214 protein-coding genes, 2 tRNA genes and 1 other RNA gene (2 of these 217 only partly in view) are annotated in these 230,686 nt (G+C 60.6%); 120 read left to right on the top strand and 97 right to left on the bottom strand.

What is annotated here, in order from left to right; genetic code table 11:
- From KJB29_RS03090 to KJB29_RS03040, 11 genes are all read right to left on the bottom strand, one after another.
- A protein-coding gene (locus KJB29_RS03090) for a DUF2231 domain-containing protein (RefSeq protein ID WP_246560142.1) crosses the window boundary here: on the bottom strand, positions 1-400 show its 5' portion. Its footprint begins 59 nt before the window's first position; 400 of the gene's 459 nt are visible here — the first part of the coding sequence; its start codon is at positions 398-400; the stop codon falls past the left edge of the window.
- A gap of 23 nt (positions 401-423) precedes the next feature.
- Positions 424-792: a hypothetical protein gene (locus tag KJB29_RS03085; protein WP_215733324.1), complete on the bottom strand. Its 369-nt coding sequence runs from the start codon at positions 790-792 to the stop codon at positions 424-426.
- Between the two features lie 241 nt (positions 793-1,033).
- Complete coding sequence (locus KJB29_RS03080) at positions 1,034-1,393, bottom strand: hypothetical protein (protein ID WP_215733323.1); 360 nt, start codon at positions 1,391-1,393, stop codon at positions 1,034-1,036.
- 111 nt (positions 1,394-1,504) lie between these two features.
- Positions 1,505-2,110, bottom strand: coding sequence for a hypothetical protein (locus KJB29_RS03075; RefSeq protein WP_215733322.1), 606 nt, complete (start codon positions 2,108-2,110; stop codon positions 1,505-1,507).
- A gap of 76 nt (positions 2,111-2,186) precedes the next feature.
- Positions 2,187-2,768 carry a M23 family metallopeptidase gene (locus tag KJB29_RS03070; RefSeq protein WP_246560139.1) on the bottom strand — a complete coding sequence of 194 codons (582 nt, stop codon included), beginning with the start codon at positions 2,766-2,768 and terminating at the stop codon, positions 2,187-2,189.
- Between the two features lie 42 nt (positions 2,769-2,810).
- Positions 2,811-3,740, bottom strand: coding sequence for a cysteine synthase A (gene cysK / locus KJB29_RS03065; protein WP_215733321.1), 930 nt, complete (start codon positions 3,738-3,740; stop codon positions 2,811-2,813).
- A 35-nt stretch (positions 3,741-3,775) separates the two neighbouring features.
- Complete coding sequence (locus tag KJB29_RS03060; protein WP_215733320.1) at positions 3,776-3,925, bottom strand: hypothetical protein; 150 nt, start codon at positions 3,923-3,925, stop codon at positions 3,776-3,778.
- 13 nt (positions 3,926-3,938) lie between these two features.
- Positions 3,939-4,514 carry a class I SAM-dependent methyltransferase gene (locus KJB29_RS03055; protein ID WP_215733319.1) on the bottom strand — a complete coding sequence of 192 codons (576 nt, stop codon included), beginning with the start codon at positions 4,512-4,514 and terminating at the stop codon, positions 3,939-3,941.
- Between the two features lie 32 nt (positions 4,515-4,546).
- Entirely contained in the window at positions 4,547-4,738 is a 192-nt protein-coding gene (locus tag KJB29_RS03050; protein ID WP_215733318.1) for a hypothetical protein, read from the bottom strand.
- Between the two features lie 21 nt (positions 4,739-4,759).
- On the bottom strand, positions 4,760-4,933 hold the full coding sequence (locus KJB29_RS03045; RefSeq protein WP_215733317.1) for a lipoprotein: 174 nt from the start codon (positions 4,931-4,933) through the stop codon (positions 4,760-4,762).
- Positions 4,934-5,078: 145 nt separating this feature from the next.
- A complete protein-coding gene (locus tag KJB29_RS03040; protein ID WP_215733316.1) occupies positions 5,079-5,603 on the bottom strand; it encodes a hypothetical protein in 525 nt (174 codons plus the stop codon).
- 433 nt (positions 5,604-6,036) lie between these two features.
- On the opposite strand from KJB29_RS03040, the gene KJB29_RS03035 reads away from it, so the two are divergent.
- From KJB29_RS03035 to KJB29_RS02915, 26 genes are all read left to right on the top strand, one after another.
- A complete protein-coding gene (locus KJB29_RS03035) occupies positions 6,037-6,468 on the top strand; it encodes a heavy-metal-associated domain-containing protein (protein WP_215733315.1) in 432 nt (143 codons plus the stop codon).
- A 26-nt stretch (positions 6,469-6,494) separates the two neighbouring features.
- Entirely contained in the window at positions 6,495-6,920 is a 426-nt protein-coding gene (locus KJB29_RS03030; protein ID WP_215733314.1) for a heavy-metal-associated domain-containing protein, read from the top strand.
- 3 nt (positions 6,921-6,923) lie between these two features.
- Positions 6,924-7,469 carry a DUF2318 domain-containing protein gene (locus tag KJB29_RS03025; RefSeq protein WP_215733313.1) on the top strand — a complete coding sequence of 182 codons (546 nt, stop codon included), beginning with the start codon at positions 6,924-6,926 and terminating at the stop codon, positions 7,467-7,469.
- A 24-nt stretch (positions 7,470-7,493) separates the two neighbouring features.
- Positions 7,494-8,654 carry an ABC transporter permease gene (locus tag KJB29_RS03020; protein ID WP_215733312.1) on the top strand — a complete coding sequence of 387 codons (1,161 nt, stop codon included), beginning with the start codon at positions 7,494-7,496 and terminating at the stop codon, positions 8,652-8,654.
- A gap of 14 nt (positions 8,655-8,668) precedes the next feature.
- Positions 8,669-9,337: an ABC transporter ATP-binding protein gene (locus tag KJB29_RS03015; protein WP_215733311.1), complete on the top strand. Its 669-nt coding sequence runs from the start codon at positions 8,669-8,671 to the stop codon at positions 9,335-9,337.
- Positions 9,334-9,753 carry a response regulator gene (locus tag KJB29_RS03010; RefSeq protein WP_215733310.1) on the top strand — a complete coding sequence of 140 codons (420 nt, stop codon included), beginning with the start codon at positions 9,334-9,336 and terminating at the stop codon, positions 9,751-9,753. The genes KJB29_RS03015 and KJB29_RS03010 overlap by 4 nt, the downstream gene beginning before the upstream one ends.
- Before the next feature lie 116 nt (positions 9,754-9,869).
- Positions 9,870-10,316, top strand: a complete 447-nt coding sequence (flgC, locus tag KJB29_RS03005) for a flagellar basal body rod protein FlgC (protein WP_215733309.1) — start codon at positions 9,870-9,872, stop codon at positions 10,314-10,316.
- A gap of 41 nt (positions 10,317-10,357) precedes the next feature.
- Positions 10,358-10,900 (top strand): OsmC family protein, encoded by a 543-nt coding sequence (locus KJB29_RS03000; protein ID WP_215733308.1) that lies wholly within the window; start codon positions 10,358-10,360, stop codon positions 10,898-10,900.
- Positions 10,901-10,921: 21 nt separating this feature from the next.
- Positions 10,922-12,319, top strand: a complete 1,398-nt coding sequence (locus KJB29_RS02995; protein ID WP_215733307.1) for a sigma-54-dependent transcriptional regulator — start codon at positions 10,922-10,924, stop codon at positions 12,317-12,319.
- Positions 12,320-12,513: 194 nt separating this feature from the next.
- The gene (locus KJB29_RS02990) at positions 12,514-13,791 is read left to right on the top strand and encodes a TolC family protein (protein ID WP_215733306.1); all 1,278 of its coding nucleotides are present in this window, start codon (positions 12,514-12,516) and stop codon (positions 13,789-13,791) included.
- Positions 13,792-13,867: 76 nt separating this feature from the next.
- On the top strand, positions 13,868-15,268 hold the full coding sequence (locus tag KJB29_RS02985) for an efflux RND transporter periplasmic adaptor subunit (protein ID WP_215733305.1): 1,401 nt from the start codon (positions 13,868-13,870) through the stop codon (positions 15,266-15,268).
- A gap of 101 nt (positions 15,269-15,369) precedes the next feature.
- Complete coding sequence (locus KJB29_RS02980) at positions 15,370-18,507, top strand: efflux RND transporter permease subunit (protein WP_215733304.1); 3,138 nt, start codon at positions 15,370-15,372, stop codon at positions 18,505-18,507.
- 77 nt (positions 18,508-18,584) lie between these two features.
- Positions 18,585-19,064: a hypothetical protein gene (locus KJB29_RS02975; protein ID WP_215733303.1), complete on the top strand. Its 480-nt coding sequence runs from the start codon at positions 18,585-18,587 to the stop codon at positions 19,062-19,064.
- A 74-nt stretch (positions 19,065-19,138) separates the two neighbouring features.
- Positions 19,139-20,056 (top strand): GerMN domain-containing protein, encoded by a 918-nt coding sequence (locus KJB29_RS02970; protein WP_215733302.1) that lies wholly within the window; start codon positions 19,139-19,141, stop codon positions 20,054-20,056.
- Positions 20,057-20,211: 155 nt separating this feature from the next.
- Positions 20,212-20,502, top strand: a complete 291-nt coding sequence (locus tag KJB29_RS02965) for a cytochrome c (RefSeq protein WP_246560137.1) — start codon at positions 20,212-20,214, stop codon at positions 20,500-20,502.
- A 36-nt stretch (positions 20,503-20,538) separates the two neighbouring features.
- On the top strand, positions 20,539-21,186 hold the full coding sequence (locus KJB29_RS02960) for a YHS domain-containing protein (protein WP_215733301.1): 648 nt from the start codon (positions 20,539-20,541) through the stop codon (positions 21,184-21,186).
- 225 nt (positions 21,187-21,411) lie between these two features.
- A complete protein-coding gene (locus tag KJB29_RS02955; RefSeq protein ID WP_246560135.1) occupies positions 21,412-27,696 on the top strand; it encodes a CxxxxCH/CxxCH domain c-type cytochrome in 6,285 nt (2,094 codons plus the stop codon).
- 174 nt (positions 27,697-27,870) lie between these two features.
- The gene (locus KJB29_RS02950) at positions 27,871-28,266 is read left to right on the top strand and encodes a hypothetical protein (RefSeq protein ID WP_215733300.1); all 396 of its coding nucleotides are present in this window, start codon (positions 27,871-27,873) and stop codon (positions 28,264-28,266) included.
- A 13-nt stretch (positions 28,267-28,279) separates the two neighbouring features.
- Positions 28,280-29,770, top strand: a complete 1,491-nt coding sequence (locus KJB29_RS02945) for a B12-binding domain-containing radical SAM protein (RefSeq protein WP_215733299.1) — start codon at positions 28,280-28,282, stop codon at positions 29,768-29,770.
- Positions 29,771-29,808: 38 nt separating this feature from the next.
- Positions 29,809-31,140, top strand: coding sequence for a cytochrome c biogenesis ResB family protein (locus KJB29_RS02940; protein ID WP_215733298.1), 1,332 nt, complete (start codon positions 29,809-29,811; stop codon positions 31,138-31,140).
- Entirely contained in the window at positions 31,137-31,964 is an 828-nt protein-coding gene (locus KJB29_RS02935) for a cytochrome c biogenesis protein (RefSeq protein WP_215733297.1), read from the top strand. Before KJB29_RS02940 ends, KJB29_RS02935 begins: the two co-directional genes overlap by 4 nt.
- Positions 31,961-32,554: a hypothetical protein gene (locus tag KJB29_RS02930; protein ID WP_215733296.1), complete on the top strand. Its 594-nt coding sequence runs from the start codon at positions 31,961-31,963 to the stop codon at positions 32,552-32,554. The genes KJB29_RS02935 and KJB29_RS02930 overlap by 4 nt, the downstream gene beginning before the upstream one ends.
- A 6-nt stretch (positions 32,555-32,560) precedes the next feature.
- Positions 32,561-33,301, top strand: a complete 741-nt coding sequence (locus tag KJB29_RS02925) for a hypothetical protein (RefSeq protein ID WP_215733295.1) — start codon at positions 32,561-32,563, stop codon at positions 33,299-33,301.
- Positions 33,298-34,584 carry a phospholipid carrier-dependent glycosyltransferase gene (locus KJB29_RS02920; RefSeq protein WP_215733294.1) on the top strand — a complete coding sequence of 429 codons (1,287 nt, stop codon included), beginning with the start codon at positions 33,298-33,300 and terminating at the stop codon, positions 34,582-34,584. The genes KJB29_RS02925 and KJB29_RS02920 overlap by 4 nt, the downstream gene beginning before the upstream one ends.
- Before the next feature lie 116 nt (positions 34,585-34,700).
- Positions 34,701-35,753 (top strand): radical SAM protein, encoded by a 1,053-nt coding sequence (locus KJB29_RS19205; RefSeq protein ID WP_246560133.1) that lies wholly within the window; start codon positions 34,701-34,703, stop codon positions 35,751-35,753.
- On the top strand, positions 35,753-37,318 hold the full coding sequence (locus KJB29_RS02915) for an NAD(P)/FAD-dependent oxidoreductase (RefSeq protein ID WP_281412895.1): 1,566 nt from the start codon (positions 35,753-35,755) through the stop codon (positions 37,316-37,318). Before KJB29_RS19205 ends, KJB29_RS02915 begins: the two co-directional genes overlap by 1 nt.
- Here KJB29_RS02915 and KJB29_RS02910 read toward each other — a convergent pair.
- The 4 genes from KJB29_RS02910 to KJB29_RS02895 form a co-directional block, all read right to left on the bottom strand.
- Positions 37,248-37,931 (bottom strand): Mu transposase domain-containing protein, encoded by a 684-nt coding sequence (locus KJB29_RS02910; protein ID WP_215733292.1) that lies wholly within the window; start codon positions 37,929-37,931, stop codon positions 37,248-37,250. The genes KJB29_RS02915 and KJB29_RS02910 overlap by 71 nt on opposite strands.
- Positions 37,932-38,301: 370 nt before the next feature.
- Positions 38,302-39,321, bottom strand: a complete 1,020-nt coding sequence (locus tag KJB29_RS02905; protein WP_215733291.1) for an IS110 family RNA-guided transposase — start codon at positions 39,319-39,321, stop codon at positions 38,302-38,304.
- A 124-nt stretch (positions 39,322-39,445) separates the two neighbouring features.
- Positions 39,446-40,093, bottom strand: a complete 648-nt coding sequence (locus KJB29_RS02900) for a phosphatase PAP2 family protein (protein ID WP_215733290.1) — start codon at positions 40,091-40,093, stop codon at positions 39,446-39,448.
- Between the two features lie 42 nt (positions 40,094-40,135).
- The gene (locus KJB29_RS02895; RefSeq protein WP_215733289.1) at positions 40,136-40,600 is read right to left on the bottom strand and encodes a hypothetical protein; all 465 of its coding nucleotides are present in this window, start codon (positions 40,598-40,600) and stop codon (positions 40,136-40,138) included.
- A 555-nt stretch (positions 40,601-41,155) separates the two neighbouring features.
- Here KJB29_RS02895 and KJB29_RS02890 point away from each other — a divergent pair.
- From KJB29_RS02890 to KJB29_RS02695, 40 genes are all read left to right on the top strand, one after another.
- Positions 41,156-44,293 (top strand): efflux RND transporter permease subunit, encoded by a 3,138-nt coding sequence (locus tag KJB29_RS02890; protein ID WP_215733288.1) that lies wholly within the window; start codon positions 41,156-41,158, stop codon positions 44,291-44,293.
- Between the two features lie 76 nt (positions 44,294-44,369).
- The gene (locus tag KJB29_RS02885) at positions 44,370-44,843 is read left to right on the top strand and encodes a hypothetical protein (protein WP_215733287.1); all 474 of its coding nucleotides are present in this window, start codon (positions 44,370-44,372) and stop codon (positions 44,841-44,843) included.
- Positions 44,844-44,867: 24 nt separating this feature from the next.
- The gene (locus tag KJB29_RS02880) at positions 44,868-45,164 is read left to right on the top strand and encodes a coiled-coil domain-containing protein (protein WP_215733286.1); all 297 of its coding nucleotides are present in this window, start codon (positions 44,868-44,870) and stop codon (positions 45,162-45,164) included.
- 60 nt (positions 45,165-45,224) lie between these two features.
- Entirely contained in the window at positions 45,225-46,142 is a 918-nt protein-coding gene (locus KJB29_RS02875) for a GerMN domain-containing protein (RefSeq protein WP_215733285.1), read from the top strand.
- Between the two features lie 25 nt (positions 46,143-46,167).
- A complete protein-coding gene (locus KJB29_RS02870; RefSeq protein ID WP_215733284.1) occupies positions 46,168-46,590 on the top strand; it encodes a cytochrome c in 423 nt (140 codons plus the stop codon).
- 37 nt (positions 46,591-46,627) lie between these two features.
- On the top strand, positions 46,628-47,275 hold the full coding sequence (locus tag KJB29_RS02865; protein ID WP_215733283.1) for a YHS domain-containing protein: 648 nt from the start codon (positions 46,628-46,630) through the stop codon (positions 47,273-47,275).
- 585 nt (positions 47,276-47,860) lie between these two features.
- A complete protein-coding gene (locus KJB29_RS02860) occupies positions 47,861-48,439 on the top strand; it encodes a recombinase family protein (RefSeq protein WP_215733282.1) in 579 nt (192 codons plus the stop codon).
- Between the two features lie 96 nt (positions 48,440-48,535).
- Positions 48,536-51,460, top strand: a complete 2,925-nt coding sequence (locus KJB29_RS02855) for a Tn3 family transposase (RefSeq protein ID WP_215733281.1) — start codon at positions 48,536-48,538, stop codon at positions 51,458-51,460.
- Positions 51,461-51,520: 60 nt separating this feature from the next.
- The gene (locus KJB29_RS19655) at positions 51,521-52,429 is read left to right on the top strand and encodes a sigma-54 interaction domain-containing protein (protein WP_425514103.1); all 909 of its coding nucleotides are present in this window, start codon (positions 51,521-51,523) and stop codon (positions 52,427-52,429) included.
- A gap of 380 nt (positions 52,430-52,809) precedes the next feature.
- Complete coding sequence (locus KJB29_RS02845) at positions 52,810-53,598, top strand: acyl-CoA dehydratase activase (RefSeq protein ID WP_215733280.1); 789 nt, start codon at positions 52,810-52,812, stop codon at positions 53,596-53,598.
- A 43-nt stretch (positions 53,599-53,641) separates the two neighbouring features.
- On the top strand, positions 53,642-54,889 hold the full coding sequence (locus KJB29_RS02840) for a 2-hydroxyacyl-CoA dehydratase subunit D (RefSeq protein WP_215733279.1): 1,248 nt from the start codon (positions 53,642-53,644) through the stop codon (positions 54,887-54,889).
- Between the two features lie 2 nt (positions 54,890-54,891).
- A complete protein-coding gene (locus KJB29_RS02835) occupies positions 54,892-56,979 on the top strand; it encodes an acetate--CoA ligase family protein (protein ID WP_215733278.1) in 2,088 nt (695 codons plus the stop codon).
- A gap of 44 nt (positions 56,980-57,023) precedes the next feature.
- Positions 57,024-58,214 carry a thiolase family protein gene (locus KJB29_RS02830; protein ID WP_215733277.1) on the top strand — a complete coding sequence of 397 codons (1,191 nt, stop codon included), beginning with the start codon at positions 57,024-57,026 and terminating at the stop codon, positions 58,212-58,214.
- A gap of 31 nt (positions 58,215-58,245) precedes the next feature.
- A complete protein-coding gene (locus KJB29_RS02825; RefSeq protein ID WP_215733276.1) occupies positions 58,246-59,028 on the top strand; it encodes an enoyl-CoA hydratase/isomerase family protein in 783 nt (260 codons plus the stop codon).
- Positions 59,029-59,061: 33 nt separating this feature from the next.
- Complete coding sequence (locus KJB29_RS02820; protein ID WP_215733275.1) at positions 59,062-59,928, top strand: 3-hydroxyacyl-CoA dehydrogenase family protein; 867 nt, start codon at positions 59,062-59,064, stop codon at positions 59,926-59,928.
- A gap of 35 nt (positions 59,929-59,963) precedes the next feature.
- The gene (locus tag KJB29_RS02815) at positions 59,964-61,307 is read left to right on the top strand and encodes an acetyl-CoA hydrolase/transferase family protein (protein WP_215733274.1); all 1,344 of its coding nucleotides are present in this window, start codon (positions 59,964-59,966) and stop codon (positions 61,305-61,307) included.
- Positions 61,308-61,397: 90 nt separating this feature from the next.
- Entirely contained in the window at positions 61,398-63,143 is a 1,746-nt protein-coding gene (iorA, locus tag KJB29_RS02810) for an indolepyruvate ferredoxin oxidoreductase subunit alpha (RefSeq protein WP_215733273.1), read from the top strand.
- A gap of 15 nt (positions 63,144-63,158) precedes the next feature.
- The gene (locus KJB29_RS02805) at positions 63,159-63,734 is read left to right on the top strand and encodes an indolepyruvate oxidoreductase subunit beta (RefSeq protein WP_215733272.1); all 576 of its coding nucleotides are present in this window, start codon (positions 63,159-63,161) and stop codon (positions 63,732-63,734) included.
- A 46-nt stretch (positions 63,735-63,780) separates the two neighbouring features.
- On the top strand, positions 63,781-64,233 hold the full coding sequence (locus KJB29_RS02800; protein ID WP_215733271.1) for an ACT domain-containing protein: 453 nt from the start codon (positions 63,781-63,783) through the stop codon (positions 64,231-64,233).
- Between the two features lie 36 nt (positions 64,234-64,269).
- A complete protein-coding gene (locus KJB29_RS02795; protein WP_215733270.1) occupies positions 64,270-65,211 on the top strand; it encodes a ketopantoate reductase family protein in 942 nt (313 codons plus the stop codon).
- Positions 65,212-65,317: 106 nt separating this feature from the next.
- A complete protein-coding gene (locus KJB29_RS02790) occupies positions 65,318-65,641 on the top strand; it encodes a DUF485 domain-containing protein (RefSeq protein WP_215733269.1) in 324 nt (107 codons plus the stop codon).
- Complete coding sequence (locus tag KJB29_RS02785; protein ID WP_215733268.1) at positions 65,638-67,611, top strand: solute symporter family protein; 1,974 nt, start codon at positions 65,638-65,640, stop codon at positions 67,609-67,611. Before KJB29_RS02790 ends, KJB29_RS02785 begins: the two co-directional genes overlap by 4 nt.
- Before the next feature lie 749 nt (positions 67,612-68,360).
- Positions 68,361-70,151, top strand: coding sequence for a sigma 54-interacting transcriptional regulator (locus KJB29_RS02780; RefSeq protein ID WP_425514101.1), 1,791 nt, complete (start codon positions 68,361-68,363; stop codon positions 70,149-70,151).
- Between the two features lie 446 nt (positions 70,152-70,597).
- A complete protein-coding gene (locus KJB29_RS02775) occupies positions 70,598-71,353 on the top strand; it encodes an IclR family transcriptional regulator (protein ID WP_215733267.1) in 756 nt (251 codons plus the stop codon).
- Between the two features lie 85 nt (positions 71,354-71,438).
- On the top strand, positions 71,439-71,747 hold the full coding sequence (locus tag KJB29_RS02770; RefSeq protein ID WP_215733266.1) for a DUF485 domain-containing protein: 309 nt from the start codon (positions 71,439-71,441) through the stop codon (positions 71,745-71,747).
- A 9-nt stretch (positions 71,748-71,756) separates the two neighbouring features.
- Complete coding sequence (locus KJB29_RS02765) at positions 71,757-73,724, top strand: solute symporter family protein (protein WP_215733265.1); 1,968 nt, start codon at positions 71,757-71,759, stop codon at positions 73,722-73,724.
- A 491-nt stretch (positions 73,725-74,215) separates the two neighbouring features.
- On the top strand, positions 74,216-75,388 hold the full coding sequence (locus KJB29_RS02760; protein WP_215733264.1) for an isovaleryl-CoA dehydrogenase: 1,173 nt from the start codon (positions 74,216-74,218) through the stop codon (positions 75,386-75,388).
- Positions 75,389-75,442: 54 nt separating this feature from the next.
- On the top strand, positions 75,443-77,050 hold the full coding sequence (locus KJB29_RS02755) for a carboxyl transferase domain-containing protein (RefSeq protein ID WP_215733263.1): 1,608 nt from the start codon (positions 75,443-75,445) through the stop codon (positions 77,048-77,050).
- Positions 77,051-77,195: 145 nt separating this feature from the next.
- Positions 77,196-77,987, top strand: coding sequence for an enoyl-CoA hydratase/isomerase family protein (locus KJB29_RS02750; RefSeq protein WP_215733262.1), 792 nt, complete (start codon positions 77,196-77,198; stop codon positions 77,985-77,987).
- Between the two features lie 5 nt (positions 77,988-77,992).
- Entirely contained in the window at positions 77,993-79,999 is a 2,007-nt protein-coding gene (locus KJB29_RS02745; RefSeq protein ID WP_215733261.1) for an acetyl/propionyl/methylcrotonyl-CoA carboxylase subunit alpha, read from the top strand.
- A 1-nt stretch (position 80,000) separates the two neighbouring features.
- A complete protein-coding gene (locus KJB29_RS02740) occupies positions 80,001-80,930 on the top strand; it encodes a hydroxymethylglutaryl-CoA lyase (RefSeq protein ID WP_215733260.1) in 930 nt (309 codons plus the stop codon).
- A 26-nt stretch (positions 80,931-80,956) separates the two neighbouring features.
- Positions 80,957-82,270, top strand: a complete 1,314-nt coding sequence (locus KJB29_RS02735) for a succinyl-CoA:cyclohexane-1-carboxylate CoA transferase (protein WP_215733259.1) — start codon at positions 80,957-80,959, stop codon at positions 82,268-82,270.
- A gap of 142 nt (positions 82,271-82,412) precedes the next feature.
- The gene (locus tag KJB29_RS02730) at positions 82,413-82,991 is read left to right on the top strand and encodes a DUF6125 family protein (protein WP_004512519.1); all 579 of its coding nucleotides are present in this window, start codon (positions 82,413-82,415) and stop codon (positions 82,989-82,991) included.
- 32 nt (positions 82,992-83,023) lie between these two features.
- Positions 83,024-83,713, top strand: a complete 690-nt coding sequence (locus KJB29_RS02725) for a CoA transferase subunit A (RefSeq protein ID WP_004512520.1) — start codon at positions 83,024-83,026, stop codon at positions 83,711-83,713.
- Positions 83,714-83,730: 17 nt separating this feature from the next.
- Complete coding sequence (locus KJB29_RS02720) at positions 83,731-84,387, top strand: CoA transferase subunit B (protein WP_215733258.1); 657 nt, start codon at positions 83,731-83,733, stop codon at positions 84,385-84,387.
- Positions 84,388-84,420: 33 nt separating this feature from the next.
- Entirely contained in the window at positions 84,421-84,951 is a 531-nt protein-coding gene (locus KJB29_RS02715) for a hypothetical protein (RefSeq protein WP_004512522.1), read from the top strand.
- 135 nt (positions 84,952-85,086) lie between these two features.
- Complete coding sequence (locus KJB29_RS02710; protein ID WP_215733257.1) at positions 85,087-86,433, top strand: hypothetical protein; 1,347 nt, start codon at positions 85,087-85,089, stop codon at positions 86,431-86,433.
- Between the two features lie 81 nt (positions 86,434-86,514).
- Positions 86,515-87,291 carry an electron transfer flavoprotein subunit beta/FixA family protein gene (locus KJB29_RS02705; RefSeq protein ID WP_215733256.1) on the top strand — a complete coding sequence of 259 codons (777 nt, stop codon included), beginning with the start codon at positions 86,515-86,517 and terminating at the stop codon, positions 87,289-87,291.
- A 56-nt stretch (positions 87,292-87,347) separates the two neighbouring features.
- On the top strand, positions 87,348-88,268 hold the full coding sequence (locus tag KJB29_RS02700; protein WP_215733255.1) for an electron transfer flavoprotein subunit alpha/FixB family protein: 921 nt from the start codon (positions 87,348-87,350) through the stop codon (positions 88,266-88,268).
- 49 nt (positions 88,269-88,317) lie between these two features.
- On the top strand, positions 88,318-89,493 hold the full coding sequence (locus KJB29_RS02695) for a thiolase family protein (RefSeq protein ID WP_215733254.1): 1,176 nt from the start codon (positions 88,318-88,320) through the stop codon (positions 89,491-89,493).
- Between the two features lie 271 nt (positions 89,494-89,764).
- On the opposite strand, the gene KJB29_RS02690 is transcribed toward KJB29_RS02695, so the two are convergent.
- The 5 genes from KJB29_RS02690 to KJB29_RS02670 form a co-directional block, all read right to left on the bottom strand.
- Positions 89,765-91,111, bottom strand: coding sequence for a hypothetical protein (locus KJB29_RS02690; protein ID WP_215733253.1), 1,347 nt, complete (start codon positions 91,109-91,111; stop codon positions 89,765-89,767).
- Between the two features lie 47 nt (positions 91,112-91,158).
- On the bottom strand, positions 91,159-92,472 hold the full coding sequence (locus KJB29_RS02685) for a succinyl-CoA:cyclohexane-1-carboxylate CoA transferase (RefSeq protein WP_215733252.1): 1,314 nt from the start codon (positions 92,470-92,472) through the stop codon (positions 91,159-91,161).
- 97 nt (positions 92,473-92,569) lie between these two features.
- Positions 92,570-93,694 carry a 6-oxocyclohex-1-ene-1-carbonyl-CoA hydratase gene (oah, locus tag KJB29_RS02680; protein ID WP_215733251.1) on the bottom strand — a complete coding sequence of 375 codons (1,125 nt, stop codon included), beginning with the start codon at positions 93,692-93,694 and terminating at the stop codon, positions 92,570-92,572.
- A gap of 61 nt (positions 93,695-93,755) precedes the next feature.
- Positions 93,756-94,898 carry a cyclohex-1-ene-1-carbonyl-CoA dehydrogenase gene (locus KJB29_RS02675; RefSeq protein ID WP_215733250.1) on the bottom strand — a complete coding sequence of 381 codons (1,143 nt, stop codon included), beginning with the start codon at positions 94,896-94,898 and terminating at the stop codon, positions 93,756-93,758.
- Between the two features lie 46 nt (positions 94,899-94,944).
- Entirely contained in the window at positions 94,945-96,087 is a 1,143-nt protein-coding gene (locus tag KJB29_RS02670) for a cyclohexane-1-carbonyl-CoA dehydrogenase (protein ID WP_215733249.1), read from the bottom strand.
- Between the two features lie 253 nt (positions 96,088-96,340).
- Between KJB29_RS02670 and KJB29_RS02665 the strand changes: the two genes are divergently transcribed.
- A complete protein-coding gene (locus KJB29_RS02665; protein ID WP_215733248.1) occupies positions 96,341-97,987 on the top strand; it encodes a sigma-54 interaction domain-containing protein in 1,647 nt (548 codons plus the stop codon).
- A 3-nt stretch (positions 97,988-97,990) separates the two neighbouring features.
- Here the strand turns inward: KJB29_RS02665 and KJB29_RS02660 are convergent, their stop codons facing one another.
- Positions 97,991-98,452, bottom strand: coding sequence for an NUDIX hydrolase (locus tag KJB29_RS02660; protein WP_215733247.1), 462 nt, complete (start codon positions 98,450-98,452; stop codon positions 97,991-97,993).
- A gap of 298 nt (positions 98,453-98,750) precedes the next feature.
- Between KJB29_RS02660 and tssJ the strand changes: the two genes are divergently transcribed.
- The 15 genes from tssJ to KJB29_RS02585 all read left to right on the top strand — a co-directional run bounded on the left by tssJ (position 98,751) and on the right by KJB29_RS02585 (position 113,380).
- The gene (gene tssJ / locus KJB29_RS02655; RefSeq protein ID WP_215733246.1) at positions 98,751-99,305 is read left to right on the top strand and encodes a type VI secretion system lipoprotein TssJ; all 555 of its coding nucleotides are present in this window, start codon (positions 98,751-98,753) and stop codon (positions 99,303-99,305) included.
- Positions 99,302-100,693, top strand: coding sequence for a type VI secretion system baseplate subunit TssK (gene tssK / locus KJB29_RS02650; protein ID WP_215733245.1), 1,392 nt, complete (start codon positions 99,302-99,304; stop codon positions 100,691-100,693). Before tssJ ends, tssK begins: the two co-directional genes overlap by 4 nt.
- A 3-nt stretch (positions 100,694-100,696) precedes the next feature.
- The gene (gene tssE / locus KJB29_RS02645) at positions 100,697-101,107 is read left to right on the top strand and encodes a type VI secretion system baseplate subunit TssE (protein ID WP_004512536.1); all 411 of its coding nucleotides are present in this window, start codon (positions 100,697-100,699) and stop codon (positions 101,105-101,107) included.
- Positions 101,108-101,116: 9 nt separating this feature from the next.
- Complete coding sequence (gene tssF / locus KJB29_RS02640; RefSeq protein ID WP_215733244.1) at positions 101,117-102,847, top strand: type VI secretion system baseplate subunit TssF; 1,731 nt, start codon at positions 101,117-101,119, stop codon at positions 102,845-102,847.
- Positions 102,811-103,800, top strand: coding sequence for a type VI secretion system baseplate subunit TssG (tssG, locus tag KJB29_RS02635; protein WP_215733243.1), 990 nt, complete (start codon positions 102,811-102,813; stop codon positions 103,798-103,800). The genes tssF and tssG overlap by 37 nt, the downstream gene beginning before the upstream one ends.
- A 30-nt stretch (positions 103,801-103,830) precedes the next feature.
- Positions 103,831-106,470: a type VI secretion system ATPase TssH gene (gene tssH, locus KJB29_RS02630; RefSeq protein WP_215733242.1), complete on the top strand. Its 2,640-nt coding sequence runs from the start codon at positions 103,831-103,833 to the stop codon at positions 106,468-106,470.
- Complete coding sequence (locus tag KJB29_RS02625) at positions 106,467-106,913, top strand: SH3 domain-containing protein (protein WP_215733241.1); 447 nt, start codon at positions 106,467-106,469, stop codon at positions 106,911-106,913. The genes tssH and KJB29_RS02625 overlap by 4 nt, the downstream gene beginning before the upstream one ends.
- 302 nt (positions 106,914-107,215) lie before the next feature.
- Positions 107,216-107,716, top strand: a complete 501-nt coding sequence (locus tag KJB29_RS02620; protein WP_215733240.1) for a chemotaxis protein CheW — start codon at positions 107,216-107,218, stop codon at positions 107,714-107,716.
- 2 nt (positions 107,717-107,718) lie between these two features.
- Positions 107,719-108,231: a hypothetical protein gene (locus KJB29_RS02615; RefSeq protein ID WP_215733239.1), complete on the top strand. Its 513-nt coding sequence runs from the start codon at positions 107,719-107,721 to the stop codon at positions 108,229-108,231.
- Positions 108,228-109,178, top strand: a complete 951-nt coding sequence (locus tag KJB29_RS02610) for an NADH-quinone oxidoreductase subunit B family protein (protein ID WP_215733238.1) — start codon at positions 108,228-108,230, stop codon at positions 109,176-109,178. The genes KJB29_RS02615 and KJB29_RS02610 overlap by 4 nt, the downstream gene beginning before the upstream one ends.
- Positions 109,156-110,577 (top strand): Ni/Fe hydrogenase subunit alpha, encoded by a 1,422-nt coding sequence (locus tag KJB29_RS02605; RefSeq protein WP_215733237.1) that lies wholly within the window; start codon positions 109,156-109,158, stop codon positions 110,575-110,577. The genes KJB29_RS02610 and KJB29_RS02605 overlap by 23 nt, the downstream gene beginning before the upstream one ends.
- Positions 110,577-110,828 carry a 4Fe-4S dicluster domain-containing protein gene (locus KJB29_RS02600; protein ID WP_215733236.1) on the top strand — a complete coding sequence of 84 codons (252 nt, stop codon included), beginning with the start codon at positions 110,577-110,579 and terminating at the stop codon, positions 110,826-110,828. The genes KJB29_RS02605 and KJB29_RS02600 overlap by 1 nt, the downstream gene beginning before the upstream one ends.
- Complete coding sequence (locus KJB29_RS02595) at positions 110,825-111,283, top strand: helix-turn-helix domain-containing protein (protein WP_215733235.1); 459 nt, start codon at positions 110,825-110,827, stop codon at positions 111,281-111,283. The genes KJB29_RS02600 and KJB29_RS02595 overlap by 4 nt, the downstream gene beginning before the upstream one ends.
- The gene (locus tag KJB29_RS02590; protein ID WP_215733234.1) at positions 111,244-111,765 is read left to right on the top strand and encodes a hydrogenase maturation protease; all 522 of its coding nucleotides are present in this window, start codon (positions 111,244-111,246) and stop codon (positions 111,763-111,765) included. The genes KJB29_RS02595 and KJB29_RS02590 overlap by 40 nt, the downstream gene beginning before the upstream one ends.
- Before the next feature lies 1 nt (position 111,766).
- A complete protein-coding gene (locus tag KJB29_RS02585) occupies positions 111,767-113,380 on the top strand; it encodes a methyl-accepting chemotaxis protein (protein WP_215733233.1) in 1,614 nt (537 codons plus the stop codon).
- 153 nt (positions 113,381-113,533) lie between these two features.
- On the opposite strand, the gene KJB29_RS02580 is transcribed toward KJB29_RS02585, so the two are convergent.
- The 14 genes from KJB29_RS02580 to ttcA form a co-directional block, all read right to left on the bottom strand.
- On the bottom strand, positions 113,534-113,908 hold the full coding sequence (locus tag KJB29_RS02580) for a helix-turn-helix domain-containing protein (protein WP_215733232.1): 375 nt from the start codon (positions 113,906-113,908) through the stop codon (positions 113,534-113,536).
- Complete coding sequence (locus tag KJB29_RS02575; protein ID WP_215733231.1) at positions 113,905-114,162, bottom strand: type II toxin-antitoxin system RelE family toxin; 258 nt, start codon at positions 114,160-114,162, stop codon at positions 113,905-113,907. The genes KJB29_RS02580 and KJB29_RS02575 overlap by 4 nt, the downstream gene beginning before the upstream one ends.
- A 110-nt stretch (positions 114,163-114,272) precedes the next feature.
- Positions 114,273-115,577: a pyridoxal phosphate-dependent aminotransferase gene (locus KJB29_RS02570; protein WP_215733230.1), complete on the bottom strand. Its 1,305-nt coding sequence runs from the start codon at positions 115,575-115,577 to the stop codon at positions 114,273-114,275.
- Positions 115,578-115,828: 251 nt separating this feature from the next.
- Positions 115,829-116,419: a hypothetical protein gene (locus tag KJB29_RS02565; protein ID WP_215733229.1), complete on the bottom strand. Its 591-nt coding sequence runs from the start codon at positions 116,417-116,419 to the stop codon at positions 115,829-115,831.
- A gap of 2 nt (positions 116,420-116,421) precedes the next feature.
- Positions 116,422-116,886, bottom strand: coding sequence for a WbuC family cupin fold metalloprotein (locus tag KJB29_RS02560; RefSeq protein ID WP_215733228.1), 465 nt, complete (start codon positions 116,884-116,886; stop codon positions 116,422-116,424).
- A 7-nt stretch (positions 116,887-116,893) separates the two neighbouring features.
- Entirely contained in the window at positions 116,894-117,244 is a 351-nt protein-coding gene (locus tag KJB29_RS02555) for a VOC family protein (RefSeq protein WP_215733227.1), read from the bottom strand.
- A 215-nt stretch (positions 117,245-117,459) separates the two neighbouring features.
- The gene (locus KJB29_RS02550) at positions 117,460-117,978 is read right to left on the bottom strand and encodes a HyaD/HybD family hydrogenase maturation endopeptidase (protein WP_215733226.1); all 519 of its coding nucleotides are present in this window, start codon (positions 117,976-117,978) and stop codon (positions 117,460-117,462) included.
- 1 nt (position 117,979) lies between these two features.
- Complete coding sequence (cybH, locus tag KJB29_RS02545; protein ID WP_215733225.1) at positions 117,980-118,648, bottom strand: Ni/Fe-hydrogenase, b-type cytochrome subunit; 669 nt, start codon at positions 118,646-118,648, stop codon at positions 117,980-117,982.
- Between the two features lie 9 nt (positions 118,649-118,657).
- Positions 118,658-120,358: a nickel-dependent hydrogenase large subunit gene (locus KJB29_RS02540; protein WP_215733224.1), complete on the bottom strand. Its 1,701-nt coding sequence runs from the start codon at positions 120,356-120,358 to the stop codon at positions 118,658-118,660.
- Positions 120,339-121,478, bottom strand: coding sequence for a hydrogenase small subunit (locus KJB29_RS02535; RefSeq protein WP_215733223.1), 1,140 nt, complete (start codon positions 121,476-121,478; stop codon positions 120,339-120,341). The genes KJB29_RS02540 and KJB29_RS02535 overlap by 20 nt, the downstream gene beginning before the upstream one ends.
- A gap of 231 nt (positions 121,479-121,709) precedes the next feature.
- Positions 121,710-122,438 carry a ComF family protein gene (locus KJB29_RS02530; protein WP_215733222.1) on the bottom strand — a complete coding sequence of 243 codons (729 nt, stop codon included), beginning with the start codon at positions 122,436-122,438 and terminating at the stop codon, positions 121,710-121,712.
- A complete protein-coding gene (locus KJB29_RS02525; protein WP_215733221.1) occupies positions 122,438-123,091 on the bottom strand; it encodes a lactate utilization protein in 654 nt (217 codons plus the stop codon). The genes KJB29_RS02530 and KJB29_RS02525 overlap by 1 nt, the downstream gene beginning before the upstream one ends.
- A gap of 190 nt (positions 123,092-123,281) precedes the next feature.
- A complete protein-coding gene (locus tag KJB29_RS02520) occupies positions 123,282-124,259 on the bottom strand; it encodes a 4Fe-4S binding protein (protein WP_215733220.1) in 978 nt (325 codons plus the stop codon).
- 203 nt (positions 124,260-124,462) lie between these two features.
- Positions 124,463-125,236, bottom strand: a complete 774-nt coding sequence (gene ttcA / locus KJB29_RS02515) for a tRNA 2-thiocytidine(32) synthetase TtcA (RefSeq protein ID WP_215733219.1) — start codon at positions 125,234-125,236, stop codon at positions 124,463-124,465.
- Positions 125,237-125,374: 138 nt separating this feature from the next.
- Here ttcA and priA point away from each other — a divergent pair, with 138 nt between their 5' ends.
- The 4 genes from priA (at position 125,375) to KJB29_RS02495 (ending at position 129,908) form a co-directional block, all read left to right on the top strand.
- The gene (priA, locus tag KJB29_RS02510) at positions 125,375-127,615 is read left to right on the top strand and encodes a replication restart helicase PriA (protein ID WP_215733218.1); all 2,241 of its coding nucleotides are present in this window, start codon (positions 125,375-125,377) and stop codon (positions 127,613-127,615) included.
- 87 nt (positions 127,616-127,702) lie between these two features.
- Positions 127,703-128,206: a peptide deformylase gene (gene def / locus KJB29_RS02505; RefSeq protein ID WP_215733217.1), complete on the top strand. Its 504-nt coding sequence runs from the start codon at positions 127,703-127,705 to the stop codon at positions 128,204-128,206.
- Between the two features lie 9 nt (positions 128,207-128,215).
- Entirely contained in the window at positions 128,216-129,151 is a 936-nt protein-coding gene (gene fmt, locus KJB29_RS02500) for a methionyl-tRNA formyltransferase (protein ID WP_215733216.1), read from the top strand.
- Position 129,152: 1 nt separating this feature from the next.
- Complete coding sequence (locus KJB29_RS02495; protein WP_215733215.1) at positions 129,153-129,908, top strand: DUF116 domain-containing protein; 756 nt, start codon at positions 129,153-129,155, stop codon at positions 129,906-129,908.
- A 531-nt stretch (positions 129,909-130,439) separates the two neighbouring features.
- On the opposite strand, the gene KJB29_RS02490 is transcribed toward KJB29_RS02495, so the two are convergent.
- The 14 genes from KJB29_RS02490 to KJB29_RS02425 all read right to left on the bottom strand — a co-directional run bounded on the left by KJB29_RS02490 (position 130,440) and on the right by KJB29_RS02425 (position 145,454).
- Complete coding sequence (locus tag KJB29_RS02490; RefSeq protein ID WP_215733214.1) at positions 130,440-131,894, bottom strand: NADH-quinone oxidoreductase subunit N; 1,455 nt, start codon at positions 131,892-131,894, stop codon at positions 130,440-130,442.
- 33 nt (positions 131,895-131,927) lie between these two features.
- The gene (locus KJB29_RS02485; RefSeq protein WP_215733213.1) at positions 131,928-133,487 is read right to left on the bottom strand and encodes an NADH-quinone oxidoreductase subunit M; all 1,560 of its coding nucleotides are present in this window, start codon (positions 133,485-133,487) and stop codon (positions 131,928-131,930) included.
- Positions 133,488-133,522: 35 nt separating this feature from the next.
- A complete protein-coding gene (nuoL, locus tag KJB29_RS02480) occupies positions 133,523-135,532 on the bottom strand; it encodes an NADH-quinone oxidoreductase subunit L (protein WP_215733212.1) in 2,010 nt (669 codons plus the stop codon).
- A gap of 57 nt (positions 135,533-135,589) precedes the next feature.
- Positions 135,590-135,892, bottom strand: coding sequence for an NADH-quinone oxidoreductase subunit NuoK (gene nuoK, locus KJB29_RS02475; protein WP_215733211.1), 303 nt, complete (start codon positions 135,890-135,892; stop codon positions 135,590-135,592).
- An 18-nt stretch (positions 135,893-135,910) separates the two neighbouring features.
- Positions 135,911-136,414, bottom strand: coding sequence for an NADH-quinone oxidoreductase subunit J (locus KJB29_RS02470; protein ID WP_215733210.1), 504 nt, complete (start codon positions 136,412-136,414; stop codon positions 135,911-135,913).
- 13 nt (positions 136,415-136,427) lie between these two features.
- Entirely contained in the window at positions 136,428-136,823 is a 396-nt protein-coding gene (gene nuoI / locus KJB29_RS02465; RefSeq protein ID WP_004512573.1) for an NADH-quinone oxidoreductase subunit NuoI, read from the bottom strand.
- 27 nt (positions 136,824-136,850) lie between these two features.
- Positions 136,851-137,891 (bottom strand): NADH-quinone oxidoreductase subunit NuoH, encoded by a 1,041-nt coding sequence (nuoH, locus tag KJB29_RS02460; RefSeq protein WP_215733209.1) that lies wholly within the window; start codon positions 137,889-137,891, stop codon positions 136,851-136,853.
- 58 nt (positions 137,892-137,949) lie between these two features.
- Positions 137,950-140,436 (bottom strand): molybdopterin-dependent oxidoreductase, encoded by a 2,487-nt coding sequence (locus KJB29_RS02455; protein WP_215733208.1) that lies wholly within the window; start codon positions 140,434-140,436, stop codon positions 137,950-137,952.
- A gap of 42 nt (positions 140,437-140,478) precedes the next feature.
- A complete protein-coding gene (gene nuoF, locus KJB29_RS02450) occupies positions 140,479-142,254 on the bottom strand; it encodes an NADH-quinone oxidoreductase subunit NuoF (RefSeq protein WP_215733207.1) in 1,776 nt (591 codons plus the stop codon).
- Positions 142,255-142,291: 37 nt separating this feature from the next.
- The gene (locus KJB29_RS02445) at positions 142,292-142,813 is read right to left on the bottom strand and encodes an NADH-quinone oxidoreductase subunit NuoE family protein (RefSeq protein WP_215733206.1); all 522 of its coding nucleotides are present in this window, start codon (positions 142,811-142,813) and stop codon (positions 142,292-142,294) included.
- Positions 142,814-142,840: 27 nt separating this feature from the next.
- Positions 142,841-144,013 carry an NADH dehydrogenase (quinone) subunit D gene (gene nuoD, locus KJB29_RS02440; RefSeq protein WP_215733205.1) on the bottom strand — a complete coding sequence of 391 codons (1,173 nt, stop codon included), beginning with the start codon at positions 144,011-144,013 and terminating at the stop codon, positions 142,841-142,843.
- Positions 144,014-144,074: 61 nt separating this feature from the next.
- Positions 144,075-144,563, bottom strand: a complete 489-nt coding sequence (locus KJB29_RS02435; RefSeq protein WP_215733204.1) for an NADH-quinone oxidoreductase subunit C — start codon at positions 144,561-144,563, stop codon at positions 144,075-144,077.
- A gap of 31 nt (positions 144,564-144,594) precedes the next feature.
- Positions 144,595-145,107, bottom strand: coding sequence for an NADH-quinone oxidoreductase subunit B (locus tag KJB29_RS02430; protein ID WP_215733203.1), 513 nt, complete (start codon positions 145,105-145,107; stop codon positions 144,595-144,597).
- Entirely contained in the window at positions 145,098-145,454 is a 357-nt protein-coding gene (locus KJB29_RS02425) for an NADH-quinone oxidoreductase subunit A (RefSeq protein ID WP_215733202.1), read from the bottom strand. The genes KJB29_RS02430 and KJB29_RS02425 overlap by 10 nt, the downstream gene beginning before the upstream one ends.
- A gap of 316 nt (positions 145,455-145,770) precedes the next feature.
- Here KJB29_RS02425 and hemL point away from each other — a divergent pair, with 316 nt between their 5' ends.
- The 5 genes from hemL (at position 145,771) to atpE (ending at position 148,760) form a co-directional block, all read left to right on the top strand.
- A complete protein-coding gene (gene hemL, locus KJB29_RS02420; protein WP_215733201.1) occupies positions 145,771-147,054 on the top strand; it encodes a glutamate-1-semialdehyde 2,1-aminomutase in 1,284 nt (427 codons plus the stop codon).
- Between the two features lie 82 nt (positions 147,055-147,136).
- Positions 147,137-147,379, top strand: coding sequence for an AtpZ/AtpI family protein (locus KJB29_RS02415; RefSeq protein WP_011366182.1), 243 nt, complete (start codon positions 147,137-147,139; stop codon positions 147,377-147,379).
- Positions 147,354-147,737, top strand: coding sequence for an ATP synthase subunit I (locus KJB29_RS02410; protein WP_215733200.1), 384 nt, complete (start codon positions 147,354-147,356; stop codon positions 147,735-147,737). The genes KJB29_RS02415 and KJB29_RS02410 overlap by 26 nt, the downstream gene beginning before the upstream one ends.
- 3 nt (positions 147,738-147,740) lie before the next feature.
- A complete protein-coding gene (locus KJB29_RS02405) occupies positions 147,741-148,430 on the top strand; it encodes a F0F1 ATP synthase subunit A (protein ID WP_004512585.1) in 690 nt (229 codons plus the stop codon).
- A 54-nt stretch (positions 148,431-148,484) separates the two neighbouring features.
- Positions 148,485-148,760, top strand: a complete 276-nt coding sequence (atpE, locus tag KJB29_RS02400; RefSeq protein WP_004512586.1) for an ATP synthase F0 subunit C — start codon at positions 148,485-148,487, stop codon at positions 148,758-148,760.
- An 87-nt stretch (positions 148,761-148,847) separates the two neighbouring features.
- Here the strand turns inward: atpE and KJB29_RS02395 are convergent, their stop codons facing one another.
- The gene (locus KJB29_RS02395; protein WP_215733199.1) at positions 148,848-150,338 is read right to left on the bottom strand and encodes a leucyl aminopeptidase; all 1,491 of its coding nucleotides are present in this window, start codon (positions 150,336-150,338) and stop codon (positions 148,848-148,850) included.
- A gap of 59 nt (positions 150,339-150,397) precedes the next feature.
- Positions 150,398-151,792, bottom strand: coding sequence for a DegQ family serine endoprotease (locus KJB29_RS02390; RefSeq protein ID WP_215733198.1), 1,395 nt, complete (start codon positions 151,790-151,792; stop codon positions 150,398-150,400).
- Positions 151,793-151,956: 164 nt separating this feature from the next.
- Between KJB29_RS02390 and gspC the strand changes: the two genes are divergently transcribed.
- Genes gspC through gspN form a run of 12 tightly spaced genes read left to right on the top strand, consistent with a single transcriptional unit; the run spans position 151,957 to position 163,056 of the window.
- A complete protein-coding gene (gspC, locus tag KJB29_RS02385; RefSeq protein ID WP_215733197.1) occupies positions 151,957-152,829 on the top strand; it encodes a type II secretion system protein GspC in 873 nt (290 codons plus the stop codon).
- A gap of 50 nt (positions 152,830-152,879) precedes the next feature.
- A complete protein-coding gene (gspD, locus tag KJB29_RS02380; protein ID WP_215733196.1) occupies positions 152,880-154,790 on the top strand; it encodes a type II secretion system secretin GspD in 1,911 nt (636 codons plus the stop codon).
- Positions 154,787-156,349 carry a type II secretion system ATPase GspE gene (gene gspE / locus KJB29_RS02375; RefSeq protein WP_215733195.1) on the top strand — a complete coding sequence of 521 codons (1,563 nt, stop codon included), beginning with the start codon at positions 154,787-154,789 and terminating at the stop codon, positions 156,347-156,349. The genes gspD and gspE overlap by 4 nt, the downstream gene beginning before the upstream one ends.
- Entirely contained in the window at positions 156,330-157,541 is a 1,212-nt protein-coding gene (gene gspF, locus KJB29_RS02370) for a type II secretion system inner membrane protein GspF (protein WP_215733194.1), read from the top strand. Before gspE ends, gspF begins: the two co-directional genes overlap by 20 nt.
- A 22-nt stretch (positions 157,542-157,563) precedes the next feature.
- The gene (gene gspG / locus KJB29_RS02365; protein ID WP_004512593.1) at positions 157,564-158,007 is read left to right on the top strand and encodes a type II secretion system major pseudopilin GspG; all 444 of its coding nucleotides are present in this window, start codon (positions 157,564-157,566) and stop codon (positions 158,005-158,007) included.
- Positions 157,976-158,512, top strand: coding sequence for a pilus assembly FimT family protein (locus tag KJB29_RS02360; protein WP_215733193.1), 537 nt, complete (start codon positions 157,976-157,978; stop codon positions 158,510-158,512). Before gspG ends, KJB29_RS02360 begins: the two co-directional genes overlap by 32 nt.
- Positions 158,512-158,883 carry a type II secretion system minor pseudopilin GspI gene (gene gspI / locus KJB29_RS02355; protein WP_004512595.1) on the top strand — a complete coding sequence of 124 codons (372 nt, stop codon included), beginning with the start codon at positions 158,512-158,514 and terminating at the stop codon, positions 158,881-158,883. The genes KJB29_RS02360 and gspI overlap by 1 nt, the downstream gene beginning before the upstream one ends.
- 1 nt (position 158,884) lies before the next feature.
- Positions 158,885-159,496: a GspJ family type II secretion system protein gene (locus tag KJB29_RS02350; protein WP_215733192.1), complete on the top strand. Its 612-nt coding sequence runs from the start codon at positions 158,885-158,887 to the stop codon at positions 159,494-159,496.
- Positions 159,493-160,392, top strand: a complete 900-nt coding sequence (gene gspK, locus KJB29_RS02345; RefSeq protein ID WP_215733191.1) for a type II secretion system minor pseudopilin GspK — start codon at positions 159,493-159,495, stop codon at positions 160,390-160,392. Before KJB29_RS02350 ends, gspK begins: the two co-directional genes overlap by 4 nt.
- The gene (gspL, locus tag KJB29_RS02340) at positions 160,392-161,675 is read left to right on the top strand and encodes a type II secretion system protein GspL (RefSeq protein WP_215733190.1); all 1,284 of its coding nucleotides are present in this window, start codon (positions 160,392-160,394) and stop codon (positions 161,673-161,675) included. Before gspK ends, gspL begins: the two co-directional genes overlap by 1 nt.
- A complete protein-coding gene (locus KJB29_RS02335) occupies positions 161,672-162,217 on the top strand; it encodes a general secretion pathway protein GspM (RefSeq protein ID WP_215733189.1) in 546 nt (181 codons plus the stop codon). Before gspL ends, KJB29_RS02335 begins: the two co-directional genes overlap by 4 nt.
- Positions 162,214-163,056, top strand: a complete 843-nt coding sequence (gene gspN / locus KJB29_RS02330; RefSeq protein ID WP_215733188.1) for a type II secretion system protein GspN — start codon at positions 162,214-162,216, stop codon at positions 163,054-163,056. Before KJB29_RS02335 ends, gspN begins: the two co-directional genes overlap by 4 nt.
- Before the next feature lie 27 nt (positions 163,057-163,083).
- On the opposite strand, the gene KJB29_RS02325 is transcribed toward gspN, so the two are convergent.
- Both KJB29_RS02325 and KJB29_RS02320 read right to left on the bottom strand, forming a co-directional pair.
- Positions 163,084-163,497 (bottom strand): DUF309 domain-containing protein, encoded by a 414-nt coding sequence (locus tag KJB29_RS02325; protein WP_215733187.1) that lies wholly within the window; start codon positions 163,495-163,497, stop codon positions 163,084-163,086.
- Between the two features lie 96 nt (positions 163,498-163,593).
- Positions 163,594-164,253, bottom strand: coding sequence for a hypothetical protein (locus KJB29_RS02320; protein WP_215733186.1), 660 nt, complete (start codon positions 164,251-164,253; stop codon positions 163,594-163,596).
- Between the two features lie 241 nt (positions 164,254-164,494).
- Here KJB29_RS02320 and KJB29_RS02315 point away from each other — a divergent pair, with 241 nt between their 5' ends.
- On the top strand, positions 164,495-165,511 hold the full coding sequence (locus tag KJB29_RS02315; protein ID WP_215733185.1) for an ADP-ribosylglycohydrolase family protein: 1,017 nt from the start codon (positions 164,495-164,497) through the stop codon (positions 165,509-165,511).
- Positions 165,512-165,637: 126 nt separating this feature from the next.
- Positions 165,638-166,381, top strand: coding sequence for an outer membrane lipoprotein LolB (locus tag KJB29_RS02310; RefSeq protein ID WP_215733184.1), 744 nt, complete (start codon positions 165,638-165,640; stop codon positions 166,379-166,381).
- 79 nt (positions 166,382-166,460) lie between these two features.
- Here the strand turns inward: KJB29_RS02310 and KJB29_RS02305 are convergent, their stop codons facing one another.
- The 7 genes from KJB29_RS02305 to KJB29_RS02275 all read right to left on the bottom strand — a co-directional run bounded on the left by KJB29_RS02305 (position 166,461) and on the right by KJB29_RS02275 (position 172,795).
- A complete protein-coding gene (locus tag KJB29_RS02305; RefSeq protein WP_004512605.1) occupies positions 166,461-166,913 on the bottom strand; it encodes a septal ring lytic transglycosylase RlpA family protein in 453 nt (150 codons plus the stop codon).
- Positions 166,914-167,019: 106 nt separating this feature from the next.
- On the bottom strand, positions 167,020-167,865 hold the full coding sequence (locus tag KJB29_RS02300; protein ID WP_215733183.1) for a 1,4-dihydroxy-6-naphtoate synthase: 846 nt from the start codon (positions 167,863-167,865) through the stop codon (positions 167,020-167,022).
- Positions 167,855-168,586, bottom strand: coding sequence for a futalosine hydrolase (gene mqnB / locus KJB29_RS02295; protein WP_215733182.1), 732 nt, complete (start codon positions 168,584-168,586; stop codon positions 167,855-167,857). Before mqnB ends, KJB29_RS02300 begins: the two co-directional genes overlap by 11 nt.
- A 16-nt stretch (positions 168,587-168,602) precedes the next feature.
- Positions 168,603-170,015 (bottom strand): ATP-binding protein, encoded by a 1,413-nt coding sequence (locus KJB29_RS02290; RefSeq protein ID WP_004512608.1) that lies wholly within the window; start codon positions 170,013-170,015, stop codon positions 168,603-168,605.
- A 4-nt stretch (positions 170,016-170,019) separates the two neighbouring features.
- Positions 170,020-170,694 carry a response regulator gene (locus KJB29_RS02285; RefSeq protein WP_004512609.1) on the bottom strand — a complete coding sequence of 225 codons (675 nt, stop codon included), beginning with the start codon at positions 170,692-170,694 and terminating at the stop codon, positions 170,020-170,022.
- 49 nt (positions 170,695-170,743) lie between these two features.
- Complete coding sequence (locus tag KJB29_RS02280) at positions 170,744-171,553, bottom strand: pyruvate, water dikinase regulatory protein (RefSeq protein WP_215733181.1); 810 nt, start codon at positions 171,551-171,553, stop codon at positions 170,744-170,746.
- A gap of 78 nt (positions 171,554-171,631) precedes the next feature.
- Positions 171,632-172,795 carry a M20 family metallopeptidase gene (locus KJB29_RS02275; protein WP_215733180.1) on the bottom strand — a complete coding sequence of 388 codons (1,164 nt, stop codon included), beginning with the start codon at positions 172,793-172,795 and terminating at the stop codon, positions 171,632-171,634.
- A 142-nt stretch (positions 172,796-172,937) separates the two neighbouring features.
- Here KJB29_RS02275 and prmA point away from each other — a divergent pair, with 142 nt between their 5' ends.
- From prmA to KJB29_RS02260, 3 genes are read left to right on the top strand one after another with little or no spacing between them, the layout of a single operon-like run.
- On the top strand, positions 172,938-173,837 hold the full coding sequence (gene prmA / locus KJB29_RS02270; RefSeq protein ID WP_215733179.1) for a 50S ribosomal protein L11 methyltransferase: 900 nt from the start codon (positions 172,938-172,940) through the stop codon (positions 173,835-173,837).
- Complete coding sequence (locus tag KJB29_RS02265; protein WP_246560127.1) at positions 173,804-174,625, top strand: 16S rRNA (uracil(1498)-N(3))-methyltransferase; 822 nt, start codon at positions 173,804-173,806, stop codon at positions 174,623-174,625. The genes prmA and KJB29_RS02265 overlap by 34 nt, the downstream gene beginning before the upstream one ends.
- Positions 174,626-174,668: 43 nt before the next feature.
- Positions 174,669-175,445 (top strand): hypothetical protein, encoded by a 777-nt coding sequence (locus tag KJB29_RS02260; RefSeq protein ID WP_215733178.1) that lies wholly within the window; start codon positions 174,669-174,671, stop codon positions 175,443-175,445.
- A gap of 241 nt (positions 175,446-175,686) precedes the next feature.
- Here the strand turns inward: KJB29_RS02260 and KJB29_RS02255 are convergent, their stop codons facing one another.
- The 6 genes from KJB29_RS02255 to KJB29_RS02230 are packed head-to-tail and all read right to left on the bottom strand — an operon-like array spanning position 175,687 to position 181,101.
- Positions 175,687-176,835, bottom strand: a complete 1,149-nt coding sequence (locus KJB29_RS02255; RefSeq protein ID WP_215733177.1) for a ribonuclease D — start codon at positions 176,833-176,835, stop codon at positions 175,687-175,689.
- A 42-nt stretch (positions 176,836-176,877) separates the two neighbouring features.
- Positions 176,878-177,939, bottom strand: a complete 1,062-nt coding sequence (mqnC, locus tag KJB29_RS02250) for a cyclic dehypoxanthinyl futalosine synthase (protein WP_215733176.1) — start codon at positions 177,937-177,939, stop codon at positions 176,878-176,880.
- A gap of 2 nt (positions 177,940-177,941) precedes the next feature.
- Positions 177,942-179,024: an aminofutalosine synthase MqnE gene (gene mqnE, locus KJB29_RS02245; protein WP_215733175.1), complete on the bottom strand. Its 1,083-nt coding sequence runs from the start codon at positions 179,022-179,024 to the stop codon at positions 177,942-177,944.
- Between the two features lie 43 nt (positions 179,025-179,067).
- A complete protein-coding gene (locus KJB29_RS02240; RefSeq protein WP_215733174.1) occupies positions 179,068-179,688 on the bottom strand; it encodes a flavin prenyltransferase UbiX in 621 nt (206 codons plus the stop codon).
- The gene (locus tag KJB29_RS02235; RefSeq protein WP_215733173.1) at positions 179,685-180,581 is read right to left on the bottom strand and encodes a 4-hydroxybenzoate octaprenyltransferase; all 897 of its coding nucleotides are present in this window, start codon (positions 180,579-180,581) and stop codon (positions 179,685-179,687) included. Before KJB29_RS02235 ends, KJB29_RS02240 begins: the two co-directional genes overlap by 4 nt.
- Positions 180,571-181,101 carry a hypothetical protein gene (locus KJB29_RS02230; RefSeq protein WP_215733172.1) on the bottom strand — a complete coding sequence of 177 codons (531 nt, stop codon included), beginning with the start codon at positions 181,099-181,101 and terminating at the stop codon, positions 180,571-180,573. The genes KJB29_RS02235 and KJB29_RS02230 overlap by 11 nt, the downstream gene beginning before the upstream one ends.
- 239 nt (positions 181,102-181,340) lie before the next feature.
- Between KJB29_RS02230 and gabD the strand changes: the two genes are divergently transcribed.
- Positions 181,341-182,795 (top strand): NADP-dependent succinate-semialdehyde dehydrogenase, encoded by a 1,455-nt coding sequence (gene gabD, locus KJB29_RS02225; RefSeq protein WP_246560124.1) that lies wholly within the window; start codon positions 181,341-181,343, stop codon positions 182,793-182,795.
- Between the two features lie 87 nt (positions 182,796-182,882).
- Here gabD and KJB29_RS02220 read toward each other — a convergent pair.
- Positions 182,883-182,959: transfer RNA gene (locus KJB29_RS02220), tRNA-Pro, on the bottom strand.
- A gap of 167 nt (positions 182,960-183,126) precedes the next feature.
- Between KJB29_RS02220 and KJB29_RS19190 the strand changes: the two genes are divergently transcribed.
- Together KJB29_RS19190 and KJB29_RS02210 are read left to right on the top strand one after the other, a co-directional pair.
- Complete coding sequence (locus KJB29_RS19190; RefSeq protein ID WP_246560122.1) at positions 183,127-186,753, top strand: class I SAM-dependent DNA methyltransferase; 3,627 nt, start codon at positions 183,127-183,129, stop codon at positions 186,751-186,753.
- Between the two features lie 42 nt (positions 186,754-186,795).
- The gene (locus KJB29_RS02210) at positions 186,796-187,557 is read left to right on the top strand and encodes an alpha/beta fold hydrolase (protein WP_215733171.1); all 762 of its coding nucleotides are present in this window, start codon (positions 186,796-186,798) and stop codon (positions 187,555-187,557) included.
- Positions 187,558-187,602: 45 nt separating this feature from the next.
- Here KJB29_RS02210 and KJB29_RS02205 read toward each other — a convergent pair whose 3' ends face one another.
- Positions 187,603-188,673 carry a type IV pilus twitching motility protein PilT gene (locus KJB29_RS02205; RefSeq protein ID WP_215733170.1) on the bottom strand — a complete coding sequence of 357 codons (1,071 nt, stop codon included), beginning with the start codon at positions 188,671-188,673 and terminating at the stop codon, positions 187,603-187,605.
- 12 nt (positions 188,674-188,685) lie between these two features.
- Complete coding sequence (locus KJB29_RS02200) at positions 188,686-190,308, bottom strand: GspE/PulE family protein (RefSeq protein ID WP_215733169.1); 1,623 nt, start codon at positions 190,306-190,308, stop codon at positions 188,686-188,688.
- Between the two features lie 183 nt (positions 190,309-190,491).
- On the opposite strand from KJB29_RS02200, the gene KJB29_RS02195 reads away from it, so the two are divergent.
- A complete protein-coding gene (locus KJB29_RS02195; RefSeq protein WP_215733168.1) occupies positions 190,492-191,496 on the top strand; it encodes a hypothetical protein in 1,005 nt (334 codons plus the stop codon).
- A 211-nt stretch (positions 191,497-191,707) separates the two neighbouring features.
- Here KJB29_RS02195 and KJB29_RS02190 read toward each other — a convergent pair whose 3' ends face one another.
- The 23 genes from KJB29_RS02190 to KJB29_RS02080 form a co-directional block, all read right to left on the bottom strand.
- Entirely contained in the window at positions 191,708-192,670 is a 963-nt protein-coding gene (locus KJB29_RS02190; RefSeq protein WP_215733376.1) for a transglycosylase domain-containing protein, read from the bottom strand.
- A gap of 2 nt (positions 192,671-192,672) precedes the next feature.
- Positions 192,673-193,692: a 4-hydroxythreonine-4-phosphate dehydrogenase PdxA gene (gene pdxA / locus KJB29_RS02185; protein WP_215733167.1), complete on the bottom strand. Its 1,020-nt coding sequence runs from the start codon at positions 193,690-193,692 to the stop codon at positions 192,673-192,675.
- A gap of 87 nt (positions 193,693-193,779) precedes the next feature.
- Positions 193,780-194,196, bottom strand: a complete 417-nt coding sequence (locus KJB29_RS02180) for a F0F1 ATP synthase subunit epsilon (protein WP_215733166.1) — start codon at positions 194,194-194,196, stop codon at positions 193,780-193,782.
- Positions 194,197-194,258: 62 nt separating this feature from the next.
- Complete coding sequence (gene atpD, locus KJB29_RS02175; protein WP_215733165.1) at positions 194,259-195,671, bottom strand: F0F1 ATP synthase subunit beta; 1,413 nt, start codon at positions 195,669-195,671, stop codon at positions 194,259-194,261.
- A gap of 58 nt (positions 195,672-195,729) precedes the next feature.
- Complete coding sequence (gene atpG / locus KJB29_RS02170; RefSeq protein ID WP_215733164.1) at positions 195,730-196,593, bottom strand: ATP synthase F1 subunit gamma; 864 nt, start codon at positions 196,591-196,593, stop codon at positions 195,730-195,732.
- 21 nt (positions 196,594-196,614) lie between these two features.
- Entirely contained in the window at positions 196,615-198,126 is a 1,512-nt protein-coding gene (gene atpA / locus KJB29_RS02165) for a F0F1 ATP synthase subunit alpha (protein WP_215733163.1), read from the bottom strand.
- 8 nt (positions 198,127-198,134) lie between these two features.
- Entirely contained in the window at positions 198,135-198,677 is a 543-nt protein-coding gene (atpH, locus tag KJB29_RS02160) for an ATP synthase F1 subunit delta (RefSeq protein ID WP_215733162.1), read from the bottom strand.
- Positions 198,674-199,294, bottom strand: coding sequence for a F0F1 ATP synthase subunit B (locus KJB29_RS02155; RefSeq protein WP_215733161.1), 621 nt, complete (start codon positions 199,292-199,294; stop codon positions 198,674-198,676). Before KJB29_RS02155 ends, atpH begins: the two co-directional genes overlap by 4 nt.
- Before the next feature lies 1 nt (position 199,295).
- Entirely contained in the window at positions 199,296-199,721 is a 426-nt protein-coding gene (locus tag KJB29_RS02150; protein ID WP_215733160.1) for a F0F1 ATP synthase subunit B, read from the bottom strand.
- Between the two features lie 182 nt (positions 199,722-199,903).
- On the bottom strand, positions 199,904-200,743 hold the full coding sequence (locus tag KJB29_RS02145) for a ParB/RepB/Spo0J family partition protein (RefSeq protein ID WP_215733159.1): 840 nt from the start codon (positions 200,741-200,743) through the stop codon (positions 199,904-199,906).
- Entirely contained in the window at positions 200,736-201,509 is a 774-nt protein-coding gene (locus KJB29_RS02140; protein WP_215733158.1) for a ParA family protein, read from the bottom strand. Before KJB29_RS02140 ends, KJB29_RS02145 begins: the two co-directional genes overlap by 8 nt.
- Positions 201,510-201,654: 145 nt before the next feature.
- A complete protein-coding gene (locus KJB29_RS02135; protein ID WP_215733157.1) occupies positions 201,655-202,074 on the bottom strand; it encodes a response regulator in 420 nt (139 codons plus the stop codon).
- A 93-nt stretch (positions 202,075-202,167) separates the two neighbouring features.
- A complete protein-coding gene (gene selB, locus KJB29_RS02130; RefSeq protein ID WP_215733156.1) occupies positions 202,168-204,078 on the bottom strand; it encodes a selenocysteine-specific translation elongation factor in 1,911 nt (636 codons plus the stop codon).
- A complete protein-coding gene (locus KJB29_RS02125) occupies positions 204,075-205,883 on the bottom strand; it encodes an ABC transporter ATP-binding protein (RefSeq protein WP_215733155.1) in 1,809 nt (602 codons plus the stop codon). The genes selB and KJB29_RS02125 overlap by 4 nt, the downstream gene beginning before the upstream one ends.
- Before the next feature lie 142 nt (positions 205,884-206,025).
- Positions 206,026-206,613: a GTP-binding protein gene (locus tag KJB29_RS02120; RefSeq protein WP_215733154.1), complete on the bottom strand. Its 588-nt coding sequence runs from the start codon at positions 206,611-206,613 to the stop codon at positions 206,026-206,028.
- Between the two features lie 19 nt (positions 206,614-206,632).
- Positions 206,633-207,124 (bottom strand): roadblock/LC7 domain-containing protein, encoded by a 492-nt coding sequence (locus KJB29_RS02115; protein WP_004514225.1) that lies wholly within the window; start codon positions 207,122-207,124, stop codon positions 206,633-206,635.
- 274 nt (positions 207,125-207,398) lie between these two features.
- Positions 207,399-210,986: a pyruvate:ferredoxin (flavodoxin) oxidoreductase gene (gene nifJ / locus KJB29_RS02110; RefSeq protein ID WP_215733153.1), complete on the bottom strand. Its 3,588-nt coding sequence runs from the start codon at positions 210,984-210,986 to the stop codon at positions 207,399-207,401.
- 205 nt (positions 210,987-211,191) lie between these two features.
- On the bottom strand, positions 211,192-211,785 hold the full coding sequence (gene recR, locus KJB29_RS02105; RefSeq protein WP_004514227.1) for a recombination mediator RecR: 594 nt from the start codon (positions 211,783-211,785) through the stop codon (positions 211,192-211,194).
- A 276-nt stretch (positions 211,786-212,061) separates the two neighbouring features.
- Positions 212,062-212,376, bottom strand: a complete 315-nt coding sequence (locus tag KJB29_RS02100; RefSeq protein WP_004514228.1) for a YbaB/EbfC family nucleoid-associated protein — start codon at positions 212,374-212,376, stop codon at positions 212,062-212,064.
- A gap of 70 nt (positions 212,377-212,446) precedes the next feature.
- Entirely contained in the window at positions 212,447-214,195 is a 1,749-nt protein-coding gene (gene dnaX / locus KJB29_RS02095) for a DNA polymerase III subunit gamma/tau (protein WP_004514229.1), read from the bottom strand.
- 83 nt (positions 214,196-214,278) lie between these two features.
- Positions 214,279-214,377: signal recognition particle sRNA small type (ffs, locus tag KJB29_RS02090), an RNA gene on the bottom strand.
- Between the two features lie 96 nt (positions 214,378-214,473).
- Positions 214,474-214,561: transfer RNA gene (locus KJB29_RS02085), tRNA-Ser, on the bottom strand.
- Between the two features lie 89 nt (positions 214,562-214,650).
- Positions 214,651-216,375 carry an ABC transporter ATP-binding protein gene (locus KJB29_RS02080; protein ID WP_215733375.1) on the bottom strand — a complete coding sequence of 575 codons (1,725 nt, stop codon included), beginning with the start codon at positions 216,373-216,375 and terminating at the stop codon, positions 214,651-214,653.
- Between the two features lie 461 nt (positions 216,376-216,836).
- Here KJB29_RS02080 and KJB29_RS02075 point away from each other — a divergent pair, with 461 nt between their 5' ends.
- The 8 genes from KJB29_RS02075 to KJB29_RS02040 all read left to right on the top strand — a co-directional run bounded on the left by KJB29_RS02075 (position 216,837) and on the right by KJB29_RS02040 (position 226,617).
- Complete coding sequence (locus KJB29_RS02075) at positions 216,837-217,421, top strand: 4Fe-4S dicluster domain-containing protein (protein WP_215733152.1); 585 nt, start codon at positions 216,837-216,839, stop codon at positions 217,419-217,421.
- Positions 217,418-218,308 carry a CoB--CoM heterodisulfide reductase iron-sulfur subunit B family protein gene (locus KJB29_RS02070; protein WP_215733151.1) on the top strand — a complete coding sequence of 297 codons (891 nt, stop codon included), beginning with the start codon at positions 217,418-217,420 and terminating at the stop codon, positions 218,306-218,308. Before KJB29_RS02075 ends, KJB29_RS02070 begins: the two co-directional genes overlap by 4 nt.
- Positions 218,309-218,494: 186 nt before the next feature.
- Positions 218,495-220,492: a CoB--CoM heterodisulfide reductase iron-sulfur subunit A family protein gene (locus KJB29_RS02065; protein WP_215733150.1), complete on the top strand. Its 1,998-nt coding sequence runs from the start codon at positions 218,495-218,497 to the stop codon at positions 220,490-220,492.
- A 71-nt stretch (positions 220,493-220,563) separates the two neighbouring features.
- Positions 220,564-221,070: a hydrogenase iron-sulfur subunit gene (locus tag KJB29_RS02060; protein ID WP_215733149.1), complete on the top strand. Its 507-nt coding sequence runs from the start codon at positions 220,564-220,566 to the stop codon at positions 221,068-221,070.
- 1 nt (position 221,071) lies between these two features.
- Positions 221,072-221,989 (top strand): 4Fe-4S dicluster domain-containing protein, encoded by a 918-nt coding sequence (locus tag KJB29_RS02055; RefSeq protein ID WP_215733148.1) that lies wholly within the window; start codon positions 221,072-221,074, stop codon positions 221,987-221,989.
- Positions 221,990-222,061: 72 nt separating this feature from the next.
- On the top strand, positions 222,062-223,072 hold the full coding sequence (locus tag KJB29_RS02050) for a 4Fe-4S dicluster domain-containing protein (protein WP_215733147.1): 1,011 nt from the start codon (positions 222,062-222,064) through the stop codon (positions 223,070-223,072).
- 102 nt (positions 223,073-223,174) lie between these two features.
- Complete coding sequence (locus KJB29_RS02045) at positions 223,175-224,020, top strand: FAD/NAD(P)-binding protein (protein ID WP_215733146.1); 846 nt, start codon at positions 223,175-223,177, stop codon at positions 224,018-224,020.
- A gap of 200 nt (positions 224,021-224,220) precedes the next feature.
- On the top strand, positions 224,221-226,617 hold the full coding sequence (locus KJB29_RS02040; RefSeq protein ID WP_215733145.1) for a sensor histidine kinase: 2,397 nt from the start codon (positions 224,221-224,223) through the stop codon (positions 226,615-226,617).
- 62 nt (positions 226,618-226,679) lie between these two features.
- On the opposite strand, the gene KJB29_RS02035 is transcribed toward KJB29_RS02040, so the two are convergent.
- The 5 genes from KJB29_RS02035 to KJB29_RS02015 form a co-directional block, all read right to left on the bottom strand.
- On the bottom strand, positions 226,680-227,855 hold the full coding sequence (locus tag KJB29_RS02035; RefSeq protein ID WP_215733144.1) for an aminotransferase: 1,176 nt from the start codon (positions 227,853-227,855) through the stop codon (positions 226,680-226,682).
- A gap of 4 nt (positions 227,856-227,859) precedes the next feature.
- Entirely contained in the window at positions 227,860-228,660 is an 801-nt protein-coding gene (pgeF, locus tag KJB29_RS02030; RefSeq protein WP_215733143.1) for a peptidoglycan editing factor PgeF, read from the bottom strand.
- Between the two features lie 6 nt (positions 228,661-228,666).
- Positions 228,667-229,626, bottom strand: coding sequence for an RluA family pseudouridine synthase (locus tag KJB29_RS02025; protein ID WP_215733142.1), 960 nt, complete (start codon positions 229,624-229,626; stop codon positions 228,667-228,669).
- 73 nt (positions 229,627-229,699) lie between these two features.
- Entirely contained in the window at positions 229,700-229,963 is a 264-nt protein-coding gene (locus tag KJB29_RS02020; RefSeq protein ID WP_215733141.1) for a hypothetical protein, read from the bottom strand.
- 59 nt (positions 229,964-230,022) lie between these two features.
- Positions 230,023-230,686, bottom strand: partial view of a DegQ family serine endoprotease gene (locus tag KJB29_RS02015; RefSeq protein ID WP_215733140.1) — the final stretch only. The gene runs 755 nt beyond the window's last position; the window shows 664 of its 1,419 coding nt (coding positions 756-1,419); its start codon lies beyond the right edge, outside the window; its stop codon occupies positions 230,023-230,025.

The following is a 230,686-nucleotide window of genomic DNA, read 5'->3' as shown; positions in this document are numbered from 1 at the left end:
GAGAGAGGAAAAGAGTCCCAAGGTAAACCCAGAGCCCTATCCCTTGCCGTTCCATGACCGACGGGTCCGCGAGTCGAGTCGCCGCGGCGCTTCCCTGGAGGATAAAGAGCAGCCCGGAAAGCTTGATTTTCCAATAAAAGACCGGGGCACGGCCGCCGCCGAAATTCCTTCGCCAGTCACGCAGGCCGGAAAGGAAGGAGACCGGAACCATGACAATGGCTACGATCAGGAGATGGAGTACAGTGTGCTCAAAATAAGGGTTACCGGTGAGGATGGAAATGAAAAGAAAGAAGAGCGCAACGGGAATGAGGCCGTTATTGAAGTGGGCCGCTACGGCATGGAGGACGAAAGTCTCCCCGAAATCATTGAAAAATCGGATAAAGAGGTTCTTCGTCTCCACGGCAATTTCTCCTGTCGGCGCCGTTACGGCTCGTTCTTCAGGCAAACTTGGCTTTTACGCATCACGTCACCCTCCTTGATGTCCCCTTCAACGATGGCAGCATCAAGATATGCGCCTTCCGGCAGCTTGATAATTCTTGCCTTGCCGACTTCGCGGTATTTCGCATAGCGGCCACCAGCATACCAGCGGTAGACAGGAACCGTCTCCCCGACGCAATAAAGCTTGCCGGGATCGCCGCTTCCCTTGTGCTGCAAATGAATTATTCCGTCCGTTTTCATGACAACGTCGGCCCGGATCGTTGGTTGAGTCCCAAAGGAGGCGCATCCTGCAAGCAGAAATCCCAACATCAGAAGTCCGGCACGGGATATATTCCGATTCATTTCTTGACGCATCTCCAGATGCTCCTATTCCTTGTGCTGTTCCTCGACCAATGTATGAAGTCACATCCCCTTTTCGAACTCATCGGCATCGAAGGGAACACTTGCCGCACTTCAAAGCCGCCATCTCCCGAAATGAGTTAGGCTGGGGTAAAATGGTCTTGGATGCGATGTGGAGGAAAGTATGAAAAACTGCTATTGGAAAAGAGCCGGGACGTCGTTGGCCCGGTCCTGTACATGCCGCTGGAATGAAGGGTCACTTTGCCGGCTGTACCAATAAGCCTGCGCTCTCCTTCTTGGCGATGTCACCCACCTTGATCTCGCCTTTAACGATCTCGGCTTCAAAATGGTGCTCATCGATGAAGGCAAGGACCTTGACCTGTCCGACTTCCTTGAGCTGAGCAGTCTTACCTGTTTGCCGATAAACAGGGATCACATCGTTCAAGGCGATTTCCTTTTTCACATCTGCCGTTCCGCTGTGGAAGAGGTGTACCTTGTTGCCGATCTTCATCACGACTTCACTTTTGACTTTCTTTCCGGCGGCCTGAGAGACCACAGGGGCGGCGATGAATGTGACCAGAGCGAGCAACGCAAAAATTCTGACGATTCCTTTCATTTCTTCCTCCTTTGTCATTAGATTGGTTCACTGCCTAAGACACACGTCTAACCCTCTCCTCCTTCACCTCCCTCCGGGTCCAGTAGTAAGGAAAACATCCCGATCCGTTTGCTACAAATCATCCTGCAATGGACGGCCGTTCAGATACGCTTTGAAGCCTTTCACCCCTTGGGTGAAGCTCGTTCCACCGTAAAAGGCCGGTCGCCGCCTCATCGCCGTTGTTCCGTAGACCGGTTCCATTAGAAGAATATTGCTGCTTCCTTCCGGCAAGGTGACTTCGTTCACAATGATAATGTCATCCTCGGGGATTGCAACGGCTATTCTGTGGGGACCCGCCCTGAGGCGCACATCCTTCCTGAAGTTGTACCGTATCCCTTCCCCGGCTTCGGGGTCCCGGAGAAACCGAGGTTCGCTCTCTTCTTCCTTCAGCTTCCCCCTGATACGGGTTGCCTGCCCGTCGATGTTGATGAGCAGCATATACTCCGCAGTCCCATGGGACTTCTTTTCGGTGGGATAGACGCCCGGCCTGTGGGTTTTCAGCGACGCGAAGATGTATAGGTCCGCATACCCCGGCGGAATGGCAACTTTCTCGGGCAACTCCTGGAACACGTCGTTGCGGGTGGTTACACTGGCGGACTTGATGAGTTCCACGTTTTGCGCGCAAGCACTCAGCATCGCCGCAATCAAAAGCAAAGCCAGGAATATTGCCTTTTGCATGACGCACCCTATCTTTCTTCTGCTTTTATGGCGAGCGCTTCATCGCCGACCCTCTCTCGTCCGTGACACAAAGGCGTTATCCTCCCTGCCCGGCACTCCCGGAAGGCGCTAAGGGGCTGTTGATCTTCCGCAGGATGGAGTTCATGGCATCCTCAATCCTTTGTTCGTGATGGTGTCTGAGATCCCTGTCAATGGGATGCTCCTGTTCCGCTGCCGATTTTTCCACCTGGGCAACGTCAGGCAGAGGCCGGCCGCCGGCCAATACCTCATAGTGAATGTGAGGCCCTGTGGATCGGCCGGAGTTTCCCGAAAGGGCGACGACCGTGCCGGCATCTACCAGCTCTCCCCGGCGGACGGAGAGGGAGGAGTTGTGTCCGTAAAGGGTCCGGCCGCCGTTGTCGTGCTCAATTATCACCGTGGCACCGTGGCCGCCGTGAACAGCGGCGAAAGCGATTCGTCCCCTGCGGGTTGCCCGCACCGGCGTGCCGACCGGCACAGCGATGTCGATTCCCCGGTGGTAGACGAGCCTGCCACTCCCGAAGGGGTCGACACGCCATCCCACGCCGGAAGTAATCGGGCCGTTCACCGGCAAGTCCAGATCAGCCCACGCCGACACCGGGATCAGGAGCACCATAACTGTAGCCAGAAAGCGTATCATGTGTTGTCTGCCTTCCCTCGCCTGGACTTCAGGGGGGGCTTCCTACTGATCCTGAAAAAGCGCGGTACTGAGATACCGCTCGCCGGTGTCGGGAAGAACGACAACAATTCTCTTCCCCTTGTTCTCGGGACGCTTTGCCACCGCCAGGGCGGCGAATGCCGCGGCACCAGCAGAGATTCCCACGAGCAGACCCTCTTCGCGAGCCAATTGGCGGGCGGCCTTCAGCGCTTCCTCGTTTTTGACCGTGAAGATCTCGTCGATGACTTCCCGATTCAAGACCTCCGGCACGAAGCCGGCGCCGATCCCCTGGATCTTGTGGGGGCCCGGTTGGCCACCGGAAATGACCGGAGAGTCGAAGGGCTCCACGGCGATGATCTTCACCGCCGGGTTTCGCTTTTTGAGCACTTCGCCGACACCGGTTATGGTTCCGCCGGTTCCGACTCCGGCCACGAAGATGTCGACCTTGCCGTCGGTGTCCTTCCATATTTCCTCGGCGGTGGTGAAACGGTGGATATGGGGGTTTGCCGGATTCCGGAACTGTTGCGGAATGAACGAGTTGGGGATCTCCTTGGCCAGTTCCTCGGCTTTATTGATCGCTCCTTTCATCCCTTCCGCCCCCCGGGTGAGGACCAGTTCGGCGCCATAGGCTTTCAGGAGGTTTCGTCGTTCGACGCTCATGGTCTCGGGCATGGTGAGGACCAGCCGGTATCCCTTTGCCGCGCAGACAAAGGCAAGGGCGATGCCGGTGTTGCCGCTGGTCGGTTCGATGATGACCGTCTCCTTGGTGATGAGCCCTCTCGCTTCGGCATCATTGATCATGGAGACACCGATGCGATCCTTGACGCTCCCTCCGGGATTGAATGATTCCAGCTTCGCCACCACGTCTGCCTCAAGCCCCGCGGTCACTTTGCGAAGTCTCAGCAACGGGGTATTGCCGATCAAATCGGTAAGATTTTCGTAAATTCGTGCCATCTGTCTCTGTTCCTTTCGTTGATTGTTTGTGGTTGTCAGTGGGAATGGCCGCCATCGCCGGTCTGCCGCTCCGTCGATTCGTCCCGTGCGCCATGGTGTCCCATGTGATCTCCCGGCATGAGCATCATGCACCCCGATGCCAGGAGAGAGCCGATGATGAGTGCAGACAAGAGTAATGCTTTCATGGATTTCCTCGTTTCATAGTGGCTTACGGAACAGAAGCCCATAGTGATAAGGCCTGAAGTCATACCGTTCGTGGGGGAAGAAGATAAAGCCCGCCTGCTCTCCCCACGTTATGCACTGCTCGGGTCGCGGGCGAATGTCCATGCCCGGCCCGCGGGGAGTAGTTTCGTCGTAGTTCCAGTGGATAACGGCGGCCCGCCCTCCCGGCTGGAGCACACGGAACGCCTCCGCCAAGAGAGCGACCGGCTCATGGTGGTGAAGGATGTTGAAGAGCAGGACGGCCTCAACAAAATCATTCGGAAGGCCGGTTCCCTCCGCAACGAAATCGCGCTGCTCCGCCACCACATTCCAGATTCCCTCCCGGCCGCTTTTTTCGCAGACGGTGGCGACCATGTCGGGCTCAACATCGAAGGTGAAGACAATCCCTTCGATAAGGCGCGCTGTCGGCAGGGTGAACGTGCCGTAGCCACATCCGAACTCGACCACGTCTTTCGTTTCCCCGTCCAGGCCAAAGCTCTCAAGGATCGATTCCGGGGAAAAAAAGCCCGACCATACCGCCTCTTCCGGCATCCCGCTGTCGCGAACCTTCATGGGACTCTCCTCTGTGGCGGTGCGCCACGTCGTCAGCAGGATCTCGTGCAGTCCGGACCGCCTTTCATCAGAAGAGAACACAACTTCTGCGCTCCCTTATGGGCGACCGTGGCCGCCGGATGGGCCAGCGTCAGCGAGACGACCACCGCCGACAGCACCGCGAACTTGATAAAGATCATTCTGTTCAGAAAACCGGATGACACCTCTTCAGTCTTTGCATTCATTGTGGTTTCCCCCTTTTCGATTCAGTGTGAGTGTCCGCCACTATGTCCGCCGCCAAAGCTACCCGAATCGTACTGGGGCCTGTTGTAGTCGGTTTCGTGGCTGAAGTGCTTGCCGTCGAGGAAGTCGATCACTGTGCAACCGGACAAAAGCGAAACGGTTCCAACCGTAACAAGCAACAGCAAAAATCTTTTCATCATTGACTCCTTGGTTTCGACGCTTCGGTTGCGGCTTGATGGCGTCAGGGTGTTTTTGTATTTTTGCCGGCAAACTTCCGGAACAGTTTAAAAAATGGCGCACCCCGAAGAAGGAGTAACAAGGAGTGCGCCCATAACAACAAATCTATAATCCCACCGCCATAAGCGGCACCATTATGAGAGCCATGAGTCCGACGCCCCACCATCCCCACTTGCCGCCGCCGAAGTGGTGGGAGAAAAATCCGTGCTCTCCGTGTCCGCCATGTTCAGCGCCTCCGCCTTCCGCAACCGTTGCCATGATTTCATAGCGCAGCGTCTGATCTGATTTCTGGGGATCGGCGATAGTGAGCACCACTCTGTATTCACCCGGCTTCTCGAATTTGAAGGTGTCGAGATACTCGTCTTCGAGACGCTCGACCTCCTTCTTGAGAAGCAGTGTGGCGGAATCCTTTTCGTAGACTTCGATGGCAACCGTACGGTCGGTTATGTGAGTTCCTTCCCGCTGCAAGCCGAGCTTCACGGTGATGTTCTCCCCGGCCCGTGGCTCAGGAGGAGAAAGTTTGACGACAGCTTTCAGGCCGCCCTGGGTGAAGCTCTGTTCCGTGGCGAAGCCCATGACAGGAAAGGAAAGCAGCATGATCGAGATGATTAACAACAGCGGTATGCGCATCGTGATCCTCCAGGCTTGAATATTTGCCTAATCTTTACAAATGCTGTGCCAGCTGGTAACGCGCTGAAATTACTAGGTTGCATCAAAGCTCTTGCGTTACGTAATCAATTTATTACGGAATAGTCCACAGCAGTTGTTGGATTTTCAACAAGGTCAATCCGGGAGATTGCCGAAATATTTTGTCAATAAATATGACCTCCAGATGTCGAAGATGCCTACCTTGGCTCAGTATAACCACACGCCAATATGCCCTGCTGAATATCAAACACGTGCTGCTGATTATTCCACACATTTACTTACCGCATCACTCGTCAAAATGTAGTGCAGTTGTGATTTCGGCATGTTAGCCAGTTGGTCCGCCTTTTGTATAATGACGACTCAGGCGGATGCTGGCAGTCGGCAAAGGTAACGGAAGCGCCAGAGGGGACTCATCATGCGAAAAAGAACAATAGGTACCGGTATCCTGGTGGCATGTGCTGTGGGGCTTATTGTGTACCTGGCCTTTCACGTCAGGATTGCGCCAGTTCCGAACGCCGTGGCGGCCCTCAAAACCTTCGGGATGACGTGCGGTAGCTGCGCCGGCAAGATCGAAAAGGCCCTCAAGCCGCTGAAGGGCGTGTCGGGAGTCGAGGTTGATGTAAATGGCGGATGGGTTCTGGTTGGTTACGATACACAAACGGCCAGTCCGGAGGAATTCGCCGGAGCCGTTCGTAAGGCCGGCTTTCAGAGTTGGCCGATGGAGCAGATGTCGCTCGCCGATTTCCGGCAGGTGGCGGGCCGGGATTTCGGCACGAAAGTCGCGCGGGCCAGCGGGTGCGGGGGTGGCGGATGCGGCACTGGCGGCGGGTGCGGCAGCTCGAAATAGGACGAATAGCGAAAGGAGAATAAAACATGAGACTTGGGCGAATAGCAAAAATCTTCCGGTTGCTGACAATGGCGACGCTGGGGCTTGTCCTTGGCGCGGGAGCGGCTCTTTCATCGACGTCACCTGATACGGTAACGGTGCTTAAATCAACGGGGCTCTCCTGCGGCGGCTGTGCGTCCAGGATCACTAACGCCCTGGAAACGGTGCCCGAGGTTGCTTCAGTGAAGGTCGATATCGAGTCCGGGCTGGTGACGGTCTGGCACGACGACACAGCTGCTCCCCAGAAACTGGCTGCAACAGTGAGCGAGGCGGGATACCAGAGCATTGTCCAGGAAACCGTGAGTGCCGACGACTACCGCACGAAGGCTGGCAAGAGCGGTCCCGGTGCTGCCCGCAGTGGCGGCTGCGGCGGCGGCTGCTGCGATCGGACGAAGATTCGCGAAAGGAGCTGAGTCATGGGAAAGAAAAGCAGGGCAAAGGGAAATAGTCAGGTCGAAGCAATCAATCAGCCTGCGGGCGAGGAGGCAAACGTGAAAGTACCGAAGAAGAGCTTAAAGTGGGGGATTCTGGTGGTCGGCGCACTGCTGGCCGGGGTGGCGACGGTGTTCGCTCTCAATTTCCCCGGCATGTCCGGCGTCGAGAAGGTGAAGACGATCAATGGGGTGGTGGCGATTCCGCTGGCAAAGGTTTCGGACGGCAGCGCCCATTTCTACCGCTATACCGAAGGCGGCAAGGACATCAGGTTTTTCGTGGTGAAGGGGAGCGACGGCCAGATTCACACCGCCTTCGATGCCTGCGACGTCTGCTTCCGAGATAAGAAGGGATATGTCCAGGACGGAGACTCCATGCTTTGCAAGAACTGCGGCAAGAAGTTCCAGACCAACCGGATCGGTCCCCATTCCATCGGCGGCTGCAACCCCTCGTACCTCCCCGCGGCCAGTGACGGCAGGAACGTCATTGTGAAGGCTGCTGATCTCCAGCAGGGAACGCGCTATTTCTAACCGGACCGGCGAGGCAACGACACCATGAAACTCCATTCCATATCACTCAACAACCTGCGGCGGCGCAAGGCCAAGATGGCGTTTCTCACCATCGGCCTCATGGTCGGCATCGCCACCATCGTCACGCTCGTGACCTTGACCGAATCCATGTCCAACGACATCGCCCACAAGATGGACGAGTTCGGCGCCAACATCCTCATCATGCCCCGGAGCGAAGACTTGTCCATGAGCTACGGCGGTATCAGCCTCGGCCGGGTCAGTTTCGACCAGCGGGAGATCCACGAGGGGGATCTGGCGAATATCCGCACTATCAAGAACAGCGGGAACATCCTCGCCGTCTCCCCCAAGGTGCTCGGCGCGGCGACCCTGAAGGAGAAGAACGTCCTCCTCGTGGGGGTGAACTTCGCGGAAGAGCTCAAGATGAAGCAGTGGTGGCGGATCTTCGGCGATGAGCCGAAGGGAGAGAACGAGATACTCCTCGGCAGCACCACCGCCGACACGCTCCACCTCTCGCCCGGCGACACGGTGTCCATCGGAGGCGAGTCCCTGAAGGTTGCGGGGGTACTGGAGCAGACCGGCTCCCAGGACGACTCACTGGTCTTCGCGCATCTGAAAAAGGCCCAGAAGATCCTCGGCAAGGAGGACAAGATCACGCTTGTGGAAGTGGCGGCGCTCTGCGCTGGCTGCCCCATCGGCGACATGGTGGTCCAGATTGCCGAGAAGCTCCCGGAGGCGAAGGTCACCGCCATCCAGCAGGTGGTGGAGTCACGCCTCAAGACCCTCGACCAGTTCAAGCGCTTCTCCTACGGCGTCGCCGGGGTGGTGATCTTCATCGGCTCCCTCATCGTCTTCGTGACCATGATGGGGAGCGTCAACGAGCGAACCACCGAGATCGGCGTCTTCCGCGCCATTGGCTTCAGAAAGACCCACATCATGCGGATCATCCTCCTGGAGGCGGCCCTGGTGAGTCTGATGGCAGGCGCCCTCGGTTATCTCTCGGGAATGGGGGCGGCCCGGCTCGCGCTGCCTTTCATGGCCGAGTCGAAGAGTGCCGCCCTTGTCTGGGACGCAGTAGTGGCATCGGGCTCCATCGGGCTCGCCGTGACGGTAGGTCTGTTGGCGAGTCTCTATCCGGCACTCCACGCCAGCAGGATGGATCCCACGGAAGCCCTGCGGGCACTGTAAAAGGACAAAAAACCATGGCACTCATCGAGATCAACAATCTGACCAAGCATTACTCCTGCGGCGACGAGACGGTGGAGGCGCTGCGGGGAATCGATATCGGCATCGAAACCGGCGAGTTCATCACCATCATGGGCCAGTCGGGGTCGGGAAAGAGCACCCTTCTCTCCATTCTCGGCGGCATGAACCATCCGACCGGCGGGCAGGTGACAGTCAACGGAACCGACCTCTATGCCCTCGGCGAGGAGCAACTGGCCGACTTCCGGGCCGAGAACTTCGGCTTCGTCTTCCAGTCGTTCCACCTGATTCCCTATCTCACGGCCCAGGAGAACGTCATGCTTCCCCTGACCATCGCACCCATGAAGGGAGAGGAGAAGCGGCAAACTGCCCTCCAGGCCCTGGAACGGGTCGGACTCGGCGGTAAATCCGACCGCCTGCCGAACCAGCTCTCCGGCGGGGAGCAGGAGCGGGTCGCCATCGCCCGGGCCATCGTCAACCGTCCGCACATCCTCTTCGCCGACGAGCCCACCGGCAATCTCGACACCGCCAACAGCGAGGCGGTCATGGCGCTTTTCCGGGAGCTGAACGACGAGGGGCAGACCGTGGTGATGGTGACCCACAACCCGGAAAACTGCCAGTACACCGACCGGACGATCCAGATCCGGGACGGCAGGGTGGTATTATGACAGCAGGTCTAGTAGTCAACGGAGGCGAAATAAGTCAAGAGACCTCGCAGGCAAGTTGCGACTTCCTTTTTGTGACCACTCGGGAACGGTGCGCCGGCATTGAAGCGCTGCTTGATCAAAACGGCTTTAAGGTCGACTTTGTGGAGAACGGTAGAGAGGCTCTAACTGAGCTTGCCGCCGGATCTTGCACAGTCATGGTTGCCGATGCCCAGCTTCCCGACATGGATGGCATCGAGTTGGCCCGTGCTGCACTCGCAACGCAGCCCGGCCTGTACGTTCTTCTCGGCGTCGACGACCCGTCCGAAACCCTCGGGAATATTGCAGCACTGGCTGGAGTGGCGGGGATCGTGCATAGACCATACGAACCGGACGAGTTATTTCCTCTCCTCTGGTCCATTATGGAGTCTCAACTATAAATATTAACCAGTTACACGTGGTCGATTTATTGACACCACGCAATTAAGTGCTATTTTTTATACGCATTTTATTAGCGTGCCGAGAAACCTTTTTTCACTGGGCAAAAGGAGAAACCATGGACCCACTCGACAACGCCATGATGATCAGCAGCTCGGCCCTTCTCGCCGAGAGGACGCGGATGAACCTGATTTCGAGCAACCTCGCCAATGCCAATTCGACGCGCACGGCGGAGGGTGGCCCGTACCGCCGCAAGGACGCGGTATTCGCCGCCGCTCCTCCGGATGCCGGCCGTTTTTCAGCGATGCTCGACGGCATGCGGGGAGGCAACGCCCGCGGCGTTCAGGTCGTTCAGATCGTCGAGGATGCCAACCCTCCTCAGTTGCGCTACGATCCCTCCCATCCGGACGCCAATCGCCAGGGATACGTGGCATATCCGAACGTGAACGTTGTTGAGGAGATGGCCGACATGATGACGGCCACTCGGGCCTACGAGGCCAATATTACCGCCATGAAGGCGGGGATGGATATGCAGATGAAGACCCTTCAGCTCGGCAGCAAATGATGACAAGGGCAGTACCACGCATGGAAGAGGAGCCTGACAGAATGTCCGACGCACTCAAGGATGCCATCGAGCATCTTATTGAAACGGTCCGCAAGACTCCCCAGTTCTCGACCTCCGTATTTCGTGCCTCCACCTATTCCGACAGCGCCGGTTTCACAACAAGGTCGGAAGTGCGTGGTTTCAGTGTCCCCATGGACGAGCCGCGGGAGTTGGGAGGAAATGACACCGCCCCGAACCCGGTGGAGATGCTCCTTGCAGCCCTCGGAAGCTGTCAGGAGATCGTCTTCCGGGCCTTTGCGGCGGTGCTCGGCATCGAGATCCTGCGGATTGAAGTCCATGCCAAAGGGTATCTGGATCTCCGGGGTTTTCTCAATCTGGCCGGCGTTCCGGCTGGATTCACCGGGGTCACCTACACCACCCGGATCGTCTCCACCGAGCCTACGGAACGGATCCGCCAACTGACCGAACTGGTGGAGCGCCACTGCCCAGTCTATGACACGCTTCGCCGTCCCGTGGAGGTCACAGGGAGGGTGGAACTGGTTCGTCCCGGTGGAGAAATCGAAGTGGTCACGAGCATGGACTGAGGTCCATAGTCAGGTCTGAGGATGAAGAGCACGCTACTTGTAATCGATGATGACCCCTCGCTCCGGAGGGTGATGGAATTCACCCTCCAGGAGGCGGGTTACGACGTCACCACCGCAAGCTCGGGCGAGGAGGGGCTGGATGCCTTCGGCAGGTTCACCCCTGCCTTGGTCGTGACCGATGTGCAGATGAAGGGAATGGACGGTTTTCAGGTGCTGAAGGAGATAAAGAAGCGCTCCTACACCACCCCCGTCGTCATCGTCACCGCCTTTGGCGCGGTTGGTGCGGCGGTGGAGGCCATGAAGCTCGGTGCTTACGATTATCTGACCAAGCCGTTCAAGAGGGACGAGTTGCGCCTCATCGTGGCCAAGGCACTCCAGATGACCGAGCGCGCCGCGGCGGACGTTCCTCCCTTCCACGACGATCTTGCCGACCGGATCGGTTTCCAGAATATCATCGGCACCTCCCGCGAGATGGCAATGGTCTTTGACACCATCCGTCGGGTCGCCGGCACCGAAGCCACGGTGCTGGTAACGGGAGAATCGGGAACCGGCAAGGAACTGGTGGCGCGAGCCATTCACGACCTGAGCGGCCGTCGCCAGGGACAGTTCGTTGCCATCAACTGTGCGGCAATACCCCGGGATCTTCTGGAAAGCGAGCTGTTCGGCCACGTCAAGGGAGCGTTTACCGGAGCGATCAAGGACAAGCCCGGAAAATTCCAGCAGGCCGATGGGGGGACCCTCTTTCTCGACGAGATCGGGGAACTGCCCCTGGAATTGCAGCCCAAGCTCCTGCGCGCCCTTCAGGAGCGGGTGGTGGAACCGGTGGGTGGAGATACTCCCCGGCGCCTTGATGTAAGGGTCGTGGCAGCCACAAACGTCGAACTCGAAAAGGTTATCGCTAAAGGAGGGTTTCGCGAAGACCTCTACTACCGGCTTTCCGTGATCCCGCTTCACCTTCCCCCCCTGCGCGAGCGCAAGAAAGACATCCTCCTCCTGGTCAGGCACTTTGCGCGGAAATTCGGGGGGACGAATGTGGAGTTCAGCCGAAACGCCATTGAAGCCCTGATGATGTATACCTGGCCCGGCAACGTACGGGAACTGGAAAACACCGTGGAGCGCCTTCTGATCATGCGCACCGGCGATACCATCACCGTTGAGGATCTGCCCGACAAGGTCCGCGGCGACCGACGGCCGAAACAGAAGGAAGTCGTGACCCTCCCTGACGAGGGGTATTCACTGGAACAACTTGAGCGCGATGCGGTCGTACAGGCCCTCGAACGGAACAACTGGAATCAGACGGCCGCGGCACGCTTTCTCAGGGTCCCTCGCCATACCCTCGTCTACCGAATGGAGAAATACGCAATCATTCCGCCGGCAAAAAATGAAAGATTGCTTCATGAAAAATCTAAAGTCCATTAAGAGCCTGCCGATAAGAACCAGAGTGCACCCAAGCGCGGCAGTAGAGAATATTCGGTTGCTGTTGCCGAATATTCTCCGGTCCGGCAGTCGGCCAAGCAGTACGGATTGAATATAAGCCATAAAATCAGGCACTTGGCTTTTGGCATGATGTATGTAATGTTCAATAACCATCACTTCACCTTCCAGGAGACCCCATGAAATCACGTCTCGCAATCGGGTTCATGCTCCTCGTGGTGCTGGCACTCCCTTACCGGGCGCCGGCCGAGGAAGCGAAACCATCCGAAAACCTGCTAAATCTCGTTGAGGCAGCCCTCGCAAACAACCCCGAGCTGAAAGCATCACAGGCCCGCTGGGAGATGTTCCGCAACCGCGTGGTGCAAGCGGGCGCCCTCGATGATCCAATGCTCATGCTCAAAATGCAGAACTTCCAGATCCGCGATCCCTTCAACTCGCAGCGGGACACCATGAGCCAGCGGGTGATCGGCATCTCGCAGCAGCTCCCCTTCTGGGGGAAGCGGGATCTGAAAGCCGAGGTGGCTTCCAAGGAGGCCGAATCCTTCAAGTGGCAGGTGGATGAGCGGAAGCTGGAACTGGCCCGGATGGTGAAGGAGACGTACTTTCAGATCTTTGTTACCGACAAGGAGTTGGAGATCGTCGAGAAGAACATCCGGATCATGGATGACTTCATTGCCCTCGCCGAGACGAAATACTCCGTCGGCCAAGGTCCCCAGCAGGATGTCTTCAAGGCCCAGGTGGAGCGGTCGAAGATGTTCGACATGAAGATCACTCTGGAGCAGCGGCGAAAGAGCCTCCAGGCTACCCTGAACACCCTGCTCTACCGTCCTGCCGAAACCTCGGTGGGGAAAGTAGCCGACTTTGAGCTGAAGCCCTTTACCTGGTCTCCCGAGCAGCTTCGGGCCATGGCCGAGGAAAACCGGCCGATGCTCAAGAGCCTGCGGGCCCTGATCGGGAAGGGGGAGGCGGGGCATCGCCTGGCGGAGAAGGAGTTTTTCCCCGACGCGAATCTCTCCCTGGAGTATATGCAGCGTGACCCGGCCATGGCGGATCCCGGATACGACATGTACGCCCTTGGACTCACCTTCAACCTCCCGATCCAGCGTGAGCGCCGCCATGCCATGGTGCGGGAATCCTCGGCCGAGATCGCCATGGCGACGGCGGAGCTGAACACTCTCTACAACAGCATCAATCTCGGAATTGCCGACAATCTGGCCCAGATGGAGCGGCGCGAAAAACTCACCAAGCTGTACCGCACCGGCATTATCCCCCAGGCCGAGCAGTCGCTGGAGTCGGCCACCATCGGCTACCGGGTGAACAAGGTCGACTTTCTTACGCTGCTCGATAACCGGCTGACCCTTTTCAACTATGAACGCGACTATTATGAATCCCTGGCCGAATACCAGATGCGTCTCGCCCAGCTTGAGGCACTGGTCGGCAAGGAATTACAGGATTAAGGGAGCCTTCCCGGCGTCACCCGCTATGTCAATCAGGATGCATTGAATATATTTCCATAAACCGCGAGGTACGATCATGAAATTGAGTGCGAAGGTTGCAGTTCCTGTGGCAGTGATTCTCCTGGCCTCGGCCGGCGGGGGATACTACCTGTGGCAGCAGAAAGGGGAAACCGCGAAGGGGGCAAAACAGGGTGAAAAGACAGCCCAGGGTCCGGTGCTCTACACCTGTGCCATGCACCCGTTCATCATCAAGGACAAACCCGGCACCTGCCCCATCTGCGGCATGCAGCTCATCAAGAAGGTGGAGGGAGCCCAGGCCAATGCCAAAGAGCTCGAGATGCTCGGCCACGTCTCCCTTTCACCCACCCAGCAGGTGATGGCCAACGTCGCCACCGTGGAGGCGAAGGCGATGCCCCTCACCAAGGAGGTGAATGCCGTTGGTATCGTACAGTACGACCAGTCCCGCCAGGCGAAGGTCACCGCGTGGGTGGCTGGTCGCATCGACCGTCTCCACGTCAACACCGTCGGCGCGTACGTGTCCAAGGGAAAACCGGTGGCCGAGGTTTACTCTCCAGATCTCGTCTCCGCCCAGCAGGAATACCTTCTGGCTCTCAAGAGCCGCGACCGGCTAAAGGATTCATCCATCGCCTCAATATCTCAAGGGGGTGAGGGACTCGTTGCCTCGGCCCGGCAGCGGCTTCTCCTCCTGGGTGTTAAGGAGCAGCAGATCGCCGGACTGGAAAAGGCGGGACAGCCGAACATTCGCCTCTCCATCTATACGCCCCTCTCCGGTGTCGTCATCGAAAAGATGGCGCTGGAAGGACAGTACGTGAATACGGGGGACCCCCTCTTCAACATCGCTGACCTCTCCACGGTCTGGGTTGAGGTGGAGGTCTACGAGAACGAGTTCTCCTTCATAAAACTTGGCCAACGGGTCGATATCGTTTCCCAGTCCTGGCCCGGTAAGACCTTCTCCGGCCGGGTGTCGTTCGTCTACCCCTTCCTCGACCCCAAGACACGGACGGTCAAGGTGCGGGTGGAGCTCCCCAACCCCGGCATGAAGCTCAAGCCGGACATGTTCGTGAACGCATCGGTCAAGGTGCCGCTCGGCAGCGCCGTTGCCGTGCCGGTGACCGCGGTGATGGACACCGGCACGCGGCAGGTGGCCTGGGTCGAGATGACGCCGGGAATGTTCGAGCCACGAGACGTGAAGGTGGGCGCCCGGGTGGGGGATATGCTCCAGGTGCTTTCCGGGCTGAAGGCGGGAGAAAAGGTGGCGTCAAGCGGCTCATACCTGATCGATTCCGAGTCGCAGCTCAAAGGAACCGGCGGCGGCCATGCCGGCCACGGCGGGCAGTCGGGAGCGAAGCCGGACGAAAAAGGGGACGCCTCCACCGCGCCGGGTGGCCACGAAGGGCATGGCGCACCCGCGGCCCCCAAGAAAGACGGCCTGAACATGGATGACATGAAAATGTAATTAATTCGGGGATCCGGGACCAGGGACCGGGGACCGGTAAATGCGCTTTTAAAGGCTTTTGCCGGTCCCCGGTCCCCGGTCCCCGGTCCCGGAGGTTCTCAATGATTGAAAGAATCATCGAATATTCCGCCCGCAACCGTGTGATCATCCTGATGATCTTCGCTCTGATCATTGCCTGGGGGGTCTGGGCGGTCTACAAAACCCCGGTGGACGCCATCCCGGACCTCTCCGACAACCAGGTGATCGTCTTCACCGAATACCCCGGCCGCTCGCCCCAGGTGGTGGAGGACCAAGTGACCTACCCCCTGGCGGTGAACCTCCAGGGGCTCCCGCAGGTGCGCGCCGTCCGGGCGTCGAGCGCCTTCGGCTTCTCCATGATCTACGTCATCTTCGAGGACAAGGCGGACATCTACTGGGCGAGAACGAGGGTGCTGGAGCGTCTCAATTACGCCGCCTCGCTCCTGCCGCCCAACGTCCGACCTACCCTGGGGCCCGACGGCACCGGCGTCGGCCACGTCTTCTGGTACACCCTGGAGGGGAAGGGGTATGACCTTGAGCAGCTCCGGACCCTCCAGGACTGGTTTGTCCGCTACCAGCTGAACACCGTCCCCGGCGTGGCCGAAGTGGCCTCCATCGGCGGGTACGTCCGCGAATACCAGATCGACCTGGACCCCAACCGGCTCTTTGCCTACAACATCAAGGTCGATCAGGTCATGGAGGCGGTCAAGCGCTCCAACAACGACGTGGGGGGGAGGCTCCTGGAGCAGGCCGACGCCGAATTCCTGATCCGCGGCAAGGGGTATATCAAGTCCACCAAGGACCTGGAGGATATCGTCGTCGGGGCCGACATGCGCGGCACACCGGTCTATGTGAAAAACCTCGGCACCGTTCAACTGGGTGGCGCCATCCGCCGCGGACTCCTGGACATGAACGGCGAGGGAGAGGCGGTCGGCGGCATCGTGGTCATGCGCTACGGCGAAAATGCCCACGACGTCATCCATCGGGTGAAGGAGAAGATCAAGTCCCTGGAGCAGGGGCTCCCGCCAGGCGTGAAGATCATGGTTTCCTATGACCGCTCCGATCTGATCATGCGGGCCGTGGACACCTTGAAACACTCGCTGCTGGAAGAATCCATCGTGGTTTCCCTCGTCATTCTCGCCTTCCTCCTCCACTTCCAGAGTTCCCTGGTGATCGTGCTGACGCTTCCCATCGCGGTGCTGATCTCGTTCATCACCATGAAGCTGATGGGGGTAACCTCCAACATCATGTCCCTGGGGGGGATCGCCATCGCCATCGGCGTGCTGGTGGACGCAGGGGTCATCATGGTGGAGAACTGCTACCGGCATCTCTCCGAACTGCCGCCGGAGGAGCGCAAGGAAAAACGGCTAGAGGTGATAATCTCTTCCGCCAAGCAGGTGGGGCGTGCCATCTTCTTCTCTCTGGCAATCATCGTCCTCTCCTTCGTGCCGGTCTTCCTCCTGGAGGGGCAGGAAGGTAAGCTCTTCCACCCGCTTGCCTTCACCAAGACCTTCTCCATGGTCGGCTCGGCCTTCATCGCCATAACGCTCGTTCCGGTCCTCATGTACTTCTTCATGCGGGGGAAGATGCCGCCGGAGAGCGCCAACCCGGTCTCGATGTTCTTCATCCGGCTCTATTCGCCGATCATCAAGTGGGTGCTGAAGTGGAAAAAGACCACTATAGCCCTCAATATTGCGGCCCTGGCCATCGCCGTACCCATGTTCATGTCCCTCGGCTCCGAGTTCATGCCCCCCCTTGACGAAGGGTCGCTCCTCTACATGCCGGTGACGCTCCCCAACATCTCCATCACCGAAGCGAAGCGGCTGATCCAGGTGCAGGACAGGATCATCAAGAGCGTTCCGGAGGTGGAGCACGTCCTCGGCAAGGTGGGACGGGCCGAAACCTCCACCGACCCGGCGCCGGTTTCCATGTTCGAGAGCATCATCATCCTCAAGCCGAAGGAGAAGTGGCGCGCCGGGGTCACCAAGGCCGACATCGTCTCCGAGCTGGACGCCAAGCTCCAGCAGATAGGGGTCAGAAACGGCTGGACCCAGCCGATCATCAACCGGATCAACATGCTCTCCACCGGGGTGCGGACCGACCTGGGGGTGAAGATCTTCGGCAACGACCTGAACGTCCTGAAGGATTTAGCGGTCCAGGCCGAAGGGATCCTGAAGACGGTTCCCGGCGCGGCCGACGTGGTGGCCGAGCGGGTCACCGGCGGCAACTACATCGACATCGACATCGACCGGGAGGCCGCCGCCCGCTACGGGGTAAACGTGGGCGACATCCAGGACGTAATAGAGACGGCGCTTGGCGGCGAAATGATGACCACCGCAGTCATGGGGCGAGACCGCTTCCCGATCCGGATCCGTTACATGCGCGACTATCGGGACAGCATCCCGGCCATCCAGCGGATCCTCATCGGCGGCATGAACGGCGCCCAGGTGCCGCTCTCCCTGGTGACGAAGCTCAAGGTCTCCACCGGCGCGCCCGAGATCAACAGCGAGGGGGGGCTTCTCCGCTCCATCGTCTTTCTCAATGTCCGGGGGCGCGACATGGGTGGTTTCGTGGGCGAAGCGAAGCAGGTGCTGGAGAAGAAGCTGAAGCTCCCGGCCGGCTACTATGTGGCGTGGTCCGGGCAGTGGGAGAACCAGGTCCGGGCCAAGCAGCGGCTCCAGATCCTCGTGCCGGCGGGGATGCTGATCATCTTCATCCTCCTCTACTTCACCTTCCACTCGGCCCTGGAGGCGAGCATGGTCATGCTCTCGGTCCCCTTCGCCCTGGTGGGGGGGGTCTACCTGGTTAAGGCCCTCGGCTACAACATGTCGGTGGCGGTCTGGGTTGGCTTCATCGCCCTTTACGGGGTGGCGGTGGAAACCGGGGTGGTGATGGTCATCTACCTCCACGAAGCCCTGGACAAGAAACTCATCAACGGGCCATGTACCGAGCAGGACATCTATGACGCCACCTTCGAGGGGGCAGTGCTGCGGCTGCGGCCAAAGCTCATGACCGTAGCGGTGGCCCTTTTGGGTCTCGTGCCTATCATGTGGTCCAGTGGCACCGGAGCCGACGTCATGAAGCCCATCGCGGCACCCATGATCGGCGGAATGATCTCCTCGGCCATCCATGTCCTCATCATGACCCCAGTCATCTTCGTGCTGATGAAAAAGCACGATCTCAAGAAGGGGAAACTGAAGTATTCAGGAATGAAACACTGAGGCGGCTTCGCTTTTCACGCCATCTCGAAGCCGCAGGAGAGCAGGCAACAAAACACAATGGAAAAGGAGAACGAACAATGAAGAAATTGGCAGCAGTAATCGCAGTGGCAACCCTGGCCCTGGCGGCCCCCCTTGTTTCCCACGCGGAGATGGACCATGGCTCCATGAAGATGGAGCACGGTTCACACATGGAGCACAAGGGGGACATCACCCATCAGGAGGTAGTGGACGGAGTGAAAGCCACCTTCAAGGTGATGAGCATGGCCGAGCACATGAAAGCCATGAAGATGGAAATGCCGAAGGGGATGAAGGAGACCCACCACATCGCCGTTGAGTTCAAGGATGCGAAGAGCGGCAAGGCGCTCACCGAAGGAGAGGTTAAGGTCAAAGTCCAGGGCCCCGACAAGTCCGAGCAGGTCAAGGACCTGATGGCGATGCAGGGACACTTCGGCGCCGATTTCGACCTTTCAAAAAAAGGGGAATATGGCGTCATGGCCAAGTTCAAGCTGGCCGACGGCAAAGTGAGAAGCTCGAAGTTCTGGTACGTAGTGAAGTAAGGAGGATCGACGAGTAAGTCAACACCAGGGGTGACCCGGTTATCCGGTCGCCCCTTTTTCATCGGGAGTGTTTTATGAGAACGTTTCGCTTGTTGGTAGTGGCAGTGCTTGTGCTCATTGCCATAACCTCTTGTACGAAGGAGCAAAAAGCTTCTCCGACAAAACAGGTCCGCGTTTCGGCCACGGCGGCCTATGAAAAGTATTTCGGCCCCGCTCCCACAACCGACAAGGGTACCTGTTACGCCTTCGTCATTTACTTCCCCTCAGCCACGGAACCTGGCAGAGTGGTTCCGTTTCCGTTCTTCACCTTCGACCAGAACTCCTTGAAGAAAGTGGCGACAGAGCGTCTGCTTGGCGGCATGGATGTGGGGAGCTACAAGGGCGAATTCCTCCAGCCATTTGCTCCCGGGACGCGCATCCTCGGTCTTGCTGAACGGGATGGCGTGATAACCGTGAACTTCAGCAGGGAAATCCTTGATACAAAGGCCGATGCCTCGGTTGAAAAGGCCCTTCTCAATGCGGTTGCCCTCACCCTTTCCCAGTTCAGCGGAGTTAGGGAGGTGCGGATGCAGATCGAAGGGAAAGAAAGCGGCGCCGCTGACGGCAAAGACGTTGCGAAGTTCCTCGGCCATGGAGGTCTGGAACGCCAGCCGCTGAAACCGGAGGAAAGCACCGTTCTCCCACCCTCTCCCCCTCGCCTTCTGAGCGTCACTGCCATGAAGGAGAAGGGGGCAAAGGAGGTTGAAGAGGTGAATATCTTCTTCGACCGGCCGTTGGAGATTAAGGAGTTGAGCATAACCGGTGCAGACAATAATCGGTTTGAGGGCGACGTTTATCATTCGGTCTTCGACATGGCGGCGGTTCTGAAGCCGAAGGATCCGTCCAAGTTCAAAGCTGGACTGCCGGTAAAGGTCCGCTGGAAGGTAACCGACAAGTTGGGCCGTTCTGCTGACGGAACCGGGGAATTTTCACTCGAAGTGCAGGAGCACTGATACGATTCAGAAGAGGACGAAAACGATGAAAGCAATAATGCTGGCGGGCTGCATTCTTGTGCTGCTTCAGGGAAGCGCCTTCGCCCATGAGGGTGAGAAGCACGGAGAGAAACACCACGATGCCCGGATGAGCAAACTCCACAAGATGATGCCCATTGTATGCACAGGTTCAGGCGAAGATCAACAGTGCGCTTGAGAGAGGGGATGCCACGACAGTCGAGGCGGAGGCGGGGAAAATTGCTGCAACCATTCCTGACCTGAAGAAAGCGAAGCCCCACAAGAACCTGAAAAAGATCGACACATTCAAAAAAATCGCCGATGCCTTCAGTTCGGAGGTAACAGCAACGGCGGCCTTGGCGAAAAAAGGTGATCTTGCTGGCGCCAATGCTGCCTTCAAGAAGGCCGAAGGGAAGTGCAGCGAGTGCCACGCCAAGTTTCGGGACTGAAACGGCCTTGCGGTTATCGGGCCAGGGAGGGACATCATGGCAGAGACCGAACAACTATCTGAGAAGATTCGCAAGCGCCTCGACAGGCACCGGGACGAACTTGCAGAGAGACAGCAGCAGATCGACAGCACGATGAAGGAGATGCTGGATCAACGTGAGCGGTTTGCCACTGCCGCCCATCGCCTCCTGGAATCCATAGTCCATCCCAAGATGGTGGAATTGTCCCGTCAATTCGACAACGCGGTCGTTTCCGACCGGCATTCCGGCACCGATTTCCACTGCTCCTGCGAGTTTTCCCACACACCGCGCTTCCCGGCTTCAGTCACCCTCGACATCGGCCTGTTTCCCGGGGAGACGGACGAAGGGGTGACGGTCCGTTCCACTCTGGACATACTTCCCACCCTGATGGAGTACAAACGGAACGATGAGACGACCCTTCCGCTTGAAGGTTCCGATGAAGCGGTTGGCCGGTGGGTGGAAGCAAAGATCCTCGAATTCGTCGATACCTACCTGCGGCTGGAAACCCATCCCCTCTATCAGAAAGACTATATCGTCGTGGACCTGGTCTGCGGCATGCCGATCTCGGCGACCGCCGCCCCGTGCAGGATCGAACTGCACGGCCGCGCGCTCTATTTCTGCTCAGAACACTGCAAGGATGCCTACCTGAAGGAAAAAGACGCCTAACCTTGGTGCTAGCATGTTTATTGCATTGATCAAAAAAGACCACTCATTTTTCTTACCAGTATGGTGTGCAACAATCGTTGTACGCTCAATTTCCATGCCATTTGTGTCGGTGGCCTGAAGTGGTTTCTATGGTTAAATGACGGCGTTTTTTTGAACTTGTTCACAAAAATGTCCTTTTCTGCCCATAACAATCATACAATTGGGCTATTTAGCGGAGAGCATGCGATGTTAGCGCTTATGGCGGGAAGACGTTCGAGGAAGATTTCGGTATTTCTCTTGGTCGCTTCGATTACGGTCCTTTTTCTTGCAGGACTGTCCGACGCTGCCATTCAGTGCTACGATTGCCACGGGACCCATGCGACCGGGGACTATCGCCCCGATGATGCTGCCTACCGCAACATCTCTACCGGTGCGTTCAAGGGGAACCACCGGACCCACATGGGGAGCGGAGCCACACCAGGAACGTGTGAGGTTTGCCACGGTGCAGGGGCTGCGTCCTATACAAACGCCCACCGCAACGGTCAGGTCTCTATTGCCACAAACATCAACAGTTCACCCGCCACCGGCACCTACAGCCGCGGCACCTCCTTCGCCCAGAGTGCCACGCCTACCCTCGGCACCTGCTCCACCGTCAACTGCCATTTTGAGGCCGCCACCCCCACCTGGGGAGCTGACCCCGCCCTGACCACGTGCAGCACGTGCCACGGCGCAGCGCCGGCCGACGGGAGCCATCCCGCCCCATCGGGAAGCGGCAAGAAACACGGCGACTACTATGGCCTTACCACCAGTTCCTGCGCCAAGTGCCATCCCGATCACACCACCGAGGCGAAGCCCTTCACCCATGCCACGAGCGCCGGCAACCGAGCCCTTGTCGTCGCCTTCACCTCCGCGCCCAACAGCGGCTTTGGCCGCTACACCGGCAATACAAACTACCCCAATTACCTTCCGAGCCAGAGCCCGCCCCGCAACGGCACCTGCAAGAACCTCTACTGCCACAGCCCGGGGAACAAGGCGAGCAGCTTCGACCTTCCCAACAACAGTGCCTCCTGGGGCGGTTCCCTCACCTGCAAGGGGTGCCACAAGGCGGACAAAGTGTCCGGCGACGTCATCATAAGCGGCAGCCACCGGGGGCACGTCGACGGCATGACTCTCGGCTACACCCAAATCAAATGCGTCAAGTGCCATGCCGCCACCACCAACAGCAGCATGACGATAGTCAGCACCGTCAACCATGTGGACAAGCAGGTGACGGTCGCCTTTAACAACACCTCCTCTGCCGCCGCCGGTTATTACAATACACAGCTCGCCAAACCCGCCTCACCGTCGACGAAAGCCCCCGGTTCCGCAGTCGGCCAGTGCACGACTGTCTATTGCCACTCCAGCGGCCAAGGAGACGGCGGGACATGGCCGCCCACTTACCAGAGTCCCACCTGGGGGACTGGGAGTACCGGCCAATGTGGCACTTGCCACGGCATCCAGACGAAGCATGACGCCTCCGGCTTCGGCCTTGGAACAGCCACCCCCCTGACCACCGGTAGTCACACCCGGCATCTCACGTTCGACCTGGGGACGGGCAATGTCAGCGCGGAGCGCAAGTGCGCCGCGTGCCATTCCTACACACTCACCGGCTACGCGCCGAACGCCTGCAGCTCAACAGTATGCCATAACCTGATGCCATCCAAGCACGCCAACTACGAGATCAACGTCGGTATTCCCGACTACTACGGCGCCACCGCCACCTACAACGCCGCAAGCCTCACCCCTGGCACCGGTTACAGCACATGCTCAAACGTCTATTGCCACTCGGACGGGAAGGCGACCCCAACGACCTACGCCACCCCCACCTGGGGGAACGCCACCAGCGGTGCCTGCGGCACCTGTCACGGCGTCACTGCCGCCGCCCCGCCAGCCTCCACCCCGCACGCGAAGCACGTGGGGAGCGCTAGTCCGTACCGCTTCGCCTGCGCCGAATGCCACAGTGGCAAGGTTCAAGTGACAGCCAATTCCACGATCGCTCCGACCTTCACCAACCTGACGAGCCACGTGAACAAGGTGCGGGACGTGAAGTTCGCCCCGACCAACCCGTTTGGCACCTACTCCTCGGCCATAACCACCTGCCGCAACCTTTACTGCCACTCCACCGGCAACACGAGCGTTGCCGCCGGGAATCTCCCCGGTGTCTACGGCGGGAGCGTCTATGTCCGCCAGGGGTGGACGGGAAGCCTTTCGTGCAACTCGTGCCATGGCCGCTCCACCAGCAACGGCATGCCCGATTACACCAATGCCGGAGCGGTCGGCTCCGCCACCTCCAACAGCCACCCGAAACACGTCACGAGCAGCGCCATCGCCTGCAACGAGTGCCACGAGAAGACCACCAAGAACAACACGAGTATCCGGCCGACCACCCCTAGCTATCACACCAACGGGGGGCGCAATGTCTTCTTCAATCTGAGCGGCAACAGTGCAGCAGGCACCTACGATGGCGCCCTGAAGAAATGCTCATCTACCTACTGCCACGGCGCCGGCGCATCGCTGGCCTGGGGGGGAACCGCCTACTGCAACTCCTGTCACAGCGCCAATGACGGCACCAGTGGCGGCGGAGGGGTAAACAACTGGGGCACCGGAGTAAGCGCCCACACACTGCATGTGGAAGACACAACCACACTCCCTTCAAAATACACCAACTATTCCACTGGCAACCTGAGCGGCAGCACGACCACGTACCGCTTCGGCTGCGCCTCCTGCCACAATCCGGCATCGGCAACCCACGTCAGCGGCTACGCCAGCAATCCCTACCGCGCCCAGGTCTTCTTCGGATACACCTCACCGGGGAAAAAGCCTGCCTACACCTACACCGGCACGGCCGGGACGGCTGACAACGGTTTTGCCTGGTCAAACGGCAATACGGTCTGTAACCAGACCTATTGCCATTCTAACGGTGCAGGCGGGACAGGTGCTGCTGTTTCATGGGCCACCGTGACCAATTCAGCCACCAATACCCGTTGCAAGACATGCCACGGCTATACGACAGCCAGCGGCAGCGCAATCGCCACCGGCACCCATGGCACGCATATCAGCGGCTCCACCTACAACCTGAGCTGCCGCAAGTGTCATGCCGCGACCACCACCGATGGCGCTACCATCACCGACAAGACGAAGCACGTCAACAAGGCCGTCAATATAGCCTTCAACAACAGTACCACTGCCGTGAATGGCACTTATAACGGTATTGCGTCTCCCATGTCCAAGAATCCTGGCAGTGCCTATGCCTCATGCGCCAATACCTATTGCCACAGCCAAGGGACTTCGACGACTCCGGTCGCGTCGAACATCGTCGCCACCTGGGGAGGATCGCTTGATACCACCTGCACCGGCTGCCACAACGGCGACAACGGCGCCATCAACAAGATGGCGACTTATTCCCACACCATGCACGTGCAAAGCTACGGTTTCGACTGCGCATTGTGCCACAGCGCCACCGCCTCCAACAGCCGGACCATCGCCAACCGCGCAAACCACGTCAACCGGTTGGTGGACGTCCAGTTCAGCGCCTGGGTCAATAATGCCGCCACCTATGCCGGATCCACCCCGAAATCCAAGATCCCCGGCTCGCCGGTCGGCACTTGCGCCAACACCTACTGCCACTCTGACGGCACCGCGGTGGCGAGCGGCACGATCACGGCCAACACCACCGTCAACTGGGGCACCGCCGGCCCGCTGGCCTGCAACGCCTGCCACGGCAACGGCACCTACGGATCCGACTTCCGCAAGGCCGCGCCGCTCTACGCCACGGGTTCGCCCAAGGGGAACGCCCACGACAAGCACACGAAGGTCGGCTCCCTCACCGGTACCTACATGCAGTGTAACAACTGCCATGCCGCCACGACGACGAGCACCACCATCACCGACGCGACCAAGCACGTGAACAAGGCGTACGATGTCTCTTCCGTCCGGTTCGGCGTCTTCAGCTCCTCCTTCCGCGACGGCGACAACACCATGAACTCCACGAAGGTTACGGTCGCGTATACTTATAACGCGGGCGGCAGCACCTGCTCCAACGTCTCCTGCCACCCGATTGGCCTCGACTCCGCCACCGGTCTCCCGGAAACGAGGGCGGCCGCCTCTGTCGCATGGAACAGCGCTTACAAGTGCATCGACTGCCACAGCATGAACATGCAGGAAACCGACACGTTCCATCATGCCATGCGCAACTACTCGACGGGCTACCCGACCTCGGCGCCGAATGGCAACGCCACCACCGGCGGCACCAACATGATCAACCGCCGCTGCACCATGTGCCACGTGGACCACAACATCTTCAGTCCGGACATCAACGGTAGTTCATCGGGCAGGGCCTACAACCTGCGGACTGACATCGGCACCTCTCCAACAACGGCATCCGGCTACACAAACACCGACTTTCAGTCGACCGGCTCCGGCGGCATCTGCATCAGCTGCCACACCAATGCCAAGACCAAGGACACGACCATGCGTCGCAATGATACCGGCGTGACCGTGACACCGACGATTACACTGGCCAACTACTCAAGCTCCGGCCACGAGTACGGTGTGCCGGCCAAGTTCATGAGCGACGGCAGTGTCGTCAACGGCAACTGCTCCAAGTGCCATAATGCCCTCCAGGGCGAGATATCCGTCTTCATGAACGCTACTTCCGCCTACCAGTTCGGCAACCACAACAGCGGCATCCGGCGGCTTCAGGGCTCGTTGGGTGCCGCCGGCGGCGAGACGGCCGAGGAGCAGATCTGCTACCGCTGCCACAGCAAGATCACCGACCAGGATCCGGGCGGCGGACCACCGAAGAAAACCGCCGGCAAGGACTACTACGGTGTCGCCTCCATGAGCGCCGCCGCGGAGGATCTCTTCACTGCCAACAAGAACTACCGTCTGCCGAGCGCCACGAGCATCACCAGCAAGCTCTTCTTCAAGCCGTCGTCCGTGGAGACCCCGGCGGCTCCGACACCCGATACGCCGGCAAACGACGGCGACCTCGGGGACCCCTTCGCGGGTGGAACGTACATCATCCGCTCCATGTCCCCGTGGTCCACGACGACCTCGTACGAGACCAAGAGCCAGACCACGAACCAGTCGGGCACCAAGTACTGGGAGATGGTGAAGTTCGTCTCCCCTGCCGTCGCGACCACGGTCACGGTTCCCGCCGGGTCGTGGGTCATCAACATCTACAGTCGCGAGAGCAGCACGAGCCAGAACGCCCGGATCCGCTACATGGTCTACAAGTGGACCAGCGGCGATGCCCTGGGGGCGACGATCATCAACAAGGGAACCTACGCCACCGAGCTGTCGACCGCCAGCGCCCCCGGCGCCAACCGGCAGATCGCGGTCGATCTCGGGGCGATCACCTTGAACGCCGGGGAGAAGATCGTCGTCGACCTGGCGCTGGAGACCACCGCTTCTTATTCCTACTCCTCCTACACCGCCTCCTACTACTTCGGCGGAGGCGCGCCGAGCAACCTGACCCTCCCCGGCGCCGTGGAGTTCAGCTACGCCGACCCGGGCACCTCGGGCTACGGCCACAACGTCACCCAATATGTCGGTATTCACCGGCCGTCCCCAACCGATGAGACCCAGGCCTATATCAGCGCCAACAAGCATGTGGAGTGCGTCGACTGCCACAACCCCCACGCGGCGAAGGCCGGTACCCACACGCCGGGCAACGCCACCCTGGCGTCGGTGCTGCGCGGGGTCGCCGGAGCCATTCCCACGTATGGGACGACCAACTGGACGGCGCCAACGGGCTATTCTTTGGGAACGGCTACGGCGGAATACCAGATCTGCTTCAAGTGTCACTCCGGCGCCAACACCAATTACGCCAGCTGGGGTGGGTCTGGTGCGCTTGCCTGGACCGACCTCGGCCTGGAATTCAACCGCTACAATAAGTCGGGTCATCCGGTTGTGGCATCGCTCAATAACTATCCGAACAGCTCAGGGGCTCTTTCAAGCACGATTATGCAGACGGGATGGACTGCCGTAGGAACCCAGATAATGACCTGCTCTGACTGCCATGCCTCCGACTCCATAGTCTCCAAGGGCCCCCACGGCTCTACGGTCAAGTGGATGCTCAACGGTACCAACAAGGCGTGGCCTTTTACCTCGGCCTCCCAGAACGGCGGGAGCACTGGTACGACGTACAAGCTTAATAACATTGCCAGCGGAACCGATGATGGCCTCTTCTGTATGAACTGTCATAAGGTGTCCACCTCCAGCAATACCATGCACAGCAGAATAAACAGCCAGCACAGTGGTTATTCTAGCGGCATTATGATTGCGTGTGTTTCCTGCCACATCCGGGTACCCCACGGCGGCAAGGTCAAGCGGCTCATCCGGACCGACAACACCCCGGCCCGCTATCTGCCGAACGGCAACGGCGGCGATGTGTCCGGCCAGACGCGGCAGGTCATAAAAGCCTACAACGGGGGGACCACCTTTAGCGCCTCCGGCTGCTTTCATAGTGGCGGCAGCGATACCTGGTAGGGCTGCCCTCTCCGACTGAAAGCCGGCTGATGTCGGCTTTGGGCACGACGAGTGATTCGCCGTGCCCGATTTTTTGTGCGTACTCCGCTATGGCATGATGTTTGATGTGACAGCTTGGTACAAATCTGGTATTACGGCGAAGACGTTCTGATTCCGGATGGTTGTGGAGATATCATGGCTATTTCGCCGACCCTCGGCATCCTCATTATGATGAACAACTACTTCCACGACGTGGCCACGGCGTTGCTCGCCTCCAGTGCCTTCGTGCTCTACGCCGTTTATCGGGTGCAGGATGACTGTGTCGGTCCCGGCGCGGCGGAGTTCTTCCTGAAGACCTACCGGAAGATGGTCACCTTCGCCCGCTGTGCCCTGGCCTGGATCGTCATCGGCGGCATCCCCCGCACCATCTTTTACACCCGCTTCGAATGGGCCAACGCCGCCGGCAAGGGGCAGGTGCCGGCGCTTATCGTCAAGCACATCCTCATGGTTTTCCTCGTGATCGCGGGTGTTTGGGGATGGCGGAAGCTGAAGTCGAAGGCGGTAAGGCTGACGGTGAACAAGAGAACATAGCAGAAAGTGAAAAATGAACTCTCTCAAGATTGAACAGGATAAAACCATTCTCTTCGTCACCCCACCGTACCACTGTGGGGTGGTGGAGGTTGCCGGACGGTGGATACCCCTCAACTTCGTCTATCTGGCGGGAGCGGCCCGGCAGGCAGGATTTACGGCATCCATCTACGATGCCATGACCAAGTTCCACGGTTATCCCGAGATGGAGCGGCGCTTCCGGGCTGCCGGAGCCGACATCGTTGCTACCGCGGCCATCACCTCCACCATCAACGACGCCGTCAAGACCCTTGAACTGGCCAAGCGGGTCAACCCGCACACCGTCACCATTCTCGGTGGTGTCCATCCCACCTTCTGTTACGAGGAGGTCTTCCGGACCACCGGCGCCGTCGATTTCATCGTCCGTGGCGAGGGGGAGTCAACCCTGCGGGAACTCCTCACGGCCATCGACCGGGGCACCGATCCGGCCGCCGTCCCAGGTCTTGCCTTCCAGCGTGGAGGCAAAACCGTCGTCACCCCCTCCCGCTGCTTCCATAACAACCTCGACGACCTGCCGGCCGCCTGGGATCTCCTTGACTGGCCGGACTACAAATACTTCGTCATCCCCAACTCCCGACTCGGCGCCGTCAGCACCTCCCGGGGGTGCTCCCACGACTGCATCTTCTGCTCCCAGCAGAAATTCTGGCAGAAATCATGGCGGGCGCGGGATCCGCTTAAAGTTGCCGATGAGATCGAACACCTTTACACGACGTACGGTGTCAACGTCTTCCTCATCGCCGACGAATACCCGACCAGCGACCGGGAGCGATGGGAAAACTTCCTCGACGCCGTCATCGCCAAGGATCTCCCCATCTATCTCCTCATGGAGACCCGGGCCCCCGACATCGTCCGGGACCGGGACATCCTCCGGAAGTACCGCAAGGCCGGCGTGGTCCACATCTACCTCGGCATCGAGGCCACCGACCAGGAAACCCTTGACCTGATCAAAAAGGACATCGACGCCGACCAATCCAAGCTGGCCCTCGATCTCATCCACGAACACGGGATCATCACCGAGACCTCCTTCGTCCTCGGCTTTCCCCATGATACGAAGAAGAGCATCGAGCGGACCCTGAAGCTCGCCCAGTACTATAACCCCGACAACGCCCATTTCCTCGCCATCACCCCGTGGCCCTACGCCGACCTCTACGACGAAGTGAAGCCGTACATCAGGGTGCATGACTATGCCAGGTACAATCTGATCGACCCGGTCATCGAGCCGAAGCGGATGAGCCTTCTCCATGTGGACGTGGCCATTGTCGACTGCTACCGCAAGTTCTACATGCGGAAGCTGACAGAGGTGATCGGGCTCAAGGATGATTTCAAGCGCGACTATCTCATGCGGGCCATGCGGCTCATCATGTCCAGTTCCTTCATCGTCAAGAAACTGGGGGCCGGAACACTCGGCAGGATTCCGGCAAAGATTGAGGAGTTGATGATGAAGAACCGGGCGGTCAACGACGAATGATGCCAGCCCGACGCTATTTTGACAGGATGGCGGCATAGATGCCTGCTGACATGCTGAAAAGCATCAAAACCTTTTTCACCGCCCGCTTCACCGTGATGGCCCTGCTCCTGCTTTTCGCGGCCAGCCTGACGGTTGCCAATATCGTCCCCCAGTCCGGTGCCCTTCAGCCCGGCGGTGGCATGGGGCAGCCTGTGGCTGAGGCATCCCGTTCGTTCCTGGTGAACGTCCTGGGGCTGCACCACGTCTTTTCCACCTGGTGGTTTGTTGCGCTTTCGGCCCTGTTCGTAATCTCCCTGCTTTTCTCTACCGTCGAGCAGTTCAGGATTTCCCGTGCGAGGATGTTCCAGCTGCCTTTTGGGGGGGGAGTGGTGGGGGGCCCTTGTGTCCTGTCGGCGGAACAGGTCCAGAAACTGCTCGGAAGGGAAGGGTATCGACGTTTCGCTGACGGACCCGGGGGTACCCGTTATGTCAAGGCATCCGTTGGCCACTGGGGGAGTTTCCTCCTCCATTTCGGGATGACGCTCACCGTCCTCTGTGTCCTCATCTATGTTTTGACCGAGCACCGGGTCATCGTGCGGGCTGTTGCGGGTGAGCGGATTGTCCTGAAGGAGGGAGGGTACGCCGAGCGGCGCGGGCTCCTGGGGCGGTCGCTGCCTCTTCCCGCGGCTATTGCCCTGGTTCGGTTGGAGCCGGAGTTCTGGGAAGAGGACCAGCTCAAGGCGTTGACATCGAACCTGGTTTTTTTTGACAGGCACAATGCGCCGCGAGATATACAAGTGGCCCTCAGCCATAAAAAGCCCTATCGCGGTCTCATCGTCTACCAGCAGAGCGCCTTCGGCAACGCTTTTCTGCTCAAATTCAGGGGCGGGCCGTCCGGAGGCTTCGACAAGGTGCTCCATCTGCCGATGCCCCCGCGTCGGGACAGGGCAAGCTACGGCACCTTCCCGCTGGATGAGGGGCGGTACATACTCAAGGCAAAGTACTATGCCAATGCCGATAAAAGCCGGATCATGCCGGACACCCCGCAACTGATCCTGCGGTTGTACGACGGCGAACAGTTCGTGGCGGAAACCTCGCTGTCGAATGACCAAGCTGTCCCGTTGGGGCCCTATACGGTGAGACTGGCGGGCATCAACTGGTGGACCGATATTCTGTTCGAGGGGAGCAGGGGGACGGCGGGCATCTTTACAGGCTTTGCCCTGTTGTTGTGTGGTGGGGTGCTGGCATTTTTCATCGTGCCGCGCGAAGTAGTGTTACGGCGTACTGAAGCGGGGTACACTGTCAGTTGGCGGGCGACGAGATTTCCCGAATTTTACCGGGAGGAAGGGGACAGGATACTGGCCCTCTGCAAAGGCGAGGAGAAGAGATGAACAGTTCGTTTGCGCTGGTTACGGGACTCCACTGGGGTGGCGTCCTCTTTTACGTTGTCGCGACCATCATGGTGGTCTATGGCGCGTTCTTCCAGAATGAGAAAGCGCAGCGGTGCGGGGATGTAACCGTTTTCCCAGGCCTTCTGCTGCACGGCATCGGGCTGCTCGTCTGGTGGCGGATCGTCGGCCATGGGCCGTACATTGACCGCTTCGAGGTGCTTTCCGCATACGCCTGGCTCCTGGTCGCCACGTATCTCGTGTTCGCCTGGTTTTATCCGCGCGCCAAGTCGGCGAGTATCGTGGTCTATCCGGCATCGGTCATCATGATTGCCGCCGGCCTCTTCTTCCGTCCGGAAATCAAGCGGCTCCCTCCTACCTTCAGGGGCATCTGGCTGGTGTTCCACATCCTCTTCTACTACATCGCCTTCTCTGCCCTGGTTATTGCCTTTGCCTTTTCGCTTTTCTACCTGCTGAAGCGCAGGAACAGGCTTAAGCGTTTCACTTCCCTCCCGGAACTGCCGGTCATCGACCTCTATGCCTACCGTTTCGCCGGCTTCGGCTTTACCTTCTGGGCCATCGGGATGCTGGCGGGCTCCATCTGGGCCTACCAGTCCTGGAACATCTTCTGGAACTGGGACCCGGTGCAGACCTGGTCGCTCATTACCTGGGTCCTGTTCGGCATTTACCTCCACCTGCGGCGTTTCTTCGGCTGGCAGGGGGAGCGGGCCGCCTGGCTGTTCGTGCTCTGCTTTGCGCTGGTACTTCTATCGCTCTTTTACACACCTCTTATCGAATCCTCGATCCACGCGGAGTATTTTAAATGAAAGGACGAATTCTCGCCATCCTGATGCTGTGCCTGATGCTCGGAGCCTGCAGCGAGGAAGCAAAGGAGCCTGTGAGTTCACGGCCGGCGGATATTCCTCCCCCAAATGTCGAGTTTACCGGCAAAACGCCGGAAGACGCGGTGAAGAACGTCATCGTTCGCTATAATCAACTCCTCGTGTACGGCTACGAGCGCATGAACATGAACCCTCTGCAGGAGGTTGCCTCGGTCAGGCTGGCGGAGAAGGCGTATTATCACATGGCGGCCATCGGCGAAGGTGGGGTCAGGATGACCTCCCGCCTGACAAAGATGAATTTTACTGATGTCTCATTCCCCAAGGCCGGCAGGGCCGTAGTGAAGACCCGTGAGCTGTGGGACTTTGCCTATAACGACATCTCGACGGGAGCAAAGAGAGAGGAAGCCAGGGATGTGGCTCACCTCATGGAGTACACCCTGGAGAATCAGAACGGCCGATGGCTGCTCATCGAGATAACAACCGGTTCCGAGGAAAAGCCGAGACAGGCAGTGGAGCCGCGCCGGTTTGATGGAGACAGGCACGCGGTGTCTTCTCCGCCGGTGGCGCACCGGTAGGGCATGATGAACGGACGCACCCCCTTTTATTATTCTGCCGTTATCGTGCTGCTGGCGGTAGTTGTCGTCGGTGGACTTGACCGCCACGGCCGAAGCGCCCGGATCTTCGGTACGGCGGGGGCGTTGGGCGATCCCCGGGTGGAAATTGCCCTGACGGCAACGCCTCAGGAAGCCTTTCGCCTCTGGAAACAACGGGGGTATAAAGGGAGGACCGTCGTCTTTATCGGGGAACAGTGGAAACGGATCGACCCGTCCCAATATTTTGAAGCTCCCCTGTACCGGCAGTACCCCCTGAAACTCTATAACCTTGCCGAGAAGCAAGAGCGGGAGTATCTGTCGGCGGATAATATTCTCTATTTCGCCGATCTGAGCGGCATTGCGCGGCAGATTACCGCGGTGCTTGGCAAAACCGGTTTTTCGCAGCTTGCGGTACAGGCGCCGCAGGCAAGGAACGTGAAATTCCGAGACGGGGAAATTTTCATGACCCACCACGGCTTTCCCCGCACCTTCACTACGGCGGAGCATTTCCGCGCCGGCCGGGAGCCAGTGCTGCTCTATGTGAATGCGGACTATTTTCGGGCAGATGAGCCGGAAATCCTCCTTCGGCAACTGATGCAGTCCGGCCTGACTACCGACTGCGTCATCCTGTGCAGCCAGACCGGGGACACATCAGTCTCGGCAACGGAACGGACGAAGCTGGAGCGGTTCGCCGGGCTGATGAGGATGCAAGGGCGAGTACTACCGTGAACGAAAAACGTTTCGTGCAGCTTACCCTGCTGATCACATTCCTGGGATTCATCCTGCGGATATTTCTGCTTCCATCGCAGCCGGTCGCTTTGGATGACTTTTGGGTGGCCATCACGGCGATCAACTACAAGGAATCAGGCCAACTGGGGCCAACCATGTGGAACCATCCCGAACTGCGCAACATCATTGTCTATTGGTCGATGAAACTGCTCGGCAGCGGGGTCTGGGGGATCAAGGGGTGGAGTTTCCTCTTCGGGACCCTCACCGTTCCGCTCATGGCCTTGGTTGGCCGGCGGATCTTCCGCAACGGCACGATCGCTCTGATCGCGGCGTTATTTTGGGCGCTGGACCCCCTTGCCATAGATTTTTCCCGACAGGCGATCAACGATATTTACCTGGCGTTTTTCCCCTTGGCTGCCATCTTGTGTGCCTACCGATTCACTGACAGCCGAAACCCCTTGTGGCTGATCGTAGCGGGAGTCCTGTTCGGTTTCGGCTTGGCGTCCAAGTGGAGCGCGCTCTTCCAGATCATTCCCACGGGCATGCTGCTCGTCCATGTGCTTAGAAGTGGCCGGGCGAACCGTGCATCCTTTGCCGGGAAGATGCTGTTCCTCTTCGCCTCCCTGGTCATCCTGCCCGTGACGATCTATCTGATCACCTTCTTCCCCTGGTTCGGCCGGGGTTATTCCGTGGCCGAGTGGCCTGCCCTTCAGAAGGCCATGTATCGGGAGACAAAACTGCACACCGGCTACCAGAAGACGATCGTGGGAGACCATAAGGCGTATGAGTGGTTTATCCTCCCCGTCACCTATCAGGATATCTTCTTCAACAAGCAAGAGGAGGGAGAAGCGCGGCATGTGCCGACATTTGAAGAAAATGCCGTTATCCTCCTGGTGGTAACCAATCCCCTGGTCTGGCTGCTGGTCCTTCCCGCCGTCGGTCGTGCGGCGTACCGCGGCATCCGGGAACGTGACGAAGGGCTCTGTTATCTGTCGGCACTCTTTCTCCTTTCCTATCTGCCGCTGGCGGCCGTTCATCGCCCCATTTGGGTGAACACCGCCCTCGCCGTGCTCCCCTATGCGCTCATGGCGGTCGCTTGGTTCGTATGGGACATTCTGCGGAACATTTCGGCGCGGCGCAGGATTGTCGCCGTTTACCTGGCGGTGGTTGTAGTGCTTGCGGTGCCGCAGTACGTCTTGGTGATCGGCAAGGGGTTTAGTATTCCGTATGTGCGTGAATATTTGATGGAGAAGTATTCCCATGACGAGAACCCGCAACGGTAACGAAGGGCATGGTGGAGAGACAAGGGCTTCTGTCTCATGCCGTAAAATTACCAGAGGAAGGTTTAGAATTGCTGGATAATGGAAAAATGGCAGTGTATTTACGCGTTCTTTGGCGGATGAAGCGTTGTAAGCCGACTTTTCTGAGCTTCAACGTCTCGAACCGCTGCAACGAGCGCTGCCCCATGTGCAACGTCTGGCGGAGTCCGGCCGACGAGCTGGATATCCCCGAGTTGGAGCGCATTTTCGCCGACCTGAAACGGTTCGGCATCCTGCTCGTCGAGATTTCGGGCGGCGAGCCGTTTCTCAGGGACGACCTTCCGGGGATATTCGCCCTCCTTGACCGGCTCGGCCTCCTCTACAGCGTCACCACCAACGGGACCGTGTGGCGGGATGACGTGGTCCGGGCCCTCGGCCGGGCAGAGGGAATCGTCCAGCTGGCGGTCAGCATCGATTCGCTGAACCCTGACATCTATGCCGTTCTGCGCGGGAGCCGTTCCCTCGACGCGGTTCTGGCCAACGTCCGACGGCTTTCGGATGCGCGCCTTCCCGTCCCCCTGAAGGTCAACTTCACCATGAGCGGGCAGAACTGGGGAGAGACATTCGCGATGCTCAACTTCGCCCGCGCGCGCGGCATGTACCTCTCGGTCTTCCCCGTCAACCTCGGCGCCGGGCGTCAGCATAGCGCCGACGCCCCCGCTCTCGCCCCCGGCGACGAGCAGCGCGCGCGGATGGCGGAGGTCTTCAGGGAGCTCGCGCATCTGCGGCGCCGGGGGGAACCTCTCTGGGAGTACAGCGGGTTCTACGAGCTGGCCGCCGATTACCTTCAGGGGAAGCCGGTCGGGCCGTGCGGCGCGGGCCGACTCTATCTCGACCTCCATGCGGACGGAAAGCTGGCGGTCTGCCTGGAGCATGCACCGGTGGCCGATCTGCGCCGCGAAGGTATCGCAGCAGCATGGGAACGGGTCGTCGCTCGGCAGGGCGCCGTCGCCGCGTGCGTCGTTTCGTCGCCCTGCTGTTATACCTGCACAACCAACGTCTCGCTCACTGCCCGGCACCGGGTTGCGTTCCTTCGCGAAACGCTCGCCGTCCACCTGAAGCGGGGGATGCGGAACCTGGCAGCGAAGAGCGGGTTTGCGGGGAATGGCCGGTCACGGCCGGAAGAGTCATGATGAACGAGCGTGAAAACCCACCATGCAAAGCACCCGTCGCCGTCATCGGCGCTGGACCGGCGGGGCTCGCCGCCGCTTACGAGTTGACCCGTCGCGGCGTGCCGGTCATCGTGTTCGAGCAGGACGGCCGGATCGGCGGCCTTGCCCAGACCATCGAGCACAAAGGATTCCGGTTCGATATCGGCGGCCATCGCTTCTTCACGAAACAGAAGTCCGTCCTCGACCTGTGGCGGTCGCTTCTCGGCGACGAGCTCCTGGAGCGGCTCCGTCTGTCGCACATCATCTACCGGGAACGCCTGTTCGACTATCCGCTGAAACCCCTGAACACCCTCCGGAACCTGGGCCTGACCTCGAGCCTGCTGATCCTCGCAAGCTATGCCCGGGGCAGGCTCTTCCCTATAAGCCCCGAACGGAGTCTCGCCGACTGGGTCACGAACCGCTTCGGCAGGCGCCTCTACCGGATGTTTTTCAAGACCTACACGGAAAAGGTCTGGGGTATCCCCTGCAGCGAGATCGGGGCCAGGTGGGCGGCCCAGAGGATCAAGGGACTGTCGCTCCGGACGGCGGTCTTTTCCATGCTCTTTCCGGTCTGGCGGGGGGAAATCAGGACGCTCACCGACCACTTCTACTATCCGCGCCTGGGACCCGGCATGATGTGGGACGCGCTGCGGGAGCGGATCGTGGCTGGCGGAGGGGAGGTCCGCCTGCTCACCCGCGTGACGGGAGTGGTCCATGAAGGGGGGCGCGTGCGCCGCATCGTGGTCCGTTCGGGGGAGAGGGAGGAGTCGTTCGATATTTCCCACGTCATCTCGTCGATGCCGCTGCGGCAGCTGTTCCACGCGCTCGACCCGGCCCCCTCCTCCGACATCGCAGTCGCCGCGGGCCGCCTGAGATACCGGGATTTCCTGACGGTGGCCCTCATCATAGACGCAACTGAGCTCTTCCCGGACAACTGGCTCTACATCCATGACGAAACGGTGCGGGTTGGGCGCATTCAGAACTTCGGCAACTGGAGCGCGGAGCTGGTTCCTGATCGGACCAGGTCCTGCCTGGGGATGGAGTACTTTTGCTTCGAGGGGGACGGGCTTTGGACTATGGCCGACCGCGACCTCGTCGGACTCGCCGCCGCGGAGCTTACGGCCCTCGGCATAGCCCCGCGGGAGAAGGTCGTGGAGGGGGTGGTGGTCCGCATGCCAAAGGCGTATCCGGTCTACGACGAAGGGTTCGAGGAGACGCTCACCACCCTCCGGGAATACCTGGAGCGTTTCGGAAACCTCCAGCAGGTTGGTCGCAACGGAATGCACCGCTACAACAACATGGACCACTCGATGCTGACCGGCCTCCTGGCGGCGGCCAACCTGACCGGCAAGGGGAGCCGCGACCTCTGGGCTGTCAATGACGATGACGAGTATTACGAAAAGGATACAATGCGAGGGGGCGATGACGCTTCTCATGCCGTAGAGGCTCAATGCCCCCATGGCCGTGATGATCCGCTCACGCAGCATGGGCACCTCCGGCAAGCAGTTGGTCGTAGCGGCGGCAGTCGGCCACAGGCGGCATCTTGAGTGGCGGCAGATGCGATGGAGCTGCGCACTGCTCAGACGTTGTTTCCTCTCCGGTACGGGAGAGGATGTTCAGGATCACATCCCGGCTGATGGTGTTGGCGGCAACCGCCTCGGCGCAGGCATCGACCACGGCCTCCAGCCCATGGGTGAGAGCGGCGGAGAGGATGCCGACAAACTGCTTGTCCCCGTCATGGCGGTTGAGCCGCGCCGCCCTGACCTCTTTAAGCGGCAGTGGCAGTTCCCAGTCCTTGAAGGGGGCGCCGTTTCTGAGGGCTCCCGGCTTGCGTTTCAGTACCTCCAGGTAGTGCCAGGGATCGAAGAGGGTCTTGTTCCTGCCGAACTGCCGCACATGGACCCCAACGGTCTGGCCGTCCGCCACAAGGATGAGCCGGTCGGCATAGGCCCTGACTGCGATGGTCTTTCCCACGGCCGAGGCATGAACGCTGTAGCGGTTGCGGTCGAAGTTGACCAAGGAGGTGAAGGAAACCCTGGCCGTGGTCTCCCGGTAGCTGTCGAACGGTACCTTGACCCGCACCAGGTGCTCTTGCTCATCGGCAAAGACCTCGGCCACGGTCCTGTCGGGAAACTCAGGATGCTTGTGGCCTGCCGCCAAGGTGCGGCACTGGTCGGCAAGCCACTGGTTCAGCTCCTCCAGGCCGGCAAATTTGCGGCGTTGGTTGAAGAATCGTTGCCGGACAAAGCCGACCTGTTTCTCGATCTGCCCCTTCTCCCACCCGGCTGCCCGTCAGACGTTGGTCACCGATCTCGTTACCTGTGCCGCTATTTCGTTCTTGTTGCGATGTCAGCCGTAGCTGCACCAGTCACCCATCAGGATCAAGGATCGTGGGCGAAACATCTACCCGCATCCCCTTCCGCTCTCCGCGGACCAGAAAACCTTCGGTTCCAGGTCGTGTCCATGGGGGTATTTCAAATTTTATGGTTGTTAGCCAACCCACATCCCGGGTCCCCGCCCCAGCCAGTTCTTATGTGAATATTTTCTCCGGGTGGAACGGAACCTGATCCCTCATGATGTAGTATGCCGCTCGCGCCAATTTGTGGGCCAGGGCTGAGTGGGCGATCATAAAGTTAGTCTTGTTCAGCTTGCGGTTGTAAAAAGCCCTGGCCTGGTCACCGAAGCGTCGGGCCAATTCGGCGGCCTCGGAAAATGCCCAAGACAGATATTTGTTGCCGTTCTTCTTGCTGCCTTTGCCCTTTGCCTTGCCGTTGCTGATCCATTTCGACGAGACCGCCCGGCAGTATGAGGCGTAATTGCCGACGTTTTCAAAGCGCTCGATGGGGCCGGTTTCCAGCATGATGGTCAACCCCAGAATTCGCCCGATACCGGGAATCGACAGCAGATGCCGGTACGCCTCCTTGAGTTTGAGCCGCTTTTCGATGAATGACTCGATGGTCCGGATCTGCCGAGTCAGGGCGTCGATGGCCTCTTTGCTTGCCTGCCCCGCCTTCGCCAGATCCTCATTGCCCTCCAGTAGTGGGGCAACCCGATTGTCACTTAGGCATTTGAGGTCATCAGGTTTCAGCTTGAATCCGCAGTTGCGGCTGATGATGTTCTGGAGACTGATCATCAGTGAGGTTCTCAACCTGACCAGGTGGCTCCGCTTCCTGAGCAGATCGCGAATCGGTCGCTCATCCTTGGGGTAGATGTACCCCGTCGGCAAAATGTTGAGCCGCAGCGTCTCGGCCAGCCAGAAGGCGTCATGCTTGTCGTCGGCATGTTTGAGCCCACTGTACTTCTGGATGGCGGCTGGGTTTGCCAGGTGTACGGCAAAGCCTGCCGCCATCAGGCCGTCGACCAGCCAGTACCAATTATAGGTAGATTCGACCACCGTACCTTCAAGCGTGCCGCTGTACAAGGATAGCCGTTCGGTGATGGTGGCGAGGTTGTCGGGCAGCTTCTCCTTGAAGACGCGTTTGCCATCAGCGTCGATGATGGCCAGATAGCTGTTGGTTGAATGCAGATCGATTCCGGCGTACAGTTTCATCGGGCACCTCCTGTTAGTAAAGATTGGGCTCTTTACAGCATATCAGGAAGCTTTACCTCCTCGTTATGCCAGGAGGTGCCTTTCAGATGATTATCAACCTTGGAGGAAGATGCGGATCATCGTGTTATTGCGTAACCCACGGCACGGGAATCCGCCGTTTCAGCAGGCACCGTATGATGCCGGTCACCAGGAAACCGAGATAGGTACCGGCGATCACGTCACTCAAAAAGTGGTAATCCGTAACGATTAACGCTGCCGCGAGCAGGACAAGTCCAGAGACCACAAATCGGCGATAAAATGGATACTCGTACCAGACAGCGGCTCCGAATGCGGCAAAAACGGCCATATGTCCGGAAGGGAAACAACCGATCCCTGAACCATGAAACCAATCGAATCGGAGCGGCATGCCGTTGAGCAGCCAGAGCCGAGTATTGGTCCGGCCGAAGGCGAACTGGAGAAACGCCTTGATCGGGTAGGAAAAAGGGAGTGCCGTGGCGGCGAGCCGCAGGAAGCTCAGAAGCCGGTCACTGCCTTGACGCCGAGCCAGGTAGAAGTAGGCCAGCCACATGGATGACGTGCCGATACAGACCAGGTACAGCAAGGTATCCGGCAAGTTGGCAGTGGCACTATGCAGGGCGCGGTGCGAGCTGAGAATACGCATGACCGCCACGGCAATCGGTTCGTCCAAAAACCTGATACTGCCTAGGGTTGCAAGCATGGTCCCAATGGAGAGTGTGAGCAGGGAGTGGCAATTGGTACGGTGGTTGGTCATTTCAAGAGACTCGCGAGTCAGCCTCGACCCCGACGAATGTTGCTAGAAGCAGCCAAGCTGGCACTGCCGAATCTTGTACCCCTTGACATTAGCCGCGTTCGCAACGGACATCGGCTTCACGTTCAGTTCGCTGGCGAGGGCGAAGACGTTGACGCAGGTGAGTTCCCCCTTTTCCTCTAGGGCCTCGACGCGGCTGGCGACCCCTTCGCTGACCGGTTCTGTCGCCGAGCCCAGGTGCGAAGTCTTGGACACCGCGAAGCAGGCGAGTTGGCAGTCTGTCACGCGGATGCTGAGCTTGTCGATCATCGCCCCCACATCAAGGCGGGAAACACCCACGTTGCCGGCCACCTTCCAGCCTGCCGGACAACTCACGTATCCGTCTTTCACGGCCGCTTTCACGGCGTTTTCCAGCTGTACCAGGACTTCTTCGGAGAGATTACTCGGGTTTTCCGGTAGCGTGATCCTGCCGCTCTTTTTCTTCCGGTCTGCATCACAAAAATCGCGCATGGCAGTTCTCCTTACAAATAGTGTGTTGACCGGCGTCGAATTTTGCCCCTCATCGGCGTCGAAATTGCCCCCCCCACTTTCTATAACTGCTGATATCTCGTTTTGGGGTGGGTCAAGCTAGCGCCGATGCCGGGTCAAAATTGCACGCCGATGTTCAGCTGTCCACCAATCAGGCTGAGGCGGCAAGAATATATAATAATTCCAGAATATTACGGCCAGTATACAACTTTATTTTCAAGCCTTTTTCGGGAGACCGAAAACCAGTATACAACTTTATTTTTTATAATCTTAAGAATCGGTCTCATAACCCACTGATATTACATAACCGCCAGTATACGACTTTATTTTATCGAGACAGCGAAGCCGGACGAAAAAGGCACCGCCCCTGCGCCGGGTGGTCACGAAGGACATGGGGCCCCCGCGGCTCCCAAGAAAGACGGCCTGAACATGGATGACATGAAAATGTAATTAATTCGGGGACCAGGGACCGGGGACCGGTAAATGCGCTTTTAAGGGCTTTTACCGGTCCCCGGTCCCCGGTCCCGGAGGTTCTCAATGATTGAAAGAATCATCGAATATTCCGCCCGCAACCGCGTGATCATCCTGATGATCTTCGCCCTGATCATCGCGTGGGGGGTCTGGGCGGTCTACAAGACGCCGGTGGACGCCATCCCCGACCTCTCCGACAACCAGGTCATCGTCTTCACCGAATACCCAGGACGCTCGCCCCAGGTGGTGGAGGATCAGGTGACCTACCCCCTGGCGGTGAACCTCCAGGGGCTCCCGCAGGTGCGCGCCGTCCGGGCATCGAGCGCCTTCGGCTTCTCCATGATCTACGTCATCTTCGAGGACAAGGCCGACATCTACTGGGCGAGAACGAGGGTATTGGAACGCCTCAACTACGCCGCCTCGCTCCTGCCGCCCAACGTCCGCCCGACGCTTGGCCCCGACGGCACCGGCGTCGGCCACGTCTTCTGGTACACCCTGGAAGGAAAAGGGTACGATCTGGAGCAGCTCCGAACCCTCCAGGACTGGTTCGTCCGCTACCAGCTGAACACCGTTCCCGGCGTGGCCGAGGTGGCCTCCATCGGCGGGTACGTCCGCGAGTACCAGATCGACTTGGACCCCCACCGGCTCTTTGCCTACAACATCAAGGTCGATCAGGTCATGGAGGCGGTGAAGCGTTCTAACAAGGACGTGGGGGGACGGCTTCTGGAGCAGGCCGACGCCGAGTACCTGATCCGGGGCAAGGGGTACATCAAGTCCCCCAAAGACCTGGAGGATGTGGTGGTCGGCGCCGACATGCGCGGCACGCCGATCTACGTCAGGAACCTCGGCACCGTGCAGCTGGGGGGCGCCATCCGCCGCGGGCTCCTCGACATGAACGGCGAGGGGGAAGCGGTGGGCGGCATCGTGGTCATGCGCTACGGCGAGAACGCCCACGACGTCATCCACCGGGTGAAGGAGAAGATCAAGGCACTGGAACAGGGTCTTCCCCCCGGCGTGAAGATCATGGTCTCCTACGACCGCTCCGATCTCATCATGCGGGCCGTTGACACCCTGAAGCACGCCCTGGTGGAAGAGTCCGTGGTGGTCTCCCTCGTGATCCTCGCCTTCCTCCTCCACTTCCAGAGCTCCCTGGTGATCGTGCTGACGCTCCCCATCGCGGTGCTGATCTCGTTCATCACCATGAAGCTGATGGGGGTTACCTCCAACATCATGTCCCTGGGGGGGATCGCCATCGCCATCGGCGTGCTGGTGGACGCCGGGGTCATCATGGTGGAGAACTGCTACCGGCACCTCTCCGAGCTGCCGCCGGAGGAGCGGAAGGAGAAGCGACTGGAGGTGATCATCGCCAGCGCCAAGCAGGTGGGGCGCGCCATCTTCTTCTCACTCGCCATCATCGTCCTCTCCTTCGTGCCGGTCTTCCTCCTGGAGGGGCAGGAAGGGAAACTCTTCCACCCCCTTGCCTTCACCAAGACCTTTTCCATGGTCGGCTCGGCCTTCATCGCCATAACCCTCGTGCCGGTCCTCATGTACTTTTTCATGCGGGGGAAGATGCCGCCGGAAAGCGCCAACCCGGTCTCCATGTTTTTCATCCGGCTCTACTCGCCGGTCATCAAGTGGGTGCTGAAGTGGAAAAAGACCACCATCGCCCTCAACATCGCGGCCCTGGCCATCGCCGTCCCCATGTTCATGTCCCTCGGCTCCGAGTTCATGCCCCCGCTGGATGAGGGTTCTCTCCTCTACATGCCGGTGACGCTCCCCAATATCTCCATCACCGAGGCGAAGCGGCTGATCCAGGTTCAGGACAGGATCATCAAGAGCGTTCCGGAGGTGGAACACGTCCTCGGCAAGGTGGGACGGGCCGAGACCTCCACCGACCCGGCGCCGGTCTCCATGTTCGAGTCGATCATCATCCTGAAGCCGAAGGAGAAGTGGCGGGCCGGGGTCACCAAGGCCGACATCGTCTCCGAGCTGGACGCCAAGCTCCAGCAGATCGGGGTTCGAAACGGCTGGACCCAGCCGATCATCAACCGGATCAACATGCTCTCCACCGGGGTGCGGACCGACCTGGGGGTGAAGATCTTCGGCAACGACCTGAACGTCCTGAAAGACCTGGCGGTCCAGGCGGAGGGAATCCTGAAGACCGTCCCCGGCGCGGCCGACGTGGTGGCCGAGCGGGTCACCGGCGGCAACTACATCGACATCGACATCGACCGGGAGGCCGCGGCCCGCTACGGGGTGAACGTGGGCGACATCCAGGACGTGATCGAGACCGCCCTGGGGGGCGAGATGCTCTCCACGTCGGTGGAGGGAAGAAACCGCTTCCCGATCCGCATCCGCTACATGCGCGACTACCGGGACAACATCCCCGCCATCCAGCGCATTCTCGTCGGCGGCATGGAGGGCGCCCAGGTGCCGCTCTCCCTGGTGACGAAGCTCAAGGTCTCCACCGGCGCGCCGGAGATCAACAGCGAGGGGGGGCTGCTCCGCTCCATCGTCTTTCTCAACGTGCGGGGCCGCGACATGGGGGGCTTTGTGGGGGAGGCGAAGACGGTCCTCGAAAAGAACCTGAAACTTCCGCCGGGCTACTACGTGGCGTGGTCCGGGCAGTGGGAGAACCAGATCCGGGCCAAGCAGCGGCTCCAGATTCTCGTGCCGGCCGGGATGGTGATTATCTTCATCCTCCTCTACTTCACCTTCCACTCGGCCCTGGAGGCGAGCATGGTCATGCTCTCGGTGCCGTTCGCCCTTGTGGGGGGGGTCTACCTGGTGGCGGCCCTGGGCTACAACCTGTCGGTGGCGGTCTGGGTCGGCTTCATCGCCCTCTATGGCGTGGCGGTGGAGACCGGGGTCGTCATGGTCATCTACCTCCACGAGGCACTGGACAAGAAACTCATAAACGGCCCGTGCACCGAGCAGGACATCTACGACGCCACCTACGAGGGGGCCGTGCTCCGCCTGCGGCCGAAACTGATGACCGTGGCGGTGGCCCTCTTCGGCCTCGTCCCCATCATGTGGTCGTCGGGCACCGGCGCCGACGTTATGAAACCGATCGCTGCCCCCATGATCGGCGGGATGATCTCCTCGGCCATCCACGTCCTCATCATGACGCCGGTCATCTTTGTGATGATGAAGAAGCGCGATCTGAAAAAGGGTAAACTGCATTATTCGGGAATGAAACATTAATACACAACGTAGGGGCGCGGTTCCCGCGCCCTGGGCGGGGAAACCCCGCCCCTACACCATCAAAAGGAGAAACATCATGAAAAAACTCGCAGTCATCATCGCCGTCGCAACGTTCGCCCTCTCGGCCCCCCTCACCGTCCTTGCCGCCGACCATGGCCACGGCTCCATGAAGATGGACCACGGCAAGCATGGGGGAGACGTCGCCCACGAGGAGGTGGTGGACGGGGTAAAAGCCACCTTTAAGGTCATGAGCATGAAAGAGCACATGAAGGCCATGAAGATGGAGATGCCCAAGGAGATGAAGGAATCCCACCATGTCGCCGTCGAGTTCAATGATGCGAAGTCAGGCAAGGCGCTGACGGAGGGAGAAGTGAAGGTGAAGGTGCAGGGTCCCGACAAATCAGAGCAGGTCAAGGACCTGATGGGAATGCAAGGGCACTTCGGCGCTGACTTCGATCTGGCAAAAAAGGGGAAATACGGGGTCATGGCCAAGTTCAAGCTGGCCGACGGCAAGGTGCGGAGCGCGAAGTTCTGGTACGTGGTGAAGTAACATAACGCACTGAAGGAGACGGACATGAAAAAGATGCTGGCAGCACTCATGGCAGTAACGCTACTCTCTGGAGTTCCGGTCTATGCAATGGAGCACGGTGCATCCCACGGTCAGACAGCCGAACAGTGCCTTAAGGAGTGCGAAATGCTCCTGAAGAACTGCGGCCAGGAGGTGGATAGCATTCAGCAGCGAATCGGCAAGCTCCAGACTGAAATCAGGGAAAAGGGAGCAGATAAATATACTCTTGAGGAGCTCAAGACCCTTGAAAAGAAACTGAAGGAAGCCAACGAGACGCTGAGAATCCTAAACAGGCCGCGTTAAGCCGGCACAGGGGGGCGGCCGGCTGTCGGTCGCCCCTTTGCTTATTATCTGGAGAGCAGTATGAAAACGGTTCGCTTGCTGTTGATGGCAATGGTTGGGCTCATCGCCTTGATTGCATGTACGAAGGAGCAGAAAACTGCGCCGGCAAAGCAGATCCGGATTTCTGCAACCTCGGCGTATGAGAAATATTTCGGCCCTGCTCCGACAACCGACAAGGGGACCTGCTACGCCTTCGTCATCTATTTTCCTTCGGCAAAGGAGCGGGGCAAGGTGGTTCCCTTTCCGTTCTTCACCTTCGACAAGGAAAGCATCAGGAAGGTTGCGTTGGAGCGACTTCTCGGCGGCATGGACGTAGGGAGCTACAAGGGTGAATTCCTCCAGCCATTTGCCCCCGGCACCCACATCCTCGGCATTGTCGAGCAGGCTGGCGTCGTAACCGTAAACTTCAGCAAGGAAATCCTTGACTCAAAAGCCGATGCTGCAGTTGAAAGAGCCATGCTTGATGCAATTGTCCTCACGCTTTCCCAGTTCGGCATGGTCAGGGACGTGCGGGTGCAGATCGAAGGAAAAGAGAGCGGCTCCGTGGATGGCAAGGATGCTGGGAAATTCCTGGGACATGGTGGCCTGGAACATCAACCGCTAAAGCCGGACGAAAGTGCTATTCTGCCCCTCTCCCCACCCAGGCTTCTGAGCGTCACCGCCATGAAGGACAAGGGGGCAACAGAGGTCGAAGAGGTGAACGTCTTCTTCGACCGGCCGGTGGAGATCAACCAATTGAGCCTTGCCGACGGAAGCGGAAAACCTTTCGAAGGCGAGGTCTACCACTCGGTCTTCGACATGGCTGCGGTCCTGAAGCCGAGGGAGCCTTCTCTGTTCAAGGCGGGAATGCCGGTAAAGGTTCACTGGAAGGTGATCGACAAGCTTGGCCGCGCCGCTGAAGGGACCGGGGAATTTGCGCTTGAAGTGAAGGAGCACTGAAACGGTTTGGGAAAGGAAATGAACGATGAAGAAGACAACATTACTTATGGTCTGTGCGCTTGCCATGATCCACGGCGGCGCTTTTGCCCACGGAGTGGAAAAGCACGGAAAAAATCACAGTGATGCCCAGATGGACAGGTTCCATAAGATGATGCCCATGTATGCCCAGGCCCAGGTAAAGATCAACGGTGCCCTACAAAAAGGGGATGCCGCTACGGTCGAGTCAGAGGCCGAAAAGATACTGGCTACCATACCTGACCTGAAGAAAGCGAAGCCCCACAAGAACCTGGAGAAAATCAGCACATTCAAAAAAATTGCTGCTGCCTTCGGTTCGGAGGTAACGGCTACGGCGGCCTTGGCGAAAAAAGGTGATCTTACTGGCGCCAGTGCCGCCTTCAAGAAGGCCGAAGGGAAGTGCAACGAGTGCCACGCCGAGTTTCGGGACTGACGCGACTTGACGGTCATCGGGCCAGGGAGGAACCATCATGGCAGAGACCAAACAGCTATCGGAGCAGATTCGCAAGCGCCTCGACAGACACCGGGACGAACTTGCGGAGAGACAGAAGCAGATCGACAGCACGATGAAGGAGATGCTGGATCAACGGGAGCGGTTTGCCACGGCCGCTCATCGCCTCCTGGAATCCGTGGTCCATCCCAGGATGGTGGAGTTGTCGCGCCAGTTCGACAACGCGGTCGTTTCCGACCGGCATTCCGGTACCGATTTCCACTGCTCCTGCGACTTTTCCCACACACCACGCTTCCCAGCCACTGTAACTCTCGACATCGGCCTGTTTCCAGGTGAGAAGGGTGAAGGGGTGACGGTCCGCACCACTCTGGACATACTTCCCACGCTGATGGAGTACAAACGGAACGACGAGACGACCCTTCCGCTTGAAGGTTCCGATGAAGCGGTTGGCCGGTGGGTGGAAGAAAAGATCCTCGAATTCGTCGATACCTACCTGCGGCTGGAAACCCATCCTCTCTATCAGAAAGACTATATCGTCGTGGACCTGGTCTGCGGAATGCCGATATCGGCAACCGCCGCCCCGTGCAGGATAGAACTGCACGGCCGTGCGCTCTATTTCTGCTCGGAACACTGCAAGGACGCCTATCTGAAGGAGAAAGACGCCTAGCCTTGGCACTGCTCCCCAAATGCATGTTTATTGCATGCAGAAACAGTAGGATGACCGCCTAATGTATTGGATGGTTATGGCGGAATACTCGTGGTGCACTCTTGCTGGCCTGGTTATCTTTTCAGCATAACGCTAAAAGGATAATTTTAGCAAGGCTGACACAATTGCGACTGGAAACACAACTGCGACTGGCTGAAGTTCCAAATCATGGTTCCCATTGCTTAACCTTTCAGAGTATAAACAGACTGAGTCCCGTGACTTTCCGTCCCCCGGTCGCCCGGGGTTTGGCTTTATAATTTGTTGAATTTTATCACGGGCGCAAATACGCAGATGCCCTTCGAACCTTGGACAATTATGTCCAGAGCCTTAGGAGAAGAATCAACTTCTTCCGCAGTAAGTTCCACGAGGAGGCCGTCAAGCTGATCCTCGCATCAAAATTTTGATGTGTGTCAGGTTAATGTATACCCTAACCTGATGTCAGACTACCCTTGCAAATTGCGTCAGAATAGAGTCCTGTTTTCTTTTTGTTGACATTTATTGCATCTCCTCCTAGACTTCATCCTGACAGTTTTCGGGAGAATGCCCATGAGCGGACAAAATATTGGCTACATCCGGGTAAGCACCTTTGAACAGAATACGGATCGTCAGCTTGAAGGGATGAAATTAGACAAGGTCTTCATAGACAAAGCTTCCGGCAAGGATACTCGCCGGCCGGAACTCGAGGCTTTAATGCAGTTTACCCGCGGCGGCGATACCGTCTTCGTGCACAGCATGGATCGGCTGGCCCGCAATCTCGACGACTTAAGGCGGATTGTACAAACCCTCACTGGCCGGGGCGTCCGTATTCAGTTCGTTAAGGAAAGCCTTTGCTTCACCGGCGACGATTCACCAATGGCCAATCTGTTGTTGTCGGTCATGGGGGCTTTTGCTGAATTTGAACGGGCCTTGATTCGTGAGAGGCAACTGGAGGGGATTGCCTTGGCTAAGCAGAAGGGCGTTTATAAAGGCAGAAAACGTACCCTGACAGTCGGGCAAGTCGCCTCGATCCGCGAGAGGGTGGCAGCCGGCGAGAAAAAAGCCCAGATTGCCCGCGAGTTCGGGATCAGCCGGGAAACCCTGTACCAATATTTAAAGTCGGTAGGAAACAATAATCCCACACTGTAGCCGGTTAACTCCTGTCGAACGTGTTTCAGCTTTCCCCGATCATTGAGGCGGGGGCATGCAGCATTAGTATATTCGTAATCCTATCGGGGTGTGTAAGTGAAACGCTGGGACGAAGAGGAATTAGAGCTGCATTGGGGGCTGCTGCCCCACGAACTGAAGCTCTTGAGGAATAAAACCGGAGCCACGCGGTTGGGCTTTGCCGTCCTGCTGAAGTTCTTTCAATTGGAAGGGCGGTTCCCAGAAGATCCCGGCGAAGTTCATTGGGCTGCCATTAAGTATATGGCCGACCAGCTCAAAATCACCAATGCGGTGTGGTGGGATTACAAATGGGAAGGGAGGACCATCAAGTACCACCGGGCCGAGATCCGCGAGTGGCTGGGGTTTCGCGAGTCGACTCGTGAGGATGTCGAGGCCCTGGAGGCATGGTTGATCCAAGAGGTTCTGGATCAGGAGCACCGTATGGACCGACTCCGGGAAGCTGTTCTGGAGCGCTGCCGGACGCTCCTCATCGAACCTCCGGCCGAAGAACAGATCCGCCGGCTGCTCCGTTCCTCCCTCCAAAAGCATGAAACCCACTTCTGCGAGAGCCTGTTCAAAAGACTGGACCCCGCGACGTTGGGCCGCCTCGACACCCTCCTTCATCTTCATTCTTCGGGCGAAGACGGAGCGGAGTTGACGGTTTGGCAGACACTCAAAGCCGAACCTGGCAAAGCCGGGCTGGAAAGCGTGAAGGAGGCTGCCTTGCGGCTGAACCTTGTACGCGAGGTCGGGCTTTCGGATGACCTGTTCAAGGGAGTGCCGCCAAGACTTCTGGAGCGCTACGTCAAACGGGCTGCCGTTGAGGAACCCTTCGAGCTACGCCGCCATGCTGGACCACTGCGGGCTACCCTCTTGACGGCCTTTCTCCAGCGCCGGAGCGAGGATCTCACCGATCACTTGGTGGACCTTCTGGTGGAAACTGTCCACAAAATGGGGAAGAAGGCAGAACGTCGAATCGACGATGGGCTGGGTGAAGTACTCCAGAAAGCACCCAGCAAGATGGTGAAGCTGTATCGGATGGCCAAAGCCTCCGTTGACGCTCCAAAGGGTGTCGTGGAGGAGGTAATCTTTCCCGCGGTACCCGAGAAATGGCTTCTCACCTTAATTCGGGAGGTCGAGGCGGGGGCTGGCTATAGAGGTAAGGTCCGGACTGCCTTGCAGCGATCCTATCGGGCGCACTACCGCCGGATGCTGCCTGACCTGCTGAACAATCTGGAATTCAGATGCACCAATACCCACCATCAGCCGGTGATGCAAGCTCTGGAGGTACTAAAGGCCAACTTTACGCGTAAGGGCCCCTCCTACCCAAAGGAGATCCAGGTTCCTTTGAAGGGTGTCGTTTCATCGGCTTGGATGCCGTTGGTTGTGGAAGAGGAGGGTGACCCTCCCAAAATCAACCGGATCGCCTACGAGATCTGTGTCCTGAAGGCACTCCGAGAGCAGCTCCGTTGCCGGGAAATCTGGGTTGTCGGGAGTCGCCGTTACCGGGACCCGGAGGAGGACTTGCCTCAAGACTTTGAGGAACGGAAAACGGCCTACTACGAGGACCTCGGCGTCCCGCTGGACGCGAAGGTCTTTACGGCTTCGCTCCGGGAGGAAATGACCCGGCACCTGAAGGCGTTGGACAATGAGATGCCCTCCAATCCCAAGGTGAAGATCATTTCCAAGAAAGACGGTTTTCGGATCTCGATCTCCCCCTCCGAGCCCCAGGCGGAACCGGAAAACCTGACGACGCTCAAACGAGAGGTTATCCAGCGGTGGTCTGGGACAAGTTTGCTGGATGTGCTCAAGGAGACGGACCTGCGGGTGAATTTCACGCAGTGCCTCCGGAGTGGGACCGAGCGTTTCCACATGGATAAGGCAACCCTTCAGCGAAGGCTTCTGCTCTGTCTGTTCGGGCTGGGTACCAACACCGGCATCAAAAGTATGGCAATCGAGCGAGAGGACGATTACAAGGATCTGTATTATGTCCGGCGGCGTTTCCTCTCCATCGAAGGTCTGCGCCAGGCTATCGCACGGGTGGTGAACGCCACGCTTGCAGTGCGATTGCCACAGGTCTGGGGCGAGGCCACGACCGCCTGCGCCTCGGACTCCAAGCAATTCGGGGCCTGGGACCAGAACCTCCTCACCGAATGGCACCTTCGTTACGGTGGGCGTGGCGTGATGGTCTACTGGCATGTTGAAAAAAATGCCGCATGCATCTACTCCCAGTTTAAGCGGGTTTCATCTTCAGAGGCCGCCGCCATGATCGAAGGTGTACTGCGACATTGCACGGAGATGGAGGTGGACCGGCAGTATGTTGACAGTCACGGCCAGAGCACGGTTGCCTTCGCCTTTTGCCGCCTGCTGGGCTTTGAACTCATGCCGCGCTTGAAAGGGATAAGCCGGCAGAAACTCCATAAAACAGAGACGGGCCAGACCTTTCCGAACCTGGATCCGGTGGCGGCTTCACGGACGATCAACTGGGAGCTGATTGAGCAACAACTCGACGTCATGGTGAAGCACGCGGCTGCGCTAAAACTTGGTATGGCCGATGCGGAGAGCCTCCTGCGCCGCTTCACACGAAATAACGCACAGCACCCGGCCTACAAGGCTTTTGCGGAACTAGGCAAAGTTATCAAGACTATTTTTCTCTGTCGGTACCTGGGGTCTGAGGAGTTGCGGCGGGAGATCCACGAAGGCCTCAACGTGGTGGAGAGCTGGAACAGCACCAACGGGTTTATCTTTTATGGTAATGGCGCTGAACTGGCCACTAATCGGCGGGAAAACCAGGAAATGGGTCTGCTCTGCCTGCACTTACTCCAGGCGAGCCTCGTGTACGTAAATACACTGATGATCCAACGAGTGCTCGAGAATCCGGAGTGGTCAGAACGTGTAACAGCCCGAGACTTGGCGGCACTGAGCCCGCTCTTGACCCAGCACATCAATCCATATGGGCGTTTCGAACTGGATATGGATGCTCGGCTAGCGCTTGACGGCTGACCTCCATTGCCACTTTGCCCCTGGTAGTGCAAATGTTGGGATTACCCCAAATCCGAAGCCATCGGCAATGTCCTCCTCCAGATCAAGCAGGTGGCTGCTACCGATGCGACGGTGCTTATCCTTGGTGAAACAGGTTCTGGCAAGGAGCTTATTGCCCGGGCCATCCACAATGCCAGTGCCCGCAAGGCGCGGGCCATGATCAAGGTGAATTGCGCCGCATTGCCCGCAGCACTTATTGAGGCAGAACTGTTCGGACATGAAAAAGGGGCCTATACCGGCGCAGTATCCACTCAGATCGGTCGATTCGAGGCTGCCAATGGTTCAACCATTTTCCTTGATGAAATCGGTGAACTCCCCTTGGAACTCCAATCCAAGCTGCTGCGGGTCATTCAGGAAGGTCAATTCGAGCGGCTGGGCAATCCGAAGCCGATCAAGGTAGACGTAAGGGTGGTTGCTGCAACCAACAAGAACCTTGCTCAGGCCGTCAAAGATGGCAGCTTCCGCGAAGATCTCTACTACCGGCTCAATGTGTTCCCCATTTCAGTGCCGCCATTGCGTGACCGGCGGGAGGACATTCCGCTGCTCGTGTGGGCTATGGTTGAAGAGTTCAGTAAAGTTTTCGGCAAAACCATCGAACGCATTCCCCGGAAGAACATGGAGGCCATGGAGCGATATCGGTGGCCCGGGAACATACGGGAATTAAGAAATCTGGTGGAAAGGGCCATGATCCTGAACAGTGGCGCCACGCTGGTGGTGGATATTCAGGATGGTTCCGCCGTGGCCGCCGACGAACCCCTGACCATGGAGGGGGTTGAGCGGATGCACATTTACTCTGTCCTGGAAAAAACCGGCTGGCGCATCCGGGGCGCAAACGGAGCGGCCGAGATTCTTGGCCTGAAACCGACCACCCTCAACTCAAGGATGAAAAAGTTGGGTATAAAGAGAAAATCTCCACCTGAACACACGTAATTGACAGAAAAAAGCAGGGCCCCGTTTTTTGCTTTTCCGCCTGTCGACGAAATATCGCCTCTCCGACGAAATATCGCCCCCCTTCGCTCCCTCCCTCGCCACACCCTTCGATGATGCTTTAATTAGGCAATTTCCGCCCCTTTTCCCTGGCTGCCCTGGCGCTTGAGTCAGAAAATTTACCGGCGTCTTGCCGACGATATATCGTCGGCTTTTTTGCGTGCCAAAACGATGTATTTTGTCTAATGTGACATATTATTTTTATATATCAGTGTATTACACATGTTTCAAGGATCGATGTTTGGCTGGGCACAGCATCTGCAAAACATTATTTTATATTGACGATGGCATTGCCTGCACTCTTCGGATGAGGAAATCACGGAATGACTGACCCTGTTTTTGTCGGCCTGGACATAGGAGCATCAAGGACCAAGGTCGCCATCATTGATAACAACGGCACGTTGCTGGGCCACGCCGTCAAGAAGTCCGGAACAGACTTTTCGAGGACAGCCGCTGACTGTCTCGACATATCCCTGGAGATGGCCGGGGCAACCCGCGCCCATGTGACACGAGCCGTTTCCACCGGCTACGGCAGAGCCAATGTCCCTTTTGTCACCGAAACGAGCAAGACCGAAATCGGCTGCCTGGCCAGGGGATGCAGCCATTACTTTCCCGGCGAGATTTCCATCATCGATATCGGTGGCCAGGACAACAAGATCATCAAGCTGGACAGTGCCGGCAGGCGCAGCAGCTTCAAGATGAACCGCAAGTGCGCCGCCGGCACCGGCGCCTTTCTCGAAGAGATGGCCGGCCGTCTCGACCTTCCCCTGGAAGGGATGGACGACTTGGCCCGCCAGTCCGAGGAGATGGTCAAACTTGGCAGTTACTGCACGGTTTTTTCCGGCACGGAAGTCCTCGAGAGTATCCGGCAGGGCAAAAAGGTGGCCGACATCGTCAAGGGGATCTTCTACTCGGTGATCAAAAGGGTGCTGGAGATGGATTCCCTCACAGACCGTGTAGTCATGACCGGCGGCGTGGCGGCCCATAACCCCTATATCGTCCGGATGGCGAAAGAGATGATCGGGCGACCGGTCATGCTTCCGGAGTTTCCCCAGTTGACCGGCGCCATCGGCGCAGCCCTCTACGCCTTAGCAGGAGAAGGCAAGGACTAAGGGTTTGGCCAGCAGATCCCCGGTACTTCCCAAGGAGAGATAGATGAAAACCGACGTCAAGCCAGTGCGCAAGAAAATCGAGGCAACCGACCTGATGAACAGGATCATGGCCGACTATTTTTTCGGCCTGAACGAGGCGGCCTCCACCGGCAGACAGAAGGTTGCCTGGTGTACCAGCGTGGGGCCGGCGGAACTTCTGAGGGCCATGGGGTTTGCCGTGCATTTCCCCGAGAACCATGCCGCGATGCTCGGTGCGACACGACTGTCCACCGATCTGATCCCGGAGTCTAACGCCATCGGCTACTCCCCCGATATCTGCTCCTACCTGACCTCCGATATCGGCGCCTATCTGAAAGGGGTCACCCCCCTGTCAAAGACCTATCCGGGTATAGAATCCGTCCCCAGACCCGATGTCCTCGTCTACAACACCAATCAGTGCCGAGACGTGCAGGACTGGTTCGCCTGGTACGCCAGGGAGCTGAACGTCCCCTGCATCGGCATAACCTCGCCAAAGAACATCGACGTGGTCAGTGATGCCCATATCGAGGATGTGACGCGGCAGATGGAAGCCCTGATCCCGACGCTGGAGGAGATCGCCGGGAGCCGGCTCGACATGGACCGGCTTCGGGAAGTGGTGGTCCTCTCCCGGGAGTGCACCGATCTGTGGAAGCAGGTTCTGGAGACGGCCATGGCTCTCCCGGCTCCCCTGACCTTCTTTGACGGCACCATCCACATGGGGCCGGCGGTGGTACTGCGCGGCACCCGGGAAGCCGTGGACTATTACCGGGTCCTCCTGGCCGAACTGCACCAGAGGGTGGCGGAAGGGGCGGGGGCCGTGGAGGGGGAAGGCTACCGCATCTATTGGGATGGGATGCCGGTCTGGGGGCGCCTGCGGCAGCATTCGGAGCTTTTTGCCGGACTCGGGGCAAACGTGGTCGCCTCCACCTACTGCAGCAGCTGGATATTTCCCTCCTTTGACGAGAGCACCCCCTTGAGGAGCATGGCCAAGGCCTACCTGGAGCTCTTCATCGTCCGCTCCGACGCCTACAAGGAGCGCTACATCCGGGAGATGCTTGAGAAGTTCCGGATCGACGGAATCATCTACCACGACGCCAAGACCTGTCCCTGCAACTCCAACAGCCGTTACGGCATGCCGCAACGGCTCGGGAAAACGACTGGGATCCCCCATCTGGTTATCTCCGGCGATCTTAACGACATGCGCTGTGTTTCCGACGAGCAGACCAAAACCAATGTTGAAGCCTTTATCGAACAACTTGAGGAGGGAAAATAGCCATGCTGGACTCACTTTTCAAACCCCGGGCCGTTGCCATTGTCGGCGCTTCCACCAAAGAACTCTCCATCGGCAACGTCATCATCCGCAACCTGCAGAAGTATGGCTACAAGGGGAAAATCTACCCTCTGAATCCCAGCGCTTCGGAAGTGTGCGGCCTCAGGGCCTATAAAACCCTGGACGAGATCCCCGACCAGGTGGATCTTGCCCACGTCATCATCCCGAGCAAGTTCGTGCCCCAGACCATAGAGGATTGCGGCAAAAAGGGGATCAAGGCGGTCATTATCAACTCGGCCGGCTTCAGCGAACTGGGTGAAGAGGGGGCGCGGCTCCAGGAAGATTTTCTCCGCCGGGGCAAAGAGTTCGGGGTGCGGGTCTTTGGTCCCAACTGCCAGGGGATCATCAACTCGGATCCCGAACTGAAGGCCTACTGCAACTTCACCTTCACCTACCCGGATCCCGGCTACGTGTCGGTTGTGGCCCTGAGCGGCGGCGTCGGCGCCCTGATCATGCAGGCGCTGGCGGATCTCGGCGTGGGCCAGCGGCTCTATGCCTCCAATGGCAATGCCTGCGACATCTCCATCCCCGAAATCGTCCGCTACTACGGCGAGGACGAGGGGACCAAGGCAGTAATCCTCTACACCGAAGGATTCTCCAACCCCGGTGAATTCCTCGAAGCCGCCCGGGAGGTCACGGCCAGGAAACCGATCCTGGCCATGAAGGCCGGTCGCACCGAGCAGGGTGCCAAGGCAGCTTCCTCCCATACCGGTTCCCTGGCAGGGGTGGACATTGCCACGGAACTCATCTTCGAAAAGACCGGCATCCTCTCCTTCACCGACGAGGGGGAAATGGCCCGGGCAGCCATGGCCTTCGCCACCCAGCCGATCCCCAGGGGAAACCACGTCGGCATCATTACGAACACCGGCGGGCCGGCCGTCATCGCCACCGACGTCCTGGTCTCCTGCGGGCTGGATGTGCCGAAGCTTTCGGAAAAGAGCATCGAGACGCTGAAGGAGAGCCAGCTTCCCGAGGCCGCCCTGGAAAATCCCATCGATGTCGTTGCCACGGCCGGCGGCTCCCAGTTCCGCGGCGCCCTGGATGTGCTCCTTGAGGAGGACGGGGTCGACAGCATCTTCATCAATTTCGTCACGGCCCCCTTCACCGACACCCACGAGGTCGCCCGCCAGATTGTGGAGGTCAACCGTCTGGCAAAAAAACCCATTGTCTGCAACTTCATGACTGACCTGAGCCAGGAGCGGTTCCAGATCACCAGGGACATCCTCAAGCAAGGCGGCGTACCCATCTACGCCAACCCCAGCGACGCGGCCAAAGCCCTGGGCGCCCTCGTCAAGTATGGCTCCCTGAAGCGGCGTGACATCGGCCAGCCCGACACTTTCGGCGATGTGGATGCGGCAAAGGCGCGATCGATCATCGAGCAGGCGCGGCAAGAAGGGCGCAGTGTCCTCTCTGCCACCGACGTCTACACGATCTTCGACGCCTACGGCATTCCCGTGGCGCGCTGGCGGGTGGTGCCCAACGCCGCTGAAGCGGTCGCCGCCGCGGAAACGATCGGTTACCCGGTGGTGGTCAAAGTTGACTGCGAGGAGATCGATCACAAGAGCGACATGGGGGGCGTTGCCATAAATCTCAAGGATGCCGCTGCCGTGCGCGCGGCGGTCGAGGACATGGAAAGCCGCCTGGGGAGTTTCGGCACGCTGCGTTTCTTCGTGCAGAAGTTCCTCCCCGGCGGCAGGGAGTTGATCATCGGCGCCACGGCCGAGCGGGAACTGGGACACCTGGTGATGTTCGGCCTGGGCGGGATCTACGTGGAGGTACTCAAGGACGTGGCGTTCAAGATCGCCCCGGTGACCAAGGTGGAGGCAGGCGAGATGCTCTCCTCCATCAAGACTGCGGCACTCCTGGACGGGGTCCGGGGTGAGAAGGGGGTCGACAAGGAAGGGATCGCCAACCTGATCCAGCGGGTCTCCCAGCTCCTGACCGACCTGCCGATGATCCAGGAAATGGACATGAACCCGATCATGGCCTTCAGTGACGGCGTCTACGCCGTGGACGGCAGAATCCGGATCTGAATCGCAAACAGCTGTCATTACCACTACCTACAGGAGGAACAAGCATGCTGAAAAAAGCGTTCATCCCCTACCGCGGCTACTACAGCACCCCTTTTGCCAAATGGCAGGGGAGCCTGGCCAACGAAAATTCAATTGTCCTTGGCGCTGCCACCTCGAAGCGCTTTTTCGAGAGCAAGGGGTGGGACCCGAAGGCCATCGAATATGTTCTCGTCGGCAGCACCGTCTACCAGAAGCAGTGGTTCTACAGCGGCCCCTGGGCCTCGGCCCTGATGGGGGCCGAGGGGGCGCCCGGCATCCTCGTCAGCCAGGCCTGCTCCACCTCCACCTTTTCCGTCTTCCAGGCGGCAATGGGAATTGAAACCGGCCTGTTCGAGAACAGCTGGTGCCTCCAGGCCGACCGGCTGTCCAACGGTCCCCACGCAGTCTGGCCCAATCCGAACGGCCCGGGGGGGCAGCCTGTTGCCGAAGACTGGGTCATGGACAACTTCGGCAAGGACCCGTGGGCCGGCGAGGCGATGATCAAGACCGCCGAGAACGTGGCGAAAGAGTATGGCGTCACCCGCGAGGAGTGCGACGCCATCACCCTGCGGCGTCAGGAGCAGTACCTGGAGGCCCTGGCCAATGACCGGGAGTTCCAGAAGCGGTACATGTTCCCGGTGGAGATACAGCTCTCCAAGAAAAAGACCATTACCCTTGAAGCCGACGAAGGGATCACCACCAGTACCAAAGAAGGGCTGGCGACCCTGAAGCCGGTCCTCCCCGACGGAGTGCATACCTTCGGCGCCCAGACCCATCCGGCCGACGGCAACGCTGGCATCTGCGTCACCACCCGCGACCGGGCCAGGGAGCTGAGCACCAATCCGAGCATTGAAATCCAGGTGGTTTCCTTCGGCTTCGCCCGCACCAAGAAGGCACACATGGCCGCCGCCGTGGCCCCCTCGGCCCAGCAGGCACTGGAGAAGGCCGGCATCACGGCCAAGGACCTGGGGGCGATCAAGACCCATAACCCCTTCGCCGCCAATGATCTGGTAATGGCCAAGGTCATGGGGCTGGATGTGAACGCCATGAACAACTACGGCTCATCTCTCATCTTTGGTCATCCCCAGGCGGCCACCGGCGCCCGGCTGATCGTCGAAGGGATAGAAGAACTGGTCCAGAAAGGAGGGGGTTACCTCCTCTTCTCCGGCTGCGCCGCCGGCGACACCGCCGCCTCCATAGTCCTGAAAGTCAGCTAACCCCGACACCACGAGAAACGGAGATAAACCAATGGCGTACCAATACATCACCCTCACCAAAGACGAACGGGTCTTGACCATTAGCCTCAATCGCCCCCCCACCAACCCGCTCAGCAGCGAGTTCGGCAAAGAGCTGTTCAACGCCTTCAGCGAGGCCGAGCGGATGGACGACGTGACGGTCGTGGTCATTACCAGCGCCCTGGAAAAGGCGTTCATCGCCGGGGCCGACATCAAGGAAATGGCAGCCATGGGCCAGGCGGAATCAGAGGCGTTCTCGAAGCTTTTGCAGGACGCCAACACCATCCTTGAGCGGATGAAGAAGGTGGTGATTGCCGCCATCAACGGCCATGCCCTCGGCGGAGGGTGCGAGCTGGCCATGGCCTGCGACTACCGCTTCATGGCCGCCGGCAAGGCATTGATCGGCCTCCCCGAGGCCGGCCTCGGCATCGTCCCCGGCGCCGGCGGGACCCAGCGGCTGCCGCGCCTCGTGGGCCTTGCCAAAGCCAAGGATATCCTCCTGTGGGGCAAGGTGATGGGGGGTGAAGAGGCCCTTGCCATCGGTCTCGTCGACAGGATCATCCCGGCTGAGTCATTCATGGCCGAGGTTATGGAATTCGCCCGCAGGCTCGCATCGGGCGCGGGCAAGGCGCTCGGCTACATCAAGGCGGCGGTGAACGAAGGGATCGAGCTCCCCATGGAAGAGGCTCTGGCCGTTGAGCGCAAGCACGGCCTGGAGAACCTTCTGACCCACGACGCCCGGGAAGGGCTCACCGCCTTTGGCGAGAAGCGGAAACCGAACTTTTTGAGCAGATAACACCGATTATCCACTACCAAAGGAGAACAGCCGATGAAACTCGACGATATCAAGAGCGTAGGAATGGCAGGAGCAGGCAGCATGGGGGCCGGCATCGCCCAGGTGGCAGCCATGGCAGGCCTGCAGGTGAAAGTGGTGGACGTGAGCGAGGCGGTCTGGGATCGGGCGAAAAAGACCATCATCAAGAGCCTGGAGCGGATCGTCAAGAAGGGGACCATGACTGAAGCCGAGATGGAGGCCGTCCTCGGCAGGATCAGCTTCTCCACGGACGTGGCGAGTCTGAAGGACGTCCCCTTCATCTTCGAGGCGGTTTTCGAGGACATCGACGTCAAGAAGGAGCTGTTCGCCAAGCTGGATGCGGTCTGCGGCGCGGACACCATCTACGCCACCAACACCTCCTCCCTCTCCATCACCGAGATGGCCGCCCTGGTGAAGAACCCGGCCAACTTCGTCGGCATGCACTTCTTCAACCCGGTGCCGATGATGAAGCTGGTGGAGGTGATTCCGGCCCTGCAGACCACCGAGGCCACCAAGAACCTGGCCCTGGAGATGGCGAAAAAAATCGGCAAGACCGCCATCACCTGCAAGGATACCCCCGGCTTCGTGGTGAACCGGCTCTTCGTCCCCTACATCATCGACGCGGTGCGGCTCCTGGAGGAAGGGGTGGCCTCGGCCGAGGATATCGACACCGCCATGAAGCTCGGCTGCAACATGCCCATGGGGCCCCTGGAGTTCCAGGACTTTGCCGGGGTCGATATCGGCTACCACGTCATCAACATCTTCCACGACTACATGAAGCAGGAGCGCTTCGCCGCCCCCGGCCTGCTGCGGAACATGATCAAGGCCGGCTACCTGGGACGCAAGGCCGGCAAAGGCTTCTACGACTACTCGGAACAATAATTCAGCGTTAATTCACGCGAAAAGGAGAACACGTCATGGCCGCAACCATCTGGAAAGAAATCAAGAATTGGCGCGAAATTTACAATTCACGGGTGACGACCGCTGATGAGGCGCTCAAGTCAGTTAATTCCGGTGATCGTCTCTATCTGACGGGGAACGCGTCTGTACCCCTGCAGTTGCTGGAAGCGCTGGTGCGCCGGGCGCCGGAACTCCATGACGTGGAAGTGTCCCAGGTGCTGACCATCTGTCCGCAGGACTACGTTGCCCCCGAGATGCAAGGGCACGTGCGGGTCAATACGATGTTCATCAGCCCCAACGTCCGCCAGGCAGTCAACGATGGACGTGCGGATTTCACACCCGTCCTCCTCTCGGAATTTCCGCTGTTGTTCAAAAACGGCCACCTTCCCCTTGACGTGGCACTCCTCAATGTGTCGCTCCCCGATGAAAACGGCTTCTGCTCCTTGGGGGGAGAAGCGGGTCTCACCATGACGGCCGCGGAATCCGCCAGAATCGTCATTGCCCAGGTAAACAAGAAAATGCCGCGGACGCTGGGGGATACCTTTTTCCACGTCTCCCGCATGACGCACATCGTTGAAGTGGATGCGCCCCTCACCGAACGGCACATGGCCGAAGAGGGTGACCCGGGAATCGTCGAGCAGATCGCCGGGCATATCTCCACCCTCATCCCCGACGGCGCCACCATGCAGCTGGGGATCGGCGCCATCCCCGATGCCGTCCTCAAGCACCTGTTCAGCAAAAAGGACCTGGGGATCCATTCCGAACTGATCTCCGACGGCATCATCGATCTGGTGGAAGCGGGGGTCGTCAACTGTTCCCGCAAGACGCTCCATCCCGGCAAGATCGTCTGCGGTTTCCTCCTGGGGACGAAGCGCCTCTATGACTGGGCCCACAACAACCCCATGATCGAACTGCACCGCACTGAATACGTCAACGACCCCTTCGTGGTCGCGAAAAACGACCGCATGGTCTCGGTGAACGCGGCGATCGAAGTGGATTTCACCGGACAGATCTGCGCCGACAGCATCGGCCCGAGAATGTATTCCGCGGTGGGGGGGCAGATGGACTTCGTCTATGGCGCGTCCCGCTCCAAGGATGGGGTGGCGGTCATCACCATGCCGAGCACCTCAACGCTGAAGGACGGAACCGTGGTCAGCAAGATCACGCCCCTCCTGAAACACGGCGCCGGCGTCGTTACCAGCCGCAACCATGTCCGTTATCTGGTTACGGAGTACGGGGTGGCGGATCTCTATGCCAAGAGCGTCCGTCAGCGCACCCAGTCGCTGATCAACGTGGCCCATCCCCGGTTCCGGGACGAACTGACCGAAAAGGCAAAGGAGCTGAAGTACCTGCCGGCATAATGATCGGGATGGATCTCCCTCCGGCTTGCCGGAGCTGCCCGCGACAACAACTTTGCGTAACTACAGCCAGAACGAGAAGGAATATCGCCTATGAAAAAAATTATCTCCGGCAACGAAGCAATAGCCCTGAGCTTTGAGGACTCGGGCGGTGTCTTTGCCTCCGGTTATCCCGGAACGCCCAGCACCGAGACCCTTGAAGAGGTGGCCCGCCTGGGCAATGTGTACTGCGAATGGGCACCCAATGAAAAGGTCGGCCTCGAATCGGCAATCGGCGCATCCCTTGCCGGGGGCAGATCGTTGGCCACCATGAAGCATGTGGGGGTGAACGTGGCCGCCGATGCGCTCATGACCCTGACCTACACCGGGGTGAACGCCGGCCTGATTCTCATGGCCGCCGATGACCCGGGAATGCATTCGTCCCAGAACGAGCAGGACAGCCGGAATTACGCGAAGTTCGCCAAGATCCCGATGTTGGACCCGGCCGATTCCCAGGAGGCGTACGACTTTGTCCGGGCCGGGTTCGAGATCTCCGAGCAGTTCGACACGCCGGTCATGCTCCGCACCACCACCAGGATCTCCCATGCCAAGGGGATCGTGGAACCGAAGGGGAAAATCGCGCCGAAGGTGGGGGCGTGGGAGAAAAACGTACCCAAGTACGTGATGCTCCCCAACTTCGGCAAGATCAAGCATGTGACGGTCGAAGAGCGCCTGCTCAAGCTGCAGGAATTCGCCGAGACCTCTCCCCTCAACCGGGTGGAGATGGGGGATGCCGACCTCGGCATCGTCACCTCCGGTATTTCCTATCAGCACGTGAAAGAGGCCTTCCCCGCCGCCTCGATCCTCAAGCTCGGCCTGGTTCACCCCCTGCCGGAGAAGAAAATCCGGGAGTTCGCCGCCAAGGTCAAGCGCCTGATGGTCGTCGAGGAGATGGACGCCATCTTCGAGGAGCAAATCCGCGCCATGGGGATACCGGTCCATGTGGGGAAGGACAGGATTTCCCTCTGCGGCGAGGTTAACGCCGACATCATCCGAGCCGCGGCAGGGGCGCCGTTAACGGCTGCGGCCACGGCTCCCGTGGAGAACCTTCCGCAACGCCCCCCCACGTTCTGCCCCGGCTGCGCTCACCGCGGATTGTATTCCATCCTGAGCAAGCTGAAGGTCTACGTTTCCGGCGATATCGGCTGCTATACCCTGGGCGCCCTCCCCCCGTTGAGCGCCATGCATACCTGCATCTGCATGGGGGCAAGCATCAGCGCCGCCCACGGCATGGCCAAAGTCAACGAGATCGCCGGGCGGGCGGAAAAGCCGGTGGCCGTCATCGGCGATTCGACCTTCTTCCATTCAGGGATCACCGGCCTGTTGAGCATGGCCTACAACAACGGCAATGCCCTGGTCATCATCATGGACAACCGCACCACCGGCATGACCGGCGGGCAGGAAAATCCCGGCTCCGGCCAGGTCCTGCAGGGGGAGCCGGCCAAACAGGTAAGCATGGTGGACCTGGTCAAGGTACTCGGGATCGACAATGTCGTCGAGATAAACTCCTATAACCTCGAGGAGACCGAGGTGGCCATCAGGAAAGGGCTGGAAACCCCCGGCCCCTACGTCCTCGTGGACAGGAATCCCTGCATCCTCCGCTACCGGGTGAAAAAGCCCCTGTACACAGTTGCTCAGGACAAATGTACCGGGTGCCGCGCCTGCCTCAAGGCCTCCTGTGTGGCGCTGGGGCTGACCACATCCGGCGAAAAGCCGAAGGTGGGGATCGACCCCAATATCTGCAACGGATGCGGTGTGTGCGCACAGCTCTGTAAATTCGACGCGATGTCAGAAGCCTGAGAACTGGAGGAAATGATGAACGTTTTCAATATCGTTATTGCCGGGGTCGGCGGCCAGGGGGTCCTGATGGCCTCCAAGGTTCTTGCAGAAAGCGCCCTCGCCAGCGGCATGGATGTCAAGCAGAACGAGGTGCACGGCATGGCCCAGCGGGGGGGGAGCGTGATTTCCTTCGTGCGTATCGGGGACAAGGTCTATTCGCCGGTGGTCATGCCGGGGAGCGCCGACATCCTGATTTCCTTCGAGCCACTGGAAGCGTTGCGCTACGTGCACTATCTCAAGCCCGGCGGCATGCTGGTCTACAACAAGGGCACCATAAATCCCAGTACCGTGGCCTCCGGGCTGGCGACCTATCCTTCCGATGTGGAGGAGCAGATCGCCAGAGCATGCGGCGAGGCCCACGGCATTGAGGCGCTGTCCATTGCGCAAAAAGCCGGCAATGCCAAGGCGGTCAACATGGTCATGGTCGGCTCCGTGTTGAAAAAACTCCCCATCAATGCGCAGGTCGTTGAAGGGGTCGTTACGGCGCTCTCCAAGGATAAAGGGGTCGAGGTCAACCTGAAGGCGCTCCGTGGCGGAGGTGCCGCTGCCTGATCATCGCGGGGCGGCCCGTGCCGCCCCGCGCACCGGGGAGGTTCCCATGAAGTTGAAACAGCTTTCCGTATTTCTCGATAACGCCCCGGGCCGTCTCCATGAGGCCACCCAAGCACTGGGCGACGCGGGGATCAACCTGAGGTCCCTCAGCATCTGCGATACCGCCGGGTTCGGCATCCTGCGCATCCTGGTCTCCGATGTGGCCAAGGCCCGTAAGGTGATGATGGAAAAGCAGATTCCCGCCCGTGTTGACGATGTGGTTGCCGTGGAGATCGACGATGTTCCCGGCAGCCTGTCCGGCACGGTCCTGAAGCTGTTTCTGGATAGCCAGATAAACGTGGACTACATGTACGCCTTTGCCGGCACGGGCCCGTCGGCGGGAAAGGCGGTGATGATCTTCCGCTTCAGCGACAATGACCGGGCAATCGGGATCATGCAGGGGAGCAACATCAAGATCCTCGATGCGGAGTCCTTCGGCATGCTTGAAAACCCCAGTTAGTCGTCCGTGGTTCAGACCGGTCGCAAGGAGTCACCTATGGAAACGAGCAACTACAAGCCAACAAAATTTGCCGTGATCGGCGCCGGACCGGTGGGGGCGACCGTGGCCGCCTTTCTCGCCAAGGGGGGGTATGACGTCACCCTCTGCGATGTGATCCCGAGTCTTCTCGAACCGGCCCTGGAACGAGGGATAATCCTGGAAGGGGTCGACAACCTGCAGACCAGGGTGACACGGGTTACCACCAGCGTGGACGATCTCGTCAACGATCCGCCCGATGTCATTGTCGTTACGGTCAAGGCCACGGCGCTGCCCCTGATCGCCTCCGCCCTGGAAGGATTTGTCGCCGAGGGGCGCTACGTCATCAGCTGGCAGAACGGCATCGACACCGAACTGGTGCTGGCGGAGCATCTCGGCCGCAAGAACGTCATGCGGGGGGTTGTCAATTACGGCTGCGTTCCGGTGGGTCCGTGCCATATCCGGATTGCCTTCCATCATCGCCCTCACTTCATCCAGGAACTCGACCCGCAATCCCGGGATGCGGCCGTCGGCATCTGCAACGTCTTCACCGCGTGCGGGCTCGATACGGGGCACACCGACAAGATCACCGACATGGTCTGGCGCAAGTCGGTGATGAACTCGTGCATGAACGCCATTTGCGCGGTCACCCGCAAAACCATGATCGAGATTACCATCGACCCCATGCTCTCCGATCTGGTCGATGCCCTGATCAAGGAGGGGGTTGCCGTGGCCCGGGCCAACGAATTTTCCCTTGGGTCCGACTTTTACCCTTACTGCATCAATTACCTGAAAAACGCCGGAAATCACAAGCCGTCCATGCTTCAGGATCTTGAGGCCGGCCGCAGGACGGAGATCGACTTCATAAACGGCAAAATTATCGAATATGGAGCCCAGGCCGGGATGCCGACGCCGTACAACAACATGATCCGCGGGCTGGTAAAAGCTCTCGAATCCAAATAGGGCTGAAGCCCGGGAATAATGACGAGGAGGTGCGGGTAGTTCCAAGCGGAGAAATGAACGACGTCAACCGTGGATCGTGAATGTTCAAAGAACAAGGGGGGGACCAATGGCAGAAATGGGAATCAATTGGGCAGCCATAGCCAGTCATCCGAAGTTTGTGGAACTGCACCGGGCAAAAATGCGCTTTCTGGTCGGATTGTGGGTTGTGGGGGCCACGTCGTATTTTCTCCTGCTTATCGGAGCAATTACCGCGCCGGGACTCTTTAATACGAAGGTGATCGGCAGGCTGAATTTCGGTTATCTGTTTTGTCTGTTTCAGTTTGTTTTGTCATGGGCCATCGCCGTTTACTACACCCGCAAATCGAATAAGGAATTTGATCCTCTCACGAAAGAACTGGTCGAACTGATCATTAAGGAGAAATCTCAATGAGAACATTACTTCTTTCTTTGGTGATTGGTTTCGTTTTCGGTTCATGGGCTCTGGCGGCAAATCCTCCGGCCAAGCCAACAGCCCAGGCTGGAGCGGTTGCTTCGACACAGACGCCCGCTGTTGCTGCTCCTTCGGCCCTCCCCGCCACTCCGAACAACCCTGGCACTACGGCTGCAAAAGCCCCGGCCGCCACGCCCAAAAAGATGCAGACCAACCGGGGGTTCACCATCTGCATGTTCCTGGTGATCATCGCCGCAACGGCGGGGATTGTCGTCTGGGCGTCGAAGAGCACCAGTACCGCTGCCGATTATTATGCTGCCGGCGGCGGTATCTCGGGGATGCAGAATGGCTGGGCCATTGCGGGGGATTTCCTCTCCGCCGCCACCTTCCTCGGGATTACGGGGCTGATGTCGCTCTTTGGCCCCGACGGCTTCATGTACTCGGTGGGGATCATTATCAGCTTCCTGACCATCCTGCTCATCATTGCCGAGCCCTGCCGCAATGCCGGCAAGTATACTCTCGGAGACATCCTCGCCTTTCGCTCGTCATCAAAGGCAGTCCGCGCGGTCGCTTCCCTCTCCGCCGTGGTCGTCTCGATATTCTACCTGCTCGGGCAGATGGTCGGGGCCGGCAAGCTGATGCAGCTGCTGTTGGGCATTCCCTACAAGGCCTCGATTATCGGCGTCGGCGCCCTGATCATCATCTATGTAGCCTTGGGAGGGATGAAGGCTACCACCTGGGTGCAGATCATCAAGGCCGGGCTCCTCATGTTCACCGGTCTTGTCCTGAGCATCGCGATTCTCTGGAAATCCGGCTTCAATCTGCTCGGTTTCTTCGACAGCGTGGCAGCGAGCCAGGCAATTCAGGACCACGTGCGCGGGGTCATGAAACATCCCACCGCCGAGCCGGGTTTCGATTACGGGCAGCGGTTCCTGGAGTTGGGGCTGTTCTTCAAGAATCCGCTGGACCAGATATCGCTTGGACTTGCCTGGATTCTTGGCGCCGCAGGTCTACCCCATGTGATGATGCGGTTTTTTACCGTCCCCAACGCCAAGGAAGCGAGAAAGAGCGTGGTTGTTTCCATGTTCCTGATCGGCGCCTTCCTGATCATGGTTTCGTTCCTGGGCTTTGGCGCTGCCCTCTATGTTACTCCCCAACAGATCTCCGCCCTCGACAAGGGGGGGAATATGGCAGGACTTATGATCGCCCAGTACGTGGGAGGCGGCGCCGGATCCATTGCCGGTGACCTGCTGCTGGCTTTCGTCTGTGCCGTCGCCTTTGCCACCATACTGGCGGTAGTATCGGGGCTGGTTCTTGCGTCATCAGCCGCCATCGCCCACGACCTCTATGTCAATGTTGTCAAGGGGGGCAAGGCAGATCAAGGCACGCAGATAAAGGTGGCGAGGGTTGCGTCCTTCTTTGTCGGCGCCGTTGCCATCGTGCTCGGCATTGCCTGCGAGAATCTCAATATTGCCCAACTGGTCGGCCTGGCGCTTGCCGTTGTCGCCTCGGCCAACTTCCCGGTCCTTATCTTTGCCCTGTTCTGGAAACGCTTCAATTCTGCCGGCATCATCTCCGGCCTTGTCGTCGGCACGGTGGTTACTATCGCCGTACTGATGGTTTCGCCCAACATGACCTATCCGAAAAAGATCGCCGCCGATGCCCAGAAGATCGTTCTCTCGCTGGAGAAAAAGCAGGCCGGGGGAGTAGTGCTGGCCGAAAAGGAGCTGAAAGCTCTGGAAAAAGCGCGGGTTGATTATGCCCAGAACAAAAATGGTACCTCGCTGGTTGGACTCGATGCTCCGCTTTTCCCACTCAAAAATCCGGGCATTGTGTCGGTGCCGATCGGTTTCCTCGTGACTATCGTTGCCACCCTTCTCTTCCGAAACCGGCGTGAGGAGGAGATGTTCGAAGAGCTCTTTGTCCGGCAGACCACCGGTTACGGCGTTGCAAAAGCAGCTAAACACTGAGATATCGACTGGTTGACAGAGAGAAGGGGAGGAATCCATTGGAATTCCTCCCCTTCTCTTACCAAGAGACTCTCCTTCTCACGCGCCAACGTATTTCGATCGTCTTTGTGCAACCCCTCACATAACCTTTCGAGTGGTACATTCCTCCCAAAACAAACTGCTAGAAGAAGTAGATCATCGAGAAACGGAACACGTTCGCCTTCCCAAAATCTGAAGTGCCTGCGGTAACGTTGCCATACCGGGTGCTCACATATTGATACTCGGTTGCGACCCTGACGGCAGCGTTAAGGTCATAGGCGATATTGGCAAAGACCTGGGAATTCGATTTCGGGGAATCCTTTATGCCGCTTTGGGTAACCTCTTGGGGTGCGGACAGGAACGAAACGGGTTGATACTGTCGGACAAAGAAAGGCCTTCAGCGCTCCTTGATTCACTGTTCATGCTTGGATCTTTTACATGGTCGCATGGTGTACAAACCGGCTTTTCATGCATTATTTACTTGCCAAGATTATGTATAAAGCCGTTTTAAACACGGTTGACATGCACGTAAAATGCATGTAAGTTTCGCCCAAAGTTGATCCATTTCCGCTGCCGTCAACACAGCGAGGCACACACCGCATGGCATAAACAGCCATGATATTCATTCGTACAAATTACCAACCAACACTTATCAGGGATGCAGCCGCATTGGGGTCGCGATAACCCGTCAATGCAGGCAGGTGCCCCCCCGTAACGGAAAGCAGGTTGTCATGGATCGAGAGGAAACCATGGAGAAAAACGGCGCTGCGGAAAATGTTCACACGGATACAGGCGGGGCAGGAATTATCCGGCTTGACGCCGAACTGGGGATCGTCTCCCTGGACGAAACCTCCGGAAGTCTGATCGGAAGCCCTCCCGAATCTCTTCTGGGACGGAGAATCGACGGGATAGTCGACTTGGCGAACCTGGGCAAACTGATGCACAACGGCATCAGCTTCAGCAATCAGGTCATCGTTGCCGGTGACCGGCGTCTCGCCTGCGATTACGTCCCCATCGTGGAGGATGACAGGATTGTCGGCGGAGTACTGACGGTACTCGGCGTACTCCCCAAGGAGACCGACGGCTCTTCGGACGACCTCAAGGAACTTCTTCGCTCCGCTGGCGCCTTCATGGATCTCGACTATCACGGCATCATCATCCTCGACCGCAACGGCACGGTCGTAATGGTGAACCAGTCCTTTGCCGAGGTGCTCGACACCACTCCCCAGACCATGATCGGCAAGCACGTCCATCAGGCCTATCATAATTCACAGCCCTCCCGGATGCCGGTCGTAATGGAAACCGGCAAACCGGAGATCAGCTCCCACTACATGAACGGCAAAGAGGTCTTTGCCAGCCGTTACCCTCTTATCAAGCAGGGAAAAGTGATCGGTTGCGTGGGAAAGATTCTTTTCAAGGATGTCCGCGAAATCTCACTCCTCGCGAATCGGCTGCAGAGTGCCCGAGAGAAAAAAACTCCCGCGAGAGTAATTGCGGAAAAAGGTTCCCTTTTCAAATACGACATTGACAGCATTGTGGGGCAGAGCGCCAAAATCGCCGAACTGAAGGAGACCCTTCTCAGGGTAGCCCCCAAGAACTCCAACGTTCTCTTGAGAGGAGAGAGCGGAACGGGGAAGGAACTCTGCGCCCATGCCATCCACGCTGCCAGCACACGACGCTACGCCCCCTTCGTCAAGGTGAACTGCGCCGCCATCCCTGACCACCTCCTGGAATCGGAACTCTTCGGTTACGCGGACGGGGCCTTTACCGGAGCCAAAAAAGGAGGGCAGGTCGGCAAGTTCGAACTGGCCGACACCGGCACCATCTTTCTTGACGAGATCGGTGACATGCCCCTTGCCATGCAGGCAAAACTTCTCCGAGTTCTTCAAGAGCGGGAACTGGTCCCCCTGGGAAGCACCGCCCCAAAGGTAGTTGACGTGCGAGTTGTAGCGGCAACCAACAGCAACCTCGAACAGTTGGTCAGCGAAGGGAAATTCAGGGAGGATCTCTATTATCGCCTTAATGTGGTCGCCCTTACCATTCCTGCGCTGAAGGACAGAATGGAAGACATCTATATAATCACGAAAAATTTCATAGATCATTTCAACGCTGAATTCGGCCTCTCCGTCCAGGGGATCGACGGCGAGGCGTGGGAGGTCCTCAAGCATCACAACTGGCCCGGCAATATCCGCGAGCTCCGCAACGTGCTCGAAAGCGCCTTCAATGCAGTAAGCGGCCCTCTCATTACCAAGGAAAACCTCCCAATCCGTCTCGCCCAACTCTGCCCACATTCCACGCCGCCCCATGAGTTTGTGTCTGGAGAGGATCTGGAAAGTTACATTCGACAGCACCTGGGAAAGAAAAACATTAGTGATATGATGGACGACCTTGAACGGGTAATTCTGGAAAAAGCCCTTGAAATCTGCAACGGTAACAAGCTCCACGCCGCTCAACTCCTCGGTATATCCCGCCCGGGTCTCTACAAAAAGCTCCAGAAGTACCCCTCACTGGAAAAAACATAAGACGTATAGAGTATACCGTCGCCGAATCGCCATAGAATGGACATAGAATAGCGTTCTATTCATTTCACGCATCCGGAGCCCTACATTTCAAGCCTTTTCAAACGACAGAAAAGCTTTCAGATTGACCAAGGCTTGAATCAACACTGTAAACTAAAGCATCATGTGTATCTAGCTGTAAACTACGCCTAACTATCTATACATACACGGCTTACGGCATACACCCCCCCTTTAGCAGCCTCCTCTGCTTACCTTTGTTTACACAGCCTCACCCCTCCGGTTACCGCCCCCCTGCCAAGAGTCAGCCTGATTTTTTCATTAATTTCAGGCGACTATCCACAAAACACACAACAAGCCAAACAAAAAACGATGTTTGGTATTTGAATTGCTTTGTTTTAACGTCAACGGAATGAACGTCATTCTCCCTACCATGATGCTGAGGTGAATACATGAAACAGGATCTCCCCCTTCATCAGACAGGATCGGTGGAACACGTCATCGCACTACTGGAAATACTGACCGAAGACACTCCGATCCACTCCGTGGCCACCATCTCGTCGCGGCTTGGCATTAGCCGCAACAAGGCGTTTCGCCTCCTCGCCACCCTTGAGTCCCGAGAACTCGTGGAAAAGGACCGGCATGGCGCATACCGCCTCGGCACCGCGGCCGCGGGCCTGGCTCGGCGTCTTCTGGATAACGTGAACGTAATCGGCCACGCACGGCCGGTGCTGAATGAACTGGCGAGAAGACATGGAGAGGCGGTCTACCTCTCGGTACTGAAGGATGACGACGTAATTTTTCTCGATGTTGCCGATTGCGCCGGGGTAGAAGGTTCCGGCTCCCTTGTCGGCAAGCGGTTCCCCTCCCTGGCCACCAGCGCCGGCAAGGCAATCCGGTCGCTCCAATCACGGGATCTGCTGGAAAAACTCCTGGGAGGGAAGCGCGGGCGTCAGCGCTCCGTGGATCTGGAGGCGATCATCGGTGAACTTGAAGTCATCAGAAAACACGGCGTTGCCATTGACGAGAGGGGGGGAACCAGCAGCGCGGCAACGGCAGTACGAGACTATACCGGAAAAATTGTTTGCGCCCTGACGGTGCTCGGCCCGTCGGTCAGAATGCTTAGGGACCGCATCGAGAAGGAAATTGCACCGTCGCTCATTGAGGGTGCTGAGGTACTTTCTCTTAAATTCGGCTATGCGAAGTAACGGGAAAGGAGGACGAAACGTTTGTGCGGAACGGATGGGGAATCGAGTCGGCAATACCAATACACTTGGAAAAGGAGCGGTGACCATGGCAGCAGATCAGCATAACTGGACCAACATAGCCAATCATCCCAGGTTCGTGGAACTCCACCGGAAAAAGATGGTTTTTCTCTACGGCTGGTGGGCATTTTCTGCCGGATTCTACTTCCTGCTCCTCCTTGGAGCGGGATACACTCCCGGATTCTTCGGCCTCGAAATCATCGGCAACATAAACGTCGGCTACCTCCTGGCCCTTGCCCAGTTCGTCGTAAGCTTCGGCATTGCCATTCACTACGGCAGGGTTGCCGACAGGGACTTCGACAGGCTCACCCAGGAGCTTGTCAAGCAACTCGGATAGGAGGGTATGATGAAACGATTGGCTCCATTTTGTATTGCAGCACTCCTCATGGGGAGCGCAGCCTTCGCAGCCGAACCGGCCAAGCAAGCGACAGCCCCCCCTGCCTCCACCGTCACCGCAACTGCCCCGGCGACAGCCCCCACGGCATCCGTACCAACCGCGACGGCCAAGAGCACTGCCGCCCCCGCAGCTGCCGCGCCTGCCAAGATCAAGACCAACAAGGCAATCACCCTCAGCATGTTTGCCCTCATCATCCTCGCCACTCTGGGAGTCGTGGTCTGGGCCGCCAAGAAGACCCAGACAGCCGCCGACTACTACACAGCCGGCGGTGGCATCACCGGCATACAGAACGGTTGGGCAATCACCGGCGACGTGGTTTCGGCGGCCTCGTTCCTGGGGATGTCGGGACTCATCTCCCTCTATGGGATCGATGGGTTTCTCTACTCCACCGGGCCAATCCTCGGCTTCGTGACCATTCTCCTCCTCATGGCTGAACCGCTCCGCAACGCCGGCAAGTACACCATGGGGGACATTCTCTGCTTCCGGGCTTCACCGAAGCCGGTCAGAGCAGCGGCGGCCATCTCCACTGTGGCGGTTTCCACCTTCTATCTCCTGGCCCAGATGGTGGGCGCCGGCAAACTAATGCAGCTCCTGCTGGACATCCCCTACAAGGTGTCAGTCATCGGCGTCGGCACACTCCTCATCATTTACGTGGTGTTTGGTGGCATGAAAGCCACCACCTGGGTACAGATTATCAAAGCGGCGCTCCTTCTGTCCGCTGCGGTGGTGCTATCGATATTGGTGGCGGTCAAGGCGGGGATGAATCCCCTGCGCCTGTTCGCCGATGTGGTCAACAGCGGCGCTGTTCAGGACCATGTCAGAATCGCCGTCCTCAAGCATCCGCTCCCCGAGGCGGGGCTTGATTACGGCAAGCGCTTCCTCCAGCCAGGCCTCTTCCTGAAGAATCCCCTCGACCAGATATCATTGGGCCTCGCCTGGGTCCTAGGAGCCGCAGGCCTCCCCCATATCATGATGCGCTTCTTTACGGTGCCCAACGCCAAGGAAGCCCGCAAGTCGATCCGGATCTCGGTTTTCCTCATGGGCGCCTTCTTCATCATGACCACGTTCCTCGGCTTCGGCGCCGCCATCCACATCACCCCCCAGAAGGTTGCGGCCATGGACAAGGGGGGGAACATGGCGACCCTCATGCTTGCCCAGTACCTGGGCGGGGGTGAAGGCTCCATAGGCGGCGACATGTTCCTGGCCTTCGTCTGCGCCGTGGCCTTCGCCACCATCCTGGCCGTCGTCTCGGGGCTGGTGCTCGCCGCATCCGCCGCCATCGCCCACGACATTTACGTCAACATCATCAAGAACGGCAAGGCCAACCAGAAGGAACAGGTCAGGACTGCCCGGCTTACCTCCCTGGTGGTGGGCGCCGCCGCCATCGTGATGGGGATCGCCGCCGAGAAGGAGAATATCGTCGCCCTGGTGGCCCTTGCCTTTGCCGTGGCCGCATCGGGTAACTTCCCGGTCATCATCCTCTCCCTCTTCTGGCGCAAGTTCAACACAGCGGGGATCGTCTCGGGCATTGTGGTAGGCACCATTGCCGCCATTGGCCTCGTGCTGGTCTCCCCCAACATGACCTACCCGAAAAAAATCGCGGCCGATGCCAAGAAAGTGATTGATACCCTGGAGAAAAAGCAGGCGGCCGGCGAGATCCTAGCGGAAAAGGATCTGAACGCCCTGAACAAGGCACGAACCGACTACACCAAGAACAAGGACGGCAAGTCGATCATGGGGCTGGACAATCCGCTCTTCCCGCTGAAGAACCCCGGCATCGTCTCTGTCCCCCTCGGCTTCCTGGCCGCCATCATCGGCTGCCTGGCCTTCAGGGATCGCCGTGCCGAAGAGATGTTCGACGAAATCTATGTGAGGCAAAATACCGGAATTGGCATTGCCGAGGCAATAGAACACTAATTATGTAGCAGAATATTTATAATATGTCATAGCCATAACATTAAATTCACACTGCACATGCGGGCACACTGATAATTATCTGTGTGCTCTTTTTTTGTCATATTAATTTTTCCAATATGCATCAGTGTTATCTATTTGTTCCATGCTATGTCTACTTTTGTAGACTCTGTAAATTTCGGTAAAACTGTTTGTTAACTGCATAATAATTGAAGGTTTTTTGCACAACTGGCAAAACCTGCAAAAACATTGTTTACCTTTATTTACACTGCAACCATTACCACCAACACCCACCCCCGCTAGCTCATTTTTTATTTATCAAATATTTACAGACTGTTACAAGTATAAGCGCTCAAACAATTGCCTGCAAACAGTGTTTGGCATTGCCATTGCTTTACCTTTGCGTAAATAGCACACACACGGAAATCAGGCATGCAACTCTCTTCTCTCATAAGAGGGTGCCATTTCCGAAAAAAACACAGGAGGAAGCAACGATGAAAGCATATCCAACGCTTAATTTCGATCTCGGCGAGACCAGCAGCATCCTCAGGGAAACGGTAAAGGAGTTTGCGGCGGCGGAGATCGCGCCACGGGCCACCGACATCGATCGGGACAACCACTTCCCCATGGACCTCTGGCCCAAGATGGGGAAACTGGGGCTCCTGGGGGTCACTGTTTCCGAGGAGTACGGCGGCGCCGCAATGGGGTACCTGGAGCACGTCATCGCCATGGAGGAACTCTCCCGGGCTTCGGCCTCGGTGGGTCTGGCCTACGGCGCCCACTCAAACCTCTGCGTCAATCAGATCTTCCGTAACGGCAACGAGTCCCAAAAGCGGAAGTACCTCCCCAAGCTCATCAGCGGCGAGCACGTGGGCGCCCTGGCAATGAGCGAGCCCGGCGCCGGCTCCGACGTGGTCAGCATGCGCCTGCGGGCCGACAAAAAGGGAGACCACTTCATTCTTAACGGCAACAAGATGTGGATCACCAACGGCCCCCACGCCGACACCCTGGTGGTCTACGCCAAGACCGACATGAACGCGGGCCCCCGCGGCATTACCGCCTTCCTCATCGAGAAGGGATTCAAGGGGTTCTCCACGGCCCAGAAGCTGGACAAGCTCGGGATGAGGGGCTCCGACACATGCGAGCTGGTCTTCGAAAACTGTGAGGTACCCGAAGAAAACATCCTCGGCGGCGTGGGCCGGGGGGTCAACGTACTCATGAGCGGCCTCGACTACGAGCGGACGGTCCTGGCCTCCGGTCCGCTGGGGATCATGCAGGCCTGCATGGACGTGGTCGTCCCCTACCTCCACGAGCGGAAGCAGTTCGACCAGCCCATCGGCCAGTTCCAACTCATGCAGGGGAAGATCGCCGACATGTACACCACCCTGAACGCCTCCCGGGCCTACGTCTACGCCGTCGCCAACGCCTGCACCCGCGGCGAAACAAGCCGCAAGGACTGCGCCGGCGCCATCCTCTACGCAGCGGAAAAGGCCACCTGGATGGCCCTGGAGGCGATCCAGTGCCTCGGCGGCAACGGTTACATCAATGAGTACCCCACCGGCCGCCTCCTGCGGGACGCCAAGCTCTACGAGATCGGCGCCGGCACCAGCGAAATCCGCAGAATGCTCATCGGCCGCGAACTGTTCGAGGAAACGGCCCACGCCTGAGGAAGCGGCGGCAGACGCCTGAACACGCAGAAACGACGAGGAGACCAACCCGCCATGAGCGTACTGAAAAGTTCCATCAACACAACTACCGAAGAGTTCCGCACCAATGCCGACGTGATGAGGGGGCTGGTGGCCGACCTGGAGGACAAGGTCGCCCAGATCAAGCTGGGTGGCGGCGAAAAGGCTCGCGCCAAGCACGTTGAGCGGGGAAAGCTCCTTCCGCGGGAGCGGATCCGTCAACTCCTGGACGTGGGTTCCCCCTTCCTGGAGCTGTCACAGCTGGCTGCCTGGGGAATGTACAGTGGTGACGTCGCCTCCGGCGGCGTCATCACCGGCATCGGCCGAGTCTCGGGCCGGGAGTGCATGATCGTTGCCAATGACGCCACGGTCAAGGGGGGGAGTTACTTTCCCAGCACGGTCAAAAAACACCTGCGGGCCCAGGAGATTGCCGAGGCGAACCACCTCCCCTGCATCTACCTGGTGGATTCCGGCGGAGCCAACCTCCCGCAGCAGGACGAGGTCTTCCCCGACCGGGATCACTTCGGCCGGATCTTTTACAACCAGGCGAACATGTCGGGAAAAGGAATTCCCCAGATTGCCGTGGTGATGGGCTCCTGCACCGCCGGCGGGGCCTATGTCCCGGCCATGTCCGACGAGAGCGTCATCGTCCGGTGCCAGGGGACCATCTTTCTGGGCGGCCCCCCCCTGGTAAAGGCGGCCACCGGCGAAGTAGTGAGCGCCGAGGACCTGGGAGGCGCCGACGTCCACTGCCGCACCTCCGGCGTCACCGACCACTATGCCGCTAACGACGGCCACGCCCTGGAGGTGGCCCGCCGGATCGTATCAAACCTGAACCGCGTCAAGCGCCCCGAGCTCGCCCTCCGGGAGCCGTCAGACCCTCTCTACAACCCGGCTGAGCTCTACGGCGTCATCCCCACCGACACCCGCAAGCCCTATGACGTGCGGGAGGTTATCGCCCGCATCGTGGACGGCTCGGAGTTCGACGAATTCAAGCAACTCTATGGCACCACGCTCGTCTGCGGCTTCGCCCACATCTTTGGCTACCCGGTGGGGATCGTGGCCAACAACGGAATTCTCTTCTCCGAGTCGGCCCTCAAAGGGGCCCATTTCGTCGAGCTCTGCAGCCAGCGAGGGATCCCCCTCATCTTCCTCCAGAACATCACCGGCTTCATGGTGGGAAGCAAGTACGAATCGGGAGGAATCGCCAAGGACGGGGCCAAAATGGTGACCGCCGTGGCCTGCGCCAAGGTCCCCAAGTTCACGATCATCATCGGCGGAAGCTATGGAGCCGGCAACTATGGCATGTGCGGCCGGGCCTACTCGCCGCGCTTCCTCTGGATGTGGCCCAACGCCCGGATCTCAGTCATGGGGGGAGAACAGGCGGCCAGCGTCCTGGCCCAGGTAAAGCGAGACGGAATAGAGGCCCAGGGGAAAACCTGGCCCGCCGGCGAGGAAGAGGAATTCAGGAGACCCATACGAGAGCAGTACGAGACCCAGGGGCACCCCTACTACGCCAGCGCCCGGCTCTGGGACGACGGGATCATCGACCCGGCCGACACCCGGATGGTGTTGGGGCTCGGCATCTCGGCGACCCTCAACGCACCGCCCATGAAGACCGATTTCGGCGTCTTCCGGATGTAAGTGAACGCGGCTTTTCCGCAATCTCTGCGTTTATCTTCGGAATTTGCTTGTGCGACGTAGCGCTGCTACGCCTCCGCGCAATTCCTAGATCGCCTTGACCTTGCGAAAAATCCACGTTCACCGGAAGACCAAAGGACACAGAACAATGACCACTGAAACCATCCTGACCCAGATCAACGACCGGGGCGTAGCGACCCTCACCATGAACCGGCCCGAGCTCCACAACGCCTTCGACGATCTCCTCATCACCGCCCTCACCGCCGAACTCCGGCGACTGGAAGCGGACGACAGCGTCCGGGTCGTGATCCTCGCCGCCTCGGGCCGAAGCTTCTCCGCCGGGGCGGACCTCTCCTGGATGCGCCGCATGGCCGACTACACCCGGGAGGAAAACCTTACCGACGCCCAGGTGCTGGCCGAGCTGATGCGGACCCTAGCCACCCTGAAGAAGCCGACTATCGCCCAGGTCCAGGGGGCCGCCTTTGGCGGGGGGGTGGGGCTTGTGGCCTGCTGCGACGTGGCCATCGCCAGCCGGCGGGCCACCTTCTGCCTCTCGGAGGTGAAACTGGGGCTCATCCCGGCGGTCATCTCCCCCTACGTGGTGGAGGCACTAGGTCCCCGGGCCGCGCGCCGCTACTTCCAGAGCGCCGAGATATTCGACGCCGCCGAGGCCCGCGGCCTCGGTCTCGTCCACGAGGTGACGACGGAGGAGGAGCTTCCCGCCGCCGTGGAACGCCTTGCTGCAACTCTTCTCCTCAACGGTCCCCGGGCCATGGCCGCCGCCAAGGAGCTCGTGGCCCGGGTCGCCTCCGGCCCCATCGACGAGGCGATGATACGCGACACCGCCGAACGGATCGCCGACACCCGCGCCTCCGCCGAGGGGAAAGAGGGGCTCTCCGCCTTCCTGGAAAAAAGAAAACCTCGCTGGGTGAAAGGATAGAGACCATGTTCGATACGATTCTCATTGCAAACCGGGGCGAAATTGCCTGCCGCGTCATCAGCACCGCCCGCCGCCTCGGCATCCGCACCGTGGCCGTCTACTCCGACACCGACGCCGACGCCCTTCACGTGACCATGGCCGACGAGGCGTACCACATTGGCCCGGCCCCTGCCCGGGAAAGCTACCTGAGAGGTGACATCATCCTGAAGGTGGCGGCCAGGAGCGGCGCCCAAGCCATCCACCCCGGCTATGGCTTCCTTTCCGAAAACGCCGAATTTGCAGAAGCCTGCGCCAAGACCGGTGTCGTATTCATCGGCCCCCCCACCGGGGCGATTCGCGCCATGGGCTCCAAGAGCGCCGCCAAGGAGATCATGGAGAAAGCCGGCGTCCCCCTGGTTCCCGGCTACCACGGCGAGAACCAGGATCCGGAGTTTCTGGGGCAGGAAGCGAAGCGGATCGGTTTCCCGGTCCTCATCAAGGCAAGTGCCGGCGGTGGCGGCAAAGGGATGCGGGCCGTGCGGGAGGCAGCGGAGTTTCCCGATGCCCTCGCCTCGGCCAAGCGGGAGGCCCAGGCCTCCTTCGGCGATGACCGGGTGCTCCTCGAAAAGTACCTCACCAAGCCCCGCCACGTGGAGATCCAGGTCTTTGCCGATACCCACGGCAACGCGGTGCACCTCTTCGAACGCGACTGCTCCATCCAGCGCCGCCACCAGAAGGTGCTGGAAGAGGCACCGGCCCCCGGCATGAAGCCTGCCCTCCGCAAGAAGATGGGAGAGGCGGCGGTAGCCGCGGCCAGCGCCATCGGCTACGTGGGGGCGGGAACCGTGGAGTTTCTTCTGGACGAAGACGGCTCCTTCTACTTCATGGAGATGAACACCCGCCTCCAGGTTGAGCACCCCGTGACCGAGATGATCACCGGCCAGGACCTGGTGGAGTGGCAGCTCCTGGTGGCGGCCGGCGCCCCCCTCCCCTGCAGGCAGAAGGATCTCGCCATCGGCGGCCACGCCATCGAGGCCCGCATCTACGCCGAAGACCCGGCCAGGGAGTTTCTCCCCTCCATCGGCCGGCTGGCCCATCTCCGCACCCCCGCCGAAAGCGCCAACGTCCGGATCGACACCGGCGTGGGCCAGGGGGGGGAGGTGAGCATCTACTATGACCCCATGATTGCCAAACTAATCGTCTGGGACACCGACCGGGCCGGGGCGCTGCGCCGACTTCAGAAGGCCTTGGCCGACTATCAGGTGGTGGGGGTTACCACCAACATCGGCTTCCTCGGGAGCGTAGCGGCACACCCCGCCTTTGCCGCCGCAGACCTGGACACCGGCTTCATCGAGCGGCACCGGACCGATCTCTTCCCCGACCCTCACCCGGCATCGGACCGGACCCTGGCCCTCGCCTCCCTCGACGTACTCCTGCGCCGGACCGTCGAGGCGAAGCGGACGGCCCTCGCCTCCGCCGATCCCTATTCCCCGTGGCATCAGACCAGCGGCTGGCGCCTCAACTTCGACAACCACCACGACCTCCACTTCCTGGACGGGGAAAAGGTCGTGACGATCACGGTCCACTACCGCGCAGAGGGGTATCTCCTTGCCCTGCCGGGGGGAGATCTCCTTGTCCGGGGCGAGCTGGATGCAGCCGGAGATATTCTGGCCGATCTGGGTGGGGCACGGGTTAAGGCCACCGTGGTCCGCCACGGCGCCACCCTCACCATCATGAAGGGAGGGCGGAGCCATCCTCTGGCCATCCACAACCCCTACGCCCTCTCCGGCGACGAGGAGGGTGCCGGCGGCAGACTCACCGCCCCAATGCCGGGAAAAGTTGTGGCGGTCATGGTGGAACCGGGGGAGCGGGTGGGAAAGGGGCGCCCCCTCATGATCCTGGAGGCAATGAAGATGGAGCACACCATCGCCGCCCCCCGGGACGGCCTCGTGGCCCGGCTCAACTTCACCGTCGGCTCCCTGGTGAGCGATGGGGCGGAACTTCTGGCCCTTGCCGACGAGGAAGGGGTCTGAGATGCCGATGCCGACGCGGGTGAAGATGGTGGAGGTGGGGCCCCGGGATGGTCTCCAGAACGAGAAGACGATCATCCCGGCCGAGGTAAAGATCTCCCTTATCGATAAGCTGTCGAAGGCGGGGCTTCCGGCGATCGAGGTCACGAGCTTCGTCTCTCCCACCTGGGTCCCCCAGATGGCCGACAACGCCCAGGTCATGACCGGAATCGCCCGGAGGGAGGGTGTCGCCTATCCGGTTCTCGTCCCTAACCGAAAGGGGTTGGACGCGGCCATTGCCGCTGGCGCGGCTGAAATCGCCATATTCGCCGCCGCCTCGGAGTCCTTCTCCCGAAAGAACATCAACTGCTCCATTGCCGAGAGTCTGGAACGCTTCGCCGAGGTCATCACTGTGGCCAGGGGCCAGGGGTTGCAGGTGCGGGGGTATGTCTCCTGCGTCCTCGGCTGCCCCTACGAGGGTGAGGTGAGTTTCGACGTGGTGGCAGGGGTGGCTGGGCAGCTTCTGCAGCTCGGCTGCTATGAGATATCTCTTGGCGACACCATCGGCGTGGGCACCCCCGGCCGGGCGCAGACCATGGTGGATGTGGTGTCGAGGCTGGTGCCGCGGGAGAGACTGGCCGTCCATTTCCACGACACCTACGGCCAGGCCCTGGCCAACATCCTGGCGGTCCTCGAACGGGGCATCGCCATTGTCGACAGCTCGGTGGCCGGCCTCGGCGGCTGTCCTTACGCCGCCGGCGCCTCGGGCAACGTTGCCAGCGAGGATCTTCTTTACATGCTGAACGGCCTCGGCATCGAGACCGGGGTCGACCTGGAACAACTCATGGCCGCCGGAAACTACATCTCCGGCCACTTGGGCCGCTCGTCGGGCTCCCGGGTGGCTCGGGCCATGGGGTGCTCTCCACACCAGATAACGGCGGCGGCAAACGCCTGAACTAAAACAATACAGGAGGATTGACCATGAATAATGCAGCATTGGCCGTATCCCGATACGAACAGGAATATCAGCAGAAGCTCTCCACCGCCGAAGAAGTGGCGGCCACCGTCAAATCGGGCGACCATCTCTGCTTCCCCATCTGCGCCGGGGAGCCGACTCTCTTCGTCAAGGCCCTTGCAGCCCGCAAACATGAGCTCGAAAGGGTGGTGGTGAACCAGCAGCACCACCTCTGCCCCGACTACCTCACCGAGGAGTCCGCTCCCCATATCCGGGTCAACTCCTGGTTCACGAGCCACGTCTCCCGCAAGGCGGTCCAGAACGGCTGGGCCGACTTCGTCCCCAACTACTTCCACGAGGTGCCCAAGCTCCTGCGGGAATACTGGCCCGTCGATATCGCGGGAACAGTGGTCTCCCCCATGGACGAGCACGGCTTCTTCACCTGCAGCCTCTCGGTGGCCTACACCATGGAGGCGGTCAAGAAGGCAAACCGGGTGGTGGTGCAGGTGAATCCCAATGCCCCCCGCACCCACGGCAACTGCCACATCCACATATCCGACGTGGACTTCATCATCGAAACCGACGACCCCATCGTCGAACTGGCCATTCCTCCCATCACCCCCATCGAGGAGGCGATCGGCGGCTACATCGCCGAACTCATCGAGGACGGCTCCACCCTGCAGCTCGGCATCGGCGGCATTCCAAACGCAGTCTGCAAGGCGCTCCTGAGAAAGCGGGATCTGGGAATTCACACCGAGATGATCACCGACGGCATGGTGGACCTCATGTTCAGCGGAGCGGTGAACAACTCTAAAAAGAACCTCCTGGCGGGGAAGACCCTCGGCACCTTCGCCCTGGGGACCAAGCGGCTCTACGAGTTCATGAACGAGAACCCCATGATTGAGATGCACCCCGTGGACTTCACCAACAACCCCTACAACATCGGCCAGAACGACAAGGTGGTGGCCATCAACGCCACTATTGAGGTGGACCTCCTGGGACAGTGCTGCTCCGAATCCCTGGGCCACGTCCAGTGGAGCGGCACCGGCGGCCAAGCCGACTTCGTCCGGGGGGCCAACATCTCTCGCGGAGGGAAAAGCTTCATCACCACCGCCGCCACCGCCAAGAACGGAACGGTATCGAGCATCGTACCGACCCTCAAGCCGGGAGCGGCGGTCACCACCAACAAGAACGACGTCGATTACGTGGTGACCGAGTTCGGGGTGGCGAAGCTTCGCGGCCAGACCGCCCGGCAGCGTGCCCTCAACCTTATCAATATCGCCCACCCCGACTTCCGTGAGGAACTGACGGCTGAAGCCCGGCGGATGAACCGAATTTAAAGAAATGGCCCGGGACCCGGCAGGGATTCGGAAGATACGCCGAGGAATATTCCGAGTCCCAAGGCCTGGGACCGCACCGCGCGCCGGGAGGGGCGCCTCCTTCGCCCGGCGCGCGGTGCCACCTTTACCAAAGGAGAGAGACATGTCCGACACCTGTTGCGCACCCGGCTTCATGCCCCCGAAAAGCATAATCCTCGACGAGGGGGTGCGCCTCCTCTACGACCTGAACAAGGACCAATTGGTCGACATCATCGTCGACAGCGCCAAAAACTGGCTGGCCCACGACGGCCTCTGGTTCCAGGCCATCGAAGCTACCCATGGCATGGACGCGGCCATGGACGCCGACCGCGAGGCGTGGCGGAAGTTCACCGTCATCGAGGCCCAGAGGATCATGGCGCGCCTCGGCATCGAACCGGGGGGAGGAATTCCCGCTTTGGTCGAGTGCCTGAAGCACCGTCTCTACGCCCGCCTGAACCTCCAGCAGATGGATGAAGCGACCGACACCCGTGCCGTCTTCATGATGGTGGACTGCCGGGTCCAGTCGGCCCGCAAGCGGAAGGGGCTTCCGGACTTCCCCTGCAAGTCGGTGGGAATCGTGGAATACGCCGAATTCGCCCGGACCGTGGACCCCAGGATCGAAACCCGCTGCATCGCCTGCCCCCCCGACCCGCACCCCGACTATTTCTGGTGTGCCTGGGAATTTACCCTGCGGGAGTCATAACGAAGTCCTCCGGGAGAAAGGGAGAACGTGCAATGAAAGTTCAATCGTCCATAGAAAAGGCCCTGGAGGGGATCCAGGACGGGGCAACCCTCATGGTCGGCGGGTTCGGCCTGGTGGGAATCCCCGAGAAGCTGATCCTCGGGCTCCGGGAAAAGGGGGTGAAGAATTTGACCGTCATCTCCAACAACTGCGGGGTGGATGACTTCGGCTTGGGAATTCTGCTCCAGAACCGGCAAATCAGGAAGATGGTCTCCTCCTACGTGGGGGAAAACAAGGAATTCGAGCGCCAGTTCCTCTCCGGCGAGCTGGAGGTGGAGCTTACCCCCCAGGGGACTCTAGCGGAACGGATCAGGGCCGGCGGCGCGGGAATCCCGGCTTTCTACACCCCGGCCGGCGTCGGCACCCCCCTGGCCGAGGGGCGCGAGGTGCGGAGCTTCAACGGCCGGGAGTACCTCCTGGAGACAGGCCTTGTGGCCGACTTCGCCCTGGTGAAGGCGTGGAAGGGGGACTGGATGGGGAACCTCATCTACAACAAGACCTCCCGCAACTTCAATCCCATGATGGCCACGGCGGCAAAGGTCACCATCGCCGAGGTTGAGGATCTTCTGGACCCCGGAGAGTTGGACCCGGCTTTCATTCACACACCCGGCGTCTATGTGCAGCGAATCGTGCTGTGTGGCAACTACGAGAAGCGGATCGAGCGGCGGACTGTCCGGGCTTGATTGAAAGGAGAGAAACAATGGCTTTGACACGGGAACAGCTGGCCCAGCGGGCAGCACAGGAGGTTGAAGACGGCTTTTACGTGAACCTGGGGATCGGCATCCCCACCATGGTTGCGAACTACATCCCCCCTGCCTGTCACGTGGTCCTGCAGTCGGAGAACGGCCTCTTGGGGATCGGCCCGTCCCCCCGCGAGGACGAGGTGGACCCGGAGCTGATCAACGCCGGCAAGGAGACCATCACCATGATTCCCGGCGCCTGCATCTTCAGCAGTTCCGACTCCTTCGCCATGATCCGGGGTGGGCACATCGACCTGGCCATCCTCGGGGGGATGGAGGTTTCGGACTCCGGCGACCTGGCGAACTGGATGATCCCCGGAAAGATGGTGAAGGGCATGGGGGGGGCCATGGACCTGGTCCACGGGGCGAAGAAGATCGTGGTGGTCATGGAGCACTGCAGCAGGGGGGGGCAGTCCAAAATCCTGAAGCAGTGCACCCTCCCCCTCACCGGCAAGGGAGTAGTGAACCGGATCATCACCGATCTGGCAGTGATGGATGTCACTGGCGACGGCCTCATCCTCCGGGAACTGGCACCGGGGGCGAGCGTCGACGATGTGGTCCGGGCAACGGAGGCGTCGTTTGCCGTGCCCGCCGACGTAGGAACGATGGCCCTGTAACCGCGCAATCCCCGACGGGAAAGGAGCAACTCAATGAAAGCATGTCCCCTGGCCGTAATCCTTGTCCTCCTTCTCCTCGCGGGGTGCGCGGGAAGCCGTCCCGTTCCCGCCCCAACCGAGGAGTACGTGGAGGTCGACAACCCGGCCGCCACCATGTCTCCCTCCGCCCCTGCCACCATCTGGGTCCCGAAGCGCTATGTGGATAACGGCATTCCCCGTGGAGGGGAACTGGTTAAGAAAGGGTATGAAGCGGCGACACGGGGTTCCGGTGAGATTTCTTCGCCGCCGGCGAGAGCGGAAGAAAGCCGATCCTATGCCAGATACAACCGGGTGGTCTCAGTGGAAAAGGAGAGAGTCTGCTTTAACACCGACCGGAACGCCGGCATCAAGCCGGGAGTGAAGCTGCGGCTGTATCGCGGCGGGAGTGTCGTTGAAGGGATCGGCTTTGTGCCGGGCAACGTGGTGGGGACGGTGACGATTACCGATCCGGTCGGCTCCGGCGCCTGCGGAACCCTCGATCAGGGAGGAGAGGCGCGGGTGAACGACTTGGTGAGGGTGGAATGAAACGCGGCTTTCGGCGGTGACAAGATCCGCTGACTCTCCGGAGGAGCGGGGAAGAGGAGGTGCGCTGCGGGCTACGGGTAACGGTGGCTGGAGGGTTGTTGTCAATTTTTTCTGGGAATTGTGAAGGAGGAATTAATGATCAAGAAAACATCTGTTTCGGTTGCAGCAGTAATGATGTTGGCCGCGCCGGCCCTAGCCCAGGAGGTGCCCCAGGCCACCACACCGGCCTATAACTGCGATTTCGAGCCCTCGTGCGAGGTGGCCCCGGGCATCTACGGCAAGATGGCGTCGCCGGTCACCAGCAAATTCAATCTCTCCATCGGCGGTTTTGTCAAGCTCGATTACGCCTACAACTCGGTGAACCTGGGGTCCAACGGCGCCCTGGGGACCCTCCAGAACGGCATCCCCAAAAGCAGCTCCGCCGCCGGCCGGCAGGATCAGTCCATCTTCACCGCCCGCCAGTCCCGCTTCTGGCTCAAGGTCGCCGGACCGAACTTCCTCGGCGCCAAAACCAACGCCATCATCGAGGCGGACTTCTACGGCGGAGGGGGCTCCTCCAACGAAAGTCCCAACATGCGGCTGCGGCTCGCCAACGCCACCCTCGACTGGGCCAACACCCAGGTGCTGGTGGGCCAGGCCTATGACATCTTCGGACCGGCCATCTCCTCCACGGTCGACTTCGGGTCCGGCAACAAGACCGGCGCCCCCAACAACCCCCGTGTCCCCCAGGTCAGGGTAACCCAGAAGGTGAACCTGAACTCCGACAACGCTCTGCGGCTGGTCCTCGGGGTGCAGAACCCGGTGCAGGATGCCAACGCCCAGACCGGCACCAACAGCGATTCGTGGGGAGGAAAGCTGAACGTGGCCGGCCAGGCGATGCTGATCAGCAAGGCCTTCGGGGTCGCCCCCGGCTACTACGGGCTCTCCATGAACTCCCTGACCGCCGGCGTCTTCGGCCTCTACGGCAACCAGAGCGTGGGGGATAACAGCAAGACCGTCGACACGTGGGGGTATGGCTTCTACACCTTCGTGCCGCTCTTGTCCTCCAAGGACGGCAGGAATCGGGCGATGACCGCCTCCTTCGAAGGACAGCTCTACATGGCGGCCAACCAGAGCGTGAACGGCGCCACTGCGGGGACCGTGATCGGCCCCGCCGGCAGCAAGACCGCCGCCAAGGGGTACGGCTTCTACGGCCAGCTCATCTTCTATCCCACCCAGGACCTCGGAATAACCGCCGGCTACGGGCGGAGAAACGCCTATAACTACGCCAGCTACAGCGGCATCAACAACTTCGAGAAATCCAACTCCAATATCTACGCCAACATCGCCTACGACCTGAACGCAGCAGTACGGGTCGCCGTGGAATACCAGAACCTCAACACCCAGTACGGTAACGTCACCAACGGCACCGGCAACCTGGCGGGATTGGCGACCAGCGGGACCGCCAACATTGCGCGGTTTGCGGCATTCTACTTCTTCTGATCAGCGGCGGCGTGCCCCTTCCGCCGGGGGGCACGCCGCAACCGCGGAACAGGCTTAACGCTCTTCACCTAGGAGGTCAGCATGAAGATACTGGTCTGCATCAAACAGGTACCCGACATGGAGTCCCGCTTCAGGGTAAGCAGCTCCGGAAACTGGCTCGAAGAATCCGATCTGGCCTTCCGGCTTAACGAGTACGACGAGTACGCCGTGGAGCAGGCGGTCCAGCTCAAGGAACAGCTGGGGGACATCCCCGAGATCACGGTCCTCTCCATTGGCCCGGACCGGGTCGGCGAGTCCATAAGGAAGGCACTGGCCATGGGATGCGACCGGGGAGTCCACATCCGGGACCCCGAATCGTCCCGCAAGGACCCGTGGCAGATCGCCTCCCTCATCGCCTCCTTCGCCGGGGACAAGGAATTTGACCTCATTCTCACCGGGATGCAATCCCAGGACCGGGGCTCCGCCCAGGTGGGAATCATGGTGTCCGAAATCCTCGGCTATCCCTGCGCCTCCACCCTGGTCGGTTTCTCCTACGACAACGGCATCATCAGCGCCAGGCGGGAACTGGAAGGAGGAACCAAGGCAGTCGTGCGACTCCGGACGCCGGCGGTCGTCACCTGCCAGCTGGGGCTCAACGTGCCGCGCTACCCTACCCTTCCCAATATCATGAAGGCCAAAAAAAAGGAAATTCTGTCGGTGCCGGTGGCGGATTTCTCTGTCGTGGACGGACATGCAACAACCCTGCGACTCTATCAGCCGACGAAGAAGGGAGGCGGGCTCGTCATCGAGGGAGAAGTGAACGATCTTGCCGACAGGCTCGTGGGGATACTGAAGCAGAAAACCATGGTTCTGAGGTAGTGACAACATGCCGGCCGTGATCAACAGTTCCGCGGCCCGCCTATGAAGGAGGTTCTATGAAGGTTCTTCTGGTAGGAGAATACCGCGAAGGCAAGCTCCGCGAGGAAAGTTACGATCTAGTAGCCTTTGCCGACTCCCTTGGTGCCCAGCGCTCCATGGTTCTCGTGGCGCCGGCGGGGACGGTGCCAACCGTGGACGGGACCCTCTACATTGCCGACGCGGCGCAGTGCGGCGAGTACAACCCGGAGCACCACAAGAGAATAATCCTCGCTGCCGTAGAGCGGGAAGACCCTGACTGCATCGCTTTTGTCCACTCGTCCTACGGCTGGGATCTGGCCCCGCGGTTGGCGGTTGCACTCGGGGCTGCACAGGTGTCGGAAGTGGTTGCGGTTGCCGGCGACGGCGCCTACGAGGTGAACTGCTGCAACGCCAAACTACGCCGCGCCGTGACGCCAAAAACACCCAGGACCATACTCACCATCCAGGCCGGGGCATTCAGCCTTGAGAGAGAACCTGCGGGAATGCCGGCAATAGTCCCCCTCGACGTCCCCCTTGAACCGGACCGGATTCAATTCGACGGCTACGAGGCTGCGGAGAAAAAGGGGGTTGATCTCGGCCGGGCAGAAATAGTCGTCAGTGCCGGCAGGGGTGTCGGAAAGAAGGAAAACGTGGGGGTCATTGCCGAGCTTGCCAAGGTGCTTGGCGGAGAGTTGGGGGCAAGTCGGCCGGTGGTCGATGCCAAATGGGTTGACCATAGCCACCAGGTGGGAACCACTGGCCAGGTGGTCAGCCCCAAGCTCTATGTGGCCTGTGGTATCTCCGGTGCCATCCAGCATGTTGCAGGAATGAAAAAGGCTGACTTTGTGGTGGCCATCAACAAGGACCGGGATGCCCCCATCGGAGAGGTTGCCGACGTCCTGGTGGTGGCCGATGTCATGCAGTTCGTGCCGGCCCTGACAGCACGGGTCATGCGGTGACAAACGGCATATCTTCTACAAAAGTGCCACAGACTATCGGGAGGCTTCGATGAATGAAATATTTGTGGTTGATGCCCTAAGAACACCGTTTGGTTCATTTTCCGGCATGCTGGCCGACGTGGATGCCCCAAAGCTGGCCGCCACCGTCATGAAAGAGCTTCTGGCAAAGGCCGGCCTCGCCCCCGACACGGTGAATGAAGTCATCGTGGGGCAGGTCCTCTCCGGCGGCTGCGGCCAGGCCCCGGCCCGCCAGGCCATGCGCGGGGCGGGAATCCCTGACTCGGCCCATGCCCTGACCATCAACAAGGTCTGCGGCAGCGGCCTGAAGGCAATCATGCTCGGCGCCGACAGCATTCGTCTCGGTGAGTCCCAAATTGTCATCGCCGGCGGCATGGAGAACATGTCCCTGGCGCCCTTTTTCCTCAAGAAGGCCCGCGCCGGCTACCGCATGGGGCACGGTGAACTGTTGGATCTGCTGATCTACGATGGTCTTCAGGATCCCTATACGGGCCGCCATATGGGAGAGATCGGTGAGGCGAGCGCGGAGCGCGGCGGCCTCACCCGCGAGGAGCAGGACGCGTTCGCCCGGCGCTCCAACGAACTGGCCCAGGCGGCGGTGACCGGCGGCATCTTTGCCGACGAGATCGTGCCGGTGGTAAAGAAGGGGAAAAAGGGTGACGAAACCCTCGCCACGGACGAAGAGCCCTTCAAGGGTGATCCGAGCAAGCTGCCATCTCTGCGGGCCGCCTTCAAAAAGGACGGCACCATCACCGCCGGCAACGCCTCTACTATCAACGACGGCGCGGCCCTGGCCCTACTGACCGATGCCGACGGCCTGAAGAAGTACAACCTCACCCCCAAGGCCCGGATCGTTGCCTCGGCCACGGAAAGCCGTCATCCCGACAACTTCCCCGAGGCGCCCATCGGCGCCATCGAGAAGGCCTGCGCCAAGGCCGGCCTGACTGTGTCCGACATCGACCTCTTCGAGATCAACGAGGCCTTTGCCTCGGTGGCCCTCCTGGCCATCAAGGGTCTCGGCCTCCCCTTGGACAAGGTGAACGTCAACGGCGGCGCCTGCGCCATCGGCCACCCCATCGGCGCCAGCGGCGGCCGGCTTGCAGCCACGGTCATCCGGGAACTCCATCGGCGGCAGCAACGCTACGGCCTCGCCACCCTCTGCATCGGCGGCGGCGAGGCGGTGGCGGTCATCTTCGAGCGGGTTTGATATTGAAAATCCACCACGGAGACAGGGTGGCACGGAAAAAGGCAAAGAAATGGGGTTCGTTCCCAGGTTATCTCAACGCCTCCGTCTCTCAGTGGTTGCAAAGACCCCCTCTGAGGAAACAATTTGGCCGTAAATCTTTCTGATCCGCCGCTGCCCGACGCCTCCGGCAACCGGGAGTGTCCGTCGTGAAGGTGGAGCCGACAGCCAGTCTGTTATCGGGGCGCCTCACGGGTAACTTCCGGCGCAACTCGATTGCGGGAACCTGAACATTCTAGAAGAAATAGATCATCGAGAAACGGAACACGTTCGCCTTCCCGAAATCAGAAGTGCCTGCGGTAACGTTGCCATACCGGGTGCTCACATATTGATACTCGGTTGCAACCCTGACGGCGGCGTTGAGGTCGTAGGCGATATTGGCAAAGGCCTGGGAATTTGATTTCTGGAAGTCCTTGATGCCGCTCCGGGTATAATCCGTGAAGTTTTCCGCCCCCCTCATGCCATACCCGGCGGTGATGCCCAGATTCTGGGCCGGATAGAATATCATCTGCCCGAACAGGCCGTACCCCTTGGCGCCGGTCTTGTCCCCCTGCGGACCAATTAACGGGCTGACGGTTGCGTAGTTGAACGACATGTTGGCGGCCCGGTACGCCTGCCCTTCGAAGGAGGCGGTCATGGCCCTGCTTTTGCCATCCGCGGACCTCAGAACCGGCACGAACGCGTACAAGCCATATCCCCACGAATCAACCGTTCCCCCGTTGCCCGCTATCTCCTGATTGCCGTAGAGGCCGAACAGCCCAAGCGTAAACTGGTTCATGGGGAGCCCCCAGAATCCGGGCGCAGCGCCAAGGGCCTTGCTGACAAGCATCGCCTGTCCCGCGATATTGGGCCTGGCTCCCCAGGATTCCCCCACCGTGCCGTTTGCGGTATTGCTGTTCTGTATCGGATTCTGCAGTGCCGCTATGAGTTTGAGAGAGTTCTGTTCGCTCAGCTTCACTTTCTGTGACACCCGTAACTGGGGAACGCGGGGGGTGGTCGGGTTGCCGGCGGTCTGCCCCTGGCCGAAGTCGACAGTGGATGCTGCCGCCGGCCCGAAGAGATCCCAGGACTGTCCGAAGAGGATTTGCGTGTTTGCCCAGTCGAGGGTGCCGTAAGCAAGCCTGATCCGCATGGTGGCGGTTTCATTGCTGCTGCCGCCGGAGCCGAAGAAATCGGTCTCGATTAGCGCGCCCGTCCTGGCGCCCAGAAATGTCGGCCCCTCGGCCTTGAACCAGATGCGGCTCTGTCGGGCGGAGAAGAGGGATTGATCCTGTTTCGCCGCAGGTGAACTGGTTTTGGGAATGCCGTTGGGCTGCAGCGTTGCCACGAGGCCGATACCGTTTGCAGAGCCCAGATTGACGGAGTTGTACACGTAATCGAGCTTTACAAAACCGCCGATCGACAGTTTGAATTTACTCGTGACGGGTGACGCCATATTTCCATAGATGCCGGGGCTCACCTCGCAGGCCGGCTCAAAATCGCAATTATACGCAGGCGGAGACTGCTGTGGAACATCCTGGGCCGATACCGGCACCGCAAGCATTACCAAAGCCGCTGCACAATACATCAATGTAAATCTCATCACGTACCCCTCCCAAACCGGTTGCGGGACAGTACTGCCGACAGGCTCTAAATGCGGTTCATCCTTCTGGCTGCCTCGGTGAGTTCGCCCCGGAAATCGGGGTGTGCGATGTTGATCAGGTTGATGGCCCGTTGCCGGGCAGTCTGCCCCCGGAGCTTGGCCACCCCGAATTCGGTGACCACATAATCCACATCGTTCTTTCCGGTGGTGACGGATGCCCCCGGCGCCAAGGTCGGAACGATGCGTGATATGGTTCCGTTTTTTGCGGTGGACGCCGTGGTGATGAAGCCTTTACCGCCGTTGGAGATATTCGAACCCCGGACGAAATCGGCCTGGCCGCCGGTTCCGCTGTACTGCAGATGCCCGAACGACTCGGAACAGCACTGGCCGAGCAGGTCCACCTCAAGCGTGGCGTTGATCGACACCACGTTGTCGTTTTTGCCGATGTTGTGGGGATAGTTGACGTAATCCACCGGGTGCATCTCTATCCGCGGATTTTCGTTCATGAACTCATAGAGCCGGCTGGTGCCGAGGGCGAACGTGGCGACGGTCTTGCCGGTATGGGTTTGCTTGCGGGAGTTGTTGACCGCCCCTGAAAGCATCAGGTCCACCATGCCGTCGGAAAGGAGCTCGGTGTGTATCCCCAGATCCTTCTTATGCAGCAGTGCCTTGCAGACCGAGTTCGGTATGCCGCCCCAGCCGAGCTGCAGGCATGAACCGTCTTCCACAAGTTCCGAAATATAGCCGCCGATAGCCTCTTCAACTGGCGTGATGGGAGGGATGGTCAAGGATGCCAGGGGCTCGTCACACTCGATGATGTGGTCCACCTCGGAGATGTGAATATGGCAGTTGCCGTGGGTCCGGGGGGCCTGGGGGTTCACCTGCACCACCACTTTCTTTGCCTTCTTGACCGCCTCCATGGTGTAGGCAACGGAGAGGCTGCAGGTGAAGTAGCCATGCTCATCCATGGGGGAAACCACGGCCCCGGCCACGTCAACGGGCCAGTATTCCCGCAGGAGCTTGGGAACCTCATGGAAATAGTTGGGAACGAAATCCGCCCACCCCTTCTGGACCGCCTCGCGGGAAACGTGGCTCGTGAACCATGCGTTGACTTTTATGTGCGGAGCCGAATCCTCCGTGAAGTAATCGGGGCAGAGATGATGCTGCTGGTTGATGACGACCCCTTCCAACTCGTGCTTGCGGGCCGCCAACGCCCTCACGAAGAGCGTCGGTTCCCCGACGCTGATGGGGAAGCAGAGATAATCCCCCGACTTGACGGCTGCCGCGGCTTCTTCCGGCGAGCAGACTTTCTGCCGGTACTCCTTTTCATAGCTGCGCTTGGCATTTATTACGCTTTCCATAAACGATACCCCCGTTGGATGGTTTCATTGGTTCGGCACACCTGCCGGCACGTTATGCCCCTGATGACATCTCGGATCATCGTGACGACCGGAAGCATCAAATTTCGATCAACTCCTCGGCCCAGGGCGTTCCCTTGGCCAGCTGACGGCGAAGCTTGACGAAGTCGATCTCGCGCCCCGTCTCCTTGGTTCCTCCATTGAACGCCCGGAAGCCGATGCGGGCCTCGTTCATCATGTTGAGCGCCAGCCACGCGCGGGAGTTTTCCTTGTTCAGGTTCCACGCCTGGAGCTTCGGCTTGCGCAGTTCCTCCAGGCTCTTGGTCATGCACTCGGGGAAGGTCTCCAGGAGCTTGGCGCAGAGCTCTTCCACCTTCTGGTCCAGGAGGCTGAGATCGACCTCCCCTTCCTTGATCCGGGCCTGTCCCGCCTTGAAGTCGGCTTCGGTCTTGAATTCGCCGTGGACGAGACGGCCGTACTCGTCGAGCATCCGGTCGGTGACAACGGTGGGGTTGGCGACGAATTTGCCGCCGATCTTGAGGGCCGGAACCACATCGGCGATGATGCCGAGCCGTGCCGCCTTGTGGGCCGAGAAGGGCTCGCAGAGGGTGCCGGACACCATGGCCTGCTCGCAGCCGATCATCAGCGGAAGGAAGTCGGTTGCCCCGCCGATGGCGGCTGAGCCGTGCTTGGGGCCTGCCTGGCCGAAGTTTGCCAGATCCTGGGCGATGGAGAAGTCGCAGGCCATGCCGATCTCCTGGCCGCCGCCGATCCGCATGCCGTTGACGCGGCAGATGACCGGCTTGTCGCAGCCGAGGATGGCGGAGACCATGTCGTTGAACAGCCGCATGTACTGCCGGTACTCCTGGGGATTGCCGGCGTAGTATTCCGCGTACTCCTTGGTGTTGCCGCCGGTGCAGAACGCCTTGTCCCCCACGCCGGTGAACACCACGGCATTCACCTCGCGATCAACGGAGGCCCGCCGGAACGCAAGGATGGTGGCCTTGACCATCTCGGTCGTGTAGGAGTTGTACTGCCTGGGGTTGTCGAAGATGATCCAGGCGTTGTAGAGCCCTTCCGCCACCGACCCGTCACGGCGCCTGGCCGGCCGTTTCTCGTACCGGACCATGCCGTTGCAGAGGCTCTCCACCTCACAGTCGATCAGGTTGTGGTCGACCAGATATTCCGGAAAGGTCTCGGCGATCATAACATTTGTCCTAGCCATTCTCTTTCTCCGCTCTTAAGGCTATCTGCCTGATGTCACGATACATTCCTGTTGTTACCCGTTACGGGAACAACAGGGCCCTCCCCGTCACCATGCGGGTTATCTGATTGGTGCCGGTGTAGATCTGGGTCAGCTTGGCGTCCCGCATCATCCGCTCCACGCCGTTTTCCTTCATGTAGCCGGAGCCGCCGAGCACCTGCACGGCATCGGTGGTCACCCGCATGGCAGTGTCGCTCGCCATGGTCTTGGCCATACTGCCGTAGAGCACCGCCTTCTTGTCCCCATCATCGAGCAGTTCCGCCGCCTTCCGGGTCAACAGCCGCGAGGCTTCCACGGCCGTCGCCATGTCGGCGATCATGAACTGAACCGGCGCGAGGTGGGCGATGGGCTTGCTGAACTGCACCCGGTCCTGGGTGTGCCTGACGGCTATGTCCAGCGCACCCTGGGCGATGCCGACGGCCTGGGCCGCGCAGAAGACTCGGTTGGTGGAGAGGGTCTGCATGAGGTTGGCAAAGCCGGTCCCTTCAGCGCCGATGATGTTTTCCGCCGGGATCTCCATGTTCTCGAAAAAGAGCTCGGAGTTGATGGAGCCCCGCATCCCCATCTTCGATTCGTTGCGGCCGTAGACGAGTCCCGGGGTCCCCTTCTCCACGACAAAGGCGCTGATACCCTTGGACCCCTTCTCCGGATCGGTGTAGGCATACACGACGATGACGTCGGCCACGGAGCCGTTGGTGATGAAGCACTTCTGGCCGTTGATGACATACTTGTCTCCCTGGCGCACTGCCCGGGTCTTCATGGCAAGGAGGTCTGAACCGGCGGCCGGCTCGGTGGCGGCCAGGGCCGTCAACAGGGTGGATTCACCCGCGAAGCGGCGCAGATAGCGTTCTTTGAGCTCAGGACTCCCCCCGTGGATGATCGGGAGCATGCCGTCGGTCTGGGCGATGAGGAGGAGGGCGGTTGATGCGCAGACGCGGCCCAGTTCCTCGAGAATCAGGGCCAGGGTCAGGACTCCCATCTCCGTGCCCCCGTATGCAGCGGGGAGGAGCGGGTTGAGGAGACCCAGCTTGGCAAAGAGGTCACGGGCGTACTCCGGAAAGAGCGATTTCTCGTCGAGTTCCAGCGCCCGGGGCGCGATCTCGCGGGTCGCCACGTCGCGCACCATGTCCAGCGTCAGTTTCTGTTCTTCGGTAAGATGTTTCATGGGGATATCTCCTTTTATCAGTGCGAAAATTCACGCTTTCCGGGGTTCAGACGGCCTCTTTCAGGATCTCCCGGGCGATGACCAGCCGCTGAATCTGGTTGGCCCCCTCGAATATCTGGGTCAGCTTGGCGTCCCGGAACATCCGCTCCACCGGGTAGTCCTGCATGTAGCCATAGCCGCCGAAGACCTGAATGGCGTCGGTGGTGATCTGCATGGCGGCGTCGGAGGCGAAGAGCTTCCCCATGGAGGCGAGCTTGGTGTTGCGCTTGCCCTGGTCGTAGAGGGCCGCGGCCCGGTAGATGAGGCCGCGCGCCGCTTCTATCTTGGTGGCGCTGTCGGCGATGATCTGCTGGATCATCTGGTGCTCGCAGAGCGGTTGCCCAAAGGTCTTCCGCTCCCGGGAATGCTTCAGCATCTGGTCAAAGGCCCCTTCGGCAATGCCGAGGGCCTGGGCGCCGATGGCGGGACGGGACATGTCGAAATCCTTCATGGCAAGGAGGAACCCCTTGTCCTCTTCACCAAGGAGGTTGCCGGCGGGAACGCGCACTTCATCGAGATACATCTCGGAGGTCTTGGAGCCGCGCTGGCCAAGCTTCTTCTCGATCTTCCCCACCTTGAGCCCCGGCGCATCGCCATCCACCAGGAAAAAGCTGAGGCCGTTACGCCCGTTCTCGGAGGTGCGCGCCAGGACGGTGTAGTAGGATGCCACCGGTCCGTTGGTGGAGAAGCATTTGGTGCCGGAGATGACGTACTCTTTGCCATCCCTGACCGCCGTGGTGCGGATAGAGCCGACATCGGACCCGGCACCCGGCTCGGAGACCAGATAGGCGGCCAACTCCCGCCTTTCCACAATCCGGGGGAGCACCCGCTCCAGGAGTTCCCGGCTGCCGCCGTGCAGCAGCGGAAAACTGCCTACAGCCTGGATGATCAGCATCAAGGAGGATGAGGCGCAGTGGCGCGCGATCTCTTCCACTGCCGTACAGAGCAGCGTCCCCTGGCTCTGTTCCGCGCCGCCGAACTCCGGCGGGAACACCAGAGTCATGAGCCCCAGATCCCACAGCAGCGACAACACCTCGCTGTCGAGCTCACCGGTCGCGTCGACGGATGCGGCCGCCGGTGCAATCCGTTCCCGTGCCGCCTGGCGTATGGTTTCAGTCACAATGCGTACTTCTTCGCTGGTATTAAACATTCGTCCCTCCTCATGCCGACACAGGCATATTTATTTTTTATAACGCCTTTATATCCAACACCCGTGCCAACAAAGACAACAACTGCGACAACATCGTAACACACTAATATGTAATGATATTTTTAATGTATACATCTAGAAAACGATTTGTTATATTTTAACGCGTGTAGACATATGGATACACACATCGCCCACCACCTCCGAAGAGATGGCGGTTTTGCAGCTATGAACCCAAAAGGAGACATGTCGACCAATGGATACATCCACCCCCGCTTCGCTGTTCCTTAAAGCAGACTATTGCAGATGCGGTATTGTCCTCCTCGACGAATCAGGCCGCGTTACCGCCCTGAACCGGCAGTTTTTCGACACGACAGGCCTGGAGTTCAGAGAGGGTGATCTCCCTCCCGACGAGTTGCGGGGGCTGAAGAAAGGAGAGTGGATTTTCTGGGGGAGGAAGTGGTTCGTGCAAGCGGAGGGGCGGCAGGGGGTGGAGCTGCTGGCAATCCGGCGCGTTCGGGCTGCGGACCATATACTGGGGCCGTACGGAGAGAACTGCCTGAATGAAGAGATGGTGAAAATGGTCCTCGACAACCCCTACGAGGGACTGACGGTCGTCGACGCTACGGGGAAGGTCACCCTGCTCAGCCCGTCCAACGAGCAGTGGCTGGGGCTGGACGTCGGAGGGGGACTGGGCCTCGACCTGTCGGCCATTGCGCCGGCCAGCCATTTGTCGGAGGTGGCCCGCACCGGCGTGGCCGAACACGCCCAGGTTGTCGACCTGCACGGCAAGACCAAGGTCACGGTGAACCTTCCCATCCGGCGGGACAACAAGGTGATGGGGGCTTTCGGGAGAATCCTCTTCAAGAGCACGGAACAAGTGGAGAAGCTGGTTACCAAGGTGCGGACCATGGAACTCCAGGTGGAGCGTTTCGAGACCCTGCTGGATGAAATGCGGGGGAAACGCTACTCCTTCCGCAGCATCCTCACCAAAAACAAAGAAATGCTGATGCTCATCGAACAGGCACGACGCGTGGCCGACTCCGGCGCGACCGTGCTCATCCTGGGAGAAAGCGGGACCGGCAAGGAGTTGTTCGCCCAGGCGCTCCACGAAGCTTCGAGGAGGAACAAGGGGCCTTTCATTGCCGTAAACTGCGGCGCAATCCCCCGCGACCTGATCGAATCGGAACTGTTCGGCTACGAAGAAGGGGCCTTCAGCGGCGCCAGGAAAAAGGGGAAGCCCGGCAAGTTCGAACTGGCGTGCGGCGGCACCCTTTTTCTCGATGAGATCGGTGAACTCCCCCTCGAAAGCCAGGCCAAGCTGCTGCGGGTGCTTGAGGAGCGTAAGATAGACCGCCTGGGAGGCACGGCGCCGCTCCCCGTCGACTTTCGCCTGGTGGCCGCCACAAACCGCGATCTCATGACGAACGTCAACAAAGGGAGATTCCGCGCCGATCTCTACTATCGCATCAACGAGTTCCCCCTCGAGATTCCCCCCCTCAGGTCCAGGCCGGAAGACATTCCGCTACTGGCGAAGCATTTCCTGGCGGAAGTGTCACGCCGCGAAGAGCTGCCGATGCTCAAGATTTCCGCCGGGGCCACCGAGGCGCTCATGACCCACGACTGGCCCGGCAATGTGCGGGAACTGCGCGGGGTCATGCGCCAGATGGCCTGGAAATCCCAGGCATTGACCATAGAGCCCCACCACCTGCCGCCGGCGCTCAACAAGGGACAGACCATCGGGGTCGCCGGCACCCTGGAGGAACAGACAGCCAGGGCGGAGCGGGCCGCCATCGAATCGGCCCTGCAGGCTGCGGATGGGAACCGGGCGCTGACCGCACGCATGCTTGGAATCCATCGCACCGCCTTATACAAAAAGATGCACCGACTGGGGATGGAATAGCGACTATAGCTCCCCCAAACTTCCCAAAAGCTTGTATGGATTGGTTGCGTACGAGAAACAGGCAACGGTTCCCGAATAGTCAAGAAGCGCCCTGAGCCGGTCCCGCGTCACGGGATGAGCAATCAGCTCCACCCCTTCGCACTCGTTAAACCACCCCAGTTCCGGCGTTTCATCGCTGGGAGCCAGTTCACCCTCCGCATAGTCCGCCAGAAAAGTGAGGATTAGCGACGCAGGGGGTGAAACCTTGGACCAGACGGCAGCAAGGGGTCCCGGTTTGATCTCGACCCCCGTCTCCTCTCTCACCTCCCGGCGAAGCGCGTCGACAATCCCCTCCCCCGCCTCGACACGCCCCTGCGGGATTTCCCAGCCACGTTTATGGTGCCGGATCAACAGGATCTCTCCGAGCCCGTTTCGAATCAAACACCCTACGACAACGATGTGAACAGGGGAATCATGGGTACTCATGGCCACCTCTCCGGCATCAAATAGATACGCCTGTCAACTTTAGCAAAGTCTCTACTTTTTTCACGCCGTCAGATCACAATTCTGCCCCTTGGCCTTCGCTGCGCCGCCAGCAATGACACGGCAGTGCTCCGTTGCTTCTTTCAGTGCCTTGCCACACGTTGACGCAAGCTGATTGACATACATACATGAAAAATGATAATAAGAATTTCTTTATTTTTGGCAAACTTAGGAATATTTCATTTCCCCCCACCCGTCTGTCCTATCTCTTGCCGACGACACCATCCATAGGGAGAAGCCCATGAAGCGTCGAGCCGCTTTGCTGCTCTATGTATCCGCCATAGCATCGCTATGTTCCTGCACCTCCACTCCGAAGGCAACGCCTCCGCTGGATTGGGGCTACGAAAAGGAAGCGATCTCCGTCACCCTGAAGGGGGACCCGCAGCTGAATCTCTTCCAGAAGAGTCCCCACGCTCTCGTGGCCTGCCTCTACCAGCTCCGGGACCCCAATGCCTTCAACCAGTTCCGCACCGAGCCCGACGGCCTGATCAAGCTTCTGGAGTGCGGCCGCTTCGATCCGGGAGTAGCGACGGCGAAACGCCTCGTGGTCCAGCCGGGACAGGAACTGAACGAGGCCCTGGACCGGGCCGAAGGTGCCCGCTACGTGGGGTTCGTTGCCGGCTACTACCGCCTTGACAAGGATCGCTCGGCCCGCCTCATATCCATCCCCGCCGTGGAGGAAACGAAGGGCTTCATTCGCCGGACCAAGCTCGTGAAACCGGGACGGCTTGACATGAAACTCCTCCTGGGGCCCCAGGAGATCCAGGACGTGACTGAGGAGACCGAAAAACCATGACCGCCCACCCCCCACTCCACTGGCACCAGGGGCTCTTTCTCCAGCCCCAGCACTTCCAGCTTCTTGACCTGTCAATCCAGGGGCGCTTCGCCCCCCTCTTCAGCTATCTCCACCCCCATTTCTGGGGGGCCGGGGAGTTGGATATCGAGGAGAGCGCCCTCGGCACCGGGATTTTCAGCATCCTCTCGGGGGAATTTCTCTTCCCCGACGGCACCTGGGCGGTCCTGGGCGAAAACGCCCTATGCGAGCCCCGCTCCTTCGACGGTGCCTGGCTTGAGGGGGATAAACCCCTCATGGTCTCCGTCGGTATCCGCAAGTGGCAGGAAGCGGGGGAAAACGTGACGACGGTGGAGCGTCTGGAGGGGCTTTCGGCCGTCTCCACCCGTTTCGCGGCCCCCATGGACCCCGAGGAGGCACGGGATCTCCACGCCGGTGGTCCCCCGGGTCAGGTGAAGCGGCTGCGGCATGTGCTCAAGATCTTCTGGGACAGCGAGCGGGAGCAGCTGGGGGACTGGCACCTGATTCCCGTGGCCAGGCTGGAGCGCTTCGGGGCCGAGGTGCGCCTCTCCCGGCGATTCATCCCCCCGTCCCTGGCCCTGGAAGCCAGCGAACCACTCTTCCGCATCATCCGGGAAATCCGGGACCAGGTGGCGGCCCGGGGGCGGCAACTGGAGGAGCACAAGAAGCAGCGGGGGATTCAGAACGCCGAGTTCGGCTCCCGGGACCTGGTCTACCTCCTGGCGCTCCGCTCCCTGAACCGCCACGTGCCGTACCTCTTCCACCTGACCGAGGCCAGGCGGGTCCACCCCTGGGACGCCTACGGTGCCCTGCGCCAGCTCATCGGCGAGCTGGCCTCCTTCTCGGAGCGGGTCTCAGCCCTGGGAGAGCTGGACGACGGAGTCCGCCTCCTTCCCCCTTACGACCACCGGGCCCTGGGAGAGTGCTTCGCCGAGGCCCGGGACCTGATCGCCCAACTCCTGGACGAGATCACCGCCGGCCCCGACTACGTAATCCGGCTTCTCCACGACGGCACCTTCTTCAGCGCCGAGCTGAAACCTGCGGTATTCGATGGCGGCAGCCGCTACTACCTGGCCCTGCGCACCAAGGAAGAGCCGTCCACCTTCCTCCCCTCCCTGGAAACCTCCGCCAAGCTCAGCGCCCGGGAGCACCTGCCGGTCTTGGCGTCACGGGCACTCCCCGGCATCGAATTGGCCCACCTGCCGGTTCCGCCCCAAGAGCTGCCGCGCCGTTCCGACACCCACTACTTCGCCGTGGACGCCGCCAGCGACCAGTGGCCCCTGGTGGAGCGGGAGCACACCCTGGCCCTCTACTGGACCAACGCCCCCGCCGACCTGGAGGTAGAGCTGATGGTGGTGGCGCGAGACTAACCCATGCGCGACGAACGTCTTCTGGAGCGGATCCGTTCCTTCGAGCGGGACCCGGCCCGGCGCGGCCGCCCCGACCACGGGCGGCTGGTGGAGTCGGTCCTGGCTCACCTGCGCCAGATTCTCAACACTCGCCAGGGGAGCGCCCCCATTGCCCCCGACTACGGGGTCCCCGATTTTCTCGACTTCCTCCAGACCTACCCCGACTCGGTGCGGGAGATCGAGCGGAGCATCCGCGTCGCCATCCAGACCTACGAGCCCCGCCTCGACGGGGTGAGAGTCGCCTTCATCCCCCAGGAAGACGACGTCCTGGCGCTCCGGTTCCAGATCACCGCCCGGATCACCGATGACGATGGGGGTACGGTCCGATTCGAAACCGTGGTGGACACCGACGGCAAAATTGCCGTCAAGCGATAGAGGTTTGCAATGATCACCCGTCACTATCAGGAAGAGCTGGCCCGCCTCAAGGAACTGGGGGGCGAATTCGCCCAGCGGCACCCGGCCTTGGCGCCGATGCTCGGGGGCACCTCGACCGACCCGGACGTGGAACGGCTCCTGGAGGGAGTAGCCTTCCAGACGGCGCTCCTGCGCCGGAAGCTGGATGACGATTTCCCCGAATTGGTCCACGACATGGTGCGGCTCGTGGCCCCCCACTACCTGCGTCCCATTCCCGCCACCACCATTGTTGCATTCGAGCCGAAGCCCTCCCTGGTCCAGCCCCAGACGGTGGCGGCCGGTATGCAGCTCGCCTCGGTGCCGGTGGAGGGGACCCGCTGCCACTTCCGAACCACGAGCCCCGTGGAGGTGCACCCCCTCACCCTCCAGGACGCCTCCTTCGACCAGCCTGCCGGCCGCCCCCCGGCCGTGACCCTCCGACTGGCCCTCACGGGGCTCACCCTCGACCAGTGGGCGCCCCAATCCCTGCGGCTCTTCCTGGCGGCCGGGGAGGCCGAGGCGGCCGAGCTCTACCTCCTCCTCGCCCGCTCCGTTTCCCGCATCGTCATCGCCCCCGCCGAGGGGGGAACGGGGACCGTCCTGCCGGCCAACTGCCTCAGGCCCGCGGGGCTCAACGGAGATGAGCCCCTCATCCCCTACCCCGCCCACGCCTTCCCCGGCTACCGGCTCCTCCAGGAGTACCTGACGGCCCCCCGCCGCTTCTTCTTCCTGGAGCTGACCGGCTGGGACCAGTGGTGGGGCCGGGGCAACGGCACCCGGTTCAGCGTCACCTTCGAACTGCTGAACGCGCCGGCCCAGGCGCCCCGAGTCAGCCGGGAGAGCATCGCCCTCTTCGCCACCCCGGCCGTCAACCTCTTCGCCCACGATGCCGACCCGATTCCCCTGGATCACCGGAAGGAGCGCCACCTCCTGCGGCCGGCCGAACTGCCCCCCGGTCACGCCGAGGTCTTTTCCGTGGACCGGGTCACCGCCTTCGAGCGGGGCACTTCCCGGGAGTACCCCCTAGCCCCCTTCGAGGCATTCCGGACTCCGGCCGACGGACGCCCCAGCTACCACACCTCCATCGCGCAATCCCCCTTCAAGGACGGCTGCGACGTCCGCCTCGCCCTCGCCTACCCGCCTGGCACGGTACCCCCGGAGGGGACGACCCTGTCGGTGGGGCTCACCTGCACCAACGGGCGGCTCCCCGAAAGCCTCCGGGTCGGCGACGTGGCGGAACCCACCCGGGATGCGCCGGCCTTTGCCACGTTCCGCAACATCACCCCCGTCACCCCGTCGGCCCCGCCCCCCCTGGGGCCGAACCTCCTCTGGCGGCTCCTCTCGGCCATTCCCCTGAGCCGCCTCTCCGTGGCCCATGCCGACAACCTGCGGGAGTGCCTCGGCCTCTACCTCTTTCCCGGTTTCGACCGGACCCTCCTTGCGGCCAACCGACGCCGTATCGAGGGGATCGATCGGGTCACGACCCGGCAGACGGACCGCATCGTGCGGGGCGCCCCCATGCGGGGGGTGGAGATCGCCATCGATATCCGGGGCGATCATTTCGCGGGGCCGGGGGATCTGTTCCTCTTCGGGTCGGTCCTGGACGAATTCCTGGCGGGGAGCGCCACCCTCAACACCTTCACGCGCCTGACCATCCGCGAAACCGTGCGGGGAGAGGAGTTCCAGTGGCCGCCGCGAGCCGGATACCAGCCGCTCCTTTAGAGCAGGAACTCCTCCTCCGGGGGCACGAATTCTCCTTCCTCCAGGTGCTCCGGATCCTGGAGCTTTTCGGAGAGCGCGACGGGGCCAAACGGCCCGTGGAGGTGATCCCCCGGCTATCCCTGGGTTTTCCGGCCGCGGACGTGGCCGGGGTGGAGCGGGCCGGCGACGGCTATCGTGTCATTGCCACGTTCCTGGGGCTCTACGGCCAGGCGACCCCGCTTCCCGCCTTCTACACCGAGGAGCTTCTCGACGAGGAAGCCACCGACAGCAGTGCCAGCCGGGATTTCCTCGACATCGTCAACCGGCACCTCTACGGCATCTTCGCAGACATTGCCAGGAAATACCGGCTCTTTCTCCAGGTGGACGAGCAGCGCAGCGACGCCGTCACGGAGCGGCTCCACGCCCTCGGGGGGCACGGCGAAGAAACGCTTCGGGCCCAACTCCCCGATCCCCGGTCGCTCCTGCGCTACACGGGGCTCTTCGCCCAGCACCCCCGGTCGGCCCTGGGGCTGCGAACGCTGCTGACTGATGCCCTCGACGAGCCAGTGGAGGTCATCTCCGCCGTCCCCCGCACCGTGACGGTGCCGCCGGATGAGCGCTCACGCCTCGGCACCATCGGCACCCTCGGCGAGGACGCCTTTGTGGGCTCCGAGATCCCCGACCGCTCCGGCATGTTCCGCATCGAGGTGGGCCCCCTACGCCGCGACCGGTTCGCCGAACTCCTCCCCGGCACCCCGGAGCGCAAGCGCCTCGACCTCCTCGTCGCCCTCTACATCACCGACCCCCTCGCCTACGAAATCGAACTGATCCTCGCCCCCGGCGAGGCCCCGCCGGCCATGCTCGGCGGCGGCATCCGGCTCGGATGGGATGTGTGGATGACGTCGGGGGCGGATGTGGGGCAGGTGTCGGTGAGCTTTCCCGGCGGAGGTGAGCCCCTCGCGGCACCTCGTTAACCGAACAAACCCAAGGAGAATCGACCATTCATGCTGACCGTTGACCTTAAAGCCCTCATATCCCGCCCCAATCCCCACTGTTCCGGCGCCCTGGAAGGGGCGGCGGGGCTCTGTGTGGCCCGGGGCCACTACGAGGTGACCGTGGAACACCTCCTGGCCCGGCTGCTGGAGGAACCGGTCGGAGATCTCCCTCTCATACTCCGGGCCTTCGAAGTAGACACCGCAGCGGTGAAGTCCGGCATCACCCGGGTTCTGGACGAGCTTCCGGCCGGCAACTCGGGGAAGCCGGTATTCTCGCCGGTGCTTCTGGAGTGGCTACAGGCGGCGTGGCTCATCACCTCCCTCGACCTGGGCGAAGAGCGGATCCGCTCCGGGGCGCTTCTTCTGGCGCTTCTGGGCCGGCCCCTCCAGCTCACGGCGGGGCGCTACGTGGACCTTCTAATGGCCGTGGGGAGGGAAACGCTCCTTGCCCGTTTCGGCACGGCCACAGCGGGTTCGGTGGAAAATGCACCGACCAACGCACGCCCCGCAACCAGCGACGAGGCCCCGAAGGGAACCACCTCCCTTGACCGCTTCTGCACCGATTTCACCCGCCAGGCGGCGGAAGGGAAGATTGACCCGGTCTTCGGCAGGGACCGGGAGATCGGCCAGATGGTCGATATCCTGGCCCGCCGGCGGAAGAACAACCCCATCATCGTGGGGGAGGCGGGGGTTGGGAAGACGGCCGTGGCCGAGGGGCTGGCGCTTCGCATCGTGGAGGGGGACGTGCCGGAGGCCCTCCGGGAGGTCCGTCTCCTGGGGCTCGATCTGGGGCTTCTCCAGGCGGGGGCCGGGGTAAAGGGGGAGTTCGAGAACCGCCTGAAAGGGGTCATCGAAGAGGTGAAGGGGTCGCCGCGCCCCATCATTCTCTTCATCGACGAGGCCCATACCATCATCGGCGCCGGGGGGCAGACCGGCGGGGGGGACGCCGCCAACCTCCTGAAACCGGCCCTGGCCCGGGGGGAACTGCGGACCATCGCGGCCACCACCTGGAGCGAGTACAAGAAATATTTCGAGAAGGACGCGGCCCTGGCCCGGCGCTTCCAGCCGGTGAAGCTGGACGAGCCGGACGTGGAAACGGCAGTGCTCATCCTCAGGGGGCTCAAGGAGAAGTACGAGTCTGCCCACGGGGTCACCATCCGGGATGACGGCATCCGTGCCGCGGCGGAGCTCTCCTCCCGCTACCTGTCGGGGCGTCAGCTCCCGGACAAGGCGGTGGATCTCCTGGACACGGCGGCGGCCCGGGTGAAGCTCCTCCTCACCGGGAAGCCAGGGGCCGTGGAGGAGAAAGAGCGCCGAATCCAGGCCCTGGAGCGGGAAGAGGCGGCCATGGCCCGGGACCGGCTCCACGGCCGCTCCGTTGACGACGAGCGTCTGGATCTCCTGACGGCGGAGCTGGTAACCCTGCGGGAGGAACTGGCCACCGTCACGGAGCGGTGGCACCGGGAACAGGAGCTGGCCGAGGCGGTGGTGGCCCTGCGGAAGGAGCTGGCCACGGAGGCGGCGGAAGACGCGGAACGCCGCGAAGAGCTGCAACATCAGGTGGCGGAGGCAACGGAGCGGCTGGCGGAATTCCAGGGAGACACGCCCCTTGTGCGGATCGAAGTGGACCCGGAGGTCGTTGCCCGGGTGGTGGCCGACTGGACCGGCATCCCCCTGGGAAGCCTCCAGAAGGACCGGGCCGCCGGAGTCCTCACCCTGGAGGAGGATCTCCGCCGGCGCATCAAGGGGCAGGAGCCGGCTCTCTCGGCGGTGGCCGAGGTGCTCCGCTCCTCGGCAGCGGGGCTCAAGGACCCGCGCCAGCCCCTGGGGGTCTTTCTCCTCGTTGGCCCCTCCGGAGTCGGTAAGACCGAGACAGCTTTGGCTGTGGCCGATCTCCTCTTTGGCGGCGAGCGGTTCCTCACGGTCATCAACATGAGCGAGTTCCAGGAACGCCACACCACGAGCCGCCTCATAGGCTCGCCGCCCGGGTACGTGGGGTACGGCGAGGGGGGGGTCCTCACCGAGGCGGTCCGGCGCCAGCCCTACTCGGTGGTCCTCTTGGACGAGGTGGAGAAGGCCCACCCCGACGTCATGAACCTCTTCTACCAGGTCTTCGACAAGGGGATGCTGGCCGACGGCGAGGGGCGGGTCATCGACTTCGCCAATACAGTCATCTTCCTCACGAGCAACCTGGCCTCGGAAGTGATCACCGATCTCTGTGGCGGGGATCAGGCACCAACGGCGGAAGAGTTGACAGCAGCCATCCGTCCCCACCTCTCCCGGCACTTCAAGCCGGCGCTCCTGGCCCGGATGTCAGTGGTCCCCTACCTGACCCTGTCCCCGGAGTACCTGGGGGAGATCGTTACCCTCAAGCTGGGACGGGTGGCGGAGCGGCTCCGGGAGAACGGCCGGAGGTCGCTCACGTGGACCCCGGCGGTCACGGCCCGCATCGCGGCCCGCTGCACCGAGGTGGAGAGCGGCGCCCGGACCATCGACCATATCCTACGGAGCACGCTGCTGCCGCTTCTCTCCCGGAAAATTCTCACCCGGCTCGGCACCGGCGAGACGCCGGAGGCTATCAGGCTCGACACGACGGCCGACGGCGACTTTGCCGTCACCTTTGATACCAGTGGAGGTATGGAACAATGAATCAGCATCAGACAGCAATGGGTATCGCCAGGATGGCGTTTCTCCTCTCCCTTTCGCTCACGGCAGCGTGTGCCACCGTGAATACCGCTCCCGTCGAGGAGAAGGCCGGCCCCCAGGCGCCGGAGGCAGGCATGGGAGCCGAGCCGCCCGCTCCCGTATCGGCGCCGGCCGCCCCCCCGGCAGTGGCGCCGGTGACCCCTCAGGCATCGGTCACCGTAACAACGATCCCTCTGGTCCCCGGGAAAATAACTCCCCGGCAGAAGTACGTGAACGTCCGCCCGGAGCCCTCCACCGGCAAGAAACCTGTCGCCGTGCTCTCGGGAGGAAAGTACGTGGAGGTGCTCGGCCGGGAGGGAACATGGGTGAAGATTCGCTGGACCCGGGGAAAGAAAGCCCATGAAGGATGGGTGGCCGGGAAATTCGTGGACACCGTTACTCCCTGAACCCTCGCAACGGGGGCCGACCGTCGGCCCCCTCCCTTTTTCCCTTACGGCTCGCCCTCTCCTCTCCTCAACCGCTGTTTCCTTCTCCCCGCTCCATATGTTCACATTTATTTATTATTTCTCAAAAAAACGCCTAAAGTTTCCCCATTCCCTACCGATAAGCCATACTACCTGCCCGGCAATTTCACCGCCATGACACACGAAGTCAAACTGCATTGCAGATGCGTTACCGTACCCGCCTTACGCCAAAAGACGTTTTACGAAGCCACACACAAAAAAACCGAGGAGTAAAAGGCCGACCCATGACATCGTTGTCAACTCTTGCCAAGGGGAGATCCGCTGTAGGGAAGCCCCTCCACCTGGTCGGCTTCCGGGTGGGGAATGAGGAATACTGCTTCGAGATCCTCACGGTACAGGAGATCATCCGGATAGTACCCATCACTGCCGTTCCCGACGCTCCCGAGCATGTGGAGGGGATCATCAACCTCCGCGGCAAGATCGTCCCCATCATCGACTTCCGCCGGCGGTTCCGCATAACCGGCGAACGCACCGTCGACGAGGCGGACAGGGTCATCGTCGTGACCGGCACGGGGAACGCGATCGTCGGCTTCATCGTCGATTGCGTGAGCCAGGTCATGAAGCTGCCGGCCGAGGATCTGTCGCCGGCGCCGGCGGGAGGCGCGGGGTGCGACGCCGAGGCCATCCGGGGGGTAGGCAACGTGGGCGACCGGCTCGTCATCGTTCTCGATCTGGACAAGATGTTTTCCGCCGATGAACTAACCACTTTGACAGGAGTGAGCTGACCATGTCCGACCTCATGACCACCCGCGCGGCTCTCCAGGAGACCATGACCTTCCTCGGCGCCATCGCCAGCGGCATCGAAGAGGCCATCGGCGAATCCGCCAACAGCATCACCTACCTGGCTGGCAAACGGCTCGGCATGCAGCTTTCCGCCAACATCCAGAAGACCGACGATGTGGAAGAGGCCCTGGAGGCAGTCCACAAGGTGCTCCTCGACAACAACTGCCTCTGGCACTTCGAGACCTTCAAGACCCACGACCGGCCGGCCCTGGTCCAGGCCACCGACAGCGGCGACGAGGATCTCCAGCTCGTTTTCCGGGACTGCATGATCCGCCAGTCCCTCTTCCGCTTCGGTCACCACCAGAAGGGGTCCCTCTGCACCATGATGTTCGGCTTTTTCTCCGGGGCGCTCCTGAACGTCATGGGGGTCGATTCCACCCTGGAGATCCTCCATGCGGGAGAAAACGCCTGCCTCAAGCGGCTGGTGATCCACAGGAAGAAGGGGGACGATCAGTGAGCTCCATACCCATAAACCTGGAATGGCTGAGCGACTGCTCCGGTTGCCATGTGGCCATCGTCGACCTGCACGAAAAGATCCTCGCGGTCCTGGAATCGGTCACCATCCAGCGCTGCCCGGTACTGACTGACGTGAAGGACTACCCGAAGGCGAAACTGGGGCTTGTCTCCGGCGCCATCCGGACCGAGCACGACCGCCACGCGGCCATTGAGATGCGCAAGAGCTGCGACCTGATCATCGCCTGGGGCTCCTGCGCCGTTTACGGCGGCATCGCCGGGGCCGGCAACGTCCATTCCTGCGCGGAGATCATCGACGCGGTCTACATCGGCAACAAGACCACCGCTACCCACGCTCCGCCAACGAAGGAGGTTTCGGCCCTGGAGCCGTCCGTCTCCCCTCTGGACAGCGTCATCGACGTGGACCTCTACCTCCCTGGCTGCGCACCGCACCCGGCCTTTGTTTTCGATGCCCTCCTGGCCCTGCTGGAAGGGCGTTCCCCCCGCACCGCCACCGGTGAATCGGTCTGCGCCCGGTGCCGGAGGAAGATGGAGAAGACGGAGGTTGACCGGATCCGGAAGAATTCGGAGGGGGTCCCCGACCCGGACCGCTGCTTCCTGAGCCAGGGATACCTCTGCATGGGATCGGTGACCCTGGACCGCTGCATGTCCCCCTGCCCCCTGAACGGGATACCGTGCAGCGGCTGCGCCGGCGCCACCATGCAGGTGCTGGCCGAGCCCAACCGCGACATCCGCACCGAGATCGCCGAGCGGATGTCGCGCCTGACCGAGATCCCCCGGGAAGCCATCGTCCGGGAAATCGAGAGGACGGCCAAGACCCACTACTCCTACACCATGGCGACCCCCATGATCGGCGAGAAGCCCACCTTCCTGATCCAGAAATGGACCGACGAGGAACGAGACGACTATGAACAAGACCATAACCATTGATCCCGTCACCCGCATCGAGGGGCACGCGCGGGTCTTCATCGACCTGGACGATGCGGGGGGGCTCAAGTCTGCCGGACTCGTGGTGAACGAGCTGCGGGGGTTCGAGAAGATTCTGACCGGCATGGATGCGGACCGGATGCCCCTCGTCACGGCCCGCATCTGCGGCGTCTGCCCCACGGCCCACCACCTGGCCGCCACCAACGCCTTGGACAATGCCGCGGGGGTGGAGCCTCCGCCGGCCGCGCGACTGTTGCGGGAGCTCATGTACATGGGGCACCTGATCCACTCCCACTGCCTCTCCCTCTTCGTGCTCCAGGGGCCCGACCTGGTCCTGGGGCTCGACGCCGACCCCGCCATCCGCAACGTGGTGGGGGTGGTGCAGGCGGTCCCCGACATCGCCAGAAAGGCCCTCCAGTGCCGCTCCATCGGCCAGAAGATCAACGAGCTGGTGGGGGGACGGGGAACCCACCCCGTCACCTCGGTGGCCGGGGGGATCGCCTTTGTGCTCGACGCCGACCGGGAGCGCCAGCTGAACGCCTGGATCACGGAGGCCCACGGGCTCGTGCTGGAACTGGCGCCAGTGGTGAAGCAGCTCCTCATGAAGATGCTCGACACCCACCCGGCCATGCTGGAGCAGTGGATCATCCCGGCCTGGAGCGTGGGCACCGTCAAGGCCGACGGCACCATCGCCCTGGTGAACGGCGAGATCCGGGCCGTGGACGAGAACGGGGCCCGGAAGGCCCAGTTCCCCACCGCCGACTACGACACCCACCTCTCCGAAGCGGCGGTGGAGTTCTCCTACATGAAGCAGGTTGCCTTTGTGGAGGATGACAGCCGCCACGACTACCGGGTCGGCCCCCTGGCGCGCCTCAACATCTCCGACCGGTACGGCACCCCCCTGGCAGACCAGGAGCGGGAAGAATTCATCCGGACCATGGGCCGCCCCTGCCACGCCAACGCCCTCCAGCCCTACGCCCGACTGATCGAGCTCCTCTACTGCACCGAGCGGGCAAAGGAGATCATGGCATCGTCGGAGATCCACGGCGAAACCCGGGTGCCGGTCAAATTTTCCGGCGGCCGGGGAGTGGGGCACGTGGAGGCTCCCCGGGGAACCCTGATCCACGATTACGAGATCGACGAGAACGGCATCGTCCGCGCGGCGAACCTCATCGTGGCGACCCAGCAGAACTACGCCCTCATCAACACCATGATCGCCCAGGCCGCCACCTCCCACGTCATCAACCGCCCCGACGACCAGGCCCTGCTCAACGCGGTGGAGTTCGGCATCCGCTGCTACGACCCCTGCCTTTCTTGCGCCACCCATGCCCTGGGGGCCATGCCCCTGGAAATCGTCGTGAACCGTGCCGCAAAACCCCATGTCATCAGGAGGAACTGCTGATGGTCGAGATCAAGCTCCATGAAGAGGCGTGTCGCGGCTGCAGGATGTGCGTGGACATCTGCCCCACCAAGGTCTTTGCCTTCGACGAGGAGAAGCGGCTTTGCGTAGTGGAGCACCGGGACGACTGCATCGCCTGCCTGAGCTGCGCCTGCCTCTGCCCCTCGGGGGCGCTGCGCCACGAGGATTATCACGTTGTGAAAAACTTCTACCGGGACCTGGCCTTCTGCGCCAAGATGGAGAAATTCATATGAGCACCGCGACCACGGAACAGGTCACCCTTGAGGACCACGTCAACGCCGCCACGGAGGTGGCCTTCCTCCTGGATATCTTCGCCGCCACCGTCGACACCATCATGGGGGGAGCCACGGCGTCGGTGGGGAGGATCGCAGGGCGGGAGATGGCGCGCAAGCTGCCGGTCCACCTGACGAACCCCACCCTGGAAGAGGTCGTGGAGATCCTCGCCTCACGAATGAAGGCGGGGTACCAGTTCCGGCTGGAGGGGGAAGGGACGGAGCGCACCCTCCTCTTCGACCACTGCGTCCTGCGGGAGGTCTGCGCCAAGCGGGGGCTCACCATGGGGACGGCCCTCTGCCGCCTCTTTCACGCCTACCTGGACGGGATTCTGAACGAGCTTATCTGCCGTCCGGTGAAATCGGAGGTCATCTCATGCGGGGATCAGTGTCGCTTGAGCCTCAGGACTCAGTAACGTCCGGCAGGGTCGTAGTGGTCTGTGTGGGCAACGACCTGGTGGCCGACGACGCTGTGGGGTTCGAGGTCTACCGGAGGCTGACGGAATCACCCCTGCCGCCGGGAGTAACGCTCCACTACGCGGCCGTGGCGGGGATTGATCTCTTGGACTACCTGACCGGCAAAGAGTCTGCCATGATCGTTGTGGACGCGGTCCAGTTCGGCGCGCCAACGGGAACCATCCACAACCTCCGGTGGGATGAGCTTCCCGATTTCGGCGCCGGGGCCATATCGGCCCATTTCATCGGCCTGAAGGAAACCATAGACATCGGGAGGTTCCTCTACCCGGAGCTGATCCCGACAACGGTTTTGCTGGTGGGGATCGAGGGGCGCCGCTTCAACCAGACCCGCGACGCTATGTCGTCGGAGGTGGCCGCCGCCATCGAACCCGCCACCGCCTCCATCCGGAACCATCTTCACACTCTCCGCCAAGGAAACTGACATGAAGAAACCAGTTGCCACCCCAAACGCCGAAGAGACAAAGCCGACGCTCCACAGCGAGATCCAGAGGCTCGCCGAAGCCATGATGAACGGAAGCCTCGACGAACGGGGCGACCCGGCCCAATTTGCCGGTGACGACGCTGCCCTGGTCCTCACGGTCAACCGAATGCTGGACACCCTCGTGACCCCGCTGCGCCTGGCCGCCGGCGCCATCGACGAGATCGCCCACGGCAGGATCCCACCCTTCGTCATCGACGACTATGCCGGGGAGTACAACACCCTCAAGCGCAACCTCAACACCCTCCTGGCAACGCTGTACGGCCTCGACAGCGAGACCCGGCACCTCATCGGCAACATCGGCGAGGGACGACTCCAAACCCGGGGCAACGATTGGGATTTCGAGGGGATCTGGCGGGACCTCATCAGGGGGGTGAACGGCACCCTCGACGCGGTAATCGACCCGGTGAACGAAGCCGGAACCGTCCTGCAGCGCCTGGCCCAATACGATCTGAGCGCCCGGATGCGGGGGAAGTACCACGGTGAGCATGCCACCATCAAGAAGGCCATGAACGCCACGGCGGAATCCCTCCACTCCGCCGTGACCCAGATGGCGGAGACGGTGGACCTGGTCTCCGCCGTCGGCGAGCAGATCGCCGCCAGCAGCCAGACCGTCACCGCGGGAACCCGGGAGCAGGAGACGCAACTCACCGAGGCGGCCAGCGTCCTCAATCACATCGCCGACACCTCCCAGAAGAGCGCCAAAAACACCGCCGACGCCCGGCAGGTGGCCCAGCAGGCCGCCGAGTCCATCGGCACCGCCAAGACCGTCATGGACCAGATGCTCCACGCCATGGGGGAGATCCGCGGCTCCGCCGACAACACCGTCGGCATCGTCCAGCAGATTGACGCCATCGCCAAGGAGACCGACAAGCTCTCCTCCAACGCCACCAGCAAGGCGGCCTTGATCCGCTCCTCGGCCAACGGCTTCAGCGTGGTCGCCTCCGAGGTGCGGAACCTGTCGAAGCGGTGCGAGGAGGCGGTCTCCCGGCTCCACGACTTCCGGCGCCGGGTCACCTTCACCCCGAACGCGGGCACCGACGGCACCACCGATCAGTTGGTGAGTGAGTATCTCGACCTCATCCACGACCTGAAGAGCGTCGCCTCCAACTCCGGGCTCCTGGGAGTGAACGCGGCCATCTCGGCGGCCCACGTGGAGGGGGCCGGCAACGACTTCCAGGTCCTGACCGAAGAGATCCGAGAACTGGCCAAGCGCTCCACCGACGCGGCCAAGCAGACCGACACCCTCATCAGGACATCGGTGGACCAGGCCCGCAAGGGAGAGGACCTTTCCCGGGCAATCGACGGCCACCTCACCACGGCGGTGACCGGGGCATCCACCATCAACTCCCTCACCGACGAAATCTCCCAGAGCAGCCAGGAGCAGGCCAGCGCCATCGAGGAGATCAGCTGCTCCGTCACCCACATCAACGAGGTCACCCGACAGAACGCCGCCTGCGCCCTCTCGTCGTCCGAAGTGGCCCAGGGGCTGGGGCAGCAGGTGACGAAGTTGTCGAAGATGGTGAGCAAGTTCCGGCTGGCGAGGGCGGGGGGTTAATAGACGTTCGACATATAAAGGGAAAAGGGGGAGCCGACTGTTAGCTCCCCCTTCTTTGTTACTCGCAGGCCCCGTAAATCGGGCGTCATGCAATAATGTGTTTTCTTAACTTCTTCCCGCCCCTCCTTTGGAGATATCTTTTAATATTGCCCATCAGTCAGTCAACACATCAAGGGGGACATCGAGGGAACGAGCTAGTGCCGAAAGCGTCTCAACCGTACCCTGGCGCTTGCCGGTTTCGATTTGCGACAGATACGGCTTGCTGATTCCCGCCCGATTCGCAAGCTCCTGCTGCGTCAAGCCGCGATGTTCACGCCACAGTTTTATCGGTGATTCTCCCGCCAATTCGCGACGCACAATATCGTCAGGCACCAGAAACTCACGGCCGGCGGCATAGGCTTCATGGAATTCGGCGACAGCATGGGCATCGGCTTCGTCTTCGAGCAGTTCCAGGAAATGCTGGTAATCCGCATAGGGAATCACCGCGAATTCAGGACGACCATTTTTTTCGATAATCTGTGCTTTCATTGGTATACATCTCCCCGGGGCGCGATTCTGACCACTGCTATCAAGAGGGCATTTTCGTGGACAAGGTACACGACCCGCCAATCCCCTACCCGCAACCGATACCCCGGATGGTTCGTGAGTTTTTTCACGTTATTGTTGGGCGCCATCGGGGCAATTGCCAATGCCTCGACCTTTTCCATGATGAGCCGGGCCGTATTGCGCGGCATGGCCTTCAGTGCTTTTCGGGCGGCCTTGGAATATTCGATCGAGAACATGGCATTATGTTAACATAATGCTAACAAGTCAGCAAACTTTTTTCAACGTAAAAGGGGGAGCTGGCTACCAACTCCCCCTTTTACGTTGCTACCGTTCATTGCGACGCCCTTCAGGACTTCAGATACTCCGCAATTTTCTTCGCCAGGGTCTGGTAGATCCGGAGACACTCGGCCTCGTCCTTCTCCAGGAGGGTCACCCGGAATCCTTGCAGCGGCGTATTGAAGGAGGAGAGGGGGACGATGCAGATGCCGGTGCTGGCCAGGATGTAGTAGACGAACCGCTTGTCCGGGGAGACGCCGGGGGCGTTCACAAGCCCTTCAACCAGCTCCCGCACCTCGGCGTTCGCGATGGGGAGGGATTGGCGGTTGGTGAGGAGGCCGTCCCGGAAGGCCACCGACATGTAGAAGGCGCCGTTGGTCCGGTTCACCATGAGTTCGGAAACTTCCCTGAGGCAGTCGAAGGTGATGGTGCTCATCTTCTCATAGCGCCTGATCCGCTCCTGGAGGTAGGTCTGGTACTCAGGGTGTTTCATGATGGCCGGGATGCACTTCTGCGGCAGAGTGGTGGAGCAGACCTCGTTCATCTTGGCGGAGAGGATGGAGTTGATGTACTTGCGGAACTGGTCATCCTTCGCGCCGTTGTAGACCTCGATCCAGCCGCAGCGGGAGCCGGGCCAGGGTATCTCCTTGGAGATCCCCTTCATGGCGATGGCCGGCACGTCGCCGATGACGTCGGAGATGGGGACGGTGGTCTGGCCGTTGTAGGTGATGTTGTTGTAGACCTCGTCGGCGATGATGAAGAGCTCGTATTTCCGGGCGATAGCGACGATCTTCTCCAGGGTCTCCCTGGAGAAGACCATGCCGGTGGGGTTGTCGGGGTTGATGAGGAGGATCCCGGAAATCTGCGGGTTGTACCGGACGTGATTCTCCATGTCCTCCAGATCGGGGAACCAGTTGTTGGCCGGGTCAAGCCGGTAGCAGACCGGCGAGGCCTGGGCGTGGGCCGCCTCGCCGATGGAGTGGGTGGTGTAGGTGGGCGACGGCATGAGGATGCGGCTTTCGTGGCGGAGGTTGCCGTAGACCGTGGAGATGGCGTCCCCCAGGCCGTTGAAGAAGATGATGTCGTCGGGGGTGATCCGGGCGCCGCCCCGGTTGTTGGTGAGGCCGCAGATGAACTCCCGGGTCTCCAGGACCCCCCGGGTATGGCAGTAGCCCCAGGTGTCGTTCTCCATCACCTCCTGGGCCACGATCTCCTTCATCCAGCGGGGAATCTCCTCCCCCTTGACGATCGGGTCGCCGATGTTCTCCCAGTTGATCTTCACCCCGTGCTTCTGGAGCTTCTCCGCCACGTTGACGATGTTGCGGATCTCGTAGGTCAGTTCGCCCGCTCCGGGCGTCACCAGTTCGTTTCTCACGTCATCTCCCTCTTTTCTCTCTGTTGGTGATGGTCCTGAAAATGGTAAAGGCCGTGGGAGGTACCCACGGCCTTTGATGATACACGAAGCGTTACGACGCCTCCTCACACGGCAGCGGGTTCCCCTGCGGCGACGGACGCCGCGGCGATGATAGCTCGTGCTGCGATGGCGATGGAAACGGTGTTTTTCTTCATAGGGGTCTCGAATAACACAGAAAGTCGCGGGGCGTCAACGATTTTTTGCCGCCCCCGTCACTCCAGAGCGATGAGGAGCCGGCCATCCTCGTCCCGCCACCGCAACCATCCCACGACAGCCAGATCCAGAAGCACCTGGATCCGATCCCCGTCCACGGAGATGATCCTGAAGCTCCGCTCGGGGGTGAGGGGTTCCAGATCCGGCACCGTATCCCCCCCGCTTCCCCAGAGAAGGTACAAGGGTTTCTTGAGTCCCCGCAAGAGCCGCGCCTCCCTTCCCTTGAGCAGCTCATCCCACGAAACGAAGGGCCACGCCCGACGGGGCTTCAGCCATGCCGCGCGCCCGGCGTCATCGTAAATGACCTTCAGCCACCCTCCCTTGCGGGCGGTGACCACAAGGGGAAACTCACCGGACGGAATCTTGTGGGGAATTGCCAGATGGGGCAACGACGCAGCGCTCTTTTCGGCGACCCGGCCGATCCCCGGCTCCCCGTAGAGGATGAGCTGAGGGGGAGATGGTTCACCGGGAATGGCACCAACCAGAAGAACGCCTATCCCCGTGTCGGGGCGGGGAGGAGGCGCCGCACCGGATACCACTACGAAGAGAGCAACACAGATGACCGGCAGGATCGTACGGATGAAGGCCATGGTCAGCAAAAGAGTGCCACAAGTGACGCGTGGTAGGTGCCGGCTCCCCCGTCCCCCTCGGCAGGAGCCCAGGAGGCCTTTTCCCCGTCGGCAAGGGGGAGGTACGGTCCGGCCTTGGCCTCGAAGAAGACCGTGCCGGCTTCAAGGCTCACGACGGTGTGAAACTCCCCGTGGGGGATGTCGACAGCCACCGCATCGCGGGGTTGGAGGAGACGGGTGCCGGTCACTGCCCCCGCCACGTCGAAGGAGACGACGCCGAGCCGCCCCCGCAGGATCACCATCGACTCGTCCTTGTTGGGGTCCAGGTGCCGGTGAGGCTGAATATAGGAGCCGGGCTCCATGGCGTTCAGAAGCCGGTGGCAGCAGAAATCGTCGCTGGGGTGGAGGTTGTGGTTCTTCCGGAGACGGGCGCTGCCACGGGCCTCGCCGGTAACCTGATCGAGAAGCTCCCGGGTGATGATCTTCACGGGAGGCCTACCGGTCCGCGAGGGCAAAGAGGTTGCCGTCGGGATCGGCCACCACCGCCATCTTCCCCCAGGGGCTCTGTTCCAGGGGCTGTTCAAACCGGACGCCCGTATCGGTCAGCTCGCGGCAGAAGTCGTCGATATCCTTCACCCGCAGGGTGATGCCGGTGTGGCGCCCTGCCAGGGCCGCGGCCTCGTCGGTGAGGGCCATGGCCACCCCGAGGGTCGCGCCGCCGGAGAAAAACTCCATCATCGTCACCCCCTCCTGGGCCAGGGGGAGCTTCAACTGCTCCTTGTAGAACCGTTTCGCCGCCTCGAAATCGCGGACAAAGACCACCACGTTCTTCATCGCTTCAACCATGGGAGACCTCTCTGAATGATGTTTCGCGTACCGTCCGAACATAGCAGAGAGGGGCGTTCGCGGCAAGGGGGAACCGCCGGGCCCCCAACGGGAAGGGGCGCCCGCACCTGCAACGGTCCGGACGCCCCTTCACCTCATGAAAACGTCAGCATGAATAACACAGAGCAACTGAGAATTTATCAAAAACAGTCTGAAAGGTTTTTCCCAGATTTTGCTCAGTTGCTCTGTTGCTCAGTGTTTCGAGTGCATTTTTCAGGATCAAGCGGCTCGGGAACCACTCCCCACAGGGCAAGCTCCGCGAGGACCTTATCCACAAGATGGTCCACCTGCGCCGCCACCGCCGGCGTGAGCTCCATCCCCAGTTCCACCGACTCCGGCTGCACCCCCCACAGGACCATCTCGACGGGACAGCTCCCCTGGAACTCGGCCACGGCCAAAAGATCCTGGAGCCCCATCTGGTGGGGCGAAAGCTTGGTCCGGAAGGCCACGGGAATCTCCTCCCCTGCCAGCCTTACCACCGTCCCCGGTGGCCCGCCGGTCTCCACGGCATCCACCAGGAGGAGCCGCTCCACGCCGTCCAGGTAAGGGAGCAGGTCGAGGCCGAGGGTGCCGCCGTCCATGACCGTCACTCCTTCGGGGAAGCGGCACCCGTCCATGAGCCGCTGCGCCACTCGCACGCCGGCGCCGTCGTCGGTCATGATCAGGTTCCCGATGCCGAGCACGAGAATCGACACCCTACTCCCCCCGCTTCACCGGCTTGTAGCCGCCGAAGATGCTCGACATGACCCCGCCCCGTTCCTTCACGTCCATGAGCCAGGCGCTGTAGATGTGATGGATGGAAAAGGCGATGAGAAGCCACATGCCCATGTGGTGGGTGAGCCGCATCCCCTGGTTGCTGAAGAGGGCGTAGAGCGGCGTGAGGAGAACTCTCATCATCCCGCCTGGCGCGTGCTCGGCATCGAGGGCGAATCCGGTGCCGGCCATCACCAGATAGAGGACAAAGACGAGAAGGTAGGTGGCTCCGGCCAGGGCGTTGTGGCCGGTGGGATGGGGAACCTTCCGGGAGAGAAAGACGTAGTAGAGGAACATCCGCCCCATGTCGCGCCGCCCTTCGGGATAGATGAACGGGACAAACTCCCGCCACCCGGCGTAGCGGTTCCCCGCGAAGGCCCACCAGATGCGGCTCGCGATACTCACGGCAAAGGCATACCCTGCCGTAAGATGCACCACCCGCACCCAACCCATGACAAAGTCGGCGGGAACGAGCCCCAGGGTCCTGGGGGAGCCGATGTAGAAGCCGGTGACCGAGAGGACGATGATGGCGATCACGTTGACCCAGTGGGTCAGCCGCACCGGGACCTCCCAGACGTACTTTTCGTAAAGACAGCTCCGGTTCCGTGCCATGGCGACCTCCTACAGGACCTTGACGCTCACCAGCTCGCCGCCGCGGGGATCGACCACGTGGACGGCGCAGGCGAGGCACGGATCGAAGGAGTGGATGGTGCGGAGGATCTCCAGGGGCTTGTTGGGATCGGCCATGGGGGTGCCGACCAGGGCCGCCTCGTAGGGGCCCCGCTGCCCCTTTTCATCCCGAGGTGACGCGTTCCAGGTGGAGGGGACCACCGCCTGGTAATTCTCGATTTTCTGGTCCCTGATCCTGATCCAGTGACCGAGGGCCCCCCGGGGGGCGTTGTGCCAGCCGTACCCCGCCGTCTCCCGGGGCCAGGTGGCGGGGTCCCACTTCTCGCCGTTGTGAATCGCCAGATCGCCGCCGGCCACGTTGGCCACGAGCATGTCGAGCCACTTGGGAAGTTCCTGCGCCACCAGCAGGGTCTCGATCCCCCGGGCCGCGGTCCGGCCGAGCGTCGAGAAGAGCGCCTCCGGGCCGACCCCCAGCTTGCCGAGGACCAGCTCCACCGCCCCTTTCGCCCCCTGGTGCCCCGCGGCGTAGGCCACGAGGATGGTGGCCAGGGGGCCGGTCTCCATCGGCTTGCCGTCGTAGCGGGGGGATTTCACCCATGAGTACTTCTTGTCCGTGTCGATCATGTCGTAGGGGGGCGTGGGGCCGGTGTACCGCGCCTCGGTCTGCCCGTCCCACGGATGGACCCCGGCGTCCCCCCCCTCGTACCAGGAGTGGGCCACGCTCTCGGTGATCTTTTGCTGGTCGATGGGATAGACCCGGGAGAGGTCCTTGCCCAGGATGATCCCCTGGGGAAACCAGAGCTTTTCCGGCTTGCCGCTGTTGTCCAGCGGGTATTCGCCGTAGGAGATGTAGTTCCCCACCCCCCCGCCGATTCCGGCCCACTCCTTGTAGAAGGAGGCCACCGCCAGGAGATCAGGTATGTAGACCTTCTCCACGAACGCCTTGGCCTTTTTGAGGAGCTGGGCAATCTCGGCGATCTTGTCGGCGTTGAGGGCGTTCTGGGAGTTGGGGTCCACGGGGATCGCCATGCCACCGACGAGGAATGTCTGGGGGTGGGGGTTTTTGGAACCGAGGATGGCGTGGATCTTGATGACCTCCCGCTGCCAGTCCAGGGCCTCCAGGTAGTGGGCCGTGGCCATGAGGTTCGCCTCCGGCGGCAGCTTGTAGGCCGGGTGCCCCCAGTAGGCGTTGCCGAAGGGGCCAAGGCGCCCCTTTTTCACGAAGGCGGCCACCTTGTCCTGCACCGACTTGTAGTAGGTGGGGGAGTTGAGGGGCCAGTCGGAGAGGGAGGCGGCCAGGGCCGCGGTCTTTGTGGGGTCGGCCTTGAGAGCTGAGACCACGTCCACCCAGTCGAGGGCGTGTAGGTGGTAGAAGTGGATCACGTGGTCCTGCACCACCTGGATGCCGATGATGAGGTTCCTGATCAGCTCCGCGTTCAGGGGGACGCGAATATTCAGGGCGTTCTCCACGGCCCGGATGGAGGCGATGGAGTGGACCGTGGTGCAGACGCCGCAGAGGCGCTGGGTGAAGTACCAGGCGTCCCGGGGATCGCGCCCTTTGAGGATCTTCTCGATCCCCCGGAACATGGTGCTGGAGCTCCAGGCATCGGTTATCTGCCCCCCGTTCACCTCGGCCTGGATGCGGAGGTGCCCCTCTATTCTCGTAATCGGGTCAACGACGATCCTGGCCATGGTCTACCCCTCCTTCCCCGTCGGATTCATCTCCCTTGCGCAGCGCGCTCACCACCCCGTGGATGCCGAAGGCCGCCGCCGTGGCCGCAGCGACGCCGAGGCCGATCTTGTCGGCCGTGGCCTCGATGCCGAAGCCGGGAACGTTGGGAAGCCGCCGGTAGAAGGGGGTCATGGTGTCCCAGAAGTGGGGCTCGGAACAGCCGGCACAGCCATGGCCGGATCCCACCGGCCAGCTCGTCTTCTCGTTGTAACGCTGGGTCGGGCAGTTGTGGAAGGTTTCGGGGCCCTTGCACCCCATCTTGTAGAGACAGTGGCCGGCACGGTGGGCCTGGTCGCCCCATTGCTCCACGTACTGGCCGGCGTCGAAGTGGGGGCGGCGTTCGCAGTTGTCGTGAATCCGCTTGCCGTAGGCGAAAAGGGGGCGTCCCTTGCTGTCGGTGGCCGGGAGCTTGCCGAAGGTGAGGATGTGGACCACGGTGGCCACCAGATTGTCGGTGTTGACGGGGCAGCCGGGAAGGTTGATGACCGTGGCGCCGGGGACCGCGTCCTTCACCCCCACGGCGCCGGTGGGGTTGGGGGATGCAGCCGGGATGCCGCCGTAGGAGGCGCAGGTGCCGACGGTGATGGTGGCCATGGCGCCGCCGCAGACCTCCCGGGCGATGTCCACGGCCGATCTCCCGCCGACGCAGCAGTAGACGCCGTTGTCCTTCATGGGGATCGCCCCCTCGACGACGGCGATGTACTTGCCGCTTCGCTCCTTGAGGGTCTTGAGACGCGCTTCCTCGGCCTGGTTGCCGGCGGCGGCCATGATGGTCTCGGCATAATCAATGGAGAGGACGTCGAGGACGATCTCGCCCACCGTGGGGTTGGCGGCCCGCAGGAGCGCCTCGGTGTCGCCGGTGCAGCTCTGGAACTCCAGCCAGATCACCGACGGCCGGCTGTCGCTCTCCAGCGCCTCGGCAATGCGCGGCGCCAGGGAGACCGGCAGGGCCAGGGCCGCCGACATGGCGGTGCAGAACTTCAGGAAGTCGCGCCGGGATACCCCCCGCTCCTCCCAGGGCCCCGACGTGCCGGAACAATACTGCTTCATCTCGTCATGCTCATCACCATTCTTCGCCATGGACATTCCTCCCCGGACAGAATACAGCGTGACATCACCACAACGAACGGCAGACCGCATACATCGACTTTATAACGATATTCTCTTATGTCAAATCACTCCAACCCCTATATTTGTCAAGTTAATTTTATATAATACTCCGCAATTCAAGTAGGCTTATGAGAAGACCATTCACGATACCATAACGATATTTCCTTGACTGCGGACATGCCTCTTCTTGAGGCCGTCGGTCTAGCGCCCCGGCGGAGCCAGTGCAACCGTGGTGACGAATACAGCCGAGGCGCCGGCATCCTTGAGCACCCGGGCGCATTCCGCCACCGTGCTGCCGGTAGTGACAACGTCATCCATGAGGAGGACACGCCTTCCCGCGATGCCGGCGGAACCGGAAACGGCGAAGGCCCCACGGACGTTGGCCCGACGCTCCCGGGCGGAAAGGGTCACCTGGGCAACGGTGGGACGGACACGGTGGAGGGTGTGCCGCAGGAGCGGCAGGCGCCACTCGCGGGACAGAACGGCACCCATGAGAACCGCCTGGTTGAACCCCCTCTCCCGCAGACGCGTACGGTGGAGGGGGACGGGAATGATTACATCGGGGGCAACGGATTGGACAAAGGGGGTGAGATGCCGAATGGCGAGGAGGGCCAGGGGGCGGCGCAGGTGGACCTTGTGGCCGTACTTGTGGCGGTGGATCAACTCCTGGAGAGGACCGTCGAAGAGGAGCGCTCCCCTGGCCCCATCGAAGGGGGGCGGGGTGAGCATACAGGAGCCGCAGAGGTGGTCGATCCCCCCCTCGGTCCGGTGAGGTACGCCGCAGACCGGGCAGAGGGGGGAGGTGATGGGGGTCATGGCCCCGAGGCAGGCATCGCAGAGATGGAGCGGGCCTGCCCCGGGCACCGGTGCCTTGCACAGGTGGCAGAGGGGCGGGAAGAGGACGTCGAGAAACGCCCGGAGGAGCTCCACTAGAACCCCATCTCCTCGTTCACCACCAGCACCCGCAGGTCGGTGAGGCGGGGCTTGCGGTCGATGACCGTGGTGATGCGGCAGATCCGGTCGGGGGAGTTGCAGTCGGAGCAGAAGCCGGTGGTGCCACAGGGGGTCTTGTAGTTGAGGCGCCGGGCGTTGGGAGGGGAGGCCCACTTCTTGATCCGGTCGATGGCCTCCTGGACGCCGCCGTCCACGATCTTGTTCCGGCCGGCCACGACGATCACCTTCCTGGGCCCGAAGAGCATGGAGCCGACCCGGTTGCCGGTGGCGTCGATGTTCACGAGCCACCCGGAGAGGGTAAGGGCGTTGGTGCCGGTAAGGAAGAGGTCGCAGGTGAGCTGGCGCCGCATGATGGCCACCCGCTCCTCCAGGGAGAGCCCCGGCGCCCCGTGGATGAGGAGTTCCTTCCCCATCTCCTGGATTCGTTCGATCACCTTCAGGTCGGCAACCGACATGGAGCCGCCAAAGCCGACGCTCTCCGCCTCGGCCGCCTCGGCCACGATGTAGTCGAGGGCCTCCTGACCGGTGCCGCAGTAGACGGCGGTAAAGCCGTTCTTCTCCAGGGATGCCACCGCCTTGCGGCATTTCTGCTCATGGGTCCAGCTGACAAGTTCTGTGGTGAGTGACATGGGTGAAACTCCTTTCAGTAATCCTGGAAAACGGCATTTAGAATAACACGGAGCAACGGAGCAACAGAGAAATCAACACCTTAACCCAACTCTTTTTGGACTGTGCATAAAAACGTATTGAAAAGTTTTTCCTCGAATTTTTCTCCGTTGCTCAGTTGCTCTGTGTTTCAAATGCTTTTTCCTGGCTGATTCATGGCCCCAGAAGCCGCATATACTCGGCATAGGGTATCTGCGACGTCCAGTTCCCCGAGGCACGCCCCACTACCGATCCACCTGCAACAATGAGCACCACCAGCACCGCGAAAAGGATGGCGTTCACCGCCACCTTGCGGCCGGTCAGCTTCATCTCCAGGGCTCCCATGGCCCGGCAGTGGCTCACGCAGCGCCAGCAGCCGATACACTCCTCGGACATGACCCGCTCCTTGCTCATCACCGGGATGTAGGAGGGGCAGACCTGGGTGCAGACCCCGCAGGAGACGCAGGTCTTTTTCTCCCGGGTCACCTTCACCGGCGAGAGGACCGACACGAGCCCCAGAAGCGCCCCGTAGGGGCAGAGGTAGCGGCAGAAGGGATTCCGCACCGGGAGCGACAGGACCAGGAGCACCACGATCACCGCGAGGGGAATCCCCGACAGGTGGAGGAAGAAGTCCAGGAGCCGCACATCGGCCACCTTGTTGTAGTCGGAATGGATGAAGGCCGTGGCCGCCTCCGGTGTCATGGCCCAGAGGATGGAGTAGAGGAAGAAGAGGAGGAGCAGATACTTGATCCCCCGCAGCGCCACGTCCAGCCACCGGGGGGGGCGGATATTACGCCTGAAGAGCACGAATCCCCGCTTCCAGAAAAGCTCCGACAGGGTCCCCACCGGGCAGATCCAGGAGCAGAAGGAGCGCTTGAGCAGCAGCGACACTGCCACCACGGTGACGAAGATCACCACCGACGCCGGATGGATCGGATTGATGACGCCGCTCTCGACCCAGTCCTTCACCCCCAGGAGACCGGCGATGGGGAGGAACCCCTCGACCCCGTCGGCCCGGGGAACGAAGGGGGCAGCCCCGCCGGTGCGAAAGTGGCTCACGAAGAGGAAAAGCCTGACGCCCAGATAGACCATGAAGAGGAGAAATCCCCACTGGATGGCAATCCTGAGGGGCTGCACGTAGCGCTTGCTCACGCCGTTGCTCCTTGAGACATATTGTGTCGCATAACTGCGGTATCCTGTCACCATCGAACCAAAGGAGGATACCATGGAACCCATCGTTGTCTTCGGCGTCGGCCTCGTGGCCTGGGGCGCCTATATCTGCATCGTGGACATGATCCGGGACCGGGCACCGGCCCGCAGCGCCAAGCGGGAGACGGCCCGGGCAAAGGCTGTCGTCAGGGGACCTCGCAGACCCGCTGCAGCTCCCGGTCGAGGAGGTGCCGCGGCTGCACGTTGGCCAGTGCCCGCAGAAGGCTCCGCTTGACGGCGGGATTCTCCCGCTCCAACTCCTTCAGAAGCTCCTTCATCCGCTTGCGCTGGATGTCGGCCTTGCCGCAGACCGGGCAGCAGCAGCAAACCACGGGAAAGCGGTTCTCCCGGGCAAAGGGGATGATCTCCCGCTCCTCCACGTAGACCAGGGGGCGGATCACCGTGGTCGCGCCGTTGTCGGCCAGCATTCGCGGCGCCATGGCCTTGAGGGTCCCCACGAAGAACTGGTTGAGGAGGAGGGTCTCCACGAAGTCGTCCAGATGGTGCCCCAGGGCCAGCTTGTTGCAGCCGTGCTGCTGAGCCAGGGTGTAGAGGACGCCCCGCTTGAGCCGGGCGCAGATGGAACAGTAGGAGGAGCCGGGGCGCCGCTTTTCCTTGATGATGTCGTAGTGGGTGGTGGCCTCCACGTGGTGGCTGAAGCCATGCTCCTTGAGATGGGCAGCGATGACGTCGCTGCGGAAGCCGGGGTACCCAGAGTCGATGGTAAACGCCACCAGATCATACTTCACCGGCGCCCGGCGCCGGAGCGCCTCCAGGATATGGAGGAGAGTGTAGGAATCCTTCCCCCCCGAGACCGCCACCGCAATCCGGTCCCCTTCCTCGATGAGGTTGAAGTCGGCGACGGCCCGGCCGACCCCGTTCTTTATTTTCCGATACCGCTTTTCGTCCACAAACTCCACGGATTCCTTCTCCTTCCACAATTCGGCTACGGTACCCCACCGGCCTTGCCCAAGTCAAGACAGTGTGCCCCTCCCTTTCCCTTGTTCCCCCGGGACCGTCCTGCTATTATTCCCGTAACGCCACCAGCATCGGATCCCATGAACCATTCCACGACGGACATCATTGAGGTTGCCATCCCGCTCCCCCTTGACACCACCTTCCACTACCGGGTGCCGGAAGGGCTTATGCCGCGCATTGTCGCGGGCAAACGAGTCCTGGTCCCCTTCGGCCGGCGGAAGGTGACCGGCTATGTCCTCGGCTTCGTGACCGGCGAGGAACGGGAACTGCGGGAGGTGGCAGACGTCCTGGATGACGCTCCCCTCTTCACGCCTCGGGAACTGGAGATCTACCGCTGGGCCGCGTCTTACTATCTCCATCCCCTGGGGGAAGTGATCAAGGCGGCTCTTCCTGCCGGAATCAATGTCCAGAGCCGGCGGGGCACCTCCACCGACGGCGATGCCATGACCGGAGGAAGGAGAGTGCTGACGGAGACCGTCTACCGCCCTATAACGCCTCCTCCCGATGTGGACGTGCCGCGGGGAAAGGCATCCTCCATCCTCTCCCATATCCAGCAGGAAGGGAAAGCCACGGCGGCGGAACTGCGCGGCATCTTCGCCGACTGCGCCCCCCAGCTACGCCGGCTCCGGGAGCTTGGCCTCGTGGTGACGGAGGAGCGAGAGGTCTACCGGGACCCGTTCCGGGAGGAGTCCGTCACCCCCGACGCCCCCCTTCCCCTGAACCCTGGTCAAACCGAGGCCCGAGACCGCATCGTCGCAGCCATCGATACGGGGCGCTTTGCCCCCTTCCTCCTCCACGGCGTCACCGGCAGCGGCAAGACGGAGGTCTATCTCCAGACCATCGCCCACCTCCTGGATGCCGGGAGGACCGCCCTGGTCCTCGTTCCGGAGATCGCCCTCACCCCCCAGCTCGTGAACCGCTTCCGGCGCCGGTTCCGGTGCGGCATCGCGGTGCTCCACAGCGGCCTCTCCGACGGAGAGCGCTACGACGAGTGGCGGCGGATCAGGCGAGGTGAAGTGGCCATCGTCATCGGTGCCCGTTCGGCCATCTTTGCCCCCCTGGAGCGGATCGGCATGATCGTGGTGGATGAGGAGCATGAGTCCTCTTACAAGCAGTCGGAGGGGTTCCGCTACAACGCCCGGGATCTGGCCCTCGTACGGGGAAAGATGGAGAAAGCCTGCGTGGTCCTTGGGTCCGCCACCCCCCAGGTTACCACGTGGCATGCCGCCGTGACCGGGAAACTCACCCTCCTCTCCCTTCCCGAACGGGTGAATGGTCTTCCGGTCCCCCATGCCGAGATTATCGATGCCCGGGGGAAAAAAGCCGATGCCATCCTCCCACTGCTGGCCGATGCCACGGCCGCCAACCTGGCCAACGGCGGACAGACTTTGGTCTTTCTGAACCGCCGCGGCTTTGCCACCTGGCTCACCTGCGAGGAGTGCGGCCACGTGCTCCGCTGCCCCAACTGCGCCGTCACCCTCACTTATCACCAGCGCAAGAACCGCCACGTCTGCCACTACTGCGACTACGCCATCCCGGCCCCTTCTGTCTGCCCCGACTGCGGAAGCACCCGGGTCACGCACCTCGGCCTTGGTACCGAACAGGTGGAAGAGCTGGTGCGGGAACGCTTTCCCGAAGCCCGTGTGGACCGGATGGACCGGGACACCACGCGGGGGAAAGGGGGTCACGCGCGGATTTTGCGCAAGGTGGCCGAGCGGAAGACCGACATCCTCATTGGCACCCAGATGGTTGCCAAGGGGCACGACTTCCCCGGCATCACCCTCGTGGGGATCGTGTCGGTGGAGTCAACTCTCAACATCCCCGACTACCGGAGCGCCGAACGGACCTATCAGCTGGTGACACAACTCATGGGGCGGGCCGGACGGGGCGAGGATGCGGGGAGAGTCATCATCCAGACCCTCAATCCCGACCACTACGCTCTCATCCACGCCGGAACCGCATCCATGGAGGAGTTTTACACGACTGAGCTTGCCTTTCGTCAGGAAACCGGCTATCCACCATTCGTTCACCTGGGGGCCATCTACCTGACCGGCACTGCTGCATCGGCCGTGGAACAGGAGAGCAGGCGCCTTGCCGGGCAAATCCGCACCCTGCGCCGTGAAGCGGGTGGACATGTCGAGATACTCGGCCCCTCCCCCGCCCCCCTGCTGAAACTGCGGGGGAGGTACCGGTGGCAGTTCCTCCTCAAGGCACCGGTACGTTCGGCGCTCCACCGCCTCCTGGCCCGTCTGCGGAGAACTTATACCCCTCCTTCCGGTATACGGATCCTGATCGATGTTGACCCGGTGGATCTCATGTGACTTCGCCGTCCCGTCAGGAAGGGTTTGATTTTTTCGCCCTATCTCTCTATATTCATACGAATAACTATCGTTGAAGGTGCATGAACCATGGTACGGACAATTCTTACTTATCCCAACCCGATCCTCAAAAAGAAGGCGGTGCCGGTTGCGGTCATCAACGACGCGACCCGTGAACTGGTCCGCGACATGGCGGAAACCATGTATGACGCCCAGGGGGTCGGCCTGGCCGCCCCGCAGATCGGCGTAAGCCAGCGGGTCATCGTCATCGATGTCTCTCAGCGCGAAGAAAGGCCGGAGCTGATTGTCTGCATCAACCCGGTGTTCGTCCATACCGAAGGGGAATCATACGAGGAAGAGGGTTGCCTCTCTGTCCCCAAGTACTCCGCCAATGTGCACCGGCACGCCAAGGTTGTCGTTAAGGCGCTCAATCTCGATGGAGAGGAAGTGACCTATAGGGCGGAAGGGCTTCTGGCCATCGCTTTCCAGCACGAGATAGACCACCTGGAAGGGATCCTCTTCGTGGATCACCTTTCTCCCCTGAAGCGGGAGATGTTCAAGAAAAAATACCGCCGCATGGTTGAGGAAGGGTAGGATTACTGCATGGCCGGACTCAGCATCATCTTCATGGGAACCCCTGATTTCGCCTGTCCCACGCTCACGAGACTCATCGAGCGAGGCGAGGATGTAATTGCCGTCGTGACCCAACCTGACCGCCCCAAGGGTCGTGGCCAGAAACTGGTGCCGCCTCCCGTGAAGGTCATTGCCGAGGAGCATGGCATTCCGGTCCTGCAACCCCAGAAAGTCCGTGCGCCCGAGGTTATCGCACAGATCAGGGAACTGAATCCTGACCTGATTGTGGTGGTCGCCTTCGGCCAGATTCTCCCCCAGAGCCTCCTCGACATCCCTCGGCATGGCTGCATCAACATTCACGCCTCACTCCTTCCACGCTATCGGGGGGCCGCTCCCATTAACTGGTGCCTCATCAACGGCGAGACCGAGACCGGCATAACCACCATGCAGATGGACGCGGGTCTCGACACGGGGGATATGCTTGTCAAACGGTCCATCTCAATTGGCCCGGACGAGGACGCCCAGTCGCTCCACGACCGCCTCTCTCTCCTTGGGGCTGAAACCATCGACGAGACCCTGGACAGACTCCAGGTAGGCACCCTTACCCGCGAAAAGCAGGATGACGCTCTTACCTGCTACGCTCCGATGCTGAAGAAGGAAGACGGCCTTATCGACTGGAAGCAGGAGCCGCAGCAAATTAAAAACCTCGTTCGCGGCTTCACTCCGTGGCCCGGAGCGTATACCACGCTGGACGGCAAGACACTGAAGCTGTACAAGGTGTCGGTGGCCACTGAATGCGGCAAGCCCGGAGATATCATGGCTGTCGGGAAAGACGGGATCATCGTCGGCTGCGGGTCATGTAGCCTCCGAATCGAGGAACTGCAACTGGAAGGAAGGAAACGGCTTTCGGCTTCAGATTTCCTAGCAGGTTGCCGTCTGGAGCCAGGGATTCGGCTCGGTCATTAAAATGCCTGACAATACTCCTAAAAAACGTCTTTTCATTGTACTCATGGGGGTCACTTGTCTCCTGATCGTCGGCGCAATCTACCTTCTCTGGTGGATTCCCACGACCGGCTTGGCGAACATCCACCCAAGCCTCCCTCGCATCGCCGGCATAGTTTTTGGTGGCCTGTCCCTACTAGCCCTCCTTGGCACCCTTGTGCTCGTGCTGACATCGGCGCTCGGCAAGGATATCCTTTTCACCCGTTTTCTACGCGGTGTTGTCATCAAGTTCCTCCTTCCGGCCATTGAACTGATCGGTCGCACGTTCGGCATCTCCATTGACACCATCCGCCAGTCGTTCATTGCCATGAATAACAGTCTGGTTCTCTCCCAGCGTCGCCGGGTAAAGCCCGACCGAGTCTTGATACTCCTGCCTCACTGTCTCCAGCTTTTCGAATGCGAGATCAAGGTGACCGGCAACATCAACAAATGCGTCCGGTGCGGCCGCTGCGATATCATGGGACTGGCAGAACTGGCCGAAAAATACTCAATAGATATCTCCGTGGCCACGGGGGGAACTCTGGCACGGAAGGTCATCATAGAGAAACGTCCCAAACTCGTTCTGGCAGTTGCCTGCGAGCGTGACCTGACTTCCGGTATCAAAGACTGCTACCCCCTTCCGGTCATCGGAGTTTTGAACGACCGCCCCTTCGGACCTTGCTTCAACACCAAGGTTGACATAGAGAAGATCGACGAAGCCCTACAGACAGTAATTGGCTAGAACCCTCGCGCGGCGTCCTTGTCCGAGTTTCCTCTCCCGTTCCATTTCTTTCCGCGAGAGCCTGAAACTACCCTCCGACGAGATGTTTCCCACCCGAGATGTCCATAACAGTAACAAGCAGCAAATCCATTCACAACTGCTGGCCACAAGACACCAGCCGCCAGGAGGCTGCGGTCGGCTGGAACCATGCTCAACCAGTGGTTGGCGCTCCTCCGCAAAAAACTTGATTTTGTGCCTCAATAAAACCGTCAAGGTTTGCTCTGTCGGTATTTCGGCAGCAAACTGACTAGCGTTGTCTGGAGGGGTTCATAAGTCTCATTTCGGCGCGTGAGGCCAAGACTTGCGGCTATCGCACCCCACGGACCCTTGATCGCAAGGCCTGTAGCATCGTGGGTAAGCGTAACTTCCAGGCGCGAAATCGTCACGTCGAACACCCAGTTATTCCGTGCCATGCCGAATCTTCTTACAAAATACAAAAGGGCTCCTTCATATAAAGGAGCCCTGAGGGAAAAGCCTATTACTTACTTCTAGTTAAAGGAGAACTGCCTGCTGTGCAAGGTTGAGGAGAAACGCTGGAACAACTCCTGGCAACAGGACACCAACAACAGCAATAATAATGCAGATGGCAACTGCCGGAGTAAGCTTCATCCAGTCAAACTCTTCAACAGGATCCTTCATATACATATAAACCATCACACGGAGATAGTAATATACTGACGCGGCACTATTCAGTACCCCGATGATGGCAAGCCATACATACCCAGCCTTAATGGCGCCAGAGAAGAGATAGAACTTACCGATAAAACCAGCAGTCGGCGGTATGCCAGCCAGAGAGAAGAGGAAGACTGCCATTGCCAGGGCCAGCACCGGGTGCTTAGTTCCGAACCCTGCGTAATCCATAACATTACTGTTTGCTTCGCCCTTCTTGCCAACAAGAACGATAATGGCAAAGGCCCCTATATTCATAAAAGCATAGGAAAGCATGTAGAAGAGAATACCTGCCGTCCCCTCTGCATTTCCGGCGGCAAAACCGACCAGGGCATACCCAGCGTGCGCAATCGATGAGTATGCGAGCATCCTCTTGATATTGTCCTGATTGAGAGCAATCAGGTTACCAATGGTCATGGTAAGAACGGCAAGAACCCAGAGGAGATCGGACCAGTCAGCCTTAAGGGAAGGGAAAGCAATAATAACAACGCGCATAAATGCTGCGAAACCGGCTGCCTTCGGCCCCGCTGACATGAAAGCGGTCATTGGTGTCGGAGCACCCTCGTAGACATCCGGAGTCCACATATGGAACGGAGCAGCGGCGATCTTGAAGGAAAAGCCTACCGCCATCAGCAGCATTCCGATCACAAACATAGGATTCTGCGCCACGACTCCGTTTTGCGACACATACTCAGCAATCTTCACTACGCGCGTAGTGCCGGTAGCGCCGTAGGTGAGGGCCATTCCGTACAGGAGGAATCCAGTTGAAAACGCGCCAAGAAGAAAGTACTTGAGGCCAGCTTCATTCGACTTAACATTGGCCCTGTTAAAGCCTGCCAAAATATACAGAGATACGGAGAGCACTTCGAGACCAAGAAAAATAGTCATCAAATCCGTACCGGACGCCATAAGCATCATACCAACCGTGGCAAAGAGAAGCAGTGGGTAAAGTTCCCCGAGATTGCATTCTTCACGCTTGAAATATTGATCCGAGATAAGAATGCTCATCGCAACCGTGAGGAGGAAAATGCCCTTGAAAAATATAGAGAAGTTATCCTGAACAACAGAATCATTGAACGCTGAGAGAGGTACTCCCCATCCACCAATGAGCGTGAATCCGGCGACAATGACGCCTACGAGACTCAAATATCCCAGATAGGCCTTGTGCTCACTCGGAACGAATACGTTTACAAGGAGCAGCACCATCGCAAAGATCGAAAGTATGACCTCTGGCATTATTGGTGCGAAGTTAATGGCAGGAATTGCAATTGTTTCCATCTAGGTTCCCTCCGGTGGCTTTTCTGAAACCGATTACTTGTGCTCAACAGGCAGCACGGCGGCAGGAAGAGCCTGCGGTGCCGGGATCTGAGGAATCTGTGCCTTGGCGGTCTGCTTCGACTTGACGTGAACGATCAATTTCTCAAGCGACGGGCTCATTTTGTCGATGAAGGGGGTAGGATACACGCCCATAACGAAGATCAACACGAGCAACGGCAGCATAATCACCACTTCGCGTGCATTCAAATCTGCAAGCGTCTGGTTCTTGGGGTTATTCAGCTCACCAAACATGACACGCTGGAACATCCAGAGCATATAAACTGCGGAAAGAATCACGCCGCTCGTCCCGATTACAGCATACCAACGCAGTTCACTTTCATACGCACCGATGAGAATAAGGAACTCTCCAACAAAGCCGTTGGTTCCCGGAAGACCGATGGAAGAAAGGGTGACAATCATGAAAATTGTAGCAAAAACCGGCATCTGCTTGGCCAATCCGCCGAAATCAGTTATGAGACGAGTGTGACGGCGCTCGTAGATGAAACCAACTATAAGGAACAGTGCGCCAGTGGAAACACCGTGATTGAGCATCTGAATCATTCCGCCCGAGAGTCCTTGCTGGTTGAGCGCAAACACGCCGAGCATAACATAGCCAAGGTGTGCAACTGAGGAGTAGGCAACAAGTTTTTTTACGTCCTCCTGAACCATAGCCACAAGGGCAGCATACACAATACCTATCACTGAAAGGACTGCAATGAGAGGAGTAAACTGAGCTGTAGCGTCCGGGAAAAGCGGCATGGCGAAGCGTACAAAACCATAGGTTCCCATCTTAAGGAGAACGGCAGCCAGAATTACGGAACCAGCGGTCGGGGCTTCGGTATGTGCATCCGGCAACCACGTATGCAGCGGGAACATCGGTACTTTAATGGCAAAGGCCAAAGCGAACGCAAGGAACAACCAGGTCTGGGTCGCAGGATCGAGAGCGAGATCATAGAAACGAAGCACACTGAAGTCGCCGGCTCCGCCCTTAAAGTAAAGGACGACAAGAGCGACCAGCATCAGGAGCGAACCGACCATTGTATAGATAAAGAACTTGAGCGCAGCGTATATCTTGTTTTTCCCACCCCATATACCGATGATGAAGTACATTGGAATGAGCATGACCTCCCAAAATATGTAGAAGAGGAACAGGTCAAGTGAAACGAAAGCGCCAAGCATCCCGACCTCAAGGAGGAGGAGACAGATCATGTATTCCTTCACCTTGTTCTCAACGGCTGTCCAGGTTGAAAGAATGGCGATTGGCACGATGAAGGTTGTCAGAATCACGAGCCAGAGACTGATTCCATCGATGGCAACGTGATAATTCATCTGGTACGGGCCGGCAGCAATCCAGGGTACCTTCTCCACAAACTGGAACTCAGCGTTGCTCTGGAAGCCGGTAACAAGCGGAAGTGATACGACAAACGTCGCAAGAGCCACCAGAAGTGCAAGCCCCCGCTGTGCAGAATGGCTCTGCTTGGGAACGAAGAAGAGCAGTACGACCCCTAGAAGTGGTAGAAAGGTCATCACGCTGATTAAGGGAAACTGACTCATGAATCTGCTCCTTTAGTCCTATTGGTAATTCAGAGTTAGCGGAAGAGATAGAAGGCAACGATAACTACAACACCGAGTGACATGCCAAGGGCATAGTTGTGCACATACCCTGTCTGAATGTTTCTGAGCGCGCCACCGAAACCCTTGACGATTGCCGCAACACCGTTGACAACACCATCTACCACCACGACGTCAAAACCTTTCCAGAGACCATTACCGAGCGCCTTGCAGGGGTTGACGAAGAGAAAATCGTAGAGTTCGTCAACATACCACTTGTTATAAACTGCCCGGTGGAGCGCCGGGAAGGCAGCTGTGAATTTTGCAGGAATGGACGGTGACACCACATAGAGGAAGAAGGCAATGGAGATACCGATCAGCGCGATCACAACAGACGTGCCCATGAGTCCCCACTCAAGTGCAGGGTTATGGTGAGCCGCACCATGAGCAAGCTGCTGAGCCATGAACTCTTCGGATCCCTTGAATACTGGCTCAAGATAGTGCTCAAGATAATTCGGAATGCCCCCAAAAAGCTCGCCAATCAGCTTCGGTATGCCAACGTAACCGCCTACGACAGCCAGCAAACCAAGCACCATCAGCGGAAAAGTAATGACAAGGGGAGATTCATGGAGGTGGCTCTTTGCCTTTTCCACGATGCGACACTCACCGAAGAAGGTCATAAACACAAGTCTGAACATATAGAACGCCGTGAAACCTGCGGCTATAGCGCCAGTTGCCCAGAGAATAATATTCAGGTCTCCATGGAGCGGGTTGGCAAAGGCCTGCCAGAGAATCTCATCTTTGGAGAAAAACCCGGAGAAACCTGGGATACCGGCGATAGCAATAGTTGACACAAGGAATGTCAGGAAGGTTATCGGCATCTGCTTCTTCAGACCACCCATGTTACGCATGTCCTGCGGGTCATCATGGGAATGGGCATGATGCAAGGCATGGTGCATTGAATGAATGACTGAACCAGACCCTAGGAAGAGGCAGGCCTTGAAGAACGCGTGAGTCATAAGGTGAAAAATACCCGCAGTAAAGGCGCCAACACCCATGGCGAGGAACATGAAACCAAGCTGCGATACTGTTGAATAGGCAAGGACGCGTTTGATATCGTTTTGAGCAGTACCAATAGTCGCGGCAAAAATGGCTGTAGCCGCACCAACTATGGCAACAATCATCATCGTCTCATGCGAACGAATATATACGAAATTCAAACGACCGATCATATATACGCCAGCTGTGACCATTGTTGCCGCATGGATGAGTGCGGATACTGGCGTCGGGCCTTCCATGGCATCAGGAAGCCATGTATAGAGTGGAAGCTGTGCTGACTTGCCGGTAGCACCCAGAAAGAAACAGAGGGCAATTACTGTAACTGCGCCACCAACAGGAAGAAGATGGGCATTTGCTGCCAATTGACGGAAATTGATGGTCCAGACATTATGGTTTTGTCCGAGATACCAGTAGAGCGTGAAGATACCCAGCAGAAAACCGAAGTCACCTACCCGGTTCATTACGAATGCCTTCTTGCCGGCGTCTCCCGCTGATTTCTTGTGGAAATAGTAACCAATAAGGAGATAAGAGCAGAGACCGACTCCTTCCCAACCAACAAACATAAGCAGGAGGTTGTTCCCGAGCACCAAAAGGAGCATAGAGAATGTGAAAAGGTTCAAGTAGGTAAAATACCGATAGAAGCCCTCTTCACCGTGCATATAACCGATGGAGTAAACATGAATCAGGAAACCAACACCCGTCACGACCATGATCATCAGCGCGGAAAGCGGATCGATAAGAAAACCGATCTCAGCGTTGAAGTTACCGGATTTAATCCACGTAAAGAGCACCTTCTCAAAGACGCGCTCTTCCGCAGATCTCGAGAGAAGCTCGATCAGGATGCCGCATGACACAAGAAACGAACCGAACACCATGAGTGATCCTATTCCACCGATCACGGTCTCGTTCTTGATCTTCTTCCCAAGAAGGCCGTTTATGACGACGCCGATCAGAGGGAACAGTGGTATCAGCCATACGTACTCGAACATTCCTGACTCCTTTATTATCGCGAGTAATTCAGAATTTCGTAAGTTCTGTCAGAACTGCTACAGTCTCATGAGCTTGACATCTTCAACGTCAATAGACTCACGATTCTTATAAAATGCAATCATAAGCGCCAGGCCCACGGCGGCTTCTGCTGCGGCAACCGTCATAACAAAGAAAACAAATATCTGTCCGTCAACATTTCCAAGATGCTTAGACAACGCGATGAAGGTAAGATTGACCGAATTTAGCATCATTTCGACGCACATAAAGATGACGATGGCATTTCTTCTGATGAGGACACCAATGGTCCCGATGGAAAATAGTATTGCGCTGAGTATCAAGTAACTGTGCAAAGAGACCATGAGCTTAACCCCTGTCAGTTAGATTTTCTTCTTCGTGAGAACGACCGCGCCGATGATGGCCACCAGGAGAAGAATGGAGGTCACCTCGAAGGGGAGAAGGAAGTCAGTGTACAACGCTTTGCCGATCAACTCGGTATGGCCAACCTTGTTTATAAGAGCTGAATCAATTGCTCCCTTCTGCCCTGTGAGCGAACTTCTATTAAACAGGTAGAACAGCTGGAACAAGGTAAATAGTCCGATCAGACTGCCAAACAGTACACTGTGCGAGCTTCTCCGACCCGACTCTGTCCGTACGTTGAGAAGCATGATTACGAACACAATCAAGACCATGATTGCGCCTGCATAGACAATCACCTGTATGGCGGCCATGAACGGAGCATCAAGCGTCACGTACAGAGTTGCCAAGCAGAAGAAAGTCAGAATGAGAGAGAGCGCACTGTTGATCGGGTTCTTGCAGGTAATGACCAGAATACTGGCCAGGACAGCTACTGCTGCCACGATCATGAAGAAGAACGTTTCCATTGCTGCTCCTTTATTACTTTTCTAATAGTCGCTCTTTGACGAATACAAAATCTTCGCGCTTATAATTTGCCAATTCGAATTCACCAGTCATCTTAAGGGCATCGACAGGGCAAGCCTCAACACAATAGCCGCAGAAAATGCACCGAAGCATATCAATCTCGTACCGTTCAGCATATTTATTGTGTTCCTGATCCTCACCAGCCTCAACGGTAATGCATTTTGCTGGACACACTGTAGGACAGAGATAACAGCAAACACACTTGGCTTTACTGTGAGAAACCTTTAGAGCATGCAATCCACGAAAATTGGGTGAAGGAGTCGGCCGCTCATCAGGATACTGCAGCGTAACCGGCTTCATGAACATATGCTTCAGGGTGATCTTGAGACCATTAATCAATGGCATTATCATGGCGTGTAACCTCGTAATAGGTTCAGACTAGAGTGATACGATAATTCCCGTAACTACGATATTGATCAGCGTCAGAGGCAAGAACACCTTCCAGCCCAGACGCATCAGCTGGTCATAACGGTAGCGGGGATAGGTTGCGCGAATCCACATGCAGGTGAAGATCAAAAAGTAGACCTTTGCAATGAACCAGAACCAGCCAGGCAAGAAGCTAGGCCCATGCCATCCACCAAGGAACAGAGTGGTAGTTACCGCACAGACTGTCACCATGTTTGCATACTCTGCCATAAAGAACATGGCGTACTTCATACTCGAATACTCAGTACAGAAACCAGAGACAAGTTCTGTTTCAGCCTCAGGAAGGTCAAAGGGAGTGCGGTTAATTTCCGCAATTGAGCAGATGAAGAAGAGGATGAACGCCAACGGCTGCTTGAATGCATACCACGCGCCATTCGCTTGATCTGCCACGATCTTCTGGAGCGAAAGGGATTCCGAAAGCATGAAGACCGAAACAATGGCGAGACCAGCGGCTAGTTCGTAGGATATCATCTGAGCAGAGGAGCGCAGTCCCCCCAGAAGTGAATATTTGCTGTTAGAAGACCACCCCGCCAAAACTATACCGTACACGCCTATCGAGGCCAATGCGAGTATGTAAAGCACGCCGACATTGAGATCAACGACTTGGCCAGACGCAGTGTCGTAATATGCGGCAATTTGCAGCGGTATTTTGTAGCCGCCCACTTCAATTGTTTCACCGAAAGGTATGACCGCGAATCCAATAAAAGCCGGTACGAGTGCGATAACCGGAGCTATCAGAAACGCAAACTTGTCCGCTTGAGAAGGAATAATCTCTTCTTTGAAAAAAAGCTTAACGCCATCTGCAATTGGTTGCAGCAGACCATGCCAACCGGTGCGCATCGGCCCAAGCCGGACCTGCATGTGGCCAATGATCTTACGCTCAGCATAGGTGGCGTACGCCACGGTAAGCAGTACGAAGACGAACACCACGAGAACTTTGAGTACCATGGCGATGTAGTATGCCATCGGCAATCCCAATATTTCGTATCCCATTTGCACTCTTCCCCTCTTGATGTGATGGTGTTGTGAGTGGACTTTACATCCAAGTATGCTACTTGCTTATTGTAACCCACGTAACAGGTGCACCGTTGGTGATACTGTTAATGGACATTTCGGAAAAATGATACGGTGCGAACACAACACCTTCAGGCATGCGCATACTTACTTTGGCCTTCAGCTTGACTTCTCCAACAGACGATTTCACTGTTAACGTCTGGTCATTTTCAACGCCAAGTTTTTTAGCATCGCCACTATTCAACTCTACATATCCTTCTGGGCAGACATACATGGGGCCTTCCCCATGCAGCGACAATGTACCGCAATGATTGAGAGCACTGCCCGTAATGAGAGCCATCGCACCAGCTGCCGACTCCTGGCCATCCGCAACCGATGAAACGAACCGCAGCTTGTTGGCAACTGAATAGACTGAACCGTTCTCGTCCAAACCATCGAAAGTAAGCCCACTGTACGAAGGAACCACAGACGCAATCTCGGCAAAAGCTTCCGACAATCCTTTAAAGGAGTCACACCCAAGGGTTGAATACAAAGAGTTAAATATATCAAAGTCACTGCGGGCCATGCCGATAGTATCTATTGCTTTGCGAACCCTTTGAATGGCCTTACCGGCGCTGGTAAAGGTACCATTCTTCTCAGCAAAGGAGCATGCCGGGAGAACGACATCTGCTTTACTAGCCGTCTCGGTCATAAACAGATCCTGAACCACAAGGAACTCGACAGCATCGAGAGCAGCTTCGACCTTTTTACGGTTCGGGTAAGAGATAACGGGATTCTCACCAACAACGTACAGTGTCTTGATGGCGCCTGATGCACAGCCGTCTAGAATTGCCATGGCATCACGACCACCTGCAACCGGATGAATCCTAAGATCAGCAGCCCCCTGGCTGTTGTTCTTCTCGCCCATTATGAGAACGCCACACCCTTCTTTGCCAATCTTTCCCGTAAGCAACGCAAGGTTGATGGTGGCTTGGGCAAGCGCCTTCCCATGCCCCGGATAGGCAAGACCGATGGGCAGCATGATGAGTGCCTTCTCGGCTTTTGCATAGTCGCGTGCAAGGGTTGTAATATCTTCAATTGGCATACCACTTTGGGCTGCGACAATAGCCGGAGCACATGCCCCGAGATTCTTAACGAAATCGTCATAACCAGGGAGAGATGAGGCTGAGCTGTCAGCAAGGCCCTCATCGACGATGACTTTTGCAAGGGCATTAAAGAGGAGGACTTCACTTGCGGGCTTATGAACATATGTAATAGCGTTCGGAAGTTTAGAAAGCTTACCTTTCTTGTCCGACACAATTCGGAGATTAACGCCTTTGCGCTTCACTCCGAGATTTACCTCAAAACCAAGGACAGGGTGCGTTTCGTAAGCATCCGTCTTCACAACCAACAACAGATTCGTTGTCTGAATATCCGAAATAGAGGCTGGCGAGGCGGGATACCCAAGACTCTCAGCCGCGCCTGCTGTCAATGCGTCGTGGGCGTAGCCTGCCGAGTGATCAATGTTATCGGACCCAATTCCTTTATTGAAAAGCTGCTTGAAGAGATAGAGCTCTTCATTGGTAAGACGGGGCGTTACCAGTCCGGCAACAGATGATGCACCAACGCTTTTTGCATCAGCAAGTCTCTGGTGTACCAGTCCGAGAGCTTCTTCCCAGCTGGCCTCCTCAAGCTTACCGTTCTTCTTGACCAGTGGTGTCTTGAGACGCTTATCACTGTTTACGAATTGATATCCAAATCTACCACGAGTACAAAGCTGACCATTATGGAAACCCTGATTCTCGTCATAGACCGTGGTAAGTACTTTGTTATCCTTTACCCCAAGAGTTAGCTGGCACCCCGTTCCGCAGTAAGAACAAACCGTCTTCACTTTATTCAATGACCACCAGCGGGCCTTGAATTTGAACGGCCTACTCACGAGAGCGCCAACGGGGCAAACTGATACACATGATCCACAAAACTCGCAATTAAGCGGTCCATCGAACTCTGTACCGATTTTTGCTTCAAGACCCCGATTGATAAAAGTATAGGCGCCGAATGAAACTATTTCATCACAGATTCGAGCACACTTGCCGCAGTGAACACAACGATTCATATCTCGTTCAATTAGCGGGTTTTGGTAGTCGATCTGATGCTGAAATTTTTCATCCTGGAACCGATTTGAATTCACCTGGTATTCGTAGGTGAGATTCTGGAGGTCGCAGTCGCCAGCGGCGTCGCAAACAGGACAGTCGATGGGATGCTTCAGCAACAGTAGTTCAAGAACGAGCTTACGGGCCTGAATAATCTCAGGAGTCATGGTGTTGACTATCATACCCTCAGTTACAGGGGTCGTACACGCCGGAATCTGGCGCCCTTTCATCTGTTCGACCTCGACGAGACACATACGGCAACCGCCGAAGGGATGGAGCTTCTTGTCGTGACAGAGAATGGGTATCCTGATGCCAGCTGATTTTGCAGCATCGTAAATGGTAGCGTCCTTGGGTACCGTTACCTGTTTTCCGTCAATCGTGAGATTTACCATCTTGACCTCTGTATAACCTCGGATAGTTAGCTCGTCGAGCTGTTACTCAATCGCCATGAACCGACAGGCGTCATAACACGACTTACATTTTGTACACTTTGCCTTGTCCAGATAGGCAACCTGTCCCTTTTCCCAGACAATTGCGTCTACCGGACACGCTTTGAAACACGCACCGCACTTAACACACTTTTCCTCTATCACCTGCCACAGGAGTAGTTCCTTGCAGCAGTTTGACGGGCAGCGTTTATCGATGATGTGGGCTTCGTACTCTTCCCGGAAATAGCGAATGGTAGAGAGAATAGGGTTCGGCGCTGTTTGGCCGAGGCCACATAAGGAAGCCTTCTTGATGGTACTGCCCATCTCCAGAAGAGTCTCAATATCGCCCGCCTGGCCGCGGCCTGAGGTAATTCTCTCCAGAATGTCAAGCATAACCTTGAGGCCAATCCGGCAGGGGACACATTTCCCGCAAGACTCCATTCTGGTGAACGAAAGGAAGAAGCGGGCAACGTCGACCATACAGGTTGTCTCGTCCATGACGACCAGACCACCCGAACCCATCATGGCTCCGGCCTTAATCAATGAATCGTAGTCAACGGGAGTATCAAGCACTTCAGGAGGGATACAGCCACCAGAGGGCCCACCCGCCTGTACCGCCTTGAATTTGCGATTATTCGCAATCCCACCGCAGACATTATAGATAACATCGCGAACTGTCATGCCTGCAGGGACCTCAACAAGGCCCGTGTGTTTTACCTTGCCAGTGACGGCAAAAATTTTGGTCCCCTTGGTCGTGTCAGTTCCGAGGGAGGCATACCACTCAGCCCCCTTGTTGATTATGTGACGGACGTTGGCAAACGTCTCAACGTTATTGATGTTGGTCGGCTTGGCCCACAAGCCCTTGACCGCAGGGAACGGTGGCCGGGGGCGCGGCATGCCTCGTTCACCTTCGATGGAAGCCATGAGCGCAGTCTCTTCACCGCAAACGAAGGCACCGGCACCCTTCTTGATAATCAGGTCAAAGTCAAAGCCCCAACCTTGTATGTTGTGCCCGAGATAGCCTTTTTCACGACAGACATCGAGGGCCTTTTGGAGGCGCTCAATCGCCAGCGGATACTCTGCGCGTACGTAAACGTACCCCTTAGAGCAACCAATCGCATACGCCGCAATCATCATCCCTTCGATGATGCAGTAGGGGTCACCCTCAAGGATCGAACGGTCCATAAAGGCCCCGGGATCCCCTTCGTCAGCATTACAGATCAGATATTTGAGCTTCCCGGGTGTAGCAGCACAAAAGGACCACTTCATGCCTGTGGGAAAGCCCCCTCCCCCACGGCCGCGCAGACCCGACTTCTTGACCTCGTCAATAACTGCAGCCGGAGTCATCTCTTTCACACATTTTTCAATGGCCTTGAATCCCTCTTCTTCCAGATAGGCGTCAAGACTTTCGGGATCAATCTGACCGCAGCCGGTCATAACAATCCGCATTTGTTGATCGACGAATGTATTGTAATAAGGTTTTGCCTTTCGCTTTTCCAAAGGCGTGCGCTTGATGATGTGTTCATCAACGAGCTGCGCTACTTCTTCTGGCTGCACAAAATCATAGGTGACCCGTCCAAGCTCAGGATCCACGATATCGACGAGAACATCGTTTGCACAGAGTCCGCGGCAGCCAGTCTTGATAATGTCGCAACGCTTGCCAACAACGGCGTTGACGCCTCTTTCGGAAATTATCCGGTTAAATTCGGCCTCGACCTTTTTTGCACCGGCCGATACACCGCCTGTCCCCTGACAAATCAGAATCTTTATCGCTTCGCCCATAACGCTCTATCCTCTGATGTGAATGGTTGGATCGATCCTACTTCATCGGCCGCTGATTATACTCAGCGATAATCTCTTCAACCTTTTGCACTGTCATTTTCCCAAAGGTGTCGTCGTTGACCATCGCCAAAGGAGCCATCCCGCAGGCACCGAGGCAAGCAACCTTCTCAAAGGTGTACCGAAGGTCGGGTGAGGTTTCGGCATGACCAATCCCAAGCTTGTCGAAAAAGGTTTCAACAATTCGGGGAGCCCCCTGAACGTGACACGCGGTTCCCACACAGACCCGGATAATGTAGCGTCCACGAGGTTTGAGATGGAACTGGGCATAAAATGTCAGCACTCCGAATATCTGGCTGGGATAGACATTGAGACGCTCTGCCACCAGATCGATGGTCGGCTTTGGCACATAGCCATACTCATCCTGAATCCCCTGTAGCACCGGCATAAGATTGCCCGGAAGGGTCAAGTATTTGTCAATGATATGGTTCGCCGGTCCGAGATCTATTTCCTCTACTGGCGTTTCCTCAACATTTGTCGCTTCGGCCGGAGCGTTGCTCATTACTCCCTCTCCTTTATCGCAGTGGCATTACCGGTCGATTTCACCAAGCACGATATCCAACGTACCGATAACGGCAACAAGGTCAGCAATCATGGAACCCTTTGCCATTTTCTCTATGGCCCCAAGGTTGACGAATGAGGGGGGGCGTATGCGCATGCGGTACGGCTTGTTGCCACCGTCGCTGACGATGTAGTAGCCAAGCTCTCCCTTGGGGTTCTCCACTCCCTGGTATACTTCACCTTCCGGAACAGGGAATCCTTCGCTGGCTATCTTGAAATGATGGATAAGTCCCTCAATCGTATTGTAAACATTTTCCTTGGGCGGATAAGTCGCTTGAGGCGCATCAGCTAAGACGGGACCAGGCTTAAGGGAGTCGAGAGCCTGACGGATGATATTGACCGCTTCGCGCATTTCGACGAGCCTGACTTTATAACGGTCGAAGGTGTCACACTTCTCCCCCACTGGAACCTTGAACTGGTACTTCTCGTACCCGCTGTAGGGGTTGTCGCGGCGAAGATCCCAATCAACACCCGAGCCACGCAGCGCAGGCCCGGTAATGCCGTAATCAATTGCATCTTCAGCAGATATCACGCCATTGCCGACCGTGCGGTTAAGCCAAATGGTGTTCTTGGTGAGAAGCCCCTCATACGTATCAAAATGACCGGGGAACGTGTCAATAATTTCCCTCACGTCTTTTTCGAATGCGTCATATACGTCCGACGAGAGACCTCCTACCCGGAAATAACTGCTTGTCATCCGGGCACCGGAAATCTTCTCATAAAGGCTCATCACCATCTCACGCTCGCGGAAAGCATAGATGAACACGGTCATGGCACCGATATCAAGGGCATGGCACGCAATCCAGACAAGGTGAGACTTGAGCCTGGTCAACTCAGCCAAGATCACACGTATGGTCTGAGCACGTTCAGGAACCTCAATTCCCAAGAGCTTCTCAACTGCCAACACATAGCCGAGGTTATTGTGCATCGGTGCAAGGTAATCAAGACGGTCGGTCAGAGGGATCGTCTGGTGGTACGTGCGGTGTTCCGAGAGCTTCTCAACGCCACGGTGCAGATACCCGATATGCGGCGTAATCTTTTGGATGATTTCGCCGTCCAGTTCGACGACCAACCGCAAAACGCCGTGGGTACTTGGATGCTGCGGCCCCATGTTGACTGTCATAATCTCAGTACTAGCCATTGCGCGCCTCTGTATTCTTCTCTCTAAAGTAGGTTAATTTCGCTATAAATAATCCGTATCGCTACGACAACCGCCCTTTGTAAGGCTCACGACCAGGCCCCTGCAGCGGATAATCCTTACGGAGCGGATGGCCAACCCAGTCATCAGTCATCAGTATCCGACGAAGATCTGGGTGGTTATTGAAGACCACACCCATCAAATCGTAAACTTCACGCTCCAACCAATTGGCCGCGCTCCAGACGCAGGAAACCGTATCAATGGAGCAGTCAGCCTCCGGAACCCCCGCCTTAACCCTGAGCCGGTCTTTATTCGGAATCGAATAAAGGTTGTAAACTACCATAAAGCGTGGCTCTTGCTTCCCCCAATAGTCCACCGCGGTTACGTCTGTACAGAGATTATAGGCAAGCGACGACTTGAGGAAATTACAAATTTCAACAATGTCCTCACGCTTCACCGTAACCGTCACCTCTCCGCGGAACTCTTTCACATCAAGCACGGAAGCGGAAAATTTTTCCCTGAGCTTTATTACTGCGCGATTAGTTTCAGCCATAACCGTTGGCTCCCTTACCTAGTTGATATGGTCACGCCGCCGACTCGAGTCGCTGGCCAAGACCGATAGTAGAACCAAAGGAGTTCTTGTCCTTCATGATTTTATCCTGAAGCTTGATAAGACCATAAAGCAATGCCTCCGGCCGGGGAGGGCAACCGGGGATATACACATCTACCGGAAGCGCCTCATCAATCCCCTGCACGACACTATACGTATCAAAAACCCCACCCGAACAGGCACAGGCCCCCATAGCGACCACCCACTTCGGCTCAGGCATTTGCTCGTAAACGGTCTGGATTATGGGCAGCATCTTTTTGGTGACCGTTCCAGCAATAATGATGCAGTCGGACTGCCTTGGCGAAGCACGGAAAATAATACCAAAACGGTCAAGGTCATTATGGGCCGCACCCGTTGCCATCATCTCGATGGCACAGCAGGCAAGACCGAAGGTCATCGGCCAAATGGAGGACTTCCTCGCCCAGTTGACGAGACCGTCCAAGGACGCTGTAATGAAGCTATCTCCCAACGGCTGATCTACTCCCATTCCAAGGCTCCTTTTTTCCATACATAGATGTAACCAACAAAGAGAATGACGATAAAGACGCCCATCTCCATCACGCCGAACATCCCCAACCTCTTAAAGAGAACCGACCACGGATAGAGAAAAACCGCTTCAATATCGAACAGGATAAAGAGCATGGCGATTATATAAAATTTTACCGAAAACCTCTCGCGAGCAGACCCCACTGGTTCACAGCCACACTCATAAGGGGCATTCTTAACAGCGCTTGGCTTCTTCTGCCCAATCAGAGACGAAAAACACAAAGCACCGAGACCAAATACGGCAGCTATTGCCACCAAGAAAATTATCGGAAGATAGGCGCCAAGCATATGTCTTACCTCCAAACCAAAGTTATTGCTTCAATTTTATTTTTACACTTATCCGGCGACCCTGATTGCGCCTAAAACTACGTTTGCTGCATGCGTATACTGTATACAATTTGGAGGAAACTTATGTCATTTGAAAAACTTTGTCAAGGAAAAAAAGCTCTAATCTTTCCCGCTTAATTTGCTGAATTCCTGCCAAATTTCAGCCTCTCCAGCACCCCCTAGCCGCAACCTTTTGCCCCTTGACACTTGACTTGCCACATGCTAATAACATATTAATTTTCCAGCTAAATTAGACATAATAAGGGGCCACACGACAATGAACACATCCCATTCCAAAGAACTTTTTGCCAAGGCACAGGAAATTATCCCCGGTGGTGTTAACAGCCCAGTACGAGCCTTCAAATCAGTAGGAGCAGAGCCGATTTTCATTAAAAAGGCATCAGGCTCTACCATTATAGATGCAGATGATAATACCTATATAGATTATGTTGGTTCCTGGGGGCCGATGATTCTCGGTCATTGTCACCCCCGGATCGTTGCTGCCGTTCAGCGCGCCACGGAGAACGGCAGCAGCTTTGGCGCGCCGACCGAACTCGAAATCACTTTGGCGGAGATGGTGGTTGCAGCAGTCCCGTCTATCGAAATGGTCCGCATGGTAAGCTCCGGCACAGAAGCAACCATGAGCGCCATCCGTCTGGCACGCGGCTATACAGGACGCGACAAGATCATCAAATTTTCAGGATGTTACCATGGCCACGCCGACTCCCTCCTCGTCAAGGCAGGTTCCGGCGCGGCGACTTTTGGCGTTCCCGACTCACCTGGCGTTCCAAAGGACTTTGCTCAACATACCCTCACTGCAACCTTCAATGACCTTGAATCGGTCAAAGAACTCATTTGCGCCCATTCCAGAGATGTCGCGTGCATTATTGTCGAGCCAATTGCCGGCAATATGGGTACCGTCCCTCCCCGCGCGGGATTTCTTGAAGGGCTCCGAGAGATCTGCACCAACGAGGGAATTATCCTCATCTTCGACGAAGTCATGACGGGTTTCCGCGTTGCATACGGCGGCGCCCAGGAACGCTATGGCATAACACCCGACATGACCACCTTGGGGAAAATTATCGGCGGGGGCCTTCCTGTCGGAGCATTTGGTGGCAAAAGAGAGATCATGCAACAACTTTCGCCCTCGGGCGGGGTTTATCAGGCAGGAACTCTTTCTGGCAATCCACTTGCCATGACCGCGGGCATAGAAACACTCAAGCTACTCCAGGAAGACGGCTTCTACGGTCGCCTTGAGGAAAAGAGTCGTGCGCTGGCCGAAGGGATTGCAGACGCAGCTCGTCGTGCAGGCTATCCAATCTACTCGACACGGGTCGGCAGCATGTTTTGCGCTTTCTTCACAAACGGCGAAGTGCACGACTGGACGTCGGCGGCCATGTGCGACACCAAGTCTTTCGCCACCTTCTTCCGATCGATGCTCGAAGAAGGTATCTACCTGGCACCATCGCAGTTTGAAACCGCTTTTGTCTCCATTGCCCACTCCAGTGAAGACATCGAAAAGACCATTGCAGCGGCATTCTCATGTTTCAAAAAACTCTAGCCGTTAATTGTCATTGACACCGTTATGGATGCTGTGGTAAGTAGCTGAGGTTTCCGTGCCACATTCCACTATACGTTGCCCCATGGACGAAGAAAAACGAAACCTCATAAAGACCGTCGGTCTCGTTTCGAGCATGGGCATTTCGATGGCGCTGGCTATCATAATTGGCGTTGTCATCGGAAGACAACTCGACAAGTGGTTCGGCACGCACCCTTGGTTCTTCTTCATATTTCTGTTTTTTGGCATCGCGGCCGGCTTCAGGAATATATATATAATTGCCGGCAGGGAAATACGAAAAGATGGGGAGGACAATAAGCGAGGATAGGCTCTTTGCCGTCGTCACAATTGGTGGCCTAGTTCTTCTTGCTGTTCTCTGCCTGACCGGCTATGTGTTCTGGTCTGGCAGATTTGCTGTTAGTATCCTTGCTGGCGGAATTCTTGCCCTCTTCAATTTTTACTGGATGCGAAACACCCTGAAACGTGTCCTGAATCTTCATCCTCGGCAGGCTGGCAGTTTCGCCCAGTTCCGCTATTTGCTCCGGCTTGCCTTTGTTGCCCTTATACTTTATGTGCTCATTGTCCACGCTGGAATCGACGTCATAGGCCTTATCCTCGGCTTGTCGATATTCGTGGTCGTAATCATAGGACTTTCGATTTATATGTTGCTTGATAAAGGAGAGTAACTCATGGTTCATCCGCTGCTGTTCCTGCAGTTCTTCAGAAAGCTCCTCGAACCGCTCCACATTTCGGAAGCGGGAGCTGACGCCATTGCATACACATGGCTCATTATCGTATTTTTGCTAATCGTTTCGCTTATTGCCACCAAAGCGCTCAAAGCCGTTCCCACAGGAATGCAAAACTTCATGGAAGTGGTGGTCGGCGGCATCGAGAATATGGTGGAAGAAACCATGGGAGAAAAGGGACGGCCCTACTTTCCGCTCATAGCCACTCTTGCCCTCTTCGTTCTCGTATCGAACCTCATTGGCCTCATTCCCGGGTTCTTCCCACCAACTGCAAACCTGAATACGACCGCGGCGTGCGCAATTATCGTGTTCCTTTCGACCCACGTGGTCGGGATCAAGAAACACGGATTCCATTACCTTCAGCACTTCATGGGCCCCATCTGGTGGCTGGCACCGCTCATGTTCTTCATCGAGATCATCGGCCACCTGAGCCGTCCCCTTTCTCTCTCACTGCGTCTTTTCGGCAACATGAACGGCCACGAACTCGTTCTCATGATCTTCTTCGCCTTGGCGCCGTTCCTCGTGCCGCTGCCGATGATGCTGATGGGGGTTCTCGTATCCTTTATCCAGGCGTTCGTATTCATGCTTCTCGCCATGATTTATATTCAGGGCTCTCTCGAAGAGGCTCACTAAATACTCAAATCCTATACTGTTTAGGAGACAACACCCAAAGGGAGGTAGTAAAAGATGGATTTTCTTACGATGTGCATGCTCGCAGCTGGTTTCGGTATGGCTATCGGTGCGTTCGGTACCGGTATCGGCCAAGGTCTCGCGGTAAAGAGCGCCGTTGAAGGCGTTTCCCGCAATCCGGGTGCTTCCGGCAAGATCCTGACCACCATGATGATCGGTCTGGCCATGATCGAGTCTCTGGCTATCTACGTTCTCGTCGTGTGCCTCATCATCCTGTTCGCCAACCCCTACAAGGACGTTGCGATTAAGCTTGCCGAGACCGTCGCGAAGTAATCGGTTTCAAATCTCTTAAAGAGCAAAAAGGGGTGTGTCCCAGTGGGCACACCCCTTTTTGTCTCTATCCAACCGTCAATCCGAATTTCAGCCAAAGGTTCTCTGCAGATATTCCACCAGGAGCCTCACGCCGACACCGGTCGCCCCCTTGGGGAGATAAGGCTTCCCCTTCTCCTCCCACGCGGTGCCCGCGATGTCGAGGTGGGCCCATTTCGCCTTCCCCACATAGCGTTGGAGAAACCATGCCGCGGAGATGGTGCCGGCATGGGGTCCCCCGGCATTTTTCATGTCGGCGATGTCGCTTTTCATGAGTTCTCCGTACTCGTCCCAGAGGGGAAGCTCCCAGAGCCGCTCCCCCGTGGCTTCGCCTGAAGCCGTAAGCGCGCGGATGAGCGTCAAATCGTTTCCCATGACCGCTGTTGCGACAGTGCCAAGGGCCACGAGACAGGCCCCCGTGAGGGTAGCCAGGTCGATGAGAGCGGCGGGACGATAGCGTTGCGCGTAATAAAGGGCGTCACAGAGGAGCATCCTACCCTCCGCATCTGTGTTGACAATCTCCACCGTTTGACCTGACATCGTACGCACCACATCGCCAGGCCTATAGGCGCCACCGCCGGGCATATTTTCCGCTACAGGGATGAGGCCGACAACGTTGACCGGCATCCGGAGCCCGGACACAGCACTGATGGTACCCATTACCGCCGCGGCTCCCGCCATGTCGTCCTTCATCCTCTCCATCCCCTCCCGCGGCTTGAGGGATATCCCCCCCGAGTCGAACGTCACTCCTTTCCCGACGAGAACAACGGGACGTTTCTTGGGGTCTCCCGCCAGATATTCGAGAATGATGAACCGGGGTGAGTGGTGGGATCCCTTGGCCACGGACAGGATTCCCTCCATGGAAAGCCGCTCCATATCCTCGCGCTCGAGCACGCGACAGGCGACGCCGAGTCGCCCTGCCATTTCGATGGCTCGGTCGGCGAGATATGCGGGGGTCGCCACGTTGCAGGGATAGGAAACCAGATCGCGGACAAAGCTTACCGCATCACAGACCGTCGTGCGCTCGCTCACCGCACGCTCGGTCGATGCTAGTTCGCCTTCCTCGTCCACAAGGACGGCCATCTCCTCAACGGCGCCTTGGTCATTTTTTGTAGTCTTGTAGATATCGAAACCGTAACCGCCAAGAAGATAACCTTCCAGTGAGGCTTCCAGTGATCCAGGCACGGAATCAGCCGAACGGTGCAAGATGGTAGCGAAGCGCACCACACCGGTGGCACGGACTGCCTTCACCGCACTCCCCGCCGCCTGGCGAACCCGCTCGGGAGTGACAGCATCCCGCTGGCCCAGCCCGACAAGGAGAAGCCGTTCCGCAGGGAGACGGCCAAGGGTGTGTATGAGCTTGGTCTTGTTGAGTTTACCGGTAAATTCTCCAGCCTCACGGATGGCAGACAGACCTCGCCCCAATGCATCGTCAACGGAACCCAGAAGAGTGTTCTCACTGAATCGGTCTTCGTAGCAGCCCAGAACAAGCAGCGGACAGGGGTAGAGCAGGGCATCATGCAAAACAACCCGAGCATTCATAACAGTTCCTCCTGAATAAAAACGGGGTGCGTTCAGTTCAGCCTGCACCCCGTGAAAATCTATTCTATTCGCAAAGCCAGATAGTAGTTGGAGTCTCCACGACGCAACAGGAAGCGGACAACATCACCCTTTCCGTATTCCTTGATCAACTTCTCGTAATCCAGAACAGTCGCAACCGCCTTGCCGCCAATCTCGAGTATTATGTCCCCTGACTGGAAGCCTCCGAGCTCGGCAATGCTCCCCTGCTTCACACCGGTAACGACCACTCCCCGGGACTCCTTCAGCCCCAACCGTGCAGCGAGATCCTTGGTCAGTTCCCGGACAGAGAGGCCGAACGCATCACCGGCGGTCTTCTGGTTGTTCTCGTCGCCCGACTCGGCAAGCCGGCCGACAGAAACGGTGAATTCCCGGGGTTTCCTCTCCCGGAGAACCTTGATTTTGACAGCCTTGCCAATGGGCTCGGCAGCCACCAGCCGCGGCAGCTCGCTCATCTCATTGATCTTTTTCCCATCGAACTCCAGAATTATGTCGCCGCTCCTGAGCCCCGCGTTGGCCGCCGGCCCGTCTTTGACAACATCCGTGACGAGGGCTCCTTTTTCACCTTCGAGGCCGAACGACTTGGCCAACTCCGGTGACATTGGCTGCATGGTAACGCCAAGCCATCCCCTCGTCACCTTCCCTTTCTCTTCGAGCTGGGGAAGGACATCTTTGGCCATATTGACCGGAATGGCAAAACCGATCCCCTGCCCGCCAGCCACAATGGCGGTGTTGATCCCTATGACCTTCCCTTCGGCGTTGAAGAGTGGCCCACCGGAATTTCCCGGATTGATGGAGGCATCAGTCTGGATGAAGTCGTCATAGGGGCCGCTGCCGATGACGCGCCCCGTCGCGCTGACAATCCCTGCGGTAACAGTCTGAGCCAGGCCGAAGGGGTTGCCGATGGCCATGACCCATTCCCCCACCCTAATCTGGGCACTGTCCCCCAGCTCGGCAACGGGGAGATTCTCTTTGGCATCGATCTTGATAAGAGCCAAATCGAGCTTCTCATCGGAGCCTTTGACCTCCGCCTTGAATTCCCGGCCGTCGGAGAGGCGGACCTTGATCTCGTCAGCCCCGGCAATGACGTGATTATTGGTAATGATGAACCCCTGCTTGCTGATGATGAAGCCCGATCCGAGACTCCGCTCACGCTGGGGGCGGCGGGGCATTTCCTCGAAAAAATGCTCGAAAAAGTCCTGAAACGGGTCGGGGAATGGAGATGGCTGGCGCCGCATTCGGAACTGGGGCGTTAACGTCTTCGTGGTACTGATGTTGACGACCGTAGGCTTGAGCTTCTCGGCGAGATCGACGAAATCGGGCGTCAATACCTTTGCAGGGGATTCTCCCACCGCAAGCACTGCGAGACAGGCAGCGAGGACAATCTCTTTAAAAAACCGCAGTGAAAACAGTTTCATGGCTACCTCCGACAATGGATTTAACCTGACAACTGTAATAAGGGGGTAGCGGTTTGTCAACATGGGGGCCTCCCGTTGATGGCGCTCTGGTGGTGTTTTCTCTTGCCAGCCCTGAACATCTTGATTAGTATGAACCTCACTTTCAGCAGCGCTAAGTAGGCATTATGAAAAAGATTTATTTCATAACCGCTCTTCTCCTCATTCTGAACTCACTGGCACTCGCTCGGATTGCGGCGGCCCTGGTGGGCTATCGCCTGTCCCATACCCTTCCGAGCACCGTCAATCGTACCCACAACACCATGAAACCGGCCCAATCAGAGGCGCTGTCAGCGTATGCGCCCATTGTCGAAAAGGGGCTCTTCGGGCGTGCTGCACAGGGGAAATTGACACTCCTCACAGCGACAGCACCAGTTGCCAAGGGAAGCAGCCCGCCATCCGCCCAGGGGAACCTTGTCCTCGTCGGCACAGTACGGGGCTCATTCCGGGAGACCTTTGCCCTGATCAGGCGTACCACGCCGCCCGAGGAGCGGGTTTTCAGGCTCGGCGAGCAGGTTTTCGACCGGGGCCCCCTCGTGAGCGTCCAAAAGGAGAGTGTCGAGATTCTGTCCGGCGGAAAGCGGGTCAAATTGCTGACGCCTCAGGCAACACCGTCTGAATCACCGGCATCTCCTTCCCCCCAGGGACCTGCCGTGACAGGCGGGGCAACCCAAACCGGATCGGGGACCTTCATCGTCGACCAACGGCTCCTGAATGCGGCCCTCGACAACATCGGCCAGGCCATGACCGACGCCCGGCTCCTCCCCAGCGTCAAGGACGGCAAAGTGGAGGGGTTCCGCGTTTCGGAGGTGAAACCGTCAGGGGTCTTTGCCATGGTAGGCATCAAAAACGGCGATGTGCTGCACAAAATAAACGATCTCCCCGTTGACTCCCCTGAACGGGCTATCCAGTCCCTCGCCTCCCTCAAGGGGCAGAACCGGATCAAGCTCGATCTGGTACGGGACGGGCAACCGTCAACGTTCAGTTACGACATACGCTAATCCAGGTCCGGGCCATCCCGAACCAGCAGACGCTTCACCCGGAGGCATTCGTGATCATACGCTTCTCAGCAGGGCTCGCCTCGGCGGCACTTCTCCTCTCTCTCCTGGCCCCCGTGCCGGCCATGGCCAAGGGGGTGATTCTCAACTTCAGCGATGTGGATATCGCCACCATGGTGAAGTTCATCAGCGACCTCACCGGTAAGAACTTCGTCATGGACGAGCGGGTAAAGGGGAAGATCTCGGTCTATTCCCCTTCGAAGCTCTCGTCCGACGAAGCATTCAACGTCTTCACATCAGTGCTGGAACTGAAGGGATTCACCATCGTCCCGGCAGGAAGGGTTTACAAGATCATCCCGACGTCCCAGGCGAAGCAGTCGGGGATGAAGCTCCTCACGGAGAAGGACCGGGGACCGGTCAGCGACGCCTACGTGGCCAGAATTATTCCCCTCGAAAGAATCTCGGCCCAGGAGGCGGTGACCTTTCTCCAGCCCATCGTTTCCAAGGATGGCTACATCGCCGCCTTCGGCGCCAACAACATGCTCATGGTGGTGGATTCGGCCCTGAACATCCAGAAGCTGACCGGCATCCTCGCCCAGGTTGATTCGCTCCAGAAGCGCGAGGGAACCGAAACCGTCTTCCTCAAGAACGCCTCGGCGGAAAGCGTGGCAACGGTAATCCGCGAATGGCTCGGCGGCAAGGGGAGCCGGCCGGCCGCCGCTGGTCAGGGCGGGCAACAGACCACCTCCGCCGCCGGCGTGCTCGTCATTCCCGACAACCGGCTCAACGCCCTCGTCATCTCCGGCAACGACCGCGACAAGGAAGACATCAAGAAGCTGGTCGCCCTGATAGACGTCGTTCCCCCCACTTCGAGCAGCAAGATCAACGTCTACTACCTGGAGAACGCCGATGCCACCGAGGTGGGCAAGGTCCTCGACGGCATCATCAAAGGTGTCCCTCTCCCGGGCCAGCAGGGGGGAGCGCCCGCAACGGCCCCTGCCCAGTCCCCCTTCGAGGGGGGCAAGATTTCCGTCACCCCCGACAAGGCCACCAACTCCCTGGTGATCATGGCCTCGCCGGTCGACTACCAGAACCTCCTCCAGGTGATCCAGAAACTGGACAAGCGACGCCGTCAGGTATTCGTACAGGCGGTCATTGCCGAAGTCTCCCTCGACAAGGCGAAGGAACTGGGCCTCCAGTTGGCCGTGAGCGGCGGCGGGGCAGCCGGCAACACGGCCGGAGCCGGGGTCTTCGATCCCTTCAACTTCGTGGGGGGTGCTTCTCCGCAACAGGCAGCAATCCTCAACGTACTCACCGGATTTGCCGGCTCAAGCAACCTGCAACTGGGAGGGGTCCTCAAGGCTCTCATCTCCAACGGCGCCGTGAACGTCCTCTCCACACCCAACATTCTGACCTCCGACAACAAGGAAGCCGAGATCTTCGTGGGCGAGAACGTGCCGTTTCTCACCCAGACAAACCTCACATCCACGGGCCTTTCCCAGCAGTCCATCGAGCGGAAGGACACCGGCATCACGCTCCGGATCACCCCCCAGATCAGCGAGGGGGAATTCGTGAAGCTCGACATCTACCAGGAGATCTCGGCCGTCAAGGATAGCGTCGGCCAGGCCAAGGACCTGGTCACCACCAAGCGTTCGGCCAAGACCGCCGTGGTGGTGAAGGACAAGGACACCGTGGTCATCGGCGGGCTCATCCAGGATCGCGACACCGAAACAATCAACAAGATCCCGATTCTCGGCGACATCCCGCTCCTGGGGTGGTTTTTCAAGACCAAATCGGCCCGGCGGGAAAAGACCAATCTGATGATCGTCCTCACCCCGCGGATTATCCGCGGTGCCCAGGAAATGGCTGAGGTGTCGAACCTTCAGAAGGGAACGTTCGACAACGCGGTAAGGATGGATATTCCCTTCACCCTCGACCGGGAAGAACTGAAGACGAAGCAATGACCGATACCCACGACGTGGAACGCATAGCCGAAAGGCTCGGGATTCCTTTCACGGCCGAAATCGAGGAAGGGGAAGCCGACCTGACGCTCCTGGCCCGGCTTCCCCTCGCTTTCGCCCGGGGGCGGCTCGTCCTGCCCTTGCGGGAGCGAGACGGGAGACTGATGGTGGTGGCCGGGAACCCGGCCGACCTGGCCGCCGTTGACGAGGTGCGCGGGGTCTACGGCCTGCCGGTGGAGCTGGCGGCGGCGCCGCAAAAGACGGTCCTCGACGCGGTGAACCGCCTCTATGGCCGCCTCGGGAGCACGGCCCAGGAGGTGGTGGAGGAACTGGTGGGGGAAGACCTTTCGGTCATCGCCACCGAACTCTCGGAACCCAAGGATCTCCTGGACCTGACCGACGAGGCCCCGGTCATCCGGCTTCTCAACTCAATCCTCTCCGAGGCGGTGAAGGAGCGGGCCAGCGACATCCACATCGAGCCCTACGAGCGGGAGTTGGAGGTCCGGTTCCGCATCGACGGCATCCTCTACAAAAAGCTCGCCCCCCCCAAGGTGGTACAGGAGGCCCTTGCCTCCCGGGTGAAGATCATGGCCGGCCTCAACATCGCCGAGAAACGCCTCCCCCAGGACGGCCGCATCCGGGTCATCGTGGCAGGGCGCGACGTGGACATCCGGGTCTCCATCATCCCCACCTTTTTCGGCGAGCGGACCGTGCTCCGGCTCCTGGACAAGCAGAAGGGGATCATCTCCCTGGCCGACATCGGCATGGAAGAGCGGGGGGTCGCAGCCATGGAGCGGCTCCTTGGGCGCACCAGCGGCATTATCCTCGTCACCGGCCCCACGGGGAGCGGTAAGTCCACCACCCTCTACGCGGCCCTCAACCGCCTCAACTCCCCCGAGAAGAACATTATCACCATTGAGGATCCCATCGAGTACCAGATCAAGGGGATCGGCCAGATCCAGGTGAACCCCAAGATCGATCTCACCTTTGCCCAGGGACTTCGGGCCATCCTCCGCCAGGACCCGGACATCGTCATGGTGGGGGAGATCCGGGACGCGGAGACGGCGGAGATCGCCATGCAGGCCTCCCTCACGGGGCACCTGGTCCTCTCCACCCTCCACACCAACGATTCGGCCACGGCCATTGCCCGGCTCGTGGACATGGGGATCGAGCCGTTCATGGTGGCGTCGTCCCTTTCAGCGGTCCTTGCCCAGCGCCTCGTGCGCCGCATCTGCCCCCACTGCCGGGAGCCCTATACGCCCGAGCGCCAGTACGCCGGCATCACCCTCCCCGCCACCCTCTACCGGGGACGGGGATGCGAGAAGTGCTACGGACTCGGCACCTGGGGACGGGTCGGCATTTATGAACTCCTCCCCGTGGACGGGGAGATCTGTTCCATGATCATCCGGCGGGAACCGGCGGGAACCATCAAGGAGTACGCCGTCTCCCGCGGCATGCGGACCCTGCGGGATGATGGCCTCGCCAAGGCGGCGGCCGGCATCACCACCATCGAGGAGGTCCTGCGGGTGACCCAGGAGGAGTATGCCGACCTTCCGGTATAGCGCCTATACGGCCGAAGGCCGCGACACCGCCGGCACCCTGGAGGCGGAAAACCTCAAGGAGGCCCGCCAGCGGCTCAAGCGGGACGGCCTCTTCCCCCGAGAGCTCTCACCAGCCGAAGATGAGGGAGCGGCACCGGGACGCCGCCTCTTCGGGGGGCGCACCGGCCTTGCGGAAATCGCCCTCATGACACGGCGGCTGGCAACCCTCGTGGGCTCCCAGGTGCCGATCTTCGAGGCGGTCACCACCCTCGGTGAGCAGGAGGAGCCGGGAGAGCTGAAAAAGGCCCTGGGGCGCATCCGGGAGCGGCTGGCCGAGGGTGCGAGCTTGGCCAAGGCTCTCTCCCTGGAGCCGGGGCTCTTCAGCGAGAGCTACGTGGCCATGGTGGCGGCGGGCGAGGCAAGCGGCTCCCTCGAAACGGTGCTGGAAAAACTCGCCCTCTTTCTGGAGGAGCAGCGGGCCATCCGGAGCAAGGTGACGGCCTCCCTGGCCTACCCGCTCCTCATGATCGTCGTGGGTGGGGGGGTGATGCTTTTCCTCCTGACCTTCGTCATCCCCAAGATCGTCACCATCTTCGAGGACAACAAGGCTGCACTCCCCCTTATCACCATTGCGCTCATCAAAACGAGTGCCTTCCTGCGCCACTTCTGGTGGGCACTTCTGGGGCTCGCCGCCGGCGGGGTATTCCTCTACCGCCGCCTCGCGGCCCAGGAAGGGTTCAGGCTCCGGCGGGACCGGTGGCTCCTGCGGCTCCCCGTGGTGGGGGGGCTCATCCGGCACCTGATCCTCTCCCGCTTCGCCAAGGTCCTGGGGCTTCTGCTGGCCAGCGGCGTGCCGGTCATCAAGGCCCTGGAGATCACCGCCCAGGTCCTGGTGAACCGGGTCTACCGTGGATCTCTCCACACTATCGCGGCGGAACTGGCCGAGGGGGGGAACCTCTCGGGGGCGCTACGCAAAGGAACGCTCTTTCCGCCACTCCTGATCCACATGGTGGCGGTGGGAGAAAAGGGGGGAGAGCTGGAAGAGATGCTGGCCAAGGCGGGGAATGCCTTCGAGCGGGAGTTCGACACCGCCGTTTCGGGGCTCATGGCGCTGCTGGAGCCGCTCCTGGTCCTCGCCATGGGGCTTGCCGTGGGGCTCGTGGTCCTGGCAGTGCTCCTCCCCATATTCGAATTGAACCAACTGGTCCGATAATCCTGACAGGAGGTCTTCCCCAATGAACCGGAAACCCATGAACAACCGCGGCTTCACCCTCATCGAAATCATGGTGGTCATCGCCATCCTGGCGCTCCTGGCGGCCCTCGTGGCGCCGAAGATCATCGGCCGCTCCGACGACGCCAAGATTGCCGACGCCAAGGTGCAGATCAAAAACATGGAAACGGCCCTCAAGCTCTACAAGCTGGACAACGGCGTCTTCCCCTCCACGGAGCAGGGACTGGCGGCCCTGGTGGCGAAGCCCGCGGTGGGGCAAATCCCCAAGAACTACAAGGCCGAAGGGTATCTGGAAAGCAAGAAGGTTCCCAAGGATCCCTGGGGGAACGATTTCGCCTATCTCTCCCCGGGGGAGCACGGCGACTACGACCTCTACTCCCTCGGCGCCGACGGCGTGAAGGGGGGCGAAGGAAAGAATGCCGACATCGAGAGCTGGAACCTCCAGTAACCGGCGACCCTCATGCCGGGGCTTCACCCTCATGGAACTCCTGGTGGTGATCGCCCTCCTCGGACTGGTGGCGGCGATCGCCCTCCCCCGGCTCACCGTCAGCCATGCCCTGGAGCTTAACCGCTCGGCCCGGCAGTTGGCGGCCACGATCCGCTATGTGCAGGACCGGGCCATTACGGGGAAGACCCCCCACCGGATCCGCCTTGAGCCCGGCACCGGCACGGTCCGGGTCACCCGCCTCCTCTCCGATGGCACGGAAGGTTCGACGGGGGAAAGCTTCCTCGATCGGCCGTTTCCGGCCGAAGGGGTCACCGTGGCCGACGTGACGACTCCCCGTGGGGGGAAGGTGACGACCGGCGAGGTAGTGCTCCGGTTCGACATGGCCGGTCTCGGCGACTTCACAGCAATCCACCTGAGGGGAGAGGACGATGCCGCCATGACGGTCATGGCCTACCCCTCCGGGAAGGTGACGGTTTCCGAGGGATACGTGGAGGAACCCCAGTAATGCGGCGACCCACCCTGTTGTGCGGCGATGCGGGGGGATTCACCCTCCTGGAGGTCATGGTCGCCCTTGCCATCATGGCCGGCGTCGTCTTCACCGTCATCGGTGCGGTGAACTACCACCTCTCCATCGTGGAGCGGGACCGCCGGGAAACCGTGGCCGTCCTCCTGGCGCGGCAAAAGCTGTCCGATCTGGAAGAGGAAAAGGATATCCCGGAAAAAAAGGAAGGGACTTTCGCCCCCACGCGCCCGGAATACAGCTGGGAGATGACTGCGACACCCACGGAGGTGGAAAGCCTGCGCCGGATGACCCTTGTCGTGTCGTGGGACAACAAGAAGCGGAGCGTTGCCCTTGTCCGGTACCTGGCCCCCTAGAATGACTCGAACCGAACGCGGAAACGGCGGTTTCACCCTCCTGGAAGTGCTGGTGGCGATGCTCCTCCTCGTCATCATAGCCGGCGCCCTCTACTCCAGCTACTTCACCGTGCTGCGGGCCAGGGAGCGGGCGGAGGAAGGGGGGGAGCAGCGCCGGGAACTGCGGGGAACCCTCGACCTCCTCCGGCGGGAGATCGATGGGGCCTTCTACCGGACCAGCGATAAACGCCTCCGCTTCGTGGTAAACGACCGGGACATCTTCGGCAAGCCTGCCTCCACCCTGGAGCTGGTGACTGTGGCTCCGCCATCGGCGGAGGAGCGCCCCGCCTCGGACCTCGTTCTGGTGAAATACGAGGTAAAGGAGAAGGAGAAGCGGCTCAGCCTCAACCGGGAGGCCACTGACCTCTTCGGGAGCATGAAGCCGATCCCCTATCCCCAGATGGACGAGATCGAGGGGTTCCTCGTGGAGTGCTACGACAGCGGCAAGTGGGTGCGGACCTGGAACACGGAGCTTTCCCCCAAGCTCCCGGAGCAGGTGCGGATCACCCTCACCGTCAGGGACGGGGAGAAGACCGCCGACTACTCCGTCACGGCCAAGCCGAGGCTGCGATGAGAGCACTTCGCCAAGAACAGGGATTCGCCCTCGTCCTGACCTTGGTGGTGACCGCCCTGCTGGTGGCGGTGGCCGTCGAATTCATCCACGGGGTCTACGTGGATACGTCCCTGCAGCGCAACTTCGTGAACCTCCAGCAGGCAAGCCTCATGGCCGATAGTGGAGTAAAGGGAGGAATCGCCCTCATTCGAAGCCTGCGGCAGAGTGGGGACAACACGGCCCTGCTCCAGGTCCTGGAAATACCACAGGAACTGGAAGACGAAAAGGGGAAGGTCTCCGTTACCATCGAGGAGGAGAACGGCAAGCTCAACCTGAACGCCGTCTCCGAATTCCACGACCAAGCCAGGCGGCGTCTGCTGCGGCTCCAGGGGCTTCCTGAAGGTATCAGCGACGCCGTGGCGGACTGGGTGGATGCGGATCAGGACCCGCGCCCCGACGGGGCCGAGACTCCCTACTACCAGGCGCTGTCCGCTCCGTATCTTCCCCGCAACGGTCCCATGCAAACCTTCGGGGAACTGGGGCTCGTCCGGGGCTTCACGCCGGCCATCGTTCAGAAATTGAGCCCCTATGCCACCGTCTACGGCGCCGACTGGGCCATCGACATCAACACCGCCCCGCTCCTGGTCCTCATGGCGCTCCACGACGACATGACCAAAGAGCTTGCCCGGGCCATCATCGAGCGGCGCCGCCAGACCCCCTTTGCCAGCACCGGAGAACTCACCGCGGTGCCGGGGATGGACCGGATCGCCAACTCACCCGGCATGCAGCTGGGTGTGAGGGGTTCCACCTTCCGGCTCGTCTCGCGGGCCACGGTGGGCGAGGCGGTCCGGATCGTCGAGGCGGTGGTGGGCCTCGAAGGAATGCAGCCGCAGTATCTCTACTGGAGAGAGTATTGATGACCTACCTGATTCTCGAATGGACCGGCGCCGAGCTGGTGGCAAGCCGGTTCCTGCAGCGCCGCGGCGAAATCCTCTTCCAGGGGGCCGACAGCCGTTCCGCGGCAACCGAAACCGAGCTGACCGATGCCCTGCGGGAGCTGCCCCCTGCCGGCAACGACTCCCGGATCGCCCTTTCCCTCCCCCTGGCCCGCCTCTTCATGCGGGAGATGGGTCTCCCCATCCGGGACCGGAAGAAACTGCGGGAGGTGCTCCCCTTGGAACTCAGGGGAGAAACGGCCCTGGAGACCGACGAGTTGGCCTTTGCCGGACTCCCCCTTGCCGGGGGAGCGGTCCTCGCCCTCTGGGGGAGGAAACAGGAGCTTGCCGCCTGCATCTCGGCCACGGCAGCGGCCGGTGTCGAACCGGAGGTTCTCTCCGCGGCCCCCCTCCACTGGGGAGAACTCCTCCCATCGGGAGACCATGGGACCGTGGCCCTCACCGACGGGTCGGCCCTGGCCCTCTTCCGGGACAGGGAACCCCTCTTTTTCCGGGCCTTGACCGAAGGGGAGGATTGCGCCCGCACCCTGGCGCTCCTGGAAATAAGCAAGGGGATCACCGTGGACCGGACCTGTCGCCTTGGCGCATCAGCCACGGCGGAGGGCACCCCCCTTCCGGTTGAGGGGAGCCTTGCCGCAGCCTTTGGCTGCGATGAAGGGGCGGCTCGCCGCCATGGTTCCGCCTGGGCTCTGGCCACGGCCATGGCCCGGGGGGATGCGGTCGATTTCCGCGCCGGGGATCTGGCCTGGACAAAGGGGAAAGAAAAAGCGCTGCGCCGCCTCCGCCTCCCCCTCGCCCTGGCGGCACTCCTCCTTCTCCTCCTGGGGGCCGACGCCGGCATCCGCTATCTCCTCGTGAAGCGCGACCTGGCATCCCTTGACGCCTCCATCGGCGCCATCTATCGCGAGGTCTTCCCCGGGCGGAAAAAGGGGGTGGACGAGGCGGCGGAGATGCGGACCGAAATCCGCAAGCTGGGCGCATCCGGCGGGAAAAGCCAGGTGCTGGAAACCCTGAACCGCCTCGCTACGGCCAAGGGCGATGACATCCTCGGCCTCTACGAGGTGGAGATCGACGGAGGCCAGGTGCGACTCAAGGGTGACGCCCGCTCGACCCAGGCGGTCAACGACTTCAAGAACCGCCTGGCCGCCATGCTCTCTCCCGCTGATGTGGGCCAGATAACCTCGAAGCCGGACGGCACCGTCACGTTCACCCTCCGGGGCACCATGAAGGAGGGAGGCCAATGACCGCATTAAACCGCATCCGCGACGCCTATGGGGCCATGGACAGCCAGACCCGCCTCCGCTGCGGGTACGCCCTCATTGCGCTGCTGGCCCTGGCCGTGGCTTTTTCAGCCATCTACGACCGGATCGCACTTTTGGAGAAGAAACGGATCCGTCGCGAGGCCGACCTGGTGGAGATGATGGGGCTCAAGAATAACATTCACGACGTAAGGGCGGTCTCCCAGCGGTTCACCAACCGCCTTGCGGCCACCCGCGGCGACGAGACCCCGGCGAAGATCGTGGAGGAGACCGGTATCAAGGGAAAATCGACCCGAGTCACTCCCATGAAGGGGGAGGAGCGGGGAGGCTTCCTGGAAGACGCCGCCGAGGTGAAGATCGAAGGGCTCACCGCCAACGAGGCAGTGAACCTCCTCCACCGGCTCGAAAAGGGCACTAGGCCGGTCATCGTGAAAAAGGCCCTCCTCCGGACCCGCTTCGACGACCCCTCCCGCCTCGACCTGACCCTCACCGTGGCGCTCCTGCGGCAGGCCCCGGGGGCCCGATGACCCTCAGCCGTCCCCTCCGCTGGGGTGCCGCCATCGTGGCAGGCATCCTCATGACCGTCGCCTTCACGGTGATCCTCATCCCCTCCCGGGAGCTGGAAGGGATCGTGTCTCGGCTTCTGGCGCGGGAGGGGTACACCTTCCACGCCGGCCGCTTCGGCAAGGCCTTCCCCCTGGGGATCTCGGCCAAAGGTGTCACCATTGCCACCGATGAGGGGCCGGTCTTGCGCTTCGATCGGGTCGCGGCGCGGCTCGCCCTCCTCCCCCTCCTGACCGGAAAAGCGGTCGTCACCATGGACGCCACCGTGGGGCCAGGCCGTGTGAGCGGTTCCTACCGTCCCTCCAATGGCGGAAAGGGAACCCTGGAAGCGCGGGATGTCCGGCTGGAGGATATCCCCTTCTTCAAGACTGTTGCCGGCGCCGAGATAAAGGGGCTCCTGACTGTGGCTGCATCCTTCACGGGGGCGGGGCACCGGATCGCCGGGCAACTCCGCCTGGAGGTCAAGGGGGCCGATATCCGCGGGGTGGCCATCGGCGGCACCCCTCTTCCCGATGCCGCCTACGACACGGTCCGGGGAATGGTCCGAGTGGCTTCGGGTCGGGCCACCCTCGACAGCTTCACCCTCCAGGGGGCGGACCTCTATATCCGCCTCAAGGGAGATAGTCCCCTCGCCACCCCTCTCGGCGCATCTCCCCTTAACCTGACCCTAGAGTTGATGCCTCAGCCGGCCTTTCTCGACCGCCAGAAGCTGGTCTTCGTTCTCCTCTCCAAGTACCTTGTAACCCCCGGCCACTACCAGCTGCCGGTGCGGGGGACACTGGCGAAACCACTCCTCCTGTAGCCACCCGATAAGACAGAGAGACGGGGGTTACTCTGTTACCTCCACCGTCTTCAGTCGCGGGATGAGCACCGGGTCCAGTTCCCCCATTTTCTCCTTGCCGAGCCGTTCCAGTGCAGAGATCACTCGGTCAGCTTGGGCGATGAGCCCTGCCACATCAACCCACAGGCAGACCTCCGGCACACGGAGCAAATAGCCTCTGCCGCCGGCCAAGAGGCTCAGTGACCCGCCAAGGTTGCCGTTTCGCCAGTGATGAAGCGCGATGGCAATCTGGATGATCCCCTGGTAAAAATTCCGCACGTCTCCCCTTTCCTTGAGCCAGAGGGCTTCTAGAGTCTCATGGCACTCAAACCACTCCTCCCTGTTGAACTGGCGGATGCCCAGCAGCAATTGTCCCGACGGCGAGCCTTCACAGGCACGGCTGGTTTCTGGCATCTTTTCCATGGATATCATTGCCTCATCAGGTCGCACCGAGAGGGAATGACTGCTTCAGGGACAAGCAGCCATCCCCTCTCTTCTTTTAACCCGGCCATCTCCCCGTTATCGGATCATGTTCGGGAACTGCTTCGCGAGTCCGCCGGCCAAGGCATCGGCAATGACGTACATGTGGTCTTTCATGTCATCCCAGACCTTGGCTTCTTGTGCGAAGTCCTTCCCGGCCAGAGCGTCAAGCTGCGCCATGTGGTGGCCGCCGTGGGCGTACAGGAGCGTCTTGAGCGTCTCCCTAGGAAGATACGGGTTTGCTCCGCTCAGGAAGGCCGCGATTTCATCGGCATTCTTGACCAGCTTGTCCTTTGCCGCCTCCTTGCCCGCCTTGTCGCCCGCATAGGACGCTGTCATATACGCTTTTACCGCGCCGTAGTGCCCCGCCAGCAGGCCGAACAGCTTGTCGGACGCCGGCTTGCCGTAAAACGGCTCGATGGAGGCTGCAATGGCCTTCGCATTTTCAACGACCTTTCCTTCGGCTATTGCCGCAGCCGTACTGTCCCCATATTTTGTCGTCAATGCGACGTTCCTCACCCAGAACACATGGCCGATCCACAGATCTCGCAACCCCGCCTGCAAATCAGCCCGCGCCGTCACCGTTGTTGCTCCCTTATCCGCACCGGCATGGGAATGCTCGGCAGCATACGCCGTTGTTCCCATCGGAGCCAAGGCTGTCACAGCCATGGCCAGCAGAATCAATAGTATCTTTTTCATGGCTTACTACCTCCTTTGTGCCCTACCTACCTTTGACATCATTATACTCTTTCTTCTGAAATCGGAACATGCAAAATACTGAATATATCTACACCTTCTCCCTCCCCAACTTACCATCATCCCCCACACCGATTAGTCCAAGGGATACCTTGACAACCGTCATGGAGCTGATAACAGATACCGAAGAGGCTATTCGCCGGAGATCGAACGGTGCGTGCCAAACAATGGGGGAGGTACGACAATGGAACAACGAGACAGAGAGGAGGCGGCAAAACACCGGGAGACCAAAGGCGTACCGACTGTCGCCGACCGGTTTCGGGGGGCGGTCTGGGGACAGTTCGTGGGGGACGCGGCCTGCCTCGGAAGCCACTGGATCTACGAGCTGGCGGAATTGGAACGACGGTTTCAGGGGGGAGTAGTCGGGTTCGAGACGCCGGCAGACGGCCATTACCACACGGGCAAACACTCCGGCGAACTTACCCACTACGGTGACGGAGCCCTGGTAATGCTGCGGTCTGTGGCTGAAAGGGGCCATTTCGATCCCCAGGATTTCGGCCGCCGCTTCGTGGAACTGTTTGGTTCCGATTCGTACCGGGGGTACCTCGACCACGCCACCAGGGATACCCTTACCCACTGGCGGGCATTCACCGAAACGCACCCCGGCGACCCCTATAATTTCCAGGACGGGGCCGATGACGACCAGCCGGCCACCGCCACACGGCTAGTCCCGGTGGTGATCGCCCATTGGCGTGACGCATCACTCCTCCGGGTGGTGGAAACCGCTACGCGCGTCTGCCAGAATAACGACCGGGCAGTGGACTACATGAAGTGCCACGCTCTGATCCTGCGGGAGCTTTTCAACGGAACCGACCTGCACGAGGCTTTTCACCGGGCCGCGACGGAAATGGAGCGTGGATCCGGCTTCGGCACGGAGGTGGCTAACGGCATCCGGAAAGCCTGTGCATCACTCACCCTGAGCGTACGGGACGCAACCCTCGCCTTTGGCCAGTCATGTCCCCTCTCTTCCAGTTTCCCGGCAGCGGTGCACTGTGCGTTGCGGCATTCGGTCGATTTCGCCGCCGCTGTTCTCGATACGGCCAATGCCGGAGGTGACAGCGCGGGACGGGCAGCGTTGATCGGGTCATGGCTCGGGGCGTTCCACGGCATTGCAGGGATAACGGCGGGGTGGCGCCACCGCCTTGCCGCCCGTTATGAAATTGAGAGGCACCTCGAAGAACTCGTGCAAAAGGCCCAATGACAGGGCGATCCGCGACGCCGCCGGCGCACGCCATGACATACCGGAATTATTGCGTCGAGAAATCAGTTTACAACTGTAATTTCAGTCAGGTAAGCTGAAACCATCTTATACTTCGAAAGCACGATAATGCCCGTTACCGATTGGACGCCGCACCGGCGACTCCCCGCAACATACGGATTCTTATTCCTCCTGGCCTTCCTGATCCTCACCACCGTCGGATGTGCCACGGCACCGAAGCCCCGGGAACCCTTCATCCCCGGCGCCACGGTTGAGACCCTGGCGTCGGGAATCTCCCTTTCGGTCACAAGCCCCGAGGGGAGCACCGGCGGCACCGGCTACCTCCTCTACCGACGTCCCGACAGCTTCCACGTGGTCATGCTCACCCCCTTCGGCACCACGGCCCTGGAGTTCTTTGCCAAGGACGACCGGGTAACGGTCCTTGTCCCTTCCAAGGGGATAGCCTACGTAGGCTCCTTCGGGGACCTTCCGGCAAAGGGAGGGCTTCAGGGATGGCGGATGATGCGGTGGGTGGTGGAAGGGGATCCTCTCTTCGCCCCCGGCACCACGGGAACCGTCGAACGAACCGATGCGGAGGGGCGCACGACCGTTGCCCGCTACGATGGAGAAGGACTCCTGCAAGGCAAGACATCGGTAGGGAGTGAGGCGGTCTACCGCGACTACCAGTCAGTGGGAGGGGTCCCGTTCCCCGCGACCATTGAGCTCACTGATCACCAGGGGGTTCAGGTGAAAATATCCTTCGATGAACCGGAGGTAAACGCTCCGGTGGACGACGGAGCGCTCACCCCGAAGCTGGAGGGTGTGACCATTCTGCCGCTGGCACGCCTGGCAGAGGCGTATAGCTCCCGGTAACCGGGTGAGGGAGATTTAAAACGAGAAAAGGGTCGGCATGGTGCCGACCCTTTTCTACTGTTCGCCCAAATGTTGTTTTTCAGGATACTGCTTCGTCGAGGGTGATAATCCGTACTACCGTTGTTCCCCTGCCGAGGAAGCCGAGTTTCCTGGCCGCGGCCCGGGAAAGGTCGATGAAATGCGACACTTTCTTCCGGCAGCGATCGGTTATGGTGACCGTCACCTCCCGGTTGTTGGCCACGTTAACTACCTTGACCTTGGTTCCGAGAGGGAGGGTGGGGTGTGCGGCGGTCAGCTCCTGCGGATTGTACCGCTTCCCCGATGTCATTCTTCTTCCGTTATACCGCTTTGCATAGTATGAGGCGGTCCCTATGACCCCCTCATCCGCTTTCGTGGTCGCTGATGCGACCCCCTCCGTTGTTGCCTTTGCTGCAATTTCATCTGCTTGCAAGGACAGTGTCTGGATCTGGAAGAACGCCTGGCAAAGAATAATCAGGGTGGCCAGACGCCCCTTCCGGTAAACAGATACCAATAGGCACCTCCTTCTGGGCGAGGCGCTTTAATAGCACAGACGGGGAAGCCAGGTCAAGAAAAAAGAGTGCCACCCAGAGGCAATATACTGATATTTCAATAAGTTATCAGACCTCGAAAAGGAGTGCCGTGGAACGGGGAATGACCCCTGAAGCCTCGGCCCTTTGGAGGAGCGTGGCCACGGCCCCCTCCCCTTCGGGACCGAGTTGGAGGGAAAAATCATTCACATAGAGATCGATGTGGGCAGCACAGACCTCGTCGCTCATCTCCTGGGAGTGGGCCCGGATGTAACCGGCAGCAGCGCCGGGATTGGTCCGGGCATGGACCACACTCGCCCGAAGAGCCCTGTCGATGGCGGCAACGGCCTCCCGGCCGAGGGAGCGGCGGGCCACGATCCCTCCCAGGGGGATGGGGCAGCCGGTTTCCACCTCCCACCACTCCCCCAGGTCGAGAAGCTTCGTGAGGCCGTACTCCGGAAAGGTGAAGCGGGATTCGTGGATGATGACCCCGGCGGCCACCTCGCCCCTGGCCACGGCCCCCATGATCTCGTGGAACGGGAGATAAACGAGGTTGTCGAGGGATGGGTCGAAGAGGCGGAGCAGGAGCACGGCGGTGGTGTAGCGCCCGGGAACGGCGATGGGCTTGCCGCGCAGTTCTGCCATGGAAGCTGCCCCTCGTGTCACGACCAGGGGTCCGCACCCCCGCCCCAGGGCCCCCCCTGACCGCAGGAGCACATACTCGTCCCGGAGAAATCCGAGGGCATGGTAGGAGACCTTGCTCACGTCCAGGGCCCCTTCCAGGGCGAGGCGGTTCAGGGTTTCCACGTCCTCGAGCCGCTCCCGGAAGGCGAGCCCTCCCGTGTCGACCAGGCCGTGGACCAGGGCGTGAAAGATGTAGGTGTCGTTGGGGCAGGGTGAAAAGCCGAGGGTAAGGGGAACGGTGTCAGTCGTCATTGCAGGTTTCCAGAAATTTGAGTATGAAGCGCTGGGCCCTCTCCACCGCCAGGGGAATGTTCCAGCCGGAGAGGTCCCGGTCTTCCACCATGTTGCTGATGCCACGGAGCTCCAGGCAGTCGATCCCGTACCTGAGCGCCAGGTGGGCCGCCACGGCTCCTTCCATGTTCTCGCAGATGGCGTTGAAGCGGCGGGCCATCTCGCCCCCCCGGGCGGCGGTGCCGCTACAGGTAGATACGGTGACAAACCTTCCGCGCCGCACCGGCACCCCCAGCGCGGCGCCAAGCTGCACGGCCCGCTCCGCCGGCAAAAGAGCCAGGGGGAACTCGTTGAAAAAACGGCGTCCTCCCCGCTCCAGCTGCGGGATGCCGATGAGCTCAAGGGATTCCCAACCGGCCGGCGTCAGGATCCCCTCGTCGCCATAGACCTCAGTCGAGGCCACGGCCAGGTCTCCCACCGCCAGGCCGCTCCCCCCGTAGGCTCCGGCACAGCCGGTATCGATGAGGAGCCGTGGAGTGTACCGCTCCAGAAGCGCGGTGAGCGCCGATGCGGTATTCGCCTTGCCGATCCCCGTCACGGCCAGAAGCACCGTGGTGCCGCCGACCTTCCCCCGGTAGGTATCGCGAAAACCTTTTTTTCTCCTGACCTCCCGGGCACCGATGCTCCGGACGAGGAGGGAAAGCTCCAGACTGGTTGCCGCGGCAATGATAATGGAATCCATGGGGGAGTGCGCTCCGTCAGACCGTACCCTGAAGGGGGAGATACACCGTAAAGACGCTCCCCTTCCCCACCTCACTCACCACGTCGATCTTTCCGCCATGGGCCTCCGTGATAGTGCGAACCAGAGAGAGACCGAGACCACAGCCACCGTCGGCCCGGTTACGGGCCTTGTCGACCCGGTAAAATCGCTCGAAGATGTGGGGGAGGTCATCGGCCGGGATGCCGACGCCGCTGTCGATGACGGTCACCCGGGCAAATCCGCCGCTGGCGTCGAGGACCACCGACACCTCTCCGCCGGCAGGGGTATAGGTGACGGCGTTGTCGAGGAGGTTCATGAATACCTGACGCAGCCGGAGCCAGTCCCCCGTGACAGTTACCGGCGTCACGGCCGAGAAGGCAATCTTGAGTCCCTTTTCCGGGTCAATGAGGCGGGACTGCTGGACCAGCTCTCCCAGGAGGTCCTCCAGTTCAATGGGGACACGCTCCAGCTTGAGCCCTCCCTCTTCGGCACGGGATAACTCCAGGAGCGCCTCGATGATCTTCGACATCCGGTTGATCTCTTCCAGGTTGCTCCGGAAAAGCTCCCGGAACTCCTCCGGCTCCCGAGCCCAGCGCAGCCCTACCTCGGTCTCTCCCCGGAGGATGGTGAGGGGGGTCCGAAGCTCATGAGAGACGTCGCCGGTGAACTGCTTCACCCGCCTGAAGGCGTCCTCAAGGCGCTCGAGGGTGTCGTTGAAGGTTATCGCGAGACGCCCGATTTCGTCTTGGGGATTGACCACTTCAAGCCGCAGCCCCAGGTTTTCGGCCGTGATCTTCTGGGCGCTGCGGGTGATGAAATCGACCGGTTTCAGCGCCCGTCCCGCCAGGAACCATCCCCCGACGCTCCAGAGGATAAGCGCCAAGGGAATGGAAACGGCAAAGACGACGAGAACCTTGTCGAGGGTTTCGGCAGCGGCCCGCATGGAGGTGCCGACCTGGACGATCTGCAGCAGCCTGCCGTTATCCATGATCGGATAGGTAATGGTGCGGACCGGATAGAGATCAAGGCTGACCTTGGTTTCGTAGGTCACCTTACCGGCCCACGCCCGGCGGGAAGCTCCCTTGCCAAGGGGAGTCCGGAGCCCCTCGGCCCCCTTGGACGACGCAGTGATCCGCCCACCCCCGTCGAGGACCTGGACGAACTTACCGGTCAGACGGGTGCCGATGAAGTCCTCCAGAACCTGGTCGAAGACCGACGGGCCCGCACGCCGGAAGGGCTCCAGCGTCGGGCTCGCCACGGCCTCGGCAACGGTCAGAAGTTCCCGGTCGATCTCCTTGGTGAGCTGGTTCTGCAGGATAAGGTAGATGAACGAGCTGAACAGAACGAGGATGACCGCCAGGGTGACCGCATACCAGAGGGTAAGGGAAAAGCGGATCGACCGGAAAAACAACGGGTCACTCCTCTTCCTTCAGGATGTAGCCCACGCCCCGTACCGTGTGGATCAGCTTCTTGTCGGCCTCGCGGTCGATCTTCTTCCGCAGGTAGTTCACATACACATCGATGATGTTGGTGAAACTGTCGAAGGTGTAGTCCCAGACGTGCTCGGCGATCATGGTCCGAGTCAGGACCTGGTTCGGGTTCCGCATGAAGTATTCCAGCAGCGAGTACTCCTTGGCGGTCAGGTCGATCTCCTTGTCCTTGCGCCACACCTTGTGGGTGACCGGATCAAGCCGCAGGTCGGCGAAGCGGATCTCGGCGCCCCGGTCCTGCTCGCTGCGCCGCACAAGCGCCCGCACCCGGGCCAGGAGCTCGGCAAAGGCGAAAGGTTTCGTCAGGTAGTCGTCGGAACCGGAATCGAGCCCTGCCACGATGTCCTCAACGGAATCCTTGGCGGTCAGCATGAGAACCGGCGTTGCGTTTTTCCTCTCCCGCAGTTCCCGCACCACGCTCAGTCCGTCCTTCTTGGGGAGCATGACATCGAGGATAATCAGATCAAACCCTTTCTCCAGGGCCATCTTGAGACCATCCTCGCCGTTGAAGGCGGCCTCAACCTCGTACCGCTCCTCCTCAAGACCGCGCTTTATGAAGCTCGAAACCTTCTTTTCGTCCTCTACCACGAGAATCTTCATTGTCTGCACCTCCCTTTCTCTGTTTTCCGATGCTGCGGACTCATGGTTTCTAGCTGCAGAGTTTCTGTATGATCTCCGCCGCCGACTCTTCCACCGATCGTTTCGTCACGTCGATAATGAGCCACTGGGGGTTGCGCCGGTAAAGCTGGCGACAGAAGTTGAGTTCTTCCTCGATCTTTTCGTAGTCGGCATAGCTTCCCCTAGACATCTGCCCCAGGTTCTTGAGCCGCGCCGACCGTATCTCCAGAAGCCGGTGGGGATCGATGACAAGCCCCACGATCTTGTTCTGATCCACCTTGAAGAGCTCGGGAGGGGGATCGATCCCCTTTACCAGGGGGACGTTGGCCACCTTGTACCCCTTGTGGGCCAGATACATGGAGAGGGGGGTCTTGGAGGAACGGGAGACCCCCACCAGCACGAAATCGGCCTTGCTGAGCCCCCGGGGATCCTGGCCATCGTCGTGCTTCACCGTGAAGTCGACGGCCTCGACCCGCTTGTGGTACTCGGAGTTGAGCTCGTACAGGAGTCCCGGCTCATTCTGGGGGGCAACGCCGAAAAAGGCCGACAATTTGAAGAGAAGCGAGCTGATGAGGTCCAGGGCGTCCAGACCGTGGGCCTCGGCCTCGTCCCGAAGCAGTTGCGCCAGCTCTGTGTCAACGAGGGTATAGATCACGATCCCCGGCTCCTTGAGCACCTCCTCCAGGGCGGCGAGGACATCTTCCCGGGTCCTGATCTTGCTCATCCGGTGGATGCGGGCCTCCACGTCGCGGAACTGGGAGAGGGCGGCGCGCAGCACCCGCTCCACGGTTTCCCCCGTGGCGTCGGAAAAGAGGTAAATATGCCGCATTGATCCGTTCATGGCCGTCCTATTCGAGTCGCCAGCATTTTCATTAAATACTATATACCATGTATTCGCACCATGGCAATGGCAGAATTCTCATGAGCGAAATTCCCGCCAGATTTCCTCACGGATATCCGGCCGAGCGGCCAGCTCCGCCGCGGTCAGCGCCAGGGCCGTGGCCCCCTCCGCCACGGCGGCCTTTCCCTTCCCGGAGACCGTGGCACGGGCGAATGCCTCACTGTGGATATTGATGCCGTCGCCAATGGGGACATGGGGATGGATGGTCGGCACGATCTGGGAGACGTTGCCGATGTCCGACGACCCCTTGTTCTTATCGGGCTGGTTCTCTGATTCCTGAAGCCCCAAATACGCCAGCTGTGCCGAGTAGAGGTCAGAGAAGATCCGATTCACCTTGAGGGGGGCCATGATCCGGGGATCCGCGTCCACCTGGAGCCGGCACCCGGTGGCCAGGGCGGCCCCTTCTGCGCATGCCAGAACCCGTGCCTTCGCCCGCTCCAACTCCTCCAGATCGTCGGCCCGGACATAGAAATGGGCCGAGGCCCGCTCCGGAATGATGTTGGGGGCAACGCCCCCCTCGGTGATGATCCCGTGGACCCGCACGTCCTGGCGGAGCTGCTGGCGCAGGGCGCTGATCCCGTTGAAGGTCTGGATGACACCATCGAGGGCGTTGATCCCCTCTTCCGGGTAGGCGGCGGCATGGGCCGGCTTGCCGAAAAAGGTGAAGCGAACCCGGGCGAGCCCCAGGTAGTGCTTGATCACGTACCGCCGCGAAGATGGATGCACCATCAGGGCGAACTCGACCCCGTCAAAGGCGCCGTTGGCGATCATATCCACCTTCCCGATTCCCATCTCCTCGGCAGGGGTGCCGAGGACGACAATCCGGGCCGCATCCGGAGGAAGAATGGAGCGCAGTGCCGTGGCAGCCCCGACGGCCGCGGCGGCGATCACGTTGTGGCCGCAGGCATGGCCCATGACCGGGAGGGCGTCCATCTCGGCCATGAGGGCAATGACCGGCCCACCCTCACCCGTCTCGGCCCGGAACGCCGTGAGAAGCCCAGCAATACCCCGCTCCACCCGGAACCCCTCCCGCTCCAGGAAATCGGCCAGGAGGGCCGAACTCCGCACCTCGTTCAGGCCGATTTCGGGATGGAGATAGAGATCCTCCGCAATAGCAGCAAATTCGCTCTTCCGCCCCTCAACAAAAGCGACGATCTCCCCCTTGATTCGATCCAGATCCATCACGGCCACTCCGAATTTATTTTAATGAAATTCAACCCCAGAGGCGGGTATTTGTCAAGGTTTTTATTGTCAAAGCCCTTTAGTTTTGCTACGTTGGCCCACCTTGACTGAATCAATCCAAACGCAACTCCGAGGAGCATCCATGGACAAAACCTGGGCCGAAGTCACCTGCGAGATCCCCGCGGCAATGGTCGACCTTCTGGCCGACTTCCTCGTGGAACTCTCCGGCAACGGAGTGAGCATCGACAACCTGGAGCTGGACACCTTCTCCCTCGACACCATGGACGAGGCGCCGGTGAAGACCGTGCGGGCCTACTTCACCCCCGACGACGAACTGGAGGGGAAGCTGGCCGCCCTGAACCGGTTCATCCAGGAGCACGCACCCGCCTGCGGCGACGCCGCACCAGCCCCGCCCACCGTCACCACCCTCAGGGAGGAGGACTGGGCCACGGGGTGGCGCCAGCACTTCGCACCGACCCGCATCGGCCAGAAACTCGTAATCAAGCCCACCTGGGAGCCGTTCTCGCCGGAGCCCGGCGATCTTGTCATCGAGCTGGACCCGGGGATGGCCTTTGGCACCGGCACCCATCCCACCACCCGCCTCTGCCTGGAGGCCCTGGAAAAACTCGGCACCGCCGGCGATGTCCTCGATGTGGGGACCGGCTCGGGAATCCTGGCCATGGCCGCCGTCAAGCTGGGGGCGCAACGCGTCGTGGGAACCGACATCGACCCTGACGCCGTGGCAGTGGCCCGGGAAAACTGCGCCCTGAACGGGGTCATCGCCGAACTGGTCACCACACCCCTGGCGGATATCCCGGGGCAATTCACCGTGGTCCTCGCCAACATCCTTGCCGAGGACTTGGTGAGGATGGCAGCCGACCTGACGGCAAAGGTCGCCTCCGGCGGCTTCCTGATCCTGTCCGGGATTCTCGTGGAGCGCGAGTCCTACGTCATTGACGGCTTTGCCTCCACCGGCCTTACCCTTGCCGAAACCACCCGCGAGGGGGAATGGAGCTGCCTCCTCTATCGGGCCGGACAATGAGCGTCCGCCGCTTCATGGCCCCCAGCGCCGACCTCGCCGGAGAGTCGGTGCGGATCGAGGGGGACCTTTTCCGTCACATGGTGAAGGTCCTGCGCCTGAAAATTGACACCCGCGTCAGGCTGGCGGATGGTCGGGGCGTCGAATGCGCGGGAATCATTCGGGAGATCGGCCGCGACCATCTCACCGTAGCCGTGGAGGAGCGCCATGCTGTGGCCCCCGCCGGCGGGTCACTGCGAATCACCCTTATCCAGGGGCTCCCCAAGGGGGAGAAGATGGAACTCATCTTGCAAAAAGGGACTGAACTCGGGGTAAGCGAGGTGGTCCCCTTCCAGGCGGACCGGTCGGTTTCCCGCATCCCGGCCGACCGGCAGAATGAACGGCTGCGGCGCTGGCAGCGGATAGCCGCCGAAGCGTCCCGCCAGGCGGGACGTCCCGACATCCCGACGGTGCGGCTGGCCCAGGGGATGGATGAAGCTGTCCGGGATACGGACCACGACCTGAAGTTCCTCCTCTGGGAAGAGGAGCGGGCAACGACCCTGCAGGGGGCCATTAACGTCCGGCCCCGGCCCACAAGCATCGCCTTCATCGTCGGGCCCGAGGGAGGGCTCACGACGGAGGAGGCGGAAACGGCCCGTCGGGCGGGCTTCATCCCCGTGACCCTCGGCAGGCGCATCCTCCGAACCGAAACCGCGGGAATCGCCCTCTTGGCAATTCTGCAGTATCTCTACGGCGACCTGGGAGAGGGAGAAAATCCCGAAGAGAGCCCCGGATCGTCACTCACGTCATAGCGGCCAGCCACCAGCGTGTTGTGCCGCACAAGGAGCAGCAACCATGAAGTGTCCCAAGTGCGGGTACAACAGTTTCGAATTTCTCGACACCTGCAAGAAGTGCAAGAACGATCTGAGCGGCTTCAAGCAGACCCACGGCATCCACTCCCCGATGATTTCCCTCGCTGCCGCTGCAGCAGCACCGGCCGTTGCGGCGACGACGGTCGCAGCAGCCGTAGCCGCTCCCCCGGCAGCCGCCGATGAGAACTTCACCTGGGACGAACCGGCCGCCACGGCAACTCCTGTTCCCTCTTCAATCAAGCAGGGAGACGACATCTTCCCCTCCATGGACCTGGACTTCGCCACTCCGCCGCCGGCGGCACCGGCGTCGCCCCCGCCCGTTTCCTTCGACCTGGAACCCACCAGCGCAGCTGCTCCGTCGGTTCCCCCAACCGCGCAAGAGGCAGACCTCCCCGATTTTTCCTTCGATGAACCAGCTACCGACACCTCGGCGACCCCACCGTCCCTTTTCGGTTCTGCGCCGGCTGATGACGACGCGTTTGCGTCCCTCCTGGAGACCGGCGACAGCAGCGAAGAGACCGCGGCGGCAGCGATCCCGGATGCCACACCTGAACTGGAGTCCGCCTGGGAGACCCCTGCCAACGTATTTGGCGGCTTCGGCGAGGGGGGAAACGAGGCTCCCCCCGCTCCCCAGGAAGCCGGCGGGCTCGACCTGGAAAGCTTCAACCCATCCCCTCCGACCAAGGGCCCTCAGGTGGAGCTGGATGGATTCTCCCCCGCCGAGTTCGACTCCCTCTTCGGAGAGCCGGACAAACCGTAATAGCGGCGTCACGACACACATAAGAAAACGGCACGGCGGAGTAGGAATTATCCTCTCCGCCGTGCCGTTTTCTTTTTCTGCAGCCCACTGCTCTTAACAGGCTGTTGAAAAACGTCGTGAGGAGGCCGGGATGCTAGGCGCAAGCAAGCGAAAAAGCGAGGCGTACCCGTTTGGTACGTTGAGCTTTTGAGCGAGCGGAAACAACGCAGACCGGCCCCGCAATAGTTTTTCAACAGCCTGGCTAGCGCCTAGCCTGGAGGGCCGCCACCATCTCGGCCCCGAACTCCCGCCGCTGCCACGGACGAAGACCGGCGATCCCCTCCAGTTCCACCTCCGACCGGGGAAAGACCAGGGCAATCTGCTCCAAAAGGGCGTTATTGGCCAGGAAGCCGGGCTCCACGGCGAACCGCCGGGCCTTATCCTCACGCCACCCTTTGAGGGCCTTGATGCGCCGCTCCTCGTCCCCCCCCACCTTCCGCCGCTCCTCCCGGGGAAAGAAGGGAAGCTCCTGCTCCGGCACCGCCAGCCCCTTCTCCACGGCTCGCGCTATCCCCTCGCCGCACCGCTCCACGACCCGCTCCGTGATGCCCGTAATGCCAGTCAACTCGGCAAGGGATCGGGGCTTTTTCTCGGCCAGTTCCCGGACCGTTTCCGTGCCCAGCACTTTGAAGGGAGGGACGTCCATCTGTTGCGCCCGCCGATCCCGGAAGCGAAGGATTTCTTCCAGCACCGCCAGGGACCGGGAAGCCATCCGCGAGGCTCCCTTGAAGCGGAGGAACATCGGCTCGGCATCGGAGCGCTGGGCCACCCGCACCCGCGCCAGGAGGGCACACTCCTCCTCCACCCAGCCGATACGCCCCTTCTCCCGGAGTTCCGCCTCCAGCCGCCCGCAGAGTTCGATGAGGAGCGTCGTATCCTTCACCGCATACTCGATCATCCCCGCCGTCAAGGGGCGCCGGCTCCAGTCGGCCCGCTGGTACTGCTTGTCCAGCTCCACCCCGAAACGCTTCCTGAGCACCGCCGCGAGGCCGAACTCCCGCTCCCCCAGAAACTGGCACGCAATCATGGTGTCGAAGAGGTTGTTCACCTCGATACCGAAGTCCCGGTGCAGGGACCGGATGTCGTAGTCGGCCCCATGGAATACCTTGCGGATGGAGGGGTTGGCAAAGACCGGCGCCAAGGGGGCCAGGTCGGCAACCGCCAGGGGGTCGACGATGGCGGCAAGACCCGGCACCGTGAACTGGATCAGACAGACCTTCTCCTGGTAGTGGTGCATGGAGTCGGCCTCCAGATCGCAGGCCACATAGGGCTCCCGGGAGAGGCGATCGGCAAGGCGGCGGACCCCGTCGGGGGCGGTTATGATCTCGGGTGAAACGGGTTGAACGGGCAAGGAAATCTCCAGTCGTGAGAATTGTCGGGAGGGGAAAATACTCTAAAATTCCCGAATTATTTTATAAAGCGTCGTTCTCTGGGCAGGCCTGAAGCCGGCTTCGCGGATCAGCTCCACCATCTCATCGAGGCTCATGCGGAAGGTGCAGCCGGCTGCGGCCACCACATTCTCCTCCAGCATGGTCCCCCCCAGGTCGTTGGCGCCGAAGAAGAGGGCCACCTGGGCCATCTGCCCCCCCTGGGTCACCCAGCTGGCCTGGATATTCGGCACGTTATGGAGGACGATCCGGGAGAGGGCCAGGACCTTCAGGTACTCGACCCCGCTGGCGGTGTCGCCACCCAGTTCGGTGTTCCCCGGCTGGTAGGTCCAGGGGATGAAGGCGGTGAATGAGCCGCCGGAGGCCTGGAGCTCCCGGACCCGGAAGAGGTGCTCCACGATATCCTCGGGTTTCTCGGTGCTGCCGAACATCATGGTGGCCGTGGTGGCCATCCCCTGCCGGGCCGCCTCCCCCATCACCGCGGCCCACCCCTCCCAGCCGATCTTCTTGGGGGATATCTCCTTCCGGACCCGGTCCACGAGGATCTCGGCCCCACCGCCGGGGATGGAGTCGAGCCCCGCCTCCCGCAGCCGCCGCACCGTTTCCGGGATAGCGAGCTTCGAGACCGCGGCGATCTGGGTGATCTCCGCCGGGGAGAGGGAGTGGTTCTGGACCTGGGGGAACCGGGCCTTGATCCCCCGGAAAAGCTCCTCGAACCACTCGATCCCCAGATGGGGGTGGAGCCCTCCCTGCATGAGGAGCTGGGTCCCGCCGTGCTCCACCAGCTCGGCGATCTTGGCGTAGATGGCCTCCTCGGCCAGGAGGTAGGCGTCGGGGGCACCCTCCTCCCGGTAGAAGGCGCAGAATTTACACCTGGACTCGCAGACGTTGGTGTAGTTCACGTTGCGGTCCACCACGAAGGTGACCACCTCCTCGGGGTGGAGCCGCCGGCGGATGCCGTCGGCCAAGCGCCCAAGGGTGAGGAGATCGGCCTTGAGAAGAAGCTTCAGGGCCTCGGCCCGGTCGATGGCCTCGCCCCGTTCGATTTTTCCGATAACGGTATCCATGGTCAGTACACCCTCAGCTCGTTATAGAGCGTATCCCGCTCCACCGGCACCCGCCCCGCCTTGCGGATCAGCGTGACGATCTCGTCGCGCCCCATGGTCTGGGGGGTGGCGGCGCCGGCGTCGTGGCCGATCTTCTCCTCCACCACGGTGCCGTCCAGGTCGTTCACCCCGAAGGAGAGGGCCACCTGGGCCGTCTTCAGCCCGAGCATCACCCAGTAGGCCTTGATGTTGGCGAAGTTGTCCAGGTAGATGCGGCCGACGGCCAGGGTCTTCAGGGCGTCGACCCCGCCGGGGCCGGGGCGCTTCAGGTGCCCCAGGGGGTTGTTCTCCTTCTGGAAGGCCAGGGGGATGAAGACCTGGAACCCTCCGGTCCGGTCCTGGAGCTCCCGCAGCCGGCGCATGTGATCGACCCGGTCGGCGTAGCTCTCGATGTGACCGAAGAGCATGGTGGCGTTGGACTTCAAGCCCGCCCGGTGGACCTCCTCCATGACCGCCAGCCACCGCTCGCCGCTGATCTTCTCGGGGCAGAGCCGGTTGCGCACGTCAGGGGCGAAGATCTCGGCCCCGCCGCCGGGGAGGGAGCCGAGCCCCGCCTGCTTCAAGACCGCCAGGGTATCGGCCACGGAAAGGCCTGCCAGCCTCGATAGGTACTCGATCTCCACGGCGGTGAAGGCCTTCACGTGGAGGTGGGGGGAGACCTCTTTCACGGTCCGGAGCATCTCCAGGTAGAAGTCGAAGGGAAGGTCCGGGTGGAGGCCGCCGACGATGTGGATCTCCGTGGCCCCCTGGGCATGGGCCTCCGTGGCGCGGTTGCGGATCTCATCCAGGTCGTAGAGGTAGGCCCCCGGCTGGTCGGCGGTGCGGTAGAAGGCGCAGAAGGAGCAGCGGTTCACACAGATGTTCGTGTGGTTGATGTGGCGGTTCACGTTGAAGAAGACCCGGTCGCCGTTGCGGCGCCGGTTCGCGGTTGCGGCCAGCTCACCCACGGCGATGAGATCCCGGCACTCGAAGAGGAAGAGGGCCTCCTCGTCGGTGATTCGCTCGCCGGCGTGAACCTTCTCGGCTATGGAAGAAAGAGATGTCATGGTGCCTCGCTCTATGAAAAAATCAGTTGCTGGTCCCCGGTCCCTAATCCCTGGTCCCGGCCTTTACTCCCCAACGGGCGAAGAGCTCATGGTGAACGCCGAGGGTGTCGAGCACCTTGCCCACCACGAAATCCACCAGGTCATCCAGGGTTTTGGGGCGATGGTAGAAGGCGGGCATGGCCGGCACAACACGCACCCCGAGCCGGGCCAGCTTCAGCATGTTCTCCAGGTGAATGGCTGACAGGGGGGTCTCCCGGGGGACGATCACCAGAGGACGTCCCTCCTTGACCATGACATCGGCGCACCGCTCCAGGAGCGTCGAGGAAAGGCCGGTAGCGATGCGGGCCAGGGTTCCCATGCTGCACGGGGCCACCACCATGGCGTCGGGGGCCGCCGAGCCGCTGGCCGGGGGAGCGAAGAGGTTATCGGCGCCATAAAAGGAGAGCTGTTCCGGCGAAGCGCCGAAGAGCTCCCGCAGTCGGGCCGCCGCGTCCTCCTCCCCAGCCGAAAGGTCAAGATTGGTCTCCTCCCGCACCACGCCGATGCCGGCGCCGCTGGCGGTGACCACCACCCGCTTTCCCGCCCTGAGGAGTTCCTCGCAGAGCCGCAGCCCGTAGACGGAGCCGGAGGCCCCGGTGATCCCCACGAGAACCGTACCGCTCATGCCCCCCCCTTCCGCGCCAGGACATCCACGAAGGTGGCCACGAAGAGGGTAATGCTGATGTAGCCGTTCATGGCGAAAAAGGCGGCATCCAGACGGGAGAGATCCCCTCCTCGGAGGAGCCAGTGCTCGTAGAGGAGCATGGTGACGCAGAGCCCGAGCCCCGCCAGGTACCAGACACCGAGTCCGGCGCTGACGTACAGCCCCGCCAGGAGCGCCGCCATGACCACATGGAAGAGGCGGGCGGTCCAGAGGGACCCGTTCACCCCGAGCCGGGACGGAATCGAGTGGAGCCCTGCCCCCTTGTCGAACTCCAGGTCCTGGAGGGCGTAGAGGATGTCGAAGCCGGCCACCCAGAAGAGGACCGCAAGCCCCAGGAGCACCGCAGGGAGCTCCACCGCCCCCCGGATGGCGATCCAGGCCCCCAGGGGGGCAGCGGCCAGGCAGATGCCGAGAACCACGTGGGCCAGTGCCGTGAAGCGTTTGCAGTAGGAGTAGAGGACCAGGAAAAAGAGGGCCACGGGCGACAGGTAGAGGCAGAGGGGGTTCAGCCGGTAAGCCGCGTAGAGCATGAGGAGGATCGAAATAACGATGAAGGCGACGGCGGTTCCCTTGCCAATGAGTCCCGCCGGGATGGCGCGGCCGGCGGTGCGGGGGTTGCGGGCATCAATCTCCGCGTCGATGACCCGATTCATCCCCATTGCGGCCGTCCGGGCCCCCACCATTGCCATGAGGATCCAGAACACCTGGTACGCCGTCGGCACTCCCCGGGCGGCCAGCACCGCTCCCGTAAAGGCGAAGGGGAGGGCAAAGACCGTGTGGGAGAACTTGATCATCTCCAGAAACACCTTAATCTTCCCGAACATCCCCATGGCCATCCTTTCCTCACTTACCATTTGCTCCCCCTTCCCCGAGGGTACTCTCCAGATATCTCCTCATGCGGCCCATCTCGACGCTTACCGTGGAAAGGTCGAACATGCTGGGGTAGTGGTCGTAGGGATAGCGTTTCATGAAGGAGAGCACCTTCCCCCCCTCCTCATAGACATAGCGGGAGCGGATCTCCAGGTCCCTCGATTCCAGCTCCACCGCGGCGCCCTCCTCGCCACCGTCCACGGCGACCCGGAGCCGGTGGTAGTAAAGGCGCCCTCCCTCCGGAAGGGTCACACCACCGGCACGGGTCGAAATGTGGCGCAATTCCGTCAGGAGGAGATGATTCTTCGGGTCCTCCTCGGCAATCACGTAGCCGTCCTTCATAAGGAGGTTCTTCACCAGGGCAAAGACCTCGTCCGCCGGCCGTACCGTCACAATCCGCGACTTCTGCAGAGGCTCGGCCGCCAGTCTGAAGTAGTAACACCCGGGCGTCACCAGAAAGCAGAGCAGCAGGATCCATCCCCACAACCAACGTCTCGCCGTCAAAATCCGTACTCCCTCCACCGTTCTTCGATCATTCGCCCGGCAGCCTCCCGAACCGTTCGACAAAACCTTAGTTTTGTAGCATTTCCGGTCGGATGGTGACAATCATTTTCTCCGGAGCCGTTTCACGAAGAAGTTTTTTGGCAACAAAGTAAGGAACCTTCATAATGGAACTTCCATTGTGCGATTTTCCGTTTACACTACAACTGGATTTGCAAAAAACGACGAAGGAGCGCGACGAAATGATGATCCTCAAAAATAGTTCCCTCCTGAAGCAACAATGTTACCTTGATGGGCACTGGTGCGGCGCCGATGGCGGCGCAACCATTGATGTAACCAATCCGGCCACCGGCGAGATACTGGGCGTTGTCCCCAAAATGGGGACCCGGGAAACACGGCGCGCCATAGAGGCCGCCAACGGGGCGCTGGACGGCTGGAAAGCGAGGACCGCGAAGGAGCGGAGCGCGATCCTCCGCCGGTGGTTCGAGCTGATCATGGAGAACCAGGAGGATCTGGCCGTCATCATGACCGCCGAACAGGGGAAGCCTCTGGCGGAATCCAGGGGTGAGATCGCCTATGCCGCCTCGTTCATCGAGTGGTTTGCCGAGGAAGGAAAACGGATCTACGGCGACACCATCCCCTCCTATGCCCGGGACAAGCGGATCGTGGTAATCAAGGAGCCCATCGGCGTCTGCGCCGCCATAACCCCCTGGAACTTCCCGGCCGCCATGATCACCCGCAAGGCCGGCCCGGCCCTGGCCGCCGGCTGCACCATGGTGGTCAAGCCGGCCACCGCCACCCCCTTTTCGGCCCTGGCCCTGGCCCTCCTCGGCGAGCAGGCCGGCATTCCGGCGGGGGTCTTCAGCGTCATCACCGGCTCGTCCAAGGAGATCGGTGACGAGATGACCGGCAACCCCATTGTCCGCAAGCTGACTTTCACCGGCTCCACTGAGGTCGGCAAGCAGCTGACGGCCCAGTGCGCCGGCACCATGAAAAAGGTCTCCATGGAGCTGGGGGGGAATGCCCCCTTCATCGTCTTTGACGACGCCGATCTCGATGCCGCCGTGGAGGGGGCCATCGCCTCCAAGTACCGCAACACCGGCCAGACCTGTGTCTGCACGAACCGCATCCTCGTCCAGGAATCGGTCTACGAAGCCTTTTCCGAGAAGCTGATCGCCGCCGTCTCGAAAATGACCGTGGGCGACGGCCTCAAGGGAGAGGTGCAGCAGGGGCCCCTCATCGACATGACTGCCCTGGAGAAGGTGGAGGAGCACATTGCCGACGCCGTTGCCAAGGGGGCCCGCGTCGTCCTCGGGGGGAAGCGCCATGCCCTAGGGGGGACCTTCTTCGAGCCCACCATCATCACCGATGTGACCCCCGGGATGCTGGTCGCCCGGGAAGAGACCTTCGGCCCCCTGGCCCCCCTGTTCAAATTCAGCACCGACGAGGAAGCGATCCGCATGGCCAACGATACCGAATTCGGCCTGGCATCCTATTTCTACAGCCGGGACATCCGGCGGGTATGGAAAGTGTCCGAGGCCCTGGAATATGGCATGGTCGGGGTCAATACCGGCCTGATCTCCTCCGAAGTGGCGCCCTTTGGCGGCGTGAAGGAGTCGGGGGTGGGCCGGGAGGGGTCCAAGTACGGCATCGAGGAGTTTGTGGAGGTGAAATACCTCTGCATGGGGGGAATCTGATTTCTTCAAGGGAGTGCGGAGTTTTCACCTTCGCTGAGCAAAAAAGAAAGGGGTTGCGGCATCTGCCGTAACCCCTTGATCTTTTTTTGGTCGGGGCGAGAAGATTCGAACTTCCGACCCCCTGCTCCCGAAGCAGGTGCGCTACCAGGCTGCGCTACGCCCCGACAAAGAAGGAATTTTCTATATCACGCGATGTGGCGTTGTGGCAAGGCTTTTTTCTGTTTTGTCATGTTTCTCTCACCTTTTTCCGCCCCCTCGACATCCACCTCAAAATACGCTAATGTCCTTTGCCGACTCTGTTTTTGCCATGCAATGACCTCTGGGGGACTCCATGCCCGAAGCACCCGCAACCTCCGCCGCCGTCGCCGACTTCCTCCGCCGCTGGGAGGCTTCCGGCGCGGCCGAGCGCGCCAACTACCAGCTCTTCCTCTCCGAACTGTGCGACCTCCTGGAAGTCCCGCGCCCCGAACCGGCCCAGCCCGACGACCGGAACAACGCCTACGTCTTCGAGCGGGCCGTCACCTTCCGCCACGGCACCGGCCTCACCAGCACCGGCCGGATCGACCTCTACAAGCGGGGGTGCTTCGTCCTGGAGGCCAAGCAGGGGAGCGACCGCCCCGGCGAGAGCCAGCCGCTCCTCGTTAAAGAGGAGGAGACGCCGTGGCTCTCCGGTCGCCGGGGAACCGCCGTGCGGGGCACCCGGGGGTGGGACGTGGCCATGCTCAAGGCCAAGGGGCAGGCGGAGCAGTACGCCCGCGCCCTCCCCGTGGAAGAGGGGTGGCCGCCGTTTCTTGTGGTGGTGGACGTGGGGCACGCCATCGAGCTCTACAGCGAGTTCTCCTGCTCCGGCAAGGCATACCTCCCCTTCCCCGACCCCAGCTCCTACCGCATCCTCCTGGCGGACCTGGAGGCTCCTGAGGTCCGGGAGCGCCTGCGCCTCGCCTGGACCGAGCCCCACCGCCTGGATCCGGCACGGCAGAGCGCCAAAGCAACACGGGAGGTGGCCGACCGGCTGGCGCTCCTGGCCAAGTCCCTGGAGCAGGCGGGGCACCAGCCGGAAAAGGTTGGGAACTTCCTCAAGCGCTGCCTCTTCACCATGTTCGCCGAGGATGTGGGGCTGATCCCCCACGAGAGCTTCACCGGCCTGCTGGAGAGCCTCAAGGGTGAGGCGGATAAGTTCGCCCCCATGGCCGAATCCCTCTGGGCCACCATGAAGGACGGCGGTTTCTCCCCGGTCCTGCGGGAGAAACTCCTGCGCTTCAACGGCGGACTTTTCGAGGAGGCCGAGGCGCTCCCCATCGGCGAGGAGCAGCTGGCTCTCCTGATCCGGGCCTCAAAGGCCGACTGGCGGGACGTGGAGCCGGCCATCTTCGGCACGCTGCTGGAGCGGGCCTTGGACCCGGAGGAGCGGCACCACCTGGGCGCCCACTACACCCCCCGCGAGTACGTGGAGCGGCTGGTCCTCCCCGCCGTGGTGGAGCCGCTCCGCTCCGACTGGGAGGCGGTCCTGGCCGCCGCCGTCACCCTGGACCGGCAGGGGGACCGGAGCGGCGCCGCGTCACTGGTCAAGGAGTTCCACCGGACCCTTTGCGCCCTTCGCATCCTCGACCCCGCCTGCGGCAGCGGCAACTTCCTCTACGTCACCTTCGAACACCTGAAACGGCTGGAGGGGGAGGTGCTGAACGCCCTGGCTGGATTCGGCGAGAGCCAGGCCCTTCTCGATCTGGCCGGCACCACCGTGGACCCCCACCAGCTCCTGGGGATCGAGGTCAATCCCCGGGCCGCCGCCATCACCGACATGGTGCTCTGGATCGGGTACCTCCAGTGGCACTTCCGCACCAGGGGGCACGTCCTGCCGCCGGAGCCGGTCATCAAGAAGTTCCGCAACATTGAGTGCCGCGACGCCGTGCTGGCCTGGGACGCCGTGGAGCCGGCGGTGGACGAACAAGGAGAGCCGGTCACGCGATGGGACGGCCGCACCACCAAGGCCCACCCGGTCACCGGGGAGCAGGTGCCCGACGAGACGGCCCGTGCGCCGCTTTTCCGCTACCTGAACCCGCGCCCGGCGGAGTGGCCCGAGGCCGATTTCGTGGTGGGGAATCCGCCGTTCCTGGGGGCCGCCACCATGCGCCGCTCCCTGGGGGACGGCTACGTGGAGGCGCTCCGGGCGGCCTGGAAGGAGGTGCCCGACTCCGCCGATTTCGTCATGTACTGGTGGCAGCAGGCGGCCGGACTGACCCGCCGGGGGAAGCTCCGCCGCTTCGGCTTCATCACCACCAACAGCATCCGGCAGGCCTTCAACCGGCGGGTGATCGAGCAGCATTTGGCGGGGACTCCGCCCCTCTCCCTCGCCTTCGCCATCCCCGACCACCCGTGGGTGGACTCCGCCGACGGGGCGGCCGTCCGCATTGCCATGACCGTGGGGAGAGCGAACTCCCTCACCTCCGGCCCCTCTCCCGAAGGGCGAGGGGAGCACGGCAAACCCTCGCCCTTTGGGAGAGGGTGGCGCGAAGCGACGGGTGAGGGGACACTCTGCACCGTGGTTGCCGAAGTGTCCGGGGACGGCGAAGGGGTAGAGGTGGAGCTGGCTGCGCGACAGGGGGTGCTGCACGCAGATTTGACCATCGGGGCCAATGTGGCCGGGGCTGGGCCGTTACTGGCTAACGGTGACCTCAGTTGTCCCGGCGTCAAACTGCACGGTGCGGGATTCATCGTAACGCCCGAAGAAGCTGCCGGTCTGGGGCTTGGCAGGGTGCCCTGCCTGGAAAACCACATCCGCCCCTACCGCAACGGCCGCGACCTGACCGCCACCCCGCGCGGCGTGCTGGTGATCGACCTGTTCGGCCTCACCGCCGAAGAGGTGCGCGAGCGGTTTCCCGAGGTCTACCAGTGGGTCGCCGAGCGGGTCAAGCCGGAGCGGGATGCAAAAGCACATAGCAAGGACGGAGCCGGTTACGCAAAACTTTGGTGGCTGTTCGGCAAGCCGAGACAGGAACTGCGCAAGGGCTTTGCTGGCCTCCCCCGCTACATCGCCACCGTGGAGACCGCCAAACACCGAACGTTTGTCTTTCTCGACCAGAGCATCCTCCCCGACAACAAGCTGATTGCCATCGCCAGCGACGACCCCTTCGTCCTGGGAGTCCTCTCCAGCCGCATCCACGTCACCTGGTCACTGGCTGCCGGCGGAAGGCTTGGGGTTGGCAATGATCCTGTCTACGCCAAGTCCCGCTGCTTCGAGCCCTTCCCCTTCCCGGACTGCGATGAGACAAGAAAAGAACGCATCCGCCTCCTTGCCGAGCAACTGGATGCGCACCGCAAGCGGCAGCAGGCCCTCCACCCCGGCCTGACCCTGACCGGCATGTACAACGTACTGGAGAAGCTGCGGAGCGGCGAACCCCTGACGGCGAAGGAGAAGATCATCCACGAGCAGGGGCTGGTGGCGGTGATGCGGCAGCTCCACGACGACCTGGACGCCGCCGTGGCCTCGGCCTACGGCTGGCCGGCAGACCTCTCCGGCGAGGAGATACTGGATCGGCTGGTGGCCCTGAACCGGGAGCGGGCCAGGGAAGAGGAGCAGGGGCTGGTGCGCTGGCTGCGGCCCGAGTACCAGCAGCCACAGGAATTCGCGCACCAGCTGGAAATCCCCTCCCCCCTGGCGGGGGAGGGTAAGGGTGGGGGGGAAGCCCCGCAATCCGCCACTACCGGCAATGCCGCCATCACCCACCCCCCGGCCCCCTCCCGTCAAGGGAGGGGGGAAAAACTCCCCTGGCCCAAAACCCTCCCCGAACAGGTCCAGGCGGTCCGGGCCGCCCTGGCCGATGCCGGCGGCCCCGCCACCGCCGACACCATCGCCCGCACTTTCCAGCGGGCCCGCACCGACAAGGTGGCGGAACTGCTGGCCACCCTCGCCGCCATCGGTCAGGCCCGGGAAGTGGAGCCGGGGACGTACAGCGGCTGACGCATCCTGAAGCCACATCACCCACAAGGAGGACTGATTCCCATGCCGCACCTGAACCTTGGCGAGGACAGACAAATCTATTACGAACTCATCGACGGAGACCACAACCGCCCCCATCTGGTCTTTCTCCATGAAGGGCTGGGCTCCACGGCCATGTGGAAGAAGTTTCCTCAGCTCCTCTGTGCGCAAACCGGTTGCCCCGGCATCGTCTATGACCGTCTCGGCTACGGCAATTCCTCGCCGCTCCCCGGCCCCCTGACCCTCCATTATCTGCATAGCTATGCGCTGCTTGAGTTGCCGAACGTCATTACACGGCTGATTCCGGAGAGGGATTACATCCTGATCGGCCATTCGGACGGCGGAAGTGTCGGCCTTATTGCCGCGGCGGAAAAACCCCCGCGGCTCAAGGGGTTCATCGGCGAGGCACCCCATGTTTTTGTGGAAAAGGAGACTTTGGCCGGCGTCCGGGCCGCGACGGATGTCTTCAACGCGGGAGGATTGCGCGGGCTCTTCAAGTATCACGGAGAAAAGACGGAAGGGCTCTTCAAGGCATGGTCCGACAGCTGGCTCAGCGAGGGGTTCCAACACTGGAATATCGAGTACGCGCTGCCGTCCATAGAATGTCCGGTTCTGCTGGTGCAGGGCACGGAGGACAACTACGGCACGGTTGCCCAGGTGGATACGATCGCGGCCAAGACGGCGAATGTCCGCAAGGCGATGCTGGAAGAGTGCGCCCACGTTCCGCACCATGAAAAGACCGATGTTGTTCTGCAGCTCATGGCGGAGTTCGTGGAGCGTCTATAGCTCGCACCGGCCCCCAGTGAACGGGGCCGGCGTGAAGAAAACTCTCTACTGCCCCGGCTTCTCCGCCAGGTACTGCTCAAACTGCTTTTTGTCCTGTGCGCAGCGGTAGGCCTCTTCGGCGGTGACCCGCTTGGTCTTGAAGAGGTCCAGGAGGTGCTGGTCCATGAGCTGCATCCCGTCCCGCTTGGCGGTCTGGATGATGGAGGGGATCTGGAAGGTTTTTCCCTCCCGGATCAGGTTGCCGATGGCCGGAGTGCCGAGCATGATCTCCAGGGCCGCCACCCGCCCCTTGCCGTCGGCGGTCTTCAAGAGCTGCTGGCAGACGACCCCCTTGAGGGATTCGGAGAGCATGGCCCGGGTCTGCTCCTGCTGGTCGGTGGGGAAGACGTCGATGATCCGGTCGATGGTCTTGGACGCCGAGTTGGTGTGGAGGGTCCCGAAGACCAGGTGGCCGGTCTCGGCGGCGCTCATGGCGAGGCCGATGGTCTCCAGGTCCCGCATCTCCCCCACGAGGATCACGTCGGGGTCTTCCCGAAGCGCGGCCCTGAGGGCGGCGGTGAAGGTCATGGAGTGCTCCCCGATCTGCCGCTGGTTCAGGAGCGACATCTTGTTCTCGTGGATGAATTCGAGGGGGTCCTCCAGGGTGAGGATGTGCTCCTTGCGGGTGGCGTTGATGAGGTCGATCATGGCGGCCAGGGTCGTGGACTTCCCCGAGCCGGTGGGGCCGGTGACGAGCACGAGCCCCTTCTTGAACAGGGTCATGCGCCGGACCCCGTCGGGGAGGCTGAGATCGTCGGCCGAGAGGATCTTGCTGGGGATGATCCGGAAGACCGCGGCGATCCCCCGGTGGGTCAGCATGTAGTTCCCCCGGAACCGGGCCAGCCCCGGGATGGCGTAGGCGAAGTCGAGGTCGTGACGCTCCTCGAAGTCGGCCTTCTGCTTCTCGGTGAGGATCTCGTAGAGGATGGCCTTCAGCTCGTCATGGGAGAGGGGCTTGAAGTTCTGGCGGGCCATCTCGCCGTGGAGCCGGAAGATGGGAGGGGACCCGGAGGAGAGGTGGAGGTCGGAAGCCCCATGTTCCTTGAGCATTTTAAAGAGTGTGTCGATGCGTGCCATATGGTTTCTCCGTCAGCCGAGTAGGGAGGCCGTGAAATCCTCCCGGGAGATTACTCCCTGCGCAACCAGCGCCCGTCCGTCCTCGGCGATCCCCCGCCAGCCATGTTCCCGCAAATGCCCGAGCACGTCGCCGCTGTCGCGGGCCGTCTCGAAGAGCTCCCGCACCCGCTGGTCGAAGGCGATGATGTCCATGAGGAAGCGGGTACCCGCGTAGCCGGTCTGGCCGCAAGCCGGGCACCCCGCCGACCGGAAGGAGGGCTCCGTCTCGTCGGGAGGCGACGGCACGGCCGCACGGCAGTCGGGGCAGAGGGTGCGGACCCCGGCACAGACGATGATCCCCCGCAGATGGGCCGGGGTGAGGAGGTGCCGGTCCCGGAAAGTGATGAGCTGCTGCAGGGCGCCGGCCCCGTCGCCGCAGGAGAGGCCCGCGACCACGAGGGTCCCCCGCTGGGCGGCCCGGCAGGCGGCCGCAAAGACCTTGCCGTCGGCCACATCCTCCAGGATCAGGATGTCGGGGTCGTGTTCCAGGGCTGCCATGACCACGGCTCCCACTTCGGTGCCGGCCGGCACCGGCACCCGGGGAAAGCGACGCCCCCCTTGGGGCGGCCCGCTCCCCACCATGATGACGGTCTTGCCGGCGGTGTCGCACTCCTGAAGGTAGAGCTCCATGAGCCGTCCCCGCATCTCCTCTTCCCGGGCGCCCACGACCACCATCCCCCGCCCCGCCGCGGCCAGTTCCGCAAAGCGGGCCGTGGTGGCCTCCGGAAGCCCCATGTCGGCCACGGAGTCGGGGAAGGCAGCGTCGACCCGCATCCTGAAGGTGAGGTAATCGCCCCCCTCCCCCCGCAGGAGCGCCACCTGGAACGGGATCATCCGCCCCTTCCACCCAAAGGCGAAGGCCCCCTTGGCGGTGAATTCGCCTCCTGCAAGCTTGGCCAGCTTTTTCACCCGCATGACCACCTCGGGATAATGGGTTGGGGAGAGGCGCCCCGCTTCGCGTCCGACTCCGCCCCGGCGGCAGACCACCACGATCCCGTCCCCCAGGGGTTGCAGGGAGAGGGAGGAGAGTTTCTGCTGGACCACGAAGAGGAGGAGGTAATCGACGAACTTCGCGCCGGTCAGGTCGTGGTTGATGGCGCTGAGGACGCTGGCCGGGAAGGCGGCCGACTCGAAGCCGAGGATGTCGGTCTCCTCCGGCGGCCCGTAGAATATCTCCTGCATCTCGCGGATCTCCCGCAGGAGCCCCACCGACACCGATACGGGGCAGCCGGCAGCCTTCTCCACCGCCGCCAGGGCCGCGGTGTTGAGGGGATCGGCGATGGCGATGCTGATCTCGTCCCCGGTGACGATGAGGGGGATGAGGTTGTGCTGGCGCGCCAGTGCCGCCGGGATCAGGGCCACGGCCTCTGTGTCCACCATGGTCGGTTTGAGCCGCACGTAGGGGATGTTGAGCTGGTTGGAGAGGGCCCAGTCGATGTCCTCCTGGGCCACGACCCCCAGTTTCACCAGGGCCTCGCCGAAGCGGCACCCCGTCGTCTGCTGCTCGTCGAGGGCGGCGCGGATATCGTTCTCGCTGATGATCTGGCACCGGAAGAGTATGTCCCCCAGAGACCCAGGCCGTACGATGCTTTCCATGGTAATCCTCCCTTTTGACTACATCGGTCGGGTCAGCTCAATTCTTGAGGAATATTTTCGGCTTGCCCCGCTTCTCATCCTTTACACAACAGACGGCCCTGTGCTAGGCTCATGAAAAATTTTCGGTTCCGTGACTGGCCCCGCGTCTGCTGACGCCCGTCATGGCGCCCCAGGAGCGTTCACATGAAAAGAAAAGCCCTCGCCCTCCTCTCCGGGGGGCTCGACTCTACCCTTGCGGTCAAGGTGATGCTTGAGCAGGGGATCGAAGTCGAAGCCCTCAACTTCACCTCCCCCTTCTGTACCTGTACCGGAAAAAACGCGGGATGCAAATCGGAAGCGATCCGGGTGGCCGAAGAGTTCGGCATCCCCATCAAGGTGATGCACAAGGGCGTGGACTACCTGGAAGTGGTCCGCAAGCCCAAACACGGCTACGGCAAGGGGATGAACCCCTGCATCGACTGCCGGATTTTCCTCTTGCGCAAGGCCAGCGAGTACATGGCCGAGAGCGGCGCCGACTTCGTCATCACTGGCGAGGTGCTGGGCCAGCGCCCCATGAGCCAGCGCCGCCACACCCTCGACATCATCGAGCGGGAGAGCGGCCTGGCGGGACGGCTGCTGCGCCCCCTGTCGGCCAAGCACTTCAAGCCGACCCTCCCCGAGCAGGAAGGGTGGGTGGACCGTGAGAAGCTCCTGGCCATCCAGGGACGCTCCCGCAAGGAGCAGATGCAGCTGGCCGAAGAGCTGGACGTGAAAAACTACCCCTGCCCCGCCGGCGGCTGCCTCCTGACCGAGGTCTCCTTCGTTTCCAAGGTACGGGACGTGTTCGACCACTCGGACCAGCTGAACCTGCGGGATTTCCGCCTTCTGAAGGTGGCGCGCCACTTCCGGGTCGGTCCCCGGACCAAGGCCCTCATCGGCCGCAACGAGGCGGAGAACGAGCTTCTCTCCCACAACATCCAGCCGGGGGAAGCGACGCTCCGCTGGCTCGACGGATCGAGCCCCCTGGGGGTCCTCATGGGGGTCGTGAACGACGCGCTTCTGGAGACCGCCGCAAAGATACTCCTGCGCTACACCCGGGCCGAGGCGGGGGCTGAGTGCCGGGTAAAGGTGGTAATCGACGACAACGAGTGGATCATTGCGATCCCCAACGAGTTCTCGGACCCGGCCATCGAGAGTTACCGCGTGTAGAATGAAATCGTTATTAATAACTCGGAGACACAGAGAGCACGGAGGAAAGACAATAGCTCCAGCCTGCAAGGCGGGGGGATACCAAAGTTCATTGTTGCCGACCGCTTGGCGTTGCTCCGTGTCCTCCGTATCTCCTTGTTATTCTGATGGATTTCAGGTTTTCTTACTAATCGAGTTCGCGCAAAAAGGGCGGGGAAATCCCCGCCCTTTCCTATTTCTGCTCCTCCTGAACGGGTGGCGCTCCCCCCTTTCCCTCTTCCGCAGGTGTCGTACCGGCCGGTTCCGCAGGCGGTAGTGCAGCAGGCGCTTCCTTGACGGTGCCTTCTCCCTCGGACGCCGGCACCGGCACCGGCTCCTGGGGCCCGGCACTACCCGTGAAGTTCTGGAACGTCGCCTCCACCTTCTCGATGCTGGCATCCACCTTCCGCTGGAGTCCGGCGATGTTGGGCTCCTGCCCCAGGGCCTGCTGGTACTCGCCAGCCGAGAGGACCCCCTTGTTCCGCAGCAGCCGCAGGATCATGCTGGAGCGCTTCAGCACCTTGTCCAGATTCTTGTAGGGATTGTAGGCCACCCGGGGCCCCGGCAGCATGGCGGCCAGGAAGGCGCACTCCCGGGGGGTCATGGCTGACGCGGGCTTGCCGAAGTAGTACCGGGCGCCGTGGCCGATGCCGTAGACCATGGGGCCAAGCTCCACAACGTTCAAGTAGAGCTCGATGATCCGCCCCTTGGTCAGCTCCTCCTCCATCCGCTTGGCAAGGACGACCTCCTTCACCTTGCGGGAGATGGTCTTCTCCCGGGAGAGGAAGAGGTTCTTGGCCACCTGCTGGGTGATGGTGGAGGCCCCCCGGGCGAAGCTCTTCTTTTCGAGGTCGTACTTGATGGCGTTCTTGATGGCCTTCACGTCGATCCCCTCATGCTTGTAGAAGTTGGAGTCCTCCGCCAGGATCACCGCCCACTTCATCTCCGCCGGGATGCTCCCCGACGGGGTCCAGTAGCGGTTTTTGGGCCCCACGGTGAAGGGGTGGTAGTCACCGTGCCAGTCCTTCACCTGGATGGTCATGTTCGTGCGGCGGTTCTTGAGATCCTCCACCGACGGAAGGAACATGAGGGATATGGCAATGTAGGCCCCATAGGCCACCACGGCCCCGATGGCCAGATAGAGCATCTTTTTCATGGTCACGGCGTTCCACCCCCCGATCCCTGCACCCGTGCCATCTCCGCCGCCATGAGGATGGCCGCCTTCATGCTCTCGGCCGAGGCCCTGCCGGTTCCGGCCAGATCGTAGGCGGTGCCGTGATCCACGGAGGTGCGGATGATGGGGAGCCCCAGGGTCACGTTGACCCCGTCGTCGAAGTGGAGGAGCTTCAGGGGAATGAGTCCCTGGTCGTGGTACATGCAGACCGCCGCGTCGTAGTTCCCCTGGACGGCGAAGTGGAAAAGCGTATCGGCCGAGAGGGGGCCGATCGCATCGATCCCCTCCTGCCGGGCTGCCGCCACGGCCGGGGCAATAATCCGCGCCTCCTCGTCCCCGAACATCCCCCCTTCGCCGCAGTGGGGATTGAGGGCCAGGACCGCGATGCGGGGATTCCTTTTGAAATAGCGGTGCAGGTCCCGGTGGGTGATACGGATCGTCTCCAGAACCCGCTCGAAGGTCACCAGACGCGGCACGTCAGACAAGGCCTCGTGGATGGTGACGAGGGTAACCCGGAGCCGGGAGCCGGCCAGCATCATGACGACTCGCTCCGCCCCCGCCAGCTCTGCCAGGAGTTCCGTATGCCCGGGATACCGGTGCCCGGCCCGGTTCAAGGCCTCCTTGCTGATGGGAGCAGTCGCCATGGCGTCAGCATTTCCTTCAAGGCAGAGCCGCGCGGCTTCGCAGATGGCCCGGTACATGGCGTCGCCACTGTCAACGGTGGGGCAGCCATACTGCATGTCCGCTTCGGTGAGGGACGAAATCTCCCAAAGGGGGAGCACCCCTTCTTTGCTTTCTTCCCAGTTCAGGGTATCGGTCCGCTCTACCCTGAGCGCGGCGCCCGTAACGGCGATTCCCCTGGCCATGGCCGCGCTGTCGCCGATGACGAGGAAGCGGCAGCATTGACGCACCTCTGGATCGGCCAGGGCTGCGGCGATGATCTCGGGGCCGACCCCGGTGGGGTCCCCCATGGTTATGACAATACGTGGTTTAGTGTTTGGCATGGTCGGATCATAGCAGGATTCAGGGCCTGCATCAGTGAAAAAAAAAGAGCGGCTAGGCCGCTCTTCTTGGTACGTGGTGATTTTTCGCTACTTCCGGGTGGACTTGCCTGCCACCTGCATACGGATCAGGGCCCGCTCCAGGGCTGCCTCCTGGGTCTTGTAGCTCTTGTCTTCAGGGGAGAGACCCTTGAGGGCCGCTTCGGCACGACCAAGAGCAGCCTTTGCGCGCTCAAGATCGATCTCGTCTGCCCGCTCCGCGGTTTCAACGAGCACCGTGACCTTGTCGTCCTCCACTTCGAAATAGCCCCAGTTGACGGCCAGATGGAAGAACTGCCCGCCCTTCTTGTAGGTGAGCTCACCGATCTTCAGGGATGTGAGGAACGGCGCGTGGCCCGGAAGAACGCCGAACTCGCCGAGGGCACCGGTGGCCGTGATCTCATCGACCTCTTCGGACAGAATCTTTTTATAGGGTGTTACCAGATCGACTTTCAGTTTTTCAGCCATCTATCTTCATCCTTTTGGCAGGGAAGCCGCAACGGCCTCCCTGCGACGAGGTCATGTGAATCTTAGGCAGCAAGCTTCTTCGCTTTTTCCAGGGCCTCTTCGATGGTGCCGACCATGTAGAAGGCCTGCTCAGGGATGTCGTCGTGCTTGCCGGCAACGATCTCCTGGAAGCCCTTGATGGTGTCCTTCAGTTCAACGTACTTGCCGGGGCTGCCGGTGAAGGCTTCGGCCACGTGGAAGGGCTGGGAGAGGAAGCGCTGGATCTTCCGGGCACGGGCAACAACCAGCTTGTCCTCTTCGGAGAGCTCGTCCATACCGAGAATGGCGATGATGTCCTGGAGGTCCTTGTACTTCTGGAGAACGTACTGAACCTGGCGGGCGATGGCGTAGTGCTCCTCGCCAATTACCTGGGGGTCGAGAATCCGCGACGTGGAGTCGAGGGGGTCAACGGCCGGGTAGATGCCGAGCTCGGCGATCTGACGGGAAAGAACGGTCGTTGCATCCAGGTGGGCGAAGGCCGTTGCCGGAGCCGGGTCGGTAAGGTCGTCGGCCGGAACGTAGATGGCCTGAACCGAGGTAATGGAACCCTTGGTGGTGGAGGTGATCCGCTCCTGGAGCTCACCCATCTCAGTGGCCAGCGTGGGCTGGTAACCAACGGCGGAAGGAATCCGGCCAAGAAGCGCAGAAACCTCGGAACCCGCCTGGGTGAAACGGAAGATGTTATCAATGAAGAGGAGAACGTTCTGCCCTTCCTCGTCCCGGAAGTACTCGGCGATGGAGAGGGCGGAAAGGGCAACCCGGGCGCGGGCTCCCGGCGGCTCGTTCATCTGGCCGTAGACGAGGGCGGCTTTATCGAGAACGCCGGACTCCTTCATCTCCATCCAGAGGTCGTTCCCTTCACGGGTACGCTCGCCAACGCCGGCGAACACGGAGAAACCGCCGTGCTGCTTGGCGATGTTGTTGATGAGTTCCATGATGAGAACGGTCTTGCCGACGCCGGCGCCGCCGAAGAGGCCGATCTTGCCCCCCCGTGCATAGGGAGCGAGGAGGTCGACGACCTTGATGCCGGTGGTGAAGGCCTCGACCTTGGTGGACTGGTCCACGAAGGAAGGGGCTTCACGGTGGATGCCGTACTCCTTCTCGGCATTGACCGGACCCATCTCGTCCACCGGCTCGCCGATGACGTTGAGGATGCGGCCCAGGGTCTTGCGGCCGACCGGTACGGAGATCTGCTTACCGGTGTCGAGGGCAACCTGGCCCCGGACGAGACCGTCGGTGGAGTCCATGGCGATGGTCCGGACGGAATTCTCGCCCAGGTGCTGGGCAACTTCGAGCACCAGGTTGTATTCTTTATCGTCAATGGCCGGGTTGGTGACCCGGAGGGCGTTGTAGATGGGAGGCAGTTTGCCCGGCTCGAACTCGACGTCGATAACCGCGCCGATAACCTGCGAAATTTTACCAAAGTTCTGACTCATGGTGCCTCTTCCTCCTGCGGCCCGTGCCGGGCCTCTATTTTATAATCGTGAGATTAACTTATCCCTTGATCGACTCGGCACCGGAGATGATCTCCATGAGCTCGGTCGTGATTGCTGCCTGGCGGGCCCGGTTGTACTGAAGGGTCAGCTTGCCGATCATCTCGGTGGCGTTCTTGGACGCGCTGTCCATGGCGGTCATCCGGGCGCCGTGCTCCGATGCCACCGACTCCAGCAGCGCCTTGAACACCTGCACCTCGATGTGCTTGGGAAGGAGTTCGTCAAGGAGCTCCCCTTTGGAGGGCTCGTAGATGTACTCGGGAACGTACTCCTCTTCGGCTGTCTCCTCGGGAACAATCGGGAGGAGCTGCTGGAGGGTGATGTCCTGGGACATGACACTCCGGAACGCGTTGAAGAGGAGATAGACCTCGTCGTATTCCTCCGTCACGTATCCCTCAATCACTTCCTGGGCCAGAAGCGCAGCAGTAGGATAGCTGAGGTTCGAGAGGACGTTGCCGTAGTTCTTGTGGATCTTCTGCCGGTTCTTGAGGAACTCGAAGCCCTTGCGGCCGACGGTGGTCACGGAGATTTCGGCGAATTCAGCCTTCTTCTCCCTGATGAAGCGCTCCGCGGCCTTGCAGATGTTGGCGTTGAAGCCACCGCAGAGACCCCGGTCAGAGGTAACCACCACGAGGAGGGCCTTCTGGCTGATGCGCTTCTGCAGCAGGGGGCTTCCGCTTTCGTCCTGACTCTTGGCCAGGCGGCCCAGAACCTCCCCCAGCTTCTTCGCGTAGGGGCGGGCGGCAACCACGTTTTCCTGGGCACGGCGCAGCTTCGCTGCCGAGACCATCTTCATGGCCTTGGTTATCTGCCTGGTGTTCTTGACCGAGACAATACGTTTTTTAATGCTTTTCAGGCTTGCCATATCTGGAGGACCGTCCTTAGATTACGCGGTAAATTCCTTCTTGAATTCGTCAAGGGCGGCAACGATCTTGCCCTTGAGGTCGTCATCGATCGCCTTCTTGTCGCGCAGTTCGGCGAGGATATCAGCCTTCCTTCCGTCGAAGAAGGAATAGAGCTCGCTCTCGTAACGGCGCAGGGAGGCAACGGGGTAGTCATCGACATAGCCGTTGTTGGCGGCGAAGATGATGAGGACCTGCTTCTCGTTGGGAATCGGACGGTACTGGGGCTGCTTGAGAATCTCGACGAGGCGCTCGCCGCGGGCCAGCTGCATCTGGGTCGCCTTGTCCAGGTCGGAACCGAACTGGGCAAAGGCTGCCATCTCGCGGTACTGGGCGAGGTTCAGACGGAGCGTACCGGCAACCTGCTTCATGGCCTTCACCTGGGCGGAACCACCGACCCGGGAGACCGAGAGGCCGACGTTAATGGCCGGGCGGACGCCGGAGTAGAACAGGTCGCTCTCCAGGTAGATCTGGCCGTCAGTGATGGAGATGACGTTGGTCGGAATGTACGCGGAAACGTCGCCGGCCTGGGTCTCGATGATCGGGAGCGCGGTGAGGGAGCCGGCGCCGCAGTCGTCGGAGAGCTTCGCAGCACGCTCAAGGAGACGGCTGTGGAGGTAGAAAACGTCGCCCGGATACGCTTCACGCCCCGGCGGACGACGAAGGAGCAGGGAGAGCTGACGATAGGCAACGGCCTGCTTGGAGAGGTCATCGTAGATGATCAGGGCATGCTTGCCGTTGTCCCGGAAGTACTCGCCCATGGTGACGCCGGTGTAGGGGGCGATGAACTGGAGCGGTGCAGGCTCGGAGGCGGAGGCGGAAACGACGATGGTGTAATCCATGGCGCCGTGCTCCTGGAGCTTGCTCACCACCTGGGCAACGGTGGAACGCTTCTGGCCGATGGCGACATAGATACAGATGAGGTCGCCACCCTTCTGGTTGATGATGGTGTCGATGGCAACGGCGGTCTTGCCGGTCTGGCGGTCGCCGATGATGAGCTCCCGCTGGCCGCGGCCAACCGGAACCATGGCGTCGATGGCCTTGAGGCCGGTCTGCATCGGCTGGTGGACCGACTTCCGCTTGACGATGCCGGGGGCCTTCACCTCGACCTTACCGAAGGTGGAGGTGTTGATCGGGCCCTTGCCGTCGATGGCCTGGCCGATGGCGTTGACAACGCGGCCGATGAGGGCCTCGCCTACGGGAACCTCGACGATCCTGCCGGTCCGCTTGACGGTGGTCCCTTCCTTGATGTTCTCGTTGTCTTCACCGAGGATCGCCGCACCGACGTTGTCCTCTTCGAGGTTGAGAACCATGCCGGAGACCCCGCCGGGGAACTCCAGGAGCTCGCCGGCCATGGCCTTGTCCAGGCCGTGGATGCGGGCGATACCGTCACCGACGGAGATGATGGTGCCGGTCTCGGCCACCTCGACCTCCTTGCCGTACTCCTTGATCTGCTTGCGGATAATTTCGCTGATTTCTTCGGCTCTGATTTCCATGGAACCTCTCACCCCTTCTGTAATATATCCTGAATCCTGTTCAACTGGGTCCGTACGCTGCCGTCAAAAACCTTGTCGCCGATCTTGGTGATCACCCCGCCGATGAGCGAGGGCTCCACCTGGACCGACAGCTGCACCTTCTTCCCCGTTGCCTTGACCAGCGCGCCCTTCATGCTCTCCACCTGGGCATCCTCAAGAGGGAAAGCCGAAGTGAGCACCGGGCGAATGACGCCGGAAAGCTCGTCGGCGAATGCGGCATAGCTGTGGGCAATCTGGGGAAGAAAACTGATTCTCCCCCGGTCGAGGAGAACCTGGAGAAAGTTGGAGACCGTGCCGGAGAGGCTCAACTTCGCAAGAACGTCCTTGAGAATTTCCCTCTTGGCTTCAATGCGGTACGCAGGGCTTTTCAAGACGGAATCGATGTCGGCGTTTCCTTCAAGCAGGGCTGCGAACTGCCCCAACTCGGCACCGAACCGGTCGACCGCGCCTTCCTCGGCCCCGAGCTGCACCAGCGCCTTGGCGTAGCGACGTGCAATAGCGTTCGAGATCAATGTAAGTTCTCCACCTTCGTAAGATAGTCGTTAACCAGCCGATCCTGGTCGTCTTTCTTGATGTTCTCGCGCAGTGACTGTTCAGCCATCTGAACGGCAAGTCGCGCAGCCTCCCCGCGGAGTTCTGCCTTGGCCTTGAGAACCTCCTGAGAGGCAGTGGCGGCGGCCTGCTCGCGAATCTTGTCGGCGGTCAGCTTCGCCTCCGCGATGATCCGCTCCTTCTCCAACTCGGCTTCCTTGCGGATTGCGGCGTAGATATCGTCGATTTCCAGGTTCGCCTTTTCCAGCTTCCCGCTATACTCGGCAAACTTCTTCTCGGCAGCTGCCCGGGCCTCCTCGGCTTCACGGAGGGCCTTCTCGATGTTGGCGGTGCGGTCTGCCAGGGCACCCTTGGCATTGGCCTTCTTGAGGGCCCAGATGATGACACCGAGAAGGGCGGCAAAGTCGATGACCCTCCACATGAAATCCTTCATCTGCTTGCCGGTGTCAACGTGGTGGGCACCCTCGCCCCCCTCGGCGGCAAACCCGAGGGCTGAAAGGCCGATCACGGCGGCACAGACCGCCGCAGGCATCATCACGGACTTCAGGAGCCCTTTCTTCTTGCATGCGTTTGCCATGTTACAGACTCCTCCCAAGGACTTTCTCGCTGATTTCAAGGGACAGGGCACGGGCTTGTTCCGCCAGGAGCTGCTTGGCAGCAGCGGCTTCTTGCGCCACCCTGTTCTTGATGGAGGAGAGAGAATCGGCAGCCTCCTTGCGGGCCTTCTCGATGACAGCGGCCTCTTCCTGAAGCGCGCCGTTGCGAAGGGTCTCACGCTCGGCATTGGCCTTCGCCTTAATTTCGCGCAGGCGGGCTTCGTAGAGTGCCATTTTTTCCTGCACGTCCTTGTCAACCGCCGCGGCCCGCTCTTTTGCGCCGTCAATCTGCGCCTTCCGGTCCGCCATGATTTTTCTGATCGGCTTGTAGAGGAAGATGTTCAGAACCAGGAGGAGAACCAGGAAGTTTACGAACTGAATCACAAAGGCAAGATCTAAACTTATCACGCTACCGCTCCGTAAAATCCACCACTTGTAGTTTGTATTCCGTATACGGGGTACTGTATCAAAAAAATATGCGGTCGTAAGGCCGCAAAACAGACGTTAGCTATCACACGCATTGGCACTTGTCAACATATTTATCCAAAAAACGATACGGCGTGCATGCGCCCGACCGTGTCGCACGCCCTTTAACCAAGCAGAAGATCGACGATTCTTGCAAGTTCGTCGCGGCTGCCGTAGGCAATCTCGATTTTGCCCCCTTTGCCGCTCTTGCGAACCGCAATTTTTGTCATGAAGCGACGCTGCAACTGCTCCACGAGGTCAGCGGCATGGACCTCCACGGTTGCAACCTTAGGCTTGGGCTTCTGCTCCCCCTTCAGGCGCTTCACAAGGCTTTCCGCCTCGCGCACGGTGAGGTTTCCCTTGACAACAGCATCGCGGGCTTCCCGCATCTGGAGGTCGGTATCGAGGGCAAGAATCGCCCGCGCATGGCCCATGGCCAAGCGCTCTTCGACGATGTCCTTCTTCAGTTCGGCGGGAAGCTTCAGGAGCCGCAGGGAGTTGGCCACGGTGGATCGATCCTTCCCCACCCTCTTCGCGAGCTCGTCCTGGGTCAGGCTGAAGTTCTCCATGAGGGCGTGGTAGGCCTCGGCCTCCTCCACGGCGTTCAAGTCCTCCCGCTGGATATTCTCGATGAGGGCCATCTCCAGGGCGGTATCCTCGGAGACGTCCTGGATGACCACCGGCACCTCGCGGAGTCCGGCCTTCTGGGCGGCCCGCCAGCGGCGCTCGCCGGCGATGAGCTCGTAGTGGTCTCCCTTTTTCCGCACCACGAGGGGCTGGATTATCCCCTTCTCGCGGATGGATGCGGCAAGCTCTTCCAGCCTGTCGGGGGTGAAGGTCTTGCGGGGCTGGTTCCGGTTGGGACGAATCTCTTCGATGGGGCAGGAGAAGTAGCGTTTCCCCTCCTCCTCCACGACCGGGAGAAGGGCCGCCATCCCCTTGCCGAGTCCGGTCTTCCTAACCATGGTGCACCTCCCTTTCCATGAGTTCCTTGGCCAGTTCCATATAGGTGACGGCCCCCTTGGAGGTTATGTCGTACAGGATGATGGGACGGCCGTGGCTCGGGGCCTCGGAGAGTCTCACGTTGCGGGGGACCACGGTCTGAAAGGCAAGGGAGCCGAAGTGGGTCCGGATCTCCTCGCTTACCTGGCGGGAAAGGTTGATGCGGCCGTCGTACATGGTGAGAAGGATCCCTTCAATAGCGAGCTTCGGGTTGAGCCCCTTCTGAACCAGCTTGATAGTCTTGATGATCTGTGAAAGCCCTTCCATGGCGTAGTACTCGCACTGGAGCGGGATAAGGACCGAGTCGGCGGCGGTCATGGCGTTGACGGTGAGAAGCCCTAAGGACGGGGGACAGTCGATGATGATGTAGTCATACCGGTCATCAAGGTGTGCCAGGGCCTCCTTGAGCTTCCATTCCCGCGCCATGGCGGAAACGAGTTCCAACTCGGCGCCGGCCAGGTCGGTGGTGGCGGGAAGGAGGTCGAGACAGGCGAGGTCGGTCCTGACTATGAGCGTTGCCGGATCGGCGTCGTTGATGATGGCGTCGTAGACCGACTCCGTCAGGCTCCCCTTGTCGATGCCGACGCCGCTTCCGGCGTTCCCCTGGGGGTCCATGTCCACCAGGAGCGTCCGCTTTTCCGCCGCCGCAAGGGAAGCGGCAAGGTTGACGGCGGTGGTGGTCTTGCCGACCCCACCCTTCTGATTCGCTATGCAGATCTTCTTTGCCATCACAGGTAACCGTCGCGGGAAAAAGTGAGAAGGGAAAGCAGCTGGAAAGTCGTATCAATTACCACATTACCCCCGACTTGTGAAGGTATTTTTACCCGATGGGGCGTGGAATGAGGGTCGTCGGCCCCCCACGGGGCAGGGCGCGTCAAGAGGGGTGTATATCGAAGAGGCCGGCCTTCTCCAGGATGCCAACTATCTCTTTCCCATCCACCGGCTTGGTCAGGCAGCTGAGGACGGCCAACTCCCGGCAGCATTTCAGGTCGGTCTCCTCCCGGGACGAACTGATGACGATGACCGGAACCCGCTTGGTCCTCTCGTTGCCGCGAAGGGCGGTGAGAACCTCGATACCGTTTATTTTCGGCAGTTTCAGGTCGAGCAGGATAAACGCCGGTTCGAGAAACTCCCCTCCACCCCCCGGAGAACCGGGGCCCAGAAGACGGGCAAGGGCCTCTTCCCCATCGTGGGCAACGACAACGTTGTCGATTCCCTGCTTGCGCAAGGCGCGCAGCGCGAGAAATTCATCGTCCGGATTATCCTCCACCAGAAGAACCTGAAACTTCTCCATCGGCACTCTCCTCTCTGCGTCCCGCTTTCCCAAAACTGGCCGTTAAATAGTACGCCATAATGAAACTCTTGCAATGCTCCAGCGTGCAAACCTCTACCCCTTACGCAGAATCCGCTTGTCGCCAACCCGGATGGTGATTTTCTCCTGATCGAAAAACTCAAGGAGAGGGATCATGAATTTACGGGAGAGGCCGGTAAGCTCCCGAAACTCCGGTGGGGTGATCTCCCCCTTCTCCCGAAGGCGGGCGACGAGTTTCTCCCGGATCTCTCCGACAGGGCCGGGGGGGTAGAACACGTCGCTCTTGAGCTTCACGGCCCGCCCCTGCCGGGCAAGGATGTTCAGGTGCTCCAGAAGCTCCTTCTCGCCGCAGCGGAGCTGGTCGCACAGTTCCTTCACGGTGGGAGGCTCAAAGCCCCCCCGCAGAAGAGCTGCCTCGATCCGCCCCTGGAGGCCGGACTGGTCCACGGTCGGCTCCCCCTTGCGGCCGGGGAGCTTCACCAGTTCCCGCTCCACCACCACCTTCCCCTCCTTTTCGAGGGAAGTCAGCAGTGGCGTGAAGAAACGGGGATCACTCCGCTTCGGAAGGCGGGTCTTCAACTCCTCCTTGCCGATCCCCTCTTTCAGCGAGTTATCCCGCAGATACCCTTCCACCTCCCCCAGAAGATGGGACTTGAGGGAGCCGAACGCGTCCCGGGAGAGGAGGATCCGGGGTTCTCGGACCACCTGCACCACCTCGCCGGCCGACAGGAGCGAGGCCAGGGCAGCCTCGGCCCTGCGGGGAGAGAGGCCGCTGCGGAGCGATATTTCCTCGAAGGCAACACCGGAGAGGAGACTTCCGGCCACCAGGAGTCTGACGGTGTCCGCCTCGGCGTGCTCCCCCAAGGCATGAAGAAGCGCCAGCGCCTCATCGGAGCGCCGCCGGCGACGGGGGGGCATCGGGTCCAGAACCCGGCCACCGCCCACGGTGACCTGGGGGGAGTAGGAGCGGAGCACGAAGGGGTCGCCGGGGAGAAGGAGCACCGGATGCTTCAGGCGAAGCTGGACAAAGGCGGATTCCCCCGGCGCCAGGACGTCCCGGTCCAGGAGGATCACCTGGGCCGGCACCTCGTAGGTGGCTGAATGGAGCCGGAGCGTGGCCCGGTGCCGAAGCTCCTTGGGGGCCGTTGGTAGGAGGTCGAGGCGGACATCCACGGCACGGGTGGTCCGAAAAACACCCCGGGGCACCACGATGTCCCCCCGCACCACTTCCGTGTGCTCGACCCCCTGGAGGTTCACCGCCACCCGCTGCCCGGCGCCGGCCGCATCTCCCTTCCGGCCGTGGGTCTGCACGCCCCGCACCCGAGCCTCCCTGCCCGTGGGGAGCAGCTCCACCTCGTCCCCCACCCGGATCTCGCCGGCCAGGAGCGTTCCGGTCACCACCGTGCCGAAGCCGGTGACGGTGAAAACCCGGTCCACAGGGAGGCGGAACGGGCCTTCGCTCCGCTTTTCCTCCACCTGGGCGGCAAGGCGGGCCAGTTCCCCCTTGAGATCATCGATCCCCGCGCCGGTCCGGGACGAGACCGGCACCACCGGCGCCTCCTCCAAGAAGCTCCCTGCCAGGTACTCCCGCACCTCTTCGGCCACGAGACCAAGCCACTCGGGGTCCACCATGTCGCTCTTGGTGAGGGCCACGAGCCCCTTCTTCACCCCCAGGAGCTGACAGATCTCCAGGTGCTCCCGGGTCTGGGGCATGACCCCCTCGTCGGCGGCGATGACGAGCATCACGAGATCCATCCCCCCTACACCGGCAACCATGGTCCGGACGAAACGCTCGTGCCCCGGCACGTCCACGATGCCGAACCGGAGACCGCCCGGCAGTTCAAGGTGGGCGAAGCCGAGCTCGATGGTGATCCCGCGCTTCTTCTCCTCGGGGAGGCGGTCGGTGTCAATGCCGGTGAGTGCCCGGACGAGGGAGGTCTTGCCGTGGTCGATATGGCCGGCGGTGCCGAGGATGAGATGTTTCATCGTGTGTCCTGTTCCCTGAACTGAAGCTGGTAAAGCCGCGCGTAGACTCCTCCGGCGGCCAGGAGTTCCCGGTGGGTCCCCTCCTCCACCTTTTCACCCCGGCGGATGACGACGATCCGGTCGGCATCCTGAACCGTGGAGAGGCGGTGGGCCACCACCAGAGACGTCCTCCCGGCCATGAGCGCCCGGAGCCCCTCCTGGATGAGCCGCTCAGACTCGCTGTCGACGCTGGAGGTGGCCTCGTCGAGGACAAGGATCTCCGGGTCGAAAGCCACGGCACGGGCAAAGGAGATGAGCTGCCGCTCGCCGGCGGAGAGGTTCACCCCCCGCTCCCGCACCTCCTCGTCGTACTTATTGGGAAGCGCCTCGATGAACCGGGCGGCCCCCACAAGCCGTGCCGCCTCCTCCATCCTGGCAGCGGCCCCCTCGTCTCCCAGGGAGATATTGAACCCGATGGTGCCGGTGAAAAGATACGGTTCCTGGAGGACCACGCCGATCCGGCGCCGGAGGTCGGGAAGGGGCAGCTCCCGGATGTCGGTGCCGTCAAAGCTGATGCTCCCCCTGCTCACGTCGTAGAAGCGGGAGAGGAGCCGGGTCACCGTCGTCTTGCCGCCGCCCGTCTCCCCCACGAGAGCCACCTTCTCCCCCCGCCGGATGGCGAGGTCAATCCCCCGGAGGACGTACTCCTCGCCTTTGTAAGCGAACCAGACATCCTTGAAGACGATGGTGTTGACTGCCCCCTCATCCCCGGCCCCCCTCCTGGAGGGAGAGGGTGGCCGAAGGCCGGGTGAGGGGTATCCATCCTTCTCGGTGTCCAGCAGGTTGAAAATCCGCTCCAGGGCCGCCATGGCTCCCTGCATGATGGAGTACTTGGCCGAAAGATCCCGGATGGGGCCGAAAAATTTTTCGGTGTACTGGATGAAGGCCACCAGCGCCCCGAAGGTAAGGGCGCCGCTGACGATCTCCCCCCCGCCGTACCAGATGATGAGCCCCACGGCGATGGAGGAGAGGGTCTCCACCAGGGCATAGAGGGAGGCGTCCCAGGTGATGACCGGGAGGTTGGCGTCCCGGTAAGCGGCGTTGAGCCGCGAAAACTCCCGCCGCTCGGTTTCTTGCCGGTTGAAGAGCTGAACCACCGCCATGCCGCCGATGGTCTCGGCCAGAAAGGTGTTGAGGTTCGCCAGCCGGGCACGTACCTCCCGGAAGGCCTTGCGCATCCTGACCCGAAACGTAAAGGCGACCCAGATGAGCACCGGCAGGACCGCGAAGGTGACCAGGGAGAGCTTCAGGTTCATCCAGAGCATCACCCCGACGATCCCGGTCAGGAAGAGGATGTCCCCCACCACCGTAATGATCCCTGCGGCGAACATCTCGCCGAGGACTTCCACGTCGCTGGTGAGCCTCGTCACGAGGCTCCCGGTGGGAGTCCGGTCGAAAAAGGCGACCGGAAGCCGCTGGACGTGGCTGAAGAGCTCCATGCGGAGATCGAACATCACCCTCTGCCCCAGGTACTGGAGGAGCCAGACCTCAAAGAACGTCAGGAGCGACTCGGCAAGGATCAGGGCGAGAAATCCGGCCGCAACCAGCGGCAGACCCTCCATCCGGCCGGTGATAATGTGCTCATCGATGGCCACCTTCATGATCCACGGCTGGGCCAGCCGGGCCGCCGCCGAGAGGGGAAGGAGGCAGAGGGCTGCCACGGCGAGCCACCGGTAGGGAAGCACGTAGCGGACAAACCGCGCCATGAGCCTCCCGTCATAGGCCTTGCCAACTATCTCGTCTTCGTAGGCACCACCGAAATGCATCGTCCCCCGCCTGAAAGCCCGTCCTTCGGCTTCTAACCGTCGGTGGCCGCCATTCTACGTCATTTTACCGGCAGGCAAAACAAAAAAGGCCCATGGCATTGCCATGGGCCGCAAACGTGGGATCGATTCACGCGCTGAGGCTTCAGCGCCCTTTCTTGAGGTCAATGAGGATCAGCTTGGCGACCGCCTTCAGGGTCTCGAAAACCCCTTCGCCGGTGGAGGCGCAGGCCTCGAACTCGGGAACCCCCGTGGGGTTCAGTTCTCGCCGGAGCTCTTCCACGGACAGGACTTCCGGCAGATCCCGCTTGTTGTACTGAATTACGTAGGGAAGCTTGTCCAGATCGTACCCCTGTTCCTTGAGGTTGAAACGGAGGTTGTCCAGTGACTCGATATTGGCGTCCATCCGCTCCTCCTGGGAATCGGCCACGAAAACCACGCCGTCCACCCCCTTGAGGATCAGCTTGCGGGAGGCATCGTAGAAAACCTGGCCGGGGACGGTGTAGAGGTGGAACCGGGTCTTGAAGCCGCGGATCTCGCCCAGGGCCAGGGGGAGGAAATCGAAAAAGAGAGTCCGCTCCGTCTCCGTGGCGAGACTGATCATCTTCCCCTTCGCCTCGGGAGCGGTCTTCTGGTAGACATGCTGGAGGTTGGTGGTCTTGCCGCAGAGGCCCGGCCCGTAGTAGACAATCTTGCAGTTTATCTCGCGCGATGCGTAGTTGATGAAGGACATCCGCCGTACCCCCGGGCCGTCAGTTGAAGAGATTGTCGATGTCGTCGTCGGTGATCTCGGCGAAGGGGAACTCCTGGATACCGCTCCGCTCCTTCTCCTCGGCCTTTTTCATGAGCCGGTCGAAGATGGCGGTCAACTCCTCGGAGGCCTTCTTGACCCGGAGCCTGACCAGCCCCAGGGAGGAGCGGGTGTCGAAGAGGACCACGAGAATCACCCGCCCGCCAACGATGGAGATATGGAGGTTGTCCTTTTCCCCCTCGTGGAACAGGATGGAAAATTCCTTCTCGCCGATCAGCTTGGCAAGACCGCCGGTGGCGGCGATGTTTCCCGCGGTGAGCGATGCCAGCGACGTGGTGTCGAACCGCTCGGTCTCGCCGCAGCCGGCGATGAGCTGGCCGTTTTTGTCGACCAGGAAGATCACCTTGGCGTTGGCCTCCCGGAGCAGCTTCTCGATCGCAAGATTGATCAGCCTGAACTCCTCGTCGTACATCACCATCTGAGGATCTGCCATGTATGCACCCCTTCACCGGGCTGAAAATTTGCACCGATACGGATGGGTTATAACAAAAATTTGACACTCGTTCAAGGAGAGAAAACAGCGTCAGTGCGGAACCTGCCGTCACAGCCGCCGCTAGTCCTTCCGCAACTAGCCGACATTTCTGCAAAATCAAGGCCAGCGTATCAATGCCACCGGATGACACTTTCAGTATTCGTCCCTGGCACTTCGTGCAACAAAAAACCCCGGCAAGATCCTTGCCGGGGTTTTTTGTTGGTACGGGCAGACGTTACTTCTCGCAGGTCTCTTCGAAGTTGAGGGCCGCCAGCTTCTGGTAGTAGCCGAAGTGGGCCTTGGACCAGGCAGCCGCCTTCCGCATCAGCTCCTCGTACCCCTTCGGGTTGTTCTTTCTGAGGACGCGGTAGCGGTTCTCGCTGTTCACGTACTCTTCGAAGGCGATGGTCGGGGCTTTGCTGTCCAGCTGTAGCGGGTTCTTGCACTCGGCAGCAAGCGCCGGGTTGTAACGGTACAGCGGCCAGTAACCGGAGTTAACCGCCCGCTTCTGGCAATCCACGGCCTTGGTCATGTCGATGCCGTGGGCAATGCAGTGGGCATAAGCGATGATGAGGGACGGACCGTCATAGGCTTCCGCCTCCAGCATGGCCTTGATGCACTGGGCCGGATTGGCCAGCGACACGGCCGCCACATACACCGAGCCGTAGGACATGGCCATCATGCCGAGGTCCTTCTTGGAAACCGCCTTGCCGCCGGCGGCAAACTGGGCGACAGCCCCCAGCGGGGTCGACTTGGAGGCCTGGCCGCCGGTGTTGGAGTAAACCTCGGTGTCGAGAACCAGCAGGTTGATGTTCTTGCCGCTGGCGATGACGTGGTCGAGGCCGCCGTAGCCGATGTCGTAGGCCCAGCCGTCGCCACCGATGCACCAGATCGACTTCTTGACCAGGTAGTCGGCCACGGTGAGGAGACGCTTGGCCTCCGCCTCGGGGCAGCCGGCCAGGGCTTTCTTCAGCTCCGCCACCCGACCGCGCTGGGCCTCGATGCCGGCCTGGGTCGACTGGTCGGCACCCTTGATCTCGTTCATGAGGGGTACCGCGCTTGTGCAGGAAGAGCAGGAGCAGGAGGAGGAAAGCTTGTCGATCAGCTCAAGGGCCATGGCGTTGAACTTGTCCACGGCCAACCGCATGCCGTAGCCGAACTCGGCGTTGTCCTCGAACAGGGAGTTTGACCAGGCCGGACCAAGACCGTCGGCCCGCTTGGCATAGGGGGTGGTCGGGAGGTTGCCGCCGTAGATGGAGGAGCAGCCGGTGGCGTTGGCGATAAGGGTCCGATCGCCGAAGAGCTGGGTCAGAAGCTTCAGGTACGGGGTCTCGCCGCAGCCGGCGCAGGCGCCGGAGAACTCGAACAGCGGGCGGACCAACTGGGAGCCGCGGACGGTATCCAGCTTGGCCACGGTCGGATCAACATCGGGAATGGTGAGGAAGAAATCCCAGTTCGCCACTTCCTGTGCTCTGAGCGGGGCCTGGAAGGCCATGTTGATGGCCTTGTGGTTCGGGTCTTCCTTGCTCTTGGCAGGGCAGTTGTGGACGCAGGCGCCGCAGCCGGTGCAGTCTTCCGGAGCCACCTGGACGGTCAGCTTCTGCCCCTTGAACTCGGGGACCTTGCAGTCCACCGACTTGAAGGTGGCCGGAGCGCCGGCAAGGGCCGAGGCATCATAGGCCTTCATCCGGATGGTGGCGTGGGGGCAGACGAAGGAGCAGATGCCGCACTGGATGCAAAGCTGCTCGTCCCATACCGGGATATCCACGGCAATGTTACGCTTCTCGAACTGGGCGGTCGCCGTCGGGAAAGTGCCGTCGGCCGGCATCTTGGAAACCGGAAGGTCGTCGCCGAGGCCGGCGATCATGGGAGCGGTGGTCTCCTGAACGAACTGGGGCGCCTTGGGGCTGACGACCGGCGGCTTCGTGATGGTGCTGGTGGCCTTCTCAGGCACCGTCACCTCGTAGAAGTTGTTGAGGCCGGCGTCCACCGCCTTGTTGTTCATGGCGACAACGGCTTCGCCCGCCTTGCCGTAGGACTTCTTGATGGCGTCCTTGATCTCGGCAACGGCCTGATCCAGCGGGATGATGTTGGAGATCTTGAAGAACGCGGTCTGCATGATGACGTTGATCCGGGGTCCGAGGCCGATCTCGTTGCCGAGCCGCACGCCGTCGATCACGTAGAACTTGAGCTTCTTGTCGATGATCTGCTGCTGCACGTCGGTGGGGAGCTTGTCCCAGATCTCGTTATGGTCGAAGGGGGCATTCAGGAGGAACGTGGCCCCCTGCTTGGCCTTGGCCAGCATGTCGTACTTCTCCACGAAGGCGAAGTTGTGGCAGGCCACGAAGTCGGCCTCCTGCACCAGATACGGCGCCCGGATATACTTCTTGCCGAAGCGCAGGTGCGACGTGGTCATGGAGCCGGCCTTCTTGGAGTCGTAGACGAAGTAGGCCTGGGCGTTGTTGTCGGTCATCTCGCCGATGATCTTGATGGAGTTCTTGTTGGCGCCCACGGTGCCGTCGGAGCCGAGGCCGAAGAACATGGCCTGGTAGGCCCCTTCCATCGGGTTGAAGAAGGCCGGATCGCAGGGGAGGCTGCTGTTGGTCACGTCCTCGGTGATACCGACCACGAAGTTCCTCTTCGGCTTGTCGGTGGCGAGGCTATCGAACACCGCCTTGGCCTGGGCCGGGGTGAACTCCTTGGATCCGAGGCCGTAGCGGCCGCCGACGATAACCGGGTAGCCGTCGAACTGGCACTTGCCGTCGGCCATGGCCTCGCCGATGGCAGTGCGGACATCCATGTAGAGGGGCTCGCCCAGGGCGCCGGGCTCCTTGGTCCGGTCGAGGACGGCGATCTTCTTTACGGTCTTCGGCAGAGCGGCGATGAAGGCGTCGATGGGGAACGGCCGGTAGAGGTGGACTTTCACCACGCCGATTTTCTCACCCTTGGCGGAGAGGTTCTCAACCGTCTCCTGCGCCGTGTCGGCGCCGGAGCCCATGATCACGATGACGCGGTCGGCGTCGGGGGCGCCCACGTAGTCCACCAGCTTGTACTGGCGGCCCGTGATCTTGGCGAACTTGTTCATCTCCTCTTCGACGATCTCGATGCACTTCGGGTAGTAGGAGTTTACCGTCTCGCGCCCCTGGAAGTAAACGTCGGGGTTCTGGGCGGTGCCGCGCATGAAGGGGTGATCCGGGGAGAGTCCGCGGGCCTTGTGGGCGGCGATCAGCTCGTCGTCCAGCATGGCGCGCATGTCGTCGAAGGTCAGCTCTTCCACCTTCAAGACCTCGTGGGAGGTACGGAATCCGTCGAAGAAGTGGAGGAACGGCACCCGGGCGCGGAGCGTGGCGGCCTGGGAGATCAGGGCGAAGTCCATGACCTCCTGGGCGTTGTTGGAGCAGAGCATGGCCCAGCCGGTGGAGCGGCAGGACATGACGTCGGAGTGGTCGCCGAAGATGGAGAGAGCCTGGGCAGCGATGGCGCGGGCCGAGACGTGGAAGACCGTGGAGGTCAGCTCGCCGGCGATCTTGAACATGTTCGGGATCATCAGGAGCAGGCCCTGGCTGGCGGTGAAGGTGGTGGTCAGCGCCCCTGCCTGGAGCGCGCCGTGGACGGCACCGGAGGCGCCCCCCTCGGACTGCATCTCGACGACCGACGGAATGGTCCCCCAGATGTTCTTCTCACCCATGGCGCTCTTCATGTCCGAGATCTCTCCCATGACCGAAGACGGGGTGATGGGGTAGATGGCAATCACCTCGTTTGTGGCGTGGGCCACGTGGGCGGCCGCTGTGTTGCCGTCGATGGTAACCATGTTGCGACTCATGCTCTCCTCCTCTGTGATAAATACGAAACAGCGTTAAACTGTCGTCGTTCCTGAGTTGAGGCTCATGCAAAACTATTGCGTGGCCGGTTTGCGTTGTTGCCGTTCACTCGAAAGCTCAACGTACCGAGGGGTACGCCTCACTTCCTCGTTCTCTTGCGCCAGCATCCCGGCCTCCCAATCACGTTTTGCACGTGCCTCATTTGTCCTACAATTCGCTCCGTCCCTCAAGGGCCCGCTGCACCGTGGCCGCGTCCACATACTCCAGATCGCTCCCCAGGGGGATGCCGTGGGCAAGCCGCGTGACCCTGATGCCAAGGGGCTTGATCTGCCGCGCAAGATAGAGGGCCGTCGTTTCCCCCTCAACGGAGAAGTTGGTGGCAATGACCACCTCCCGCACCGTACCCTCTTCGAGCCGCCGCATCAGTTCGGCGATCCGGAGCCGGTCGGGAGTGACCCCGTTCAACGGCGACAGGGCCCCCTGAAGGACGTGGTAACGTCCCCGGAAGGCCCGGGTCCTCTCCACCGCCAGGAGGTCCTGGGGTTCCTCGACAACACAAAGGGACGTCTCGTCGCGGTCGCTGCTGCAGAGCCGGCAGGGATCTTCCTCGGTGATGCCGAAGCAGACGGAACAAAATTTCACCCGGCTCAGCACCTCGCCGAGGCTCTCAGCAAGGGCTGCGGTATTCTCCGGGTATTTAAGCAGGTGAAACGCGAGCCGCAACGCGGTTTTCTCACCAACACCCGGCAATTTCTGCAGCTCCGCAAGGAGCCGCGCAAACGAGTTTGAGGACTGTAGCATAGTTCCCGCCAAAGATAAAACAATTTTTTATTAAAACGAAAATAAAACTTTTTACTTACGGTAAAGTTTCACCGCTTTTTGCGATTTGCACTAAAGATTTTTTAGTTATAGTAAAAATTACTACTTTAATGCTGCACCAGGGAACCCGCCACCACCCCCAAAATCAAGCAGAGTTTTCATTTTCGCGTCAGATACAAAGAAGGGGCGACAGCCTTCCAGCTACCGCCCCAAAACCGGCTGCAACCGGGACAATGCCCGGACAGACCCATGCCAGACTCAGAAAAGGCCGGGAATATTGAGGCCGCCCGTAATCTTGCCCATCTCCTCGGAAAACTTGGACTGAACCTTTTTGAGGGCCTCATTCACAGCGGCAACGATGAGATCCTGGAGCATTTCCACATCGTTGGGGTCAACCGCTTCCGGCTTGATTGTCAGGGAAACGAGCTGGTTCTTGCCGGTCACCACGGCAGTCACCGCACCGCCCCCTGCCGTCGCCTCGGCGGTCTGCTGCGCCGCCTCTTCCTGCAGTTTCGCCATCTTCTGCTGCATCATCTGGGCCTGCTTCATGATACCTGCCAAACCTTTGGACATCTGTTCCTCCGTGGTTTCGTGAGATGAGATTTACTCTTGATTAAAGAGTTTTGTTGAAATTAAAACATTGTTAGCGGGACTCTTTCCGCTCCAGGGGCTCAACCTCCGCAAGGGTGCCGCCGAAGACATCGAGCGCGTCGGCAACCGCGGGATGAGAGGTGGCGGCCTGCTTCAGGACGGTCTGTTGCTGTTCCTTCTCAACCCTTTTTTTTTCCAGAAGATTGGGAGGAGCTTCCGCCGCGTCAGGAGCAAGGGGACGCATGACGAGAACGGGTTCGGCCAAGAAGAACTGGCGAGCCAGCTCCTTCAAGGCAGCCTGGGAGTCGCTGTCCCTGAGGCTGGCCAGGGCGAAGGCGCCTTCCGGGAAACCGATTTCCAGCCGGTCTGCCGAGACAACAAGCGGACTCCCCTGTTCGAGCATCGAACCGAGTCGCGGCTTGGCACCCTTGACAAGAGCGACGAAATCAGCCCAGGAATCGCCGGTCCGGCGAGGCTCCGAAACGGGCTTCGCCTCCTCGCGGCGCGGCGCGGGAGCAGAGGGTGCAGCCTGCCGCTCGGCCGGCCGTGGTGGTGGAGTGGCGGCGGTGCGTTCAGGTGCCCTGGCCGGAGTGGGAGAACCGGCAGGCGCCGGGGGCGTTGCACGCCACTGGGCACGAGCGTCGGCAACGCCGCCCCCGCTCCCTTCTTCAATCTTGTTCAGACGCTCCAAGAGCTGATCCACCGGCACCGCCGGTGCCAGAGTCGCCATTTTGACCAGGGCCATCTCCAGCACGAGCCGGGGGAAGGATGTGTGGCCGAGTTCCCCGTCAGCCCGCAACAGCACCGTCAAGTGCCGCTGGAGGTCATCAAGCGGAACGCTCTCCGCCTGCTGCCGCAGGGTCGCCAGTTCCGCCTCGGAAAGGTCAAGGAGGTCGGTGCCATCCCCCACCGCCTTGAGGATCAGGAGGTTGCGAAGGTGGTCGATGAGCTCTCCGCAGAATTGTCGCATATTGTAGCCGAACTCGTCCACCCGCGCCACGATGTCGAGGACCGTGCGGGTATCCCGGCCAAAGACCGCCGCCGTGGCATCGAGAAGAAGCCGTCGGTCCACCACCCCCAGGAGGCTCACCACCTCCTCGTCCCGCACCTGGTCGCCACAGAAAGCGAGGACCTGGTCGAGCACCGACAGGGAGTCGCGCATGCTCCCGTCCCCCTTGCGAGCCACCATGGTGAGAGACGCGTCACTGATGGCGATCCCCTCCTGGTCCACGATGTGGCGCAGACGCCCCACCACCTTGCCGAGCGGTATCCGCCGGAAGTCGAACCGCTGACAGCGGGAGAGAATGGTGATCGGCACCTTGTGGGGCTCGGTGGTGGCGAAGATGAACTTGACGTGGGGAGGGGGCTCTTCCAGGGTCTTCAGCAGAGCGTTGAAGGCATTCGTGGAGAGCATGTGGACTTCGTCGATGATGAAGATCTTGTAGCGGAGCCGGGACGGGAGGTACTTGACGTTTTCCCGCAGCTCCCGGATGTCGTCGACGCCGGTGTTGGAGGCGCCGTCGATCTCGAGGACGTCCACGGCGGTGCCGGCGGTGATCTCCGTACAGGCGGGACAGACATTGCACGGCTCGGGGCTCATCCCCTGCTCGCAGGTCAGGGCCTTGGCCAGAATACGGGCGGACGAGGTCTTCCCCACCCCACGGGCGCCGGTGAAAAGGAACGCATGGGCGATGCGGCCGGAATCGATGGCGTTCTGAAGGGTCTGGCTGACATGCTCCTGGCCGGTCAGGTCGCTGAAGGTCTGGGGGCGCCACTTTCGTGCGAGAACGAGATAGGACAAGGGATCAACACCTCACGACGCGGTCGGATGCTTGCGTGCTCGGAAAGGGGGGAGGGTGTAACGGGGGCGTTGCGGGCACAACTGATAGCTGGGCTTCCCCGCGGCACACGGTGTCAGTTACTGCCGTTGCTTCCTTCCGGACCTGGCGGGGTTCATAACCTACCGTTGCGCGGGACCCAGCTATCAGCTCTGCCCGCAAAAGACGCTCGGCCCGGAACGGAGTCCGGGCCTCGGTGCTATTATCACACAAGCCACGGTGGACTTGTCGATTTCCATTATGGCGGAGAGAGAGGGATTCGAACCCTCGGTACCTTGCAGTACACACGATTTCCAGTCGTGCTCCTTCGACCTCTCGGACATCTCTCCGGAACCATGGACTATAGTATAAGCCCCCCGGTTTGTAAAGCCACTTTTTTCTCCCGCTTTTCTCACTGCAGAAGAGCATACCGGACAACTCAGAGGCTCGCAAGCTCCCGGCGGATCTGCTGCTCACGCCACATGGCGCAGTAGAGCCCGTCACGGGCCACCAGGTCGTCATGACTCCCCTGCTCGGCGATGACGCCATCCTTCAGCACGATGATCCGGTCGCACTCCCGCACGGCCGAGAGGCGGTGGGAGACAACGATGACGGTCCGGTCGCCCCAATAACCCGAAAGCCCCTCGAGTATCGCCTCTTCGGTCTGGGCGTCCACGGCCGACAGGGGGTCGTCGAGGATCAGAATTGCCGGATTCTTGAGAAGTGCCCGGGCAATAGCGGCGCGCTGTTTCTGGCCACCGGAAAGGGTCACCCCCCGCTCCCCCACCAGAGTATCGTAGCCGTCGGCGAAACGGAGCACATCCCCTTCCAGACTGGCAAGGCGCACCACCGCCGCGATCTCCTCCACGGTCGCCCCCTCCCTGCCGTAGGCGATGTTTTCGCGGATGGTGCGGGAAAAGAGAAAGCTCTCCTGGGGAACGAACCCGATGGCGCTCCGGAGCTGGGCCAACGGGATCCTGTTTATGTCGACCCCGTCCAGGAATATCTGGCCATCCGTAACCGGATAGAGTCGGGCCAGCAGGCGAACCAGAGTCGATTTACCGCTCCCCACGGCCCCGACGATGCCCAGGCGGGAACCGGCGGGAATAGTGAGTGAAATTCCGTCGAGAATCTGCGACAACGCCTCCCCCATGCCGTTGTATGAGAATCTCACCCCCCGTAGCGTGATCTCACCCCGAGGAGGACCGGCATCGGCCGGCTCCGCCGGTTCCGTGACGATGGGAATGGCGTCGAGCACCTCGTTAAGGCGGGCCATGGACGCGCCCCCCCGCTGGACCAGGTTGAGAATCCAGCCAAAAACGATCGTGGGCCAGACCAGCATGGCCAGATAGCCGTTGAAGGCTACGAAATCCCCCAGAGTCATGACGCCGTCAATGACCCGCTGCCCTCCAAGGAAGAGGACAACGAGGGTGCCGAAGGCCGAGGCGGCCGCCATGATGGGCAGCAGGATCCCCCGCAGCCGCGCCATGGTCATATTGCGGGCCAGGTAGCGACGGCCGGTTTCCTCGAAGGCGGCCACCGTCGCCTCTTCGCGGCAGTAGGAGCGCACCACCACGGCTGCGGCGATGCTCTCTTCCGCCTGACTGGTGAGGCGTGCCAGTTCCTCCTGGGCCCGCCTGGAATGATGGAACATCCGGCGGGTAATCCCCTTGGCGGCGACAATCATGAGAGGGAAGGGGATGACGGCCCAGAGGGTGAGGGAGGGGTTGATGCTCGCCATGAGAACTATGGCGGAAACATAGACCAGGGCGGTATTGATGACGTTCAGGATGCCGAAGCCGAGGAGCATCCGGACGTTGGTCAGGTCGTTGGCGAAGCGGGACATGAGGTCGCCGGTCCGCTCCCCGGCAAAATAGGGCATGTCGAGGGTGAGGAGCTTTCCAAAGAGGTCTTCGCGGATGGCATACTCGATTCGCCGGGCAGCATGGAGGAGCGTCGTGCGGGAAAAGATCCGGATCACGCCGTGGAGAAGGGCCGCGACCATGATAACCCCACCGTACCAGGCGGCGGAACGGGAGGCAGGGCCCGGATTCCGGAGGCTTTCCACCGCCAGCTTCAGGAGCCACGGGATCAGGAGAGAAAAGGCGTTGGTCCCGAGCAGGCAGATGGCGCCAAGGACATACGTCCCGCGACGTTCCCGCATGTAACCGTAGAGTCGTCTGAGTTCGCCGATGGGTCGCCTCCCTGGGGAATGGTTGCTCCGGACCTTGTAATCCATTTCCGGCTCGTTGTCAAAATCAGGTCCAGCACTCATCCCTTCATGCCAACAGTTCCAGTTTTGAAACCGACTGGCGGCAACGGGCCGATTGAACAACGCATATTTCAGCAATAGTGCGCACCCACAAAGTCACACACCGTTTTACTTTGGCATTGACAAGGCGTTGTACCCTGTGGTACCACAATTTAATAAAACTAAAAACTACCCCCATACAACCCCGTCAAACAACGACTAATAGAATATTTGTTTTAGTAAAAGTAAAACCGTCATTTGCTTTTTCATAAATTACGCGACGGAGCACTAATTCCTCCCCCTTCCCCATGTCGCTCCGCACTTCGATTTCCGCCCCCCTTTCTTCCTTCGGCCACCCCAGCCCAGGAGGTCGTATGAAGCACTCCACAATGCGTCTCTCCACCGAGACGATGAATCTTGACTTCGTGAAGAAGGTCGAAGCCCTGTCGGGCAGTTCCGTGCGGCGCTGTTTCCAGTGCGGCAAGTGCTCGGCGGGGTGTCCCATGCGCAGCTTCATGGAGCATCCCCCCAACCGGATCGTGCGATTCCTGCAACTGGGGCAGTACGAGCGGGTCCTGGCCGGCCGGAGCATCTGGTACTGCGCCTCGTGCGAGACCTGCACCACCCGCTGCCCCAACAAGGTGGACCTTGCAGCCATCATGGATGCCCTGCGCAAATGCTCCTGGGACGCCAAGGGTCCGTCCAAGGAATCCTACGTGCAGCTGGCGAACCGGCTCTTCATCGACAACATCCGCACCTACGGCCGACAGTACGAGATGCGGCTCGCCGCGGTCTTCAACGTGAAGAGCGGCCAATTTTTGAAGGATCTCATGCTCGGCCCCAAACTCATCACCAAGGGAAAACTCAAAGTGTTCCACCAGAAGAACAAGAACCAGCCCGAGATCGAGCAGATCTTCAAGCGGATCGAGGAGCTGCGCAAAAAGGGGGAGGCACCGTGACCCCTGCAAAGAAACTCCTTTCTTACTCCTACTACCCGGGCTGCTCGCTGCACGCCTCGGCCAAGGAATACGACGAATCGACCCGCGGGCTGTTCAAGGCCCTCGGGATCGGCCTGCAGGAAGTCCCCGACTGGCTCTGCTGCGGGGCCACGCCGGCCCACAACGTGGACGAGTTGCTGTCGCTCTCCCTGTGCGCCAAGAACCTCTCCCTGGCCGAAGGTGTTGAGGGGGACCTGGCCGTGGCCTGCGCCGCCTGTTTCTCGCGCCTGAAGGTCACCCAGCACCACCTGGCCGACAACGAGACCAAGCGCAAGCAGGTGGAGTACGCCATCGACGGGACCGTGAACCTGGCAAAGCCGGTCAAGCACCTGCTGGAGATCCTGGCGAAGGACTTTGGTCTCGACCGGCTCACAGAGGCAGTACAGAAACCCCTTTCCGGCTTGAAAGTCGCCTGCTACTACGGCTGCCTCCTGACCCGCCCCCCCGAGGTGCCGCAACTGGACTGCGTCGAGGCCCCCACCATCATGGAGCGGGTCATCGGCGCCGTGGGGGCCGAGACCGTGGGTTGGAGCCACCGGATGGAGTGCTGCGGCGCCAACTTCACCCTGTCGCGCCCCGGCGTGGTCCTCAAGCTCTCCGGCAGCATCCTCGATTCCGCCAAAGCCGCCGGCGCCGACTGCCTCATGGTCGCCTGCCCCTTGTGCCACGGCAACCTGGACATCAGGCAGAAAGAGATCGAGGAGGCCACAGGGCAGCGCTTTGGCATGCCGGTCTTCTACATGACCCAGCTCCTGGCCCTGGCTGTAGGGGTCGCGCCGGGAAAACTCGGCTTTGACAGCATGATCGTGAACCCGCTGCCGCTGTTGCGGGAAAAGCAACTTCTGTAATAACACTGAGCAACGGAGCAACAGAGAAAAACCGAACTGCTTCGATCCAAGAGAGAAAGACGCGAAGACGACGAAGCTGCGGTTTTAAGGACATTGTCCCTTGCCGGATTTTGTAGTTTTGCTTTTCTCAGTTGCTCCGTTGCTCCGTGTTATTCAAAAAGGTTTTGTTATTTCAAGAGGTATTCAATGTCCCGAATCGGCGTATTCGTCTGCCATTGCGGCGAGAACATATCAAGGACCGTTGACGTGGAACGGGTAGCTGCCGAGGCCGCGCGGCTTCCCGGCGTTGCCTATGCCACCGACTACAAGTACATGTGCTCCGACCCGGGTCAGAACCTCCTGAAAAACGCCGTGGCCGAGCACCGGCTCGACGGGATCGTCGTGGCGGCCTGCAGTCCCCGGATGCACGAGAAAACCTTCCGCAATGCCGCGAAGAGTGCGGGACTGAACCCCTTCCTCTGCGAGATGGCCAACATCCGCGAGCACTGCTCCTGGGTCCACGAGGACAGAGACGAAGCCACCGCCAAGGCCGCCGATATCGTCGCCATGATGGTCGCCCGGGTAAAGAAGGACAAGAAGCTCGTCCCGATCACCGTGCCGGTCACCAAGCGCTCCCTTGTGATCGGCGGCGGCATCGCCGGCATCCAGGCGGCCCTGGATATCGCCGACGCCGGCCACCAGGTGGTGCTCGTGGAGCGGGAGCCCTCCATCGGCGGGCACATGGCGCAACTCTCCGAGACCTTCCCGACCCTCGACTGCTCCCAGTGCATCATGACCCCCAAGATGGTCGATGTCGCCAATCACCCCAACATCACGCTTCACACCTACAGCGAGATCGAGGCGGTTGACGGCTACATCGGCAACTTCCAGATCACGGTCCGCAAGAAGGCCAGAAGCATCATCGAGGAAAAGTGCACCGGCTGCGGCGTCTGCTCCGCCAAGTGCCCCCAGAAGAAGATCCCCAACGCCTTCGACAAGAACCTCGGCACCCGCCCTGCCATCTACGTCCCGTTCCCCCAGGCGGTCCCCAACACCCCGGTCATCGACCGGGCGAACTGCACCTGGTTCAAGACGGGAAAATGCGGCGTCTGCCAGAAGGTCTGCGGCCCCGGCGCCATCGACTACGAACAAGAGGACCAGCTGATCGTCGAGCCCGTTGGTGCCATCGTGGTCGCCACCGGCTTCGAGCTCTACTCCATTACCGAGAAGCCCAAGGGCTCCCCCATCAAGGGATACGGCGAATTCGGCCACGGCACCATCCCCGATGTCATCGACGGCCTCACCTTCGAGCGGCTGGCCTCGGCCTCCGGCCCCACCGGGGGAAAGATCCTGCGCCCCTCCGATGGCAAAGAGCCCAAGCAGGTGGTCTTTGTCCAGTGCGTCGGAAGCCGGGCCCGGGAGAAGGGAATCTCCTACTGCTCCAAGATCTGCTGCATGTACACCGCCAAGCACACCATGCTCTACAAGCACAAGGTGCACGACGGCCAGGCCTACGTCTTCTTCATGGACGCCCGGACCCCGGGGAAGAGCTACGACGAGTTCTGGCGCCGGGCGGTTGAGGAAGAGGAAGCGGTCTACATCCGGGGAATGGTCTCCCGGCTCTATCAGAAGGGTGACAAGGTGGTGGTCATGGGGAGCGATATCTCCGTGGGGGTCCAGGTGGAGATCGAGGCGGACCTCGTGGTCCTCGCCACCGCGGTCCAGCCGAGACAAGGGGCCGACACCCTGGCCCAGAAGCTCGGCATCTCCTACGACAACTACCACTTCTACTCCGAGGCCCACGCGAAGCTCAAACCCGTCGAATGCGCCACCGCCGGGATCTACCTGGCCGGGGCCTGCCAGGGGCCGAAAGACATCCCCGACACCGTGAGCCAGGCGAGCGCCGCCGCGGCCAAGGTCATGACCCTCTTTGCCCGGGACGAGCTGGAGCGGGAGCCCATCGTGGCCAAGGTGAACGAGAAGAACTGCGTCGCCTGCCTCTACTGCAAGAAGGTCTGCCCCTACGGCGCCGTGGAGGAGAAGGAGATTCGCGATCGCCAGGGGAACCTGATTCGCGTCGTGGCCTACGTGAACCCCGGGGTCTGCGGCGGCTGCGGCACCTGCCAGGCGAGCTGCCCGTCCAAATCGGTGGAATTGGATGGCTACACCGACGAACAGATCATGGCCATGATCGAGGCGCTGTAGGATCAAAAACTTTTTGCCACAGAGAGGTCACAGAGCAACCGTGTTCTCTGTGGCTAGAGAAGGTTTTAAAAATGCATGTAAAACCAAACCACGCATTCGAACCGAAGATAGTCGCTTTTGTCTGCACCTGGTGCACCTACGCCGGGGCGGACCTGGCGGGGACCGCGCGCCTGCAGTACCCGGCCAACAGCCGGGTGGTGAAGTTCCCCTGCACCGGGCGGATCGACCCGGTCTTTATCCTGCGGGCCTTCCAGAAGGGGGCCGATGGCGTCTTGGTCTCCGGCTGCCATCCCGGCGACTGCCACTACATGGCGGGAAACTTCCACGCCCGCAGACGTTTTGCCGCCTTCCGGGCACTGCTGGACTTCATCGGGGTGGACCTGAACCGCTTGCAGTTCTCCTGGGTCTCCGCCGCCGAGGGGGGCAAATGGGTCGAGGTGGCCACGGAGCTTACCGAACGGGTCCGGGCCATGGGACCGATGCGGGAGTTCAAGGAGCTGGAGGCGCAGGAGCAGTGGTCCGGGGCCATCGACACCCCGGAACTGAAGGAAGCGTACGAGGCGGTGGGGAACATCTGACATGAACACTACGGCTCAACAACTCGATACCACCGCCATCGCCCCTGCGGTCTACACGACCATTACCGACGCAATCCGCGGGGAAGCTCAGAAAGTCCTGGAAAGCGGCGCCGTGGCCGCCGTGGTGGGGTGGCAGGCGGGGCGAAGGCAAGGCACCGCCATGCCGGCCATCGTCACCAACCCGGCAGATGCGGACAAGCTCATCTTTTCCCCGGCCTGCGTCAACAACCTGGCCCTCTACCTCTCCAAAGCCAAGAAGGAGATCCGGGCCAGGGGACGGATCGCCATCGTGGTCAAGGGGTGTGATCTCAAAGCCCTCGTCGGTCTCATGGGGGAGAACCAGCTGAAACGGGAGGATATCCACATCATCGGCGTGGTCTGCCCCGGGGTGCGAGGGACAGGCGACCCCCTCGCGAAGAAGTGCCGGGAGTGCACGGTGCACACCCCGGAAGGGGCCGATGTCACCGTGGGGACGCTCCCCGAGTTACCGCACTTCACGCCGGCCGAGAGCGAGGAACTGGCCCGGCTTGAAGCCATGACCCCGGCGGAGCGCTGGAGCTTCTGGAAAGAGCACTTCGCCCGCTGCATCCGCTGCTACGCCTGCCGCCAGATCTGCCCCTTCTGCTACTGCGAACAGTGCCTCTGCGACCGCAACCGCCCCCAGGCGGTGGAGACCACCCCCAGGCCGGCCGGCAACATGGCCTGGCACATCGTGCGGGCCATGCACCTGGCCGGCCGCTGCGCCGGGTGTGCCGAGTGCGAGCGGGTCTGCCCCATGGACATCCCCTTGAATCTCCTCAACCGCAAGATGGCCAGGGAGTTGAAAGAGCTCTACGGCCACGAGGCGGGGTTCGAGGTGAGGGAGAAGGGTCCCCTGGCGGAGTACCGGGAAAACGACGACCAGAGTTTTATAAAATAGGCTGAAGGTAGAAGGCTGAAGGTTTTGATTTCCCTTCGGCCTTCAGGCTTCAGCCTGAAAAAGAGATTTTCTATGCCCAAAACCATCACCGAACAGAATCTCCTGCGCCTCATCGACACCCTGGTGAACGAAGGAAAGCGGGTCATCGGCCCGAAGGCCGCCGGCACCATGACCCTCTACGAGCCCCTCGCAAACGGCGAGGAGCTGAACCTGGGGGAGCTTCCCCGCCGCTCCGCCAAGGAGGCCTTCTTTCCCCTGTGCGAGACCATTCTCACCTACGAGCGGGACAGGGAAGGGGTGCGGGTGAGCGACGTGGACCCCGGCGCCATCCCCGAGACGGTGCTCCTCGGCGCCCGCCCCTGCGACGTGGCCGCCGCGCCGATTCTGGACAGCGTCTTTTCCTGGGATTACCAGGATGAGTTTTACCTCTCGCGCCGGGGAAAGACCACCATCATCGGCCTGGCCTGCGCGAGGGCCGACGACGCCTGCTTCTGCACCGCCGTGGGGCTTTCCCCCAATGACACCAAGGGGAGCGACCTCTTTCTCACCCCCCTCACCGGCGGGGGCTACCGCTGCGACGTCATCACCGACAAGGGGATGGCGCTTCTTACCGCCCATGGTGGCCTCTTTGCCGAGGGTGACGGCACCCCCGCACCCCTGGCCGAGCCGGCATTGGGGAAGCTCGACCTGGAGAAGATCAAACAGTGGCTCGACAACCACTTCGAAGACCCGCTCTGGGAGGAAATCGCCGAGCGCTGCGCCGGCTGCGGCGCCTGCGCGTTCCTGTGCCCCGCCTGCCACTGCTTCGACATCAACGATGAGGGGGGCGAGAAGAAGGGGGCGCGGAGAAAATCGTGGGATGCCTGCGGCTTCGGCAAGTTCACCAACCACGCCTCGGGCCACAACCCCCGGGATGTGCAGCCCCAGCGCTACCGCAACCGGATCATGCACAAGTTCACGTACTACGTGGACAAGTTCGACCAACGCCTCTGCACCGGCTGCGGCAGGTGCATCCGCGCCTGCCCCGTGGGAATCGATGTCGCGGCGGTTTTAGAAGAAATCAATTCAAAAAGCGTGGAATAACACAGAGCAACGGAGCAACAGAGAAAATCTCTTTTGATGGGTTAAGAACTCAGATTTATTCTCAGTTGCTCTGTTGCTCTGTGTTTCAGAAAAGGTTTTGCCATGTGCGATCACAGCAAAAACATCTACCTCCCCCAGCTCGCCACGATCAGCGAGATCGTCGACGAGACCGCCGACATCCGCACCTTCCGGCTTGAGTTCCAGGACGAGACGGTGCGGGAGAACTTCACCTTCCGGGCCGGCCAGTTCGCCGAGTACTCGGCCTTCGGGGCCGGGGAAGCCACTTTCTGCATCGCCTCGGCGCCGACGCGCAAAGGGTACATCGAGTGCTGCTTCCGGGCCGTGGGGCGGGTCACCGAGGCGCTTCGGCAACTGGAGGTGGGCGACGCCATCGGCGTGCGGGGCCCCTACGGGAACTCCTTTCCCATCGAGGAGTTCTTTGGCAGGAACCTGGTCTTTGTGGCGGGAGGGATCGCGCTCCCGCCCCTGCGGACCCTCATCGGGCAGTGCCTGGACTGGCGGGAGAAGTTCGGCGACATTACGATTGTCTACGGTGCCCGCACCGAGGGGGATCTCGTCTACAAGCGGGAGCTCACGGAGTGGGAGGAGCGGAGCGACGTGCGGCTCGTGAAGACCGTGGACCCCGGCGGCAATTCCCCCGACTGGGACGGCAAGGTCGGCTTTGTCCCCACGATCCTGGAAGAGGCGGCTCCCGCGGCGGACAACACCATCGCCCTCGTCTGCGGTCCCCCCATCATGATCAAGTTCACGCTTCCGGTGCTGGAGAAGCTCGGCTTCAGTGACAACGCCATCTACACCACCCTGGAGAACCGGATGAAGTGCGGCCTCGGCAAGTGCGGCCGCTGCAACGTGGGGAACGTCTATGTCTGCAAGGACGGCCCGGTCTTCACCGCTGCCCAGGTCAAGGCCATGCCCCAGGAGTTCTGAGGGGCATGGCCCTCCAGCCTCACTCAATTCGCCGCCGGTTCTGAAAGCCCGCTGTCCCCGGCGGCATCCTCTCTCCTCAGCCCGGGGCGACACCACCCAAAAACAGCCTGTTTTTCGGTTCTTTTCTTGCCTATTACCACCGCTACAGTTTACAATCGTTCCTGCATTCCAGAGAATTTCCCACCGCTAACGGGACGACCATGGCACCGAGGAATCTAACCGTTTCAACCCGAATCACCATCGCCTCGGGCATCATCTTCGGCACCCTCGGATTTGCCGCCAACTGGCTGAACCCGTCCCTCTTTTTTGGTGTCAATATCTTCTTTGGTTCTTTCTTCGTCATGCTCGCCCTGTTCCGCTACGGGACGGGGGCCGGCGTCCTGGCGGCAGCCCTGGCCGCAAGCTACGCTCTGATTTTCTGGCACAGTCCCTTGGGGGTGCTGGTCTGGGTGGGCGAGGCCCTGGTCGTGGGGCGGATGCTGCGGCGGTCCCGCAATATCGCGTTTCTCGACACCCTTTACTGGTTCTGCCTCGGCATGCCCTTTTACCTGCTTTACCATGTGGCAAGCCAGACCGACCTGCCTCTGGCCGTCCTGCTGACACTCAAGCATGGGGTCAACGGCATCTTTAACGCCTTGGCCGCCGCCTTGCTCCTTCATCTGGCAAACCTCTCGCAGCCCTTCAGGCGCCCTGGCGAACAGCCAACCCACTTCCACCACCTCCTCGCGACATCCATGGTGGCTGCCATCCTCATTCCGGGTATCTGTTACGTCGTTCTCGAAATCCGACGGGACATATCCCAGGAAGAGCAGCGGATCCACCAGCGGTTGCAGACCACCACGAACCTTACCCGCCAGATGATCGAGACCTGGCTTGCCGACAAGACCCACGATGTTCAGACCCTGGCGTCCCAGGTTGGAGACCCCCAGACTACCCCCGCCGCCATCATCCAGAATACGGCCAATCTGACGAAGTTGCTTTCACCCCATTTTGTGAAGATGTCAGTGCAGAACAGCAGGGCCATCTCCGTGGCCTTCGTTCCGGCGGTGGATGAGCAGGGGCGCTCCAATGTGGGGAGAGATTACTCCACCATGCCCTACCACCGGATCGTACGGGAAACCCTGCGTCCGGCGGTCTCCGACATCGACTACGGGACCGTGTCGAAGGTGCCCCGGCTGGCCCTCTTCGCCCCCATTGTCATAGATGGCGAATTCCGCGGTTACTGTACCGGCACCGTCGAGATCGCGCGCATGACGGAACAGCTACGCATCATCGCCGGCAACCGCGTCATGGACATCACCCTTCTGGACCGGAAACGGCAGGTTATCGCCAGCACCGACTCAGCCAGAAAGATGATGGAGCGCTTCGACCCCGGCATGGGGAAGGAACGACGCCGGCTGTCGGATGGACTTTACCAGTTCATTCCCCTCACACCGAGGGGCAACAACCTTCAGCGCTGGCAACAGGCATCTTTTGGCATGGATTCTCCCCTCAATGCTGACGTGCCGTGGTCCATTGTCATCACGACGCCGATGAAACCTTTTCTGGAGGGGCTCGAGAACAACGCCAGCCGGGGTTTTGCCCTTCTCCTCGCCCTCATCCTCTTCTCCATTGCCACCGCACACGTGGCCAGCGCAGCGTTCACCCGCCCCATCGCCCACCTGGAGCAGATATCCGCCACCCTTCCCGCGGACGTGATACGGCACCAGGAGATTGACTGGCCCCACAGCGGCATTCGGGAGGTGGCGGGGCTCATCGGCAACGTCCGGCAGATGGCGGCCACGCTCCAGGGTTACGTCCATGAACTCCAGACCATCAACGAATCACTGGAACAGAGGGTGGTCGAGCGTACCGAGGATATCCGCCGCCTCAACGAGGAGCTGGAGGAGCGGGTCAATGAACGGACGGCGCAGCTGAAATCTGCCCTCCTCCACATGGAGTCCTTCTCCTACTCCATCTCCCACGACCTGCGGGCGCCCCTGAGGGCAGTGAACGGCTACGCCACCATCCTGCTGGAGGATTTCGCACCGCACCTCCCGGCCGAGGCCCAACGGTATCTCGGCCAGATCGCCGGCAACGGCATCAGGATGGCCGCCCTCATCGACGACCTCCTGACCTTCTCGCGCCTCAGCCGCCACCCCCTGAAGAGGGAGAACGTGGATCCTGCCGCCGTGGTCCGCGACGTTCTGGAAGAGTTGGAAGGGGAACGGGCGGGACGCACGGTGCAGGTTACGGTGGGAGACCTTCCCCCCTGCCAGGCGGACCCCTCCCTCATCCGGCAGGTCTTCGCGAATCTTCTCTCCAATGCCTTCAAATACAGCCGCAAACGGGAGGATACCCGGATAGAGGTGGGGAGTTTCAAAAAGGACGGGGCAACGGTCTACTTTGTGCGGGACAACGGGGACGGCTTCGACATGGCGTACGCCGACAAGCTCTTCGGTGTCTTCCAGCGTCTCCACCGCAGTGAGGATTTCGAGGGGACCGGCGTGGGGCTCGCCATCGTCCACAACATCGTCACCCGCCACGGGGGAACGGTCTGGGCCGAAAGCGCGGCTGGCAAGGGGGCAACCTTCTTCTTTACCCTTGCCGAGGGGTAACTGAAGAATTCAAGGAGTCAGAATTCAGGAGAAAGGCAACACGTTCTCCCTCTGCTTCGCCATCAAACGGCCAGCCCCCTGAACCGCTCCACGGCCTCGGGTATCGCCTCCTCGCGGATATTGCCGAAGGCAAGCCGCAGGTACGGTTCGAGCCCCGGTCCAAACACCTCGCCGGGCAGGCAGATGACTCCAGCCTCAACGGCAAGCCGGCGGGCCGCCTCCCGTCCGGTCCTTCCCGGGAAGGGGTGCCGGACCCAGGCGAAGAAGGTGCCGCTGGCCGCCAGCTCGAAGGGGTTCCCCGGCCGTGTGAACACTGACCGGAAAAGATCGTGGCGCCGCTCCATCATGAGACGGTTTCCAGCAACCCAGTCATCGAGATGGCGCACGCCGTAGAGGACCGCGTGCTGGGTGATGCGGGGCTGGCAGACAGCCATGGTGTCCTGGGCCTTGAGGGCATGGGAGATGAACTCGTCGGACGCCACGAGGCACCCGGCCCGGTAGCCGGTGAGGGCGTAGGTCTTGCCGAAGGACATGATCTGGACCAGGTGATCCCCCCAGTGGGGGTCGGCGAAGAGGTCGTGGGGGGCCGCGCCGCAGGGGATGAAGTCGGCATAGGTTTCGTCGATGACCAGGGCGGTTCCCCGGCGCCGGGCCAGGGAGTAGAGTTCGTGGATCACATCGGGCGGGGTGACGACGCCGGTGGGGTTCGACGGGGTCACCAGCAGGATCGCCCGGGTCCGGGGAGTGATGAGTCGCTCCACCGCCGCAGGATCCACGACACCCCCCCGCTTCTCGTCGAAGGGGAGCCAGACCGGCCTCAGCCCTAGCATCTCCAGGGCCATGGGGTGGTCAAAGTAGGCGGGGAGCGGCACGATCACCTCGTCCCCGGCCCGGCAGAGGGTCACGATGGCGAGCCAGAAGGCCTGGCTGGCGCCGATGGTGAGACAGACCCCCTCCGGCGCGGGGGCCGCGCCGTAGACCCGGCCGTAGCGGGCGCAGACCCCCTCCCTCACCTCAAGAAGCCCCTCGTCGGGAGAATACTTCGCCATGGCCGGATCGTCGAGGCATGTCGCCAGGTAGTCGGTCAACTGCCGGGCCGGGGCGTAGTCGGGCACCGCCTGGCAGAGATCAATGAGGGGACGCCCGGGATCGGGCTCCCGGCTGGCGAGCCACCCCTTCACCTCGGTGATGGGGGGTGCGTGGACCGAGCGGATCTGGTCGGAAATGGCGAATTCCATCGGTTTACCCCTTCAACATGATGAAGCCCATCTGCCGTCCCGTCTCCCCGCTGTCGCGGCGGTGAGAGAAGAAGAACTCCGGGGCACACGAAACACACTGGGGCGCCGTCTCAATGTTCCCTTCGGGGATGCCGGCTGCCCCCAACTGCAGGGCATTGGCCCGGACCAGGTCCAACTGCCACCGGGCCATCTCCTTGATGGTGGCGACCGCGTCCCAGTCGTGGCCCCCGGCCCGAAACGCCTCGGCCACCGGCGTGTCCACCTCGTAGCAACAGGGACCGATGCCGGGCCCCACGGCCGCCAGGATGTCCCGGGGCTCTGAGCCGAAGAGGCTGACAAAGGCATCCACCCCCTTGCGGCAGATCCCGGCCGCGGTCCCCTTCCACCCGGCGTGGAGCGCCGCCGCAACCCCTTTAACCGGGTCCAGGAGGAGCACCGGCACGCAGTCGGCCACGCAGACCCCGATCATCACGCCCGGCTGGTTGGTGATGATGCCGTCGGCCTCCAGCTTCTGGAAGTAGGCGTAGTCCGGGTTGGGAGAATCGATCACCAGGAGGTCGGTGCCGTGGACCTGGGTCACGGTCACAAGCCGCCCCGCCTCCACCCCGAAGGCCCGGGACAGGAGGCTCCGGTTCCCCTCAACGGAGTGGGGCGAGTCGTTAGTGCCAGTCCCCAGATTGAGGGAGTTGTACGGAGGGCGCGACACCCCCTCGTGGCGGGAGGTAAAGCCGTGGAACGATGCCCCGGCGGCGGTCAGGAGCTCCGGCTCCAGATAGTGAACCTTGTCGGCTCGTTTCATCTCCATGGTTTTCTATGCTCCTTGCTGTTCAAGATAGGTAATGATTCGGGCCATATCCTCCGGCAGCTCCGTGTCGAATTCGACGTAGGAGCCGCTGGCCGGGTGGATGAAGCCGAGGGTCTTGGCGTGGAGGGCCTGGCGCCCCAGCTCCCGGACGAGCTTCTTCAGGACCGGGTCCCGCAGATCGTTGGCCCGGCCGCCCCCTCCGTAGACCTCGTCCCCCACCAGGGGATGCCCGGATTCCGCCAGGTGGACCCGGATCTGGTGGGTCCGTCCCGTCTCCAGCCGCAGCCGCAGGAGGGTCATCCCCGGGTAGCGGGCCAGAACCTTCCAGTGGGTGACGGCATGTTTGCCGTGTTTCGCCTTTCCCGACATCCGGAGGCGGTCCGTGGGATGGCGGCCGATGGCCGCCTCGATGCGCCCCGTCTCGGTTTTCGGCGAGCCGAAGACCAGGGCCAGATAGATCCGCTTGATGGTGTGCTCCCGGAACTGGCGGGCGAGCCCCTCGTGGGAGCGGTCGTTCTTGGCCACCACCAGGACGCCGGTGGTGTCCTTGTCGATGCGGTGGACGATGCCGGGGCGGATCTCGCCGCCAATCCCCGACAGGTCGGTGCAGTGGGCCAGGAGCGCATTCACGAGGGTTCCGCCCGGCGTCCCGGCTCCGGGGTGGACCACCATCCCCGCCGACTTGTTGACCACCACCAGGTCGCTGTCCTCGTGGAGGATCACGAGCGGAATCTCCTCCGCCTCGGGAACCGCCGGAGCCGGCGGCGGCACCGCCACCACGATCCGCTCCCCTCCCCGCAGCTTCAGGGACGGCTTCTCCACCTTCCCGTCCACCGTCACCCGTCCCTCGTCGATGAGGCGCTGTACCGTGGAGCGGGTCATCTCCTCCACGGAGCGGGCCACGAACTGGTCAAGACGGCCGGCCTCCCCCTCGCCGGGGGCTATGAATTCATAGGTTGTGTCCATTGATCCTCAAAAACGGCGAAGGCGCGACCGTTGATCGCGCCCCGTCCGCATAAACCGTTGTGCGTCCCCTCAATCACCAGATCGGTGACTCGATCTTCCCTGCCCTCTTGATGAGCACGTCCACGAGGGCCATGTCGTAGATGGCCTCGGATGAAAGCTCCGGCGCCACCCGCGACTGGAAGTGCTGGCGCCCCTCCTCGATCTCCTCGGCGAGGAGCTCGAAGATGGAATCCTCCTTGATCCCCCGCTCCACCTTCTCGCGGTTGTAGATGGCGATGTCCGAGATGATGGCCCGGGCGAGACGCTTTGCCTGGTCGGGGTTATCGATAAGACTCATGAGATATCCTCTCCTGTGAATTCATTGCAGACTCCCGGCAACAGCCCCGGAAGAAGGAGTTAGCGCAGCCTGAGCGAGAAAAAGATGCTGGCGTTGCCCCGGCGCACCAGAAGGATCGCCGTGCCCCGGCGTCCGGCTTCCGCCATGCCGCGTTCATATTCGGCCCGGGTCGCGACCCCCTTGCGGTTCACCGAAACGATGATGTCGCCACGCTGGATCCCCGCCTCGGCGGCAATCCCCTCCTCGTCAACCTCGGCCACAACCACTCCGGATACGCCACGGCGGCGCAGGTCGGAAGGAATATCCTCGACCATAAGGCCGAGGAGGTCGGGCTCCTCCCCCTGGGGGCGGGCCTGCCGAGCCACGGCGCTGTCGGCGCTGGCCGAGGTGAGGGAAAGCTGCACCTCGCGCCCCCCGCGAAACACCGTCACCTGCACGGTCTTCCCCGGCGCCGTTGCGGCCACGACCCGCTGGAGGTGCTGGGTGTCCTTGATCTCGGTGCCGGCGAAGTCGAGGATGATGTCCCCCTGCCGGATTCCCCCCTTGGCGGCGGGGCTCCCTTCCACGACGTCGGCCACCAGCACCCCCCGGGCCTTCTTGAGGCCGAACTCCCGGGCAATCTCGTCGGTCACCGGTTGAATCGACACGCCGAGCCACCCGCGGCTCACACTCCCCTTGGTGACGAGCTGGGTGACGATCTGCTTGGCCATATTAACGGGAATG

Origin of the sequence: Geobacter grbiciae, assembly GCF_018531165.1 — a bacterium.
GTDB lineage: Bacteria > Desulfobacterota > Desulfuromonadia > Geobacterales > Geobacteraceae > Geobacter > Geobacter metallireducens.
Note: the sequence above shows the minus strand (reverse complement) of the source record. Positions and strands in the feature narration are given on the sequence as shown.

Excerpts from the sequence above, each read along its gene's own strand:
- KJB29_RS03080 (WP_215733323.1), bottom strand. The coding sequence starts at position 1,393 with ATGAAAGGAATCGTCAGAATTTTTGCGTTGCTCGCTCTGGTCACATTC.
- KJB29_RS03030 (WP_215733314.1), top strand. The coding sequence starts at position 6,495 with ATGAGACTTGGGCGAATAGCAAAAATCTTCCGGTTGCTGACAATGGCG.
- KJB29_RS02265 (WP_246560127.1), top strand. The coding sequence starts at position 173,804 with ATGGAGCTGCCTCCTCTATCGGGCCGGACAATGAGCGTCCGCCGCTTC.
- KJB29_RS02730 (WP_004512519.1), top strand. The coding sequence starts at position 82,413 with ATGTCCGACACCTGTTGCGCACCCGGCTTCATGCCCCCGAAAAGCATA.
- KJB29_RS02705 (WP_215733256.1), top strand. The coding sequence starts at position 86,515 with ATGAAGATACTGGTCTGCATCAAACAGGTACCCGACATGGAGTCCCGC.
- KJB29_RS19205 (WP_246560133.1), top strand. The coding sequence starts at position 34,701 with ATGAAGCGTTGTAAGCCGACTTTTCTGAGCTTCAACGTCTCGAACCGC.
- KJB29_RS02860 (WP_215733282.1), top strand. The coding sequence starts at position 47,861 with ATGAGCGGACAAAATATTGGCTACATCCGGGTAAGCACCTTTGAACAG.
- KJB29_RS02325 (WP_215733187.1), bottom strand. The coding sequence starts at position 163,497 with ATGGAAAAGATGCCAGAAACCAGCCGTGCCTGTGAAGGCTCGCCGTCG.
- KJB29_RS03070 (WP_246560139.1), bottom strand. The coding sequence starts at position 2,768 with ATGATACGCTTTCTGGCTACAGTTATGGTGCTCCTGATCCCGGTGTCG.
- KJB29_RS02820 (WP_215733275.1), top strand. The coding sequence starts at position 59,062 with ATGAAACTCGACGATATCAAGAGCGTAGGAATGGCAGGAGCAGGCAGC.
- tssH (WP_215733242.1), top strand. The coding sequence starts at position 103,831 with ATGCTGACCGTTGACCTTAAAGCCCTCATATCCCGCCCCAATCCCCAC.
- KJB29_RS02535 (WP_215733223.1), bottom strand. The coding sequence starts at position 121,478 with ATGGCGAAGAATGGTGATGAGCATGACGAGATGAAGCAGTATTGTTCC.
- cysK (WP_215733321.1), bottom strand. The coding sequence starts at position 3,740 with ATGGCACGAATTTACGAAAATCTTACCGATTTGATCGGCAATACCCCG.
- KJB29_RS02835 (WP_215733278.1), top strand. The coding sequence starts at position 54,892 with ATGCTGGACTCACTTTTCAAACCCCGGGCCGTTGCCATTGTCGGCGCT.
- KJB29_RS02720 (WP_215733258.1), top strand. The coding sequence starts at position 83,731 with ATGGCTTTGACACGGGAACAGCTGGCCCAGCGGGCAGCACAGGAGGTT.
- KJB29_RS03055 (WP_215733319.1), bottom strand. The coding sequence starts at position 4,514 with ATGAAGGTTCGCGACAGCGGGATGCCGGAAGAGGCGGTATGGTCGGGC.
- KJB29_RS02115 (WP_004514225.1), bottom strand. The coding sequence starts at position 207,124 with ATGGCAGATCCTCAGATGGTGATGTACGACGAGGAGTTCAGGCTGATC.
- KJB29_RS02485 (WP_215733213.1), bottom strand. The coding sequence starts at position 133,487 with ATGAGTCAGTTTCCCTTAATCAGCGTGATGACCTTTCTACCACTTCTA.
- KJB29_RS03015 (WP_215733311.1), top strand. The coding sequence starts at position 8,669 with ATGGCACTCATCGAGATCAACAATCTGACCAAGCATTACTCCTGCGGC.
- tssF (WP_215733244.1), top strand. The coding sequence starts at position 101,117 with ATGATCACCCGTCACTATCAGGAAGAGCTGGCCCGCCTCAAGGAACTG.
- KJB29_RS02320 (WP_215733186.1), bottom strand. The coding sequence starts at position 164,253 with ATGAAAAAGATACTATTGATTCTGCTGGCCATGGCTGTGACAGCCTTG.
- KJB29_RS02745 (WP_215733261.1), top strand. The coding sequence starts at position 77,993 with ATGTTCGATACGATTCTCATTGCAAACCGGGGCGAAATTGCCTGCCGC.
- KJB29_RS02565 (WP_215733229.1), bottom strand. The coding sequence starts at position 116,419 with ATGGCCTTCATCCGTACGATCCTGCCGGTCATCTGTGTTGCTCTCTTC.
- KJB29_RS03035 (WP_215733315.1), top strand. The coding sequence starts at position 6,037 with ATGCGAAAAAGAACAATAGGTACCGGTATCCTGGTGGCATGTGCTGTG.
- KJB29_RS02805 (WP_215733272.1), top strand. The coding sequence starts at position 63,159 with ATGAACGTTTTCAATATCGTTATTGCCGGGGTCGGCGGCCAGGGGGTC.
- gabD (WP_246560124.1), top strand. The coding sequence starts at position 181,341 with ATGATGATCCTCAAAAATAGTTCCCTCCTGAAGCAACAATGTTACCTT.
- KJB29_RS02405 (WP_004512585.1), top strand. The coding sequence starts at position 147,741 with ATGGTTCATCCGCTGCTGTTCCTGCAGTTCTTCAGAAAGCTCCTCGAA.
- KJB29_RS03020 (WP_215733312.1), top strand. The coding sequence starts at position 7,494 with ATGAAACTCCATTCCATATCACTCAACAACCTGCGGCGGCGCAAGGCC.
- KJB29_RS02075 (WP_215733152.1), top strand. The coding sequence starts at position 216,837 with ATGAAGCACTCCACAATGCGTCTCTCCACCGAGACGATGAATCTTGAC.
- fmt (WP_215733216.1), top strand. The coding sequence starts at position 128,216 with ATGGCCGGACTCAGCATCATCTTCATGGGAACCCCTGATTTCGCCTGT.
- gspI (WP_004512595.1), top strand. The coding sequence starts at position 158,512 with ATGCGGCGACCCACCCTGTTGTGCGGCGATGCGGGGGGATTCACCCTC.
- KJB29_RS02710 (WP_215733257.1), top strand. The coding sequence starts at position 85,087 with ATGATCAAGAAAACATCTGTTTCGGTTGCAGCAGTAATGATGTTGGCC.
- atpD (WP_215733165.1), bottom strand. The coding sequence starts at position 195,671 with ATGAGTCAGAACTTTGGTAAAATTTCGCAGGTTATCGGCGCGGTTATC.
- mqnB (WP_215733182.1), bottom strand. The coding sequence starts at position 168,586 with ATGGATTCCATTATCATTGCCGCGGCAACCAGTCTGGAGCTTTCCCTC.
- nuoH (WP_215733209.1), bottom strand. The coding sequence starts at position 137,891 with ATGGGATACGAAATATTGGGATTGCCGATGGCATACTACATCGCCATG.
- KJB29_RS03085 (WP_215733324.1), bottom strand. The coding sequence starts at position 792 with ATGCGTCAAGAAATGAATCGGAATATATCCCGTGCCGGACTTCTGATG.
- atpE (WP_004512586.1), top strand. The coding sequence starts at position 148,485 with ATGGATTTTCTTACGATGTGCATGCTCGCAGCTGGTTTCGGTATGGCT.
- KJB29_RS02830 (WP_215733277.1), top strand. The coding sequence starts at position 57,024 with ATGCTGAAAAAAGCGTTCATCCCCTACCGCGGCTACTACAGCACCCCT.
- KJB29_RS02930 (WP_215733296.1), top strand. The coding sequence starts at position 31,961 with ATGAAAGGACGAATTCTCGCCATCCTGATGCTGTGCCTGATGCTCGGA.
- mqnE (WP_215733175.1), bottom strand. The coding sequence starts at position 179,024 with ATGACATCTCTTTCTTCCATAGCCGAGAAGGTTCACGCCGGCGAGCGA.
- KJB29_RS02985 (WP_215733305.1), top strand. The coding sequence starts at position 13,868 with ATGAAATTGAGTGCGAAGGTTGCAGTTCCTGTGGCAGTGATTCTCCTG.
- KJB29_RS02865 (WP_215733283.1), top strand. The coding sequence starts at position 46,628 with ATGGCAGAGACCAAACAGCTATCGGAGCAGATTCGCAAGCGCCTCGAC.
- KJB29_RS02580 (WP_215733232.1), bottom strand. The coding sequence starts at position 113,908 with ATGAAAGCACAGATTATCGAAAAAAATGGTCGTCCTGAATTCGCGGTG.
- KJB29_RS02065 (WP_215733150.1), top strand. The coding sequence starts at position 218,495 with ATGTCCCGAATCGGCGTATTCGTCTGCCATTGCGGCGAGAACATATCA.
- KJB29_RS02750 (WP_215733262.1), top strand. The coding sequence starts at position 77,196 with ATGACCACTGAAACCATCCTGACCCAGATCAACGACCGGGGCGTAGCG.
- KJB29_RS02925 (WP_215733295.1), top strand. The coding sequence starts at position 32,561 with ATGAACGGACGCACCCCCTTTTATTATTCTGCCGTTATCGTGCTGCTG.
- KJB29_RS02555 (WP_215733227.1), bottom strand. The coding sequence starts at position 117,244 with ATGGTTGAAGCGATGAAGAACGTGGTGGTCTTTGTCCGCGATTTCGAG.
- gspF (WP_215733194.1), top strand. The coding sequence starts at position 156,330 with ATGCCGACCTTCCGGTATAGCGCCTATACGGCCGAAGGCCGCGACACC.
- KJB29_RS02435 (WP_215733204.1), bottom strand. The coding sequence starts at position 144,563 with ATGGCTGAAACTAATCGCGCAGTAATAAAGCTCAGGGAAAAATTTTCC.
- KJB29_RS02590 (WP_215733234.1), top strand. The coding sequence starts at position 111,244 with ATGCGGGGATCAGTGTCGCTTGAGCCTCAGGACTCAGTAACGTCCGGC.
- KJB29_RS03050 (WP_215733318.1), bottom strand. The coding sequence starts at position 4,738 with ATGAATGCAAAGACTGAAGAGGTGTCATCCGGTTTTCTGAACAGAATG.
- atpA (WP_215733163.1), bottom strand. The coding sequence starts at position 198,126 with ATGGAAATCAGAGCCGAAGAAATCAGCGAAATTATCCGCAAGCAGATC.
- KJB29_RS02495 (WP_215733215.1), top strand. The coding sequence starts at position 129,153 with ATGCCTGACAATACTCCTAAAAAACGTCTTTTCATTGTACTCATGGGG.
- KJB29_RS02470 (WP_215733210.1), bottom strand. The coding sequence starts at position 136,414 with ATGGAAACGTTCTTCTTCATGATCGTGGCAGCAGTAGCTGTCCTGGCC.
- nuoF (WP_215733207.1), bottom strand. The coding sequence starts at position 142,254 with ATGGGCGAAGCGATAAAGATTCTGATTTGTCAGGGGACAGGCGGTGTA.
- selB (WP_215733156.1), bottom strand. The coding sequence starts at position 204,078 with ATGAAACATCTCATCCTCGGCACCGCCGGCCATATCGACCACGGCAAG.
- KJB29_RS02415 (WP_011366182.1), top strand. The coding sequence starts at position 147,137 with ATGGACGAAGAAAAACGAAACCTCATAAAGACCGTCGGTCTCGTTTCG.
- KJB29_RS02205 (WP_215733170.1), bottom strand. The coding sequence starts at position 188,673 with ATGGCACGCATCGACACACTCTTTAAAATGCTCAAGGAACATGGGGCT.
- KJB29_RS02695 (WP_215733254.1), top strand. The coding sequence starts at position 88,318 with ATGAATGAAATATTTGTGGTTGATGCCCTAAGAACACCGTTTGGTTCA.
- KJB29_RS03075 (WP_215733322.1), bottom strand. The coding sequence starts at position 2,110 with ATGCAAAAGGCAATATTCCTGGCTTTGCTTTTGATTGCGGCGATGCTG.
- nuoL (WP_215733212.1), bottom strand. The coding sequence starts at position 135,532 with ATGTTCGAGTACGTATGGCTGATACCACTGTTCCCTCTGATCGGCGTC.
- cybH (WP_215733225.1), bottom strand. The coding sequence starts at position 118,648 with ATGGCACGGAACCGGAGCTGTCTTTACGAAAAGTACGTCTGGGAGGTC.
- KJB29_RS02300 (WP_215733183.1), bottom strand. The coding sequence starts at position 167,865 with ATGACGACTGACACCGTTCCCCTTACCCTCGGCTTTTCACCCTGCCCC.
- KJB29_RS02280 (WP_215733181.1), bottom strand. The coding sequence starts at position 171,553 with ATGAACGGATCAATGCGGCATATTTACCTCTTTTCCGACGCCACGGGG.
- KJB29_RS02795 (WP_215733270.1), top strand. The coding sequence starts at position 64,270 with ATGGAAACGAGCAACTACAAGCCAACAAAATTTGCCGTGATCGGCGCC.
- KJB29_RS03000 (WP_215733308.1), top strand. The coding sequence starts at position 10,358 with ATGTCCGACGCACTCAAGGATGCCATCGAGCATCTTATTGAAACGGTC.
- KJB29_RS02895 (WP_215733289.1), bottom strand. The coding sequence starts at position 40,600 with ATGCGCGATTTTTGTGATGCAGACCGGAAGAAAAAGAGCGGCAGGATC.
- KJB29_RS02410 (WP_215733200.1), top strand. The coding sequence starts at position 147,354 with ATGGGGAGGACAATAAGCGAGGATAGGCTCTTTGCCGTCGTCACAATT.
- KJB29_RS03025 (WP_215733313.1), top strand. The coding sequence starts at position 6,924 with ATGGGAAAGAAAAGCAGGGCAAAGGGAAATAGTCAGGTCGAAGCAATC.
- KJB29_RS02360 (WP_215733193.1), top strand. The coding sequence starts at position 157,976 with ATGCCGACATCGAGAGCTGGAACCTCCAGTAACCGGCGACCCTCATGC.
- KJB29_RS02880 (WP_215733286.1), top strand. The coding sequence starts at position 44,868 with ATGAAAAAGATGCTGGCAGCACTCATGGCAGTAACGCTACTCTCTGGA.
- KJB29_RS02885 (WP_215733287.1), top strand. The coding sequence starts at position 44,370 with ATGAAAAAACTCGCAGTCATCATCGCCGTCGCAACGTTCGCCCTCTCG.
- gspN (WP_215733188.1), top strand. The coding sequence starts at position 162,214 with ATGACCCTCAGCCGTCCCCTCCGCTGGGGTGCCGCCATCGTGGCAGGC.
- KJB29_RS02600 (WP_215733236.1), top strand. The coding sequence starts at position 110,577 with ATGGTCGAGATCAAGCTCCATGAAGAGGCGTGTCGCGGCTGCAGGATG.
- KJB29_RS02020 (WP_215733141.1), bottom strand. The coding sequence starts at position 229,963 with ATGAGTCTTATCGATAACCCCGACCAGGCAAAGCGTCTCGCCCGGGCC.
- gspE (WP_215733195.1), top strand. The coding sequence starts at position 154,787 with ATGACCGATACCCACGACGTGGAACGCATAGCCGAAAGGCTCGGGATT.
- recR (WP_004514227.1), bottom strand. The coding sequence starts at position 211,785 with ATGCTACAGTCCTCAAACTCGTTTGCGCGGCTCCTTGCGGAGCTGCAG.
- KJB29_RS02390 (WP_215733198.1), bottom strand. The coding sequence starts at position 151,792 with ATGAAACTGTTTTCACTGCGGTTTTTTAAAGAGATTGTCCTCGCTGCC.
- KJB29_RS02490 (WP_215733214.1), bottom strand. The coding sequence starts at position 131,894 with ATGGAAACAATTGCAATTCCTGCCATTAACTTCGCACCAATAATGCCA.
- KJB29_RS02125 (WP_215733155.1), bottom strand. The coding sequence starts at position 205,883 with ATGCATTTCGGTGGTGCCTACGAAGACGAGATAGTTGGCAAGGCCTAT.
- KJB29_RS02040 (WP_215733145.1), top strand. The coding sequence starts at position 224,221 with ATGGCACCGAGGAATCTAACCGTTTCAACCCGAATCACCATCGCCTCG.
- KJB29_RS02155 (WP_215733161.1), bottom strand. The coding sequence starts at position 199,294 with ATGGCAAACGCATGCAAGAAGAAAGGGCTCCTGAAGTCCGTGATGATG.
- oah (WP_215733251.1), bottom strand. The coding sequence starts at position 93,694 with ATGGCTAGGACAAATGTTATGATCGCCGAGACCTTTCCGGAATATCTG.
- KJB29_RS02995 (WP_215733307.1), top strand. The coding sequence starts at position 10,922 with ATGAAGAGCACGCTACTTGTAATCGATGATGACCCCTCGCTCCGGAGG.
- KJB29_RS02135 (WP_215733157.1), bottom strand. The coding sequence starts at position 202,074 with ATGGAGAAGTTTCAGGTTCTTCTGGTGGAGGATAATCCGGACGATGAA.
- KJB29_RS02625 (WP_215733241.1), top strand. The coding sequence starts at position 106,467 with ATGAATCAGCATCAGACAGCAATGGGTATCGCCAGGATGGCGTTTCTC.
- KJB29_RS02025 (WP_215733142.1), bottom strand. The coding sequence starts at position 229,626 with ATGGACACAACCTATGAATTCATAGCCCCCGGCGAGGGGGAGGCCGGC.
- KJB29_RS02240 (WP_215733174.1), bottom strand. The coding sequence starts at position 179,688 with ATGAGCGGTACGGTTCTCGTGGGGATCACCGGGGCCTCCGGCTCCGTC.
- KJB29_RS02905 (WP_215733291.1), bottom strand. The coding sequence starts at position 39,321 with ATGAAACTGTACGCCGGAATCGATCTGCATTCAACCAACAGCTATCTG.
- KJB29_RS02950 (WP_215733300.1), top strand. The coding sequence starts at position 27,871 with ATGGCTATTTCGCCGACCCTCGGCATCCTCATTATGATGAACAACTAC.
- KJB29_RS02955 (WP_246560135.1), top strand. The coding sequence starts at position 21,412 with ATGTTAGCGCTTATGGCGGGAAGACGTTCGAGGAAGATTTCGGTATTT.
- KJB29_RS02145 (WP_215733159.1), bottom strand. The coding sequence starts at position 200,743 with ATGGTTAGGAAGACCGGACTCGGCAAGGGGATGGCGGCCCTTCTCCCG.
- KJB29_RS02060 (WP_215733149.1), top strand. The coding sequence starts at position 220,564 with ATGCATGTAAAACCAAACCACGCATTCGAACCGAAGATAGTCGCTTTT.
- KJB29_RS02845 (WP_215733280.1), top strand. The coding sequence starts at position 52,810 with ATGACTGACCCTGTTTTTGTCGGCCTGGACATAGGAGCATCAAGGACC.
- KJB29_RS02800 (WP_215733271.1), top strand. The coding sequence starts at position 63,781 with ATGAAGTTGAAACAGCTTTCCGTATTTCTCGATAACGCCCCGGGCCGT.
- KJB29_RS02740 (WP_215733260.1), top strand. The coding sequence starts at position 80,001 with ATGCCGATGCCGACGCGGGTGAAGATGGTGGAGGTGGGGCCCCGGGAT.
- KJB29_RS02445 (WP_215733206.1), bottom strand. The coding sequence starts at position 142,813 with ATGAGCAACGCTCCGGCCGAAGCGACAAATGTTGAGGAAACGCCAGTA.
- KJB29_RS02790 (WP_215733269.1), top strand. The coding sequence starts at position 65,318 with ATGGCAGAAATGGGAATCAATTGGGCAGCCATAGCCAGTCATCCGAAG.
- KJB29_RS02870 (WP_215733284.1), top strand. The coding sequence starts at position 46,168 with ATGAAGAAGACAACATTACTTATGGTCTGTGCGCTTGCCATGATCCAC.
- KJB29_RS02285 (WP_004512609.1), bottom strand. The coding sequence starts at position 170,694 with ATGAAGATTCTCGTGGTAGAGGACGAAAAGAAGGTTTCGAGCTTCATA.
- KJB29_RS02775 (WP_215733267.1), top strand. The coding sequence starts at position 70,598 with ATGAAACAGGATCTCCCCCTTCATCAGACAGGATCGGTGGAACACGTC.
- def (WP_215733217.1), top strand. The coding sequence starts at position 127,703 with ATGGTACGGACAATTCTTACTTATCCCAACCCGATCCTCAAAAAGAAG.
- gspL (WP_215733190.1), top strand. The coding sequence starts at position 160,392 with ATGACCTACCTGATTCTCGAATGGACCGGCGCCGAGCTGGTGGCAAGC.
- KJB29_RS02045 (WP_215733146.1), top strand. The coding sequence starts at position 223,175 with ATGTGCGATCACAGCAAAAACATCTACCTCCCCCAGCTCGCCACGATC.
- KJB29_RS02690 (WP_215733253.1), bottom strand. The coding sequence starts at position 91,111 with ATGAGATTTACATTGATGTATTGTGCAGCGGCTTTGGTAATGCTTGCG.
- KJB29_RS03010 (WP_215733310.1), top strand. The coding sequence starts at position 9,334 with ATGACAGCAGGTCTAGTAGTCAACGGAGGCGAAATAAGTCAAGAGACC.
- KJB29_RS02210 (WP_215733171.1), top strand. The coding sequence starts at position 186,796 with ATGCCGCACCTGAACCTTGGCGAGGACAGACAAATCTATTACGAACTC.
- KJB29_RS02035 (WP_215733144.1), bottom strand. The coding sequence starts at position 227,855 with ATGGAATTCGCCATTTCCGACCAGATCCGCTCGGTCCACGCACCCCCC.
- flgC (WP_215733309.1), top strand. The coding sequence starts at position 9,870 with ATGGACCCACTCGACAACGCCATGATGATCAGCAGCTCGGCCCTTCTC.
- KJB29_RS02335 (WP_215733189.1), top strand. The coding sequence starts at position 161,672 with ATGACCGCATTAAACCGCATCCGCGACGCCTATGGGGCCATGGACAGC.
- KJB29_RS02735 (WP_215733259.1), top strand. The coding sequence starts at position 80,957 with ATGAATAATGCAGCATTGGCCGTATCCCGATACGAACAGGAATATCAG.
- KJB29_RS02715 (WP_004512522.1), top strand. The coding sequence starts at position 84,421 with ATGAAAGCATGTCCCCTGGCCGTAATCCTTGTCCTCCTTCTCCTCGCG.
- KJB29_RS02055 (WP_215733148.1), top strand. The coding sequence starts at position 221,072 with ATGAACACTACGGCTCAACAACTCGATACCACCGCCATCGCCCCTGCG.
- gspC (WP_215733197.1), top strand. The coding sequence starts at position 151,957 with ATGAAAAAGATTTATTTCATAACCGCTCTTCTCCTCATTCTGAACTCA.
- KJB29_RS02455 (WP_215733208.1), bottom strand. The coding sequence starts at position 140,436 with ATGGTAAATCTCACGATTGACGGAAAACAGGTAACGGTACCCAAGGAC.
- KJB29_RS02875 (WP_215733285.1), top strand. The coding sequence starts at position 45,225 with ATGAAAACGGTTCGCTTGCTGTTGATGGCAATGGTTGGGCTCATCGCC.
- KJB29_RS03060 (WP_215733320.1), bottom strand. The coding sequence starts at position 3,925 with ATGAAAGCATTACTCTTGTCTGCACTCATCATCGGCTCTCTCCTGGCA.
- KJB29_RS03040 (WP_215733316.1), bottom strand. The coding sequence starts at position 5,603 with ATGCGCATACCGCTGTTGTTAATCATCTCGATCATGCTGCTTTCCTTT.
- KJB29_RS02755 (WP_215733263.1), top strand. The coding sequence starts at position 75,443 with ATGAGCGTACTGAAAAGTTCCATCAACACAACTACCGAAGAGTTCCGC.
- KJB29_RS02660 (WP_215733247.1), bottom strand. The coding sequence starts at position 98,452 with ATGAGTACCCATGATTCCCCTGTTCACATCGTTGTCGTAGGGTGTTTG.
- tssE (WP_004512536.1), top strand. The coding sequence starts at position 100,697 with ATGCGCGACGAACGTCTTCTGGAGCGGATCCGTTCCTTCGAGCGGGAC.
- KJB29_RS02050 (WP_215733147.1), top strand. The coding sequence starts at position 222,062 with ATGCCCAAAACCATCACCGAACAGAATCTCCTGCGCCTCATCGACACC.
- KJB29_RS02100 (WP_004514228.1), bottom strand. The coding sequence starts at position 212,376 with ATGTCCAAAGGTTTGGCAGGTATCATGAAGCAGGCCCAGATGATGCAG.
- KJB29_RS02605 (WP_215733237.1), top strand. The coding sequence starts at position 109,156 with ATGAACAAGACCATAACCATTGATCCCGTCACCCGCATCGAGGGGCAC.
- nuoD (WP_215733205.1), bottom strand. The coding sequence starts at position 144,013 with ATGGCTAGTACTGAGATTATGACAGTCAACATGGGGCCGCAGCATCCA.
- KJB29_RS02975 (WP_215733303.1), top strand. The coding sequence starts at position 18,585 with ATGAAGAAATTGGCAGCAGTAATCGCAGTGGCAACCCTGGCCCTGGCG.
- KJB29_RS02665 (WP_215733248.1), top strand. The coding sequence starts at position 96,341 with ATGGATACATCCACCCCCGCTTCGCTGTTCCTTAAAGCAGACTATTGC.
- mqnC (WP_215733176.1), bottom strand. The coding sequence starts at position 177,939 with ATGGATACCGTTATCGGAAAAATCGAACGGGGCGAGGCCATCGACCGG.
- KJB29_RS02315 (WP_215733185.1), top strand. The coding sequence starts at position 164,495 with ATGGAACAACGAGACAGAGAGGAGGCGGCAAAACACCGGGAGACCAAA.
- atpG (WP_215733164.1), bottom strand. The coding sequence starts at position 196,593 with ATGGCAAGCCTGAAAAGCATTAAAAAACGTATTGTCTCGGTCAAGAAC.
- pdxA (WP_215733167.1), bottom strand. The coding sequence starts at position 193,692 with ATGCCAAACACTAAACCACGTATTGTCATAACCATGGGGGACCCCACC.
- KJB29_RS02770 (WP_215733266.1), top strand. The coding sequence starts at position 71,439 with ATGGCAGCAGATCAGCATAACTGGACCAACATAGCCAATCATCCCAGG.
- gspK (WP_215733191.1), top strand. The coding sequence starts at position 159,493 with ATGAGAGCACTTCGCCAAGAACAGGGATTCGCCCTCGTCCTGACCTTG.
- KJB29_RS02080 (WP_215733375.1), bottom strand. The coding sequence starts at position 216,375 with ATGCGGGAACGTCGCGGGACGTATGTCCTTGGCGCCATCTGCCTGCTC.
- KJB29_RS02575 (WP_215733231.1), bottom strand. The coding sequence starts at position 114,162 with ATGTTCTCGATCGAATATTCCAAGGCCGCCCGAAAAGCACTGAAGGCC.
- iorA (WP_215733273.1), top strand. The coding sequence starts at position 61,398 with ATGAAAAAAATTATCTCCGGCAACGAAGCAATAGCCCTGAGCTTTGAG.
- prmA (WP_215733179.1), top strand. The coding sequence starts at position 172,938 with ATGGACAAAACCTGGGCCGAAGTCACCTGCGAGATCCCCGCGGCAATG.
- priA (WP_215733218.1), top strand. The coding sequence starts at position 125,375 with ATGAACCATTCCACGACGGACATCATTGAGGTTGCCATCCCGCTCCCC.
- KJB29_RS02235 (WP_215733173.1), bottom strand. The coding sequence starts at position 180,581 with ATGGTAAGTGAGGAAAGGATGGCCATGGGGATGTTCGGGAAGATTAAG.
- KJB29_RS02350 (WP_215733192.1), top strand. The coding sequence starts at position 158,885 with ATGACTCGAACCGAACGCGGAAACGGCGGTTTCACCCTCCTGGAAGTG.
- KJB29_RS02595 (WP_215733235.1), top strand. The coding sequence starts at position 110,825 with ATGAGCACCGCGACCACGGAACAGGTCACCCTTGAGGACCACGTCAAC.
- KJB29_RS02195 (WP_215733168.1), top strand. The coding sequence starts at position 190,492 with ATGAAAAGAAAAGCCCTCGCCCTCCTCTCCGGGGGGCTCGACTCTACC.
- KJB29_RS02140 (WP_215733158.1), bottom strand. The coding sequence starts at position 201,509 with ATGGCAAAGAAGATCTGCATAGCGAATCAGAAGGGTGGGGTCGGCAAG.
- KJB29_RS02815 (WP_215733274.1), top strand. The coding sequence starts at position 59,964 with ATGGCCGCAACCATCTGGAAAGAAATCAAGAATTGGCGCGAAATTTAC.
- KJB29_RS02685 (WP_215733252.1), bottom strand. The coding sequence starts at position 92,472 with ATGGAAAGCGTAATAAATGCCAAGCGCAGCTATGAAAAGGAGTACCGG.
- KJB29_RS02525 (WP_215733221.1), bottom strand. The coding sequence starts at position 123,091 with ATGTCACTCACCACAGAACTTGTCAGCTGGACCCATGAGCAGAAATGC.
- KJB29_RS02430 (WP_215733203.1), bottom strand. The coding sequence starts at position 145,107 with ATGGGAGTAGATCAGCCGTTGGGAGATAGCTTCATTACAGCGTCCTTG.
- KJB29_RS02310 (WP_215733184.1), top strand. The coding sequence starts at position 165,638 with ATGCCCGTTACCGATTGGACGCCGCACCGGCGACTCCCCGCAACATAC.
- KJB29_RS02785 (WP_215733268.1), top strand. The coding sequence starts at position 65,638 with ATGAGAACATTACTTCTTTCTTTGGTGATTGGTTTCGTTTTCGGTTCA.
- KJB29_RS02620 (WP_215733240.1), top strand. The coding sequence starts at position 107,216 with ATGACATCGTTGTCAACTCTTGCCAAGGGGAGATCCGCTGTAGGGAAG.
- KJB29_RS02960 (WP_215733301.1), top strand. The coding sequence starts at position 20,539 with ATGGCAGAGACCGAACAACTATCTGAGAAGATTCGCAAGCGCCTCGAC.
- KJB29_RS02180 (WP_215733166.1), bottom strand. The coding sequence starts at position 194,196 with ATGGCTGAAAAACTGAAAGTCGATCTGGTAACACCCTATAAAAAGATT.
- nifJ (WP_215733153.1), bottom strand. The coding sequence starts at position 210,986 with ATGAGTCGCAACATGGTTACCATCGACGGCAACACAGCGGCCGCCCAC.
- KJB29_RS02120 (WP_215733154.1), bottom strand. The coding sequence starts at position 206,613 with ATGTCCTTCATCAACTACGCATCGCGCGAGATAAACTGCAAGATTGTC.
- KJB29_RS02915 (WP_281412895.1), top strand. The coding sequence starts at position 35,753 with ATGAACGAGCGTGAAAACCCACCATGCAAAGCACCCGTCGCCGTCATC.
- gspG (WP_004512593.1), top strand. The coding sequence starts at position 157,564 with ATGAACCGGAAACCCATGAACAACCGCGGCTTCACCCTCATCGAAATC.
- KJB29_RS02200 (WP_215733169.1), bottom strand. The coding sequence starts at position 190,308 with ATGGAAAGCATCGTACGGCCTGGGTCTCTGGGGGACATACTCTTCCGG.
- KJB29_RS02700 (WP_215733255.1), top strand. The coding sequence starts at position 87,348 with ATGAAGGTTCTTCTGGTAGGAGAATACCGCGAAGGCAAGCTCCGCGAG.
- KJB29_RS02725 (WP_004512520.1), top strand. The coding sequence starts at position 83,024 with ATGAAAGTTCAATCGTCCATAGAAAAGGCCCTGGAGGGGATCCAGGAC.
- KJB29_RS03045 (WP_215733317.1), bottom strand. The coding sequence starts at position 4,933 with ATGAAAAGATTTTTGCTGTTGCTTGTTACGGTTGGAACCGTTTCGCTT.
- KJB29_RS02900 (WP_215733290.1), bottom strand. The coding sequence starts at position 40,093 with ATGACCAACCACCGTACCAATTGCCACTCCCTGCTCACACTCTCCATT.
- KJB29_RS02190 (WP_215733376.1), bottom strand. The coding sequence starts at position 192,670 with ATGAAAAAGATGCTCTATCTGGCCATCGGGGCCGTGGTGGCCTATGGG.
- nuoI (WP_004512573.1), bottom strand. The coding sequence starts at position 136,823 with ATGATAATGCCATTGATTAATGGTCTCAAGATCACCCTGAAGCATATG.
- KJB29_RS02825 (WP_215733276.1), top strand. The coding sequence starts at position 58,246 with ATGGCGTACCAATACATCACCCTCACCAAAGACGAACGGGTCTTGACC.
- KJB29_RS02840 (WP_215733279.1), top strand. The coding sequence starts at position 53,642 with ATGAAAACCGACGTCAAGCCAGTGCGCAAGAAAATCGAGGCAACCGAC.
- KJB29_RS02935 (WP_215733297.1), top strand. The coding sequence starts at position 31,137 with ATGAACAGTTCGTTTGCGCTGGTTACGGGACTCCACTGGGGTGGCGTC.
- KJB29_RS02890 (WP_215733288.1), top strand. The coding sequence starts at position 41,156 with ATGATTGAAAGAATCATCGAATATTCCGCCCGCAACCGCGTGATCATC.
- KJB29_RS02275 (WP_215733180.1), bottom strand. The coding sequence starts at position 172,795 with ATGGATCTGGATCGAATCAAGGGGGAGATCGTCGCTTTTGTTGAGGGG.
- KJB29_RS19190 (WP_246560122.1), top strand. The coding sequence starts at position 183,127 with ATGCCCGAAGCACCCGCAACCTCCGCCGCCGTCGCCGACTTCCTCCGC.
- KJB29_RS02395 (WP_215733199.1), bottom strand. The coding sequence starts at position 150,338 with ATGAATGCTCGGGTTGTTTTGCATGATGCCCTGCTCTACCCCTGTCCG.
- KJB29_RS02940 (WP_215733298.1), top strand. The coding sequence starts at position 29,809 with ATGCCTGCTGACATGCTGAAAAGCATCAAAACCTTTTTCACCGCCCGC.
- KJB29_RS02990 (WP_215733306.1), top strand. The coding sequence starts at position 12,514 with ATGAAATCACGTCTCGCAATCGGGTTCATGCTCCTCGTGGTGCTGGCA.
- KJB29_RS02760 (WP_215733264.1), top strand. The coding sequence starts at position 74,216 with ATGAAAGCATATCCAACGCTTAATTTCGATCTCGGCGAGACCAGCAGC.
- KJB29_RS02540 (WP_215733224.1), bottom strand. The coding sequence starts at position 120,358 with ATGGCCAGGATCGTCGTTGACCCGATTACGAGAATAGAGGGGCACCTC.
- KJB29_RS02585 (WP_215733233.1), top strand. The coding sequence starts at position 111,767 with ATGAAGAAACCAGTTGCCACCCCAAACGCCGAAGAGACAAAGCCGACG.
- KJB29_RS02765 (WP_215733265.1), top strand. The coding sequence starts at position 71,757 with ATGAAACGATTGGCTCCATTTTGTATTGCAGCACTCCTCATGGGGAGC.
- KJB29_RS02670 (WP_215733249.1), bottom strand. The coding sequence starts at position 96,087 with ATGTTTAATACCAGCGAAGAAGTACGCATTGTGACTGAAACCATACGC.
- hemL (WP_215733201.1), top strand. The coding sequence starts at position 145,771 with ATGAACACATCCCATTCCAAAGAACTTTTTGCCAAGGCACAGGAAATT.
- KJB29_RS02980 (WP_215733304.1), top strand. The coding sequence starts at position 15,370 with ATGATTGAAAGAATCATCGAATATTCCGCCCGCAACCGTGTGATCATC.
- KJB29_RS02615 (WP_215733239.1), top strand. The coding sequence starts at position 107,719 with ATGTCCGACCTCATGACCACCCGCGCGGCTCTCCAGGAGACCATGACC.
- tssJ (WP_215733246.1), top strand. The coding sequence starts at position 98,751 with ATGAAGCGTCGAGCCGCTTTGCTGCTCTATGTATCCGCCATAGCATCG.
- KJB29_RS02970 (WP_215733302.1), top strand. The coding sequence starts at position 19,139 with ATGAGAACGTTTCGCTTGTTGGTAGTGGCAGTGCTTGTGCTCATTGCC.
- tssK (WP_215733245.1), top strand. The coding sequence starts at position 99,302 with ATGACCGCCCACCCCCCACTCCACTGGCACCAGGGGCTCTTTCTCCAG.
- KJB29_RS02945 (WP_215733299.1), top strand. The coding sequence starts at position 28,280 with ATGAACTCTCTCAAGATTGAACAGGATAAAACCATTCTCTTCGTCACC.
- KJB29_RS02260 (WP_215733178.1), top strand. The coding sequence starts at position 174,669 with ATGAAGTGTCCCAAGTGCGGGTACAACAGTTTCGAATTTCTCGACACC.
- KJB29_RS02675 (WP_215733250.1), bottom strand. The coding sequence starts at position 94,898 with ATGAAACATCTTACCGAAGAACAGAAACTGACGCTGGACATGGTGCGC.
- nuoK (WP_215733211.1), bottom strand. The coding sequence starts at position 135,892 with ATGGTCTCTTTGCACAGTTACTTGATACTCAGCGCAATACTATTTTCC.
- pgeF (WP_215733143.1), bottom strand. The coding sequence starts at position 228,660 with ATGGAGATGAAACGAGCCGACAAGGTTCACTATCTGGAGCCGGAGCTC.
- KJB29_RS02780 (WP_425514101.1), top strand. The coding sequence starts at position 68,361 with ATGGATCGAGAGGAAACCATGGAGAAAAACGGCGCTGCGGAAAATGTT.
- KJB29_RS02425 (WP_215733202.1), bottom strand. The coding sequence starts at position 145,454 with ATGCTTGGCGCCTATCTTCCGATAATTTTCTTGGTGGCAATAGCTGCC.